Below are 230,686 nucleotides of genomic sequence, written 5' to 3'. Positions count from 1 at the left end.
TGACCTTTCATTAAGCGCAGTGTCTAAAGACTACGACCTGGTCTTCACAACACTCTCGCCAGGTACGCATAAAATCACGGTAAACCTGAATGCGACCTATGAAGGTTCTGCTTTTTCCACCGAACATACCATGATTGTTGAGGCTGGATGACGCGATACGCATCGCGTCTGCTGCCGGTTGTTGTCATACTTGGGGCGGCGCTTATCGGCGTTGGTCTCGGCTGGCGGGTATTTGAGACCGGACCTGACTGGTTTAACCGTTTGTTTTCAGACAACGCTCAGGTGTTGTTTCTGACCCGGGATAGCGCATTGATTACCCGCGTGAATCAGGGGCCACTTCGCACAATCGGTTGGGCTGACTTGATGCCTGACACTGACAAGCAGAAGTTCAATCAGTATCAGCTCAACGCCGACGCCAGGTTGGAAGACCAATTGTTGAACGCTATCGAGGCCTCCTTCGATACGCAGTACAAATCTGTTTTGCAATCCACGGTCGGTGTGTCTTCACTGCACAATCAGCTAATACAGCTTCACGGGTTTATAGTGCCGCTGGAGGCGAACGATGAACGGCAGGTCACCGGCTTTTTTCTGGTGCCGTACTTTGGCGCATGTCTGCATTTTCCGCCGCCTCCGGCAAACCAAATGGTGTTTGTAAGAAGCCCGGAAGGTTTTACCCTGGCGAATATTAATGCCGCTTACACGGTGTCGGGGGTTATACAAACCGCTTTGTATGAAGATCCGGCAGGCACTGCCGCTTATGTTATGGATGCGGTACGTATAGAGACTTTTTACGGTCAGCCGGATGACGTAAGAGTGCACGAGGGCTAACCGGCCCTCGTTACATGGCATCCAGAGTGAGTAAGATGCGCGGCTGAAGCTCGGTCAAACATGGCGAGCGATGGACCAATGGCGTACTTTCGTTGCCGGGCCAGGCAGAACCTTTCAGTAACGCCACATCCCCAGCCCTGAGGGTGTGTGTGTCGTTATCATCAATCACCTGCAAACGTCCCGACTCATTGAGCTCGATAGCGTCATTTGGCAGCCATTGAGTGCCAGTACCCGAGTATGTTGTGACTAATCGACAGGGCACCCGGTCGTAATGAAACTTTGGGCACATTGCCGCATTTAATGTGCGTAATCTCAGCCCCACCATGTCGATGTCGAACAAACACCCAAACATCTCTACTATTTGAGCGATATCCTCGCGAAGCGCGGTTGGCCAGAGACTCAATGCATAGTTGTTGTTCAGGTTGTCCAGAACACCGTCTACCGGTACTTCTTGCGTGACGTTAAGTTGGAGGTTTTGAGTCAGGCCTTCTTTCACTGCTCGGGTAACTGATTCAGAAAGCTGTCGCTGCCATACCGCCATATTCACCGTTGGTTGATAAATCGTGGTAAATACATCTGCCTGCTCTGAAAACACCTGTTGGCAAGAGGCGGAGGTCATATTTTCAATTGCTGCTGTGCTGACCATCGACTATTGCTCCCACACAGGAAAAGGGTCCGGCAGCATCTGCCAGACTTCTCGGCCCTGGAGCAACATATCGTCATCCAGCAGGCAATCGTCCAGTGCTTTGGTCACCGCGCCTTCATCGAGGTTCTGACCAATGAATACCAGTTCCTGTCGCATATCGCCGAACGGTTCCTGCCATTGCTCCATGATCGACTTACGGTACTCCTCGTCTTCCGGCCAGTCTTTTGGGTCAACTGCTTTCCAGAACAAACCGCCGTAGCCATAACGCGCGATACCCCCGGCCTGACTCCATTGCCCGGCATAAAAAGGGCGACTGGCAAGCCAGAAGTAGCCTTTTGAGCGCAGCAGCTTACCGTAGCCCTCGCTATTGTGCAGGAAATCATAAAAGCGCTGCGGGTAAAACGGGCGTCTGGCGGTGTAGGTGAAACTGCTTATACCGTATTCTTCTGTTTCCGGTGTGTGTTCACCGCGCATTTCTTTTAACCAGCCCGGTGCTTGTTGCGCTTGCTCAAAATCAAACAGGTGGGTGCCTAGCACGTCTTTTACGTTCACATTGCCATTAGCGATAGGGATGATTCGCGCGCGGGTATTCAGCGTACGAAGAATCGCGGTTAACTGCTCGGCCTGCTGCTGGTTAATTAAATCGGTTTTACTAAGCAGTAGCACATCCGCAAATTCAATCTGATCAATGAGTAAATCCGCCACGCTACGCTCGTCTTCTTCACCCAGTGATTCTCCGGTTTCCTGCAGGTATTTTGCTTCTTCAAAGTCTTTTGCAAAATTCACCGCATCAACAACCGTTACCATGGTATCGAGCTGAGCAACATCGGCCAGAGTCACGCCATCTTCGTCTTCAAAGGTAAAGGTTTCGGCCACGGGTAAAGGCTCAGAGATACCGGTTGATTCAATTACCAGGTAATCAAATTTACCGCTGCTGGCCAGTGCGCGCACCTCAATCAGCAGGTCTTCCCGCAGTGTGCAGCAAATGCATCCGTTGCTCATCTCTACCAGTTTTTCCTCGCTGCGATTCAGCGATACTTCGTTTTTTAGTACGGCAGCATCGATGTTTATTTCGCTCATGTCGTTCACAATTACTGCGACTCTGAGGCCTTCACGGTTATTCAGAATATAGCTTAATACGGTGGTTTTTCCTGCGCCCAGAAAACCCGATAGCACGGTGACGGGAAGTCGCTTAAAGTTAGTCATGGTGACAGTCTCCTGTTGGCATTATTTGGTTTGATTGGAAGTTGCGCACATGGGCTGTGGCAATAATCAGTGATGCAAAAATGGTAAGCGCGGTTTCACCTGTTTCACCGAAGTAGTCATGTCCAAAGAATGCAGCAATTAAAAGCAGTCCCAGGCCAGCTAATCCAATCAATAAAATACTGAGATTGTGGTGATGGCGGTATCCGGCCCACAGTGCTAGTACCCCAACCGGGAGCACAAAAAACAGAATAACCTGATGAAACATCTCGTGGTTGTCGGCAACAAGTGCCCCCAACGACGGCAAAATAATGAGAATAAGTGGTGTCGCCAGACAGTGAATGACACAAAGGGAAGAAAGCGCGATGGCAATCTTGTCGCCTAAGCGTTGTGTGAGTTCCATTGTAGCTTCCTAAAAAACGTTAATTTGAAAAGGGATGAATGACCCATGTGGTTAATTTGACCAACAGACATGGCAGCCAGCTTTGGCATTACAGCGTTAGTTCTCGGATTGTGGGCGTTAATTCTGTCCGCCCCTGCCCATTAGCAGTGACCCATTGCACCTCCAGTTCATCCAGCGAGGGAGTCAGGTCAAATACAGAAATAGTCAGCTGGCGCAATGGCTCGCTGCACGTCAACCAGTAGGTCAGATTGATATCTTCATGTTGGTCTGAGTGATGAATATCTGGCAGCTCAAGGTCCGATTTGGCGGTTGTGCACTCACCTTCGGCAATGCTGAAGACAGCGGAGGGTGTTTTAAATTGTGAAGTGATTGTTGGCGTTTGCGAATCGTTTTCATGATTGTGAGCCGGGTGTTCAATATTTAATAGATCCTCTGCAGGAAATTTGAATACCAATTGCCAGTGACTGCCATCCTGAGCGATAAGCAATTGGCCATGACCATGTATATGGGCATGCTCGTTGGCAAGCGCAGAAGCCGGTAAAAATAAGTAACACGCGAAGACTAAGGCGCGTTTTGTGGCTGTAGTTAACCGGCATACGGTGATATTGCAGATTCTATGAATAACGCTATTTTTCAACATGGCTTCAGATTCTTTTTACGACAACAGGAATGTTATGTTATAACATTTCTGTTGTCGCGGCAATTTTAGCCGATACAATGCATTGCAGGACATAGACTGTTTCATGCAAACTGTCGTGGCTCGGCAGTAATTATCTGGTGCCGATGTGTGTTTTATTTAACAGGACTCTTATGAACTTAGCGCTTATTCAGGAATCGCATTTGTCGTCTTTGGCCAGGGTGGCTGCAGATGATCGCATTGCGCAGACAAGCGGTGTCCCGCTTAACTGTTCGGAAGACGATGCCAGACAGTGGATGAATACCAGTCTGGTGCAGCCAGTCAGGAGATGCACTATGTGCTGCTGGTAGAAGGTAAGCCAGCTGGCTGCTGTATTTTAAAGAAAATTGACTGGCAACAACGCGAAGCTGAGTTGTCGTACTGGCTCGGTGTTGAATACTGGGGGAAGGGGCTGGGTTCCCGGGCAGCCTGGTTAATGGCAGATGCCGCGTTTCGCATATTGGGCATGCGAACGTTAAATGCGCACTACTTAAAATTGGCCAATGCACCGTCTGGAAAAATTTTACACAAATTGGGTTTCACACCCGACAAGAGGCGTGGAGATCTCAAAGCAGAAGGGCGTTTTTTGCGCGAGAGTGGCGACGTGTGGACCTTTGTCGCCCTTGAACGTGAGGCATTCAGCTAGTGGTTCGCACAGTTCGTCGTGTCAACGGGCTTAGTGTTTATAATGTTCATGTATGATAATGGCTGTGTTTTTTGTTGGTATTCGATATGACGTCTTTTTCTTTGCAATGGAAAGATAAGCGAGCAGCGATCTGGTTGGCGTTTTTTGCTGTTTTTACACTATCTGCCTGCGCCAGTTCGCCGGCGCGGTTAAATCAAGGCGTCATGATTGAAGAAGTCACGACATTCAATCAGATTGCGCCGGTTGTGCAAACGCTCAATCAACAATACAAACCTGAAAATGTATTGATAGTGTCTGATATCGACAATACGCTGCTTACCAATAACGGCGGACTGGGCGGGGATATATGGTACCAGTGGCAGCGCGGAAAACTGGCAGTAAAGCCGTCGCCAGAACAAACCGTGAGTTGTTTGTTTGAGGATGTCATCGGCATGCTTTACGAGCTAAGTCCTATGGCGTTGACTGAGTCACAGGTTCCGGGTTTGATAGAGCAATGGCAGGCGCAAGGCAACCCCATGATGTTGCTGACATCGCGTTCACCTGATTATCGCTCACCGACGGAAAGAGAGCTGTACAACAAGGGCATTGATGCCAGCCTGAATGCACTTACACCAAATGGCGACACCGATGTGACATACCGGGAATTGCTGGCACGCGAAATGAGTTACAGCCGCGGGATTATGATGACGACGGGCATGCACAAAGGCGACATGCTGGCGTGGATACTGGCTAAAACCGGTCGTGAGTTCGACGCCATCGTGTTTATCGATGACTCGCAACACAACATCGACAATATGCATGAGCGGTGGCAGCATGAATCAGTCGACATGCGCGTGTTCCACTACACGCATGTCGAAGCTGAACGAGTAGAAACATTCGGACAGGTGTTAAGCGCAGAGCAAGCAAATGACCTGGCAAGTGACTATGATCAGCTTACGCATACGCTGAAAGCTATCTTTCCTGAGCGCTATAAAGAAGGCCAGTGCCTGAGTAAATAACGGCCTTCGCCTGAATCAGTTGTCACTGCTTGCTATTTGCTAACGAGAAAGCAGGCAGTTAACTGAGCTTCCAGTGAGTCAGGTATGTCAGTCGCAATCACTTCGACACGACTTTCCTCGCAATCGTCCAGTTGCATTTCAGTTAATCCATCGTCAGTCAGGTTATACCCAAATACCCCGTTGTTGGTAATAAAGACACCTTTCAACCGCTCGGCACGAAGCGCAGACAGGCATGTCTTCAACGCCGAATGGTCAAACACAATGTCATGGGAAAAACGCCATCCGGTGCTGACAAAACCCTCTCCTTTATTGTTCGCGCTAAACATGCCATTGGCCGGTAAATCCTGATCGGCAGCCAGTGTTTTGCTCGAATCATTGTCTGCATGTTCATGATTATGGTCATGAGCATGACTATGATCGTGTTGAGGCTGGTAGGATTGAGCATAGTTAGTCGCCCGACCTTCCAGGGTATCTAACGACAGTTGGCCGAATTGGGTTTGTACAATGGTGGTGTCAGGCTGGCAGTGTGCTGCTACGTACTGCTGTAGCCTGACTTTATCCTGATCCGAGTACAGGTCACATTTGTTGGCTACGATCACATCGGCAATACCAAGCTGCTGGTTAAACGTATCGTGCTGTGTATAACGTTCGTCACTTAATTTACGGGCATCGACCAGTGTCAGGGTCTTTTGTATCGACAGTACGGGTTGATAGTGCTCGGCGGTGAGAACCTGCATCACTTCTTTAGGATGGCCCAGGCCGGTGGGTTCAATCAACAAACGATGGGGGCGCGATGTTGCCAGCAATTGGTTCAGCGCAATTTGCATAGGCAGGCTGGCTGCACAGCACATGCACCCGCCGGGCACCTCGCGAATGAATACGCCATTTTCCGCTGTTAACTGTCCTTCAAACAGACTTTTATCAATACCAATTTCACCAAATTCATTCACCAGAATAGCCCAACGTTCATGGGCGGGCTTTTGGGTGAGTAAATGCAGAATTGCCGATGATTTACCCACGCCCAGAAAGCCGGTAATGATATTGGTCGGAACATTGTGAATAGGTTGCTGTGACATGGTTTTGCCTGCGAAATGGAGAGCCATTTGATCAAAGTATATCAGTAGATGCTAAGCGATTTTAATGGTGTATCAGGCCCGGTTTGAAACCGTTGCGAGAAAAAACGACCCGCAATGCGGATCGTTTCAAACCCTGGTAAGAACTGGCTGATTAGAACGCGTAGCGTATGCTTGCTCGCGCCATGCGTGGTCTGCCCGGCTGTGTCCACAGTGCAGAGTAAGAGTTGTCGTAGTAGGTTTTGTCGAACAGGTTGTCGATTACCAGACGCACGGTCAGGTCCGGGGTGATGTCTACTGTGCCAGACAAATCCACAATGGTGTAATTGGGAAGTTTGTATTCTGGTGCAACCGCATCACCTACTCGCTCACCAACGTGGGTAATACCAGCAGAAATACGCGTAGCGTAGCCGGCAAGCATCAGGCTATGCGTGGCGGTCAGGTTGAATGCATGTTCTGGCACGTTAACCAATGGCGTACCTGCTGCGATTTCCACCCCCCAATCCGGGTTGGTGACGGTGTTTTGGGTAGCCGCATCAATATAGGCGTAAGAAAAGGTCATTACCGTGGCGTCGGTGATAGCAGCATCAATATCTACCTCGATACCTGAGCTTTCCACTTCGCCAATGGCAATCGTGCCGCCATTTACAGGGTCTGCAGCCAGAATGTTGGATTTTTCTGCATGGAAGATCGCCAGCGTACCGTTGATAGCCTCATCGGCAGAGCTGAACTTCATGCCGCCTTCATAGGACTTACTTTCTTCCGGATCAAACGGATTGCCGTCGTTATCTACGCCGCTGTTCGGGCTGAAGCCTTCAGAGTAGCTGAGGTAAAACGAAAATTGTTCGTTGGGCAGGTATACCGCACCCAAACGCGGACTGGTTGCTGTCTGGTCGAGTGTGTTAACGCCATTGATTTCCTGCTCGAAGTCGTCAAAACGCAAGCCGAATAGCACTTTGAACTGGTCGTTGATATCAATCTGGTCCTGTACGTACAGACCAAAGGCTTGCTGCTGTTCATTAGAATCAATCAACGGCGCTACTTCGGGTTGTGCCTGACCATACTGAGGGTCCAGTAAATCCACTGAGTAGGTGGTGTCCCCCGCGCCCCAGGCGGTGCGCCAGCGCATCATTAACTGGTCGTACTCGTAGTCATAGGCATCTGCTCCAATCAGAATGTGGTGCGTCAAATCGCCGGTTGCCACTTCGCCACTTAACTCAACGCGGCCAGATAGGTCCGTGGTGTCGTAATCGCGATAGCGACGCTGACGCGATAGCGTTTCACCGTCGACGTAGAGTAGCTGTCGGCCCGAAGACAATTCTGGTTCTGTTGAGAAACCTTCAAATGACGAATCTCGGTAGCTGAGCCCACCGTTGATACTCCAGTTATCATTAAGCTTGGATTGTATCGATAGCTGGTGAGCAACGCCTTTGATTTCATTTGGGCCATCATTGGGCTCGCCGTAAAACGTATCAATAGGGACGACGCCAAACTGGCCATTCGGAATCGAAATTCCGCGGTCAAAGTTAGCTTCCTGATCAATGATTTCCAGCTCGTAGAAGAGTTTGGTGTCTTTGCTCAGTGCATAAACCAAAGAAGGGGTAATAAACAGCTTATTGCTTTCTACCTGATCTCTGAAGCTCTCTGCGTCTTCGTACGCGCCGTTAACGCGGAACGCCAGGTCGGCATTTATTGCGTTGGTATAGTCGCCTTCCAAACGGTACAAGCCATAACTACCCGCCGTGGCTTCAACATAGCCTTCTTCAGCAAACTGTGGCTTTTTGGTTATGATATTAATGGTACCGCCAGGCTCACCGCGACCGTAAAGTGCAGAACCCGGTCCTTTCAGAACCTCGATGGCCTGAATGCTGGACGCATCGCGCTTACCGGCAAAGCCCCGGCCAGTGTTGAAACCATTGATAAGATAGCCGGATGGGCGGTTGCCGTCGCCGGCAAAACCGCGGATAGCAAAGCTGTCCCACAGCCCACCAAAGTTATTTTGACTGGCAATGCCGCTGGTAAATTTCAACGCGGTTTGCAGGTCAAAGATACCCATGCTGTCGAGCAGTTCATCAGAGATAACGTCTACCGATTGGGGCAGTTGTTTAAGTGGTACATTGCCACGATAAGCCTGACGCTGCTCTACCACTGCAATGTGTTCCAGGTCGTCATCATCTGAACTGGTGTCTTGTGCCATGACCGGGGCATTCATGCCCATTAAAACGGCCAGTGAAAGCGCGTGTTTTAAAAAGTGCGTATGCTGTTGTTTCATTGAAAGATTTCCAGGTTAACGTTCTGTATTTTTATAAGGGGTGAAAACAGGGCGGTCTGCCAGCGACGCTTCGCTATACGGCGTACCATTAAATAAAAACGGGTAGTAGAACTGGCGCAATTCAGCGTGAAATGCCCTGACTTGTTGTTCGTAGTGCCAGGCCGCCGGTGCATCGGTGTGTGCCCAGTGCGTTAAAGCTCGCTTTAATAAGGTGGCTGGTGAAAGCAACGCAATATAGCCCGCCGCACGGTAGCGATCTTCTGCGGTTTGCTGATAAGCAATGGCCAGGGGCAGGGCTTTTTCGTCGCCAACTTGCTGAAACGCGAAGTACCATTTCCATTCGAATAAACTGGTGGTTTGGGTTTTGCCTTGCCACTGTGGATGCGTTTCAAGAAACGCGTCCATAGTGACCTGATGTGGCAGATCCCACGCATCGTTTACTGCTTCCCGCTGGGTCATCAGAATGTTACCCCCTTCTGGGCCGTGATAAGCCTCTTCAATAACGACATCGCCCACCGCAGGAATAATAAATGTGGTGAGTAGCCAACCGCCTAATAGGAGTGAGGCCAGCACCGGAGCAGGGAATGCAAGCCGGGCAACCAGGTAGCAAATGACTGACCAAAAAAGCAGATAAACCAACACGATGGCGCTGATCATGAAGACATCGACGATGCCTACGCCATTCACAGCGCAGCCCAACAAAAACGGTACTATTAGGGCAAGCCAGAGTGCGACCATAAGAATTGCGGTACGCAAAGGCCACAGGCTGTTACGGGTTCTGGCCGTGACCACCAGGAAGTCATGACGGCCAGCAGCGCGCTCAGATGCTCTGAGATCGTGTAACAACAAGATAAGTAGCAGCGGCGAAAATACAGCAATCACAAACGTGAAGTCTATTTTGCCTGCCAGTGCGAGCTCAGGGTTCGGTGTGTCAGACTCGTGGATCTGCCCTTCCAGAGCCAGCATCCTTACCCTGTGCTTCCACGGGTAAATATCACGTACTCCCAGTGCCGCAAATGCCAGCGGTGATGGCGGCGCATAGGTTAAATGAAATGTGTAGTAGGCAATGTAACCATAATCGTGATGTTTATGGGTGACCTCTTCACGGTCGACGCTGTCCCCAACCAGTAAACGCTCTATGGTTTGGTGCTGCTGGGCAACGTCCACCGAGCCTGTCCACACTGAAAACGAAGCCAGGAGGAAACCTGCAAGTAGCAGCAGGGCTATACTTTTTTTGCGCAGCAAAAACACCGTTTCGCGACGGACATCCAGAAAATTCATACTCGTCTACCTGCATAAAAAATGACGCCGAATACCACAGCAAGCGATATGACAAGTTGTGTCATAGCCAGCAAACTGTTGGCAAACCGCTGAGTTGGTGGTAGCGGGGTAAAGTGAAAATCGTTCAGTATTTGCCAGTTGTCGGCACTCACCGTCGCGGCTTTTTTGGCCGCCTGGCTTTTATATTTATTGGCATCCTGCTCAAGCGTCATACCTTCGGCGTGAAGCTTGTTTAACGATTGAACGAAGTCAAAGCGCACGTTCTCTGCTTCGCGCAGGAAGCGATGGTAGTTTTCCAGGTCGGTACCAGCCAGCTTCATGGAAGCGTTTTGAATCGCAATCATGGGGGAGAGCCATCCAAACTGCCTCGCAATAGCAGCCTGGTCTGCCTGTTGAGTCATTTGCTGTTCAGCGAAGTCGTTGAGTACCTTGGTTAAATCGGCCTCCGATTGTTGCGCAACAATCCCTCTGAAATTAATGGGCAGTGCCTCAACGCTGTCGACCTTGTATTTGGCCAGCAGGTTGTCTTTTAATGCCTTAAAAGCCGGATCGTTAGCATTGTGTCCGTCGCCCATTTCCCGGAGTTGTTTCAACACGGCGAAATCGGTTTCAAGCTTGCCGGGAGAATGGACTAGTACACCGGCGGTGTTGCTGGCGATTCGGGGCACAATAAGACAAAGTGCAATCCATACAACGACGAGACTGCCGAAACTGCTGCTGTTAGAGCTGGCAAGCGTAGAGACCAGCAACACAATGCCAATCCAGACCGCCATATATATAACGTAGCTCGCCAAAAACGCCAGAGCGGGTACTACAGCTGCGCCATCCAGTAAAGTCAGACAGACGCCAAGGAACAACGGAAGGAGTATCAGCATGCCAGCCCCGGCTAACGCAATACCTTTACCGGCTAACATAACGAAAGGTGAAACGCCCTGGACTTTAAGAAACTCCAAGGTGCCGGCTTCCCGTTCACGGGTCATAACACCAAAGCCTATGACTATCATCAACAACGGGGTTAATACCTGCATAACGAACGCGGGCGTGAGCTTAGCCAGCCAGGTTAAGCCACTGGCCTGTTTTCGATCCGCGAACGTGGCACCATTCTGACGATGCCCTTCCAGAAAAATCGCATTGCCGGTAAAGGCATCTATGCCGGGGTCCAACGAGCCCAGCGGCGGCGGTGAGCGGAACAGATAGTGCCCGTAATGCACCATTCTGTGTGGGTGACGGTCGGGCTGTGCTTCAAAAACGGCTTCTGATTCGGCTTGCTGATGCTGGCGTTGGTCAATGGAGTGACTTACCGAAGTATGGGTTACCCACACTGAGGCAATTGCCAGCAAAAAGGCCAGAATGACGACAGACTGTGCCAGACGGGAACGTTGCCAGTAACGCCATTCGTCACGGGCAACAGTGAGCACTGTGTTACTCATGCCTCGCTCCCTTGGGAAAACGCTTTGTGCACAACCTCGGAGTCAATATTGCCTTCGGCGGGAGCGTCGAACATGCCCACGAGTTCGCCATCGCGAAGTAGGCCAATACGGTTGGCAACATGACAAGCGCCGTAAACATCATGCGTCACCATAAGGATGGTCGCGCCCTGGCTAGCCAACTGATTAATCAGCCGGTTAAATTCATCGATGGCGACCGGATCCAAACCTGACGTGGGCTCGTCCAGAAATAGAATTGGTGCGTCCCGCAACAGCGCGAGCGCAATGGCTGTTTTTTGTCGCATGCCTTTTGAGTAGCCACTTAGTGGCTGATGCCACGACGACGATTGCAGTGCAACACGCTTAAGCGAAACAGCGATGTCTTCATCGCTTTTTTGCTTACCGGAAAGTGACAAAAAGTAACGGATATTTTCTATGGCAGTCAGGTGGCCGTAGAGCATTACCGACTCAGGTAAATAAGCGACCTGCTTACGCACTACATCCGGATTGGTTGGCACACTGACACCTACCAGAGAAACGTCCCCTGATGTGGGCTTCATTAGTCCCAAAAACGTTTTGATGGTCGTAGATTTACCTGCACCATTACCGCCCAATAGCGCCAGCACTTCGCCTTTAAGGACCTGGAAAGAAATGTTTTTAAGGATTTGTTTGGACTGAACATCAACGGATAAATTCGTTGCCTGAATAACAACGTCGGACATGTTTGCGTAATACCTGATTGTTTGTGTTATGTTATACTATAACAATATTGGTGCACATTGCTAGCTCGTTGTGGTTTTTCAGAATGACAAAAAAGTCGTGGGTGAGTTGATAAAGTCAGATTGTGTGCGAAATAGTGTGCGCTATTTCCCAGTCATTGTTTGCAGTGAGCCGCTTACTATACGGCTCGGGGTAATCGTTGTCAGTGTTGCTATTACACGCGAATTTTCAGGCTAACCAGTAACGCGATAATCATCAGGCCTACAACAGCGTGCAGAGATACAGGCAAGCTTGACACTTCTGCGCCAAAGCCAACCAGCGCAGGCCCAGCGAGCACACCGGCATAGCCTAATGTCGATACCGCTGTTACAGCCATCGATTCAGGCATAACATCCTGCTTGCCGGTCGCAGAAAACATAATAGGAACAATATTGGCGCAGCCAAAGCCAATCAATGCGTAACCGAAAAGCGCCAGCTGCCACATGTCTGTATGCAAGGTAATCAGAAATCCAGAGATAGCTGTCAGCGCCCCCGCGTTAATGACCTTTCTCGGACCCAGCGACGACACAATACTGTCTCCAGTCAAACGGCCTATTGTCATGGCTATCGAGAAACTGGCTACACCTAAACCGGCTTTCGACGTGTCTACATGCAGAAACTCAGCGAGGTAAATACCGCTCCAGTCCAATACCGTGCCTTCCGACAAGAACAGAATGCTGCAGACTACGCCAATCAGCACCACGACACTGCGGGGCATAATGATCAGCGGGCCAGATGTGCCTTGTGCATTACGTAGCAACCCACTTTGACTGTATAGCAATAATCCGAACACCAATGCCGAGGTAACAAGACAAGCTGTAAGTACCGGCACATCCATTGATAACTGCACAGTCATCACCAAGGCGCCAACCATTCCACCCAGACTATAAAATCCGTGAAACCCTGACATCAACGGTTTGTCTGACGCTTTTTCAACGACAACGGCTTGTAAATTCATTGCACAGTCTGTGAGCCCGATACTCATCCCAAACAGAAACAACACAAACGCTAAGGCTGGCACAGTCGTCATCAGTGGAATGAGAATAAACAGCAGTGCGAAGCTAATTACTGAGGTTATCAGAATTGGCTTACAACCAAATCGGTCTGAGCACACACCGGCCAACGGCATGCCTGCTAAAGCGCCTGCACCCAGGCATAGCAATAACCCACCAATCACGCCGTCGCTGATTTGCACGTTGTATTTAACGAAAGGAATGATTGAAGCCCATGCAGCAGTGATCATTCCCGCACTTAAAAACATGACGCGTGTGGCAGAGCGTGTTTTGGGGGTGTTATTTGAGACCGTATTGTCCATCAGGCACTGAACTTATTGTCAAAATTGTTATGGTAAACGATATCATAACGGTTATTTTTGCTTAAATAAACAAAAGCAGACAAAAATAAAAACAAATGAACATTTCATATTAGCTCGTGTAATATAGTGATTCACAATAATCCATAAAACACGAAAAGGCGTTGAGTGTGGAGAAGTATTCGCCCGAAGAAAGGCATCAATACATTATTGAGCAACTGCGAACCCAGAACAAAGTCATGGCCTCTGAGTTAGCGGAGTGTCTGGGCACAACCGAAGCGACCATTCGTCGCGATCTCAGGCATTTGGCTGAGCAAGGCTTCTGTAAACGCATTCACGGTGGGGCCATGTCCTATGCGCCACCGTCGGGGACTCAGCAGGAACGGTTACAGCGCAATAGCGATGAAAAACAGCAGCTCGCGACTAAAGCACTGTCTTTGATAAAAGAGAACCAACTGATTTTTCTTGATGCCTCGAGCACCAATTTGATTCTGGCTGGCATGTTACCCACTGATAAACAGCTTACTGTGGTGACCAATAGTCCGTTAATTGCTTTGCGTCTGCTGGAACAAAAGTCGATTCATACCATTCAAATTGGCGGAGAGCTGGACCCTATGGTCGGCGGCGCTGTCGATAACGTGGCTATTCAGTCGCTTAAACGCTTTCACTTTGACCTGTGTTTTCTGGGAATTTGTGCCTGGTCATCCAAGGACGGATTTTGTGCTAATCATTATCAGGACGCTGAATTTAAACAGGTGGTTGCGTCGCGCTCAAGCGAGTCAGTTGTACTCGCTACCCAAGACAAAATTGAAATATTCGGGCGTTATCCGTTTCTGGCATCTGCCGAACTGGGGTATTTGGTTTGCAGCGTGTATAACGCCGCATTGCGGGCGGTGTTTGAGGACGTACCCTGCCGGATCATCCCAACACAATACTAACCCTTCTCCAATAAATGCTGTTAAATTGTGAAAATGGTTAGCAGGTTGTAAAAACAATCATCATGGTGTATTTTTGATTGTAATGCTACCGGTGGCATAAATAATAATTTTACAATTAGTCTGCCGGTTTACGATGCAAATATTGGTAAGGTGGTTCATATGGCTAAGCCGGTCTCGTTTATTATTGCGTTTTTTTGTGGGCTACTTTTCTACTCCCAGGCGCATGGTGCAAGTCTCGAAAAAGCCTTTGAGGGTGCTGTTGGCTTTGGCCAATACACGCAAGGCGGGCGAGGTGGCATAACCTATGTTGTTACGTCGCTGGACGACAACCCTGAACATCCGGAGCCAGGTACACTACGCCATGCGGTAAAGCAGAAAGGTGCGCGCATTGTTGAGTTTGCTGTGTCGGGTGTGATTCATCTGAAGGATGTGCTGGAAATCACCCGGGACCACATCACAATTAACGGACAGACATCACCCTACGGGATTGTTATTGCCGGCGCTCAAACATCCATTAAAGCCAATCAGGTCATCATCCGTTATTTGCGCTTCAGACCTGGTGTTAAACAAGGCGAGGGCGATGCGCTGAATGCGCGCGGCAGACAGGACATCATTATCGATCATTGCTCTTTAAGTTGGGCAAATGACGAAGTAGCATCTTTTTATAATAATCAGCGATTTACCCTGCAAAACTCGATTATTTCTGAAAGCCTGAAGGAAGCCGGCCACCACAAAGGCAGTCATGGCTATGGTGGCATCTGGGGAGGTGCTAAAGCGAGCTTTATCCGCAATGTAATTGTTCATCACGACAGTCGAAACCCGCGCATTAATGGCTACAGGCTAAAGCCGCCGTACCCGCAATCTGAAACGCTGGTGGATATCCGCAATAACGTCTTTTACAACTGGGGCGACAACAGTGGTTATGGAGCAGAAGGCGGAAAATTCAACCTTATCAATAACTTTTACAAGCCAGGTCCGGCATCGGAGGCCAAACATTTTTTCCAATTCTGGGCAAAGCCCGAATTACCTGGCACCCAGGCGTTTATCGCAGGTAATGAAATAGACGGAAGACCTGATGCCACAGAGAATAATCGCTTGGGCTTGTCGGTGAAAAACCAGAAAAAACTGTCTGCCGAAGCGGTTGAAGCCGTGTATGCCTCAACCCTCGTAAATATACCTTTTGAACAGCCAGATAGCACTACGCTATCGCCTAAAGAGGCCTATGATTTGTTGATAATCAAAGGCGACGTAGGGGCTAACAGGAATGCCGGGGGCGAATTCCAGGACTCTGTCGATACACGTTTGTTAAGTGAGATTCGACGGGGTGAACCGACGTTTGGGAATGGTTTAATCAATACTGAGCTCACTGTACTGAGTGCCGGCGGTTGGGCAGATTATGCCAAGGAGTTTAGCGCTGGGGCACAATAATACGCTGATTACTCTGTTTAGCCGTTCAATCTCTGCAGAGTAACCGCAGCTACTTCATTTCTACGCTAATTCGCGAGCGTTTACCCTATCTTGTTCTACTGTTATGTTTTCTTTCCCCGCCAGTGTTATTTCTGTTAATAAAATGTTGATCTCGTGTTGGAATGGCGATATATTGCCACCGGTGGCACTGGTTTGGTGTGTTATACCTGTTGTACGTGCCATTAGAAAAAATTATATCGCCACTCATCAACACCAGCCCTGAGGCTCGTGTCTGGAGAAAGGATCATGAGAACATTTAAGTTAAACGCGGTAATGGCCTGTCTGGCATTCAGTTTGCCCGTTTACGCACAACAAGTTTCGACGCCAGCCGAACAAGAAAAAGCCAATGCCACTGCGCAACAACCAGCGCAAACCGATGCTGAAGCTCAACAAGCACAACAGAACAACGAGCAGCAGGATCTGGAAATTATTCAGGTTAAAGGTGTAAAAACAGCAGATCTGAAAGCCCGTGATTTGGAACGTATGAAGGATGGATTCAGCTCGGTGATTTCTACCGATGAATTGGGTAACTTTGTAGACCAGAACGTGGCAGAGTCTCTGCGTCGCCTGCCTGGCGTAACATTACAGCGAAGCGAAGGTGAAGGTAAGTTTGTAGCCGTGCGCGGGTTAGGCCCAAGCTTCGTTACCGTCAACATGAACGGTGCAGAAATGGCCGGCGCGGGTGAAGACCGGGCGGTCAGTCTGGATGCATTACCTGCAGATTTGCTGGGTACTATTGAAGTACTGAAGTCGTTAACACCCGATCAGAACCTCAATTCAATTGGTGGTACCGTTAACGTTAAAGCCATTTCGGCCTTTGACCGTGGTAAGGAAACGCTCAACCTGAAAATTCAGGATGCGTACAATGAGTTACGCGAGTCTCATTCTCCTCGTTTCAGCCTGAACGGGACTGAACTTCTGATGGGTGACAAAATTGGTATCGGCTACGCGTTCTCTTATGAAGACCGAGAAACGTTGATCGACGAAACTCGCCACCACAGCACTAACGAAATGAAATTCTATCGTGCGGACTTTCCACTAACCGACGAAGATATTGCAGCGGATAACCTTGGTCCGGAAATTCTGGGGCCTGCGCAACTTGAAATGCGCCGTGAAATTGCTGACCGTACCCGTACCGCAGGTGCATTGAACGTAGAATACAAGCCTTCAGATGATGCCTATTACTATGTAAAAGGCACCTATACGAAATACGAAGATGGTGACTTTGCACTGCGTGAGTTCTACGACTTCCAGGATGCGGGTTCATTTGGCAACGACGAAATCATTTACGTAAACGATCAGACAAAGGAATTTATTCTGTCTGACATCGATGTATTCCATCAGCACTTTATTCAGGAAAGTACCAACGAAACCACCACGTTCAGCGTGGGTGGAAGAAATACGTTCGATAAAACCTGGATCCTGGATTATGAATACGCGCGCTCAAAGTCTGAGGAAGACTCGCGAGGCGACCGCCGTGTGCAATTCCGTGAGCGGGATTTGATAGTTTATGGCCAGGGCTTGCGCAATACCATTAACGCGCGAGTAATGAGTCCTGAAGAAGCGGCTGCTTTCGCAGGACTGGACTACACCGACGACATGTTTGGTAGCTCAGGTCGAGGTGATGCCAGCGATCTAAGTAGCTTCGCCTTTGACAACCTGTTCCTTGAAGGCGGCGTACGCACTGATGATTTGGAAAGCTTCCAGTTCAATTTGCGCAAAGACGTGTACAGCGATTACATCAACTATGTCAAAGTAGGTGGCTTGTTCACGCAGCGATTCCACGAGCGCGACAAAAACCGTTGGAGCTTTGACCCATCAGCAGACGATTGTAATGACGATCAAGCGTGTATCGATGTGGTGAATTCCAGCCTGGCTGATTACCCCAGTGCCATTCCGGCTAACAGCGATTTCCAGTACCCGTTTGAGAGTGCTGCCACGGTAGATGCCATGGTAGATGTCACTCGTCAAACAGTGGAGAGCGCAACCAATGGTGAAGAGTCGATTGAAAGTACTAAAGGCGACTACACCATAAATGAAGACACCAAAGCGCTGTACGCCATGACCGAAATTCCATTGGGAATGGACGCCACATTGATTACCGGTGTGCGCTGGGTAGAAACCGAGTTTGCATCCACGGGTTTTATGTCGTTGGAAAACGATGACTTTGAGTTCAATGGTGCAGGGAACGGTAGCCTGGATATTGCAATTCCACTGCCAGAGGCTTCCATTAAATACAGTGAATTCTTCCCTAGTGCCCATATTCGCTATGAGCCTACTGAAAATATTCTGGTTCGTGGTGCAGTGTGGACCAGTTTCACTCGCCCATCGTTCAAGCAGGCGCGTGGCTATGCGACCTTCGATAGCGATATCGAACTTTGCCCACCGGCCAGTGATAATTGCGATGATTCACAAGGTGGCGCAAGCATCCGTCAGCTACAGGACTACATTCTTGCATCAGACAACGCGCTTGATGTGGGTAACCCTAACCTGACTGCCATGACGTCAATTAACTACGATGCGTCATTGAGCTGGTACGCCAGTGAAGACCTGTTTATGGAAATTGGCCTGTTCTACAAAGACATTGAAAACTTCATTGTTGATGTAAACGGTATTTCCATGTCGCTGGCTGACCTGCCAGTGCGCCTGCCGGTGAATCAGGTGACTGAATTCGTTATTCCACAGGACCTGGTAATGGACGAAATCAACATCACACTGAACGGCGACAAAGCCAAAGTGTATGGTGTTGAACTGAGCTACAACCAGTACTTTGAAAACGGCTTCTTTATTCAGTCGAATGCCACATTCCTGGATAGTGATGCGCGCTTAGACGGCACAGTACGTCAAGGCTCTGTGCCACTGCCTGATCAGGCTGACCAAACCTTTAACCTGACGCTGGGTTGGGAAAACGAAGTATTCTCGGCACGTTTAATTACCAACTACCGTTCCGACATTCTGGAACAAATTGGTTCGTGCCCGGTATCTGCAGATTTGGCTGACGCCAAGGCGTGTAAAGTCTGGGGAGACCAGTATCAGGCCGGTTATACCAGCGTAGACATGAAGCTGAAATACGATGTTAGTGAAAACGTACAGTTGTATTTCGATGCACTCAACCTGACGTCTGCCGAAGATTTACGCTACTTCGAGGGTAACGAATACAGCGGTGGCAACATCCTGTATCAGAAGGAAGTATACGGCCAGACCTATCAGCTGGGTGCCACGATCAAGTTCTATTAATGCAGGGATTGAGGCATTGCCTCAGAACAATTAATCGAATCGGGAACGTGGCACAGAATATCGGGTAACTGAGGTTCCCCGCTAGCTGCACTCCCGCTCTATCATCCTTGGGAGGGTGAACATGAAAAAGCTCAATCGCATAGCCGCCATTATGAGCGGCGCCGTGCTGGTGACCGGCTGCGGATTTGAACAAACCATAAATGTAAAAGAAGAGCCCGCGCCTGCACTGACCGGTCAGTTTGTCGATGCGCCGGTAGGTGGCATTAGCTACAGCTCAGAGTCTTTCCCCGACGGTACAACCAATGACAACGGGGAGTTTTCCTATTTCCGTGGAGACCAAATCACGTTTCATATCGGTGATTTCGCGTTTCCGAGCGCGCCGGCTTCAAGCTTGTTAACGCCGCTAGCGCTGTTTAAAACCGATAACCCATTCAACCCTGCGGTAGTAAATACGCTGCGTTTATTGCAGGCGCTGGACACCGATGCTGATCCGAGTAACGGCATCAGTATCTCTGCCAATGCAGCGGCGGCCGCACAAATGACCCTGGCCGACGGTGAAACGATAGAAACCTTCTTTGCCCAGGACCCGGACGACTTCGCAGCTGATGTTGAGCCTTGGCTGGCAACGGCAGGCGGTAGTGCGAACCTGGTGGGTTACGACGAAGCGGTTGAACACTTCGTCGATTATCTTGAAAGCGAATACGGTACCCTGCTTACCAATGCAATCAATGTAGAGTTGATCACAGGTACACTGTACAACACCTTTATTCGCGGCAGCAGTGCCGTAAAAAACAGCATTAATTTCCTGCCTGATGATGCCACTGGCATGACAGGTACGTTCACCATGGTGGAAGGCGAGTCAACAGTAACCGGTACTTACGGCTATGCGTTTGGTCGTCGTGCATTGGTGTTGACCACAGAAACCAGTACCCATTATTTGGTATCCCGCTCGTTTAACACCGTAAATCAGGTGTACAGCCTTTGCTGGTTCGACAATCCTACGCAAGCGGTAACCAGTTTGGTTCGTATGTGTGATGCCGATGAAGATACAAAAGACAACCTGCTGGTACTGACCGAAGAGCAGGCCGACCTGGAACTGATTGCGCTTGAAGAAGCGGCATCAGCCATTGAGCCTGCGCTGGCAGAGAGTTTCGATACCGATATCACCACCTTCTTTTCGTCGGGCTACAAACGCCTGACAGAAGATGAAAATGCAGGTGCGATGTATTTCAAAACCGGTGGAAGCCCGATCATTGACCCGGATCTTGGGCAATTAACCCTGGCGGGTGCGCGTTTTACCATTGGTAACGCCGCTGCCAGCCCGAGTACTGAAACAGCTGATTCAGATACAGTGGGCACCGGTATCTTCAATATTAGTCAGGGCTTTACCATTAGCTTTGACGTTGTTGATCACAATGGCTCAGGTAGCATGAACATCTACGTAGATAACAACACTACCAGCCAAAGCAAATCTATCCACGGTGCTGCCAGTAAGTTTATTGGCATGAGCATCAGTGAAGAGAACTTCCCGATTGGTCAGCGCTTTACTTATACCTATGTACCGGGTACCGACGTTACTGGTCTGCCAGTGGACGATCCGGACGCGCGTATTTTAAACCCTGATGTAACCAACTCGTTCTTCCAGCTTCGTACCGACAGCTCAGGTAGCATTACCATCGACAACCTGACTATTGAAACGGTTGCTGATGCGGTAGATGTGCCACAAGAACCTGAAGAGCCGGAGGAACCGGAAGAGCCGGAAACACCTGAACAACCCGTAATTCCACAGGTTGACCTGCCACTGGTTTACGACTTTGTGGGTGTAACTGAAGACATTTTCTCAGACGCTTTTGCCAGCCTGGTAAACAGTGCCGGTGAAACGCTGCCCATGTACACGCGCACCGGTGGTTCAGTCACCGTTGTCAGTGAAGGTCTGCAAATTGATTCTGGCCGCTTTACCATTGGTAACTCAACGCCAGACGTAGATACGTCAGGTGATGATGTCACTAACTCGGGTGTGCTGGATCTAAGCCGCCCTTATAAAGTCGTCATGGACATTGTATCGGTAAGCGACCCGGATGGTGACAACAACTTCCAGATTTATGTGGATAACAACACCAGTAGCAGCAGTAAATCTATACTCGGCGGTGCATCGAAATTCTACAGTGAACTGATCAATACCCTTACGCCAGGCACCACGCTGGAAGTGGAAGGCCCTATTGCCTCGGAAAATTCCTTCCTGCAACTTCGCACAGAAAGCGGCGGTACCGTAGTCATCAACAATCTGCGCATTGAATATCTTGACGATACCAGTGTGTTCTCGTGTGACGACCAGCCCGAGCTGTATTTCTGCGATGATTTCGCCAGCGGTACAACCGACAACTGGGAATTACTGGCGCAACCAGACAACGCAGAAGGCGCGGTAGGTAGCTTCGACGTCTTTAACGACAACGGTAACAAAATGCTGCGTTATACCGCAGGCAGTGCCGGCGGCGAAATCCTGCAGTTAACCGAAGCGGCCATGGCGCAAATTCCGGATACTGCAGATTACTTTGTAGAAGCACGTATTCGACCTCGTCAAAACAGCACCACTGCCAATAAGCAGCTTTACTTCACTGCCCGCTACGACAGCGAAGGTAACTGGTATGGCGGCGGTATGAACCTGCAAAACTCGTCCAGCAACACGCGTATTGAGATTGCTATTAGCACCGACGGTTCGATTAACCGCCCAGTGCAGGCAAAAACACCGTTGTTACTCGGTGAGAAAGACGGTACTGACGGCGTGTGGTACCGCGTGCGCTTCGACCTGGTTGGCGAAACGTTAACAGCGTATCTGGATGGCGAAGAAATGGGATCGGTAACGGACAGCACGTTTACCGCTAAAGGCCTGATCGGTATGTTCACCAACAACCGTTCGTTTGAAATGGACGACTTCAAAGTAGGTGACCCAACCGTTAAACCCGTGCAGTTAACGCTGGACTACAAAGACACCACCTGGGATACCACCACAACCAGTGACCCGCTGTACGTGTATGTCACTGCCGTGAAAAACGATGGTGTCACCGACGACACGTTTACCGTGACATCGTCTAAAGACAGTGTGGTAACGGCGACTGTTGATGGTCCGAACGTGACACTGACACCGGTGGGTGCTGGTAGTGCCACTATCACCTTCACTTCAGGCTCAGACGCGACGCTAACCCGCAGCATCGAGGTCATGGTAACCGAAGGTTTCGTCATGCCGTCGAGCGAGTATGGCGACCTTACCGGTAAGGTATCACCGGCCCTGGCATCAACCAGCGCGTACATTGATGGCAAGCTGATGCTGACCTTCGACAGCGCACCTACGCTGGGCGAAGTAGGCGAAGTGCGCATCTACAATGCGGCTGATGATACGGTTGCAGATGTGATTTCCCTCGGTGGTGAAATTAATGCGCTGGGCTACAGCGGCCAGGATCGCCTGCGTCGGGTGAACTACCGCGCGTTTAGTGTTGAAGGCAATACATTAACGATTGTGCCTCACAACAATGCGCTTGCGTATGACCAAACCTACTACGTCGCTATTGGTGACGGTGTGGTCACCAATACACAACTGAACGGTGTGGACTTTACCGGTATGGGTAAAAACGCAGGCTGGGAATTCTCGACCAAAGAGATTGGTCCGTCAGGCAATGACGTCACGGTCGACGACGACGGTCAGGCTGATTTCCGCACGGTACAAGGCGCACTGAACTACGTAATGGAAAATGTGGCAAAAGATACTGCCGCGACCATTACCGTGAAGTCAGGTATGTATAACGAACTGCTGTATGTTCGCAATAAAAACAACCTGACTATTCAGGGTGAAGACCGCGACGATACCGTTATTTACTACGACAACTACGAGTCGTACAACGGCGGTACAGGTGGCAGCGAACCACTGGGCACAGGGACTCCGAACGGCGGCCGCAGTGTGTTCCTGGTAGAAAGTGCTGACATGCTGGTGCTGAATAACTTCACACTGAAAAACAGCCATACGCGTAACAGTGTGGATTCAAACCAGGCGGAAACGATCTACTTCAACAGTAGTCACCGCTTAGTGGCCAACAACATGAACTTCATGAGTGAGCAGGATACCCTGCTGCTGAAAGGCTACAGCTGGTTCTACAACACGCTGGTGGCGGGTAACGTCGACTTCATCTGGGGTTATGCAAATGCAGCCTTGTTTGAAGACAGTGAAATCCGCACTATCGGTGATTCCAAGTACGGGGCAGATGCGACATCGCCAGGTGGCTATGTGCTGCAGGCGCGTGTACAGAACGAATCTGACAAAGGCTTTGTATTCCTGAACAGCGACTTTACCCATGGCCCTGGTCCCTTGGGTACGACAGTTGAAGCGGGTTCAACCTATATCGCACGTAGTGGTGGCAACAGCAACTACTTCGACAATATCACGTTGATCAACAATACCTTTGGTGAGCATATTGCGACGGTAGGCTGGGCCTACGATGGCATCAATGGTCAGCCTCAGCCTAACCCGGATCCGGCTACGGCCACAGCGGGCTGGCGTGAATACGGTAGTACAGACGCACAGGGTAACGCGCTGGATCTGAGTGCTCGCGTAGGTGGTTACGCGCTAACTGAAAGTGAAGCCGCGGATTACAGCTCACGTGCAAGTGTGTTCGCAGGCTACAACGACGGTGCAGGTTGGGATCCTCAACCGCTGGATGCCCCTGTGATTGTTGAAACCGAAATCGACAAAGGCTTTGCAGGTTACAACTTTGATATTACCGGCGGTGCAGGTGGTATGGTTGTAACTGTGGATACCGGCGCGAAATTAACGGCTGCGCTTGAGCAAGCCAAAGACGCGAATTCACCGATTATTATCTATGTCGACGGTGTGATCACCGACGCCAATAACGATGGCAGCGGTCGTTCCATTGAAATTAAAGACATGGACAATGTGTCAATCATAGGTGTGGCTGACCGAGGTGAGTTCGACGGTATCGGTATCTCGATTCGCCGTGCCAACAACATTATTGTGCAGAACCTGAAGATCCATCACGTATTGACGGGGGCGAAGGATGCCATTTCTATTGAAGGCGATGACGATGGCTCGACGACCAGCAATATCTGGATTGATCACAACGAGTTGTACAGCACGCTGGACGTAGACAAAGACTACTATGATGGCTTGATTGACTCTAAGTCGGGTGCCAAAAACATTACGATTTCGTATAACTACCTGCACGATCACTGGAAAGCGTCGCTGCATGGTCATACCGAGTCAGATACGGCCAGTGACAATACAGATCGTCTGATAACGTTCCACCACAACCGTTTTGAGAACATCGAGTCGCGCTTACCGCTGTTTCGCTACGGTCATGGCCATCTGTATAACAACTACTACAACAACATCAATTCAACGGCGATTAACTCGCGTATTGGTGCAGAGCTGCAAATCGAGAACAACGTGTTTGAAAACACCCAGAACCCGATTGTGTCGTTCTACTCTGATGTGATTGGTTACTGGAATACCTCGGGCAACCTGTTTGGTACCGGTGTCACCTGGACCACCCCATCGGGTACCGATGTGGTAGCGGGTCCGGACCAAACGCCAACCAGCAGTTATGAAGTGCCTTACGATTACAACCTGGATGACACCAGCATTGTGAAAAGCAAGGTCATCAACCACGCTGGCGTAGGCAAAATAGACCAATCCGGGCTTGATATCCCTGCGATAACAGACGGTGGAAGCGATGGTGGTTCTGGTACGGGTGAAGCAACGGATGTCACGCTGCCATACAGTGAGGACTTCAGTGCTGCCGATGCCAGTGCCTTCTTCAGCGCCGACTATAAGTCGATGCCGGATGACAGTGCAGCGCCGTTACACAACATCACAGGTGGTGGCAGTGGTATCACGGTTGCTGGCGGACAAATTACGCTGGACAGTGCGCGTTTCACCATTGGTGATACGCAACCTGGCACAGATACGGCCGATAGCGATACAGCGGGACGTGGTGTGTTCGATTTAAGCCGTCCATACAAGGTGTTGGTTGATATCGTCAGTGTGAGTGACCCGGATGGTGACAATAACTTCCAAATCTATGTGGATAACAATACCAGTAGTAGCAGTAAGTCTATGCATGGCGGTAGCTCGAAGTTCTTCGCCAAGCTAATCGGTGAGCTGACGATTGGTACCCTGGAAGTAGAAGGTCCGGTAGCCACAGCAAACTCGTTCATTCAGTTGCGAACTGAAAGTGGTGGCGTAGTGGTGCTGGATAACTTCAGATTGGAATACCTGGACTAGCGTTTATCCCTAGGGGAGGATGTACAACTTCCCTACTATGAACTCGAAAATCCGCGTACCTGAAAAGGACGCGGATTTTTTATTTTTATAAAAACAGGTATTGGTTACTGGCTCTATCAATGGCACTGATAATCAAAATATGATCCTTTTATAAAATTCATTAGTAATAAAATCAATAACTAACAGTATTTTTGTATACTATTAAAAAATTGTGCTGGCATTTATTACAGTATTGTCATATATTGAATAAGGCAACAAAGCGAAGGAGGATGTATGATGAAAGCACTTAAACGTTTCTTCAAGCGAGCGCATCCGTATACTGTTGCTTATTACCTAGGTAGAAAGAATACTCAGCGAATCTTAGACTGTAAGATCAAAAAGAAATCGAAACTACTGGCAGAGCAACATTAGCTAGTGCTTGAAGAGAAAAGGCTCCATTGTGGAGCCTTTTTGCATTTCAGGGAAAATTTCCTGTCGGCTTTTGTTTTATACCAATCCGCATAGAATATTGCCCTAGCAGAGTGATCCCTGAGGGCGAGTCGAAATCGACTTAGATCACGACGCGGTTACTGAGGCATAGTCATTCTACGTCCAGTAACCGCAACAAAGAGCTAAGTCGATTTGGCCACTCCCTTCGGGCGAGGCTGACAGGCTTTCTACCTTCGTTACATTTGCTTGATTTAGCACCATTAAACCTGTGCCAATAAGCTTCGCCACAAAAAAACCTGTCGGTCTCGCTGATAGGGTAATATTCTATGCGGATTGGTATTACCAAGGAAAGGCAATCGGAATCAGTACATAGCAACACGCAAACACCCACAGCAGCATTGGCGAACCTAGCCGAATAAAATCACTAAAGCGGTACTTTCCTGGCTCGACAATCAAAGTCACGATGGGAGAGGCGATGGGGGTCATAAAGGCAGCCGATGCCGCAAACAACACCGTAATAGCCAATGGGTAGGGCGACACGCCTAATTGTTGCGCAAGGCTAATGGCAATCGGCGCCATCAATACTGCTGATGCGGTGTTAGACAATATATTCGTCATTAATGCGGTGAGAAAAAACACCATTACCAGCACCGTTTGCGCAGAGGCGTTCTCGGCAATACCCAGTAATCCGTCTACAATCATGCCTGTTCCACCGGTTTGCTGTAATGCATCGGCTAGCGGGAGCATGCCCGCCAGTAATACCAGACTTTGCCAGTGAATGGCGCGGTAGGCGTCTGCGGCGTTCAGGCAGCGAGTCACAATAGCGGCAATAGCTGCAAGCAGCACCGAGGCGACTAACGGCAGCCAGTTGAATACAGAGCTGAGTACCATCAGTGTGGTAATGATCAGCGCCGCCGGCATTTTTTGAAATGCTGGTACAACATCCGAGGCTTCGGCCGGCGTTTCCAGTACGACAAAATCGTGGTTTTGCTGCTGTAAGTGCGTAATTCTGGCCCACGGACCGGTCACCAGTAAGCTGTCTGAGGGCTGTAATAGGAGATCCTGAAAATGTTCAATAGACTGACGGTTTCGCCTTACGCCAAATACATCCAACCCATAGCGGTCCCTGAATTGCGCCTCCCGAATCGATTTGCCAATCAGCTTTGAATCCGGATGGATTAATACACTGACTGCGCCGAACTCCCAACTGCGATACTGAGTTTCCAGTTGAGAGGGGTGGAAAACAAATAATTGATTGGCCTGTTTGGCTTCGTCTAATTGCGAGGCAGGTATGGCGACGTGCAGCACATCGTCACTGTGCAGGACGATATCGGGTGACACCCCCGCTTTTAACTCACGCCATCCGCGAACCCGTTGTGATAAATCCAGTACTCTTAATCCGTATCGCTTATAGAGCTCACTTTGTGCAATAGTTTTGCCATGCAGGGGGGAATCCGGGCCAATTTGCAGGTAAATCAGCTCTCTGTCTACCCGATATTCGTCCCACAAGGCTTGTATCGACCGCCGCATAGAAGCGGTATCAGTGGAGTCGGCTTTGGGTAACCAATGTTTACCTACCACAACCATATAGAACATCAATCCGGCTAAAACGACAATACCAATGGCGGAAAAGGAAAAGAACCCCAGTGGCTGAAAGCCCTGATTGCTCAATTCTCCGCTGATAACCAGATTGGGAGGTGTGGCAATGAGCGTTAACATGCCGCTGACCAGCGCAGCATATGACATAGGGAGCAAGAGTTGCCCTGCGCCGCCGTGACTACGCCGCGCGATGCGCATAACAATGGGAATAAAAATTGCGACAACGGCGGTGGAACTCATCACCGCACTCAGCAGCGCGCAGGCAAGCATCAACATGATCAGCAGACGGCTTTGTGAGCCCTGACTATGTTCCCCGATCCAGTCGCCTACGAATCTCGCTACCCCGGTACGGTCGAGCATTTCACCGACTATCAACAGACCTGCGATGAGGATGACGACAGGATTCCCAAAACCTGACAGTGCCGCATTGACGGGCAAAATGCCGGTCATCATTAACGCCAGAATAACGACCACGGCAATCAAATCGTAGCGGACGCGATTCGTCGTCATCAGCAAGGCTGCAACGGCGATGATTATAAATACACTCTGAGCATGCAAATGGACTGGAACTGAAAACACGACCAATATTTCCCGTAACGCTGACTAAAACATAAGATGAGACTGAAAACGCCAGATTAGCGTCAGTGGAAAAAAAGCGCCAGGATGTGGATCAATAGAGCGAAGGATAAATCGCGGATAGTCAGCAATAAATGCCCCCGCGCCGTGGGTCTGTTCCTGTCCTTGTGAACAGCACGGGAGCTTTCCTCTACCAAACCTGACGATGCAGATATGTCAGGTGGGTAGTAAACTTACTTTATCAAATTAGTCTTACGGCGGTTTAAATCAGCCGGATCGACTACGGGCCAATTGTCTTCCCAGGTAATGGGTAATATGCGTAGTTTTTGAAGGGCATTGTCGGCGCTTTCATAGGCGTGGAGCACCAGATAGTCTTTGCCGTCGAAGGTATAAGCTGCATTGTGGCCCAGTGCTACCCAGTCTTTGTTTCCTTCAATGACCATAGTGCCGCCACCGTCGAGCAGTGATACGCCATCTCTGTCGAAATAAGGGCCCATTACCGTTTTACTGCGTCCAACGCGAACGTTGTAAGTGCTATCCATGCCGCGACAACACTTGTCGAAAGACACAAACAGATAGTAATAGCCGTTTTGCTTAAAGATATAAGGCGCTTCAATAGCGCCTTCGCCTGGATCTGCGTCATCAGTGGTGTTGGCACCAGGGCGCTTAGCAATGGTGTACCACTCTTGTGGCTCGGCCAAACGCACCATATCGTCATCCAGTTTGACCAGTTTTAATCCTTCCCAGAATGACCCAAAGCTCATCCAGGCGTTGCCATCGTCGTCTTCAACAATCGCCGGATCAATGGCGTTCCAGTGATCGCGATTAGGCACAGAATCAATCACAATACCATAATCTACCCACTCGTAGTCGGGTGAGTCAGGATCCAGTGTGGTGTTAACGGTTACGCCAATACCGGAGGTATTTTTGCCAAATGCGGAAGCGGAGTAATACAGATAGAACTTACCGTTCTTTTGATAAATGTCCGGTGCCCAAAGGTGACCATTAAAACCCGGTGCTACGCGACGTGCCCAGCTTGGCTCGTCGGGAAATACACGGCCGGTCAGTTGCCAGTTCACCATGTCTTTCGATTCGTAATAGGTAATACCCGGACCGGTGCTGAAAACGTAATAAGTGTCGCCGGCTTTTGTCATTACCGGGTCGTGTACTTCAACCTGTTTGGCTTGTGCTCCACAGCCCGTCATTAGCAAGGCGCTAGCCAGTAAACCCGTGCCAGCTTTGATTAATCGGGTTGCCAGCGGGAAAGTTCGATATTGAATCATTTTTACCTCAATTCAAAAAGCATTTGCTAAGTGTAGCAGCGATCATGTTAAATATGTAATACAATATTAATAATTAGTTAGCAACTTGGCAACCGCTAAGTAGGGACAAGTGATGATATCTCAAACTATAAACAAAACACTGCGCGTAGGCGTCCAATTGGCAAGCCTAACCCTGATGGGCTTCAGTATGGCGTTAAATGCCACCTCCCTTGAGCCTATTGATAATCCTATTGTTATTCAACGGGCCGATCCCTGGATAGTCAGGCATGATGATACAGGGTGCTACACATTTATCGGTACCTCGCCCAAATTTGATGAAATAGAGTTACGCGAAGCGTGCCGGTTAAACGATTTGAAAATTGCTGAGCCAAAAGTAATTTGGAAAAAGAATACCAAGGGCCCGATGAGCGTAAATATTTGGGCCCCGGAGCTGCATGAAGTCGACGGTGACTGGTATATCTATTTCGCTGCAGGTGATATCGACCACCCGTGGAGTATTCGCATGTATGCCCTAAAAAACACTGCTGAAAACCCTATGGAGGGAAAATGGGTGGAAGCGGGGCGCATTGCGACACCTGTAGATTCCTTTTCGTTGGATGCGACGACGTTTGAGCATCGCGGAAAACGCTATTTGGTGTGGGCGCAGCAAGACGCCGAACGTACTTACAACTCTGCATTGTGGATAGCGGAAATGGACTCACCCACTTCGATTAAATTCGACACGGTTACCTTACTTAGCGAACCAAAACTCGATTGGGAAGTCTTGGGCTATAAGGTAAATGAAGGCGCCGCTGTCATTGTAAGACACGGGCGCGTGCTCATTACCTATTCAGCCAGTGCAACGGATCACCGCTATGCAATGGGCTTATTGTGGGCAGATGAAAATGCAGATTTACTGGACCCTACAAGCTGGCACAAGCGTGATAAGCCAATCTTTACTACCAATGCCGCAGCAGGGCGTTTTGGCCCGGGCCACAACGGATTCGTAAAAGCAGAAGACGGTGTGACAGACCTCATGATTTACCACAGCCGTGACTATGAAACACTGCGCGGTACGCCCCTGACCGACCCCAATCGTCACGCCAGAGCGCGGGTTATCTATTGGGATGCCGAGGGATTTCCCGTATTACAGCCTGAGTTAACTGATTAGCGAACGTAGGCTGCCGAAATGTGTCGCTGATTGGATTCTTCCATCCTGGCTTAATTTTTCCTCCTGTGGTCCCGGTTTAGTGAAGCGAAAACCGTGACCTCGGAGCATTGCAAAGCAATGGCATAACTTCTAAGATTAAATTTCATTCAATTGCACTATGGATAGGGAAATGAACATGGATGCAATCAGCTCAGCTCAGTTCAGCTTGTCATATTAGGTATTGTCGCCGTGACGTTAATGCTAGAACGAATCGCCATTATTAGTCCTGGCTCAGGCCAACCCATTTCTCTATTTGCCCTGTGGGGCCTGCCGATAGCGATAATTATTTACCGCAAGAAAGACTGGCATAAATTGAAGCGAGGCGTGCGGGGTTAGTATGGAAAAAGTCGTGTTTTTGTTAGTCGTACTTACAGGCTTTCTCTTTAATGTTTTACCCTGGCTTTGTGCATTGTGTTCCCGCAAAGCGTCAGGCGCTAAAAAATTGATTTGGTTTCTATTGTCTTTTTTTGGTTCCTGGTTAGGTTATGCCGTTTACTACTTTCTGATTGTAAAACCTGAATGGGAAGACAGCACTGCACGCCGCAATAAGCGTGTGCCGAGAAACGAAAACGGTATGCCGATTAAAATGGTAGAGCGCAACTAATTCCTGGCGCTGATTTCACAAATTTTAATGCGGCTGACTCCGGTATTTGTGATGATTGTGCATTAAAGCAGGATATGGGTTGACGCGACCCCATAAAAAACTTAGTACAATTCATAGATGAAAATAAAAAGCCCCGGATATCAGACATACCCGGGGCTTTTAAGCACACACACTTTCACTTAGAAGCTGACTGTAACGCCCGCCCATAAGTTACGGGCTTTGTCTTTCACGTTGTAGTCGTCAGTAAAGTTCACTTCACTGGTCACGCCCCGACCGGTCAGGTATTCAAACTGCCCGTCGTTGTTCAGATCGTCGTAAGTCACTGAGTAAGTTGTGAAGTCGCGATCCAACAGGTTGTTGATACGCAGGTTCACAACCACATAGTCATTCAGTGTCCAGCGCGCACCAAGATTCAGCAGCGAGTAGTTCTTGAAGTAAAGCTCACGTTCCAGTACCGAATCGTAACCGCGGTAGCGATCAGAGCGGAACTCACCTTGCAAATACACATTCAGGTCGGCGTTGATGTCCCAGGTAATGTTGACATTGGCCATGTGCTCAGCGGTATTGGTAAGCGGCAGGCCAGCTTGTGAACCACTTTTCTGCTCACTGTCAGTCCAGGTGTAGTTGGCGTAAATTGACCACTCAGTGGTAAAGGCGTAGCGCCCAGCCATTTCAATACCCTGTAATTCCACTTTATCGATATTGATACGCTGACTATATGTGTCGTAGCCCAGCTCGTCGTATTCACCCAGGTTTACACAAGGGCGAACGCCGCCTGTGGTGTTACAGCTTTGTACTGTATTACCGCGGGCAATTTTGTCTTCAAAATCGGTGCTGAAATAGGTGATATTAAAGTTGTGCTCGTCTTTGCTCCAGTACAGGGCAATTTCTGAGTTTACGCTTGTTTCCGGTTGCAGATCCGGGTTACCCGCAAATGGGCTGGTACCCTGACCGCCGAAACCAATGATGCCGTCGTACAGGTCGGTCGTTTGTGGCGTTTTATAACCCGTGCTTACACCGCCCTTTACTGTCCAGTAATCAGAGATGTTGTAAACAGCATATAGACGAGGAGAGGTCTGGCTGCCGAACACGTCGTGATGGTCATAACGGAAGCCCGCCGTTACCGTCATATTGTCCAGAATACCCCAGTTATCTTCAGCGAATAACGAGTACATTTTCTGTTCCTGTATTGCGCCTGCGTTACCCGATTCCAAACCAAATACACCATCCTGAAGTTCACCGTCAATGACCTGTGCACCTATCACGAAGTTGTGATCACCGGCCATATCTTCAACCGGAATGTCCATACGCAGGTCGAAAGTATACTGACTGCTGTCCAGTGGACGAGCTGGGCGCGGAAGGAACGTGGCTTCAGCCAGGTCACGGCGCTCGTCTTCGCTCATGTCTGCGTATTCGCCAGTGGCGTCATACATAGCCTGAAGCAATTGACGTTCACTTACGCTCAGCGGCAGAGTACGGCCATTATTTTGCGTGTCTACATAGGCGAGTGATGCGGCAATCACACCGAAGTCCAGCTTGCCGTCGTAGGTTAAGGACCACCACTCACGGTCAAATTCTTGCTCTGCAGCATAGCCTGCACGCGGGTTTACCTGACCACGACGTGCCTGCCACAGGCTTTCAATGCTGTCACGCGTACCCAGTGGATAAATAATTTCACCGGTTTCCAGATTGTATTCCGGGGTATTGTCGTATTCTTGGTGCGAGTTGTCGTAATCGAATCCGATTTCATGACCTTCGGCAGGCGTGTAGTTCAGGGTAAACCCGTAATGTTCGCTGTTGTTGTCTACGGTACGACCACCACTACCAAAACCCAAAGAGCGCACGTGAACTGTGCCGTTTGGATCAACCGCCGGGGCAAGTTGTGGGGTAGAGGCTTGTTGTTCGTATAAACTGCCGCGAATACCCAGGCTCAGAATGTTGTCAATTAGCGGACCGGTTACCGAGAAGTCTGTGGTAATGTCATTACCGAAATCGTCGTTAGTTTGCACGCTGCGACCGAAGGTAATGTTGCCACCCCAGTCATTGCGATGCTTTTTGGTGATCACGTTAATAACGCCGCCCAGTGCATCCGCACCATACAAAGTAGATGCCGGCCCACGAATCACTTCGATACGCTCAATGGTATCCAGCGGCGGCAGGTGGTTAAAGGCATTTCCGCCAAAGTTGTTCGGGTAAATATCGCCGTGGTTGTTCTGGCGACGACCGTCAATTAAAAGTAGGGTGTACTCACCAGTAAGGCCACGCATACTCACGCTACCCTGACCTGTTTTATCGCGGGTCGTACCAATATCGATACCTTCCTGATACTTAACGGCATCCAGCAAAGAGGTAAACGAACGGGTTTTTAAATCTTCTGCGGTGATCACGGAGATGCTGGCTGGCGCTTCGGTAATTTTTTGCTCAAAGCCAGTCGCGGTAACTACTAAATGCTCGATATCTTCGCTATCCGGGATACTGGACGCGATGGCATTCATAGAGAAACTTAATCCTACCGCTATGGCAAGGCGTGAAACAGTGAGTCGAGCTTTCATAGTTATCCTTTCTTCGTGAGTCATCAGACGCAATGTCTTCGTCTGTGTAAAGATATGTAAAGAAGTGTAAAGAAAGGCGCATATGATAAGTAGTCAGATGCAATAGTCAATAGTAATGATAACGGTTATCATTTATGCTTTTGTTGGGGTAGTGAGCTGGAACCCCAAGTGTTCCGACTAGTAATAGCTATTTTTTATAACTTAAACAGTGAGATAGAGAGATTTTTTGCTATTTCAGAGCATTGAGGTTGGCAGGCCTGGCTTAATTGATTTTCTTTTGGCATCTTTGAAAAAGGATGCCTGAAAGGCAGCCCTGAGAACCAAAATCAGTGCCGGTGTTAATGTCACTGGCACTGACTTGCACGGCGTACTTATTGTGCGGTACCACAGCCTTTTTCGAGCTTCCTAATGCTCTCGGCAAACGCTTTGCCCAAAGTAATGTAGTCCGCCGAATTATAATGCCAGCCATCATCCAAATGCTTAAACGTCTCCGTAACGGTAACTAAGTCCGCGCAAACATCTTCCTGCTCGAAGACACGCTGTGCCTGTTGCACTATGTGCCCCCAATTCATCCGTAAACCGTCTTCCGGGTCATTGTGAGAGTCGGTAATCTTACCCACAACAACCGGTAGGTCCGGCGCTCGCAGAGCAGCGCGCAGCAAGGCCATGATGTTTTTCAGGTTCTGCAAATACTGATTGGCAACTATTTCGCTGTCATAGGCGTCAGACTCTCCCTGCATCCAAATTATTCCCGCAGGGATCAAGGTGTCGGCCTCACCATCACCATCGATGTCACGCTCGGCAAAGGCTTGTCTTAACGTCGTCAGCGCATGATCGTACTGGTTAATTCCGTTGCCGCGACGATAGTCCGGGTACCAGTTGTTCCCTACGCCGTACCCCAGAGCAGAGCCGCCCAATGCGTATTTGATGATGGCAATGTTTTGGTCCGGATAGAGTTCCGCGATACGGTGTCCAAAGCCAACTTCCGGCCCGAAAAAAGCTGAGTGCATATTTTCCTTGCCCGATGACTTAAATTTTCTGCCGAAGCCAGGCTGTAGCGAGTCCCACATACCGCGGCCGCCACCCTTACTAAAATCGCCCGCCGGATTGCCGTTGAACATGCGTACTTCAGGCAAAGGTGCATTGTAGGGTGCGTTGAGCTCAGCATTATTGCCATATCCTGCCATATTGGATTGGCCTCCAAGATAATAAACCTGGTAGGTCTTCGCCTGTGTGGCGTGAGTTAACAGTAGCAGTAGTGCAGGTAATAAATATCGTGTCATAAGCAAGTGAATGTATTTGATGGTTGTGTTTTGGTGAGCCTAATGCAAGTAAGCATGCACTGGCTGGCTTTTTTTAAATTGGTTTCAAATACGAAAAAGCGGGCGACCACAAACTGCGTCATCGCCCGCTATCCAGGGTTATTGTTAACCGATCACTACCAGAAGCGAATATAGATAAATGCGGTGATACCTAAAATGCCTACGGTATGGATGTAATCCCATTTGTCTAAGCCGTCGATGACCTCACGCATGGTGCCCTTGCCCAAGGTTCTGAATGTCAGGCCTTTGAGTTTTTCTTCGCTCGCACGCTCGGTAAACATACTCACCACAATCATGATCACAGTGACAATGACGAACAGCAAAATACAGTAATACAGCCAGTTCATTTCAATGATCCAGGCTAAAGATGTGCTCTCTATGCTCTCCTTGAAAGGCAGGAGGACCAAACGAATCATGCCCAGTACAAAGCCTGATACCAGGCCAATATAACCGGCTGCCGGCGTAATGCGACGGCTTACCAGGCCCAGCAGGAACACAGCGGCAATGCCCGGTGCAATTAGCGACTGAACACTTTGCAGGTATTCATACAATACGTCAGCAATCAGGCTCATTACCGGAATCCACAGAATACCCAGGATAACGATCACAACCGTTGCGATACGGCCAACCTTCAGCAGGTGCTTCTCGCTGGATTCAGGTTTAAATTTCTTGTAGAAATCGATCGTGAACAGGGTGGCCGAAGAGTTAAACAGAGACGCCAATGAACTCATCAGGGCGGCGACCAAACCACCAATTACTATCCCTTTTACGCCAGAAGGCAGTAATTGTGCAACCAGGGTGGGGAAGGCCTGGTCGGCGCTGTCGTAGCTAATAATGCCTTTGGTTTTTAAGGCTACCGCAATCATGCCCGGGAACAGGAATATAAATACGGGCAGCAACTTAAGGTAACCGGCAAACATGGTACCGCGACGGGCTTCCTTAATGCCTTTGGCTGACAGTACGCGTTGTACAATGTATTGGTCGGTACACCAGTACCAGAAACCGATAATAAACGAGCCAAAGATGATGCCAGGCCAAGGGAATTCTGCGTCACTGGCCGAACGTATCAGGTGCAGGTTCGCTTCGTTGATTCGCTCAACTTCAGACCAGCCGCCAACCTGATCCAGCCCGACGACCAGAATCACGACTGAACCAATAATCAGCACAGGCGTTTGCAGAACAGACGTCCACATAATGGCTTTCATACCACCTAACACCGTATAAATTCCGGTGATGATGACCAGGCCCAATGCCGAAATCCAGAAGAAGTCGATACCCCAAATGCTGTCGATACCCAGAATGGTTTTGAACGCGATACCGCCGGCGTAAACCGTTACGGCGACCTTCGTTAACACATAGCTGACCAGTGAGATAACCGACAAAAAGGTGCGCGATTTTGAGTTGTAGCGGCGCTCCAGAAACTCGGGCATGGTGTAAACTTTGCTGCTCCAGTAAAAAGGCACAAAGAACCAACCCAGCAACAATATGATCCAGGATTGTAATTCCCAGTGTGCCAGCGCCATGCCAGACTGGGCACCAGAGCCAGATAAGCCTACCAGGTGCTCCGAACCGATGTTAGAGGCGAAAATGGAGGCACCAATCACCAGCCAGCTGGCGTTACGACCGGCCAGGAAATAGTCCGCGGTGTCTTCTTCCTTTTGACGCATCGACATCCCGACGACGCCGAGCAGAAGGACAAAAAATCCGGCCAGTACGAGCCAGTCGAGGGTACTTAATTCAACCATGAATGAACCTTGAAATGTACAGCATAAAAATTATTGGATAAAAATATTATATTACAAATGTGTTCATGGGAAGTGTTTTTGTTAATGCTGCGTTAACGCGTTGAGTGTGTGACGATGCCAATATCCGTGCAATTAAACGCCCGAAGTGCTTGCACAATGGGGCTTTAGATAATTATGATGGGTTCAGAATTTTAACAATAGCCTAGCGCAGCGCCGATCAAAAAGTATGATAGTATGTCGGTGTGAGCCAATAAGCAGAAAAGAATAAAATCCCATGGCGCGAATTGAGAATTTAAACCTATCTCAGCGAGTAACAAATGAGCTGGGCAAGTCAATCATTGCAGGCAAATACGGTGAAGGCAGTGGTTTGCCTACCGAAGCACAATTATGTGATGAATACGGCATTAGCCGTACCGCGGTACGCGAAGCCGTAAAAATGCTGGCGGCAAAAGGGCTGATTTCCTCCAGACCTCGCCAGGGGATCCGCGTAGAGCCGCCTGAAAACTGGAATCTGTACGATACCAGTGTGCTGGGCTGGATGCTGGAAAGCAGTCCGTCGCTGTTGGTCCTGAAAGAGTTTCTGCAAATGCGCCTGGCTATTGAGCCACAAGCTGCAGCGCTGGCGGCCCGTCATGGTTCACCTGAAGCGATTGCGCAAATCGAAAAGGCGTTGTTGGAAATGGACAATGCCGCGCAAACCCACGGTTCAATTCACGAGCCTGATTTGGCGTTTCACACCGCCATTCTACTGGCCAGCGGCAACCGCTTTTTCTATCAGTTACGCGACTTTATCACGACAGCACTGAACGTAAGTTTCCAGTACACCACCAATGCAAAAGACAGTTTGCAAACCATTGCCGATGAACATCGCAAGATTTATCTGGCAATTAAAAGTGGTGAAGCAGAGCGTGCGAAGAACATGATGGCATATTTAATTGACGAAGCGATGGCTTACATCGAGTTAAAAATCAGTGAATCTGCGACGGCAGAGTAAAGATCTTTAACCGCATTTCTGATATGGTATTTTTGTCGTTTACCGCTGGTAACATCTGGTTATGATCCAATCTTCTGATACAAACGCACAGTATCCTAGCCTGCGTGGCAAAAGTGTATTCATCACTGGTGGAGGCACCGGTATTGGTGAAGTCATGGTTGAGCAGTTCAGTGCTCAGGGCGCCAAAGTCTGCTTTGTCGACGTCAACCGCGAGAAAAGTCAGGCCCTTGTCGAACGTGTCTCTCAACGCTACGGTGCAGACGTGCTGTTTATTGAGTGTGACATACGCGATATCGCTTGCCTTGAAAGAGCCATAGCCAAAGCCGGTGAAGTCAATGGTGATGTTAGCGTATTGGTTAATAACGCTGCCGATGACACCCGCCACGAGCTGGAAGACGTGGATGAAGACTACTGGCAGGATCGCATTGACGTGAACCTGCGTCCGAGCTTCTTCGCTGCCAAAGCCGTGGTTGAACAAATGCGCCGTGGTGGCGGTGGCAGCATTATTAACGTGGGCTCTGTGAGCTGGCGTCAAAAGCAAACTTGCATGCCGGTATACACCACAGCCAAAGCGGCTATCGATGGGCTGACACGTACCCTGGCTGCCAAGTTAGGCGCAGATAAAATTCGCGTGAATACACTGGTTCCCGGATGGGTGATGACAGAGCGTCAGATGACCCGATGGGCGAGTCCCGATATTGTAGAAGAAGTACAACAAGCGCAATGTATCCATGAAACGCTGTTGCCTATTGATATTGCCCGAGCAGCGTTGTTTATGGCTTCTGATGACAGCAAAATGATGACTGCGCAAACCCTTATCATCGACGCAGGCTGGGTGTAATACCCGGCCTCGAGCGTATTTCAGCCTCACTTTTCTAAAAATTTCTTCACACTTTGCATCGGCTGGCTCGCCGGTTTTACTCTATTTATTTTGCCGGCTTTCAGCTGACAATAGCGTGCCGGCGAGTGTCAGAACGCGCTGATCAACATTCCGTAATCATACTATTAGCATCCGTAATCGTCAGTTGTTGCAAAATTGTGTAATTTCTGGCAATGTGCACCACATAAAAAGTAATATAATATGTAAATTGTGGTGAGTAACACACGCGTGTTGTGCTTACGAAAGGAATGTTTGCTTGACCGATTTTATGTTGGTGTATCTGGTCTTGATTGTGGGAGCCTGCCTGCAAAGCGTCATCGGCTTTGGTTTGGGGTTGTTAGGGGCGCCCTTGATCTACCTGCTCATGCCGGAGCTGGTGCCAGGGCCCATGATCCTGAATGCATTATTGTTAACAACCTTGTTGGCGGTGAAGCATCAATACGACATTGATTTAAAACAGACCGGCTTCTCCATTCTCGGTGGCACCGCAGGTGTGCTGGTGGCGGGCAGCGTATTGTTGTTTATAGATGCCCATCAGTACCAGATGCTTCTTGGCTTTTGTATTCTGGCTGCGGTTATTTTGTCGATGGTCGGTGTCAGGCCGCGCATCAGTGTGATCAGTAATCTTATCGCAGCCATGGTCTCGGGATTTATGGGTACCACAACGTCTGCGGGTGGTGCACCGATGGGCCTGCTCTATCAGTCGGAAGACAAAAACAAAATTAAAGCTAATCTCAGTGTGTTCTTCGTGTATATCAATATGTTTGGTATCGCGGTGCTCTGGTTTACCGGCGCGGCCGGACATAAAGACCTCGAGCTCTTTCTGCGCTGTATCCCGGCTATCCTGACTGGTTGGTTGCTGTCTTATTTTGTAAACCGCAGACTCAATGAACTCTTCATCCGCAAGCTTATTCTGGCCGTGGCTGCATTTGCAGGCATGGCGTTGATTCTGGCACACTAACCGCCGGTTATTGTTTCATTTAAGTCACTCTATTATGGCTGTTGCCTCGCTTCTCGCTACCTATCCAGTTGCCTGCACACTCGGTGAAGGTCTTCATTTCAGCGCTCGACTTAACCGTCTTTTTTGGGTCGATATTAAAGCCCCTGCGTTATTTGCTATGTGTTTGCAGTCACGTGACATCCAGCGAATTGCGATGCCAGAGCCGATTGGCTGGATTAAGGAAACCACAGAAGGCAGGTGGATCGCAGGGTTTCAAAGTGGTGTGTACTGGCTTAATGCACATTTTGAGCAAGCGGGAAAAGTGTGCGAGTTACCTAACGAACCTGCTACAAATCGTCTGAACGACGCCAAGTCTGATCGCGAAGGGCGATTGTATTTTGGTTCTATGGACAACAACGAACAACAGCCCAGTGGTAAACTTTACCGCTTATCCGCTGAGGGAGCCGCCGAGGTCGATCATGGCTATGTGGTGTCGAACGGCCCTGCGTTTAGCGTATCCGGTGAATATTTGTATACCGTAAGTTCTGCAGAAAGGGTCATTTATCGCGCCAGGGTAAATAACGCAGGCGGTCTGACAGACAAGCAGCCGTTTATTCAGTTCTCCGCTTCAGACGGCTATCCTGATGGCCTTACGGTGGATGCCAACGACCGAATTTGGGTGGCCTGTTGGCAAGGATACGGCATTCGGTGTTATGCGCCGACGGGGAAACTCATCCGTCATATTATGCTTCCCGCGCCGCAGGTAACTAACGTGCTGTTTGCAGGCAGTGCATTCGACACGTTATTCGTTACTACAGCCCGTATTGGATTGAATGATACGCTGCTGAACAGGTACCCGCTTTCCGGTGCTGTGTTCGCATTGGATGTCAAACAGCAGGGTATCGCAGAACAGCTAGTCGCGCTTACCCCATAAGGGTTATTTAACCCGGCTTACCGAGTCTCGTTTCACAATGGTAGGAGTATACTTAAACGTAGTGCCAGGCTCAGGAAACTCACCCTTCGCACAATCCAGTGCCAGTTTCGCAGCATGTGTCGCCATCATTTCTATGGGGTAGCGAAGCGTGGTTAATTTAGGGCGACAGTACTTTGCCAGTAGCACGTCATCGTAGCCAATTAGCGAGACTTTATCGGGTACTGCAATGTTGTGATCCAATAACATAGACAGGGCACCAGCCGCCATGGCATCGTTGTACGCCAGAATAGCGCTGAATTTCACGCCGCGAGACAGCAAATTCTGTACTGCAGCTTCACCACCTTCCTGATCAGGCGTAGCAAACTCAATGTGTGAATCCGGCAGACTTTTGCCCGCTTCACTTAGTGCCAGCTTAATGCCGTCTAAACGCTGAACCGGGTCGAGAATTTGGTAACGACTGCTAATAACGGCGATGTCTTCGTGGCCGTGATGTAAAATGTGTTCGGCCATTAACTTACCGCCTGCCTGGTTATCCAGCCACACGCAACGATTGCCGATAGCCTCTATATAGCGGTTGATTAGCACAAATCCCGGTACCTGATTGGCAAAGTGCACCAGTGTATCGTCGTCCAGAAATTTACTGTGCACAACCATGGCTTCACAGCGGTGCTCCATCAGGGTTTCTATTGCCCGCATTTCGGTTTCCGGGCTGGTGGAGCCGGCACTCATCAGAATCTGAATATTTCTGGTGCGACACAGGGTTTCAATACCATGAGCCAGACTGGCAAAGAAGGGGTCGTGCAATTCGGCAATCACCACGCCGATGGCGGGGTTGCGCTGGGTAACCAGTGCCCGGGCGTTGGCATTGGGCCGGTACCCCATTTCGTCCATAATCTTCTTTACGCGCTCCCGGGTGGCGTCGCCGACTTTAGGGCCATTGTTAATGACCCGGGAAACGGTGGCCAGTGACACACCTGCAGCGCTGGCTATATCTTTAATTGTTGCCATGTAGCTAAGAAATCCTGTAACACATCTTCATTGGTAGAGTAAAACATTTCCCACACTGGGTGTTATGTTTTTGTTCGTCAAAAAGGCTTGCTTGAACAAATTGTTAACAAGAGTTTACCACACTTATTGATTTATGAGGTAAAACGTATAACCTTTCTTGCAATACTCTTTAGAAAGGTTATGGCATGAAACACAATACGCCCGGAATAGCATCACGAGCCTTCGGCAAAGCTGGCGGCAAAGAAGTGGATTTATACACCCTCACCAATGAACAGGGAATGCAGGTACAGGTAAGTACACTGGGCGCGACATTGGTTGGGGTGTTTGTGCAAGACAAACACGGTGAATTCGACAATGTCGTGCTCAGTATGGCAAGTGCTGAAGATTACCTGGCTGATACCGCATTTTTAGGACGTACTGTTGGGCCGGTTGCTAATCGTATCGCGCAGGCGCAGTTTGAGTTAGACGGGGTTAGTTACCCGCTCGATAAAAACGATGGAGAGCACTGTCTGCACAGCGGCCCCAGCGGTTTACACAATAAGAACTGGGATGCATCCGGTACAGTAACAGCTGAAGGTTGTGAGCTACGTCTCGTTGCGAAACACGGCCACCTGGAAGGCGGTTTTCCGGGCAACAAACAGGTGGAAGTGCGCTATCTTCTCGGCCATGACAATACCCTTCGGATTGTATTCCACGCTGAGTCCGACCTCAAAACACCAATAAGCCTGACCAATCATGCGTATTTCAATCTGGCCGCCGGTGGCGATGTGCTGAGTCATCAGTTGCAGTTGCGTTCCGGCGCTATTACCCCGGTTACGGATACTCTGATCACAACGAAAGATTTCATGCCAGTGGTGAATACACCTTTTGATTTTGAGCCAGCTAAAACCATTGGTAAAGCGTTGGTAAGTGATCACAAACAAATGCAGATTGGCAGTGGATATGATCACAATTATGTATTGAATAGTGAAGGCGGGCCGTTCGCAGTAATTGCTGATCCACAAAGTGGGCGACGTATGACGGTCTCCACGGATATGCCGGGTGTGCAATTGTATTCAGCTAATTTTGTGCAAGGGACACAAAATGCAGCGGGTGAACAGCCTTTTCAACAATATGCAGGTGTGTGTCTGGAAGCACAAAACTATCCCGATACCCCTAACTGGCCCGACAGACCGGACTTTTGGGTCTCGCCAGAACGGCCTTATCAGGCATTTATTCAGTATGATTTCGATGTTTTGAGCGAAATATAAGCGCATTTTTATAAAGCCGCCATGCAGGCGGCTACGGTCTTATTCTGATTTTTTTCACACAAGCGCCCGTCGTCACTATATGAATATTTCGTTGCAAATTATTCGCTGAGACGGCGTAATTAATGCTTGTTTTCATTTTAGCCTGTCTAATTTAACCTTATGATAATTATAAAATTATTATAAGTTTCGCGAAAATCCTAATGCAGATGTTAAAAAATTACATACTTCGTTTGTTTACAAAAAGGAATTTTTATTTACAATAGGTAAAACGTTTTACCTCATCATAAACTCACGCTGAAAGATTGCTATTCAGACTCTGGTTTTAGCGAATTTCGGCGAGAGAACAGCTTAAAGGGCTTTGGAATGACAACTGCGTTCAATCCTTCTGATCATCCTCATCGTCGATACAACCCATTGATTGGTGAATGGGTGTTGGTATCTCCCCATCGTGCAAAACGTCCCTGGCAGGGACAGAGCGATGAACCCGACAATACTCCTCGTCCGTCCTACGATGAAACCTGTTACCTGTGTGCCGGCAACAAACGCATTAACGGCGAAATGAATCCGGTTTACGAGCAAACGTTTGTGTTCACCAATGATTTCGCCGCATTGCAGGAAGATACGCCAGACGCAGAGTCGAATGATCCTTTGTTTCGCTTTCAGGCTGAGCAAGGCTGTAGCCGGGTTATTTGTTTTTCGCCCGATCACAGTAAAACGCTACCTGAACTGACTAACTCGCAGCGCGAAGCTGTGGTTGCGACCTGGATGGAGCAAACTGCAGAGCTTAGCCAGTCCTACGGCTGGGTGCAGGTGTTTGAGAACAAGGGCGCAATGATGGGCTGCTCCAACCCGCACCCGCACGGACAGGTGTGGGCGCAAAAGCACATGCCTACCCTTGCCGCCAAGAAATCAGAACGCTTTACCGACTATTTCCAGGCGCACGGAAGCAGCTTGTTGCTGGACTATGCAAAGCGCGAACTTGAACAGGAAGAACGCGTGGTATGCAGTAACGAAGACTGGGTTGTTGTCGTTCCATACTGGGCTGCATGGCCATTTGAAACCCTGTTACTACCTCGGTTTGCCGTGTCTTCACTTGCCGATATCACCACTGAGCAAGCTGCATCACTGGCAGATATTGTAGGTGTGATCACGACCAAATATGACAACCTGTTCAACACATCATTTCCTTATTCAATGGGATGGCACAGCCAGCCATTTAATGGCGAAGCACGTCCTGACTGGGGCTTGCATGCCCACTTTTTCCCGCCGTTACTGCGTTCTGCAAGTGTGCGCAAATTTATGGTTGGCTACGAGATGATGGCTGAAGCACAGCGTGATATTACCCCTGAACAGGCTGCAGAACGCCTGCGTGCGCTTTCAAACGTGCATTACAAAGAGACGAAATAAGATGGCAAAAGACAATGCATTACTGGCTGTATTTGAAGAGTTTTTTCAACACAGCCCAACGATTGAAGTGCACGCACCTGGCAGGGTAAACCTGATCGGCGAGCATACTGATTACAACCAAGGATTTGTTTTTCCCGCGGCAATCAATTTTGGTACCCGCATTGTTGGTTCCCCGCGTGATGACCGGACTATTAGCGTAGTCGCCGTCGATTACGATTACGCCCAGTGTGAGTTTTCTCTCGATGATATCCAACACGTTGACTACCCCGGCTGGTCTAACTATGTCCGCGGCGTTTGCAAAGAATTATTGCAAGACTACCCGAATCTGCAGGGCGCAAACCTGGTGATTACCGGAAACGTTCCGCAAGGTGCAGGTCTCAGTTCTTCTGCGTCGTTTGAGGTTGCCATTGCCAGCGCCTTCAACCAATTGTATTCACTGGATCTCAACGGTGTAAATGCGGCGCTGATAGGCCAGCGCGCAGAGAACAATTTTGTCGGCTGTTCTTGCGGCATTATGGACCAGCTTATTTCAGCTATGGGTAAAAAAGATCAGGCGATGTTACTGGATTGTAGGGACCTGTCTCGTCAATACATAAGTCTGCCAGATGATTTTGCCATTATGATCATCAATTCAAACGTAAAACGTGGGCTGGTAGACAGTGAATACAACCTGCGTCGTCAGCAGTGCGAAGGCGCGGCAAACGCTATGAGCGTAGCCAGTTTGCGAGAGGCAGACTTAACCTTACTGGCAGCGAACCAGGCCAATATGAGCGATGAAGAGTTTCGTCGTGCGCGCCATATCATTACTGAAAACGCGCGTACAGAAGCCATGTTTGCCGCACTGAAGCAAAATGACATTGCGACAGTCAGTAAACTAATGGCGCAATCGCACGTGTCGATGCGCGATGATTTCGAAATCACCGTTCCGCCAATTGATTACCTGGTTGAAATCATTGGCGAGGAAATTGGCAGCCTGGGTGGCGTGCGAATGACGGGCGGTGGCTTCGGTGGTTGTGTTGTTGCTTTATTACCAAAAAATCTCACCGAAAAGGTGTCTAAACTGGTAGAAGCGAAGTATCATGCCCACACACAACTGAAACAAACGATTTACATTTGCACAGCGGAACAAGGCGCATTTGTTTAACAAATCGGCTGATTGCAGTAACAATGTAGTATTAAAACAACAAAAAGTGTATGGAAAATAGTATGAACATAGCAACGTTGGATATTGCGCTCTTTGTCCTTTACGTGGTTGCGCTTATCGGGATTGCCTGGTGGGTATCACGTGAAGAAAAGGGACACGAAAAAGACACCAATGATTACTTTCTTGCGGGCTCAAGTTTGCCATGGTGGGCCATTGGTGCCTCATTAATTGCGGCAAACATCTCTGCCGAGCAGATCATCGGTATGTCGGGATCTGGCTATATGGTGGGTTTGGCAATTGCCTCTTATGAGTGGATGGCTGCGATTACCCTGATCATTGTCGGTAAGTACTTCCTGCCTATTTTCCTGAAACACAAAATCTACACCATGCCGCAGTTCCTTGAGCAGCGTTATGACCACCGCGTACGTATGGTTATGGCCGTATTCTGGCTGGGTGTGTATGTCTTCGTTAATCTTACAGCGGTGTTGTGGTTGGGCGCATTAGCGATCAATACCATGGCAGGCGTGGACCTGATGTACGGGATGATTTTCCTGGGTGTATTCTCGCTGGCATACTCACTGTACGGTGGCCTGAAGGCGGTTGCGATGACCGATATTATTCAGGTTGTGCTGCTCGTTGCAGGTGGCTTGTTCCTGTCGTATACCGCATTAAATCTGATCGGCGATGGCCAGGGCGTACTGGCTGGTTTTGCTACGGTTACGGAGCAACTGCCTGGCAAGTTCGACATGATCCTAAGCGAAGACAACCCTCACTATATGGACCTGCCTGGCCTGTCGGTACTTATTGGTGGTCTGTGGATCATGAACCTGTCTTACTGGGGCTTTAACCAGTACATCATTCAGCGCACGCTGGCAGCCAAGAGTGTGAATGAAGCTCAGAAAGGTATTGTGTTCGCTGCTTTCCTTAAAGTATTGATGCCGTTGATTGTGGTGCTACCGGGTATTGCTGCTGTGCTGTTAGTGCCAGATCTGGAAAAAGCTGACCAGGCATACCCGTCGTTAATGACGCTAATGCCTGTAGGTTTGAAAGGGATTATTTTTGCTGCATTGGTGGCAGCTATCGTGTCGTCACTGGCATCTATGACCAACAGTGTTTCAACCATCTTCACCATGGATATCTACAAAGATCGCAACCCGGGTAAGTCTCAGCAACACTATGTAAAAGTAGGTCGTATCGTGAGTCTGGTTGCCTTGTTGATTGCAATGGTTGCTGCTAAGCCGTTGTTAGGTCAGTTCGACCAGGCATTCCAGTATATCCAGGAATTCACCGGCTTCTTCACACCGGGTATCGTTGCCTTGTTCGCATTAGGTATGTTCTGGAAGAAAACCACTGCAAATGGTGGTTTGGTGGCCGCTATCGGCTCTGCCGTGTTCAGTCTGAGCTTCAAGTTGTTGTTGCCTGAACTGCCATTTATGGACCGTGTTGGTATCGTATTCCTGCTGTGTGTCGGTCTGGCTGTGATTGTGAGCCTGATTGAAAGCAAAGGCGACCACGCAAATGCGGTTGAGCTAAATGACATCAACTTTAAAACGACCTCAGGCTTTAATCTGGCGTCACTGGCACTGACGATTGTCGTTGCCGCGTTCTATATTATTTGGTGGTAAACACCACTGTAGAAATCAAAAGCCCCTCTCGCAGGGGCTTTTTTTTACCTCTTATTCACCCTGGCTGCCCGATACTGTTCTCATCGTTATTTGGAGGACTTTATGCACCGTACACTTTCGTTATTATTGTTGTTATCTGGCCTGGGGTTATCAATTCTGGTCCCTGGCGGGCCAATAGAAACCCGCGATTTCTCGCATATCTCACCTATCATTCTTGCGCTGTTTAACAGCTACCTTACAGTACTTGGGGTAGGAAGTTTTATGCTCGCGTACTTTTGTTTTCAGCGCCAGCGCTGGGCTTTTAAGGCTACTGTTTTGGCTGGGCTGAGCTACTTGTGGGTCTATGCTATCGACCTGGCTCGCGTATTTCCAACTTCGCCTACGCCAATGCCAACGGCACTGGAAGTGGTCGAAATTCTTGGTGTTTTACTGGCGCTGCCCATGAGTATTATTGCTACCCGACTGGCATGTTCCCAACCGCTGTCGATGTCAACGGGCCGTGCTGCCGGCAGTGAACGCGCTTTGATTCTTGTGTCGGGCGCTCTGTTATTCGTGTTGTCGGCCTGCATTATCTTATTTGCTACACTGGCCGCTATGGGGCGGTTGTAATTATCTTTGAGGTCGCTGAGAACACGCAGAACCTGTTGAATAATTGAACGTTTAGCGCTATAACCAAGGATGGTTGTACTGCGTTTATCAGCGTTGTGCCCGGATACCGATTCAACGCATGGAGACGTTAGTGAGTTCAGCGCGGACAGCAAAATTGTACGATGTGTTTTACCAAGACAAATACGGTAGTGTGAAGTTACGCATTATTGGCAATGTGCTTGTGTCACAGTTCGAGGGGCCGTGTGGCGTCCGTCTGGCCAGGAACTTCAAACGTGATGTTATTGAATTTGTTTCGGTTCTGGAACATCAGCCTTGGGCCTACATGAGTATTTCCAATGGCTTTGAAGCCGCCACCGCTGACGCACTGACTATTCTTACCGAGTCCTTTATGGCCTGCGGAAGCCGGGGCTGCAGAGCCGAGGCTTATGTGATGCGCTCACCGATTGCCCGGCATCAGGTCAACGCTATGCGCAGTAAAGCCGGGTTGGAAATAAACGATGCCGTGTTTTTTCCGGATTATCGCAGTGCACGGCGACACCTCAACACTGCACTGGCTACATCAACTATCCCGCAAGCTTAATTCTGGTACTACAGACCCTGTGAGATTTGAGCCGACGGTTTTAATGTTCTTTTAATGTTCCTTTCAAGTCTTATTCAGACTGCTTCAATACACTTGTTCATGAAGATTCACACGGCGACATGTTAGTCGTTAGATTCATTTGGATAAGAGAGTATTGCTATGAGAAATGTTAAATTACCATCGTTAGTTGCTTTATCCCTGACCACCGTTTTTCTGACTGGTTGTGCGACAGCGCAATCTCAACAACTTCAAAATGAAGCAGGTAAAGTGGCTTCGCAGTCTGTCTCGCCAGCCGTAGTAGACAACCAATTGTTATATTCGGACGTATGCATTTCAGAACGGGAAGTGGTTGAAGCCCAGAAGATGTGGGGAGATGGCATTGTCCGCATTGGGTCAGTGTTTTCTGCCAAAGGAGATTACAAAACTGAGGCGGCAGACTTTATTCAGGATATGTATGGCTACGATTTAAGCAGTGTTCTGTTTAAACCGACACTGGCAGCCAAAGTACAGTTTCGATCGAGCTTCGACGCCGCACTGTCTTATTTTGTTGGCGACAACGCGTCTTACTCCGAGGACAAGGGCTTTGCCATTAAGCCTTACACCAACGTGAAATTTGAAAATGTAGGCATCATCAACAACAGTTGCAGCATGGCGGTTGCAATGGGAAATTACTATTTTTCTGATACCAAAGGGGGTGAAACAAAGGTTGAATATACATTCGCCTACGTGAAAGACAAGTCGGGCAAATTGAGAATTGTTGCGCACCAGTCTTCTCTGCCTTATTCACCGTCGTAAATACATTTTACAGAGGCCGAAATGACGAGGGGATGGTTGTTCCCTCGTACTTTCTTTTACCCTTGCGTTAATTATTTTCCGCGTTTCAATCCTCACCATTCATTGTTAATAATCAGAATTAAAACCGTTCTCGCACAGGCAATGTTGAATTGCCGAATACAAGGGAGTGCAGAGGATTCTGGTTTATGCGGCGTCACACAAGTTGTTGTAATGGTGTGTTGATGGCCTTACTATTTTAGTAACGAGGGAACGCCGGAGATACGACAGTTATGCCGTTTAGGAAAGTCAGCTTTTTAGGATTTACGCTGGGTATTACTGCCGACAAATACAGTGCGGGCATTAGTATTGCTTATAATGGTTCACTGTGGAAAGCGCTCACAACGTCTATTCAACGCAAACGCCGTAAACAGATGACGGACAAGCATGCCGCCGATGTTGAGAAATCCTCTGCCCAGCCGGCCCCGGTTGCACAAGGCTCCCTTCAGGAGCAGATAAACAGTACGTACTGGTATCACACGCTTCACTTTGACAATGGGCTCACTACCCCAGGGCAATTCGATCAAAATCCGATATTAGACCGTTACTGCTTGCCCGAGCGTTTGGAGGGAAAACGGGTTCTGGATGTGGCTACATTCGACGGATTCTGGGCCTTCGAATTAGAGAAGCGTGGCGCGAGTGAGGTGCTGGCGCTGGATGTAGAAGGGCCAGCCGACTGCGACTATTTGCCATCAAGAATGGCGCAAGCAACTGAGGAAGAGCTCAGTATTAAGTTCGGGCGTGGATTTGCTATTGCCAAAGCGGCCTATAACTCCAAGGTGGAACGGGTAATATGTAATGTCTATGACTTGTCACCAGACCAGTTCGGCATGTTTGACGTTGTTCATTCTGGTGATTTTCTTATTCATTTGAACAACCCTGTAAAAGCCTTACAGAATATTGCAAAAGTATGTCGTGAATACGCCATCATTTCGGATGTTTACGATCCGAGTCTGGAGGCCATGGGCGAGCGTAAATACCTGCAATATCATGGCGGTCACAATGACGTAACCTGGTGGAGTTTCAGTTTGTCGGGTCTGCGCGCGATGATCGAGGATGCTGGCTTCGTTCGAGTCGAACTTATTGCAGATTTTACTTATGGTCAGCGTGGCCATCCGGAGAATATGCATCACGCCGTCTTTAAAGCTTATAAATAGGGCAATAGTATATCGGATAGTAAAAAGGGACCTCATGCGGTCCCTTTTGCGTTTTATTCGCTTAACGCGACCAGTGCAACTTCGCCGAGTTCTATCCCCCGACGGTGCTTGTGATGGTTTGAACGTGACGCCGGTAATTGAAACTGCAAGCCACTGAGCTGCTGTAAATCCAACGCGCCGGCTGTGCTATTTGCTGGTAACGTGACAGGCATAAACATGGGGTAAGCCCTTGGCATAACCGTCGCAACCGGTTTCAGCGCATCCAGAGGTATGACAAGCGTATGCCATTCATTGGTTATGGCAACACTGGCGCCGAAGGCCAGGCCGTCATTGGCAATAACACCCAGTGCCAGGATGTCTTTGTGTGTAGTCGCTCTCACTCGCAGTGCCAATGCGTTATAGCCGGTTAAATCACGGCCCTGAATCGTCAGGTCTTTAGGCAGTTCGGTGCGCAGTAAAGACCCTCCCAAGGGATGATGAGGCTCAAATACCTCCAATCGCACGCTCTCTCCGTCCGCTGAGGCCGATGAGGCAGGCCATGCAATGGCTTGTTGAGGTGTGATCAGCGCCGCGCGATCCAGCGCCGGGTCGAAAATGACAACAGGGGAGAGCGCAGGCATTAATACCGTGTGGTACTGACCCGCTGTTACATGGTCCCAGTCCTGAGGACTACCGCTTACTTTGCCCGGAAACGTTATAGTTTTTCCGCTGTCATTTACCGTAAAGACATATTCCAGCTTTCCGGGCTGTTGCCAGGCGTCATCCTCAGGCAACGATGCTTCAAACACGCCCTGTCCGGCCGTTGTCATCGGGATAGTCAGGTAGTCGTTGTAGCCCTGATATTTCAATTGCAGGCTCACTTGTGCTTTGTTGCTAATCCCTTGTGCTATTACGCGGAATATCAGGGGCTCGCCAAGCGTGTGCTGCCGTGCAGCCTGATGAATTAACACTGGCTCTACAGTGGGGATAGTAGGTAAATAATAGCGGTTATCGATGGTGGAGGCAGGCTTCACGCTGGATTTTTCAGATAACACATAGATGCCGGGCTGCACGGTGATGCGCCCGCTCATTGCCTCCATGGTCTGCGCGGCGGACTCTGCTTCAGTGCCACTAATGCGCACTGCAGTAAAGCGGCTGCCCAGTTCAGGCAAATTTATCTGCATATCGCGATGCTGCGCGTATAACCGACTTACCTCGCGTTTCAAGCTGGAGGACTGATACGCATCCTGTAAGTTGATCACATCGGGAAAAACTTCTAAACGCCAGTCACCATTCTCCAGACGGTCCAGAAAGTAGGCACCGCTTCCGGTGTAACTAACCAGAGGTGAGCTACCGACACCGGCGATATGTTCCAGTGTATTTGCTTGTTTGGGTTTGGTAGTCGTACTGTTGGTATAATAAAACTGCTTACCATCGTCGAAAACCGCAAGGTTGTCGGTATAGCTGAGTTGCGTATGGCCAAACTGGTTGTTAGCCGGGTAGTCTGAAGCCTGGTAATCTAGCGGAAGCGCTCGAAACTCCTCACCCGCAATCATCAGGCTAATTGCCTTACCCGGTGTGTACAGCAAGTTTAAAAAGTGGGTGTTGTAGTCGGAGTTGGTGTTGGCAATCACCGCAGGATCGTAAGCAAATTGCGTGGCCCACTGAAAGCCGGCTTGTTTAAAGCTGCGTGCCATCGCGGGGTACATGACCGTATGCGCCACGTCCGCGGCGTCAAATTCGTACACCATTCGCGCTTTCGGCGCACAGGCTTCTATGCCTGCAAATGGATCGGTGTAGCGTGAAACCGCTGGCAGCATATTGGTGTTCATTGCGCTGTATTTCAGCAAGCCTGTGGGATACCACTGATAAGCAATACCGTCGATGTTGCTGTTACACAAGGCCTCAGCAAATTGCGGCTTGTTGCCCTGTTCAGCAATGTTGTAGAACAAGGGTTTAGTGACGCCGGCTGCACGCACGGCGTTAATCAGCCGGTTTACGTAAGCCTTTGCATCCTCTGGAGGTTGAGGATGCTTGGGTTCGTTGAACAGTTCAAAAGCAATAATATCGGGGTCGGTCGCGACTACCCGGTTGGTATAGCGGTTTTTATGCTGCAAAAACTGCGTAAGGTAGCGTTCCTGAGCGGCAATTAAGTGTTCTTTTTCATTCATGTCTGACTTGCTGAAGCCAACCGCAAAGCCGGGTTCCTCCGGATCGGGCTCCGGGTAACCTGAGCCCCACCACGCAATCGGCGTAATAATGGCCTTTATGCCACGTTCCTGTAAACGCAGCATCAGGTAGTCAAACAGTTCAAGGTTGTGGTTGTTCAGCAGATTGCCTTGCTTGTCGCTGATGACTTTGTCCCACACGTGAATGCGGTAGGCATCGAGTTTCAGGCGTGCAATGTGAGCCACATCCATGTCGATAGCGGCTTTGTGATCAATACCGCGGCGCTCGATGGCGCGATAGCCGTAGGCAAACGGCGCACTGTAATTCACACCAAACAGGGCGACAGGTTCGCCTGTGTCCTGCCAACGCATTTCGCCGTTTTCAACTGTGATATCCCGGGCATTCGCACTCAGGGCAATCGATAACAACAAGACACAACAAAACGGTATCGCGAAGCGAAGAAGTGAACGAGATAGCGACATTGTATTACTCCTTGTCACCCTGATAGCCATTAGGGTTGTTTGATTGCCAGTGCCAGCTTGAGGCCACCATGTCAGTTAAATCCCGTGTAGCCTGCCATCCCAGCAATGATTTGGCGCGATTGGCATTAGCATAGCATTTTGCTACGTCACCCGGGCGTCGTGGTGCAATTCTGTAGGGTACCGGTTGTTCACTGGCAGATTCATAGGCCTTGACCATTTCCAATACAGAGACACCCTGTCCGGTGCCCAGGTTAATGATATGCGAGCCTGGATTTGCCGCCAATTGTTCCAGCGCAGCAACGTGCCCTTCCGCGAGGTCACACACGTGAATGTAATCACGTACACCGGTACCGTCGGTGGTTGGGTAGTCATTACCAAACACCGACAGCTGTTCGCGCTTGCCACAGGCTACCTGAGCGATGAAGGGCATCAGGTTGTTCGGAATGCCATTGGGATCTTCCCCAATCAGGCCACTCGGGTGCGCGCCAACGGGGTTAAAGTAACGCAAAATAATGGCACTGAAACGTTCAAAGGCCACACAGGTATCCTGCATAATCAATTCAACCATGTACTTACTGCGGCCATAAGGGTTGGTTGGTGCTAATGGGAAAGACTCGTCAATGGGTACAGTATGCGGGTCGCCGTATACCGTTGCCGAAGAACTGAATACAAGCGCCTGTACATCGGCTTCAAGCATGCACTCAATCAAGGTTTGACTGGCAGTCACATTATTGCAGTAGTACATCAGTGGCTTTTCAACGGATTCACCTACCGCTTTGGAGCCTGCGAAGTGAATTACGCCATCGAATTCATATTGGCTGAAAATGCGTTGCAGCAGTGCCTTGTCGCCCACATCGCCTTCAAAGCAGGTAATGGACTGGCCGGTAATGGCTTCCACGCGCTTGAGAGCCTGTGGGTGACTATTGCTAAAGTTGTCGATAACGACGACTTGGTGACCTGCGTAAAGCAGAGCCACACAGGTGTGCGTGCCGATATAGCCCGCACCACCAGTGACCAGAATTTGCATGCCTTAAAATGCTCCTAAATCGTTAAAACGTGAGAGTGGCCGCGGCGAGTCCCGGGCCGGAAACGGTTACGGTTGCACCGCTCAACTGCTGACCTGCTTCAATTAACAGTGCAGCTTCACCGCGAGCAGTCATGATAGGGCTTTGATTTAATATAGTAATATCGCCAGTACTGCTGGCTGAAAGTTCGATGTTGTTGACGAAAGCCGGGTTGCCGTTGGCGTCCAACAGTTGAGCATACACGAATACCACGTCTTTCACGCCTGCTTGAACTGGCATGCCGCTTTCATCAATACGCAAGGCGATTTGGGTGGGGGCGGACGCCGTAGCAACACTGTGAGTCGCAACAACCTGGTCTTCTATGAGCGCTTCCGCGCGCAACGTACCCGCTTCAAAACCGGCCAACTTAAAAGTAAACGGCGGATGCGCTAGGTGTGAGCTGAGTGCGTCGGTATCCGGCGTCTGTTGTGCAATCAGGGTGTCGTTCAGATACAGCTTAACCTGTTCGGCGTTAGAGAATACCCGCACAGTTGGTCTGGAATCAGCTTGCCAGTCACTGGCAATGAATACCATTGGGCCACTGGTGTAGCGGTTATCGACTTCCTCGGGAGAACGTTGGCTCTGGAAAAAATAATAGCTGTACTTAGGCTGGCGGTAGAGGCTCATGATACCCGATGACTCAATGTCGTCAGCATAGCCACGGTTATAGTCGAACATCACCCAATAACCGTCAGCAAATGCAGGCACGGTAAAGTTATCGTTGTGCGCTTCCTGCAGGTTCAGAGCCTGTTGTAGCAAGCGCTTTTCACCGCTATTGAGCAACTGGCGACTGGTACGTTCTTCTTCTTTCAGGCCTTCCCACGCATCCTGGTTCAGACCCGCGTTCTGCGCATAGTATTCCCAGTCACCGTATTCAGACACAATGTAAGGCTGGTTTGGCGTGCTGTAGTGCTGTAAACGGTGTTGGCGGGCCTGCACAAAGATGTCGTAACCCTTTTCCCAACCCGCTGAAAACGCACCTGGGTATTCGGTTTTAACTGTGTTGTGCAGTGTTGCAATGAACTCGTCTGGCATATCAGACTCGTTTAACGAGCATTCCCAGGCGATCACGCTGGCGTGGTTGCGGTCACGGCGAATAAGGTCGGCGCAGCTGTCGATAATATGCGCTTCGAAGGCCGGATCGGCGTTATAAAACTGCCAGCCTAACACGGCGTTGAGCAGCACTAAGCCCAGTTCATCCGCAGCTTGCATAAAGGCAGGGGAGTGTGGGTAATGCGACAGGCGCACATAATCAAATCCGGCTGATTTAATTTTTACCGCGTCGCGGTAATCGGCCTGCGGAGAAATGGCATAACCTACAAAAGGGTATTCCTGATGGCGGTTAACGCCGCGCAGGAAGGTTTTCTCGCCGTTGATCAGCAATTCGTGGTTTTCATTGAAGGCAAATTCGCGAATACCGATTTTGCGCTGCTGACGCTCAACCAGTTCATTGTTACGGCGCAATTCGGTAGTCAGGGTATACAGGTTGGGTTGAGTCGGCGACCAGAGTCTGGCTTGTTCGACGGTAAGATGCTGCTCAAGGTGTTCAGCCTGTCCTGGCTCAAGGGTATACTGGGTTTGCTGAGAAATCGTTTGCCCTTTATTTTCCAGCGTTTGCACTAGGGTAAACGTAGCCGGCGTTGCTGATTGGTTGGCCACATGAGTTTTAATGTTGACGCGGGATACGTCTTCACTTACCTGAGGGTATGTTACAAAAATACCGCCGCCTGCAGGAATGTCGGCCAGAATCTCGTCAGTAATGTGCAGCGGATCTTTCACCATCACACTCACGCCGCGATACAAACCACCATAGGTATTAAAGTCCAATAGCCCCAGTGGTTTCGGGCCCGTCAGCGGATTGTCCTGATTGTCCAGTTTCACGGTTAGCGTGTTGCTGCCCGGTTGCAGGTAAGGGGTGAGATCCAGTGTGAAAGGCAGATAGCCCCCCATGTGCTCGCCTAACTGCTGGTCGTTGAGCCACACTGTTGCAACGTTCATTGCAGCTTCAAAGCGCAGTAGCACGGTTTTTTCATGCCAGCTCGCGGGCGCGTCGAAGGTTTTCTTGTACCACGCAATGCCTTGCCATTGATCGTTGACGACTTCGGGCTCGAGATTTGGCGTGTGGGGTAGCTGTACGGTTTGCCATGAATCAGCAGGCGGCTGGCCGTTTTCATCGGCTTTAGTGAACTGCCATTGTTGATTGAAATTAATGGTTTGGCTTATTGCAACCCCGGACGTGGTGCTGTCGATATCAGCGGTGTCCGAAGGCGGATTGGGTTGGCAGGCACTGAGCCAAAGTACATTGCTCAATAGCAATGCCGTACGAGCAAAATAGTTCACGAGGTAACCTCAGTTTGTTTAAACGTAGTAACTAAAAACAGAATGGGACTTGCTTTAAAGCGGGCAGAACCTGAACCAGGCACACACGTCAGGCTCTGCCAAAACTCGCTGCCCGTGGGTCTCAGGCAGCGATGTTCCTTACATGGAGTATTGGAAACCAATCAGGTAACGCTTGCCCCACTCAATGTAACTGCCGATGCGGCTTGGGTCGTTGTCGAAGTAGCTTTGCGACACTTCGTTAGTCAGGTTTTGACCCTGCAGCATGATCTTAAACTTGTCAGTCACGTCGTAAGAGATACTGGCATCAACGGTTGCTTCCCCACGCGTTGTGGTGATTTCCGTTGGATCCCAACTGCCAACACGCGTGTAGGCACTGCGGTAGTTGTAAGACACCTTGGCGTCAAACCCAGATTTGTAGTACCACAAGGTCAGGCTGCCAACGTTTTTCGACAATCCGCCTAATGGCAGTGGGTTGTCTTCTGGCACAAACTCAGTCACGTTGCTGTCGGTGTAGCTGTAGTTCGAGTAAATTCCAAGGCCGTCAAAGGGCTCTGGCAGCATGGTAAACGCTTGCTGATACATTACTTCGAAACCGCGAATTTGACCGCCATCACCGTTAACCGGGCCGCTGAACTGATATTCAACGCCGTTGAAGGTAATGGTGTCAGTGGCGCTACCAACGTGAGTTTTCAGGTCTTTAAAGAACAAAGAGAACGTCAGTGCAGCGTCTTCTGAGAAGAAGTATTCATAACCTAAGTCAATCTGATCAGCCACAAAGGGGTTCAGTTTGGGGTTACCACCTGAAGCCGTTTTCACTGGAGATTGGTTATCCAGCCAGAAACCCGTGCGCATTTCTACCAGCGGTGGGCGTGACATGGTGCGGGCCAGGCCAACACGAACTTGCGAATCTTCGGTTACCGACAAACGCAGGTTAAGTGAAGGCAGGATCTCGCTATAGCTGTGGTCTACTGAAGTCGGTTCAATGGTTACGCCGTCTTCGGTTTGGTAGCCGGCAGACGTGGACTCAGTGCGCACATAGCGGACACCAGCGTTACCTGTATACGGAATACCGAACAATTCACCATCGAGGTTAAGCATGAAATAAGCGGCAGAATTGGTTTCCTGAACATTCCACGAGTTCAACAGGTTTTGCGGCTGAGGATCGTTGTTGTTGCGGCTGTCGATACCACCAAATGCCTGATTAACCACTGATTGCCAATTGTTGATGGTGTATAAATCCGGTGACACAAAGCCGCCACCAAGTGCATAGCTGCTGCCATACCCGCTAACTGAACTGTCTGTTACGCCCTGCCACCAGGAGATAACGTTATTGTCTTTTTCGCGGTCTGACCAACGCACACCAAAGCTCAGCTGGGTGGCGTGTCCCCAGTCCACAAAGCGAGACATATCTGCTTTGATGGTCAGCATTTCGTCGTCGAGGATGCGGTCGTTGTCAACGGTCATGCCGTTCAGCGTGTAGTAGTCCGGATTGCCAATCTCTTCGCTGGCAACGACTTCCAGACGGTCGCCGCTTACATCCCAGCCAATATCAACGGGTGTTGGGCCGGTATAGGTTGAAGTGACATTTACCCAGCGTGATTCAATCGATGCGTTTGAGTAACCTACATCCAGCGCGGTTAGCCAAACATCACCCTGCCATTCCAGATTCAGACCGGTGCTTACCAGTTCGTTTTGCTGGAACCAGGTAGCGTTGTTGGCCGAGTGATTTGCCCAAATTAAGCCGCCAGCGGTGATTTGTTCGCCACCGTTTTCAGTCGTCACAATTTGCGTGTCATACTGAGAATTCTGGTAGTTCCATAGACTGGAGTTCTGCCAGTTGCCCCAGCCGTCGAACCAGAACTGGTCTTCACGTTCTTCGATATCAAACTTGGAATAGAAAAGGTTGTATTTAACCTGCAGGGCATCTGTAGGCAGCCACTGGATTACGGCCATGCTGCCCACACGTTCAGTGTTTCCGCCTTTGGTTGCGGATTTACCACCCCATGGCGCCGCTTCTTTGATGCCGTTTTCGTTTACGTCACCCATATCCCAGTCGTATTTGTTGTACGAGTAAGAAGAGGTCTCTCGCTGAACCGAAGGCTGATCCTGATACGCAATACCAAAGGCAAAACCAAAGGTGTCAGAGATAGGCTCGATGATACTGAAGCTACCGCGCTTGCCGCTGGCATCTGCGGTGGGGACATCGTCACCCAACACGTAATCCATGGCATGTGCAGTGACCGTTACCAGTCCTTCATCGCGAGACAAAGGTTCAACAAAATTCATGTTAACCAATCCAGAAATACCGCCTTCTGTTTGGTTTGCCATTGGGCTCTTGTAGACTTCTACCGAGCTGATCAGCTCAGCAGGAAATTGTTCGTAGCGCACGCTTCGGCTCGGTTCGCCACTCACGATTTCGCGGCCATTCATGGTCGCCAGGTTCAGACGAGGCCCCAGGCCGCGGATAGACAGAATACTAGGGTTACCGCGGTCACGGTCGGCGGCAACGCCAGGCAAACGGGCCAGTGCGTCAGTAATGGTTACATCGGGTAACTGGCCCAAATCGTCGGTCGAGATGATCTCAACGGTAGAGTCGGCCAGTTTTTTGTGTTGCAGTGAGCGGGTCAGCGTACTACCAAAGCCACGTACGGTAATGACTTCAGTTTCTTCTTCCTGTACCTGGGCGGTCGTGTCTTCCTGGGCATGTGCCACAGACAGTCCCAGTCCCTGAACTAATGCTAGTGCGGTAAGGCTCAGTTTAAATGGTGTTTTCATATATAACTCCCAAGGCAAGAGTGTCTCGTTTTTCAAATTCTGTGGACGTTATCTATTTATTAATTATTCGTATGCTTAGGTTAACGTCCACGCTAGCAATAACATATTTATAACATAGGAGGGAAAACGTTTTCCATAAAAAGTGTGTAAATTTATCGCGTATTTTTTAAATTTCATAAATAACAATGAGTTAAACGGTGAAACGATTTCCTGTTTTGCGTCGTGGTGATTCATATTTGAACGGATTGAGGAAAATGAGGTTTAGCATTCCCTGCTAGTGTTCAGGTATAAATGACCTTGAACACTGATATCATTGGCGTTAAACAGCGGTTAGCAATTTATCTTGTCCGCAAGCAGAAAAAGGGACTGAGCGCTTGGCAAATTTAAGATATACTGGCAAGCTTCGTTAGAATATATTAAGCACGACAGACGCTATAAAAGCGCGTAACAGATTTACAGGAGACATCCATGGCAACACGAGGCGTTAACAAAGTCATTCTGGTCGGTAATTTAGGTAACGACCCGGAAGTGCGTTACATGCCCAACGGCAACGCCGTTGCCAACTTAAGCCTGGCAACCAGTGAGAGCTGGAAAGATCAGCAAGGTCAGGTTCAGGAACGCACTGAATGGCACCGCCTGACTATGTATCGTCGTCTGGCGGAAATTGCAGGTGAGTACCTTAAAAAAGGCTCTCAGATTTACGTTGAAGGTAAATTGCAAACCCGCAAATGGCAGGATCAGCAAGGCCAGGATCGTTACACTACCGAGATTATCGTTGACCAGATGCAAATGCTGGGTGGACGTGAAGGTGGTCAGGGCGGCCAGGGCGGCGGTTACCAACAGCGTCCACAAGGTGGCGGCCAGCAAGGCGGTTACAGCAATAACAATAATCAACCTGCCTACGGCGGCAATCAGGGTGGTGGCAATCAAGGCGGAGGCTACCAGCAACAGCCTCAACAACGTCCTCAGGGCGGTCAGCAAACACCACCAATGGCCGAACCTGATTTTGATTTTGATGACGATATTCCGTTCTAGGATCTACCATAGACCTATTTTGCAAAATATATTGATTAAGCCCTTATTTTAAGGGCTTTTTTGTGCTTACTGACTCCCCTGTTTTTAAAGGTTCCTGGTATGAAAAGGCTTTTCTGTAGCTTTATGTTGTTCCTGATTTTGCCTGTAGGGAGTGTGAAAGCCTCTTCAGTTGACATTGCCGTTGTAAAGCAGAGCAATCAGCAATGGATACTCTCCTATCAGGCTTCCGAACCCGTTACTAAACTGGCCTTTGTGCGCAACCCCGATAAAACCCGAACTGAGCGTTGGGAGCCGGTTTCAGATGGTTTTCACCTTATTTATAAGGAAGGGCAGGAGTATCTGCTCAGAAAGGATGGTGCGGTATTTAGCGAAGTCAGTGTCAGGCTAACCCCAACCTACACGCATCTGGCAAAGGACTATGCGCCGTTTTCCCCGTTTTCAGATGGTGGGACGCTGATATACACAGGCAGACTGTTTGCTTGCGCAAACACCTGTGACGACAATAACAATCAATGGCAATTTTCTCTTCAAGTGCCAGACAACGAACATATCCTCATCGATAGTCAGATAGCAGGGGAGCAGGCTTCATGGACGGATAGTGACAATGGCATGAACGTATATGTTGGCTCACAGACACCACTGGAAACGCAAAATGTAGTGGCGATGGTTGACCCCGGATTACCGGAAAATATGAAGCATGCTTTGGATACAGATATACCTGAATTGATGCTGTACTTCGAACAGCAACTAGGGAAAATCAATGGGAAAAAGCCGGTTCTGTTTGCCTCCTATGCCAACGTTAATGGGCACTCATCGCAGGGCGGAACGCTGCCAAACCAAATATTCATGCATTGGAACGTGAATAATCTGCATCGAAAAACAAAAGACAGTAAGTTTTTGAATGACACCCTCTGGTTCTTCGCTCATGAAGTCGCTCATTTGTATCAATTTAGCGGCGATGTGGAGTTGGTCGGCAATGACAATGAAGCCTGGTTGCATGAAGGGCATGCCGATTGGTTAGCAGCCAAAGCGCTGTTAGTGCTCTACCCGGATACTGACTTATACGTTAAAAGCAAAGTTGAACGAGCGAAAACCAGGTGTATTGAGGGGCTGGATAAGATGACGCTAAGCCAAGCATCAACACAGGGGCGTTTTGACTTGTACTACACCTGTGGGTTAGTCATTCATCATGCAGTAGATAAGGCTTTGCAAAAACATGATTCGGGCGACAGTGCATCGGTTTGGCGAGCGTTTAGTCAACAGGCCGAGCAGCTGGGAACAGGAGGGATTGACGTATTTTTGGCTGTTGTTCAAGGGAACACGTCTGAATCCTTCGCGAAACAAATCCGCCTGTTCGTAGAAAAGCAGCAGGGTAACCCTGAACAGGCTATCGAAGCGTTAATGCGCGCAGCATTGCAACAGTGATCCACATGTACGCTCGAAACAGAATAAACAACACGATATATCGCTCGTAAAATCAGTGTATTAACACGAATTGATTGTTAACCGGTGATTTCTGGGCTATATCGAAAGACACGAAATCGTTTTTGATGACGCTAATTTACACAACCACAACGTCATCGTTTACTACAGGATATGCAATGAAAGGCAAACTGAGTTCCTCTGCAATAATGGCTGCAGTGCTGGTAACACTTCTTATTCTGGGTGTTCACTTCTGGCTTTCCAATGAGTACGGTGGATTGCCTGACATTGAAGCTACCGCTGAAGAGTCGGTGGATGCCCTGCCGGATTTTACCACTTACACTGACGTTAAAGAGAAGAAGGAAGCCTTTTTCGATACCCTGTACCCCATTATCCAGGAAGAAAATGCGCATGTGTTGCAAGTCAGGGAAGCGCTGATTTCGCTAAAAGAAGCGGAGTCGTTGTCTGACACGGATCAGCATTGGATTGCCGACCTGGCGCAGTATTACAAAGTGGTCGATGAAGAAGATTCGCCAGTCACCGTTGACGATGCATTATTGGATTCGCTGTTATTGCGAATAGACTACATTCCGCCATCGCTGGCGTTAACCCAGGCCGCGATTGAGTCAGGTTGGGGATCTTCGCGCTTTTCGCGTCAGGGCAACAATTTATTTGGTCATTGGTGCTTTGTGAAGGGCTGCGGGATTGTGCCCGGTGAGCGTCAGGATGGTCGTGTCCACGAGGTCGCTAAATTTGACACCGTTAATCACGCGGTGCGGGCCTACATTCGAAACCTGAACACCCATTATGCCTATGACGAGTTTCGGGGTTTAAGAGCGAAATTACGTGAATCAGGCAGCCCGATAACAGGCAAAGCGCTGGCCACCTCACTGGGGCAATATTCAGAAGAGGGAACGCATTACATTGAGAAGGTTTCGAAGTTCATCGACCACAACAAACTGCAGCGTTACACAAAGCAATTCGAAAAATCGCTGATGCCAGCGCCTTCGAGTAACGGATAATTACTATGATTAGTGACTGACACCAGTCTCCTTCTTCCGCTTGTCACCGCTTTTTCCAATTCGGGCACTTGTGTAATTGCAGGTGCCACTCTGATCCGTATTTACCGCCTTTTCGTTTTTAACCAGCCTGAGCGAGTTTACAGATTAATTTGTCGGGGGATTGGAAAAGCCTCTGAATGTTGTCTATAAAAAATGGACTTGTATCGGAGACTGTCATGAATTTTTTTAAGAAAAACGATGCGGCAGAGCAAGCACTTAAACAGTCAATTCTTGCCGTTGTTACTATCGACGAAAACAACAATATCACTTTCTATAACGATGCCGCACAAGCGCTTTGGGGGTACACGCCAAAGGAGGTGCTGGGGCGTAACATCCAGATGCTGGTGCCCTCAGAACACAAAGCGAATCATGACAGTTATGTCAATTCTCATCGCAAAACTGGCGAAAATAAAATTGTGAACAGCTCCCGGGAAGTAGAGCTTGAGAGAAAGGACGGCAAACGTATCTGGGTACAACTAGCCCTCTCGCAGGTCGTACTCAACGGCAAAAAGCACTATACCGCGTTCGTGCGCGACGTGACCCAGGAACGTGAATCAAGAGAAATAGTAGAACAAACCCTGGAGCAAGCACTGGATGCCGTAGTGTGTATCGACGAGCACAATAACGTCACCTTGTTCAATGCGTCCGCCGAAAAGTTGTGGGGTTACCAGCGGCAAGAGGTCATCGGACAGAATGTCAAAATGTTGGTGCCCCAGGCGATTCAACCCCAGCACGACGCTTATGTTAACGCGAACCGCGAAACCGGTGTCGATAAAATTGTTGGCACCAGCCGCGAAGTCAAAATAGAACGCCGCGACGGACAAACCTTGTGGGGCCGGCTGTCATTGTCGAAAGTGAAACTGAATGACCGGACTCTGTATACTGCTTTTATTAAAGATGTGACTGAAGAAGTCGAACAGCGTGAGCTGCAACGCATGCTGTCGCTGGTGGCCAATGAAACTGACAACGCGGTTATTATTTCTAATGCAGAGGGCTTGATAGAATACGTTAATACCGGATTCGAAAAGCTGACAGGCTGGAAGCTGGATGAAGTGAAAGGCAAAAAGCCGGGGTCATTCTTGCAGGGCACAGAGACCGACCCAAGAACCGTAGATGTCATTCGACAGCGTATCAAAAACCGTGAAGCGTTTTACGATGAGATTTTGAATTACCGCAAAGATGGCACCCCCTACTGGACGTCCCTGTCTATTAATCCGGTATTTGAAAACAGCAAACTGGTCAATTTTATTGCGGTACAGGCCGACATTACCCGCGTTAAGCAAATGGCACTTGATTTTACCAACAAGCTCCATGCCATTGGCAGCGCATTGGTGCTGCTGGAGATAGAGCCAAATGGCCGGGTTATTGAAGCCAATAAGCTGCTGAAAGATACCCTTAGCGGTGTCATTCAGGTCGAAGATTTCGCCCATCAACTTAATCAGCAGCTAACTGCAGAGGAAAAAGCTGAATTAGAGAGTTCTGGCTTTGTATCCAAAGTACTTGAGTTAAAACAAGAGGGACACTATCTGGCTTTCGACTCGCGGCTTTGCGCGTTGAAAAACTTTGCCGGTGAAGTTACGCGCTATGTGTTCTTTGCCATCGACGTAACCTCACGCAAACAGGCCGTCAATGAAACTCAGGATGCGATGCAGGAATTGCTAACGACCAGCCAGACAATCAGCACTATAGTTGGCACGATCAATTCTATATCGGAGCAAACAAACTTGCTTGCACTTAACGCAGCCATTGAAGCCGCCCGGGCGGGTGATCTGGGCCGTGGCTTTGCCGTGGTGGCCGATGAAGTCAGAACGCTGGCCGGTAACTCTCAGGTGTCGTCGAATGAAATCGACAATCTGGTGAGAACGACTGTGGGTAAAATCGAAGAGCTTGCCAGTTTGATAAGACGCATCGACAATTAGGCATCATCACAACAATAAGGAAGTGAGATGCAGTGTCCAAAATGTAGTGGTACGTTTGTGCATGTTCAAACCCCGCTCGGGGTGATTGAGCGTTGTCAGGACTGCGGAGGGCTATGGTTTGATGTGCTGGAACACCAAGACCTTAAATCCATAGCCAAATCCATCGACACCGGCGATAAAACCGTGGGTGTAAAATACAACGAGATAAAAAATATCTTGTGCCCTGTCTGTCCAAACACCCGCATGCTGAACATGGTGGACAGCCTCCAGACGCACATTCGCTTTGAAAGCTGCCCGGGTTGCCATGGCCGGTTTTATGATGCTGGTGAGTTTACTGATTTTGCCACTTTGCGCATTACTGACTTTCTCAAACGGTTTGGCTTGCTGAGAACGTGAAGCGCATAAATTCGACCTAGGCTTTTAAAAGCGTTCGCATATGCTGTGCAATTACCCACTCTTCGTTGGTGGGCAATACCCTGACGACAACCTTGCTATCCGCCGCCTGAATTTCTGCGGCGTGTTGCAGGTTAGCATTGGAATCAATGTTCACTCCCAACCAGCCTAACTGTGCGCATACGCGCTCACGAATAACCGCAGCATGCTCACCTACACCTGCTGTAAATACCAGTGTGTCGAGGCCCTGTAAATCTGCCGCCAGTGCCCCAATGGCCCTGACGATATACAGACAATACAAGGCGATGGCCTGTTCAACGGCAGGCTGAACAGCGTGTTCCAACAGTGCTCGCATATCAGCACTGAGGCCCGATACCCCTTTCAATCCGGCCTCTTTATATAACATGGATGTGAGCGTGGTGGCATCGATGCCCAGATGGGTTTGGCAGTGCAATACCAGCCCCGGGTCCAGGGTGCCGCAACGGGTTGCCATCATCAGGCCGTCCAGCGCGGTAAACCCCATGCTGGAACTGACGCTTTTTCCCTTCAGCATTGCGCAGGCACTGGCGCCACTGCCAAGATGCAAGGCAATACATTTTCCGCCCTGATCGGATGCGCAGGCATCCAATTGTTGACTGATGTATTCGTAAGATAAACCGTGAAAGCCGTAACGTCGCAAACCTTTGTCCCGCAGTGAAGCGGGCAGGGCATACAAAGTATGTAAAACCGGCTGGGTGTTATGAAATGCGGTGTCGAAGCAAGCTATTTGCGGCAGCTCGGGGTGGGCGTCACGCAACACGTCAATCGCGTGTAGATTATGCGGCTGATGCAATGGGGCCAGATCTGCCAGACTGTGCATCTCAGCAAGGTTGTCATCGTTAACGACAACGGGCGCAGTAAATCGCTCACCACCGTGCACAACCCGGTGCCCCACGGCAGCAACCTGGCCGGCATGGTGCAAAATGGCTTCCAGTGATTGGGCGAAGGTGTCGGGTGTAATATCGGTATTGCCACGCTCTGCTACACTCAGGTCACCGGCATTAAATACCGCGTATTTTAGTGTCGAAGACCCACTGTTTATCACCAGATACCTGGCCGCGTGTTGGGAGCTCATCGTGTTGCCCCTTCGCGTTTGCGTTGGAATACCAGCGCCATGGCACACGACGCTTTACGGGTCGCCGGACCGCCAGCCCGACTGGTGAGTATAATTGGCGCACGGGCCCCAAGCACAATACCGGCCCCTTCAATACCCGACAAGTAGCGCATTTGTTTGAACAGCATGTTGCCAGACTCAAGATCCGGTGCAACCAGTATGTCGGCGTCCCCCGCTACCTGAGACAAAATGCCTTTTGACTTCGCGGCTTCGCTGGAAATTGCGTTGTCCATGGCCAGCGGGCCATCCAGCAGGCCGCCGGTGATTTGTCCGCGTTCAGCCATTTTGCACAGTGCGGTCGCATCCAACGTAGAGGGGATTTTCTCTTCAACGGTTTCCACCGCCGACAAAATAGCAACTTTCGGCGTGTTGTTGGTAAGGGCGCTCACCAGGTCAATGGCATTTTGAATAATGTCTTTCTTAGCCGCCAAATTAGGGCGAATGTTTATCGCGGCGTCCGTCAAAAACAGCGATTTATGGTAGCTTGGCGCATCTAATGCGAAAATGTGGCTCATCACCCGGCCGGTGCGAAGGCCGTAATCTTTATTGAGCACTTCGTGCATTAACTCATCGGTGTGTAAATGGCCTTTCATCAGCGCCTCGGCTTCACCCGATGACACCATTTTTACCGCGGTTTCTGCTGCTGCGTGACTGTGCGGCGTGTCTACCAGTCTGATGCCTGAAATATCCAGTTGATTGTCGACAGCGACCTGCTCAATACGTGCTTTTGGGCCAACCAGAATAGGTACTATCAGGCTATCGCTGGCCGCTTCCAGAGCGCCGGCGAGTGAGTTGGCATCGACTGGGTGTACCACACAGGTTTTGAGCGGGCGCATGCCCTTTGCCATGGTCATAAACTGCTGATAGCGTGCGCTGGATTCTTCTTTTAGTTCCAGCGCCGGAAGAGACGCACGAGGGCGGGCAATAGCTTCAGCCGGGGCTTTTACCAGCGCCTGCCCTGAAATTACGGTTTCGTTTAATTGATTGACGCAAGTACAGTCGAGCACGACCCGGTGGTGTGCCTGTTTCTCGGTAACAGTGACCGTAACGATAAGGTTATCACCCAGTGAAACCGGCTTTAAAAACGTGAAGTCCTGTTTCAGGTAAATGGTTCCCGGGCCCGGAAGCTGTGTCCCCAGAACGGTGGATATCAGTGCACCTCCCCACATGCCGTGGGCAATAATGTGGTGAAACTGTGAACTGTTAGCGTACTCTTCGTCCACATGCGCGGGATTAACGTCGCCCGACATAATGGCGAACAGCTGAATATCCTTGCGGGATAAGGTACGGGTGAGAGACGCTGAATCACCAATCTGAATGTCGTTAAACGGTTTATTACGGATCATGTCCATGAAAGCTCCCCGTGGAAAAAGAATCAGAAACAGCAAAGCACCCGTGCAGCATAAACACTTTTAGGAAATCGTTATTGATACCCATCAAGATCAAGCTTTTTCTTTTTTTCTGGTGATAAATTGACCTTATTGGCCTTTGGTAAGGAATCACCATGATCAACCGTGAAAGTAACGTAATTGAATACACCTACGCTGACCGGCAATCTGCCCCGGACGATGTTAGCGAGCCTCTTAAACCTGACTACGCGATTAATCAGCTATTAAGCCAATTTACCGCCGGCATTGATCCGGTCGCTTACGGCCTGGCATTTACTGACTGGTTCATTCATTTGTTGTTGTCATTGGGTAAGCAGCAGGCTTTGCTGGATCTGTCTCTTACTCATGCCTGCGGTCAGAACGCAGAGTGTGAAGAGGCTGCTGAAGATAATCGCCTGGCCGGCGCAGAATGGATCCCCTGGCCCTATGCATTTTACCGTCAGTCCTACCTTGCAACGCGACAATGGTGGCAGTTGGCTACGCGCGACGTTCAGGGAGTGGAAAAGCACCATACTGACATGGTGAACTTTGCTGTGCGCCAATGGTTAGAAGCGTTGTCGCCAGCTAATTTTCCTATGACTAATCCAGCGGTAATACACGCTACGCTGGCGACCTCGGGAAACAATCTGGTGAAGGGGCTGGACAACTGGTTGCAGGACGTTGCGCAGCAGTATCTGGGTAGCAGTAAAGCCGCGCATAGCCCCTATCAGGTGGGTAAAAACCTGGCGGTTACACCGGGAAAAGTGGTGTTTAAAAACGCATTGCTGGAACTGATTCAGTATGCACCCTCGACCGATACAGTGAAAGCCGAGCCGGTGTTAATTACGCCTGCCTGGATCATGAAGTACTACATTCTCGATTTGTCTGAACACAACTCGCTAGTGAAATACCTGGTCTACAAAGGCCATACGGTATTTATGATTTCCTGGAAAAATCCGCAACAAGACGATCATGATGTCGGGCTGGTGGACTACCTGAAGCAGGGGCTGGGCGAGGCTATCGCTGCGGTCCAGTCCAGAATACCCGGGCAACGCATTCACGGGGTCGGGTATTGCCTAGGAGGCACCTTGCTGAGTATGGCTGCTGCCTGGCTGGAGCGAGAGAAACGCAGCCCGTTTTGCTCGTTGACCTTGCTGGCCGCGCAAACTGACTTCAGCGATGCCGGTGATCTTCGGTTGTTTATTGATGAGAGCCAGCTAGCCATGCTTGAAGCGGTCATGGCCAAACACGGTTATTTACCCAAAGAAAGTATGGCTGGCACCTTTGTGATACTGCGAGCGAATTACCTGTTGTGGGCAAAGTGGGTGAAAGAGTATTTATTAGGGGAGCGCCAACACGCCAACGACCTGCTTAGCTGGAATCAGGATGCGACCCGTATGCCCGCACGCATGCATTCTGAGTATCTGCGACAGTGTTATTTGAACAACGCGTTGGCCGGTGGTCAGATTATGGTAGATGACAAGCCTATCGCGTTGGCCGACATTCAGGTCCCGTTGTTTGTGGTGGGTACCGCAAAAGATCACGTCGCGCCCTGGCAGTCGGTTTACAAAGTCAACTTGCTCATAGACAAAGACATCACGTTTTTACTGACAAACGGCGGCCACAATGCGGGCATTATCAGTGAGCCGGGGCACCCGCATCGGGTTTATCAGGTGGCAACAAAAAAAGAAGACGGGCCTTACCTGCCACCGCAGGCCTGGCTGAAGGACGTTCCCATGCACGAAGGTTCATGGTGGCCGGTGTGGCAGCAATGGCTGGCTGACAATTCAACTGAAGACGTGACAGCAAGGCACGTTAACAGTGTTGAGGGCTTGCCGGATGCGCCCGGACAATACGTGCTACAAGAGTAGGGGGCTGTAATTGCCCCCAGAGTTTACTCGGTAGGTAACTTTGTGCGCACCAAGCGCAAGTAAACAGTACGATCCTTTTCTTTTATAGAGTGACTGGCATTGAAAAACGCAACAGTCCAGGCTCGCAGAGGGTCCATAATGGAGGGCGTGGAAGTCCAGAAGCTGTCTGGCGGCGTAGCCGGGAAAAACGTGCCGTTGATCGCCGGACGAACACAGTCACGCTCAGCCAGGCTGGCCAATTCTTTTAAATTGGGCACACGCCAGCCTTCGCGCAGATCGGCATCATAGGTATAGGCATACATAAGCGCCTCCTGCCAGGTCATTTGCTCGGCTTCACCGGTACAGGTGCTACCATCGAAAGTCTGACCCACGGCGCAGCGTTGCCAGATTAATCCGGTGGGCGTGTGCAGAACCGTACTGGTTGTGATGGTTGAGAAGTCATCATCTGGTGTGGTGTCGTCGGCGTTAGCCAAACAGGTTTGCGCCTGTGCGGCCTGAACCACGCTCAGTATAAGCAGACTCATTAATGTGAACAGTGATTTCATAATTATCGCCCTGCCCTAACCAGTCGAATACTGGCTGCCGAAGATTTGTTCAGGAAGTTGTCTACACCGGAAATAAAATCAATCGCCCAAGCGTTTTGTGCCGCGTCATTGCTGACACCATCTGCACTCGGTAAGCTCGTCCAGTACCACAGTGTGCCCGCGGTACCGTCGCCGGTGTAAGGGAAGTACTGGGTATCAATGCGCGGTGAGCTGCCTTTACCAAAATGCACCAGTGACAGCAGGTCACCATGGGTGGGCAGTCGCCAGTCATAAAATCCGCACAGTCCTGCAGTGTTAATGGCATCGATATAGGCTTCGGTATTACAGTTGGTGAGGGAGCACTGCGTTGACGTGCCATTCAAACTGCCTTCCGACCCACCATTGTTGTCGGTACTGTACCAGCTGTACAGATGGTCCTGATCGCGCAGCCCCCCGTCAGTGGTTTTTATTTCCCACACCAGTCCGGTTACATTGTCACGAACACAGCTAAACTGCGTCACGTCATCGTCTTGCTCATCGCCGTTGGCGTTGAGTTTTGTAAAATCAAAGCCGGCCTGGCCGCGACCGGCTTTGTCGAGAATACCCGCATTGGCCAGCGCGTCTGCGCCTTTATGGGAGTCCTGACCCGGCCAGGCGTTTTGCTGTGTGTTGCCATTCGCGGTGTCATTGGCTTGCTGAGACATACCTGTGTCATTGAGCACGCGAACCGGGAAGGGGCGAACGGTGACGCGTTTGGTTTCGGTGACCACATTGCCGTAGCTGTCTTCGACTGTCAGGTAAAACTCTAATTCGGTGGTGTCGGTTACCAGAGGAGCTACGGCATAGGTGTCGGCCTGGGTAGGCTGAACAATGACAGGCTCACTGTCACCGCTGTATGTCCATCTCGCACTCAAGGGGTAAGCAGCCTGCAGTGAACTGCTTGCGGTGCCGTCTAGCAGAATAGTTTCACCGCCAAAGACTGCCTGATTAAGGCCAACAGAGACTTGGGGCTGCGTTTCAAATGCCGACAGAATAGTAATGGAATAGGAGGTCGTATTGGTTGCTCCTTCCTGATCGGTTACCGTGAGTGAAAAAGTCAGAGTCTGGCGGCTGTCGGCGATGGGCGTTGAAATGACCAGCGTAGATTGATCCGCCTCAAGACCGGAAATAACATCGCTGCCAGCGGTTTGTTCCCACAACCACTTCGCAATCGCGTCACTGCTGGTATTGTCAGCATCAAAGCTGTTTCTTCCGTCCAGCGTTATAGTAACACCGGCAGGGTAAGTGCCGGGGTCAACATCTGGCCAGTCTGCTACAGTAATTGATGCGGTAGGCTCGCTGTTTTGCGGCGTCACCGTTAGTACAAAGCTATCGGTGGCGGTCTGGCTGCTCGCGTCGGTGGCAGTAACCGATATAGTAAATTGCGTTTCACTGGTAACTGCTGGCGCGGTAAGCGTAGCAGCAGAGCTGGTCGTGGCCTCTTGGGCAATCGTAATAGATGACGGGGCCGTCCAGCGGTATGTGACCTCGCCTGAAGGATAGGATACCTGTGCAGACAAAGAGATTGTGGCCTGCTCAGCCATACTGCGATCCCGGCCTGCATTTACCGCAAAGGTTTCATCTGCAGCGTCTTTGCTAAGACCTCCACAGGCAGCCAGTAAGCAGGCGGCGAAAGTCAGGAAAAATAGTCGGAGTTGCTTCATATTGAAATACGTCATGTCACCGAGTCGCTTTATGCGTCTGTCTTTATAGGACTGTTTCAACCATAGTTGGTTATCGGCAAACCTGCTTAATTCATTGAGGATTTTGCTGAATTTTTCGAATGCGAGCTGCTGGAATCCCGTAAGCTAATGTATTAGCAGGTAATGATTCGGTTACCAGGCTACCCGCGCCAATGACGCAGTTGTCTCCTATCGACACGCCAGCCGCGATGCGCACATTGGCGCCTACCCAAACCCGGTGCCCCAGCGTTACCGGATTTGCAACTTCGTGGTCCGTGTCGGGACCAGCAGTAAACCGCCCGACTACAGACGAAATGACGGTATTGGGGCCAATCAGCACCTGGTTGCCAATATGAACCGGACAAGCATCAATAATCGACACATTATGATTCAGAAAAGTCCCTTTGCCGATGTGAGTATGGCAGCCATATTCCGCGTAGATTGTAGACGCAACCTGCACCCCTTTTGATTTAGCTAATAGTGCTGACAGGATGGCTGATCGTTCAGCAAATGCCGAAGGTGACGTCGTGTTAAAGCGATGGTTGTATTCATTTGCCTGTACGCGTGCACATAGCAACGATTCATCGTTGGTATTGTGGGGCACGCCTGGTGTGATGCGCAGATCTTCATTCCGCGTGTTTATGGCATTCAATCAGTAATGGCCTATGATTAGGGGTATATCACTATTTACATTTTTGAACTTCCCTAATAAAAATGCAAACAAGAGACTGATATAACTAAACTAAAAGGTAATAGCATGGGCTGGTACTTTGTTGCAAACTCTGTTGTAATCGTCACATCTTTTAACGGACATCACTGAATTCCATGCGCATCGGTTGGCGTACATACCTAAAGCAAGCATTCAGAAAAAAATCGGCCTATCACGCTGTAGGCATAGCGATTTCCCTGGACACTGTGACATTTTGCGCCTTGCGAAAACAAGGTGATGCTTTGCATGTGGCGCATGAAGAAACCGTTAGCTTTGGTCAATGGGGAAAATCCCTGATTCGCTGGACCGAAAAACACAATCTGGCCGGCACACCCACCTACGTGGCCTTTTCTATCCACTGGTATCAAATTCTGCAAATTGACCGCCCCGCTGTCGAAGAAGACGAAATCATTGCGGCGATGTCATGGTCGGTCAAAGAACTGACCGGCAGCGAGCAGGACATGGTGATTGATTACATCGACTTACCGGTGCCTCTGGCTGGAGCGGCAAAAGTAAATGTGATTGCCCTGCCTAAGAAAGATGTGGCAGAAACCTGTGAAAAGATTTTTGAGTCCGGGTTGGCTATGCAGCAAATTACGGTAGAAGAGCTGGCTACCTGTGACCTTGTTGAAACTTCGTCTGATGCGGTACTGACGCTCGTACAGGAAGCCGGCGAAGAGATATGTCTGAACATCGTGAAAAACGGGCAGCTTTATCTGAGTCGCCGTCTAAAAGGCTTCGAAAATTTAGGGAGCTTTTCAAAGGACGAACTGCAGATGGGCATTGGTGAGTCGCTGAGTGTACAGGTTCAGCGTTCGATGGACTTTTACGAGAGCCAGCTCCGTCAAGGCCCCGTTCGCCGCATTCAACTGAGATTGGATACCCAGCACATTGACGCCCTGTCGTTGCAGATTAATCAGGTGGTAAATGCAGACGTTGAAGGGCTGGTTCCGGCTAATATAGTGTCGGATACCCAGTCACCGGTTCACCGTTTAAATTATATCAGCCTCGGCGCGGCCCTGGGAGCAGACAAAGCGCTGGTGGCTGAGAAAACGGAGGCCGCCGCGTGAAACAGCGCATAAACCTCTACACCGAAGAATTTACACCACGCCTGGATGTGTGGTCGCTAAGCAGTGTCGCGGTAATCTGGAGTGTCACTGCTGTATTACTTGCCATGGTGTGGGCCGGTGTCTCCTGGTACGGTGCTTCGCTACAGGACAACTTGATGGCCAAGCAACGTCAGCAACAACAATTGTTGAGTACCGTAAGTGCATTGCAGCAGGCACTGGAGCAACGCAAACCGGATGCAGGTCTGGAAAGGCAGTTAGCGCAACGCCGTCACGAATTGAGCAACCGGCAGTTACTGGTGAATGAGCTGAGTTTACGTGAACAAATAAAGCAACAGGGGTTTGCTGATTTACTGGACAACCTGGCTGCTAAGAATAGTCGTGATATCTGGTTAGAGACTATTCAGGTCAGCGAACACATGATGTTACTTGAGGGGCAATTGAGTAAACCGGAAGCTATGCCGCAATGGTTACAGCGCCTTGGGCAAACCTCCTCGTTTTCCGGGCGCACCTTTGACTCTGCGCGTTTGTTCCGCGATGAAGAGCAGCTTCGTTTTGAGCTCAGTATGTCCCGGTCTCCTGAGACTGATGTGCAGGCGCAAGGAGGTCAGAAATGAGTTACGCCAGTTATGATGCGCGTTTTGCAGCATTGAGCCAGCGCGAAAAAGTACTGATATTCGCTACCGGCCTAATCGTGATTATCTCGGTTATGGTGTTTTTATTGATAGACCCCGCATTAACCAAGAACACAAAAACATCGGATGCGCTATTGCCGTTGGAATCTGAAATCCTGTCTTTGCAGCAGCAATCGGTGATTTACGAGCAGGCCCTTGCTGAAGACCCGAATACAAAGCTGCGCGAACAAATTGCCAGCGTTAACGAGCGTATGACTGTGCTGCAGAATCAGTTTTCTGCACAACTATCCGATTTGATTTTACCCCGACAAATGCCAGTACTCATTGAGCAGGTGTTTTCCCAGGCGGAAGGCCTGACATTAATTGAGATGGCGTCAATTAAGCCGGTTAACATTTTTGCCGATAACGAGGCCATGGCCGAAGTGCCCTTGTATCAACATGGCGTGAAATTAACGTTTGAAGGGCGCTTTTTTGCCGTGCGTGATTTTCTGGCTAATCTTGAACGGTTAACGAATCAAATCTACTGGCGTTCAATGGCGTATGAAGTGTCGGAGTACCCGAATGCACAAGTGACACTGGAAGTGTATACGCTCAGTACAGAGAAGGCGTTTATAGGTGTTGAATAAGATAATTGTGTTACTTGCCGGCCTGAGTTTACCCGTGTTTGCACAAACGCTGGAGGATCCAACGCGTCCGTCTCAGTTCACTACGCAAACACAAAAAGCCACCAGTAGCTCAGCGTTAACGCTTGAGGTCAATGCCATTATGCGGGTTGGCCAGCAACGCCGTGCGGTAATTAACGGCAAGGTGGTAACGGAAGGGCAAAGTATTCAGGGAGCCACTGTAAAGGCCATTCACCCTTACAGTGTCGACATCGTTCAGGAGCTGGACGGTGAATGGGTTGAGAAAACCCTGTGGGTTGCCAAAAGCGGTAACGTAAAATCCAATGCAGCAGAGAATTATTAACATGGGACACGTGGGCAAACGGTTTATCTACGTTGCAATCGTCACTTTACTGGTGGGGTGTCAGTCTTCTGCTCCGCCGTCGGTTGTAGAGCAGTCGCTGAAAGAGCAGCTGGCCAGGCAGATTGCGCATGAACAGGCCAGTCAGAACTCACCAGCAACGGCAGAAGGCTCGCTGGAGTCGGTACCGAAAAACGTATCTGACTTACTCAGTGAAGTACCGGTAAGTGGGCAGCCCGCTTCTTTGTTCGGCCCAGAAAAATATGATATTGAAGCTGATGGTGTTGCGGTCAGAGCATTTTTCGCAGGTCTGATGGCAGATACGCCATACAGCGTTGCCATTCACCCTGAAGTCAGCGGTGAAATCTCGCTTAGCTTGAAACAGGTCAGCATGGAACAGGTCATGGAATTACTCGGTGACCTTTATGGCTATGATATCAGTCGCAAAAGCAATGTGTACCGTATCTTGCCAGCGGGTATGCGCACCGAAACATTTGCGGTGAATTACTTACTCATGACCCGTGATGGCTCTACTCAAACCAGTATTATCTCTGGTGGTGTTTCGCAAGCCGACGGTAATAACAGTAACGGTAGTTCAAACAGTAACTTTAATAACTTCAGCGGCAACTCTGCGAACAGCAATAACTTAGGCAATCAGTTTGGCAACAATGCCAACGGCACCTCTATTTCGACGCGCACCGAAACGAATTTCTGGGAAGACCTGAAAACGTCTCTGGAGCTCATGGTCGGTAATGAAAACGGCCGTGCGGTATTTGTCACGCCACAAGCGGGTTTGGTTACGGTACGCGCCATGCCAGACGAAATTCGCGACATTAAACGGTTCCTGAAAGTGTCTGAAGCGAGCTTGCAGCGTCAGGTTATACTGGAAGCACGGATACTGGAAGTCGCGCTGGATGATGGTTACCAGCAGGGCATTAACTGGTCTGAAGTAGTGGCGAATGTGGGCAGCACGGACATCACTTTTGCCAATACTGCAGCAACCATTGGCAATGAAATTTCTGCTTCGCTTGGCGCAGTGACCAGCCTGTCATTTTTGAATCAGGATTTTTCCGGGGTTATCTCCCTGCTGTCTACTCAGGGGAATGTGCAGGTGCTTTCCAGTCCTCGGGTTACGGCGATCAACAACCAGAAAGCGGTGATCAAAGTCGGTGACGACGAGTACTTCGTAACGGACGTTTCCAGTCAGAACACCATTACGTCCACCACTACGTCGGTAGTGCCCGACATTGAACTTACCCCTTTCTTTTCGGGCATCGCATTGGATGTGACCCCGCAAATCGACGAAAACGGTTCAGTACTGTTGCATGTGCATCCCTCGGTTATTGAAACTCAGGAGCAGGAAAAGGTGGTTAGCCTGAATCAGGAGCAAATCGTGTTGCCTTTGGCACAGAGCACCATTCGCGAATCTGACACCATTATCAAAGCGGCCTCGGGTGAGATTGTGGTGATCGGCGGATTGATGCAAACCAGCATCAGCGACAGCGAATCCAAAACACCGTTGCTGGGTGATATTCCGTTATTGGGTGAATTGTTTACCAACAAGAGCCAGCGCGAAACGAAGAAAGAGCTGATTATCCTGTTGAAACCTACTGTTGTTGGTAGTGGCACCTGGGCAGAACAAATTGAAATGAGCCGTGAGAAAATGGCTGACTGGTTGTATGTAGAGTAACTATGTACCTGTATCACTTCGGCATTCGAGAGCTTCCGTTTACGCTAACGCCAAACACCAGTTATTTTTTTGGTTTGCCGACGCACAACGAAGCCATGCAGGTGTTGGTAACGGCGCTGAAGACCGGTGAAGGTTTTATCAAGGTCACGGGCGAAGTCGGTACCGGAAAAACGCTGATTTGCCGGAAGTTGCTGAACGAATTGCCGGAGCACTTTGTTACGGCGTACATCCCCAATCCGCTGCTTTCGCCTACAGAACTTCGCAGGGCAGTGGCCAATGAATTGGGAGTAGAACTGTCGGCTGAATGTGACCAGCAGGAGTTTACTCAGCGTATACAGGAACGGCTAATTGCTATTCATCAGTCTCAGCAAAGTGCAGTACTCATTATCGACGAAGCGCAGGCATTACCAACAGAAAGTATTGAAGCACTGCGACTAATGACAAATCTGGAAACGGAATCCAGAAAGCTGCTTCAGGTTGTGTTGTTTGGTCAGCCGGAACTGGACGAAAAGCTGGCGTTGCCAGAGCTTCGTCAATTGCGACAGCGCATCACGTTTAGCTACAGCCTGTCGTTAATGGATGCCGACCAGGTGTTTCAGTATGTCAGACACCGTGTGTCTGTGGCTGGGTATCGCGGCGGTGATTTATTCAGTCGTCGCTGTTGTGAGCTGTTGTTTCAGGCCAGTGGGGGCACGCCAAGGGTTGTGAACGTATTGTCGCATAAGGCACTTATGCTCGCCTTCGGCGAAGGTAAATCCGTGGTCGAGCCTGAGCATATTGCCGTGGCCAGTGCCGACACCGAAGCGGCTAAAACAGTCAGTCATCAATGGTGGCAAACCGCCGCCATGAAGTGGGCTACGGCGGCAGTAAGTATTGTGTTTATTTGTGTGGTAGCAGGGTTAGTCATCATGGAGAAATCCGCTTGAGTGTCGTGAATAAAATGCTCAATGATCTGGAGCAACGCGAATCCAGCGAAGTCACGCAGGCCAATTATCAGCCGCCTGCGAAAAAGCCCGTGCCTGTTCGTTTGTTAATTATTATTCTGGTTGGCGCAATTGCCATCGGAGCCGCGTTGTTCTGGCCGGTTGAGTCCAGTCAGCCTGTTGTTCAATCTCCTGTGGTGCAGCCCATTAATCAGGCGGTCAACAATCAGGCGGCCAACAACAATAGCGCGGCAGTTGCGCAGCCTCAGGCTGTCCCCGCAGCGCAAGACAGCTCCTCACCCGTCGAACCTTCAAGGCTAAACCCAGTGCCTACCCCGGCGCAAAGCATGCAAGCAGCTAATAATGCACCTGCTGAATTACCAGATCCACGTCAGGCAGCGTCTCCGACGCAAACAGACGCAGTGCAGGCATCTGCTCAACAGGGTGAGATCACAGCGCCGCCCGAGAGTACCAAAATTCAGCCGGCAAAGCCCGCTGTGCCTGTGATCCGCAGCAGCACCGACCCAAATAAAATGGCATTGAAAGCACAAATCGCGGATGCCATTGAACGCAATAACAGCAATGAGGCCATCCGTCTGTTGCGCACGTTAATTTTACAACAGCCCGACAATATCAACGCAAAGAAACGCCTTGCGGCGCTGTATTTCAGTGAAGGGCGTAGTGAAGATGCTCAGCGATTACTGCAGGATACCCTGTCGCAAACACCTGCCGACAGTAGTGTCCGATTAATGTACGCGCGCTTAATGGCGCAAAAAAATGAACAGGAACTGGCGTACTACACACTCAAAGAGGCCGATGATTATCCTCCTGCGAATATAGAGCTGCTTGGATTCAGAGCGTCAATAGCCCAGCAGATGGGAAAACTCGATGCGGCGTTAAGCGATTATGCGCTGTTGGTTAGTCTTGATGCGCGTAACGCGAAATGGTGGCTCGGGCAAGCGGTTGTTGCCGACAAGCAAGGAGAGCGCAAACTGGCAATAGAAAGTTATCGTGAAGCGTATGCTCTGCAGAGCCTGGATGCCAATATCCAGCGCTTTATTGCCCAACGCCTGCAATCGCTGACGGGGGTTGCGCCATGAGTGTAAAAGTACGTCTGGGTGATCTGCTGGTTCAAAACGGCTTAATTGACGAACCCCAATTGATGGCGGCGCTGGCTGAACAGCGTCAAACCGGCCGCAAACTGGGGGCCACCCTGATTGCCATGGAACTGGTAACAGAACAGCAATTGCTGGAACTGTTGTCGACCCACTTGAATGTGCCACTTATCGATATAGACCAGTTTAACGTTAACCCTGCCGCAGTGAAATTGCTGCCAGAAGTTCAGGCTCGTCGGTATCGCGCCATTGTGCTGGAAGACAAAGGGGAATCATTGCTGGTAGGCATGAGTGACCCGGCTGACCTGACCGCTGTGGATAACCTTGGCGATCTGCTGCCAAAACGACTTGAAATTGCCGTAGTCAGTGAAGCGCAACTGTTTAATGCATACGACAGCTTTTATCGTCGGACCGATGAAATCGCCTCGTTTGCTCAGGAGCTGGCCAATGAGTACCGCGATGAAGAAGAGTTCGAATTAACAGCCGGTCTTGCCGATGAACAAGACACCGCCGTTGCGCGTCTGTTGCAGTCTATTTTTGAAGACGCAGTACAGGCAAAAGCCTCGGACATTCATATAGAGCCCGACGAGCAGCAACTGCGCATTCGCCAACGTGTAGACGGCATTTTGCAGGAAACTGTCATTCCGGAGCGCAATATCGCTGCGGCACTGGTATTGCGCCTCAAGCTGATGGCTGGTCTGGATATTTCAGAAAAGCGTTTACCTCAGGATGGTCGAACTCAGGTGAGGGTTAAAGGACACCGTATTGATGTGCGTTTGTCTACCATGCCGGTTCAGTCAGGTGAGGCCGTGGTCATGCGTTTGCTCGATCAGTCTGCGGGTTTGTTAACGCTCGACGAAACCGGCATGCCTAAGCCATTGCTGGATCGGATTCGCATCCTGTTGCAGCGACCACACGGCATGATTCTGGTTACTGGTCCAACGGGGTCAGGTAAAACAACCACGCTATACGGTGCGTTGAGTGAACTGAACAAGCCGCAACGTAAGATTATTACCGTAGAAGACCCGGTGGAATATCGCTTACCAAGGGTCAATCAGGTGCAGGTAAACAGCCGCATCGGACTTAACTTCTCAAGTGTGCTGCGCACCACCCTTCGTCAGGACCCCGACATCATCATGGTGGGTGAGATGCGCGATCAGGAAACCGTGGAAATTGGTTTGCGTGGTGCATTAACTGGTCACCTTGTGTTATCAACGCTGCACACCAACGATGCCGTGTCCAGCGCAATACGTTTACTGGATATGGGCGCGCCGGGTTATCTGGTAGCCAGTTCACTGAGAGGGATCATTGCTCAGCGTTTGGTGAGGCGTATTTGTGATAACTGCGAAACTCAGTATACCCCTACCCACGATGAATTATTCTGGCTGAGCCATATCGACCCCAATGTCGAGAACGTGGTATTTAAGCGCGGCGCAGGCTGTCAGAAGTGTAATCAGTCAGGCTACAGAGGCCGGATAGGTGTGTTTGAACTACTTGAACTTACTGACCCCATGATGGACGCACTGAAGTCAGCAGATACCGCCGCTTTTAGCACGCATGCGACTAATAGCCCCGGGTATAAACCGTTATCTCATGTGGCCTTAACCTATGCAAAAATGGGCCATACCACGGTTGAGGAAGTGCTCAAGCTGGTGGAAATGGTCGCAGAAATTCCCAAAACTGAGCAGGATGACGAGCAATCTGAGGCAGCGCCAACCCTGCAGCAGAATGCGCCTAATCAGGGTAAACCTGACGGCGGCCTGAGTCTGGAGGATATTCCGGATGCCTAGGTTTGAATACAAAGGGCGTGAAAGCAATGGTGAAATGCGTAGCGGCATGATTGACGCCATTGATGCGAATGCGGCGGCTAAAATGTTGTTAGCGCGCAGTGTTACGCCCATTTCTATTCATCCTGCTGCCGGTGGCGACGGCGAAGCTGCTGTTGAGACGGTGAACTTCCTGACTCCAAAAGTGACGCTGGATGAACTGGTGATTTTTTCCCGGCAAATGTATTCACTCACACACGCCGGCATTCCTATTTTGCGTGCAGTAAGCAGTCTGGCGGAGTCGACGAATTCACTCCGTCTGAAACTGGCACTCACCGATATTATTAGCTTGCTTGAGCGGGGGCGAACACTGTCGTCGGCAATGCACCAGCACGAGAAAATATTTTCTAAACTCTATGTATCGGTAATCCACGTGGGTGAAAACACCGGTAGATTAGATGAGTCATTCTTGCAGCTTGCCGGTTACCTGGAACGCGAGCAGGAGACCCGGCGACAAATCAAAGCCGCTACCCGCTACCCGATTTTTGTGGTGTTTGCACTGGTCGCTGCGTTGGTGATCATGAATGTATTCGTTATTCCGAAGTTTGCCGATATGTTCAGTAAGTTTGGCGCTGAATTGCCCATTATGACGCGGTTTCTGCTGGGTATGTCAGACTTCTTCGTCAATCAATGGCTGTTCCTGGTCGGCGGCGTGGTATTCATCATTGCGGCCGTGCGCCACTATTTGAGTACACCAGACGGGTTGTTGAACTGGGATAGGCGAAAATTGCGTATGCCTATCATTGGAAAGGTACTGGAGCGCTCATTGTTGGCGCGGTTTTGTCGCAGTTTTTCAATGATGCTGCAAGCCGGTTTACCCCTCACTACCGCTCTGAACCTGGTGGCTGAAGCGGTGGGGAACCGCCATATGGAGTTGCGCATTATTACTATGCGGCAAAGTATTGAAAAAGGGGAAAACCTGTCGCGTGTTGCTCAGGCAAGCGGATTGTTTACGCCTATGGTGTTACAAATGGTCAACGTTGGCGAAGAAACAGGGCGGGTCGATGAACTGCTGGCTGAAGTCGCCGGATTTTATGAACGGGAAGTCGACTATGATTTAAATAGTCTGACAGCGAAAATTGAGCCCATTTTGATTGGTATTGTAGCGGGTATGGTTCTGGTGCTGGCATTAGGTATATTTACACCTATGTGGGACATGATGAGCGCCATTAAGGGTAACTAAGGTGAAGCCAAGAGAAGAAGCCGATGACAATTTACGCCGGGTGATGATTAACCTGGTGGTTATTGCGGTGTTCACCATTTTGATGGGGACGGCGATTGTTTACATGTATGACGCCGAGCCCGACATTGAAGCCGAATTAATGGACGGCTATGCACGCCAGTTTGCTGGCAGTGCAACTAATGCACACTGGCAATGGCAGGCAGAGGGGCGGCCGGAAATGATTATGCTGGTGCACTACGATGGCAATGGTAAGGAAGTCGGGCGACGCCCGGTGCGAATGGCGCATTTTGGCTGGCCAAAGGTCGAGCCCAATTCAGAGGGGTGTACCCGGGTGTGGGAGCAACTGCTGAATATGCCGGCAAGAGTAGAAGGATTCAGAGTGCTTGGTGAGTACTATGCGAGCGATAACGACGACGCAAAAGTACCCAATGCGCGATGTCGGTTCCGGGTAAGTACCGGCCCGTTTTTTGATTACAGTATTTACACTGGCGTGGTTACCCGGGGCGAATGAGTCACGGGCAATAAAGGTTAGGAGATGAGAATGACAAACCGAAAGGCTGGAATAGCTACACCGCGAGGTTTTGCAACTACGCAAGGCTTTACCCTGATTGAGTTGGTAATTGTGGTGGTTCTGCTGGGTTTACTGGCTGCAGTGGCTATCCCCCGATTCCTCGATGTCACTGAACAGGCAGAAGATGCCACGGTTGAGGGCGTCGCCGGTGGCTTTGCTACCGGGGTGGGTTTGGTTCGGGCGGAATGGGAACTGGAAGCCCGCCCGCAGGAAAATCAAGCCACCAACCAGACCTTTGTTACGTTGGACGGCATTTTAGTCGCTATCGACAAGAACACCGGGTATCCAACCGGACAATTAAACAACGACGGGAGTACAGAAGACGACAGTATGACGAATCTGGACTGCGAGAGCATTTTCAATCTGATCATGCAAAGCGCACCAACCATCACGTCTGACTGGGCTAACCGACCGTTCGACAGATTCCGTTATTTTACGACTGCCAGCAATGGCACGGGGTCTGGTGGCAATGATTTGTGTTTTTATTATCTGAGTAAATCAGTGCAAAACCAATCGGTACAACCCACTGATGACACCACGGGGGACGGATTTATTTACGACCCGCGTATTGGTCAGGTGGTTGTGTTTAATAACATTTCGTCTAATTAACGGGTTTATACCTGTACTGTAGACTAAACTTGTGAATAATAGCGTTATCCATTTAAGGGGAATTAACATGCAGCAACGTGGTTTTACGTTAATCGAATTGATCATTGTGATCGTTATTCTTGGTATTCTTGCAGTCACAGCTGCACCTCGGTTTATTGATTTCCAGGGTGATGCCCGGGCGTCAACTGTAGAAGGTTTGCGAGGTGCGCTTTTAGGCGGTGCACAGCTTGTATATGCAAAATCAGCTATTGCTGGTGAGCAGGGAAATCCAACTGGTACTGCAAATAATGGTGCGCAGGTAACGCTAAACAACGTTGCAGTGGAAACGCATTACGGGTACCCGGAAGCAGAGCAAATGACCTTTGCAAACCTTGCAGGTTGGACTGATATCACCGATGCCGACTGGGATATAACCCTAAGTACTGACACTGGTGGCCCAAGCACAGGGTCGACAGCATTTACGCCTGAGGGCGTGGCTTACTCGACAACAGCAACAGCAGCTTGTTACGCCCTGTACACAGAAGCAACGGCCAATACTGCCGCCACTGTTACTTCTGTCACAACAGGCTGTTAAGCTGTATCTAACTGTCCATGCAGCATGGCATAACATCACTTCGCGGTAATCGTTTTAATTCGGGGTTCAGCTTAATTGAACTAATTACCGTGGTAGTGCTGATTGGCGTGCTGTCTGTCATTGCGGCAACGCGGTTTCAGTCTCGTGATGGGTACGTGGAATACGCTTATCAGGACAGACTGATCACAGCCCTGCGAAATATGCAAACCCGCGCGATGCAAGACACACGCAGCGGGTTTTGTTTTCGTATTAATCTGGCTTATGGTACCGCAAGCGCCTATGGCCCGCCTTCGTTGGATTATTCGCCGGGAAATGGCGCTGCCACTTGTGGCAGCAACATCAACAGCAGCGCACCCGCATTTTTAGCGGTACAGGCGCCGGAGTTATCCGATGAATCGGTTGTGCTCAGCAGCCGGGATGGCAACTTTACTAACTTCTCTTATCTGGCATTTGACTCCCTTGGCCGTCCATTGAACGGTGCAGCCAACTGCAATACAGGTACGCCTTGCCGCGTGACACTGACTGGCGAGTCCAGTGTGGATGTGTGTATTGAAAGTCAGGGGTACGTACATGCGTGCTAACGTCCGTGGCTTTACCCTGATTGAATTGATTATCGGTATCGTGGTGTTCACCATCATTATGCTGGTTATCATTGGTGTTATAGGTCCGCAATCTCGCCTCAGTATTGAGCCAATCTGGCAAATTCGCGCCAGTGAATTAGCGCAGTCTTTGTTAACGGAAATTAATGCCAAGTCGTTTGACGAGCAATCCGATCATTCCGGTGGCAACACACGTTGCAACGAAGGACAAAGCTGCACTGCGTCCGGGTCTTTGGGGCCAGACAGCGGCGAGAGTCGAGACAGTTACGACGATGTCGACGATTATCATGGATTGGATCAGCGTGATGGTAATATTCTGAACGTACAAGGTCAGGCAATGCTGAATAATGGCGAAAGCTTGTACCAGGGATTTCGAGCGCAGGTCTCGGTGTATTACGACAGTAATGAAGACGGCATTAATGACGACGATGCCGACCAGAACGGTGTGCCTGATACTGGCACGCTGGTGGCGAACGTGAAACGGATCACGATTACGGTAACCACGCCAGGCGGGGAGCCTCTGACTTTTGCCAGCTATCGGTGGAATTTCTGATGCGTAAGAGTCAGGGATTCTCGTTAATCGAGCTGATCACCGTTATTGTTATTCTGGGCATTGCCAGTGCCGGGATCGCCAGTTTTGTGCGTGGTTCCATGCAAACTTATATCGATGTCAGTACCCGGGAGCAATTGGTGACGGAAAGTCGCTTTGCTATTGAGCGATTAAAACGGGAGATTGCGAATGCCGTGCCAAACAGCGTACGCATTACCGGCAATACCAGTTACCACTGCTTGGAATTCGTACCCATAAACTGGGCGACTGTGTACACACGCCTTCCCGAACCCGGTAATCTCGAGATGGACGTGGTGGCGCTGCACGATATCAATAACGTGCCTTACACGCTGCCCACGGGCGACAACTTTGCCGTTGTTTACCCTACTCGTAGTGAAGATATCTATGACGCTTCGCGTAACCGTCGGGTAAACGTAACGGCGTGTACCGATGATGGTGACGGCGACTGCAGTACGCTGGACGACAGCGACGATATTGTGCAGCTGTCGGTTACCGGGCAGTTTGCGCAGAGCTCGCCGGCATCGAGAGTCTATTTAGTCGACCGGGCGGTGAGCTTTTGTGTGTATCAAAATGCACTCATTCGCTACGAGAACGACATCATTAACAATCAGCTTGGCGCGTTCCCTGGCTTACCCGTGATTGCGGAGCACGTTGTCAATGTGTTGTCGGCGAATCCGGCAAACAACCCGAGCGAAGACGACCCATTCAGAATTATTTCTACCCGGTTACAAAGCAACGCTATTGTTGAAGTAAGATTGCGTTTTTCTGACAACGGCGAGCAAATTGCTTATCAACAGGAGATCCACGTTGCCAATGTGCCATAGTAAAAAACAGCGCGGCAGTATGTTAGTGATCACCTTGTTTGTCATTTTGGTGCTGGCTTTTCTTGGAATTACCATGATCAATTTGTTATCCGGCACTAGTCAATCAGTGATTTATGAAGTGTTAGGGGCGCGCGCTAAATTCGCTGCCCAGAGCGGGTTACAACGCATTGCCGCTTCTGCATTTCCGCTTAACTCGCCGGTCGCAGCATGTAATGCCACCGTAAGTAGCAGTGCTGGTTTACCGCAGGGGGATGGATTGGAAAACTGTCAGTACCAGGCGGCCTGCACAACAACGGCTATTACAAAGCAAAACCAGCAATACAACTATTACCGGTTTGTGAGCACAGGCGTCTGTCAGGCCGGTGACATATGGGTCAGCCGGACACTGGAAATGGATGCGTTTGAAGAACAATAGTCTGGTATGCCTGTCTGTACCGTATATAGCCATATCGTGTACTAAAATATACAGATACCAGTATGAGGGTGTGAGTGTTGAAACAGTGGATTAAACAGGTTTTGTCGTTAGTTGCGGTCGTTTTTCCCGCCGCGGCCCATGCTGTTTCTTGTCAGTCGGTTTTCCCCGATCCTGCTGCCTCGCATTCTGCGTCTGGTTATATCCAGTTTCAACCTCAAAGCCGCCTGATAGGCAGTGACGGTACCCTTGATGTAGCCAGTATGCTGGACAACAGCGGTGGCACCAGCTGTGATTCTGTTGCATGTCAAATATCGGGCAATGCCAGCGGGGCATTGTCGCTTCCGTCTTATCAATATTCCTCCAGTGCAACCGATGTCAGAGTCAATGATTATTCAAGCAGCACCTTGCAGGCAGGAGATTATCGCACTGTGACGGTAGGCAATGGTGGCGCTTTAACTACCAATAGCAGTGCTCAGCCGTTCAGAATTAAATCCCTGAATGTGAACTTTAATGCCACCCTTACGTTGTCTGGCGGCGAGTATTGGATTGAACAACTCACATTGGGTCAGAATGCCCGAATAGACATTGCCAACAACGCCAGCGTGGTGATTTATACCCGGGCTATGTCTACCAATATCAACAACCCCATCAATGCGAATGGTCAGCCATCGCAGTTGGCGATTATTTCTGAAGGGTATGTCAGCATTGGACAATACTCGCAGGTAAAAGGGTTCATATACAGTGCTAGCAGCGTGACCTATAACACCGATATCACCCATACCGGTGCTTCCAATGCTCAGCAGATAATTTTGCACGACCGTAGCGTTGTAACTTACGACGAAGCTGCTTTATCGACGTTGGAAACTGACGGACTTTGCACGAAAACTGTGACTTTGCCCACCGCCGTCGCCCACTGGACACTGAATGTCTGTGCGCTAACCAACGCCAATGGCGAGGTGGTGGACAGTATCGCCGGGAACAATGGCCGGTCGGTAAACTCACCGAGTATCGACAGCAATGGACAATATTGTCAGGCCGCTTATTTCCGTGGGGACGAAGACTACTTGTTTCTGCCACACAGCAATAACTACGCTATTGCCGAAGGGGCCATTTCGTTCTGGATGAATACCGATAATCTGGCATATTTTAATTCCACCCAGGAAGGGGGGATGTCGCTGTTCTCCAAAGACGAAAGGTTCATTGGTTCAGGGGGGCAGGTGTCGATGTGGGTCACCAACAGCGGCGCCATCAAGGTCAATCAGCAGTCGTCCAGCACCACTTATCAATTGAATACGTCGCCGGTCATTATTGAAGGGCAATGGCATCACGTAGTCTACACCTTTGGCCCGGCAGGGATGCAGGTGTACGTAGATAATAATCTGGTGGGCAGCAACAGTAGCTATACCTCAGGCTGGCAAAGCAACAATAAACCGTTATTGGTGGCCGCTAATGCCAGTCAGCACGACCCGCAGAATACATCGTATTCAGATCTCGGTGATTTTTATCAGGGACGTATAGACGATATTCGTTTGTACAATCAGCAGTTATCAGCGCAACAAATCGCGCTGCTAAACGCGGAGTCTGAAGAAAGCTGTGTTAGCTGTGGATCCAACGCGACACTGGTTTCGCATTGGAAAATGGACGTGTGCAGTTTGTCTGGTACTGCGGGCGAAGTCGTCGATGTGGTAAGTGGCTACAATGGGCGCTCAATAAACGGTGCTTCAGCCATTATCAATGGACGTTTATGCCAGGCGTCGGGGTTTGATGGTGGCAATCAGCACATCAATATCGACCATGGTTCAGGGTTACAGCTTTCATCCGGTACACTAACCATGTGGTTCAAAGTGTCTGATTTAGATCATAACCGGGATAGCTATGGAAATAGCCTTCAGGCGCTTTTCTCGAAAGACTCCAGCGGCCGGGATTTTGGCGGGCAGTTCACTTTACTGGTGGACCAGGATGGCAAGCTGATATTTCGGCAAGAAACACAGTATCAATCTTACGAAATTTATACCGGTAGTGTTATTGACGAACGGGAGCAATGGTATCACCTGGCATACACTTGGGGCTCTGGCGGAATGAACGTTTACCTGGATGGTGTATACCTGGGCGGTTTTTTTCAGTCGGGATTTAGCTGGCGAAATAATCAGGAACCCATCATTTTAGGCGCAAATGCCGGTGCTTCCGGTAACTATCAGTCCAACTCCTGGGAGCTGAGAGACTTTTTACGTGGAGAAATTGACGACGTCAGAATATACGCAGGTGAACTGACCACTGCCGATGTACAGGCGCTTTATACGGCCTCAAACTACGCCTGTCCCACCTGTGCCGGCACAGGACCAAGACTACACTATAAGTTCGAAGAATTAGCCTGGCCGACGTTTAACACAGTGCTGGATTCAACCACAAATCTGAATAACGGCACGCCAATGGGGCGTGTGCAGCCCGTTGAACCGTCTAACGATATCTCGTGTCGAGCCCTGGATGTGCCATATAACACCAATACTTATCAGGATGCGGTGAACACTAACCTGGATCTCAATCAGGTAGGCGACCGAGGCACAATTACGTTCTGGTACCGCAGCGACCAGCCCTGGATTGGGGGGGGAAACCGACAACTATTTGATGCGTCAAATCGGTATTTCTTCTACATGTCATTGTCGAATAACGGTGAACTAGGCTTTGGTATGGAAGACGCCAGCGGTAACAATATGGATGTTATTACTCAACAGTTAGGCTATGGAGCCAACGAATGGGTGAACATCGCGCTGACATGGAATATGCCCGGCGAAGATATCGATTTGTACGTGAATGGCAGCCGGGTATTTATGTATGGTCGGTGGAATCTGACCAACCCGGCGTTAGGTGATTTAACCAGTATGAAGATTGGCGACAATTCTTCATCTAATTTTGTTGGTTATATGACCGACAACTCCGCAAATGGTCAGTTTGATGACGTGCGAATTTATGACTATGAACAATCCAGGCAGCAAATTCGCGACGATATGGACGATGTCGAGCGCTGTTTCTCGGTCCATCACTACGAAGTTACGCATCCTACCCAATCTCTTACCTGTAGTGCCGCCAGTGTAACTCTTAAAGCCTGTGCAAACGCCAGCTGTTCTGAGCTGGTGAGTGATCCTGTTAGCGTGAATTTGCCTGCTGGCAGTTGGTCTTCCTCTAACCCTGTAACGTTTACAGGATCTACAACGCTTAGCCTGGCAGAAACCACGGCCAGCCAGTACAATATCACGGTCAGTGCAGCAGACCAGGCTTCAGCACCGGACAATGCTACGCAGTGTACGAGCAACTGTGTGATTAATTTTGTGAATAGCGGTTTTGAGTTCTTTGACACCGCGAATCCTTATCAAACAACGTTGCCCGCCATTGTGGCTGAATCTGATTTGGGACGAGTGGGTCTGAGGGCCGTTCAGTCGAATGCCGGGGTTTGTCAGGCGCTTCTGATCGGGCAACAGTCGGTAACCCTGGGGTATGACTGTGTCTCGCCGGGCAACGCGTCCTATTCGCCTGATCAATGTTCTGTGCCGTTTGCCGGGGTCCCCGTCAGCGGCAATGGTCTCGGAGAAAACAGTGCACCGGTAAAGTTGACCTTCGACAGCAATGGGGAAACCAGTCTCGCCGGCAGAACTTATGCCGATGCAGGTCGATTAACGATTACGGCCACGGCAAACATCAACAACACCACTATTGAGTCGGGCAGTAGTCAGCTCGACAGTATTCCAGCACAGTTGCAAGCCAGCACTAATGCCAGTGCTGTGTCTGCAGCGGGAACCGGGCATACGTTATCCATTACGGCGCTTGGCGCGAATGGCAGTCCATTACCCGGCTATCAGCCTGGTGATCTGCAAATGGCCGTTACCCGTCAGGCACCCGCATCAGCCTCAGCGAGCGAAGGACAGTATTACGTTAGTGCAAATCAATCTGTGAGCAGTAGCGCTACTCAGAGCTGGCAATCTGTCAGCGTGCCGGCATTTAGCGTAGGGGCTTATTCATATTCTGAAGCCTATATGAGCGAAGTGGGTACTTACCAATTTGATCTGCAGGACAATGGGTATTTAGGACAGACGATTACCGCTACTGGGGTCAGTCTGGGGCGTTATACCCCCGCGTATTTCGATGTCGTTGCGGCAACTACCCCGCAAATTGAACCGAGTTGTAGTGCGGCGTTTACCTACCTTGGTCAGTCTTTTGCATTTGCAGCCGGAGCAGAACCTGCCCTGCAAATAACGGCCTACAATGCTAAAGGACAAGTCACAGCTAACTATTCCGATGCGTTATGGGCCCTGTCTCCTTCAGCAAGTTCACTGAGTGATATGTATTTTACCGATAACAGCGGTTATTCGGGAACTCTGAATACACTTAACGCTGGCTCTACTCCGGTGATCACCGACAGTGCCGATTACGACGGTGATGCTGTGATGACGGTGTACGACACCAGCCTTGAATACAGCAAGATCAGAACCCCGGCGACCGGTGCGGGTAACGGCTCGCCGTTTACCGCCGATGTCGACATTATTGTTGGCAGCAGTGTGCTTACTGACACCGACGGCATATGCTATCAATCCAGTTATCCAAACGGGTGTGAAAGCTTTACCATCGCTTCTGTTCAGGGCAGCGAAATGCGCTACGGCAGATTGCGCTTGGAAAACAGCTTTGGCCCGGAAACTGAAACACTGCGTTTACCGGTCATTGCTGAATACTTCAACAATGGAAACTGGCTGGTGAATACCGACGACAGTTGCACTGCAGTTGCTTTCACCCAAAGCAGTGGGCAAATCACGCTTGAAAATACCTCTACCGGCAATGATGAACAGGATTTAACAGGCTTACTGTCGGGCATTGCAGGAAGTGGCACCCTCACAAATGGCGAAAGCGCAAATGGTGTTATTGCGGTAGGCCCGGCTATGTCCAACGGTGTAGCCGTACGCGGTTCAGTGCGCATTAGACTGGACCCGGCTGCGCCAGGGGCTAATTGGGCGAATCACCTGAATATAGACTGGGACGGCGACGGCGACATCGATGCAGATGACAGTCCGTCGGCAGACTTATTCTTCGGCATCTACCGTGGCAACGACCGTACAATTCATATGCGCGAAGGCTTTTAATCCGGAAGTTTCGCGCTTACTCCTACGTATTTTCTCTTTCTGAGCAAGCTTCAATCGAAGAAATGAGAGCAAGACGCACTTAAAATGAACAAAAACCGTACTTTCATGGTCAACAACGCTTAAGATATTTTTTCTTTAATGGGGGCAGTTTACTTGCTCAAAATAGCCCCCATTGTTAAAGTGTGCGCAACGTTATCAGTTTACGTCTGACCGCCGTCTTCCCGCACCTTACGGTGTTAATTCAGGCGTATATTACAGGAAATACCACTACATGTTTAAGAAGCTGCGAGGCATGTTCTCTAACGATCTGTCCATCGACCTCGGAACAGCCAATACGCTGATCTATGTAAAGGATCAGGGGATCGTACTGAACGAACCTTCCGTTGTTGCCATTCGCCAGGAGCGAGCCGCAGGACCAAAAAGTGTCGCTGCCGTGGGCGCGGAAGCAAAACGTATGCTTGGTCGGACACCAGGTAACATCCGGGCTATCCGCCCAATGAAAGACGGTGTGATTGCCGACTTCTACGTTACCGAAAAAATGTTACAGCATTTTATCAAGCAAGTTCACGACAATAACTTTTTACGTCCCAGCCCTCGTGTGCTGGTATGTGTACCTTGTGGTTCAACCCAGGTTGAACGCCGGGCAATTAAAGAATCTGCGCTGGGCGCAGGTGCTCGCGAGGTATATTTGATCGACGAACCAATGGCAGCTGCAATTGGTGCCGGTTTGCCGGTATCGGAAGCAACCGGCTCCATGGTTGTTGATATCGGTGGTGGTACTACCGAAGTGGCAATTATCTCATTGAATGGCGTGGTGTATTCATCGTCAGTTCGCATTGGTGGTGATAAATTCGACGAAGCCATTATTAACTACATTCGCCGAAACTTCGGTTCATTGATTGGTGAAGCTACGGCTGAGCGCATTAAGCATGAAATCGGTGCAGCGTATCCGGGCGAAGAAGTTCGTGAAATCGAAGTGCGTGGTCGTAACCTGGCTGAAGGTGTGCCGCGTGGCTTTATTCTGAACTCCAATGAAATTCTGGAAGCCCTGCAAGAGCCGCTGACCGGTATCGTGTCTGCGGTAATGGTTGCACTGGAACAATCTCCACCAGAGTTGGCATCAGACATTTCAGAGCGCGGTATGGTACTCACCGGTGGTGGTGCATTGCTGAAAGATTTGGATCGCTTGTTAATGGAAGAAACCGGTATTCCGGTGGTCATTGCTGACGATCCGTTAACCTGCGTGGCACGTGGCGGGGGTAAAGCCTTCGACATGATTGACATGCACGGCGGCGACCTGTTTAGTTACGAATAAACGAACAAGGCAACCTCCACAGGTTGCCTTGCTGTTTTATGGATACCATATTTACCCGCGGTCCCTCACTGAATAACCGGCTGGCATTGGCGTTAACCATGTCGGTGGTTTTGATGTTTCTGGACTTCAGGCTCGACGCTTTTTCCTCTTCCCGCGTTTTTCTGAACTCGCTGATGAGCCCAATCCAGTACCTGGCGAATCTGCCGGGTCAATTACTCGATGTCAGCGCTCAGCGTTTAACCTCTCGTCAGGCTCTCATTGCCGAAAATGAGCAACTGACTAACCGTTTATTATTGATGAGTGAAAAACTCCAACGATTTGAAGTCCTGGAACGCGAAAATGCGCAGTTGCGCAGGCTGCTTGACGCGCCGGTAAGGCAAGACATGCGCAAAATGGTGGCGGAGCTGATGGCGGTAGACAATACCCCTTACAGTCAGCAAATCGTGATTAATAAAGGTGCTATCGACGGCGTGTTTTTAGGGCAGGCTATTCTGGACGAGCGCGGTATTGTGGGACAGGTCATGGAGGTCGGGACGACCAACAGCCGGGTATTGCTAATCAGCGATGTCACGCACTCTATTCCGGTACGCTCAGTGCGAAACAATGCACGATTTATTGCCAGCGGTGGTGGAGTTATTGACGAATTGTTCCTGGAGCACGTTGCGCACAGTACCGATGTGGAAGTAGGCGATGTATTGGTATCGTCCGGATTAGGTGATGTGTTTCCGGAGGGGTATCCCGTGGCAGAAGTGACTGAAGTGGTGCGCGACGAATCGCGTCCGTTTGCACAGGTAACGGTGTTGCCGCTGGCACGTTTGAACCGGCTGAAATACCTACTGATACTGTGGCCAAATGGTGTAGAAAACGAAGAGGATAGCAGCGCAGTGGAGAAGGCCAGTGATTAAGGTTCGCCACTACACTATTGCTATTAGCATTATTATTGCCATGGTGTGCCAGATTATTCCGGTGCCGATTCAGGTGGATATGTACCGTCCTGACTGGGTGCTCATCGTACTGGCCTACTGGGTAATGGCTTTGCCGCATCGGGCCAATGTGGGCGTGGCATTTATTAGCGGCCTGGCAATGGATATTCTGCTGGGCACGGCGTTAGGTGTACACAGTTTTGCTTTGAGCGTGTCTATTTACGTGTTGGCGGCAAATTACCAGCGCCTTCGAAATTACTCGGTTTGGCAACAGGCTGTGATCATTGGCGTAGTAAGCGGGCTGTACCATTCACTGCTATTTTGGTTATTGAGACTGCTCACCGATGTCACATTCCGGTTTGAGGAACTTTGGCCGGTGTTAACGTCAATGGCTCTGTGGCCCTGGATGTTCTGGCTACTGCGAAAAATAAGACGTCAGCTAAGGATTACCTGATGCAAACTAGAACCTTAATGCTTGCGTCGGCCTCGCCCCGACGCGCCGAACTATTGAGCCAGATTGGGGTCGAATTTATTCAGCAGCCCGTGGATTTGGACGAATCAGCCTTGACCAATGAGCCGCCAAAAGCACAGGTGTTGCGTTTAGCCGCGGAAAAAGCCAATGCAGCCTGGCTGCAAGTCGAAGGGACAGCGCAAGTGGTACTGGCTTCAGACACCATGGTGGTGCTGGATAATCAGGCGCTGGGCAAGCCCCGTAATGCAGAGCACGCGCGTAGCATGTTGCAATCCCTGAGTGGCCGGCAGCATGAGGTCATGACCTCTGTCAGTGTCAGAGATGCAACCCGTCAAAAGACACTGTGCGTGGTCACGCAAGTCGTATTCGGTCCTTTAACCGCGGTGCAAATCGACGATTACTGGGCCACGGGTGAACCAGTAGATAAAGCAGGCGCCTACGGTATTCAAGGAATTGGCGGGCAATTTGTTAAGTCAATCAACGGAAGTTATAGTGCGGTAGTAGGGTTGCCATTATATGAAACCGTACAATTGCTCAAAGAATTTGAGGTGATGTCATGAGTGCAGAATTATTGATTAACGTTACGCCGTCGGAGTCGCGGGTGGCGCTAATTGAAAATGGTATTCTGCAGGAAGTTCATGTTGAACGCCATACCAAGCGCGGGCTGGTGGGCAATATCTATCGCGGTAAAGTAAGCCGGGTGTTGCCTGGTATGCAGGCTGCATTTGTAGATATCGGACTAGAGAAAGCCGCGTTTTTGCATGCCTCAGATATCGTGATCCACAACGAAGTGGTAGGCGAAGTCTCTACCAGCCATATTGAAAAGCACGATATCCGTGATTTGGTCCGTGATGGGCAGGATATCGTAGTACAAGTCGTCAAGGATCCCATTGGAACCAAAGGCGCCAGGCTCACTACCGACATTACTATTCCGTCTCGTTATCTGGTCTTTATGCCCAGCGTGACCCACGTGGGTGTGTCTCAGCGCATCGAGGATGAAGCTGAGCGCGAGCGCCTAAAAGAGCTGGTTTCCGCGTTTTGTGATGAAGACGGCGGCTTTATACTCCGTACTGCGGCAGAAGGGGTGAGTCACCCTGAAGTGGCAGCAGATGCTGACTTTCTGCGCCGTTTGTGGAGCAAAATTCAGCAGCGCCTTAAGCGCCGTAAGTCTCATGTCCTGTACGAAGATTTGCCATTAGCTCGACGCGTGTTACGTGATTTCGTCGGCACTGAACTGGACCGTATTCGAATCGACTCCAAGCTGTCTTATCAGGAACTGTCGCAGTTCACCAAAGAATATGTGCCAGAGATGAACCGCAAGCTGGAGTATTACCCGGGCGACCGGCCTATCTTCGATTTGTACGACGTTGAAAACGAAGTGCAGCGCGCATTGGAGCGCAGGGTAGATCTTAAATCAGGTGGTTATCTGATCATCGACCAAACCGAAGCCATGACCACCATTGATATTAATACCGGGGCGTTTGTAGGCCATCGCAACCTGGAAGAGACCATCTTTAATACCAATGTGGAAGCGACTCAGGCTATCGCTCGTCAACTCAGATTGCGCAATCTGGGCGGGATGATCCTGATCGATTTTATCGACATGACGGACAACGATCACAAACGCCGGGTGCTGAATAGCCTGGAAACCGCCATGGCCAAAGACCGGGCTAAAGTGAATATTCACGGCTTTACGTCGTTGGGTCTGGTAGAAATGACGCGTAAGCGCACCCGTGAAAGCCTTGAGCATATTTTGTGTGGTGAATGCCCGGTGTGTAAAGGGCGCGGCTCCGTGAAAACGCTGGAAACCATCTGCTTTGAAATCATGCGTGAAATTGTGCGGGTCAACCGCGCCTACGACGCAGACAAGTTCGTTGTGTATGCGTCTCCCTCCGTGGCGGACTACTTGTTGGGAGAGGAATCTCACATGTTGGCAGAACTGGAAGTCTTTGTTTCAAAACAAATCAAAGTACAAACTGAAACAATGTACAACCAGGATAAGTACGATGTGGTAATGATGTGAACCGCGTCCTGTCTGTTTCCGCCTATCTTGTAAGGAAACTTTGGCTGTTATGCGCCATTGTACTGGTGCTGTTTGCTGTTTTGCTGAGTGTACTGCGTTACACCCTTCCCTATCTCGATGAAGAAAAGCATCTCATCGAGGATTACCTGAGCGCCCAATACGGCATCAATCTCACCATCGACAGTCTTTCCGCCGCCTGGCAGGGCACCGGCCCAAGTATTGTACTTAACGGCGTTGAGTTCACTCAGAACGACCTGTCACCGGTTGAACTGCGCGTCCAGCAAGTTTACGTAGAAGTGGATTTCTGGCAATCCATTCAGCAACGGGAGCTGTCATCCAAACGCTTTGATTTGGTGGGATTGGCAGCCAAAATTGATACCCAGCGCATGGAGTCCGGTGATGCCGGAGACTTCCCGATTGTTGAGGCTTTGCGCAGCCTGTTTTTAGATCAGTTGCAGAGCTTTTCGCTGCTGCACGGCGAGGTCAGGCTGGTCACAGCAAACGACGAACAAGTGGTCGAGCTTTCGCAGCTGGTGTGGGTTAACCGTGACGAGCGACACCAGGGACGCGGAGAAATTCGGGTTCAGGAGCTGGCGAACAACTCGGCGTCCTTCATACTCGATTTGTATGGCGATAAATCCTCACTGCAGGGCACCTTATACGCTAAGGGTGAAGCGCTGGACATTTCTCCATGGGTAAGCGCATTGTTACCCACGCGTTCGCCAGTTGAAGAAAGCCGCGGTAATTTTGAATTTTGGGCATCACTAAACGACAATCAGGTGACAGCGGTACAGGTTGACTTTGATGACAGCGATATTGCCTGGCGTATTGCTGAGGATGCGTCACTGCAAAGCCATATTCGCGGCGGCACTGTGCAGGCCGTCCCGGTCGATGACGGCTGGTCGATTCGGGTTGACCAACTGGTGCTGCAGTCCGGTAAACACACGCTGGTTACCGACCTGGTTGGCAAAGCCGACAATAACGGCAACGTGTTGATCAATACCGTGAAACCACTGACGTTGTCGCCATTGTTGTCGCTGGCACCGCTGTTTATTAGTGGTGACGGAGGTTCGCTAATCAACCGACTTCAGCCTGAAGCTGAGCTGGCCACATTGCAATTACAATGGCAGGACAAACAGTTTTCTGCCGCTGCCAAGGTATTTGATATGCAGTGGCAGCAAAGTGGACACGTACCCGGGCTCAATGCGCTGGATGCAGAGTTTTTCTGGTATCAGGACCACGGCGTACTGGAGCTTGATGCAGCAGATGTGGCCTTCTCCGTAGATAATTTACTGCCGCAGGACATAGATCTGGCGTCGGTGAAAGGGCGGGCTTATCTTTTTGCCGATAACAACAAAGACTGGCAGTTGTGGATAGACAAACTGGCCGTCGATGGCGAATTAGTGAGTTTCGAGCAGTCATTGCGCTACCAGTTTGCCAACAAACATTTATCTACCGTACTGAATGTCAGCAAAATGCCGCTCAGCAAAGTACCACAGTTATTCCCGGCTGATTATATGGGTAAAGGTACGGTTAGCTATCTGAATCGCGCCTTTAGCGGAGCCGGAGAAGTAGAACAGGCCACAGTGATATGGCATGGAGCGGTAGATGCTTTCCCGTTCAGGCAAAATGAGGGCATCTTTCAGGCTCAGGTTGCTATTAAAGACGCTGAATTTACGTTTTCGCGCCAGTGGCCCGCACTCACTGAATTAAGCATGGACTTGCTGTTCGAAAACGAGTCGCTCTACATGAGCAGTGACTCAAGCCAATTGCAAGCCATTCAACTGAGCAACCTGCAGGCGAAAATTCCCCGACTGGCCGGTTCGTCGGTATTGTCTATAGATGCTAACGGCGTAGGTACCGGCGAAGCCGTTGGAAAATTGATGCAGGCCTCCAGCATGCAAGACTCCCTGGGCAAAGTATTGACCCGGGATGTAGTGGTAGATGGTCCTCTGAGCGCTCGCTTGCATCTGGATATCCCGTTAAACGGCGAACAGGTGTCGGCGTCTGGTGTTGCAACCCTGAATAATAATCAGGTGACAGTAACAAGCCTGGATCTGGTGTTTGCAAACGTGCAAGGCGATATAGCGTTCGACAATGCCAATATTTCTTTGGAAGGGGTAACGGCAGACTTAACTGACCAACCTGTTACTATTCAGCTTACGGGCAGCCAGTTGAGCGATGAATACCTGCTGGATATGCATCTGGCCGGCAACTGGGCCACGCAACCCTTGATTGAGCGATTTAATCCCGCTTTTAACGCTTACCTCTCCGGGCGCAGTAACTGGCAAACCGATGTATCGGTTTCCCTCAAAAAAGACGGGTTCCAGTATCACGCCACCTTAAACAGTGATTTGCATGGCGTAGACTCTCGCCTGCCATTGCCGTTTAATAAATTATCGACCGATTTGATGCCACTGATGGTGCTGGCTGACGGTAACGAACAAGCGACCAATGTCAGTGTGAACATTGGCAGTGACGTGCGATTTAACGGTGTCCTCCCCCATGCTGAGAAACAGTTTTCCCGCGCGCATTTGGCGTTAGGCGACAGCGACTTTGTCGGGCTGGGCGTCGGCTTCAGTATCTCAGCCGATCTGGAAAAGGTGGAAGTCGCCGATTGGTACAAGGCCATTGAATTGTTGGTAGGCGGTTTTTCGCCGTCTTCGGACGAGGGGCAAACTGCACGCAAACCGTACTTCTCTGTGCCCGAACGCATTTTTATTGAAGCGGAAAATCTGGTGGTGTTCGACCAGACACTAACAGGTGTCGATATCACCGCAAAGCAGCAAAACAACAACTGGCTGCTGGATGTCTCTTCGTCACAAGCAAAAGCAGAAGTAAGACTTTATGACGCCTGGCTGGAGCAGGGTATAGATATAAACGCCGACTTTATTCGCCTGACAGAGTGGCAAGGTAAAAACACAGAAGAGACCGTTAAGCACAACTATAAACCCGCAGATTTGCCGCCCATTCGTTTTCATTGTGGTAACTGTGTGCTCCTCGACAAAGACTTTGGTGAAGTCGATGTTGAGGTGGTCAGGCTCGATGATGGTATGCGGATCAAGCAGTTAAGTGCCAAGAATACTTACGGCGCCATTCAGGCATCAGGTGCTTGGTTGACTCAGGGCAATGCCGAGAGCACCCGTATTGAAGGTAAAGTTAACAGCCGGGATGTGGGGGCCTTTCTGTCTTTGATGGGGGTAAATTCCGGCATCAAGGATTCAGCTGCCGATGTGACCTTTATTCTTGACTGGCAGGACTCACCGTTTAACTTTTCAATGGCATCGCTGAACGGCAATATTGAAACCCAGCTAACCGATGGTTATCTCACGCAGGTAAGCGACAAAGGCTCGCGGATTTTTACCTTGTTTAGCCTAAACTCACTGGTGCGTAAACTGAGTCTTGATTTTCGGGATGTGTTTGCTAAAGGGTTCTTTTACGACGACATTCAGGGTAGCTTCCAAATTGTCGACGGGGTGGCCAATACCAATGACACCGTCGTTGATGGCGGCGCCGGCGAAATCGAAATTACCGGTTATACCAATCTGGCTGAGCAGACCCTGAATTACAATGTCAGTTTTGCGCCAAACGTCACGGGTAACCTGCCGTTTTTAGTCTATTTTATGGTGAATCCGCCCACCGCATTGGCGGCGCTGGCATTAGATCAGGTATTGACCTCGGCGAAAGTGATCTCTAATGTTAATTATCATATCACTGGCACAATTGACGAGCCGGTGTTAGAGGAAGTTGGCCGCGACAGCAAAGATATTGCACTGCCAGCTCAGCAGGTGCCTGCCGAGCAGCAAGCGCCCACACCAACAGAATCTGATTCCCCGGCCATCGTACCCAAGGACATCAATGACGCAGACAGTTAATCTTGTTGCGCTGCAAATGACATCCGGCCCGGATGTAACGGAAAATTTAGACGTTGTGGCGACACAACTTGCTCAAGCCAGCTTGCCTGCAAACAGTCTGGTGGTACTGCCGGAGTGTTTTGCCTGTTTTGGTACCCGTGACGGACACTTACTGACGGTAGCTGAGTCGGAAGGAAAAGGCCCGATTCAGGCGCGGTTGAAGGCGCTGGCCAAAGAGTTCAACTGTTACATTGTGAGTGGCACGCTGCCCATACAATGTGACAATCCGCAAAAGTTTACCGCGTCCAGTTTGCTTATTAGCCCGGAAGGCGAGCTGTTGGCGCATTATCAGAAAATTCATTTGTTTGATGTGTCGGTAGCAGACAATACCCGTTCGTATCTGGAGTCCAAATACACACAAGCGGGCACGCAGGTAGTCGTGGCAGATACGCCAATTGGCCGCATTGGTATGGCAGTGTGTTACGACGTGCGTTTCCCCGGCTTATTCGATGCGATGGACGAGATTGACATTCTGGTGCTGCCTGCTGCGTTCACGCAGGTCACTGGCGCTGCGCACTGGCATACCCTGTTGGGAGCCAGAGCCGTAGAGAAACAGTGCTTCGTGGTGGCGGCTAACCAAACCGGCGTGCATCAAAACGGCCGGGAAACTTACGGGCACAGCCTTATTTTGTCGCCATGGGGCGAGCTTCTGGCACAACGTGCTACAATGCCAGGAGTAGTTCAGCAATCCGTGTCACTGGCCGAACTGGGTAAATATCGCCAGTCTATGCCACTGTCACAACACAATCGATTCAGGAGTCATTTTGACAAATCAAGTTGAAACGCATTTACTCGGTGATTCGGGACTGACCCGACAAAGCCTGGATTCAGCGCTGGCGTCTATTTACACGCATCAAACCGACTATGCCGATTTGTATTTTCAGTCCAGCCAGCACGAAAGCTGGGTGATGGAAGACGGCATCATTAAAGAAGGCAGTTTTAACGTTGAGCGCGGTGTTGGTGTGCGGGCGATTAGCGGTGAAAAAACCGGTTTTGCCTATTCAGATGAAATCAGCCAGGACGCTATTTTAAAAGCCTGTGGCGCGGCGCGAAGCATTGCGCCACAAGGTGGTACATTGAAAGTGGCGGCGTTAAACGACGTGGCAACCACGTCCCGCTATGCCAGCGATAACCCGATTCAGGCTATGGCTGAGGCAGAAAAAATTGCCCTGCTCAAAGCCGTCGATGCCTATATTCGTCAACAAGACACCAACATTAGCCAGGTCGTTGTCTCGCTGAGTGGTGTGTATGAAGAAGTACTGATCGCAGGCAGTGACGGTACCTTTGCAACCGATATTCGCCCACTTGTGCGTTTAAACTGCTCGGTATTGCTGGAAAAAGGCGACCGCAGAGAGCGCGGCAGTGCCGGGGCGGGTGGTCGTCATACTTATTCCTTCTTCACTCAACAGGAAGACGGTAGACCTTATTATGAAAAACTGGCCGATGAAGCACTTCACATGGCCAGAGTGAATATGGAAGCCATTGCTTCACCTGCCGGCTTAATGCCGGTGGTGTTAGGCAATGGTTGGCCAGGTGTACTGCTACACGAAGCGGTGGGACACGGTCTGGAAGGTGACTTTAACCGCAAAGGCGCGTCTACGTTTAGTGGTCGCATGGGTAAACAGGTTGCTGCGAAAGGCGTTACTGTTGTTGATGATGGCACGCTGGATAATCGTCGTGGTTCTCTGACTGTCGATGACGAAGGCACCCCAACTGCACATAACGTGTTAATTGAAGACGGTATCCTGACTGGCTACATGCAAGACAAAATGAATGCGCGCCTGATGGGGGTTAAACCTACCGGTAACGGGCGTCGCGAATCCTATGCGCATTTACCTATGCCGCGTATGACCAACACCTACATGTTAGGGGGCCAATACAGCCCGGAAGAGATCATTGCTACCATCGATAAAGGCATTTATGCACCTAACTTTGCCGGCGGTCAGGTCGACATTACCTCGGGTAAATTTGTGTTCTCCAGTGCCGAAGCCTATTTGATTGAAAATGGCAAAATAACCGCACCCATCAAAGGCGCTACGCTGATAGGTAATGGCCCTGAAGTCATGCAGAAAATCTCAATGATTGGCAACGACGTCGCGCTTGATCGCGGTGTTGGTGTGTGTGGTAAGGATGGGCAGAGCGTGCCGGTTGGCGTTGGGCAACCGACACTGAAAATTGATGAATTAACAGTGGGCGGCACGTCTTAACGTATCCGCCCGGCTAAGCCTGAATCACAGGTTTATTCAACAATTGCGCCTTTGAGGTACTGGAACAATTCCCGGTACGCCTTAGGCGGTTTATTGTTGCTGCGTTCTTTAACGATAGCACGATAAAAATGACGCAGTTTCTGACGCTCAAGCTGAGGGTAGTCACTGAGCAGAGGCTCAATGGCAGAGTCGCCCTGGTCGGCAATGGCATCACGGGCTTTTTCCAGTTTGTGGAACAACGCGTTGTGTTCATTTTGCTGATGTTGCAGTTTAGCCAGAGCGGTTTCAATTGGCTCCAGCTCGCGACTACGCATTAATTTGCCTATGAATTGTAGCTGGCGGCGAAAACCGTCTTTCTTGCGATTGATTCGGCGGGCCAGTGCTACGGCATCACCCAGCTCTTCATCCAGCGGGATGGTCTTGAGGTGGGCGTCAGACAAATTAACCAGTTGCTCACCAATTTCTTGTTGGTGAGCAGACTGACGTTTGAGTTCGGATTTACTGACGGGCTCGTCAAAATCAGGATAGTCGTCGTTGCTATCCCAGTTTTCGTCATCGTATTGACTCGGGTCGGTCATGGGACTCTCGTGTTAAACTGAATAATAGTAAATTGTAGCCCATGAACAATGGACATTTATAGCGAAACTTCTATGCAAATCGAACAACAACTCGCAGAAATTCAATCAAAAGTTGCTGACGTACTCAGTTTGGCACTAAAAAAAGGTGCCACACAGGCTGAAGCCAGTATGTCGAAGGTGGAAGGCATTGCAGTGTCGTCCCGTATGCGCGAAGTGGAAAATATTGAGTTCACCAACGATGGTGGACTGGGGATCAGCGTGTATGTGGGCAAACATAAAGGCAGCGCATCTACCGCTGACCTTAGTCCGTCTGCACTTGCACTGGCAGTGGAAAAAGCGGTAGATATTGCTCGCTATACCAGCGAAGACCCATGTACCGGTTTGGCCGACGCAGAGCTGATGGCAACGGAGTTCCCTGACCTGGAGTTGTACCATCCGATCCCGCTGGACCCTCAAAAAGCCATCGAAACCGCGGTACGTGCTGAATCAGCAGCACTGGATTACGATCCTCGGATAACCAATACCGACGGTGCCAGTTACAACGCGAATATCGGTATGCGCGTGTACGGCAATACGCATGGTATTAATGCTGGCTACACAAGTAGCCGGTACAGTCTGAGTTGTATGGTGATTGGCAGCGAAGGCGAAGATATGCAGCGTGACTACGCCTACACGGTGAGTCGTAACGCGAGCCTATTAGACAGCCCGGAGAGTGTGGGTCGCGAGGCGGCAAAAGCAACGGTTGAACGCCTTGGTGCACAGAAAATCAAGACGGCCACAGTGCCAGTACTTATCGATAAACAAATTGCAGCCGGCTTGTTCGGACATTATGTTGGTGCAATTAGCGGAGGGTCACTGTATCGCCGTTCCTCGTTTTTATTAGATAAACTGGGTAGTCAGGTTTTCCCTGAGTGGTTGAATATTGTTGAGCGGCCCCATTTAAAAGGCGGACTGGCAAGCAGCAACTTTGATAATGAGGGCGTGGCGACTCGCGATCTGAATGTGGTTGAACAAGGCCGCCTGTCTACGTATCTGTATACCAGTTACTCGGCGCGTAAACTCAATACGGTGTCGACCGGGCACGCTGGTGGTATCCACAACTGGGTGGTAGGTAATTCCGGACAAAGTGACGCTGAATTACTGAAAACCATGGGTACTGGCCTGTGGGTCACTGAACTCATGGGGCAGGGCGTGAACATCGTCACCGGAGATTACTCTCGCGGTGCTGCCGGGTTCTGGGTAGAAAACGGCATTGTGCAATATCCGGTTCACGAGATTACTATTGCAGGTTCGCTGCAGGATATGTATGCCAACATCGTCGCAATTGGTGCTGAACAGGATTGCCGCGGTAGCGTAAGCACGGGCTCGGTGTTGCTTGAAAAAATGATGATAGCTGGCGCGTAGTGAAATATCAGGTTTGACCTGTCAGGTTTTTTATCACTTTTGAGACGAAGACTTTACAGTCACCAAATTTCCTCATGTATTTCATGTGGTTATTTTTTTGGTTCGATCTTTGCTTGGATCGCGGTAAGAATGGAACAGGGTACAGAACATTGAAAAGGTTCAATCAATTAATTGCGTCGTTGGCCGTCTGCGTGTCTATGAGCGCAGTTGCGTCTGTTGAGAATGTAGGGACTTATAACCTCATTTTGAAAAACGACCTGAATACCAGCAGTGATATTGAAGGCCGCATTATGATCGGTGGTAACATCGACATGGCAGGCAAATCACTGGACGTAGCCAGCAGAATCGCTGCTGATCCGGTTGTAGACGCAGTAACGGTTGTTGGTGATATCACTGCAAACGATGTGAAAACGCAAAACGGCAACATTGTTTACGGTGGAAATATTGGTAGCACAAACCTGATTCTGAATGGCAGCGGCTCAGTGAGCCAGCAAAGCCAAAGCACCTTGCAAAATCAGTTTGATGCGATTTATCAAAGCGTTATCGACGACAGTAACTATTACAAAACCTTAGCTGCAAACGGTACTTTCAATACCTCAGACATGAACAATCTGAAGTTTGAATCTACCAGTAGCGACGACCTGTTGGTGTTCAACATCAATGGTACTGATTTGTTAAACGGCAGCTTTAGTTTTGGTTTTACACCTACGGTCCCCATTATCATTAACGTTGCGGGAACGGGTGCATTAAACCTGAACTCTAAAGCGTTTGGTAACTTTACCAAGCAGGTTGCGTCTTTGGTGCTGTGGAATTTCTTCGACTACACGTCGATTGGTTTTAACGGCGACGGTTGGAACGGTTCAGTGCTCGCACCGAACGCAGACATTACCAGTGGCACAGGTAGCCTGGACGGTGGTTTTGCTGCCTTGTCGTATACCGGCACGGTAGAGTTACACAATCAGCTGTTTACTTACGAACCGCCGGGTGAAACACCTGGAGTCGACGTGCCGGCACCCCCGGTATTTTTCCTGCTGTTTGGTGGGTTGATTGCAACAATGGCGCTTAGACGCCGCTCATAATGTTGTTATACACTTTGTAACGAAAAGGCTGGAATTCCAGCCTTTTTGCATTGTGCTAAACATAATATCATTGCAGCTACACTGCTTGCTTTACAGGATGTTAAATTGCCGTTTTATTCTCTCAATGCGCTATTCAGGCTGCAGGGCGCTTCGCCTGCGATAATGCTGTCCGTAATTTTGTTGGCGGCTGCCCTGCTGTGTGCTCCTGCTAAAGCCCAACAAAGTAATGAAACCTCATCTGTAGAATGTGAAAAAGCGGAATACAGTTATGAGCAGGGCGATCCTGATACGGCGTTAGTCCACTTAAAACGCTGTCAGCGGGCAATGCCTGACTTTTTGCCTGCCGTTGCATTGCTTGGGAAGATTCAGAGCAAACACGGTGCCTATTCACAGGCCGTGGTAACTTTCAATAGTGCGCGGAAACGCGGGGCAGATCCCTCTTTGTTTGCTCGGGAATGGGCTGATGCATTGTTGGCTACGCGCAATTACCAGACCATTTATGAATTTGATGAATATACGCAGTTCCCTGTAGACCAGCAGGCATATTGGTTATTAGCAAGGGCCGAGGCTTGTTCCGCGCTGGGAGAAGAGCGCTGCTCCAAAGAGAGTTACCTGCAACGTGGCGTGCTGGTTGATGATATCGAGCAACCTTTGGGGCTGGCGGGAATTGCGATTAAGGCCAGGAACTGGAAAGAAGCCAACCGCTATTTACAAAGAGCACGTTTGGTTGACGACAACGATATTCGGGTATGGCTGGCACTTGCACAGGCAAGTCAGGGGCAAAACAACAACGCTCAGGCACTGGAATATGCTAACCACGCACTTGCGATTAATCCTGAACATCCGTTGGTTCTGCGAATACTGGCCGATTTGTATTTGGCGGGCAACAACACCCAGCGTGCACTCACAATGGTTGAATCCATACTGGCGCAATCACCGCAAGATCCTTACGCGCTGTTAGTCAGCAATAGCCTGGTTGCTAACACTGAAAATGCGCTGGCCCTGCAGGCTGTAAAAGCACAAATTGAAAAGCTCAGCGTGAGCTTGACTGAATCGTCCTCAGAATTAGTGTTTCTGCGCGGACTGATTGCGTATCAGGAAGGCGCATTCGAAACAGCCCTGTCTGAGTTTTCACACTTATATAAACAGAAAGCCTATTTCCCGCAATCCATAGTGTTATTGGCAAAAGCTCAGCAGCAGTTGGGTCAGCGAGCTGAAGCGATAAAAGTGCTGGAAGCCAACCAGGAGTTGCTGCTGAACGAAGCGCCAACCGCCTACGCCATGATGATCGAACTGTTTATTGAGCAAGGCACCATGTTTAAAGCACTGGGCAGTTGGCAAACCTTTGTCTTCAGCTACCCTGAGCGGCTTGATGCCAAACTACTGGAAGTCAAAATTCTGCTCGGCAGAGGGTTGTTGGCCAGAGGCGCTGAAAAGCTGACTGCGCTGCGCGAACAATACCCCGAGTCAGTAGAGGTACAAACGGTTTTTGCTGTTGTCATGGCCCGCACCAATCAGCCTGAACAAGCACTACTGGCTGTAGACAGCTTATTGAAACGTGAGCCGGATAATGCCTATTTACTGAATTTTAAAGGGGCATTGCACCTAATGCTCAAGCAGTTTGAAGAAGCATCGCAGGCTCTGGATAAAGCACTCTCTATCTCAGACGAGCTAACGCCGGCAAAAGTGAATCGCATTTGGCTTACTCATCAGCAGGGTAATACCGAGCAGGCAGTGAACGATGCCAGGGAGTTGTCCAGCAAGTTTCCAAGGGATTTATCGGTAGGGCAGCTATACGCTGGATTGTTGCTGTCGTCCGGGCAGTCCGGACAAGCTTTGAACCAGTATCTACGGCTATTGAAACTCGACGACTCTCAGCAAAATGTGTTGGAAGCCCTGGTCGCGCTACGCATTCAGAGTAACAACATTAGCGCAGCAATACAGAGCCTGTCGCGCCTGATCGAACTCGAATACAACACTACGCAAAATCTATTGCGACGTGCGCAGTTGAACCATGCGTTAGGGGATGTGAAAAAAGCAGAGAACGACCTGAAAAAAGCCGCTTTGCTTGCTAACAATGAGCCCTTACTGTTGATAGCAACGGCGAACGCCGCTTTGCAAATTGGTAATCAACGACTCGCAATACAAAGTTTGCATCGGGCAAGAGAGCTCATGCCTGGTGATTTATTGGCAGGTGTTAAGCTTGCCGAGGTTTTCCTGAATACTGATCAACCTGGGGAGGCCGAAGTGGTGTTGGGGCAATTAGTCAGCGACCATCCTGGTCAGGCCGATGTCTGGCTACTTAAAGGTCGCCTGGCTGAGCAATCCGGTGATCTCAGGTTAGCCAGAACACACTATTACAAGGCGCTGTCGCTGAACAGTAGCTATGATCTGGTTTATGCCAAGCTCTACACGCTGACCCACTACGGCATCGGGGTCAAAGAGTTTGAGCAAACCCTGTCCCGTCGGGTGGCGGAGCAACCTGACCTGGTGTTTACACGGAATTTGTTGGCGCAGTTTTATTATTATCAACAGCAGTTCGAGTTGGCCGCCAAACACTATGTGTATTTATATGAGAACTTGCTGTCTGAAGATAAGAAACCGGCATTTGCACGCCGACTGGCACAAGCTTACTTTCACTTTGATATAACCAAAGGCATTGAGTATACCAATATAGCGGCTCAGAGCATGCCTGATGACCCTTATGTGAAATCATTGGCTGGTTGGTCGTTAACCTTGCAAAATCTCCCTCAGGACGCTGTGAAGCTGCTTAGAGAGGCGCATACTTTGGATGGAAACAACCTGGATACCGGGTATTTTCTGGCTTATACCCTGAGTCAGCTGGGACTTAACAACGAAGCGTTGCAGGTAGTGTCGCAATTATTAGACAAGCAAACCGGTTTCACCTACCAGAAAGAAGCAAGAGCCCTTGCAGCTCGTTTGAAGAACGCTTCCTGACAGAAACAAAAAACGCCGGGTAGCATTAATGCTGCCCGGCGTTAAACACATGCTTCGCCTGATTTTAGTTATCTACGGAACCGCAGAAACGGTAACCTTCACCGTGGATGGTTACAATCAACTCTTCTTCGCTTGGCTCAGATTCAAAGTGCTTACGAATACGACGAATCGTTACGTCAACAGTACGGTCATTCGGGCGTAACTCACGGCCTGTCATTTCCATAATCAGCTGCTCGCGAGTCAGGATTTTACCCGGGTTACTCAGGAACAAGTGTAACGCTCTGAATTCACTGCGCGGCAATCGGAACTCGTTACCACTTGGAGAGATCAGTGAACGGCTGTCGCCATCCAGCGTCCAGCCATTAAAGCTAACGCGGCTTGGTAAATCGTCATCTTCAGCGCTGCTGGTAGTACGACTCAGCAGGTTTCTTGCACGAATCGTTAGTTCGCGAGGATTAAATGGCTTGGTGAGGTAATCGTCGGCACCAATCTCTAACCCTAAAATTCGGTCAACATCGTTATCACGGCCAGTCAGGAAGATCAGGCCAACATTTTTACGGTCGCGTACTTCGCGAGCCAGAATCAGACCATTTTTACCTGGCAGGTTAATATCCATAATAACCAGGTTAATGGCGTGATTTTCAAAGAAATCATGCATTTGTTCGCCGTTTTCGGCTTCGAACACATTATACCCTTCGGCTTCAAACAAACTCTTTAACGTGGTACGAGTGACCACTTCATCTTCTACTATCAATATATTGGGCGTCTGCATGTTCACACTCTATTTACTATTGTTTTGTTTCTGTTCAAAGTTTAACAGATTTATATCGTTATTGGCGTATTTTGTCTTGCAATTTAACTGCCACTTTAGAATAAATTACTCGCTAGAGCAGGCATTGTTCAAGAAAAATATCTAAATTGCGTCTATTTTGTTTATTTTTTTACTGAAACCGGAAAAGACAATGTAAATTCCACGCCTTTGTCGGGTTCACTCTCAAGTTTGATGTTGCCATCCAGAGCCTGAGTCACTAAGTTAAACACTAAGTGCATACCTAATCCAGAGCCGCCTTGGCCTCTTTTTGTTGTAACAAAAGGATCAAAAATGCGCTTTTTAATGGAAGTTGGTATGCCACTTCCATTATCCCTGTAAATTATTTTCAGTTTTTTGTCATCCGTCAATGCTGCAATGATGTCAATTTGCCCATTTTCAACCCCTTCGAAGGCATGAATGAGTGAATTCATGATTAAATTTATTAAAATTTGATTTATTGGGCCTGCTTTTGACACTACGTTGAGTGATTCGTTGCATTCAATGTGGATTGTATGGGTCACTTTTTTCAATCTTGGGCGCAGCGACATCAGCGTTTCTTCGATTAATTGCTTCACGTTTATGTCGCGAGCTTCTTCACTGGATTGATCAACCGCGACTTGTTTAAAGCTCGAAATAAGGTCGGCTGCTCTGTTGAGATTACGGTAAATAATGTTCAGGTTTTCACGCCCTTCCTCTATAAACCGTTTCATGCTGCTTGCTTTGAGCGTTTTGTCGGAAAATTGCTGTTCTAATACCACCAGACGGTCGAGCATCATGGTTGATGCCGTGATACCCAGCCCTATTGGCGTATTTACTTCGTGGGCAACGCCGGCCACCATATCGCCCAACGACGCCATTTTTTCATTCTCTACAATCTGGCGCTGGAACTGGTGAAGTTTTTCTAAAGTCTGGATAAGCTCAGTATTGGCCTCCTTCAGGGCCACAGTGCGCTGACCCACTTCTTCTTCCAGTCGACTGTTTAGTTCCTGGTGCTGTTGTTCCGACTGTTGCTGTTTAACCACGTATTCCTGCATGCGGGCAAGCAATACATTAATGGCGTCTATAAGGATATTGTATTCCCTGACATCACAGTGCTTTGCGCGGCTTGCATAGTCACGCGAGCGTGCCACGCCCTGCAGAACCAACACCATGTCCTGTACCGGACTGCTGAGTACATGGCCAAAACGATAAGCCACCAAAAACGCGACAATGACGATTAATAGCAGCGTAGCTATCTGAACGGTGACGGAATAATTAACAAAGGCGTTGTAGGCTTCCGCGGTAGTTCGCACATACACATAGCCGTAAGTTTGATTTTCTGCGTTAATAGGACGAATGATCTCGAACACATCACCGTCAAACCTCGCAGTGTAGTACCTGGCCATGTCGTTGATTTTGCTTTCGACCGCAGTTGTACTCGACTTTGTATAAAGCGCCACCATTTCAGGGGTGGGGGTTTCATTAATGCTGTAGATATGAGCATTCAGTACATCGTTGTAGTTCTTCAGGCTGTTAAGCAACTGATTGAGCGTATCGGTTTGTGCCGCTTTTTGTTCGAAATCCAATGGGATAACTGACAGTGTAGGTAGTGAAGCGGCTGCAATCATGTCGGCGATGGCACGCACTTCACCTTCCAACTGGTCTTTCATTCTGGAATGTTGCGTGTAATTAGAAACGACTGATGAGATCAGCAATGCGCCGCCGGAAATAGACAAAACCAGCCATAACAAAATATTGCGAATAGAAAGCCTGGACGGCGACTGCAGCATGGGTTACGAAAATGTCCTGAGAAATAATTTAATATTGGATCATAAATGCTTAAAAAGAAAGAAATCGCCCGGATATTCTTTAATTAGCTCGAAGTAGTCGAAATGTTAGCTTAAAGCGTGCAGTTTTATTGTTTTGCCCAGTCGGGAACCGGAATTTCCAACAGCACAAAAAGATCAGTGACCGGCATTTGTAAATGTGTTGCCATGGCTTCGAATGCCTTGGGCTGGTCGACGGCAGGAAGGTCGGTAAGGTCTGAAAGACACAGACATACCATGCCGTTTTTGGGAATGTTGAGCCCCGGCACGGGGGCTTTGGCAATACGGAAAAGCGTGTGCGGGCACATACTGGTGCGCTGAGGTGCCTGAACACACTGCTCCGGCACCTCAGCTAAGGCAATACCGTTCACAAAGAACGATAACCAGACAATGCTGACTATCTTGCGACTAAGGCATCGCAGTATCATGCATGCATACTCTCATAAAGCGACAGGTAAGCAGTGGCAGCGGTTTCCCAGGTAAAGCGGGTACCCATACCTCGTTGCTGCATTTCACGGAAACGGGTAGAGCATTCGTGATAGGCCAGCAAGGCGCGTCTGATGCAGTTCAGCAGTGCGTCGGGTGTTGGTTCAAAGAAGACAAAGCCCGTCGCGTCCAGTGGGTTTTGCTCAGCGTCAATAACCGTGTCTTTCAAGCCGCCTACACCACGCACAATCGGCACTGTGCCATAAGCGAGACTGTACATCTGATTCAGGCCACAAGGCTCAAATTGAGAAGGCATCAGAAAAAAGTCTGAGCCAGCTTCAATAAGGTGAGCATGTTCGGTACTGAATCCATTGATAAATGCGAACTTGTCAGGGTGTTGTTCGGCAAACTCGCCTAGATCCTGACATACACTCGGATCACCTGTTCCTATAATAACCATTTGCAGTTTGTGCTGCATTAAGCGGTCCAGTATAGGCACCAGATACCCAAAACCTTTTTGTTCGGTCAGGCGACAGACCATGCCAAACACCGGTACACCCGGCTCTTTGGGCAGGTTTGAACGCTTTTGCAGATTCGCTTTGCATTCTGCTTTGCCAGACAAATCATCGGCATTAAAGTGAGCTGGAATATAGCCGTCTGTCATGGGGTTCCACTGACTGTAATCGCAACCGTTCAGAATGCCAGACAAGTCACCCGCGCGTTGCACCAGGCGGTCGTGGAGGCCGTGACTTCCCAGATTTGTAAGGAGCTCCGTGGCGTAGTTAGGGCTCACTGTAGTGATTTTATCTGCGCATTCGATGGCGGATTGTAAGTAGTTAATATAACCACCGTGAACCTGATTCAGAATGCTAGGGTGATGTCGCAGAAATGGAATGTCTTCTAATCGGTGCACGCCCTGAAAGGCCGCATTGTGAATAGTAAACACCGATTTGGTATTGGCGAAATAGCCAGACGGGTCCTGTTTTAACAGGAATGGCAACATGGCGCTGTGCCAGTCGTGACAGTGAATAATATCTGGCTGCTGATTCAGACTTTGCAAAGCGTGCAGGACTGCCCCGCTGAAAAAGGCAAAGCGCTCGCCGTTATCGCCATAGGCTTCATAGGCACTGTTGTAGAGGCCGTCGCGATCAAAATATTCAGGGTAGTCAACAAAGTACACGTTAACGCCGCGCCATTCCATATGACGTAACGTAAAGTGGTAAACCTTGCTTTCGGTAAACAGAGTCTGGGCCGGACAGGCTTCGGGCAAATTGTGCTGCTGTGCAATGGTTTTGTAGTAAGGTAAAAAGATACTCACTTCATGACCAGCGGCTTGTAGCGCCAAAGGTAACGCTTTGCCTACGTCAGCAAGCCCTCCCGTTTTTACTAAATCTTCAACTTCCGAGATAGCAAAGACAATCTTCAACCTGTTTCTCCTGCACAATCCATGATTTTCTTATGGAAGAACAAATTACCACATTAAAAATCAATTTTGTGCAAAATAAACCGAGAATCTGGTGTTTTGCGCCAGCGTGGCAGGTTGCTTAAATTGCTCGTCGAGCAATTCCGCGTAAGGTAAAAAGCGATTTGCTACCAAATACAACTTACCGTTACTGGTTAATCGCTGCTTTGCACCGGCGATAAACTCGCGGGTAATGCGGTAATCGGTTTTTACGCCAGTGTGAAAAGGCGGGTTCGTTACAATGGTCTGGAATCGGTGAGTAACACCATTCAGTGTGTCTGCGGCAATGATATTACCCTGACTGCCGTTTTGCTCCAGTGTATGTGCGCTGCACCATAGCGCCAGTGCACTGACATCCAGCAGCTCTGCCTGAATGCGGGCACCACCGCTCAATAAATAGCTGGCAATCACACCTGCGCCACAAGCAAAATCCAGCACCGAACCTGACATCGTCTTGGACAATTTAGACAGCAGTAGCTCTGTACCTGCGTCAAGCTCCCGGTGGCTGAATACACCCGGCAACGAACATACCTGCCATTCGTGTTCATTCAGCGTATAGGTATCGATGGCAGTCCAATCGTGCAGTGAAAAACTACCCGGGGCATGACTTACTTCACAGGTTACCCAGCTGCAGTGACGGGCTGAGTCGAGCTTTTGCACGGCGCCGAACTGCTGCATGGTTTTGCCTGCGCTTTTAATACCACCTTTGTTTTCGCCAACAACATGAACCCGGCCGTTGTTGCCGACCAGGTTGGCGGCCATTGCCATAAGCATGCTTAAATGCGCTTTGGCTTTTGGCAGGAACAACAGCACATCGGTCGCTTCTGCCTTGTTCAGATAGGGCGCAAATACGTGTTTGTGCTGCCCATTTTCGGCGGTGATGTGAATAGCCTGTGGCTCTTCGCAAATATCCCGGCTATCGAATTGTGCGGCGCCATTGCGCCCGGTTGCCTGGCAAAATACATCAAAGAACTGATGTAATGCGGTCAGACTAAATGCCTGCAAAGCGGGAAACAGCCCGGCATCATCGGCATTAATAACCAACCAGTTCCCTTCTTCGAACTGATCTATGTTGCGAATAACAAGTTGCGATGCCGGTGATAAACTCATTCAGTGCGCTCGTAAATTAAGTCCCAGACGCCATGGCCCAGTTTCTGGCCACGAACTTCAAACTTGGTAATAGGGCGGTAAGCCGGACGCTCAACGTAGTCACCGCCTTGTGCAGTATTGGTGTAACCCGGGGCTGCATTCATGACTTCTGCCATATATTCTGCATAAGGCTCCCAGTCAGTTGCCATATGAAATGTACCGCCCACTGCCAGCTTGGTTCTCACCAGCTCAGCAAATTCTGCCTGTACAATACGGCGCTTGTGATGGCGTTTCTTGTGCCATGGGTCCGGGAAAAACAGCTGTAAGCGATGCAAGCTTCCATCTGGGATCATATGCTTTAACACTTCAACTGCATCGTGTTCCATTACACGTAAGTTTTCCACGCCTAATTCGCCAGCATCTGCTAAACATGCGCCAACGCCTGGGCGATGTACTTCAATGCCCAAAAAATTCAGTTCAGGGGCTTCATGGGCCATGGTAACCAGTGACTTGCCCATACCAAAGCCGATTTCTACCACTACCGGCGCGCTGCGCCCAAAGGTGTCAGCCAGATCTAATGGCTGTTCCTGATATTCGATGCCTTTGGTTGGCCAGTAGGTTTCTAACGCGCGTGCCTGACCGTTAGTTAACCGGCCTTCGCGCTTAACGTAGCTTTTGACTTTGCTGACATATACACCAGCGGCTTCGGCTTCTGCCTGACTTTTAAATTGACCCATGCTGTTCTTTACCTCTTTTACGCTGCGGCATTATCCACTTAGTGTTCGTAAATGCAACGATTATAGCGTGAAATGGCCGGCTTTCGCGGGTTGTAGGCTAAAGTGATAAACCTTTGACGATCAAAGACGCTACCTTTTCCGGCTGTTCCAATAGCATCATATGACCGCTGTTTTGCACTATGCTAACCGTTGCTCCGGGTAATTTGCTGCCCGCCTGATGTATTGAAGCTACCGGTACCACCGCGTCTTTGTCGGCAGCAATAATATGCACAGGGCATTTCAGAGTGGTGAGCTTGGCACACAAATCTTTTCGCGGTGTGGTGCTGGACACCTGCGCCTGCAATGTGGCGCCGCCCAGGTCACTTGCCATATCAGTGATAAAGGGCAGCAAACTGTCCTGCTTGGCAGGAATGATCATATTGGCCAGATACTGGCTTTGGCGCGACGCAAACTTGCCTTGTTTTAACACAGCAAGCAGTTGCTTACGCCTGGCGGTCTCTTCGTTTGTCAGCCCGAGTGGTGAGTAACCCAGTAAGGTCAATGATGCAACACGTTCAGGGTAAGTCAGTGCCCACAATGCGGCAATGTAGCCTCCCATTGAGTAGCCAACCAGATGTACCTTTTCGCCCTGGGTGGCGCGGTCACTGGTTAACGCGAGCATATCCTGCAGCGTATTCGCCCATTGCAGAGGCACATAGGCACGCGCCATGGCCGGCAGTTTTTTCCATACAGGAAGCCAAACGCGTTCATCGCACAACGTGCCGGGAAGAAAAAGTACAGTCATAGAAGTAAACCTGATTCGGGTATGCAATCGTAACAGGCACTACGTTGGTCAGGCAATCACTGTTACACTTGCCGCCAATCAATCCGTCAACGCTTGCTATACCAATACGGGGAGTTCATGTCACAGCTGTTTTCAGATCGCATTTTAACCTGGTTCGACAAACACGGACGCAAACACCTGCCATGGCAACAAAACGTAAACCCTTACCGGGTGTGGGTGTCTGAGATCATGCTGCAGCAAACGCAGGTGACCACCGTGATCCCGTATTTCGAACGCTTTATGGCGCGTTTTCCTACGGTGGTTGAGTTGGCCAATGCACCTCAGGACGACGTGCTGCAGTTGTGGACAGGATTGGGGTATTACGCCCGGGCCAGAAATCTGCACAAAGCGGCAATGCAAGTGCGTGATGAGCACAACGGCGAATTCCCTGATACGCTCGAGGGTGTAATGGCATTGCCTGGTATTGGCCGCTCCACGGCGGGCGCCATTTTGTCAATTGCAGGCGGGCAGTCACACCCTATTCTGGACGGCAACGTTAAGCGCGTACTGGCGCGATATTTTGCTATTAGTGGTTGGCCGGGTACCAAAAGTGTAGAAAACGCCCTGTGGGAATACGCCACAGACTTAATGCCTCAGCAACGGGCCAATCATTACACCCAGGCCATGATGGATATGGGCGCAACGCTGTGCACGCGTAGTAAACCTAAGTGTGATGAATGCCCACTGCAAAGCGACTGCGTGGCTTATGCACAAGGCAAGCAAACGGATTATCCGGGCAAAAAGCCTAAAAAGACCCTACCTGAAAAACAAACCGTGATGAGCGTGATATTGTGTCAGCGTTCTGTGTTGCTTCAGCAAAGGCCGCAAACCGGCATTTGGGGTGGATTGTGGAGTTTCTTTGAGCGAGAGCCGGGTACACTGCTGTCGTCACAACTTTCTCAGCTTATTGGTTCGCACGAGACTCTGGATATTGTAGAGCCGTTTCGACATACCTTTTCTCACTATCATTTGGATATTGAACCAGAGGTAATTAACTGCGAACAATTTCCTCAGCAAGTGGCGGAATCCGGCTGGCGATGGGTGAGCCTGGACGAACCGTTAGAAGTGGGAGTGCCAACCCCAGTGAAAAGAATTCTGACGGCGCTGTCGAAACAGTTATAATCACCACATTGAATCAGGAGACAGACAGCTATGCCAAGAACTGTATTTTGTGCGCATTATAAAAAAGACGCAGATGGATTGGATTTTCAGCTTTATCCAGGCGAGTTAGGTAAACGTATTTTCGATAATATTTCGAAGGAAGCCTGGGCCGAATGGCAAAAGAAGCAAACCATGCTGATCAACGAGAAAAAACTGAATATGATGGAGCCCACTGACAGGCAATTCCTGGAAACGCAAATGGAAGCGTTTCTGTTTGAAGGCAAAGAGCCCACCATTGAAGGTTATGTTCCACCGAAAAAGCCGTGATTTTGTGCATATTGAGCAAAGAACGCGCAGTTAGAAAAAATTCTGACAAAAACGGTTGACTTAAAAGCTCGAAACTCGTTAAATACGCACCCACAGCAAGACAGGTACAAACACCTGGCAATGCTAACCAGTTTTCGCCTCGATAGCTCAGTTGGTAGAGCAGCGGATTGAAAATCCGCGTGTCCCTGGTTCGATCCCGGGTCGAGGCACCATTACACAGAAGCCCTGAACAGAAATGGTCAGGGCTTTTTTGTTTATATTAGTGCCTCGGAAACTTTTAGATATAACGGGTTATCAGAATTGTCCCGCTTCTAGCGCCATTCTTTCCTAGATGACTGAGTAACTAAATCGACCTTCGATACTATTTTTTGATTAGAATAATTGATATTCCTTCCTAATTCCCTCAAATAATTTAACTCTAATTCATGACCTTAACTTTACAGTTAAAGATGGACCAATATAATCTAACAAGGAGTGAATCAATGGATTGAGGTATATATAACATGATCCAAACAGAAATAGGCCCGATGGATGGAAACACTTGGGAAGGCCTATGCCAAATTGTCTATAAAAAAAGATACTCAACTTATCAGGAAATGGTTCCCTCTCCAGGAGATTGGGGAATTGAAGGTTTTATGTTAGGCCATGGTATTGCTATTCAATGTTATTGCCCTAAACAAGAATACGACACATCAACATTACATACCAAGCAAGTCGGTAAAATCACCAAAGACTTGAATAAATTAAAAGAATATCAAAATGAAATTGCGAGCCGTATTGGAGATGAGAAAATAAAACAGTGGATATTTATTACTCCAAGAATCGCAAAAAACCATATTTATAGCCATGTTAGAACTAAAGAAACTGAAGTTAGAGGTTGGAATTTAGATATTCTCGATGATGATTTTCAAATCTTAATCCATGATATTGGCCATTATTTATCAGAGTTTAGAGTAATTCAAACTCTAAGGGGTGAGCTACTTATTTTTTCAGAATCTCAAAAAGACAGTCTAGAGAAAACTGAGAATTCTACTGAGTATGAAGAAAATATAAACAGAAAAAATAAAATAAGAAGCATCAGAGGAGGAAACTACAATCTTAATACTCACAAAAGATTAAACAAAATAACAACCGATAAGTTTTTATTGGGTGATGAATTAATTAGAAAAATAGAGAAACAATCACCCAGTCTTTATAAATCTCTTAATAGAGTTATCAATCAGTATGAAAATGAGATAGAGGAGGTATCTCTCACTTGGGAGGGTACCGCATCTTCACTTTTGGAAAAAGTAAGCACGCAATTAAAAGAGAGATTGGAAAAAGACGATAATATAGGAGGAGTAATTGTTGACTCTGATTTGAATCAGATTGTCGATCATATAATTTCTAAATGGATAGCTCTATGTCCATTGGAGATAGATCAATGAGTATACTGCATTTTGAAAGAAAAGCGATGCCAGTAATTCCGGAACATCGCCCAATGTATAAAATTTGTCAAATTTTACTTATCTTAAATATAAGTTCTACCGGCGGTAAATCGTCACTTATCCGTTTGCACCTATTTAATTGGGCATTAAAAGATAAAAGCCGCCTAAAAATGCTTGTTAGTTCATCTCAGTCTGGCGCAATTTCTTTCGGAGTATGGGGCATTGATCCTGTGTTAAATATGGCTTTAAATTTTGGAGCAGCTGAAGGGTTGATAAAAAAAATAAATACAGGCTTTCAAATAACTCACACTGGAAAGAATTTTTTAAATAAAGGAAATATCCAAGGTTTATTTGGCGATGATGCTGAGCGCTTAACTTTGATTGGTAAGTCTATAACAGAGCAGATGGTCAAGGATGTAGCAAGGAGATGGAAGAATGAAGTTTAGGAAATTCAAGGTTAAGATTTTCAGTGGAGATACTGAATACGGGTTTGAGTATAAATTTAGTGACAGCCTAAATATTATTAGGGGAGATAACTCCTCAGGTAAAAGTACACTTGTCAATGCTCTTATCTATTCAATTGGTATGGAAGAAATTATTGGAGCGAAAGGTCCTAAAGTACTTCCCTATGCACTAAAGAGTCACTTTGAATTACAAAATAAGAAAATAAATATCGTTGAATCAAGCACAATTGTTGAAGTTGAGAACTCCAAAGGAGATATCAGGACATTTAAGCGTGCGATTACTTCAAATGATAAAAATACCAAATTAGTTGAAGTTATAGAAGGAGCTTTCCTAACAGCTAATGAATCAGGAAAATTTTCCTCCACATACACATTCTTACACGATTCTGGCTCTGCGCAAGATAAAGAATTAGGTTTTTTTGCTTTATTAGAAAAATTCATAGGCATAGAGCTACCATTTGTGTCGAATAATAATGGAGGTGAGTCAAAGCTATATCTTCAAACTATATTTAGCTCGATATTTATTGAGCAAAAGCGAGGCTGGACAAACTACATCGCGAACACTCCCTATTACCCTATTTCAGGACTCAGAGAAAAAATAGTGAGTTTTTTGATGGATTTAGATAATTTCAGAAATGAGAAAAAATTAGATGAGTTAAAGTCTGAAAGAAATAGGATTACATCAATTTGGAGTGAGATTTCAACTTCAATAAAAATGACGTTAAAACCTCTTTCTTTAAGCACGTTAGGATTAAGCGGAAAGCCTCTAATAGACTTTAATCCAGAGCTAGTTAATGTTGGAGAAGGTCAAGATAATGAGTTTAAACCAATTCAACGAATATTATTTGACCTCGTAGAAAAAATCCGAGCTATCGAAGAAAGGGAAAAGGGAAACATCACAGATCAAGGCCCGGAACTAGTTGATAACATCGAAAAAATAAGAAGCGACATTTCTGAGCTTATGCTTCTTCATAAGATGTGTGGTGATGAAGTACGTATTAGCTCTTCAAAGAAAAGGCAATATCAGCAAACTTTGGATAGTGTAAAAGCAGATCTAAAAAAGAATAAGCTTACTCAGAAAGTTAACGAATTTGGTGCAGAGATAAATCTTAAAATAGCTAGAAATCAATGCCCGGTTTGTCTGAACCCTCTAGATGGTACTTTAACCCCACCAGAAAATGAATCTATGCCTATGACTATTGAGGAAAATATAAGGCATTTAGAAAATCAAAAAATGATGATTGAATCATTACTTAATGGGTTGGACAAGCAAATTGCAAAGGAAGAAGCCGCTCAATTAAAGATTTCTGATGAGTTGAAAGCTAAGAGGATTGAGCTAACTTCGTTCAGAAAGGAGATGCTTTCCTTCACTACTACAAATGAAACAGACATTAGAAGAAAAGTTAGTTTAGAAAGTCGTTACTCTTCTCTCAATTAGGCAAAAAAAGAAGTTGAAAGTTATTTAGAACAGCTTGAATCATTGTCTAAAGAATATCAAATATGCCAAAGTGCAATTAATGAAATGAGCAAGTTCACTAATTCTTTTAACGATAATAAGAAAATCGAACTGTTGGAAAAGCACTTCCGTGAACTAGCTAGGAAATTTGACTATCGTTCTGCTCAAGTAAGAGATATTAGTATTCACCCAACAACTTTAATTCCTTACTTGGAAGGACTTGAATTAAGAGAGTATTCCACCGATATTAAATCTGATTCTTCTGCGAGTGATTTTGTTCGATTAATTTGGGCTTATTTAATTTCAATCTATAAAGTATCCTATGAAAAATCTGGTAATCAACCAGGAATTTTGCTGTTTGATGAACCAGCCCAACATTCAATGGGCCTTCATAGTGTAAATAAAATGCTGAAGGAATTGTCGAGCTTAGAAGGGTTGCAAAGTATAGTAGCTGCATCTTTTGACCAAAGCGACGCAGCCTTTAAAGAGTCAACCGAAGGCGTTCAATTTAATTTGATAAGACTTCCTAGGAAACTAATACAGCATATACAACCAGGCTAACTCAATACAACGTTACCTGTAAAAGTCACGTTGGCTGTATAAGGTTCGTTTTAACAATATTGAGGTTTAGTCGGTGAGTTGAAGTGAGAATGTATTCAATTCCTGCCAGTAATGCATAAAGTTACCCTCCCATATCTGGTAAATATCCAGAGCAACTTCAATCGGAAACAGGCCATGCAGGTTTTGAAACACACAGGCCTGAAAATCAAAATCGAGATCTTTAGCCAGTTCTGCAAACGGACCGATACCAACATAGGTAAAGTCGGTGATATAGCAAAATTGCCAAGTATCACTATGTTTCTCTAACCGTATTTCTACCGGGTGAAAACCGCCGCTTTCAGCTGAATAGTTCGGATCTCGAAAAATGATGGTGATGCTATCACCTGCTATTTGGTGTTATTTTGGGGGGAAAGGTCACCACCAAGCATGAATCGATACAGACGAACACGATTTTTCCTATCAATCAAAGGTGCTCGATAAGCAAATACTCCATCGTCTTGAACATGAGTTCTAAGTCGGAATAATGCAACATCAAACCACTCAGGAATATCCATTTCAGAATAGGCAATGCGCCTAACATCATCTTGAAAGCCATAAAGATTTATTTTGCCGTATTGTTCTTGGGTAATACTATATTTCCATAGAATACCGACACAGAACCTAGCTATTTTTTCTTTATCAACATCATCCATAATCTTGGGACCAAAACTTAGGCCTTTACTATTTTCCCTGATTGATTTGAGTATTCTTGCTGAATACTCCTCTAGTTGACCTAAAATACCATCGCAATCAGCACAAAGTATCCCTCTATCAAAGGTTCCTGATTGACTGAAATGGAAGGAACCATCTTCTTTTACAGCTGCCGCATGCCCTTTACAAACTTGAACCTCCTTACAAAAAACCTGAGGAATCAAATGAGCCTTGATGGTTTTATTCTCATTACAGCGAACACATGACATTTTAAGTACCTAAGACAAACCTAAAGAACCACCGAAAGTTCATAATTTTTTATTACGGAAATTTAATTGTAACACTCGCTTCCTTTGAAAAAACAGGGTCTGCTTTTCAAGGAATTTGAAGATACGTGACTCTGCGTGTTACTGTAATTTTTCCATAATGATACGTTAGAAGCAGGAATTTCTATAGATGCGTAGTGGAGTAACAATCAACAAATTATGGTGGGAACATTTAGCTCCGAAACCAATGATTTCTCGCCGCCGAGAAGTCGAACAGCTACTCAAAACTTTTATTAGTACATCCCCCTATGGCGCTGAGTGGATCAAGGTTGCGAAGAATCCTAATGATATATTTAGATTGAAGACAGGGCAGGTGATTCCTGTTATCCATTTAACCTTCCTTGGAAAAACGCCTGGCTTTGTAGCATCTTTTAAAAAAATAGAAGCTGGTCATCGTAATGTCGGAGTAGAGACTGGCTACAAATCAGGAAAGCGCCTCGAAGATGAAGAAATTGTGATTCAGCCGATTATTTCTATCGAGCTGGTGACAGACCCTTTATTTATTCAAGCTGCAAGGCAAGGCAAGGCAAAAAAACAATAGACGAAAGTCAGATAACTCAACCGAGCTTGCTCTTTTCTATTCCTGCACATTATCTGCTGTCATCGAAGCATTTTTCCAAAAGAGCATTTGTGCTTTATCAGCATATTTTTGGGGCAGGGGGCTCGTATCCGAATGATGGATTCTTTTATGTGGGGGTCACAACGCGTAGTTGGCAGAAACGGTGGTCAGAACATAAAAGAGCGATCGGCGCAGGGAGTCATCTTCTGTTCCATAAGAAATATCGAGAAGAAATGGAAAAAGGGCGGCTTACTTATGTTAATCACAAAGTTATGGCTATAACTGACGACATTGAAAAATTGTACGCTACTGAAGAATTTTTAGTAGAAGGTCATTGGGAAGATAAACGCCGCCTTAATATGATTCCAGGTGGAAAATCTGGTTTACGTTATCTTAGAGAAAATGGGTTGCTTCAAAAATCTGTTGTCCCGATGCCTGATGAACGTGACAGAATCATTAGTATATGGCTCAATGAGCATCCAAGGAAAGGTCTTCCTGCTCCTTGGGTAGCGGAAAAATGGCGAGATAATGATTGGGCTATTGCTCAAATTTGTGACCGTGAAGGCAGGTTATCGGTCGAGCAAGTAAGAGCGATACGTCAGCTTGCAGAGAAATATTCAGTCGAAGAAATTTTTGCTCGTATAGGTGCGAAAAACGTTGCTCAAGTGGTCCGAGTTTTAGAAGGGAAAACATACTCGAGAGTTGAATAGCATGAGTTTTAAGTTTGTTTCACTATCGACAAACACGCCGTGTATTGTCCGCTGAGACCAATAACTTTGATAGTTTCACACACGTCAATTAATAAAGGAAAACGATCTTCCGGAGAAAAGTTAAATAGGTCACGTTAATAAGCATTAACGTCACTTATTTAGAAGTGGAAACTGATTGCTTATCTATTTCTTAATTCTTTTAAATAGATTTATTAAAGGCAACGATTATATTTGTCGATAAACACTGGAACAACTGGGTGTCTTGGGCGATGTGAAGCCTACTAAAATCCGCAACCCAGTCCAAAAAGATCGGCATAACTTATGCTTTATCTTAGTCCTAGACGTATTGGTCAAATTTTACTTAATTCTGTCTAGGTTTTGCACCTTATTGATGCGTTTTCAAAGTGTTTAAGGTTCTGGTGGTGCAATGCATTGATTAAGTAGCACGCAAAGGGTAAGAGATTTGTATGCAATTATTGAGAAACTTTAAATCATTTGATTTTGGAGAAGCTACCTTCCGCTATTATGGTACGTATGGACCTGTAAATGGCCTCGTTATTCAGCTCGTACAATTGTTTGAAGGTGATTGTATTGTAAAAATAGATGAACAAGATTATATTCTGAGAAAAGGTGAAACGTCGTTAATCATAGCAAAACAAAAACTCGAATACATTTATCCTGCAGAAACAAGTCACAGAGTACGTTGGTGCAACGTTAAGTTACAAGGCCATTCTCAATTACCCTCATTAATATCATCACAATATACAATATCAACCACTGAAAAATTAGATTTTATTTTTCAGTCCGCATTAGAAGTTGAGTATACCGATTCGGTAAATGCATCGATTCTTCGGGACTCTTACGGTCAGACTTTGTTTAACGAGTTTGTGAATGAAATCGAAGAGGAAGAATTCAAGTCGCCTCTCCCTTTACCAGTAAGGGAGTGCCTTAAATATATCAACAGAAATCTAGTTTCGGATATTTCTGCTAAATCGGTGAGCGAAGATTTAAAGTATTCCTACGCATTTATGAATAGTATTTTTAAGAAAAATATAGGGTTAAGCATCGCGAAGTACATCTGGACAGAAAGAGTCAATAAGGCCTATCAACTTTTAACTGAAGAAGACTATTCAGTATTAGAAATATCAGAAATTTGCGGGTTTAAAAATCAACAACACTTTTCTAGAGCTATAAAAGAGCAATTCAAAAGAACTCCGACCGAGATAAGAAGGTTAACACGTAGATATAATTATACTCAAATTTGTAGCGAACAAACTTACAATAACGCTGCTGTATAAAGATATTTGCATGAAGCCTTTGCTCTTCTTTAGTAATGATTATGACTTCAATATGAATCTGTTAACTTTGGGTTTCGGAATATGATTCTGTCAAAAATGGCGGCAAAATAAATTAAGCCGCCTATCTTATCATAAACTTAATAATCAACGTTTCGGTGGCTATGTCTTACATGGTTGATATTCTGTAAACGTTACCATCAATGTCTTGTAAAACACTCTGATACCATCCGTAATAGGTATTGAATGGCGATTTTAGGAGTGTTGCACCGTTAGCAATGGATTTTTCAGTTAATTCGTCAACCTCTTGAATATTATTTGCTTCAAATGTAATTACGTGGTGGGTTTCCTTTACTTCATTTACCGGTTTCGGGATATCTAACAAATCGTAAGCGTCAAAACTACTAAACCCTAACTTCGATACACCAGTATCAAAGCCTATGAAATAATTTGATCTACTTTCTTCTATTTCTTTAAATCCAAAAACATCACAATAAAATTTACTAAGGCGTTCGATATCTTTCGAAAATATATTTAAATAAGACAAGGAGTTCATTTTTAATTCACTATATTATTTCAAAGACCATATGTTTTGCTATACATGTACGCAATGTGTTTACCAACGGTGGTTGGTTGATAATCTGGATTATTATCTTTTGGCATACACGTAGATACACAGGACACTTCATAAAAATAATCAGGGTCAAAAAATGTTGGGCATGAATAACGTGACCGGCCTGAATTATTGTTCAAAACCCTATGCATATTCGAGTGATAAAGACCATTAGTTAGTACTTTGATCATTTCTCCCAAATTAACTACAAATGTACCTGGTATAGGAGGAGCCGTTAGCCAGTCTCCAGCCGCATTTTGCACTTCCAGCCCACCAATATCGTCCTGTAACAAAACTGTGAGCATTCCCCAATCTGTATGTGCACCAGCTCCTAATTGATTCTTCTCTCCATGATTTAGCTGCTCAGGATAATGTAATAACCTAGAAAAAATCATTGGTTCGTCAAGTCCTTCAGCGAAATAGTCTCGGGGTAGGTTAAGAGACAAAGCGAGTATTTCTATCAGATCTTTAGCTAAGCCTGTAACGTGATGTAAATACTCATTATATTGTTCTTTAAAACCTGTTGGGCTGTGAGGCCATTGATTAGGCCCACAGTTGGGCACTTTTTTTGAGACGTAAGGGTGCGAAGGTGACAGGTCATTTCCGATAACAAAACCTTCTTTCAGGTCTGCGGGGGAGCCTTCATCTAAAACTTGCGCAGCTACAGGTTCATACCCACGTACAATTTCCCAATTTTTGGAGTAACATTCCATTTTCACATCATCTGGTTGAGAAAAATACTTCTTTGCCAAATCGAGTTGCGCATCCATTAATGCTAATGGGACTTTATGTCCTTCCACATAGAAAAATCCAGTTTCACGAGCCGCTTTATGTAGCTCCCACGCAATTGATTTTTGCTTTTCTAAATCATTAGAATAAAAGTCACTTATGTCAATTAAAGGAATTTTATTTGGTGCTTTTGGTGGTTCGTAAATAATCATATTATTCTCCAATCTCATTAAATTTTGATGTTTTGTTCATTTTGTTAATTTTTGACATTAGATGTTCATAAGCTGTCGTCGTAGGATATTTTGATGATTTCTCTAATCCTGGTATTGTTTCGATGACAGCATCAAAATTAGGTTGGTGAAAAAAGACTATTGATTGCCTATCGGAATTCGAGTCCTTTGTTTTAGGATTTATGACGCGATGAATATTGGAAACCCATTTACCTCCAGTCCAATAAGACATCAAGTCCCCCAGATTAACAATAAAACTATTGTCAACAATTGGCACGTCTTTCCATTCACCTAATTTGTTTTTAACTTGAAGTCCCGGCTTATTTTCTGCTTTAAGAATAGTAAGTGAACCATAATCAGTATGGGAGCCAGCTCGAATTTGAGACGGAGAATATGAGTTCTTCTGCTCTGGATAATTTGCAGCAACTAGATTTGTCATATGCTTATCAATTTTTGATGAAAACCAGAATTCGTCGACTCCTAAAGATAATGCAAACATTCTCATTATTCGTTCAGCAAGAGCTTCCATTTCTCGATAATATTCTAGTAATGCTATTTTAAATTCAGGTAATGTATTGTCGGGCCAAATATTCGGAATAAATATCTCTTGAGCCAAACCTGTTTTGTAATAATCGTCACAAGCGGGACCTAACTCCCTATTTAACGTGAAGTATTCTCGCAAGTCAGGTAAAGCCTCTTTATCGCCTAATGTAGCTCCAAGGTTTCCAGTCTCCATGCCAAAGTACCCCCGATAGTAGGATTTACTCTTAGGCGAGAATTCTTTCTTTTTATCAGTAGGGAGTGAAAAGAAGGCAGAAACCTGTTGTTGAGCTTTTTTAACTACATCTAGGTTTACACCATGGTTTGACAGTACTAAGAAACCAATGTTTGTAACAACATTTCCTATTTCTTCTGCTAACTTAAATCTTTCATTTATTTTTTCAGAATATGCATTTGAAAAGTCAATTACAGGTACATCTAAATAATCCATTTTTTCTTCCTTATTCAAAGCTGTATTTAAATTTTATTGATATATTTCGGGGCTTGTTGGGGACATGTGTCACTGAGCCAAATTCTATAAAATCAAAAGATTGAACTCTGTATTGTTCGTCCGTTAGGTTGTTGATAGAAATAGAGTATTTGTACTTTCCATCATTTCTGGTTGTTGATAGCGCAATATCAGATAAAAAATAAGAATCTGCTGTTAATAGAGGATTATTTCTAACATCGTGAAAGACGCGGTCAGTATAGCTAACGCGTAAATTGAGGTTTGTTTCCCAGTCAGAGAATAGATTCCACCAAGAGTCATATGAAATAACTACTTTCAATGGAGGCGCGAAAGGAACATCATTACCTGATAGGTTTTCGCCATTCGCACTTATAAAATCGGTATATTTCGCGTGTATAAATGATAACCCTAGGTTAATAGAGTTATAATCATTAAGATTTATATTTGCTCCTATTTCGCCTCCTTTATAAATTCCCTTACTAGCATTAGTTACTATAAAGTTCTGACCACCGAATTGATTGGATGTAACATCAAAAACGTGGATATCCCTATAATCGTAGTAGTAAAAAGCGGTATCTAAGACAACTCTTCCTGCAAACAATGATGACTTAAACCCTACTTCATAGGCCATTAAATCCTCTGGCTTGTAGCTATTAAATTCGCCAGGATCTCCGAATCCTGCTCCGGCACCACCACTCTTGTAACCATTGCTTACAGTAGAATAGAGCATTGTATTTTCAGAAATTTCTTGCTGAAGTCCAATGGTCCAGGAAATATCAGTAAAAGTCTGATCTGATATAGACCCTTCTACATCTCCGGGGGCAAAATCGAGTGCTGTAGGTCTAATACTGTAATGATCAAAGTAAACAGAATCATTTGTGTATCTAAGCCCAGATAGAAAATACAACCCTGATGTTAAAGGATATTTTAAGTTGCCGTATATGGCCTTGGATAGCTGTTTCTGATAAAACTCTTGGTCTGTTTCTAGGCCAAAGAAAACGTACTTATTGTCTGCGGACAGTTCATCAGATGATATATATAATCCGAGATCCCAATCAAACTCATCTTGTGCATTTGAAGTTATCTGAAATTCTGATGAAGCCGTTTTGAAATTAGATTTATAGTAATTATTAGAAAGCATATATGCGCCGCCATCGGCATCATACTGACTATCTCTTTTAAATCGGTCAAATGCGATAATATGTTTAACGCTGAATGCAGGAAAATCATAGTTTAATTTTCCGTAGAGGCCATATGAGTCAGAGTTTGCATCGCCGAAAAAGTCATGGTCACCAGCACTGGTATCCCCCCTCTCACCAACGCCGTCAGAATCTCGATAACCTAAGTAATCGATGCAATCAATTCTCGAACGAGGGTCACAAGTTGGCTCATAAGTTACGGGGTCTACTATACCTACATACTGAAATGTTCCGCCGTCAGCTCTACGACGCATAGAATGTATCATTAACTCGTAGTTAAATAGCGTTGACGGATTCCAATCAAGTAATAATCTCGTTGCAAGTAAATTTTCAGCGTTAAGGCTATTGTTTTTAAGTGTACCCGGAAAACCATCGCCCTTCGGTTCAGATGCCCGGCTTGAAGCCCACCCATCATCATTTACGTATTTGTAGGCAAATCGAAAGTTGGTTGTTTCTGATATAGGTCCAGTAATAGCTCCTGCACTTTTAATTTCATTGAAAGATCCAACACCTAAATCAAAATAGCCGGAGAAAGTATCTTCTGGCTTAGCGGTAACATATTTTATTAGTCCACCTGTTACATTCCGCCCATAGCGGGTACCTTGTGGGCCTTTCAATACTTCAATTCTTTCAAGATCGAAAATAGGAGCGGTATGTTGGAACGTATTTGGGAGATAAACATCGTCTATGTAAACACCTACAGTTGGATTGGTGTTTGACGCAAAATCTATACTGCCAGACCCTCTAATCCACGCTTTCGCCTGTTCAGATGAAGACACCGCTCGTATTTCTACTCCCGGAAAATATGAACTCAGATCATTAGTAGTGTCTACATCAAATGATTCAATTTTCCCCGCAGACAAAGTATCTATTGCTATTGGTACACTTAGTATAGATTCTGCTTTTCTAGTTGCTGTCACGACGATACTTTCTACCATCTCCTCAGCGTTCACTTGCTCTGGACTTAAAATGAAATTAGCCAAAAGCAGTGTTGTAAAAACTTTTAAGTTTGATTTGAATTTACTATTAGCATTTATATTTCGTTTAAAGTGATCAAATTGTCGTTCTGACTGTTCGACATATAGAATTTTCATTGATTATCCTTCCCAAGGTTGTGCCTTTAGTAAGATAATCGATGAGATCCGATATTTGCTTATCTCAAATCTCTATAATAGTTTTTGTTTAATAGATATTAAGTAAACGGAAATTATTACAGATAAGTTGTCGCGTAAGATTCTGATTTAAAATGTTTTTATTTTTTTATAATGATGAAAATAAGATAAATTAAACTGAATGAATCCTATGAAATTAAGAGGCGTGTTTATCTTTGACTGGCGAGTTATAGTTAAATACAACCACGTTTCTTGTACTCTGCCGCCCATTCTTTAAAACGTTTTTCGTCGCGTTCAGCACTCTTAGCTCGCCTTTCTAGTGTTTTGTTCGAAACGGGCTTTGGCTTAGTTTTATCGAAAGTTACACCTGATAATTCGTCGGCAAACATTTCAGGTCTTACATGACTGTAATGTTGTTCAATCATAGCAACACTAGTACCACACTGTTTAGCAATAACGTCCATGCTTGTGCCTGCCAGCAGTTGCCATGTAATGTATGTGTGGCGTAACGAGTATAGTGTCCTTGGTACATCTGAATGCGTTTTAAGGTTGTTATTCTGAAGAACCTTTTCAAATGCCTTGCCTAACTGTGGTGTTGTTTCACCGTTAGCCAATCGGAATAATTTTTGACTTGGTGTTCTATGTGGAAACCGTTCGCGGAGTCGGGATATCGCGCCAATGACATCTTTTTTGCAGACGATTTTTCGTGTGCCAGTGTGTTTAGTTGTTTTACCTTTGCGTACGTTGATAAAGAACTGTGCTTTACTTCCTTGGGCTTTTAGTTCTATATCACCCCAGGTGATGCTTTCCATCTCTGTGCCCGGACGGATGCCGGTATTTACTGCAATCTCACAGTAATCATAAAGCAGCTCTCTGATTTGCCTTGTCTTCTCGGTGTGAGCGTTACGTTCACTTTCGTAAATACCATCAATTACAGCATCATACTCTTCTTCTGAAAAAGCGGCTCGACGTGTTCCTGATTTACCTTTCGACGACAATACTGGCACTTGTATCGGAATCATCCATTTGTGTTCAATAGCTTCTTTAAACACTAAGTTAAGCGCAGCGTTGTGAGTTTTTAAGGTCGAGGATGCTGGCGTTCGACCGAATTGTTTCTCACGCCATAAATCAAACTGTTTAATGGCGTCTTGGTCTATCGATGTAACGTATGTTCTGTCAAAGTAGGGGATGTGATATTTGCGGAGAGCTAGGGAGTAGTCATGACGAAATTTCTTTTCGGTATTTTTGTTCCCTTCCTGGCTCTCTATAAAGTCAATCAAGGTCTCAGGGATTCGTTCCTTGGGTTTTTCAGGAGAGGTGACATTAAGCTCTCGTTCAAGTTTTTCAATAACTCTTTCCGCTACATACCGGAATCTTTTGCTTTGAACTAGCGTATTGGTTTCGATTCGGATTTCGTGGTCGAGAAATATTCGATGTGCCATAGCGATGGCTTCGTCTTTATCTTTCTTTTTAGTTGATTTGCAGTACCACGTATTGAACAGTACAAATCGCGCATACCAACGTTCGCTGTTATCTTGTTTGAAGATGTACAGCGTGTCGTTTATGTCATGTCTAGCAATCTGTTTAGCCATGCTGCTAGTAGAACAGGTTATATGTTGATTTGCAAAGAATTTGCAAAGCTATTTTATGTTTTAATTAGGTTTTTGATTTATATCATTTTTATGGCTAAGCTGTCTATTGAAAATCCGCGTGTCCCTGGTTCGATCCCGGGTCGAGGCACCATTCTTAGAAGCCTCGCACGAAAGTGCGAGGCTTTTTTGATCCAAGTGTCAAAAATTGTGATTATCGGGACACGCTAGCGTGTCACCTGCCGGTAACCGTGAGTTGCGACCCCGGGTCGAGGCACCATTACACAGAAGCCCTGATCAGAAATGGTCGGGGTTTTTTGTTTCAGCTTAAGAAAAATGAAAGAGCATATCCCTGCCGGTAACCGTGAGTTACGACCCCGGGTCGAGGCACCATTACACAGAAGCCCTGAACAGACATGATCGGGATTTTTAGAGCTAAAAGGTGCTGCAGGTAGCGATAGGGTGTGAGGTTGATTAGTCTTATGTTAATTAGTATTTATACGGGTATGCGCTGGTGGCATACCCGTTAAGCTGTTTGGCGCTAAATCAGCTATCAAAGCCTTCAAGCACAATTTTACCTATGGCCTTACCGGACTCCAACAAGCGATGTGCCTCGCGCAAATTGTGAGCATTAATACTTCCCATCGTTTGGTTTAAGGTCGACTTGATGATGCCCTGGTCAATGAGTTCGGCGGTCTCAGTGAGCAGTTGATGTTGCACTATCATGTCGTCAGTACTAAACATTGAGCGTGTGAACATAAACTCCCAATGTAGTGAGATACTTTTGGCTTTGAGCTTTTTAACGTCGAGCGTCTCTGGATCATCGATTAACGCGATTTTGCCCATGGGTTTTAGAACATCTACATAGGCTTCGAGGTATGAATTTGTATGTGTCAGGCTGGCAACGTGAGTCACCGGCCCGATTTCCAGTGCATTGATCTGTTCAACCAGGGATTGGCTGTGATCAATAACGAAATCTGCGCCCAATTCCTTCACCCATTTTTGTGTAGATGGGCGAGAAGCCGTCGCAATAACGACCGCGTTTGTCAGTGCCTTGGCATACTGGATTAAAATGGAGCCAACGCCACCAGATGCCCCAACTACCAACAGCACGTCCGGCGAGGTCGCTTTTGAGTTTGAGCTTCTGGGAATGGCCAGGCGTTCAAATAACAGTTCCCAGGCCGTGATGCTGGTTAGTGGCATGGCTGCGGCTTCGGCGTCAGAGATGGAAGCCGGTTTTTTAGCGACTAGCCGCTCGTCTACAAGCTGGTACTCAGCGTTGCTGCCAGGACGAGTCAGATCGCCGGCATAATAAACCTTGTCACCATGATTAAATAGATGAGCTTCTTCGCCGGTAGCGACAACTTCTCCTACTGCATCCCAGCCCAACACTTTAAACTCATCATCGGTTGGGGACACATTCTGACGAATTTTAAAATCAACAGGGTTTACGGCAATGGCTGATACCTTTACCAGAATATCCCTGCCCGTCGCTGTTGGCTTATCCAGTTCAATGTCCTCTAGTGCATTGGCTGCATCTATGGAGCCCGCAGTTTTATAACCTATCGCTTTCATAACGTTACCTTGTGGTGTTATCAGAATTGAATGCAGTGTAGATCTTGTTTTGTTAATTAAAAACAGCTTATTCTTTTGTTCAGTATCAAAAATAAATTGATAATATGAATGTAAACGATCTGAAAATTGTTCTAAAAGTAGCCGAGCAGAAAAGTATTAAGCAGGCAGCCGAGAGTATGGATTTGCTCGTGGCTACTGCCAGTGCGGCCGTAAAGCGGGTAGAAACATCGCTGGGCGTGACATTGTTTCAGCGTTCAACCCGAAAATTGAAAATCACCAGCGCTGGTGAACAAGCGCTGTCACAACTCGCACAGGCCGTTGCCTTACTAAATCAGGTTGAACAGCAATCTAAACATATGTTGGGTACTATTGAAGGCGAGATCAGGCTGTCGGCCCCATCGGATTTGGGCCGGAATATTCTGCTGGAATGGCTTGATGCGTTTATGGATAGCTATTCGAAGGTGTCGCTAAAACTGCACGTTAGTGACAGTAATGTCGACTTTTACCGCGCTCCTCTGGATGTCGCGTTACGTTACATACCCTACAACAACGAGAGCGTTTACGGTTTCAAAATCTGCGACGTACCAAGAGTCGTTTGTGCATCGCCCGCGTACCTGGCGCAATGCGGCAGACCAGAACACCCCTCTGATTTAACGTCGCATAATAGCTTGCTCTATGAGTTGAAAGGCACACTTCATCACGCTTGGACGTTTACTCGCAACGGAGAAAAATTTCCGGTTCGGGTAGGGGGAAACAGAGCGGCCAACGATGCTGACCTGGTGAGGCGATGGTGTGTATCGGGAAAGGGAATCGCCATGAAGTCAGCACTCGATATGTCAACGGATTTACTAAGCGGCCGCGTAGTACCGATATTGCAGGAGTTTACAGCTCCTCCAACCGAGCTATGGCTGATTTGCCCGAGCAGGCAGTTAATAACTCCTGCTATACGAAAGTTAAGAGAACATTTAACGCAGCATTGTCAGCATTTGCTTGATAGCATGCGAGTGCAAGGTCTCATCCGTTAGTTTGTTGAAGCCTGTTGTCATCGACAAATATCGCTATCCGCGTGGATAGCGATCAGTTCAAATCGATATCTACAAATCAGTCTCGCCACTTAATAGCAAGGCCCGCACCGCGTTTTGGTGTTCATCAGGTGCTCGCGCTAATAACGCATGAACAAAGTCCAGCGATGTGACGCTGTGGAATCCCGGTTGGTTTTTCGCAAACAGTTCATTCAATGTATCGACAATCACTTTGTCTCCCAGCCGTTCGCGTAATTCAGCGAACACTATGGTCGCTCTGGAATACACATCCGCAGAATGCGTGGCGTCAATAATGGCCTGCTGTGACGTTAACCTGCCACGAAGAGAATACTGATACCGTGTTTTTTCGTACTCAACGAGTGCCTGCATGGCCGATTTGCCAAATCGTTGTTCAATCAGCACCAACTCGGTGTATTTGGCCAATGACTCAATTAAAAATGACCCGTCTTCCTCTACGCCATACCCCAGCGTATGACCAAACCACTGGTGCGCTACCTCGTGCACTGTTCTTCGATAGCGCTGATCAAACCCGGCATCGTCCGCCGGCCTTGCCCTAACGGCGAGTCGGTGTGACATTAAGATAACTAGGGGCAGTGCATAGCCACTCGGGCCGATTTCGGGAATAAATACCAGCGACAAATCAGAGTACGGGTAGGGGATAAGAGTGTTGGAAAACCACTGCAGCGTATCACTTACTGCCAGCTTATGAATGGCATGAGCATCGGAAGACGGTGCGCCGGTTAGCGTGTCTCCCAGTCCAATATAATGCACGTTGACTGAGTGTGTACTGAGTTTAATGACACTGGACAGTGGTGTCTGAATCGATGTCAGCCATACCGGGATGTTGCGAATGGGGGTGACTGTTTTAAATTCCACATACCGACGGCCATCTTGCTGCCATTCGTGTACCTTGGTGCCTTGCGCTACCACACTGTGTGAAAGCGGAGCGGAAACCTTGCTGTGAAGCGTAATCGGACGCGACGAAGGTTTGGTTGTCGGTGGGTGATGGGCAAATGTACTTGGCTGCGCCATGTTGAGTTCGGGTAAGCCAAACTGGAGTCGGGTTTGCTCATCACGCAGCGTGTACTGCCGATTGAAGCCCACATATGGCAGCATTGGAATGGCGCGCAAATAGCTGAATTCTGGTAACAGCACCTGATGACCTGCGGGGAGCCACAGGCGTGCGCCGTCCACCAGTATAGAGGCGTGCAGTGTTATGCTGTCTTTCGGCATAAGCGGGGCTGCCACGGTAAATACGTATTGGTGTAATTGCGTATCCTGAAAAGACAGGTTAGCGCCGTCCAGCGTTAATGTTTGTGGGGTAAAACCCGGAAAGCTACCAATTAAGATCTCTGTAATGGGGCTGGTAGTTACGTTGGTTAATTGCATGTCCAAAGACAGTGACGCCTGACGAGCTTCAGGGTAAAAATCCACTTTGGCATCAATATGCGTAACAATAGGTTGCGGAACAGCGTCCCAGTGTGCGAATTGTTTTTCATAGTCGGCGCGCAGTGCGTAACGTGCATCGGCAGACATCTGCGGCTTTTCGCTTTTCAGTAGCAGGTGAAAGGCAGATACCGTGCATACCACCAGGCCCGCTATAAGAAAACCGGCAACCGGTAAATGTCGCCACTTCACCAGTGACAGGCCAGTGCCACGATGACTCATGATGATTGCTAATCCCAGCGCAGACAGCGTCAAAATGACCCACACCAAGGCGTAGGGGGCAAACGTGGATGCACTTCTTGAAAAGCCAATCAATGCATCAAGGGGTTGCAGTGGCGTACCGGCAAAGTCCAGAAGTGGGTGAGATATACCGGCTAGGTTAAGTACCGGCGTGAACTTCACGATCAGCAGCAGTAGTCCGACTACGCCAGCTGTCAGAGAGTGACGAAACAGATGATGTAGTGCCAGGCAAAACCAGCCAAACAACAAGACGGGAGCGCCTCCCATCAACAACACTAACCAGTAGGTACCAGCCTCAATTGCACTCGACGACAGCAACTGGCTGGTTGCGGTAGCCAATGCTGTAGTCACAAGCAGGATACACCAGGCAACGAACAACGTAGCTGCCTGCGCCAGGATAAGTTGAACATTGGTAACCGGCGCGGCGGCAATGAGTTCTGCGACGCGATGACGCTGGTTTTCCCAACCGAGCTGCCAGCTCCACAGCGCCATTAATACGCAGCCTGCGAAGGGCAGAATATCCCAGGCAACGCGATTCAGCGCATCGCTACTTTGCGGTGTAATAACCGCGCCAAACTCCGCGTAGTCAATGCCTGCCAGCACTTCTGAAAACACGGCGCCGCCATAAAACAGTATGATGAACACAAAGATACAGTTGTGAATAACAATACTGCACATCCCCGAAAACAGGGCCCCAAACGGGGAGTAACGCCATTGCTGCACTATGTCTGGAATCAGTGTGTTTGAAAGCACTTTGTCTGAGAACACAAGTCGGCGAACCTGTGTTAGCGCCGCTGAAAACAGGCTAAACACCTTGAATAGCCCTGTGCTTGAAGGCGCGGTAAACAATATTTGCGATGGGGCAGATAAAGTGCGGTGAATAACAAATGCGGATATGAAAAGCCAAATCAAACGGTTGGTGACTATTCCCATCGACATGGCCCACTGGGGGGCACCGGATTGGTACTGGTCGAAAACAGCCGTAAAGCCAAGCGGGTCAAATAGCAGCATAGCCTGATACAGGATGGGGTTGAGAATACTGCTACCTGCCAGCACAGGTGAGCCGGTAATTGAAGCGAGCATGACATAGCCTACCCAGCACAACGCAAACAGCGCATAAATCGTCAGCGGACTTTTGGCAGATTGTGCTGCGTACAGGGCGAGCGAACAGTAGAGAACGCAAGCGGGCAGAGTTAACACCAGCGCATTCTTTAAGCCGGTTAGCAGGAGTATGGCATCAAACGACCCATAAAAAGACAATACCAATAGTTGCAACGAGGCTGAAACAAAGCAAAGCAGGATAACCAGACTTAACAATCCCATGAGCTGATAATATCGCCGTTTACGTTCATTGGTGGGCGTCGCCGCTGTGAGTTCCTGCATCTGGTAGAGTTGCTCGCGCATGAGTATGGCAGGGGTGAGGGCGCCAATCACAATCGGCAGCGTCATCATGAGCACGGTAATATTTACCAGAGTGAGGCGTTTTGCCAGTTGTGCATCGTCTACCGACAAACCTTGCGTCAGTAGTACCGATAATCCGGGCAACCCAAGCAGACATAACCAAACCACTGGTTGGCGGCAGTACAGTCGCCATTCATTAATGAGCAACATGGCTTTTCACCTGTAGGGCTAATTTATAAAAATACCGATCTTGTAGGGTGGCGTTAACTAATACTGCATCCGGGGTGGGTTGTTCGTCATTAAACAATCGCCACACTGGCTGACCGCAATGATAATGCTCGCCCAGCAGCACACCTCTGTCGGGCTTGGAGGCGCTCTCCCACACTTTGTTTTCCATAGGCGAAATCAGTGAATGCATGGCACCGCTGTCAACAATGCGCCCTTGCATCATTAGTGTGGCGTGGGGGCAAAGGTGTTCAATGTCTTCCACAATGTGGGTAGACAGTAACACCAGCTTATTTTTGCTCAGCGAAATGAGCATACCGTGTAAACGTTGTCTTTCTTGTGGATCCAGTCCGGCGGTCGGTTCATCCATGATCAGAATGCGCGGGTCGCCCAACAGCGCCTGCGCGATGCCAAAGCGCTGACGCATACCGCCCGAGAATGTGCTTACCCGTTTGCCGGCATGCTGAGTCAGGTTTGTGATGCTGAGCAATTCATCTATTTGGGACCGAGCCTTCGATCGAGATATGTTTTTGAGCGCGGCTATGTGATGTAGCAAGGCTACACAGCTCATGTGAGGATACACCCCGAAAGACTGTGGTAAATACCCCAGTTGCTGGCGCAACAAGTGAGGCGATGCCAGCACACTTGTGCCGTTAAAAAGAATGTCGCCGCTGTCCGGCGTTTGCAGACAGGCAATAGTGCGCATCAGGCTTGATTTACCTGCACCGTTGGGGCCGAGTAAGCCCACCATACCTGACGGGAGTGTCAGTGACAGACTGTCGAGGGCGACTGTCCCGTCGGCATAGGTTTTACTAACTTGTTGTAATGAGAGCATCGTGTTTACGTCCCTGGTGTAAATTACCCGGTTACTTTAGAGCTAGCTTGCAGAAAGGGGGAGCAATGAATGACTAACGTGCGGAATGGGGTGACAACCGTATAGTTTGTTGTAATTATCCTTGCATGCAGGGGGATGGCTGGCGGAATTTTACTTTCGTCATCAAATTGCGTAGCTTCGTCATGCAAAGCGTGAGCTGATGGCCAACGTGCTGCAAACTACCAGGAAATGTATTGGCAACGTGTGGCATTGGGAGCGAATAATGACTGTTGAATTACGCAAAAACGGGTTGCTGTTATTACCTGTTTTGGCGGCCGTGCTACTTGAAGCCTCCATTCGTTTTGTGTCTTTCCGAACACCTGATCCGCTTTTGCTGCTGCATACACACGGCCAGCTTCTGTTAGAAATGCTGCCCTTTTTCATTGCTCATTATGCGGCATGGCACAGTCACAGAATAAAAGCACTGCTGTTTTGGCTGGCTGGTTTCGTAGGGTACCCTCTGGCGGCGACGGCATTCGCCCATCACAGTGCAACGTTTAATGACTGGCATTTATTGGGTGGACAGGGATATATGCTGGCTGCCGGAGCCAGTGGCATGTGGTTTTTACATCACCTGCTCGGACGGGTTACTCAGGGTGCCAGCAGCTGGCTGTCGACGCTGCTGTCTCTGGACACCATGGTGGCTGTTTGTCTGGTGATCTGGACATTTACCATGGCAGGTGTGTTTTTGCACAATGTGGACCCGATGATCAACCAACCTCTGGCAATGATCATTGACTTCGCTCAGATAGTAAACGAGTTGCCCTTGTTTACGCATTATTTCTGGCAGTTCGGTGTAATGGCCGGCGCTTTATTTTGTGTGTATTGGTTTAATCGTTACATCCTGATCCGGCAATTGCTGGCTGTGCATGGCATAGTGCCATTCCTGGCTGGTTGTGTGGTGTTTATTCTGGTTTTCAGTCCGCCCGTGTGTGCCTTGTTGCTATTAATGCCACTCAACAATGTCGCCGAATTTACCTTGATTCCGTCTGAAAATCACAACCCGTTCGACCCTTTTAACTACCAGCTGACATTTTGGTTACTGGTATTCAGCGCGCCGCTTATTCTGGCATTTGAGCGTCAGTCTCAAGGCGCTAAACTGGCGGCGATTGCTCAGCAACAAACCCGCACTGAGTTACAATTATTGCAACAACAGGTGAATCCCCATTTTCTTTTCAATACGCTAAACAATCTCTATGCGTTGTGTCTGGAGCAGTCTGAGCAGGCTCCGGAAATGGTAGAAAAGCTGGCAGGGCTACTGCGTTACACCGTGTACAAGGGGCAGTTGGAGCGGGTGTCTCTCAGCGAGGATATTGGCTACCTTCAGGACTATCTGGCGCTACAACGGATGCGTTATACCGCAGACTGCCAATTTAACTGTAGATGGCCTGAAAAGGCCGAAGACTGGTCGATACCACCACTCATGCTGATTATTGTATTGGAAAATGCCTTCAAACACGGCATTGAAAAAGCGCCTAAACCCTGTGAGCTTACGTTGTCTGTCACCCTGCGAGACAATACGCTGGTGGTTGAATGTATGAATCCGTTACCACCCGCATCCCAAGCTGCAATCGATACGCGTACTTCAGATGCGCAGGGTGACAGCGGGTTAGGGCTGGATAACCTGAAACGCCGCCTGGCCTTGCAGTTCCCGCAGAAGCATTTGTTGGTCAGTGAGGCGAAGGGAGACGTATGGCACACCCGTCTGGAAATGGAGCTGGCACCGTGTTAGATGTGTTAATCATAGACGATGAGCCACTGGCGCACCGGGTGCTGTTGCACCATCTGGCTAATCACGACGATATGCGAGTGGTAAAGCAATGCTATAACGCAACGGAAGCCTTAGCCTGGTTAGCATCAAATCAGGCCGATCTGATGCTGCTGGATATTAACATGCCCATGTTAAATGGAATGGCGATGTTAAAGGTGCTGGCTAACCGGCCGCAAGTCGTCATCGTTAGCGCCTATCAGGAATATGCGTTCGAAGGATTTGAACTGGATGTTACCGACTACCTGCTCAAACCGGTCAGTGGCGAACGACTATCAATGGCGCTGGACAAAGTTCGCCAGCGCGCGGCTTCCGACCAGGTACCTGCGGCCTCTCAAACGGTTTCTGAACTTATTCCCGATCACATTGTAGTAAAAGTCGAACGCGAGCAACGGCGTATTCTACTCAATGATATTTGCTACCTTGAGGCATACGGTAACTATGTGAAAGTGTGGCTGGGCGACTCAATGTTATTGGTAAACAGCACACTTAAAAAGCTGGTGGCTGCGCTTCCCGAAAGCGCGTTTACGCAAATTCATAAGTCCTACGTTGTGCATAACCATTGTGTAATAGGCAAAGATTCGGACTCAGTGCTGCTGGCCAATCAGGTCAGGCTTAAAGTCGGCAAATCCTTCAAACCCGTGTTGGGGCAATTGTTAACCGGCTCGCTATAGGGGGTAATAGTCCTTCGCGAAACCCGGTATTTAAGACCAGAAAAGGCGATTGCAAGTCGCCTTTCTATAACTTTCCGTTAATTCCCGTGTGGTGATGTCGTCAATATTGACGTGGGAAAACAGAAAAATGGATTGCACTTTATTGTTAGTCAGTCATGATCCCCCGCAACAATGACAAAGTACAAGCACGCACTCTCAAACAGAAACGCGTTAATCTAAGTAATAAAGGCAAATCATGGCGGCAATAGGTATTGATTACGGTACGTCTAATTCGGAAGTGGTCTTCTTTGACGGTAATCATCACTCTCATGTAAAACTCGATCCTCAGGTAAAAGACGGGAATAAAATTCGCTCGTCGATTTTTATATATTACCCGGACGAATTGCCCACGCCGCCAGATGAGATTGTTGAAGCCAAAGTGGCACAGCTACAGCGTACTATCGGTGAGCAAATCGAAAAAGAAAAGCAACGTTTCTATGAAGCTCAGGATCCCAACGAACAGCAGGTTTACAGCGACAGGATAGAAAGCCTGCGCGGTCAGTTTCACGACCGCCCGGGGCTACAAAAGCGCGCCATTCAATTACTGCTAAAAGACCTCACCGTTCAGGATTTGTCGCTTAAGCAGTTAGTGGAAACCGGTACCTTTGCCTTTGGTGAAGAAGGCTTCAGACGTTTTCTGGCTACACCGGAAAAGGGACGGTTAATCTATTCACCAAAGAACTTCCTGGGGGCTAGCCTGGACAGCCAGCAGCAGGAAGCGTTTGTTGGCATGATAGCCAAACAGCTTGGTTATTTTCGTGAATGTGCAGAAGCACAGCTTCAGCAAGCCGTCGATACGGCGGTCATTGGCAGGCCGGTAAAATTCCACGGAACACGTGGCGAGACCGGCAATGTGCAAGCGATCAATATCATGCAGCAAGCTGCAGCATTGGCCGGGTTCAAACATGTTAGCTTCCTTGAAGAGCCTATCGCTGCTGCCTACAGAATTGAGCGCACGTTAGCAACAGAAACCACTACGCTGGTGGTAGATGTGGGCGGCGGGACAACCGATATTTGCTGTATCCGATTAGGCCCTGAGTCAGCGCAGCCAGAACAGCACAACAACCCGGTACTGGGTGTAACGGGCAAACGTCTGGGCGGCATGGAGTGCGATAAAAACCTGGTGTTAAAAGCCATTGCGCCGCATCTGGGGCAAGGACTGTCGATGCAAAATGGATTACCTGTGCCACCCACCTATTTTTCTGATATGTGCGCCGTGGATGATATTCCCAAGCTCACTCGTTTCTTTTCAGACGAATACGGGCTGGAAATCATGCAAACCAAGTCGATTGTTAAAGAGCCTGAATTACTTGAGCGACTGCTGATCATTCAGGAAGAAAAGCTCTCGGCCAGAGTCGTGAACTCGGCGCGGATGGCTAAGGAACTACTGTCGTCGAAAGCGCAAATTACTTTGCCTTTGCCGTACATAGAACCAGACTTCAGTATTAGCATCGACAATCAAATGTTAGCTCTGTCCATGAAATCCTGGCTAAGTAAGGTGATTCGTTTAATAGAAGAATGTCTGGCTCAAACCGACATAAAACCAGAGGTAGTTATGATCACCGGCGGCATGAGTTTGTCTCCTATTCTGCGTGACACATTGTCTAACGGGCTACTGGCGGGGTTACCGCTGCTCGAAAATGACGCGTTTAACTCTGTGTGTGAGGGGCTGGCTATTCAGGCATGCAGAGTAAGTTGCGCTGATACGCCACGATAAAAGCCTGCTGGAGCAAATTAGTTACGCAACTTGTCAGTGATTTCCTGTTCATTTAACGGTTTGGACCAATGGTATCCCTGGCCCAACTGACAGCCCATTTCAATCAGCATCTGTTTGGTCGCTTCGTCTTCGATACCTTCGGCAATGGTGTGCATACCCAGGCTGGAGGCCATGGTGATCATGGCCTGAACAAGTGGCACATCATTGTCGTCACTGGTGAGAGGGTGAATGAATGAACGGTCAATTTTTAACGTAGAGGCGTTAAATTTACGCAAATAGGCCAAGTTTGAATAGCCTGTGCCAAAGTCATCAATGGAAATTGTGATACCCATATCGGTTAACGCGGATAGCTGTTGCAGAATGGCTGACGACTCATTTAAAAATAACGATTCTGTCAGTTCTAACTCTAATGCCTCGGGTGGCAGTTTTGCTGTAGCTAACGCTTCTTCCACATAGCTTTTCAGCATGCCATCATTAAATTGCAATGCCGAGATGTTCACGGCAATGCGTAAATCCGAGTGCCCTCTTTCTCGCTGAGAAGCACAAAATAAACAAGCTTGCGCAATTACCCAACTGCCCAGTGTATTTATTACGCCGGCACTTTCAGCCAAAGGAATAAACTTGTCCGGCCCTATCATACTGCCGTCGCTTTGTGGCCAGCGTAATAACGCTTCCACGGAAGCTGTGCGGCCGGTGTGGAGGTCAATGATGGGTTGGTAATACAGCTCGAAATCCTTATTGGCAACGGCACTGCGTAGCTTTTGGAGCAGCGTAAATCGCTCTTCGCTATGCGCATCCTGCTCGGGGGCGTAAAAACAATAGGTATTGCGGCCATCGCTTTTCGCTTTGTACATCGCGATATCTGCTTTGCGACAAAGTTCTTTAAAATGCTCACCGTGTTGCGGGGCAAGGGCAATGCCGATGGACGACGACACTACTACGCGGTTCTGCTGCACTTCAAATTCTTTGGCGCACTCCGCTAATAAAGTATTCACGAACTGGGTCAACGACAAGTGATTGTTCTGTTCGTTTGTGAACGGGGTCAGCACCAAAAACTCATCGCCGCCAAAGCGGATCAGGTACTGATCTTTACTCAGCAAATTGCTCAGCCGCGCAGCCAGTTCTTCCAATAATATGTCACCGGCAACATGCCCTAGTGCGTCGTTCACAGGCTTGAAGTTATCCAGGTCTAAAAACAACAGCGCCAGTTGTTTGTTGGCTTTACGCAAGTCCTTCAACAAGCGCTGAAACAACTGTTCTCCGTGCAAGCGGTTCGGCAACTGAGTGAGCGGGTCATGGTGGGCAAGATGCTGGATCTGTTTACGACTCAACTGCACCTCATCGTGTTCTTTTTGTAAGGACAGCATGAGCTGTTTGATATCGCGCACCAGCACATACACGCTGAACCCGGTAATAACAAAAATGACCTGCACAAATATCAGGTGCTCCCAGCTTAATTTGGGGGTACTTGGAACAACATGACCACTCAAATTAAGCCAAACCAGCACAGAGCATTGAACAATAGTGAGGGTCAGTAATGTGCCAAAAAGGCCGACGCCACCCAATATAGCGGCAAAAATTAACAGACAGGGATAGCCAATAATTGCTATATCAAACAGCCCGGCACCAACGAGGGCCAGCGCAAATAACATGGCCGACATAGCGCTTAATAATACGAAAGAGGAGGCCTGAACCTTGTGTCGGTAGGCCAGTAAAAATGCCACAAGAAGGGAGATTAATCCACTGGCAAAAATAGTAAACGCAACACCGCGGGCAACCAGCAAAGAAGCCACTAATCCCAGTGCGCTGACTGCACAAATTTGTAATAACCGATGCCGGCGAACCTGCGAGAGCGATTGTGCAGAGTTCACTTCAACGACATTGTACAGCTCATCGTTGTTGTCCATGTCCAAGGCCTGTCAATGTAGTCTGTGTACTATAGCACCTGAAAATACATGCCTCTATATGCGCTGGCATATCATTATGGTGCAACTGTATACCTAAAACGAAAGCTACAGCCCTGCCAGCGTAGAGGCGGTGAGTACAAGACCTGTCACTATTAGGGCAAACGACACCAACGCGCCGACTTTCATAGAGGTGATACCTGCGCCAATAACAGGCAGTAATGGTGGTGTTAGACCCCGTCGCCATTTGCGAATTCGATGGGCATACACAATGGTGCCGGTGACACACAGGCTGGTAAGTACCAGACCGAAAGCAAAGTACAGACTTTTGCTCCAGTACCCGCTCCAGGTACCGAAATGCAGCGGGTCCGCGGCTTCGGATATACGCGCATGCACGGACAGTTGGCTGCCTTCACGTGTTGACAACAGTGCACCGCTAACCGGGTCGATTATCAGGTTATTTGCCCGGTCGCGAACCAGAATATGGCCTGCCTGGCCGTCAATGCGAATTGGCTGGCCTGGCTTAACGGGCAGAAACACCGAGGTGATCCGCAAATCTGGTCTTATTGCATGAGCGTGATTGATGGCTTTTTCGAATACATCAGGCTGAACCCGCACGGCAGTCTCTTTTGCTTCCTCAGTGGTGACGGGGGCATTGTCTGGATAACTGGCAGCTAAGCCGTATTTCTCAACAAAATACCACAGCCCGGTTACGGCCATGATGGCCAGAAGCCAACTGCTCCACAAGCCGGTGAGTCTGTGTAAATCCCCCCAGAACACCCGTAGGTTATGTTGCCGGGGTAACCGCCATAGACCTCGCCACCACTGTGGGTGCAGCACGAGTCCGGAAATGAGGGACACACACAATAAAAAGGCCGTGGCAGACACTATAGTCAGCCCAATATTTAGCGGCAGCATAAGGTGGCGATGCAGGCGGCGTAACGTGGTTTGCCAGTTAAACCATGCGCCATTACCGGTGTATTCATAGGTATCGGGCTTGAAGAAAACGCGGTAGCGCTGTGCATGTTTGTCGATCAAGATCGCTTCGGCGGCAAAACCATTATGTAGCGGGGCCGACAGTTGATAGATGCGATCGCCATTGGCGACGTTCAGCACGTTGCGATAATACGCTGGCCAGTCTAGCGATTGGTTGGAAGCAGGCGCACGGATTGCCGGGTTGCTTAACCAGTCAAGCTCGTGTGACAACACCGCCAGAGTGCCGGTGAACATAATGAAACACAAAAACACAGCCAGCGGAAAACCCGCGTAGCTGTGCCATTTGTACCATGTCTGTTTATTCATTGACTGCTAACGTCCGTTTCAGCCAGCTAACAGGTTGCTGTTGCACGAAAAGTATCAGAAATCGTAGCTAAGCTGCACTACAACCTCGCGAGGCTCGCCAGGGAAGTGACCATTGCGTTCGCTAAAGCCGCTCACTGCATACACTTTGTCGAACAGATTTTTCACGTTTACGCTAAGGAGCAGGTCATCCCAACGGGTGGTCCAGCTGGCATCAAACACGGTGAAGGGCTTAACGCGCTGGCCATTAAGACTGATTTGCTCACTCACGTAATCCACACCCATTGCAAACGATGAATCAATTGCTGCAATGTCGTAACGCGCCCAGAAGCCAGCCTGATGGCGGGGGGAGTTAGCGAAACGGCGGCCATCGTAGGTGTTGCCGGTGCTGCCACTTACCACCAGGGTGTCGTTGTAAGCATAGTTTGCTGTAACACTGATGGTGTCGGTTACGTCACCTACCAGAGTAAACTCTGCACCATTACTTTCAACCAGACCAAAATTGATTAGTGCCGGCTCAACGTCGTCGTTAACACCTTCATCGTAGTCAGGGTTGTTAATCACCAGGTTTTCTTTGTCGATTTGATACACCGCCAGCGTTGTCATAATACGGCCATTCAGCCAGGCTTGCTTTATACCCAGCTCTACTTGTTCACCTGTTTCCGGGGCCAGCGGCTCTGCACCTGCGTTTTCAAAGTCTGCCGGCTCCACCGGGTTAAAGCTCTGCGAGAGATTCAGATATACCGTAGTAGCGGCAGATGGCGTGTAGATCAGGCCTGCGCGAGGCGAGATGTCTGTGTCTGAATACTGGGTGTCGGTATCCATGCTTTTTTCGTCAAAGTGGTCGAGTCTGGCCCCTAGCATAAGCGCCCATTCTGGCGAGAATTGCAGTTTATCCTGCAAGTAAAGACTGGCACGTTCACGCTTCAACCCATCGCGATTCATATTGGTCAGGTTGTATCTACTCGGATCGGTTTCGCCGTAGTTAGGGGTAAAGATATTCAGGTTTGCAACGCCGTCGGCTTCATAGCGAGCACGGTAGTAGTCGTAGTCAGTTTCGACATTATGATAGTCACCGCCAAACAGGAACTGGTGATCGATACCGGCTGTTTCAAAGTCGTAAACAAAATCAAGCGTCAGACTTAGCTCGTCATTTGCACGGTACTGTTTGCGGTATTCGCGGCGGATAGTCTGGTCATCAATATTGGCAACGCCATCACCATTTACGTCTACCCAGCTGCGCGACTCGTGATAGGCCTGCTCGCGCTCGTTATCCAGATAACGGAGGGTACCGTTGAAGGTAAAGTTGTCGCTAAAATCGTGTTGCAAATTAGCTTGTAATACCAGCGCTTCAAGGTCCTGATAATCTACTTTTTCATTGGCGTTGTAACTGCGACTCACCAAAAAGTTACCATTGTCGTCTACCGGCACACCACGCAACCGGTTGCCGCCCAGGTTTTGCACTATGTAGTCGTAAGTCGTTGTAAGTTGGGTACTGTCTCCCAGTACAAACAATGCACCGCCAGCTAACTCAATGTTTTCAGCGTCTGCATTGTTGCGAAAGCTATCCTGAGCTTCATAAAAAGCGCCGAATCGATACGCCACAGAGTCTGTAATTCCACCGGTAAACTCGGCAGAGGCGCCTGCCAGTGAAAAGTTACCGCCTGTCACTGTGACATTGCGTCGTTCGTTAAAGGTGGGTTGGCGACTCACGTAATTGATCATACCACCCGGTTCGCCACCCCCATAAAGTGCCGCAGCGGGTCCTTTGAGCACCTCGACGCGTTCTACGTTAAATAATTGTGGCACGCTAAAACCTGAGAAAGGGTCCCCCCGAACACCGTCATAAAAGACGTTGGCATCATCGCGAAAACCTCGGAACGTGATGCCGGAGTAGCTGAATTCACTGACACCTGCGATTGAGCGGTATAAATCGGTGATGTCTCGCGCCGCCTGGTCAGCGATAAGCTGGTGAGTAAGTACTTGCACTGACAGTGGAATGAGCATGATGTCCGAGTCGGTTTTTGTGCCCACCCGGGTGCTGCTGTCCAAATAAAACTGCTGAGCACGCCCGGTCACTTCTATGGTTTCAATATCAGATTCTGTTGATGTGTCATTAGCATAAGCGGGTTGAGCGGTGCTAAGCACAGAAAAAATAGCAATCGCGATGGCGGAATGGCGCATTGGTAGTCCTTGAAGAGTGATTTTTATACGATAATGATAACTATTATCATTATCGTATAAAATACGGGTGTCATTCAACCTATTAATACTGTTGTTCGCATGCCATTGTTGGCTTTTCAGACGAATTACGCGGCCTTTTGGGTTGGTGGTCAGAATGTAACAGTTGTAAAAGTACTGTCCTTTGTTTAGCAGTAAGATGAGAATGCTTCTTATTTGTAAGATGTAGAGTCAGAAGGACATTCCCTTGAAAAATTTAGTATTAGCTGGTGCTGTGTGTTCACTGGCGTCAGGTGCTGTCGCCGCAGAATTGGATACCAACGAAGAGCAAAAAGCCATTGAGCATATTGCTGTTGTGGGGGCATCTACCAATTTGAGTATCACTGCGCAGGATATCGAACAGTTTCAGGCCAATGATTTAGCCGATGTATTCCGAGAGTCTCCGTCTGTTAGCGTGGGTGGCTCTGTGGGCGTTGCCCAGAAAATCTATGTACGCGGTCTTGAAGACGCCTATCTGAATGTCACTGTTGATGGCGCACAGCAAACCTCCACACTGTTCCATCACATTGGTCGTGTAACTCTGGACCCAGACTTATTAAAGCAAATTGACGTGCAAGCCGGTGCTGGTGAGGCGACCAGCGGGCCCGGTGCAATTGGCGGCTCTATTCGGTTTAAAACCAAAGACGCGCAGGATTTATTGGCGGATGGTGAGCAGTTCGGTGGCAAGGTAAAAGCTAGCTACTTTTCCAATGACGGCACCCGTTACAGCGGGAGCCTTTACGGCAACCTTTCGGACACCTGGGGACTATTGGGTTACTACAGCACCGTCGACCGCGATGACATGGAAGACGGCAATGGTGATAAAGTTTACGGCACCGCCGCTGATCAGGACTTATTGTTTGTAAAAGCAAGCGGTGAACTTGCCAAGCATCACTACCTGTCTCTTAGCGTTGAGCAACGTGAAGAAGAGGGTGCGTTTTCGGCCCGCCCAAACTGGGTTGTGCTGGAAGGTGCACCGTTATACCCGAGTAAAGCATCACGTGACACCTATGTTGCGAATTACCGTTGGGAACACAGTGCGTTAGGGTTCATGGAAGCAACTGCCTACTCTACCAGTTCAGCATTTCGAGGCGGCCGATTCGACTGGCTGGCTGATATAGACACCGTGGGTTTTGACATCCGAAATACTCAAGAAACGACAGACCATACTTTTGTGTACGGGACCGACTATCGCAAAGATGAGGTTCAGAGTGGCCCGGCAGACGGCGCGGTACAAAATTCTGAAGAGAGCAGTGTAATTGGAATATATGCGCAGGCGCATAGCCAAATAACGCCTGCACTATTACTTAGCTACGGGCTGCGTTATGACAGCTATGACTTCCAGCAGCAGATTTTGTTAGAAGAGTACTACGGCACTCCCGTGACAGACACAGCCGCGGGCTTGGATGACAATGAAATTAGCCTGAATGCTGGCTTATCCTATCAGTTGTCTGACGCCTGGACACTTGGTCTTGGGTTTGCTCAGGCCACCAGAGGCAAGGAAATTGGCGATGGTTTTACTATTGATGAGTACCTTTACGATGGCGAAGATATTCCGGTTGTGGCGGGCGATCTTACACCTGAAAAAGTGACCAATATCGAAGCTTCTGCTGCATACAGTGCGAATAATCTGGAAGCCCGGTTTAGTGTGTATCAGTCTGTAATCGACGATGTGATCTTCAGCGGTTATCCAGGTAATGCGGTTTATAATAATATTGGCGAACTGGAATCGTCGGGCGTTGAGATCAACCTGGCATACCGTTGGGAGTCAGTTGATATTTATGCCGGTTTTTCCAGTGTCGATGTGGCGCTTTCACCACGTAGCGACTTATATAGCGTTCCTTACAAAACCATCCATGTAAACGGATATGAATTTGTTGGTCTTGGGAACAGCCGGGGTAATACCTGGGTACTGGGTGCCGACTATCAGGCTACGGCTGCAATCAGCGTGGGAGTCAATTTAACTTACGTAGATGATATCGACATAGATACCCTGCATCAGGCATTGGAAAACGGTTGGACAGATGCCTTATATACGTTGAATAAAGCGGGTTATACCTTGTTTGATATCTACGGCAGTTGGGAAGTGAGCCAGTCGTTACAGGTGAACCTGGCGGTAACGAACCTGTTTGATAAGCTTTATCTCGACCATTCCAGTGTGGGTGATTACAGTGAGGTCTTTGCCAGTGTCAGAGGGCCTTATGAAGCTGGCAGAGATATTCGCCTGTCGGTTAGCTATGCGTTCTAATTCACAGCTACCTGCACAGTGAAAACTATGTCCTTTAAAAAGTGGGTCTTCTCGACCCACCTGACGGTTGGGTTGGTAACCGCGATTTTTATTTTCCTGATGTCGGCAACCGGCGTGTTGTTAACGTATGAGCGTCAGTTTAAAGAACTCAGCGAAATGACTTATGGTGTCGACCCTGACTTAAACGCGGTTCGCCTGAGTACGGATGACGTGGTTGCTACGCTGCAACGTCTGCACCCTGATGAGCCTCATATATTTGTGCGCTGGGTTAACCGAGAGGGTGCTGCGATTCCGGCCTGGGCTGGCATGCACAGTTATTTACTGCACCCTTACACCGGTGAGGTATTAAGAGAAGGTGAAGGGATAGTCGGTGAGTTCTTTCATATCGTCACTGATTTACATCGGTATTTATTGCTCGAAGGCGAATACAAAGTCATCGGTAAAACAGTGAATGGTTATGCCAATCTCGTGTTTCTGTTTTTACTTATTTCGGGCATTTATTTGTGGTTGCCCAAACGCCTTTCTGTTACACACTTGAAAAAAGTAGCCTGGTTACCTAAGCAGTATATGAGTCGCCCTCACAAACACCGCCAATGGCACCTGGTGTTTGGCATTTGGAGCTTACCGGCACTGTTGGTGATTGCCTCTACCGCCACTTTGTTTCATTTTAAGTGGGCAAATGTGGCGCTGTATAGCGCGTTTGGTGAACAGGTACCAGCGAGAGAACGGCATCCTGAGCCTGAGAATCTGGCTGGTGATCTTGTGTCATACGAGCAATTATTTGGTTTGGCAAAAACACATGCAGACGAAAATGGCTATCAGGACTGGTACTCCATGTGGATGGAAATCGGTAAGCAGACCCATGTCGCGCGCTTCTATATCGACAAGAGTATTGGGCATCGACAAGAGCTGGCTTATTCACTGTACCTCGATACCCGCGATGCCAGCATAACCCGGGTACTGCGAAAATCAGACTGGTCTGCGGGCGGACAAGCATGGGGAACTGCGCGCTTTTTACATACCGGTGAATACTTCGGTTTTGTTGGCCAGACAGTGGCGGGGTTGGTTTCACTACTGGCCTGTATACTGGTGTATACCGGCACCGTGCTTGCCTACCGGCGTTTAGTGCCCTTGGCAAAAAAGCGCTAGACGGGTAGCAAAATTTGCATTTTCAGGCCTTGCTTGTTGCCGTGTGAATCTGTGGTGTTTGAGGCGTGAATGGTGCCGCCAACCGCGGTGATTTGACGTTGTGCCAACGCCAGACCGAGCCCGAACCCCGCTCTTTTTTCGCTATGCGTCGAGGGTGCATTAGACGAGGAACGGGCTTTATCCACCCGGAAAAACGGTTTAAAAATATCCGTTAGCATGTCGTCAGGCACGCCTTTCCCTTCATCACTAACAACAACCGAATAATGATCCAAGGTGCGCTTTAGCAGCACGCTTACTTCGCCCTCTGCAGGGGTATACCTGAGTGCATTGCGAATAATGTTTTCAATTGCCTGACCCAAAGCCAACTGACTACTGTTGGTTATCGGCGCAGTGTCGGGTAACTGACAACTGAGAGTATGATGGGGGTATTCAAAGCGCGCATCATCACAGATCACGTTTAATAGTTCTGTTAAATCGAAATTGTCAGAGCGTAAGCTCGGTAATTCGGTGTCCAACCAGGCGAAGGTCAGTGTATCTTCCGCCAGTTCCCGCATAGTCGCAGCTTCGTAACGCAATCGCTCTAATGCTTGCTCAGGGCTGATCCCTTGCTCAACAAAATCCAGCGCCATGTCGATTCGAGTCAGCGGTGTACGTAACTCATGAGACAAATCAGCCAGTAAACTTCGCTGGTTTACAATCAGGCTACTGGTTCGCTCTGCCATTTGGTCGAAGGTATTCGCCAGTCTGGTGAGCTCATCATTTCGTCCGGACAGTGCAGGCGTCACCCTGACATCGAGCATGCCTTTACTAAAATCATTGGTGGCTTTTTCAAGCTGCTTCAAAGGTCCCATTACATGTCGGTACAGTAAATAGCTGAGCGCACTTAGCAATATCAAAGGAAGAGCGATTTGCAGTAACAGGCGCACCGTCATAAGCATACCTCCGGGTCGCATTCGCTGAGGAAGCTGAATAAGGAAGTGAGTGGATTTGTCGACAAAAGGCACTTCCATCACCGGATTTTCTTCAAAATACAAATGAATCTTCCACTCCGGGCTGCGGCCATATTGAAACCGCTCAATAAAAGCCGGCAGCATAGTGGTGCCAGCAAATGGAGTAATATCTGAGCGGACAACCGCTACCCAGGTTTGCTCGGTTGCTTGAAGTGTTTCTATATACTTCGCTAGCGCCTCTTCGCCTTCGTTTATGAGGATGTCTTCTGCTTTCTTCCCATAATCGAACAGCTGTTGCTGATAGTGCTGATCGATAAAACTCATGCTGGTTTCGGTGTGGTTAGTGAGCCAGTCGATTGCCCAGAATAACAATACCGTACCCAGACCAATAAACGTGCATAAACGCCAGAACAGTTTATTTTTCATTGGAATCGATAGCCCTTGCCATGCACAGTCGCTAATCGATCAGCCAGCATACCAGCGTCTACGAGTTTCTTGCGTACGCGGCTTAAATGCATGTCCAGGCTACGGTCGTACCGACTGAACGGGCGGTCAAGGACGCTTTGATACAAGAACGCCTTGCTGAGCACTTCCTGTTGATTCTCGACCAATACCCAGAGCAATTTAAATTGAATCGGTGTTAATTCCACTTGTTGTTCATTAAAGGTCACACGTTGTTGCACACGGTTCAGCAGTAATTGATCAACTTGCAATACCGCACTTGATTGCGGTGGCGAAAGACTGGCTTTACTGCGTCGAAGCAATGCTTCAATGCGCAGCATCATTTCGGTAAAATTGAAGGGTTTCGGCAAGTAGTCATCAGCCCCTTTTCTGTACCCCTCTATTCGTTCCTGTTCGGCACCTGAAGCCGTAATCATCATCACCGGTGTTTGCTTGATTTGTCGAAGCTGATTGAGCAAAGACAGGCCATTTAACGAGGGCAGCAGGATATCCAGAAGGATTAAATCAAAGCGTTCGCGAAGGGCGGTAAGCAACCCCTTCTCACCGTCAAAACACTGCGAAGTGTGGAAGCCCTTTTCGGTGAGCAAACGGGAAACCTGATTACTGAGTGTTACGTCATCTTCGATTATGAGTATGCGGGTATTATTCATAGGAGTTCCATCACCGAATTTTTATTGATGATAATAATTGTTATTTGCGTTTGCAATGGTCGTCGAGGCAAATGGGCAAGAGATTTCAGGAATATTTCAGGTTTTTGAGAGGATTTTCATGCCGGGCTTTTTTACTTTTGCACTGTCATTTTTAGTAGTGAGTGACTGTGAACCTTAACAAAATCAAAGTAAGGAAAGACCATGAAAGGTAAATTTAACGCAATGCTCGTCATCATCTTTGGGCTGTGTTTTTGTGCATCGGCTCAGGCGGCAGATAAAGTCAGGGAAAATGTAGATTACGTGTACGTCAGCGCTTATTCGGTGAAGTCGGGGCATTACGAAGAAGTGAAAGACATCATTCTGAATAACCTGATACCTGCATATAAAGCTGCAAAGCTTCCCGTGCCCACCGTTTATTTCATGTTGACAGGTGGCGTCCAGCTTACGATTATTTTTCCCAACCCACGTGGGCCGATTACGCTGTCGTTTGAAGAGACTATGGAGCAACAGGCTTTTCGGTCAGCTTTGGTCGACATTGTTGGTAGCAAAGACGACGCAATGAAAATGCTAAAACGGATCTCAGAGCTGGTAACCGATGTTGAATATAACTTGGCTTTCAAACACAAATAAAGGTATTTGCAGGTCGCGAAAACCGGCAGAGTTCTCTGTCGGTTTCTGTTTTGTGAATAACTAAATATGACAACCAGGCCAATCATTTTTGTATTTAGCCCATTGATTGCATATTATTTTGCCTAAAAAATAAACGTCAATCGAATAAATGGACGATTCAAAACAGGCTTTGCAGCTCGGTAGTCTCTCAATTTGCCCGCTTTCCAATACCGTATCGAGCCGCGATAAAACAGTAAAAGTTACGCCAAAGGTCATGTCTGTAGTTGTATCATTAATTGATGCACAGGGAGAGGTACTAACCAGAGAGTACTTATTAGACAAACTATGGCCCAACCGAGTCGGCGCAGATGAAAGTCTGACAAGAGCGATATCTGACGTACGAAAGTGTCTGAAATCGTTAAGTTCTGATGCGGCTGAAGCCGTAGTGACTATTCCCAAGTGTGGTTATCAAATTGATTCTACACGTTTGGAAGCCGCTTTCCCGACTGACAAGCCTGTTGCTCCAAACCATAGAAATCGACACTTCGCAATACTGTCATTGTTGGCCGGTGTTGTTTTGATAGCGCTTGTAGCGTTATTTTTTATGGCAGATAAGCCTCAACCTCGGCCGTCAATTGCAGTGCTGCCTTTCGTGGATATAAGCCCGGCGCCTGACAGTCAGTTTCTTGGTGCAGGCATAGCTGAAGATGTCCTTAATAACCTGACTCGTATTGAAGAGATTCTGGTTGTGTCACGGACATCGTCGTTTGCTTTCAACACCGAGCAGAACGCCACGCAGGATATCGCTGAAAAACTCAATGTAGATTATGTGTTGGAAGGGACAATCAGGCGAGATCATTCTCGCGTTAGAGTGTCCGCCAAGCTCATTGATACCAGTAATGGACGCAGTGTCTGGGCTAATAGGTTTGAGCGGGAATATCAGGATTTGTTTGCCTTACAGGATGATCTGTCTGAGGCAATTACCCATGCTCTGAAAATCAACCTGCTGAGCTCGGATCGAGGGAAAAGGGTGGGGATGACTTCATATCCCAGAGCTTACGAATTATTTCTTGATGGACGGGCCCTGACTTATCAACGCAATTCGAGTTCGCTTCAACAAGCCGAAGCATTGCTTAGTCAGGCTACGCTGCTCGACCCGGAATTTCACATGGCCAATGCACAACGCTTCATTGTGTTTGAACTGGCAAAGACATATGGTGGTTTTTCTGCAAAGCGCATAAATGAGCAGCAGGCGCATTTATATTTTGAACTGCAAGCTGCGCCGGACTTTCCTTTGAAGAAGCTGGTGAACGCCCAATATGCAAGGGATAACCATCAACCAGAGCTGTCTAAGCAGCAGATCCGCGAAGCCTATATTGAAGCGCCCCATGACCCTTATATTCAAAACTTTGCGATTAATTACCTACTGCCTGACAGGTCGATTTCTGACTATTTGCATGAACGCATTGCGTTGCTCAGGCGTAACCCTCTGGATACGGTCAACATGCTTAATCTGGCTGAAACCGCGTATATGGCTGGCGAGAAGACACTTAGTCTGGACACGCTCAATCAAATTACCCGTGTCGAACCTGAGGGACTGATGAATTTGATTGGCACCGTTACAAAACACTACAGTTTCAACCACGATCCCCACAAAGCGCTGGAGGCGGCATTGCAATATAAAGGACCACCCAGTGTCATTGCAGAAGATTTTATTGTGAAGCTATTGCTGGTTACTGGCCGGGTTGAAGACGCACTGGCGCATCTTCAGCAACACGTGGCGGAACAAACTGCTCCTTCTCCTCAAATGAAAAACCAGCTGATGTTTCTGTATCATAAAAAGCGGCAAGGTGTTTTGTCACCGCGTGTATTGTCATTACTCGCTGAGTTGCCTTTGTCGCGAAATGTGGTTGCCGAAATAAATATGATGCTGGATATACAGTATGGTGACGCATCATCTTTTGAGCAGTTCTATGGGGTGAATGGTGAAGTCGATGTGTTCCGGTTTAAGCAACTAATGAACATACCCAACGATACCGTTTTGATGTATGCCGCCATAAAAAAACAACAGGGGTATCCTGAGTACGCCCGTTCATTGACGGATTACCCGGCTATTGAGGAACTTAAATGTGACGACAAGGCATTGCGGTACCCGAACATCATGTGTGTGCTGGTGAGTTATTTACGTGAATCGGGTGATGAAACCGAGGCTTTCAGAGAGTTTCAGCGTTCTTTAAAAGTGTTACATGTACGGCATATCGGTATGGAGATGTTTATACGGACTTCACCGATTTACTACGGCGTAAATCAGCACCCTCAATTCAATACCGTCGCAACAGATTTTCTGAATAATACCTTCGAGCAATGGGGCGGCGGAGTTGCAACGGTACGAAAAGACGATTTAGCGTTGTAACAGTTATGAATCAAAACTGTTATGCTGTTGGTCTTCTCTCACATGACGAAACACGATGGCCAAATACGAGCAGCTTGCCGAACAACTGGCAACACAGATCAAGCAGGGTGTCTGGCAACCTGGTGAGAAGCTGCCGTCTCTGAGAAAGCAATCGGCCATGACCGGGTTTAGCCTGATGACTGTGCTCCATGCCTATCAGTTGCTGGAAAGCCAGGGCATGCTTTGCGCGCGTGAACGTTCAGGCTATCGGGTTGCTGATGCTATTGAGACTACCGGCAATACCGGGGTAATGCAGTCTGCCGAATCTGTCAGTGTGAATGATTTCGTGTTTGATGTGCTGCAGGCGTCCCGCGATCCGCATATGTTCAGTCTGGGTTTCGCCTACCCGGATCCATCCCTTTACCCCCGACAACATCTGACCAAGTCGCTTTCTGCGGCAGCCAGGCAAACTACGGTAACCAGTGCGCTGGATAACCTTCCTCCGGGTAATCAGGCATTGCGTCAGCTGATTGCACAGCGTTATGCGGCGCGAGGGGTAAATATTTCTCCAGAGGAAATCGTCATCACCGCGGGCGCGCTGGAAGCGTTAAGCCTGAGCTTACAGGTGGTAACCCAACCCGGCGATTGGGTGCTCATTGAGTCGCCTGCTTTTTATGGCGCAATGCAGGCCTTGGAGCGGCTGGGGTTGCGTGCTATTACTGTAGAAGTTTCGCCAGACAGGCGTCTAAATCTGGCTGCTGTAGAGCGCGCACTGCAAAGTAAGCCGGTAAAGGCCTGTTGGTTAATGTCGGCATTTCAAAACCCAGTAGGGGTAAGCCTGTCCACAGAAGACAAGCAGGCTTTGGCAGAGCTATTTGACAAATACCAGGTAGCATTGGTGGAAGACGATGTATACGCGGAATTGTATGCAGGAAAGCAACCTCTGCTGCCGCTTAAGCACTACTGCCAACATGGCAATAGTTTGTTGTGTTCGTCGTTTTCAAAGTCGTTGGTAGCCGGATTTCGAATCGGCTGGATCGCAGCAGGTCAACATGCCAAAGCCATTCAAAAACAGCAATTGCTAAGCACTATCTCGACCAGCGTGCCCGTGCAACTTGCTTTGGTGGATTATTTAGAAACTAAAAACTACGAAAAGCACCTGCACCAGTTGCGTCGAACACTCGCGCGCCGTAAATGCGATATGTTTGAGTATTTGAAAACACACTGGTCATCATTTGCCACGGTGCATCATGTGCCTGGAGGCTATTTCCTGTGGGTCGAGTTTGCACCGCAGGTAGATACGCTGGCTATTTATCATCTGGCCTTGAAACTGCGAATAACCCTGGCACCCGGAAAATTGTTTTCACTAAACGGCGAATACAGCCACTGCTTACGCGTAAATGCCTCTTTTGAACTTACGCCTGCCAGGCGACAGCTTCTGGAAAAACTCACCACTCGGATTCAATTGTATTTAGCACAGTTTTGAGTTGAATCTGTTCTAGTTTTTCTTATTGCATCTGTACCTTTTCGCGTAGAGCCAAACGCTTAAAATCCGCTCGTCAATCATTGAAAGGGTGGGATAGCAAGTGAGCGTTAATCTTCCGGATGAAAGTGCGATTATTTTTAAAGTGCCGGTTGCACAAGACAAAATCTACATTCGGGAGCAGCAGGGCTACTATCAGCGCCTGCGTCGAACACTGAATATCCTGTTAGTCGCACTCTTTATAGGTTTACCGTGGATTTCCTGGCAGGGAGAGCAAGCGATTCTGTTCGATGTTGGGGCTCAAACTCTGCGCTTTTTTGCCTGGGTACTGTACCCACAGGATCTAATGGTGTTTGTTCTCCTGTTTTCCCTCGCGGCGTTTGTGTTGTTTTATGTGACCAAAAAATACGGCAGAGTATGGTGTGGATTCAGTTGCCCGCAAACCGTATGGACACTGCTATTTAATTGGGTTGAGCGGCGTATTGAGGGAACCCATCATCAAAGCCGCGCACTCGATAATCAGCCTTGGAGCTGGAAAAAAGCGGGCCTCAAAAGTGCTAAGCATCTTGCCTGGGCAGTGATTGCAGGCTTAACCGCAATGGTGTTCATGTCGTACTTTTATCCAGCTAAAGCGCTTTATTCAGATGTACTTACCTGGTCTGCCTCTGCGCTAATAAGCGGCTGGGTTGTGTTTTTTGCGGCTTGCACATACATAAACGCAGGGTGGATCAGAGAGAAGATGTGCTTGCACATGTGTCCGTATTCCCGCTTTCAGTCAGTTATGTTTGATGCACAAACGAAACTGGTGACCTATGACGTCGCGCGGGGAGAGCACCGTGGACCAAGAAAGCGCATAGCCAAACCCAGAGAGTTAGGTGACTGTGTTGATTGTAATTTATGCGTGCAGGTCTGTCCGGTGGGTATCGATATTCGCAACGGCTTACAGTATGAATGTATAAATTGCGGGTTGTGTGTGGATGCCTGTAATCAGGTCATGGACAAATTTCAGTATGCCCGTAATCTCATTAGCTTTGCTGCGCTGAAACCAGGCAGAACAGTAAATGCGGCGCTAATCCTTTACGGTGTCGCCATTATGGCAATGGTTGTTGGCATGGTGGTATGGGCAACGAACAGAGTTGATTTTGAAGTGAATGTTGCTCGAGATCGTCAGCAACTCTACCGGGAACATTATTCTGGCTTAATTGAAAATACGTTTCGTATAAGTGTGTTGAATAAGTCAAATCAGGTGGCTGATTACCGGGTTGACGTCTCAGGGATAAAGATTGACCAGCAATCGCAAACCGCAATAGAAGCCGTGGAACCTGGTGAAAAACGCGAAACGGTAATCACCTTGTCAGGTAAAAATACGGGCACTAACGAGCGGCAGCATTTTTACATTACAACGACCAATACCTTATCAGGTCAGACGGTGGAGCGTGACGTGGTGTTCATTTATCCTGCAGTGGAAAAATAAGTAAATAAATTAGAGGCTTATTTTTTGTATGAGCCAATTAGATAAAAAATGTAGCTATACGGTTTTTTAGTGAAATAAATGCCAGAAAAATTGCAAAAAAAGAATTCTGTGCAACACTTTCACTATTCTAATCGTGCCTGCAGCTAAGGGGCGACACTATGACTGATTTCAGTCAATACAAAGTCCGGGTGAAGTTTTCCTTCCCAATTATTGTTATCTCCACCTTGTTTCTGGTGGTGGCGGTTATCAGTTGGATCGCGTTATCCAGCCTTACCTCAGAGGCAAGAAACATTTCCACGCGTTATATGAACTCAGTGAGTTTAACGCTCAACGCTGATCGCGATTTGTATCAGGCTTACACAGCTCTACAAGACATGATCGTTACTGCGAGCCAGGGATCGTTAGATATTAGCGCCCAAATCGACGACTTTGAAGAGAATGCGAAGCAAGCGCTCGACCGCATGAATCAGGCAAAGCCTGTGATTGAAAATGACCCGGCTGTATCAAGGCAGATTTCCTCTTTCAAAGCAGATTTTGATACCTGGTACGCGCACTCCAAAAAGTTAATCGCACTTGTGCAGGCCAATGATATTGGTCAGGCGGTTGCCTTGCGTGACACTGAGGTGGCCGGGAGTTTCGACCAATTACGCAGTCACTACGATACGCTGGGCGAGGCGGTGAAAAACAAAGCGGATGCGCTGACGTCCAATATGAGCAGTGATGCCACCTTGTATCAGACTATTTTAGTGTTTGCCGCTGTTATTACAGCGCTAACCTGTGTCGTTTCTATTGTGTACGGCCCTCGTCTGATAACCGACCGACTCGATAAACTGATTCTGGTGATGCGTGACATCAGCCAAGGCGATGGAGACTTGCGAAGCCGCCTGGATGAAAAAGGCAAGGACGAGCTGTCCGACATTGCCCGGGCGTTTAATGTGTTTATGCAAAACCTGCAGCAGCTCATCCAGCTTGTTCAAGAAGACTCGACCAGCCTGAACGATGCCGCTGCAAAACTGAAGCAGTCGTCTTCAACAGTTACCAATGTGTTTCACCAGCAAAATGAAAATTTGAACCAAATTGCAACGGCAGTGAATCAGTTAAGCCACGCCGTGAATGACAATGCTGGCAACAGCCAGCAAGCGTCTGAGAATATGAAAGTGGCCTCTGAAGTGAGCACGTCATCAAAATTAGTGGTGAGTGACTCAGTGAAAAACGTTACCAATTTGTCTGACTCTATCACTAATGCAAAAGGGGTAATTAGCAGCCTGGCGAAAGAGTCGCAGAATATCATCGCAGTACTGGATGTTATTCGCGGAATCGCTGAGCAAACCAATCTGTTGGCGCTAAATGCTGCCATTGAAGCGGCTCGGGCTGGTGAGCAGGGCCGCGGCTTTGCAGTGGTTGCCGATGAGGTTCGAACTCTGGCCAGCAGAACGCAGCAATCCACGGAAAACATTAATGAAATGCTGGGCCGATTAGAGCACAGTGTGAATGATGCAGTTAATGCTATCGAACGAGGTTCCAATGAAGTAGAATCCGTCGTCGCCGTATCTAGCCAGTTAGTCTCGGCATTTGACCAGGTGAGCCAGGCGGTTGATCAGGCTAATGAAATCATTTATCAAATCGCGACAGCATCTGACGAACAACGTCAGGTCGTGGGCGAAATCAACGCTAACGTCTCTTCATTGCATTCGTTAGGCCAACAGAATCTATCAACAGTAGAAAGCAGCGGAAAAATCTCAGACAGTGTGAACGACACCGTTCAGCGCCTTAACCAGAAGATTGGCCGGTTTAAGACCTGATACAGGCCTCGCGCTTTTACTTTGAACGCACACAATTCTCCAGGGGACTTTTTATGAATTACATTAACCCATTTCGCGGCCGGGTTGCCGGGTGCAGTGCACGTCGTAACGGCGTAAAACGCCTGGCGGGTATTGCGCTGGCATCGTTAATACTGGGAGGGACCGCTCAGGTAAGCGCGGCAGAGAGCCCCAAATACGAGTGGTCCGGTGAATGGAACCTGCGCTTCGAAAACCTGGTTAACCCCTTATTTCCCACAACCTCTTCGGCCGTGCACCAGCACAACCAGCGATTGTCGTCCAAGTTCGAGCTAAAAGGCAGTGTTACCTGGTCGAATATTCAATTGGTGGGCGCGTTTGCTGACTCTCGGGTTTACCTCGATAACGATGATCCGACTTTAGGTCGCTCACAGGTAAACACCTTTGAGCCTGTGCAATTTCAGATTGGCTGGCTCGGCGATACCAAAGGTAACACCGACGAGCTGTATATGAAAAAGATCAGCGTAGGCCGGTTTGTACTGGATCACGGTAGTCGCCGTCTTTTGGGTAGTGGCTATTTCCGTAACGCGCTGAATTCATTCGACGGGATCGTCACCGACTGGCATTGGAGTGATTGGTCGGTAAGAGGTTTCTATCTGTTCCCGGTGTCAAGGTTACCGTCTGACGCCGCCAGCATTGACAACAACGAGCGAGCATTTGATAAGTCGGATACAGAGCGCCGTTTTTACGGTGTTTACGCCGAATCTGACGACAAAATGTGGCGTGTGCAGACCTATTGGTTTAACGAAGATGATGGCCCGGGCCTGAACACGCGCAACCGCGATTTATTTACCGTAAGTACGCAGTACACCAGCCCGAAAGGGAGTGAATGGCTTACCGATGTGGAAGTGGCGTTGCAAACGGGTACTCAACGCCAAACGACGGCCAGCGATGACGTAAACGACCTGGACCATTTTGCCTGGTTGCTGCATGCGTCCGTGGGCAAAATGATTGATAGCAAAACGTCGTTAAGTGCGGTTGTTGATCTTATTAGCGGTGATAACGACAGCAGCGATAACAAGAGTTCAGCGTTTGACGGGTTATATGGGGTAAGACGATTTGATTTTGGACCAACGGAAGTTTATCGCTCATTTGCTCGACGAAACCTGGTGGGCATTGGCGCTAAAGTAGTAAGCAAATTTACCAGCAAAGACAATTTGCTGCTGCACTATCGCGCTTACTGGTATCAGAAAACACCTAACGGCAGTGACAGTTTCCTGGGTAACCAGCTTGAAATGCGCTGGCGTCACCAGATTACCAAACCTCTGCGTCTTGAGTTTGGCAGCGCCTACATGTTTAAAGGTAAAGCGTTGGAGCAAGGCGATTACCCGGGCGACACAGCCTATGTGTATTCAGGTTTCCGCTACCGCTTCTAAACGCCGGATGCCAAATCCATTGCGCTGGGCAAGTGCTGCCCAGAGCAATGAGAACACCGGGCCGCCCAGGCAAAACAAGGCCCAGGGTAAATACTCTATGGTTGCCACACCCAGTGTGGTAGCCATAAACAGCCCTGACACCGTCCAGGGCAATACCGGATCCATCAAGGTCACAGAGTCTTCAATACTGCGCGACAAATTCACATTAGCCAGATTGCGTTCCGTGTAGGCTCGCTGATAAAGGTTACCTACAATCAGGCTGGTTACGCCGCCATGACTGGTGAGCGAAAGCAACGTGATGCCACTTATCATGGTACTGGCAATCAAGCTAAAGGTGCCCTTAACGGCTTTTAACATACCCTGAATAATCACATTCAATGCCCCCGTTGCCTGCATAGCGCCGGCCAGCAAAAACGCTGCGATAATAACAACCAGTGTTCCCACCATGGAATAAAGCCCGCCGCGTACTACCAGTTTTACAAACGCAGAGTTCGTTGCTGCGTCGTGCTGTAACTGGCCCGGCAACATGTCCAGAGAGAACCCATGCAAATACGCATTGACGCCATTTGCCAGTGAGAAGGGTTGTATGCTGACAGCGAGAGTTAGCGCCAGTAGAGTAGATAGCGTAATGCCCACTACCGGCGGCCATTTTTTAACGATGGCGGTGATAATTAACAAAGGGGGAAGTAGTTGCCACCATGCCGGTGCGAACGCCTGTTCAATTAAGTGACGCATTGCTTGCGTAGACTGATGCGCACTGTTTGTGGCACTGCTGGATTCTGCAGGAATGAGCGTAAATATTACCAGCGCAATAACAAACGATGGCAGCGCGGTGTATACCATATGCCGAATATGCGCATAGAGATCGGCCCGTGCAGCAATGGCACTGATATTCGTTGAGTCAGAAAGGGGTGACATCTTATCGCCAAAACAGGCACCTGAAATCACCGCCCCAGCGGTTACCGGTAACGAGGCATCCATCACGCTCGCCAGTCCCATCAAGGCAACGCCAATAGTACCTGCAGATGCCCATGAAGAGCCGGTAAACAGGCTCATTACCGACGCGGCCAAAAATGCCGAAACATATAGAAACTGCGGGTCGATTAGGGCAATGCCCAACCAGACAAACATGGGGATTGTGCCGCTAAGCATCCAGCTACCAATCAAACCGCCGATGGAAAGTAAAATCAGAACAACAGGGAATACATCGCCAAACTTTTCCACGGCCGCTGCTTCCATGGCCTGCCACTTCACACCACGCGCATAGCCAATCAAACCCGCGACAATAGCCGCCAGTAAAATAGCAACAACCACAAGTGTGCCGCCGAGTTCGGTAAATAGCGCACCGCCTAAAAATACGCCCAGTAGCGTGATCAGCGGCAGAACGGCCAGAGCAAAAGGCATGTCAGAATGGCTACTTCGCATGGCTAAGTGCCTGTGATAAATCGTTGATCAGTGTGTCTGCTGACTCCAGACCAACAGACAAACGGATAAGGCCTTGTGGCAGTCCGGCGTGCTTCAGTGCTTCTGCGTTATCAGGGCGCTGCGGAGAAATCGCCAGGCTTTCAAATCCGCCCCAGCTCACGCCCATACGGAAGTGCTTTAGGGCATTGAGTACGGCAGCCACGGTTGCATATTCGTTCTGCTTCAGGCTAAAACTGAATAAACCGGTATAGCCCTGTAGTTGTTCTTCTGGCACGGAGGCATCTTGCTGAAGAGCCGGATGAAACACCGTTTCTACCGTATTTTGTTCTTGTAGGAACTGCGCTACAGCCAGGCCATTGGCTTCGTGTTGAGCCAGTCTTACTGGTAGTGTTCGCAGTCCGCGTTCAATTAAATACGCATCCATGGGGCCGATGGCAGCGCCATTTAGCAAAAACGTTTTAAAGAAAATATCCTTAAGCAGCGCCTCACGGGTAATGAGGGCGCCTGCCACTACATCGCTGTGGCCGCCAATGTATTTGGTGAGTGAATGCGCCACAATATCCACCCCCATCGTGATGGGCTTTTGAAGCAGCGGTGTGGCCCATGTGTTATCGATGCCGGTCAGAATGCCTCTTGCTTGTGCAATGGCAACAAGTGCTCTGATATCCAACTGCGTAAACGTCATGGTACCAGGACTTTCAAACCATATGAGTTTGGTATTGGGTTGAATGGCCTGTTCAGCCTCGTTTAAATTCCCCGACGTGACACAGGTAAATGTCACCCCGAAGCGAGCCAGTTGCGTAGCAAGCTGTATGGTAGGGCCGTAGACCTGATTCACAAACAGGATATGATCTCCCTGACTGACCAGTGCACTGATTGCAGCGCTAATGGCTCCCATGCCTGAGGCAAACAACTTACAGGCTTCCCCTTGTTCAAGTGCTGCCAGCTTTTGTTCCACGCTGGTCATCGAGGGATTTCGTCCCCGGCTGTACACTGGTGTAGTGAACTCGTTGGCTAATCCATGGGATAAGTCTTCAAAGCGATCAAAGGAAAACAGTGAGGTTTGGTGAATTGGCGTGGAAATGGGCTGGCTGACCGAAGCAGCCTGGGCGGTTTCGTCTTTCAGATGGCCGCAGCAAATATCTAAATCCTGGGGGGATAATTTCATGGTCTGTCGTCGCGTTGTGTATTCTGGTTATTTTTTATCACCTTAGCGCGAACATCGAGAGAATGGCAATGCTGAAAAATAGAATGGGCTAAATCTAGGGTGAGCAGCCCCTAATAAAAAAGCCGATGAAACTGTGAAGTAACATCGGCTTTTGCGCTAATCCGCATGTTGATTAGCCAGGCCTGCTGACCTGTGTACTCGTTGAGTGTTGCTTTTTATTTTTGTGACGCGATCCAGTCGTCAACCATGCGCTCCAGAATATTCAGTGGTACTGCGCCGTTGCCAAGAATAACGTCGTGGAAGGCGCGGATATCAAACTTGTCGCCCAGTGCGTCTTCGGCTTTGGCGCGTAGCTCCAGAATTTTCAACATACCGATTTTGTATGACGTTGCCTGACCCGGCCAGACAAAATAGCGGCGAACTTCAGCCAGAATTTGCCCTTCAGACACCGGCGAGTTATCGCGGAAATACTGAATAGCTTGTTCTTCGGTCCAGCCCTTTGAGTGAATGCCCGTGTCGACCACCAGACGAATTGCACGCCACATTTCTGATACCAGACGGCCAAATTCAGAGGTCGGGTTTTGATAGCCACCCATCTCTTTTGCTACCGTTTCTGCATAGAGCGCCCAGCCTTCTACGTAGCTATTAAAGAACGAAGTGGTGCGGAATTTGGGTACGCCTTCCAGTTCCTGAGCAATGGATATTTGCATATGGTGACCAGGGTTGCCCTCGTGATACGCAATGGCTTCCATTTCGTTTTTGGGCATGGATGTCATGTCCAGCAAGTGTGCATAATAGGTGCCTGGTGTGCTGCCATCGGGCGAGCCCGGGAAGTAATGCTGCGGCGCACCGGCTTGTTCGCGATAAGGCTCAACGCGTTTCACTACCAAATCTGCTTTTGGCAAAATGCCGAAGAACTCTGGTAATTTTGCTTTGATGTTGTCTAAGTAAACCGTGGTGTCGTCGATATAACCCTGGCGACCCTCGTCGGTATTCGGATAGTAAAAACGTTCGTCAGTGACGTCAGACTTAATATAAGAGAAGAACTCATTCAGCGTGCCGTCGAAGCCGACTTCGTTTTTCACTTTTTCCATTTCTGCCAGCAAGCGGTCCACTTCGCTCAGACCAATATTGTGGATCTCATCAGCCGTTAAATCAGTGGTCGTACGCATAAACAACATGGCATTGTAATAGGCGTCACCATCTGGCAGCGATGACGCACCCTTTGCATCGCGTGGGATGTTAGGTAAGTCGTTTTTAAACCAGGTTATTAATTTTCCGTAAGCAGGCAATACGTTGTCTAACAGCGCTTGTTTTGCCTGCTCGATGTAAGCGGTAGCCTGTTCTTCGTCAATGACGCCACTTTCTTGCAGAGCTGCAATTTTCTTCTTTGCGTCAGCGAATAAGGCTGAATCAGTGTCGCTTTCTTCATCAAATGGCTGCCCTGAAATGACTTTCTCACTTTGGCCGATAACCCCTTCATAGGCAAAGTAGGGCGCTTTTACCCCTTCGTCAGCATTGATTGCTGCCTGGTTGGTAAGCTGTTCAACGGCTCTGGCGACACCTTTCAGGCGAGAGATGTAGGCGTCCATATCACTGCTTTCTTCCACTTTGTGGTAGTTGATCAGCATGGTAGGCAACATGGATTGTGCGCCGTTCATCTGCGTCAGTACGTAACCGCGGCGGCTGAATGGCTGCATCACTTTGGCTACTTCGTACTGATACATCCACAGGTCGTAAGAAATCTTAGCTGACTCATCCAGCTTGTTATAATCGAAGTTGTTTTTTAGCTCTTCAACGGTAGCAGCACGCCATGCAAGGCGTTTTTCCTGAGCTTGCTCAGACATGTCGTCGATTTGGTCGTATAAATCCTTGCGACCCAGGCGAGTCATCATGAGCGGCGAAAACTGCAGTTGCTCTTCGTATTTTGCATCAAACCAAGCGTTGAGGCGTTCAGACTCACTTTGCTGCGGGTGCTCGACAGCGGTTTGAGTGGTTGTTTCCGCATTGGGCGTGGGGGCCTCTGAACAAGCTGACAGCGCAAGGGCCAGCGTGCTTAAAATAAAGAGTCGTTTCATTGTTATAGTTCCCTGGATAAATGCTTTTTATTTTTGCAGCAGTAAACCGCGAGGCGCATTTTGAATCAAATTTTAAATGTTACCTGTTGTGTCTTGAGACAGAGACGCAGTGAACGACTGGATTCGCGCTAGCCCCTCGTGCAGGTTTTGTTCAGACGTGGCATAAGACAGCCGAACGTAACGATCTGCGTCCTTATCACCAAAGTCATTACCCGGTGTGAGCGCAACACCGGTGTCGCTGAGCAATTGTTCACAAAACGCCATTGACGACAAACCCGTACTGGCAACATCTATATAAACGTAGAAGGCGCCGGAAGGCGCTACGGGCACGGTCAATCCGGCTTTTTTAAGCCCGTTAAGAACGATGTTGCGGCGGGTGAGTAATGAGAGTCGCCTTTCTTCACACAGCGCCAGCGTATCAGGCGTAAAGCAGGCCAGCGCGGCAAGTTGCGCAGGTGTAGACGGGCAGATATACAGGTTTTGTGCTAGCCGTTCGATCACCGGTACCATGTCATCCGGCACAATCATCCAACCCAGTCGCCAGCCAGTCATACCGAAAAATTTTGAGAAACTATTGATAACAATAGCGCCATCATCTACAGCAAGAACGCTGCGTGCCGGCCCCGGCGTGTGGTCACTCAAATCCAGATAGATTTCGTCGATTATGCGCCAGGCCTGCTGTTCCCTTGCAAAAGCACACATCTTGTCCAGCTCATCCAGTGTTACGGCCGTGCCGGTCGGATTGGAAGGTGTGGCGATCATGAGGGCCTTGGTGTTGGCGTTCCAATGCGTCGATACCAGTTCATTGTTTAACTGAAACTGGCTGCTTGCGTCAGTGGCTACCAGATTAACCTTGCCGCCGAAGGTTTTTACAAACTGACGGTTACAGGGGTAAGACGGGTCGCCCATTAACACTTCATCACCGGGGTTGACCAGGGCCGCACAGGTCAGTAACAAAGCGGCAGAAGCGCCTGCCGTAACAATAACCCGGTTTGGGTTGATGCTGATATTGTGCTGAGTTTGATAAAAGCCGGCTATGGCCTCGCGAAGTCGCATGTCGCCCAACGCGCCTGTGTAAGGTAGTTGGTTTTCAGCAACAGCTTGTTGCATAGCTTGCTGAACCGCAGGCGGCGCCCCAAAGTCGGGTTCACCAATGTTCAGTCGAATAACGTTGTGGCCTTGATTTTCTAATGCGGTGGCCTTTTCTCCAAAGGCCATAGCGAAAAACGGGGCGATGGCATTCGCCCTGTCGGAATATTGCATGTTGAACTACTCAAAAATGGGGGGTTACTGTAACCAGCCTGCTTTCACGCCGCGCTGGCTCACTACCACCAGAAGAATGGATATGATCACTACCACAGCAGGCAGGATCACAACACTTGGCCCAAGCAGGGCTATCGAATCGATAATAACAAAATTATAAAATTGCTGTACCAGTACACCGGCCAGCGAAACAACCAGTAACGGAAACGCCAGCTTTTTGCCAAGCGCCAGCATCAAGCTGCCTAACAAGCCTCCGAATACCGCCAGTGCATAAGCCACCATCGACCAAGTTGGGATGTTTTTATAGGCTTCCTGCTGGGCTTCGGGTAACTGAGCAATCATTTCCGGGGTCATAAGTAACTGGCTAACGAATGCCAGGACGCCTATTGCATTCCATACCACCATTATCCAGGCAAATATCTTGGTACCTTTCGTCATTGTTATCGGTCCTCAGAAGGTGTTGTGTTCGATATCCACTATACGAGCAAACGGCGTGGGTTCGCAAAGCATTCTTGTTAATTTTGAATGCACCAAAGGTCAACAAACCCGAGACGGGTGAAGTTTGGTTTGTGTTGGTGCATTGGCTGAATTTTGCTCACCAACCCTGTGCGAAGTGGAAAATCTCATTGAAAACAGAATGTAAACTTTTTGTATTTTATAGAAAGTATACGATATTAAATTTGCAGGCTGCCGTCGTGAATAGTTTATTCGTCCCAAATTTCGGGGTGCTGTAAATGGTTGGTACGGACCTTGACTCTTGTTTGTCATCACCGCCCATGGAAGTCGCGGGATACAACAAAAAGGGTTCTCCCCGGAATTAGACTGAGACCTGAATAAATTATGATGAAGCAAGTAAAAAACAAATCGTTTTCCTTAACTGTATTGGCTGGCGTAATAGGCCAACTGTTATTTTCTGCGCAGGCAAATGCGCAAGCCGCCGATACTGAAGCCTCTGCTACTGAAGAAAAAATCGTGGTAGTGGGGCGACGCGTGTCGCAAACCGATATTGCTATTGGTACTGATGAAGCGACCAATACCATTGCTGTTACCCGGGAAGAGTTGCTGTCTGCGCCTTCCGGTATCTCCGGTCTTAAAATGCTGGAAAGTCTCCCCGGCTTTAACGTACAAACGGATGGTGCGTTGGGGCTTTATGAATTTGGTAACTCCGTACAGGTACGTGCTTTCCAGTTAAGCCAAATGGGCTTTGTGCTGGATGGTATCCCGATGGGCCGCTCCGATGCGTTTGGTGGTAGCCCTATTTTCCGCTACGTAGACAATGAAAACCTGGGCTCTGTTGTTGCGTCTCCCGGTGCGGGCGATGTTTCGGCTCCCAGCTATTCGTCACTTGGTCCGATAGCCTCCTACAATACCGTAAGACCATCAGAAGAAATGGGCGGTATGGTGGCGGTCACGGTGGGCGACTTTGACCTACAGCGTACATTTGTAAAACTGGAGACCGGTGATATTGACGGCTTCCGCGCTTATGTAAGCCGTTCTAAAACCGATAGCGATTTGTGGCGTGGCCCCGGCACTATCGATCGTGAACACATCGAAGCTAAAGCCCTTTATGAGTTTGGTGACAGCTACATTCAGGCCACCATGGTGTCGAATGACTTCTTTGATTATGACTCACCCTCAGCACCGGCTTCGACCTTTGCCAGCAATTATTACTATGGTTACCAGGCGTCTATTCCGGAAGGGTGCGTAAGCGCGGATCCGGGGGTTTATGACTTCAATGGCGACGGTACCATTGACGACAGTGATTTTACCCCTGTTTTTACCGGCTCTAACTGCACTTCTTACTACGAAGACCGCATCAACATCCGCGACGATAAGCTTTACTCGTTGGGTTTTGGTACTTATCTGTCGGAAGATATTCAGCTAACCGCAACAGCCTATTTTGAAGACAAAGACGGCTATGGGGTATCACCAGACAGCTACACCAACTCGTTGGGGATCTATGAAGATCAGGCCGCTGCAGGACTGGATGTTGTTCACCCTCGTGGTGTGCAATACGGCTTGTCTACTGTAGGCGGAGAACGCGAAGGCCTGGTAGCCGGTGTAAGCTGGTTTATGGGTGATCACAAAGTCGAATTTGGTGGCTGGGTAGAGCAGGATACTTACAACCGCACGCAGGCTCGACTGAATAAAACTGGCGGCAGTGCCGACGGCGATGTGATTTGGGACGAAGTGGTTTATTACCGTCGTGATTACACGGCAGTGCGCGATACTACGCAGCTCTATCTCAAAGATACCATTAGCTTGTTGGACGACGATTTAGTGCTCGAAGTCGGCATGAAGTCGCTATCCATTGATTACTCGCTGGACGGTTATCGCGACTACAATGATTATGAAATTGATGGCGAAGAAGGTTACGGGCCGCAACATGTTGAAGCGGACTACACCAATAACTTTCTGCCAATGGTGGGGGCGGTGTACCGCTTAAACGACACGGACCAGCTATTCGCCTCAATTGCTCAAAATTATGCGTTACCTGCGGGGACTGACGACATTTTTGACAACGCCATTGGTTTCGCCGCTGAAGCGCCTAAAGGCGAAGAGTCGGATAACATTGAGTTTGGTTACCGCACAAACAGCGAGAACTACAACGGTGCAGTAGCGGTATTTTACACTCGCTTCGACAATCGCTTGATTGCCAGCAGTGTATTGAACCCGGCCACGGGGCAGCCAGAAACATTCTATGTAAACGCAGGTGCATCAAAGGCCTACGGTATCGAATTCAGCGGTGTATTCCAGCCTGAAATGTTCGACCGGGAGCTGTATTTCAATGCCAACGTGTCTTACAAAAAAGCCACGCTGGTTGACGGCTTTGGCAGCAACCCTGCTGGAAGTCAGTTACCAGACAGCCCTGAATGGCTCGCGACAGGTGGCGTGACATACGAACCGACAGAATGGTTAGTCGCTAACTTCTCAGCTAAATACACAGACACCCGGTACACCGACTTTAACGAAACCTATGAGCTAAAGAGCTACCTGGTTGCTCAGGCTTATGTGGATATTGGTGGCCCCAACAGCTTTGGTATGCCTGAAAATATGCGCCTGCGTTTTAACGTAGACAACGTGTTCGACAAGCAGGTGATGTCGTTTGGTTTCACCGGGTCATCATTCGGCCGGCCGTTAAGTCCACGTACTTTCCAGGCAACGCTGACGGTGGATTTCTAATATGAAAAAGTTTGCAATAAGTGTGTGTGCAGGTGCGGTGGCTGCGTTAAGCAGCCCCGCATTCTCCGCTATCGATCAACGCACCAGTCATGCCATGCACGAAGAACTGATAGTCATGGATACGCACCTCGATACTCCAGCGCTGCTGGTGCAGCCTGGTTTCGACATCATGCATGAGCATACTTACGACAGTGACTTTTCTCAGGTCGATGTGCCGCGCATGAATGAAGGTGGCTTAGATGGCGGCTTCTGGGTTATTTACACCCCGCAAGGCCCGGTTACCGAAGACGGATTTAAGTCTGCTCGTGATACCGCGTTGCTGCGCGCTATGGCTATACACAACATGGTTGCCGCTAACCCGGATACCTTTGCACTGGCAACTGAGCCGGAAGATGCAGAAAAAATTGTGGCTGACGGCAAGAAGATTGTCTATGTCAGTATGGAGAATGCTTATCCGCTCGGTGAAGACTTAAGCTTACTGAATACGTTTTATAAAATGGGACTGCGAATGGTTGGGCCGGTCCATTTTAAAAATAACCAGTTTGGCGACAGCTCCACCGATCCGGATGGGCCTCAATTCGACGGTTTATCGCCGCTCGGAGAGGCCCTGGTAAAAAAAGCCAATGAACTTGGCATTATACTGGATGGCTCTCATTCCTCTGATGCATTGCTGGAGGATATGATTGAACTGTCGAAAACGCCGGTTATTCTTTCTCATTCCGGCACGAAGGCAGTGTATGACCATCCGCGTAACGTGGACGATGCCCTGCTGAAAAAGCTGGTGGCAAGCGGCGGTGTTATTCATGTAAACGCATATAGCTCTTACCTGACTGAACTGCCCAGTGATCCCGAACGCAGAAAAGCCTTTGGTGTGCTGATGAAGCAAATGGGCAGCCTGTCTGATATGACGCCAGAGCAAATAGCGGCGTTTAAAGCGCAGCGCAAACAGATTGAAATGGAACACCCGGCGGTGAAAGCCACCTTTGAGGACTACATGGCGCACTTCCTTCATATCCTGAAAGTAGCGGGGCCAAAGCACACAGGTGTTGGCGCTGACTGGGACGGTGGTGGTGGTGTCGAAACCATGATGGACGTCGCTGCGCTGCCTAAAATTACCGCGCGTTTGCTGGCTGAAGGCTATAGCAAAGAAGATTTAGCCGATATATGGGGCAACAATGTCCTGCGCTTATTACAGCAAGCCCAGGACTACGCAAATAGCCTGAAGGAAACAGCAAAAGAGTAGAAGTTTTAGCTTGTATATCTCCGTAAACATAGCAAGCATGGCACGTCATTTGGCGTGCCTTTTTCATTGCGTTGAAAAAATTTAAAAATAAATGTCAGGGTTTTGTCGTGCCTCTCGACTATAGGGGTAACTGACTTAAAAGGAGAGATTCATGACAACCCTAACCAACACCACTTCTAACGACGTAACAACCGCTAAACAAACTAACAAAGACAACTCGGCATTCGCTGTGCTGGGTGACTGGCTGGCACAAGGTGCTCGTGTATATCGAAATGCACCGATAAGCCTGACGCTGACTTCTCTGGTGCTGATGATTATCGGCGGACTCGTACAAGGATTGCCTGCGCCTTACGGCATGTTTGCCTCTAAATGGTTATCGGCCGGCTTAATAACACTACTTTGGCCGTTGACCTGGCATGTACTGCAAAACGGCAAATTCAGCCTGCGCAGTCTGAAGCAATACAGGGGTTATCGATATTTACCCGCGCTGGGCGTGTTAATGATGTTACCTTTTGCTTCACAAGTAGTCTTCGGTGCATTGGCGTTTGGTGCGCCGGGTGTGGACCTGGTGTTGTATCAGGATATGACGAACTTTAGCCGTATTCACGTAGCGAGTGTACTCATGGCCTCTGCACCACTGGGTTTACTGATGAGCTTTATCCCTGCTTATGTACTGATTAAACAGGCGTCACTGAAAACGGCTACGGTAGAAGGTATTAAACTGGCCTTTCGTGCAATCAAACCACTGTCGCTGTTAATGCTGCTGAATATGGCGCTGATGTTCAGTGTGCCTTACACCTTCGTACTGAGCGCCATCTTAGTAGGTCCGCTACTGTTCTGTGTGAATGTGGTTGCCTTTAACTATCTGATTGGCGAAGATACGCAAACTAAAAATAACAATAATTCAGCTAGTTAAGGATAGATGTGCTGACCGAAGCTCAATGCGACGAGGTAGTCAAAGAATACGCGCCCATGCTGGCGCGTATCGCCTCTTCATACGAAAATGACAAACATCTGCAACAGGATCTGTTGCAGGAAATCAGCTTAGCGGTATGGCGTGCCTGTGCCTCGTTTCGAGGCGATGCCAGCGTAAAAACCTTTGTGGCAAAGGTGGCCCACAACCGCTGTGTTGATTACGTAATAAAAGCCAGAAACCAGACTGACAACGTAGAATTGTCCGACGGCATGTTAATTAGCCAAAACAGTGATAACCAGGATAAGAGTCGGGATTTAATGTCGGCTATTAATCGTTTGTCGCTACCACTGCGGCAGGTAATTACCATGCAACTTGAGGGGTTTACTTACAGTGAGATTGCCAGCGTGCTGGGTACTTCTGAAGCGGCTGTAACTAAACGCGCCGGGCGGGCAAGAACGTTACTGGAACAACTATTGGGCAGCAATAACAATGGATAATCAGTTTGAACAATGGCAGGCCGCGTATCAGCAACAAACACCCAAGGTGGATACATCGGCACTGCTTAACGACGTAAAAGCAACCCATAGGAAAGAAACACAAAAAGCCTGGGTTGATCTTATTTCTGGTATCGCAGTCAGTATTTTTGTGTTGTACACGGCTATATTTTTAACCAGCAGTGCGCTGTCAGGCATGTTACTGGCAGCAGTCGTTCCGGTTCCCTTTGCATTTTCGCTATGGTCTTTCCTGTTAAGAAAGCAGAAATCCGAAGCAGACACGCAATCGGTGGCTGCATTGCTGGCAGAGAAAAAGCGTCAACTAATTAATAAAGTCACTTATTGGCGAGTCTCTGCAGTCGGGATTACCGTGCTTTGGAGTCTGCTTTCCGGCGTCTGTGCCTGGTTCTGGCTCGGCGGGGACGAGCAATCAATGTGGTTTGTATTGCCCGTCGTTCAGTTGGCGATAGTTGTTGTCACCTGGGTGAGATATAGCATGGTAAAGCGTCAGCTACCTGAACAGTTAAAGACGATCGAAGCGCTTTATTCACCCTCAGAAGAGTGAGTAAGCCCAGGGTCGTCGGCGTTAGTGGCGGTGAAGCTTTTTGCAGGGTAAAGCTGCCTCTGTTCTCGCTATTAAAAACTTGGCAAGGTATTTGAGTGTGATTTGGATATGACTTTCAAACCACAAAAAATTGACGCTCATGAGACTACCTACCAAAAGTTTAATTGCCAAAATCGAATCACTGTCAGCACAAATGAACCCGGAACAACTCAGAGACTTTCTGGATGTACTGGACTCAATGGCCGTTATGGTTGAAGAAGCCAAAGCGCTGCCACCGTCAAAAGAAACTCAAAATCTGGCGAAGTTGAAAGTAGAGTTGCATTAGCCGATATAAGGCTGGTCAGTGTGACTTAGGCTGCTAGGTTTTAATACAGTATTTGTTCATTCGCGACACCACCAGTTGGCAAACTTTGCTAATATCTGCCATCATATAGTCACGTCCAAGAATAGAGGAACAAATGATGGCAACACTGAATGTATCGCTCCCGGACGAGATGCGCACGTGGATAGATGAGCAAGTGAAAACGGGCAAGTATGCTAACGCCAGTGACTATATTCGTGATTTAGTTCGCCGCAATCAGAGTGAACGCGATGCTATTAACCTGGCTCTGATTGAAGGAGAACTGAGTGGTAGCAGTACGAAGAACGTGATGGATATTCTTAAGGAAAAGAGAAGCCGAGCCTGAATATGAGTCAATATACCCTCTCTAACAAAGCAGAGGATGATATATCCAGAATTTACGATTATTCTGTCAACACCCATGGTGTAAACCATGCTGAAGCCTATTTAGTTGCACTCCACGAAGCGTTAGTTATTTTAGCGGGCTCCCCCAACGCAGGCACTTCAGCCGAAGAGATCAGAAAAAACTATCTGAAGTTTCCAGTTAATAAACATATGGTCTTTTATAAAAAAGCGAGCGACGGTATTTTCGTTGTCAGAGTGCTTCATCAACACATGAAATATACGCTGCATATTGCCGATTGACACTCAGCATTAATGAGTAGTGTACAGCCAAATATTCAGGTTAAATCAGAATCCTCTGGGTCTGTATAGGCCTAGCAATCTGACAAGCAATATCTTCAATTCTTTTTTACTTTTTTCAAAAAAATTAGCTTTCCCCTCAAGCCTATAGCTCAAAAAATGCTCTTTTTATGACAAGTAAGCTTTACTTTTGTCTTTCATTGGTTACTATATGTAAAGTTCGTTTTACTTTTTGTAGGGTTTTAAAGATATGGGTAACGATACAGGCATGTCCTGGCAACAACGTAACGCCAGAAATGTACGCCGGTTAGGTATGTGGACAGCAGCCTGGCTTGTGAGTCTGGCCACGGTGTTTTTCGGGCATAAATACCTGTGGGATGGTAATCACGCCCTCACCGCTGCAGTTGTGGGAATTAACGTAGTGTTGGGTGGTTTTATGATTTGGGCCAACAAGCAGCACTTACTTGGTCTGGACGAATTGCAGCGAAAGATGCAGTTAGAGGCCATGGGGCTGTCTTTGGGGGTAGGTATGGTACTTGGCTTTGCCTATTCTGCGCTGGACTCGACAGGCGTTATTCCTTTTCGCGCTGAAATCTCCCATTTGGCGGTGATCATGTCATTGAGTTACCTGATTGGTTTGGCGATTGGAGTAAGGAAGTACCAATGAAAAACCGGTTAAAAGTATTGCGTGCAGAGCGCGACTGGACACAGGCGGATCTGGCTGAACGGTTGGACGTATCCAGGCAAACCATTAATGCCATTGAGAAGGGCAAGTTCGACCCGAGTTTGCCGCTTGCGTTCAAGGCTGCCAGATTATTTGAATTGGCTATCGAAGATATTTTTCAAGATGAAGAAACAACCTGAAGGAATTGACTATGAATTATTTAAAAAGCTTGTACACCAACCCCGAGTTATTTAGTGCCGTTATTTTTGCACTCAGTATACTGGCTATCAGCTATTTTGTGGGTGACCACGAAAATGCAGGAGTACTCATCTCGGTGTTGCTGGGGATTTACTTCGCGGTATTTCAGCGTGTTAAAGCACAACGCAAACACTGCTGTTAAGCAGGTTTGAAATAGCGAAAACAACGGAGGATTAAGGATGAATATTCTGACTAAATTGAAATGTAGTTCGCATTTGCTTGTTGCTTTAATCTTTGCATTTACCATGTTGCTTTCTGCATTTTTAGTTGGTGAGCATGAAAATGCCAGCACGTTGGTACTGATACAAATTTGCGCCTACGTTATCGTTGCAGGACAAATACCCAGAAGCAAAACGGGCCCGAAGCCATGTAAACCTTGCAATGCAAGCGGAGCCTGAGCAGTGTCGACATATGACAAGCAACACAAAGTTGGCCCTGACTATCAGCGTCAGGGCTTTGTTGTTATAGACGGCTTTCTGAGTGAGCAGGAGCGAGCCAACCTGTTGGCAGTAGTGAATGAGTTTCATCAGCAATGGCTGGACAAAAACGCCGAATTTTATGCCGAAAGAGCAATTAACTCAGCCTACCTCACAGCCAGCACGTTTTTAAATGATGTCCAGCGACAAGTGTTGTTTAACTTTATTGGTTCACAGCGGGTAATGACTTTGGCCTATGGGTTATTGGGCAAGCAACCGGCCTTTATGAATACTCAGTTGTTTTTTGACCCCGCTAACCCGAACCAGAAAAACTACTGGCATCGGGACGCACAATACCATTTGTCATTGGATGAACAGCGCGAAGCACTGAAAGGGTCACAGGTGTTACATTTTCGATTTGCACTAGTCGATGAGCCAGGCTTGGAGGTGATTCCCGCAAGCCATATCAACTGGGACACAGTTGAAGAACTGGATGTGCGAATGGGCAATAATGGCAAAGCGCCGCATCACGATCTGCCTAACCAGTATCGCGTGCCGTTAAAAGCAGGCGACCTGATGATCTTCAGTGCCAATCTTATCCACCGGGGGATCTATGGCATGGACAGACGCGCACTGGATGTCCTGTTTTGCGACCCGGAGCCGGACATTCTGAAATACGCTAACCCCGATTGTTTACCGCGAGGAAAACAGCTGGCAGCCATTGATGACCCCACAGCGTTTACGGTAACGCAGAACTGCCTGGATACAGCGAAGTAAAATTTGGCTTTTTCATTGCCCGAAACAGGCAGCCCGAAAACGAAAGAACAAAAGCGCCGGCCAGCTCTTTCCCATTGAGCAAAAATCATAGAGAATATCGCCTTCAACAAAAGCCGGGGCAACCAGCCTCCGGCCAGAAATTGCAGGATTATCCCATGCCAAAGGCAAGCGAAATTAAAAAGAACAACACCATCGTGTTTAACGGCAAAACCTGTATTGTGCGTGATATCGAACGCTCTGTACCTCAAGGTCGTGCCGGAGGCAGCATCTACCGTATGCGTATGTACGACGTAGTAAGTGGTGCTAAGTTTGACGAAACATTCAAAGATTCAGACATGCTGGACATGGCGGATTTGGTGCGTCGCCCTGCGATGTTCTCTTACATGGATGGCGATGAATATGTCTTTATGGACAAGGAAGACTACACGCCTTATCACCTGAATAAAGAGTCTATCGCAGACGAAGCGCTGTTCATTAACGAAGAGACCGACGGCATACAGGTTCTGATCGTAAGTGAAGTGCCAGTAGCACTGGATCTGCCTATGAGCGTAGAGTTGCAGGTTGTTGAAACCGACCCGTCAATCAAAGGCGCATCAGCTACTTCGCGCACTAAGCCTGCTACGCTGTCTACAGGCCTGGTTGTTCAGGTGCCTGAATACATCAGCACGGGCGAGTGGATCAAGGTGAACACCGAAGAGCGTAAATTCCAGAGCCGTGCCGACAAGCACTAATCTGTGATGGGCTTAGCCCCTGTTTATTAAATACAGGGGCTAAACATTAAAACGCGATGGTATCCCCTTCATTCAGAACATGAAGCGGCACGTCTGCATTGAGTTCCTCGTACATATGTAACAGCCGGAACAACGCTGAATGTGACGTTTTGTCGCCCATTCGCCAGCTGGCATTGCCGTATCCCCATGGCACCATTGCCTTACATCCCAATTCTTTTGCTGCAACCAGCGCATCTTCTGGCGTTGTGTGGACTTTACGGTAGAACTTTGGTGACTCTTCGCTAAAGTAAGAGGCAATGGGCAGCAGGCAAACGTCTATTGGTCCGAACCGCTTGGCGATATCTTTAAAATGCGGGGAATACCCGGTATCACCTGCAAAAAATAACGTCTTTCCCTTGTTTTCTAATACCCAGCCACCCCACAAAGACTTGTTGTTGTCTTCGTAAATATAGGGCACCCAAATTCGGTTGCTGAAGTGATGGGCTGGCACAAAGTGAACGGTGGTGTCACCAATCTGTTTATTGGCGTACCAGGCCATTTCGTTAATTGCATAACCTTGTTGAGCAAAGTGTTCAGCGAAGCCCATTGGCACTAAATAGTCCGGTGCGGTGCCTATTTTGCCAATGTCGCGCTTGTTGAAATGATCGTAATGAATGTGCGAGTACATAACGGCATCAACAGGCGTCGACGCCTCTATTGGCAGTGGTGCTGGTTTATTGCGGAAAAAGCCATCAGACAATCTGAAGGCCCAGTCTACCGGCCAGTCAAACTGGTCAAATACCGGGTCAATCAAAAAGCGTTGCCCTGCGGCAGTCTGAACGTAGAAGCTTGCATGGCCTAACCAGGTAACACTAAAGCCAGCGTCCGTGGTGACGTCGCGTTTTTCACCGGTGTACAGGCAATCCTGCATTGGCGAATCGCATTCAATGAGTGGCGAAGCTGGATAGCAATTTTCGCTGCACGTTACCGGATAATCAGAGAATTTAGCGTAAATATTCTGGAATCTGTCTTCATACCCTTCAACATCGGCATACACCAGCAGGGAAGATTCGGGGGCAATAACGTTCACCTGGTTTTTAACCGCACAGCCGGCCAGCATGGTCAGACCCAGAAGTAATAAAGCTCGGTACACAAGGTTGTCCTTTCTGTTTTTCACGGCAAAGTGTACCAAGTTTCGCCGAAGTAACGCACTGTTCCGCTTCAGGTTTGTGTAACCAAACGTATCTGTTGGCGCGTTTGTAAAAAAACGGTATGGTCTGGGTTTTCTCAGTGTGGGCCATAACCTTGGACAGATATCTTCGTTTAGCCGTTTTGCTGGTATCGGTTCAGTGCGTTGCCTGTACCCCTGAGCCTGAGCCCGTTAACGATATCGGGCGATGGCAAATCACCGACTCATTCATTCTGTCTGCAGCGCTGTCGAAGCAGGGACAGCATACAGCGCTGTTGTTCCCCCAAGGACGGCTCGCTGTTTGGGATAACGATACGCAAAAGCGGCTTGTTGACTGGCACGCGCCGGATGTCTTGCCTGATACCTCAATGATGCATATGGATGAGTCTGCTCGATACCTGTTGTCGGCGACGCGCACCGTCGTTCAGATTTGGGATGCCACGAGTGCTGAGCCCGCAGGATCTTTGGATCTGTCTGCTCAACTAGGCGACGCCAGCATCACCTCGCTGCGCTTTATTCTGGCTCCTCATTCGTTTGTGATAGGCACCAGTGGGGGCGACATCCTGTTTGCAGATACCCGCAGCGATGAGTATCACCTCGCTCATCAACACGATGCTGATGTTGTGAAGTTAATCGTGTCGCCAGATGGTGAGCTATACAGTGCGGGCAATGATGGCCTGGTTGTCAGGTGGGACAAGCAAAAAAAAGCGCCAGAACAAACGCTCACTGTGCCGCATCGTGTTACCAGTCTGGAAGTGGGACGGGATAACAACGTCTTTGTTTCTGACGCGCTGGAAACGCAAGTAATCTGGCAAAGTCAGTACAACGAAATTATCAGTGAGCTGGCGTATTGGGAGCGATTTCAATGGTTCCGTGTAGCGCGCTTTGCCCCTGTTAATCCGTGGTTGATTACCTCATCGCCAAAGACTGAGATGATTATCTGGCAGCTCCCGGAAGGTAATCCCATTGCACAGTGGTGGGCTGAAGCTCAGGGCTTTGGCTCAACTGTTTTGGACATGCGTTTTACCAACCCTGCAAGGTTGCGCACTGTTACATCTGACGGTGTTTTGCAGGATTGGGATATAGCAGACATCGCAGAACAGAGCGGCTCGTATTAATACCAATCCGCATAGAATATTACCCTATCAGCGAGACTGACAGGTTTTATGGCGAGGCTTATTTGCGCAGGTTTAGTGGTGCTAAATCAAGCAAATGTAACGAAGGCAGAAAGCCTGTCAGCCTCGCCCGAAGGGAGTGGCCAAATCGACTTAGCTCTGTGTTGCGGTTACTGGACGTAGAGTGACTATGCCTCAGTAACCGCGTCGTGATCTAAGTCGATTTGACTCACTCTGCTAGGGCAATATTCTATACGGATTGGTATAAGGCTATTGGCTAAAGCAGTCAGGCGACACGGGTTCGCCTGCGCTTTTGCAATGCAGTATTAGCTTGGGAACGCAAAGCTCACACCTTCTCTGACGCCAGTTGAGGGCCAGCGCTGAGTAATTGTTTTTCGTTTGGTGTAAAACTTTACGCCGTCTGGGCCATAGGCATGCAGGTCACCAAACAATGAGCGCTTCCAGCCGCCAAAGCTATGGTAGGCAACGGGCACGGGCAACGGAACGTTTATGCCTACCATACCCACCTGAATATGGTCGGAAAAATACCGGGCCGCTTCGCCATCGCGGGTGAATATGCAGGTGCCGTTACCGTATTCATGCTCGTCTATTAAGTCCATAGCCTGTTGCATTGTCTCAACGCGAAGTACCTGCATCACCGGGCCAAAAATCTCTGCCTGGTAGCTGTCCATACTGGCAGTCACTTTGTCGATTAGCGTGGCGCCAACGTAAAAGCCATTGGGGTAATCGGGAACCTGCGGGTTTCTGCCATCTACGACAATATCTGCGCCCTGTTGTTGTGCGCTGGTGATGTAGTCTTCTACCTTCGCTTTATGCGTCTGAGTGATCAGTGGGCCAAAATGGTTTGTGTCGTGTTCGTAGCTGCCAACCCGAAGGTCTTGCATGGCAACTTTCAGCTTTTCAACCAGTTGTTCTGCTACCGTATTGCCAACTGCTACCACTACTGACAATGCCATACAACGTTCACCAGAAGAGCCGAAAGCTGCGCCTAATAGTTGGTTTACGGCATTGTCCAGGTCGGCGTCAGGCATCACGATGGCGTGGTTTTTAGCGCCACCCAACGCCTGACAGCGCTTGCCGTTGGCATTGGCGGTAGTATAGATATATTCGGCAATCGACGTTGAGCCAACAAAACTGACTGCCTGCACGTTCTGGTCTGTGAGCAGGGTGTCTACTGCGGTTTTGTCGCCATTAACCACATTGAAGACGCCATCGGGTAATCCGGCTTCCTGCAGTAATTTTGCCATATAAAGTGCACAGCTGGGATCGCGTTCTGACGGCTTTAGTACGAATGTATTGCCGCAGGCAATGGCAAGCGGAAACATCCACAGGGGGACCATGGCGGGGAAATTAAACGGGGTGATGCCGGCCACTACGCCTAGTGGCTGAAACTCGCTCCAGGCATCAATGCCGGGGCCTACGCCTTTGCTGTATTCGCCTTTCAGCATTTGTGGGGCAGCACAGGCAAACTCGACATTTTCTATGCCGCGTTGTAACTCACCCGCGGCATCATGACTGATCTTGCCGTGCTCTTCGCCAATCAGTTTAATAATCGTATCGGCATGGGCTTCCAGAAGGGCTTTGAAGCGGAACATGACCTGAGCCCGCTTGTTTACCGGCGTATTGCGCCAGGCAGGATACGCCGCTTGCGCGCTGCTGATCGCTGCTTTTACGGTAGTGTCGGAGGCGAGCAATACCTGTTTGACAGCCTCGCCCGTTGAAGGGTTGTACACTGGCTGAGTGCGGCTTTCAGGGGTACACAGCTCACCGTTTATAAAGTGTCCTATTACGTCCATTTCTGTCTTTTTCCTACACATATCCGGCATGTTTAAACCTGAGCTGACAGTTGGCGATAGCCACGCTGGTGGTATAACAACGCGCCTGCCTCTGCAGCTTGCTTAATAGCCAGTACTTCACAAAACAGTACGTCATGTGTCGCGACGCTTTTACGGTCGGTGATAATACAGTCGAAAGACACTGCCGCGTCTGATAGCACAGGTGAACCGGTAAGTAAGGTTTGCCAGTGACCCTGTCCAAAGCGGTCGACCATTGCTGCTTTACCGCCAAAGATGTTCGACAAGTCCTGCTGGTCTTCGCGCAGCGTATTGATGGCCAGGTACTTACTGTGTTTAAACACTTCGTGTACCGAGGCGCTGCGATTAAGACAAACCAGCAGTGTTGCCGGGCTGTCGCTAACGCTGCATACCGCAGTTGCGGTAAAACCCGCCTGGCCCACGCCGTCGTTGAGACCAGGTGTCGTGACGATGTTTACGGCGCCGGCCAGGTTGGTCATACCCTGGCGAAACATCTCCGGCGTAACGCCATCTGACATTGAGAGTGAAGTACTTTCCATTACGGTAGTGGTCATGGCGAATTCCTTGTGATGATGAAAAATGATTGTGCAGGCTTAGCGCACCTGACAGGCCTCGTCGAATGACAGGCGTGGTAAACGCTTATGGACTTTTTTTCCGTCCCCATACCCTATGTTCAGGAGAAAATTGACCTTCCATGTGCTGTCGGCGAAAAAGGTCTCATTCAGCAATGTGGGGTTAAAGCCCGACATCGCGCCGGTATCGAGTCCAAGTGCTCTGGCGGCGTACATCAGATATGCTCCCTGTAACGAGCCGTTGCGCATGGCAGTCTCATAGGCGGCTTCCGGGCTGGATGTAAACCAGCTTCGTGCATCGGCGTAGGGAAACAGCGTGGGCAGTTGTTCGTAAAACTCTGCGTCGAATGCCACGATAACCGTGCAGGGCGCGGTCATAGTTTGTTCAAGATTACCGCTCGACAAACACGGCTTGAGCTTTTCTTTGCCTTCCTGTGATGTAACAAACACAAAGCGGGCGGGGCAGCAGTTTGCTGACGTTGGGCCGAACTTCGTGAGTTCATAAAGTTGTTTAATTAGCGTGTCGGGGACGGGCTTGTCCTGCCAGGTGGTATGCGTATGCGCTTCGGTAAATATCTGTGCAAGAGCCTCATTGCTAACGGAAGTTGCCATAGTGAATTAATCCTTTTACACAGCCTGTGCGGCTTGTTGTTGGGTAGATAAAAACGTGAGAAGTGTGTCGTTAAAGGTATCTGGCGTAGTGACTGAGGACGCGTGGCCGCCATAATCAAACGCTTGAAGCTGTGCGTTGGGCAACTTATTTGCCAGATTAAGTGACTGCTGCCAAGGCACTAATACATCGTCTTTGTTGGCATAAACCAGCGTACGCGTTTGTATTTGTCCCAGCGAGGCGTCGATATCAAACTGACTCAACGCCTCAATGCGTTTGAGTAAATTCGGCTGATTTGGGAAGTGTGCCAGCATGTGAGCTTCCTCCTGCCCAAGCTCGGTGATATGGCGGGTAATGTAATCCGGTGGATACAGGATCAGCGCCTGCATTTGCAAAAACATCTGCGGCTCACAGTTCGCTAGCAAAGCCTTACGAATAGCGAAGCATCTCAGAGTATGCGGGTTGGGCTGCGACCAGGCGTTCACCACGACCAGGTTGTTTATTAATGCTGGTTGGTTTTTTGCGAGCGCCATCCCAACCAAACCGCCCAGCGCATGGCCGACAAAATCACACCGGGTAACTGACAATGATGCTAACAGGGTCAATAGCTCATCGGCCATATGCTCAATACTGTAATTATCGGGAAGCTTAGCCGGACTGCGCCCTGTGCCTGCGTGATCGTAAAGTAATATGCGGTAGTCTTTACCTAGCGCGGCCAATTGTCCTTTCCAGAAATGTGCTGAGCCGCCCAGACCGGAAGAAAATACCAAAACAGGCGCTGAGTCTAACTGGCTGCCATGCCATTCATAGTGCATAGACGCTTATCCGATATGGGCAACGCTGGCTATTTCGATTAAGGCATCTGGCTTCACCAGTTCAACCTTAATGCAGTAACGCGCAGGTTTTTCGCCAGGGAAATACGACGCGTAAACTTCATTCACGGCTTTGTAGTTATCCCAGTCGGTAATGAAAATGGAGTTAAAGGTAATGTCGTCCATGGTGCCACCGGCTTCCTCTACCACACTTTTGATGGTTTCCAGAACATGCCGGGTTTGTGCAGCGGCATCGCCTACGTGCACAACATCGTTGTTCTCATCAAAGGGCAACGTGCCCGATACATACAGAATATTGTCTGCCATCGAACCGGGTACAAAAGGCGCAATGGGGGTACTGGTTCCCGCAGGAATAATGGCTTTTTTACTCATGACCTGTTTCCTTGGTGTTAACTATGCTTGCTCGGCAAATAAGTGACAGAAATCGCTGGTTTGAGACACCCAGCCAAAAAACGTTTCAATGTTATAAAGTGACGCAGTTTGAATCTCTGGTGGACCGGCCTGGTGAGTGGCATCTGCCAGCACCACACCAAAATATTCCAGAAAGAACCCATCTCTTAAGGTGGATTCAACACACACGTTGGTAGCAATACCGGTGAATACCAGATTGCGAATACCGCGACTGCGCAACATGCTGTCGAGATTCGTATTGTAAAAGCCGCTGTAGCGGGTTTTCGGGATCACAATATCACCAGCTTGAGGGGTTAACTCATCCACCAGGTCGTAATCCCAGGTACCCTTCGCCAACAGTGAACCCATGAGTTCTGGATTCTTACGCATGGTTTTTAGCGCGTTGGATTTATACCAGTTGGGAGAGCCCGGCCCGCCTGCTTCCTTGTACTCAGGATCCCAACCATTCTGAAAGAACACCACCGGCATACCAACGGCACGGGCGGTGTTAAGGACTTTAAGCGTATTTGCAATCACAGGTTCTGTGGTTGATACATCAAAGCCCGCTTTGTCCAGATAGCCCATTTTACTGGCATAGGCATTTTGCAAATCCACCACAATCACGGCGGTATTCGCCGGATCCAGCAACAGCGGCTCTGGCTTGGCATTAAGAACAGGCGCCGCCTTATCACCCTCATCTGCAGCAAAATAGCCTGATATTTCAATCGGCGCAGTCGTTACCATTATGCCGCTCCCGGTGTGGCGGTAACGTGCTGTCTTGACTTCATTAATGGCTGAATTTTGGTGCCAAAGTCATCCATGCCTATTAAGAAATCATCGAAAGTCAGTAAGACACCGCCACACCCTGGTACGGTGGCAATCTCATCTAACATGGCAGCAACGGAAGCATACGACCCTACCAAAGTACCCATGTTCAGGTTGACTGCTGAAGTGGGGTTGGTCATGTCTCTGACGTTAGTATCTTTACCTGAGGTTTTGTCTGCTGCGCCTTGTTCTGCCATCCAGTCCAGCGCACTTTGGTCCTTACCCTCTTTATATAATTCCCACTTCGCCATGGCCTTTTCGTCTGTTTCATCGGCGATCACCATAATAAGTACAGCGGAATCGACTTTGCGTTCCTCTTTGGCTGCCGCTTCAATTAATCGTTCAGCCGTTGGCGCAAAGGCGGTTGGGGTATTGACCCCCTTGCCAAAGCAAAAGTTGTAGTCGGCATGCTTGGCGGAAAATGCCATACCTGCTGCACTTTGCCCGGCACAGATAATCGGGATCGGGCGCTGTGGCTTCGGTAACATGCGGCAATCATCCATTTGAAAATGCTCGCCTTTGAAATCACTTTGCCCGGTTTCCCACAGCTCTTTGACCACCGTAATGTACTCTTCAAGGTATTCGTAACGGTTGCCAAAGAACTGATCGCCTGGCCACATGCCCATTTGAGAATATTCAGGGCGCTGCCAGCCAGTAACCAGATTGACACCAAATCGTCCGTTTGAAATGGAATCGATAGTAGTCGCCATTCTGGCCATGACCGCCGGTGGTAACACCAGGGTAGCGGCTGTGGCGTAGAGTTGAATTTTAGAAGTAACCGCGGCAAGACCCGCCATCAGCGTGAAAGATTCAAGGTTGTAATCCCAAAACTCGGTTTCACCACCAAAGCCCCTAAACTTGATCATGGATAACGCAAAATCTAACCCGTAGGCCTCGGCCTTCAGAACGATTTCTTTGTTTAAATCAAAGCTCGGTTTGTACTGGGGTGATGTTTTGGAAATAAGCCAGCCATTGTTGCCAATAGGAATAAATACGCCGATATCCATATTACTTCTCCCTTTTTAATAAAATGTCGTTAGATGCTTTTTTATTTACGGATAAACGGCTTGCGTTACCGCAAGGCCGTTCAAATAGTATTCAGCATAAAGTAGGCCAACTATTATTGTTGTTATTAATCAATGGTTTGTGATATTTGTGTGTTTGAAAGTGGACCTTTTGGTCCAATTTGGAGCGTTGAATTGTTTATCTTGTACTCAACTGGTGCAATGCGCAGCATCGTGTAGAATTGACATGCAGCACAATTAAAGGAATGTATGTACTGATGAAGTCTTCTTCTGCCGACCAGCCAGCGGCACCTCAAAAGCCGGCACGTGTGTTCAGACCGTCCACGCAAAAGCGACGGGAAAAAGCACTACAAGACAAACGCGAACGCGTTATGAAGGCCGCACTGGCCTTGTTCTCTCAACACGGTGTAAACGGCACCAGCGTCGAACAAATTGCCGCTAAGGCCAAAGTGTCTAAAACCAACCTGCTTTATTACTTCTCCAGCAAGGAACAGCTGTACCTGGATGTTATTAAGCATTTGCTGGATGTGTGGCTTAAGCCACTGCATCAATTCAGTGTTGAACAAAACGCCATTGATACTCTTACCAACTACATAAAGGTGAAGTTGGAAATGTCGCGAGACAATCCGGCTGAGTCCAAACTGTTCTGTATGGAAGTGGTACAAGGCGCACCGCTACTATTAAATGAGCTGGAATCGCCACTGTGTAAACTGGTAGAGGAAAAGGCCAAGGTAATTCGTGCCTGGATCAATCAAGGGCAACTGGATGAGGTGGATCCATACCACCTGATTTTCAGCATTTGGGCTATCACCCAGCACTACGCGGATTTTGGCGTACAGGTAAAAGCTGTTACCGGAAAAGACCTGAATGACCCGGACTTTTTTCAAAGCACACTGTCATCGGTTACGCATATTATTTTAGGTAGCATTCGGCCGGAATAGGGTTGTTTTTATATCGCGGCTTTTTTGGTTAAGTCCCGGGACAAGCTAAGGTCCCGGAACAAGCCAAGGTCCCGGAACAAGTCCGGGATGACGGGGAGGAGGTTGTATCCTCGCAGTTGTCGTCCCGAAGGTGCCGAGCGCTTATACCCATCCGTCGTCGTTGGAAAGTGCGGAGCGCTTATTCCCATCCGTCGTCCCGGAAAGTGCGGAGCACTTATTCCCATTCGTCGTCCCGGAAAGTGCGAAGCACTTATTCCCATCCGTCGTCCCGGGAAGTGCGAAGCACTTATTCCCATCCGTCGTCCCGGAAAGTGCGAAGCACTTATCCGGGATCTAAAGTAACAGAGAGGGTTGTTTAGAGAGCGCGGCCTTTTTTAGTAGGTCCTGGGGCAAGCACGGGATGACAGTGAAAGGATGTATCTACACCGTCGTCGTCCCGAAGGTGCGGTGCATTTATCTCCATCCGTCGTTCCGAAGGTGCGGAGTTCTTATCCCCATCCGTCGTCCCGGAAAATGCGAAGCACTTATCCGGGATCTTAGAACAGAAAGAGGGCTGTTTAGAGAGCGCGGCCTTTTTTAGTAGGTCCCGGGGCAAACCCGGGATGACGGAGAAAGGATGTATCTACACCGTCGTCGTCCCGAAGGTGCGGTGTATTTATTTCCATCCGTCGTTCCGAAGGTGCGGAGTTCTTATCCCCATCCGTCGTCCCGGAAAGTGCGAAGCACTTATCCGGGATCTAAAGCAACAAAACAGGGTTGTTTAAATATCGCGGCCTGTTTGAGTAGATCCCGGAACAAGCCCGGGATGACGGGGAGGTGGTTGTATCCACATAGTTGTCGTTCCGGAAAGTGCGAAGCACTTATCCGTGCTCTTACAGCTTAAACTTACTCACTTCGTCGTCGAGTTGTTCGGCTAGTTCCGCCATGGTTTTGCTGGTGGCGACCATTTGCTTGGCAGAGCGCAGGTTGTTGTCGCTGTTGTCGCTGATTGCGTGGATGTTGCGATTAATGTCTTCTACAACCACGCTTTGCTCATCCGTTGCGGTGGCGACCTGGGTATTGATGCCATGGATGATTTGAATATCATCGGCGATGTCTTTCAGCATAACGTCGATTTGTTGCGCGGCCTCAACCACTTGCGTCGTTTGTTTATTGCTAAGGCGCATCTGTTCTACCGCGGTTTGTGAGTCTTGCTTAAAACTGTCGATTTTGCTTTGAATTTCTTCGGTAGAAGACGCTGCGCGCTGCGCCAGCGTGCGTACCTCATCGGCAACTACTGAGAAGCCCCGGCCATGGTCACCTGCGCGTGCTGCTTCAATTGCCGCATTTAGCGCAAGCAAGTTAGTTTGATCTGATATGCCACGAATGGTTTCGAGAATGCTGACAATGTCATCGGTATGCGCGTCCAATGACTCGATAACGCTGGTAACACTGCTGATTTGCCCGGCTAGCTGGTGAATACTATCAACAGCTTGCTGAGTAAATGCCTGTCCATCGGCCGATGCTTTTGCGCTGTGATTTGCACTGCTGGCAGCATCGTGAGCTGATTGCGCAATTTCATTTACGGTGCTGCCCATTTGATTCAACGCGGTGGCTACGTGCATGGTGCTGTCACGCTGTGTTTCACTGTTGGACTCAGTCATCGCAGATTTTTCGGCTACCTGAGCAGCAGACTGGCGGATCTGAACGCTGGTAGCGGCTACGTTAGTCAAAATGCCGTGCAGGCTGGCAGTAAACTGATTAAATCCTTCCACCAGTTTGCGGGTTTCTTTCTGTTCGGGCAGTGGAATACGCGTCGTTAAGTCGCCCTGGCCATTACCCAACTGTGTAAACACACTGGCCAGGTTCTCCAGCGGCTTGCTTATACTGCCGGCGAACCAAACACCCAATAGGGCAAAACCGAGTGCAATGATAATAGACCAGGTGATCATCGACACACTGGCACTATTCATTTCGGTATACAGTTCGCTAACCGGTACCTGAGCAATCACATACCAACCTGCGCTCTTTACATAGGTGCTAGCGAACAGCATGTCTTCACCTTCCACTTCACCGCGTATCAGGTTGAAGTCTTGCTTGGTAAGTAAAGTGCTGGCAATAGCGCCGGAGGTAATGTCACGGAGATGCGATTTACCCAGTAAATTAGTATTGGCGTGGGCATTGATCGTGCCTTTTTCGTCGGCCATAAAAATGAAGCCACTTTCGGCAATTTTTACGCTGTTCAGTACGGCCATTAAATCATCAACGGATTTGGCTACACCCGACATACCACGACCATTTACCTGTTGGTAATTGGCAAACAACCGGTATCCCTGACCTGGCTCATTGTACAAGCTTAGTGAAACGGGTTGACCACTGTCTTTGTAGGCAAAAAACCAACCATCAAACTCATCATTTTTCAGTACGCGCAGGAAGCCGTCCTGATTCCAGTATTTATGGGTTTGGCGATCGACGAAAGAGGTAACGGTGAGATCGTTGAAATCCTTCAACTGACCAAGGTAGTTAACCAGCTGAGTTTCGCCCGCACGATTTGCACCAGCCTGAGACCAAGCAATGACGTCGGGGTTGTTTGCTATGGAATAGGCAACAGACTTCATTACTGTCACTTCTTTGTCGACCCGGTTAGCGACCTGCTTAACCATATTGGGCAACTGCACGGATTCCATGTTTTGCTCAACCAACTGCCGGGCAATGTACTGCTGGATTGTCCCGACCAACAGGGTAGATGCCAATACAGCAATGACCAGAATAAGAATTAATTTTTGTTTGATACTAAGGGATGCAAAACGCATGGATACAACTCTACTGTGCAACGTAAAAAAACCAGACCGAATGGTCCAATCTAAAAGGTCTGCTTAGCAGTTACAAGAGAATTGATTAAAAATTTGTCTTATATTTCAATGGTGTAAATGCGCTGTTAATCAGGTGTTTTAAAATGGCTGGCGAAAATAGAGATCGCCAGCCGAAGTGTGAGCATGTTAGTGCTATACAAGGCTACCAGGCACGTTTTTTATGGCCACCCAGCGCGTAATAACAAATAAAGGCATAGCATGGCAGCATTACCGCGTAAGCCGATTGCGCGTCGAGTGTGTCCGACAACCCGCCGTATACCAGTGGCAGAATAGCACCGCCGGCGATGCCCATAATCAGAATCGCCGAGCCTTTGGGGGTAAATTTGCCTAAATCAGCCAGTGCCAGCGGCCACACAGTAGGCCAAACCATGGCATTAGCCAGCCCCAGTAAGGCGATCAGGGCTACGGTATCAGGCAGGGTTTGAATGCCGGTCCAGCCCCACAGAATTGCAGAGATGCTGTGGGATTGGTCTGAACCCAGCATGATCCCCACTGTAAACACCAGTCCCAATACACCAGAGAGCAACATGGCTTTGGATTGGCTAATCAAGCGGGGAATACAAAATAGTCCCAGGAAGTAGCCAGCCACCATGGCGGTCATGGTAAATGAGGTAAGCGATGTCGCATTGGCAACGCCTAGTGACGAGCCATATAACCCGATAGTATCACCGGCAATCACCTCAACGCCCACGTAACAAAACAGGGTGATGGCGCCCAGTACCAAGTGCGGGAATTGCAATACGCCGCTGGCTTGTGTGCTGTCGTTGCTATCATCACTCTCAAATTGAATATCCGGCAGATTCACGCGCATCAGCCCCAGGGCCAGAATGCCCAGCGCGATAGCCATGCCAATATATGGCTGAATAAGCTGGCTGGACATTTCGTTTAATTGCGCAGCACGCTCGGCTTCCGGGAGTTGGGCCAGGCTTACCTGACTCACATCGCTGAAGTTACCCAGCACCAAGGCAGTGAATAACAGTGGCGCTAATACGCCCGCGAATTTGTTCAGTAAGCCCATAAAGGCAATGCGCGCTGCGGCACTGTCCTGTGACCCCAAGTGCACGATAAACGGGTTAGACGCGGTTTGCAGAATGGTGAGGCCGGAACCTACAACAAACTGGGCAATCAAAAACACCGCAAAGGTTTTACTAAGCGCAGCAGGCACAAACAACAGGCAGCCGATGGCAATCATGGCCAGCCCCAGCGACATGCCTTTCTTATAACCCGTGACTTCCAGAATCTTTGCCATGGGCAATGCCATTACCACGTAGGCAACATAAAAACAGAACGCAATGAATAGCGCTTCCATTTCACTGAGTTCACAGACCATTTGCAGGAAGGGAATAAGGGCCCCGTTTAACCAGGTCACAAAGCCAAAAATAAAGAACAGCAAGCCAATTGTGAGTATGGGCATCAGGCTTTGCATACCTGTGCGCGGTAGGGTTTGTGTTGTCATGCTGTCGCTTCCTGTTCTGTGGCTACCGGCTTACCGTGCAGCCAAATGCTGTCTATTGTTAAGTTATTATCCAGTAACAGTAAATTAGCTTGCTGACCAATGGCAATGCTACCCAGCGTATTCTGTAACGACATAAACTGTGCCGGAGTCTGGCTGGCCATTTGGCTGCACGCTGCCAGACTAAAGCCAAGATCGCGATGGGTATTCAATACGGCCTGATGCATGTCCAGGCACGAACCGGCCAGAGTGCCGTCTGGCGTGGTGAGCTTGCCGCCGTGGCGGGTAATGGTGGTATCAAAAAAGGCCAGTTCATTCAGATCGCAACCTACATGCGCCATGGCATCGGTAACCAACATAATGTGCTGTGGGCCCTTTGCTTTAATCGCGAGCGCCGCACTTTGCGGGTGCACGTGGTGATGATCGATTATCAGGCCACAATACGCGTCGCTATTTAATGCGGCGCCTACCATACCCGGCTCGCGTGATTGCAGGGCAGACATGGCATTGTATAAATGGGTAAAGCCGGTCGCTCCGGCATCAAGTGCCGCCTGAGTCTGTTCAAACGCGGCGTTACTGTGTCCTAGCGCGACTACCACGCCTTCAGCGGTTAATTCCTGTATAAAACTCAACGGCACATTGTCGGGCGCGACGGTCACGAGTACTCTGCCTAAATCCTTGCGGGTCAGAATAGCCAGCTCAGAGTCCTTTGGTGTGCGAATGTATTGTGCGTCATGCACGCCCTTTTTCTTTGTATGAATAAAGGGCCCTTCGTAGTGCACACCCACAATGGTAGGGTGTTTACGGTCAATGGCTTCGGCGATTGCATCGCCCGCTTTCGCCATCACTTGCTCGCAATCAGTAATGAGTGTGGGGAGTAATGACGTGGTACCAAATTGCAAATGGGCACGGGCTAATACATCCAGGCTTTCGTAGTCCAGATGCTGGTTAAACAGCACACCGCCGCCGCCATTGACCTGAGTATCAACATAGCCGGGTAGCAGCGTGCCTGGGGTCACTGGCGAATCGCCCGCTTCATCAATGTGCGTGATCACGCCCTGCTCAATGGTGATAGCGGCATTATTCAATATGCCAGCCGGGGTGATGACGCGTTCAACACATAGTTTCATGGTTATACCGTTTGAGTCACTTTGTTTAATCCAGGCGGTGCATCGGGGTTTAAGCCCATGTCGGCGGCCACTTGCTCGATATCCAGATAAAAGCGCTGCATTAACAGCAAGGGCAGTAATCTGGGGTGCAATGCCTTGTTGATATTTGCCAGCTTAACAACTTTTGCGCGTCGGCGGCTAATATCTTCGATCATTGAACGGTGAAACGAGTGTGACTCGTCCTCAATCTCTAAATCAATGATAGATAGCGGCTTTTCGGCCAGTGTAACCGGGCCGTGAATAAATTCAGCACTGCTGAAGGACTCGGCGTGAATGCCTAATACTTCCTTGAGTTTGAGCGCTACTTCGCGAGCAATGGCATAACCGAACGCCCGGCCAAGCACGATGCAGTTGTGCACGCCGGTAAGGTGCGCCTGAGTTACTTGCTGTGGTTCATTGCACACGGCTTCAAGTGCCTCGGGAAGCTGGTTCAGCGACGCTTTTAGCTCAGTATTGCCCGACCATTCAGCGCATAATTGCAGTAATGCAGACAAGCTGGCCAGATAGCTTTTTGTGGCAGCCACGGCTTTTTCTTCGCCCGCTCGCACGGGTAGCACTTCGTCGCATAGCTCTGCCAGTGGTGAGGTTTCGTCATTCACGACGGCGACAGTATAGGCTCCGCCAGCTTTGGCATCCTTGGCCTGACGCAGAATATCCGGGCTACGGCCCGACTGCGAAATCACGATCACCAGTGCATTGGCAAGGTTTAGCTGCTTATTGAAAATGCCTGACACCGAGGGCGCAGCGGCGCATACCGGCAAGCCCAGCTCTACTTCGAACAGATACTTACCGAATACACCGGCGTGATCGGAAGACCCGCGGGCAATCATCATGATCATGCCGGGTTTGCGTTGCTTTAAGGTATTTGCAAGGCGTTCACAGATCGCCTGATTGTGTGTTAACTGGCCGGCAATGGCGCTGGCGGCTTGCCTGGCTTCTTTCGCCATAATACTACTGGTCATTGAAAATCTCCTGCTTGTTTTGCCAGTAAAATTGCGCCTTCTTCAGGGCTGAGCTGGCAGGGTTGAATACGGTCTTTCACCGCATTGCTTAACATGGGGTGGTAAAGTTCTGTCAGGCCGCCTATCAGGCACAGGGCCATATCCGGCGTATTCAATACTTCGTCGGCGAGTCGTTGTAGGTAACCTAGCCCATCCTGAACGAATCCCTGAATAACACTGTCGCCTTTGCGGTAAAGGGGTAACAAAGGCAGCACGATGGCGGCATAGTCGTTGGAATTGAATCCTGCACATTCTCGAACGATATCTTCAGCGCTGTTTGCCTGTAGGTGCTCGCATACGGCGTTAAATGTCGCGTCTTTTGGGGCCAGGCCATCAAAGGCCAGTAGACTATGCTTAACGGCTTGTAGCCCAAGCCAGGCACCACTGGCTTTATCGCCGATGGGGAAGCCGTGTCCGCCAAAATCGGTAAAGCTGCCAGATGCATAGCGAGTGGCCGATGAGCCCGTGCCGCACACAATCACCGCGCCGTCGTGTCCTGCATGCGCGCCCGCACATGCTGCGTGAAGGTCACTTATCAGGTGTACGTGTTTGAATGGCAACTGCTTTGCCATCAAGGCCTGATGTGCAGAGGCTATGTTGGCGCCAGCTAATCCTGCGCATAATACAATCTGCTGCGTCGTGATGGATAGCTGTGCGGCCTCAATGGCTTTCGCTGTCGCATCCATAATGGAGGCGCAAGCTGTGTCCAGGCTGCGCATTACATTAGCCGGGCCGCTCTGGCCCTTTGCCAGCAAGGTGCCGTCTGCGGATTCAAGGCGGACCCTGCAGCGGCTGCCGCCGCCGTCAACGCCGATGAAATATAGTTCGCTATTCATGCTTACATTTACTCAATATCTCGGTTTGAACAGAGGTTCAAACTTACTAATTCAAAAGATTTACTGTGCTAGTGGTGAGTCTAGTTGCACCACTCTGCTGGTCTTGTCGGTATGCAGTACCCGGGCTCGGACCATCATGGCTTCACCTTTGCGCAGGGGCGCAGAGTAACGGTGCCAGTGGACGCCGTCCGGGCTGTATTCCAGTGCCAGGTTGGGGAGTAGGGCACGTAAAAACAGTTGTTCATTTTCTTGCTTCACGCCCGGTGGTGGCACACGAACATTGATATCGTGGGCTATCAGGCGTGGGTAATGCCGGGTCGCCATGGCATGGGCAAAAGACGCATAGTCGTTATTCACTTCGCTGGCAAAGTGTGGTTGAGTCACCTTGCCCTCCCAGTCCGCGTGATGCCAGGCGCGTTCGGCAAATGCCAGTAGTCGTGGGAAGAGCATGTATTCCACGCTGTCAGGCGTGCGGGTTACTTCGGTCCAAAGTTGAGACTGCATGCCTGCAATGGGGAAGTCGCCCGAAACCGGCTTATCGTCATAAGCTTTGCCCATTCTGTCAGTCCAAAGCTGTGCCATTTGATGCATATCTTCTGGCATAAACTCGAACACTTTTCGCAGAGAGACTGACTTAGCAGCCCAGTAATAACCCGGCTCCAGCGGGTTGTTCTGATACGGAAAATCAAAGTACAGCACGTCGGGTAAACTCAGTACGGTGGGTACCTTGGCATGCAGCCAGTGCGACACGGTTTTGGTGGCGCCCCAGAACAGGGTGTCCCATACGTTTACTTGTATCTGGCTGTTGGTAAGGGCTGGTAATGCTTTGTCCATGCCATCGCTCCAGCCTGCCATAGTCAGCCCATAGCGATTACCCAGTTTGACTACTCGCTCAATGAACATCCCGGTGAGGTTGTCCTGATCCACACCGCTTGCCAAACAGGCCGGAGATTGGGTCCAGGCCCCGGCGGTTTCATCTGCGCCCATGTGGTAAGTGCGCAGCGGTACGCCAGCGTCGGCATGCATGACTTTGAGTTCGTTAAGGACTTTATCTAAAAAGCGATAGGTACTGTCGATGCACGGATTCAGCGTATTGTCGTTGTAGAACTGTATCGAGCGGTATTGCGACGGGTCGCCCGGCTCGGTGAGCAGGTACATACGGGCCTGTTCGGGTTTGCCTTGTGCCATCAGTTTGTTGTACCGAACCTGCATGGACTTCACTGCCGCACGAACGTGTCCGGGCATATCCAAAGAAGGAATAACTTCGATGCCCAGGTTGTTTGCCTGTACCAACAGTTGCTGATAATCCGCAATCGTCAGGTAGCCATTGTTGGGGCTGTTGCGATGTGGTCCTCCACCTAATTGTGGTAGCAGACACTGTTGCTCGCTCAGATCATGGCAGCGATAAGCGCCAATGTCAGTTAACTCAGGTAGACCCGGAATTTCCAGTCGCCAGCCTTCGTCGTCGCTTATGTGAAGGTGTAGCTTATTGAGCTTGAGAATGGCCATTTGCTCGATAATGGTGGTAAGTACTTGCTTACCGTTGAAGTTCCTGGCGATGTCGATGTGCACGCCGCGATAATCAAATCGAGGTGCGTCTTCAATGTGCGTGTAATTTATACGCTTGGTTTGCGGGTCCACTAATTGCGCCAGGGTTACCAATGCATAACCCGCAGCATGTTCCGAAGCGGCATGAATGGCTATGCCGGTTTCGCTGACTGTTAAGCGGTAGGCGTCCAGGCTGTTAAAGTCGCTATCGTTAATACGCACATCAACAGGCGTGAAGTCAGTTTGCTCACCGACGGATAATCCAAATTGTGCCAGTAACGGCTGCCAAGCTAATAGTGCCGGCAGCTGTTGAGGCAGCCGAATACCTGTCAGGTTAACAAACCCTAATTGCTCTGACTGCGATACCACCTGCGGAATAACGCGATTGCGTGATTCTACTGTCCATTGCGCAGGCGCTTGATCATAGTCGTACCGTGCAGTTTCAAAGGGCAGAGCATCGTCTTTGTTTCTGCGGTATTGCTCTGGCTTTGTCCAGCTCAGAGCATGGCCTGCTACAGGCAACTGTGAGTCAGTCCTGTGTTGTAGTCGGGTGCTATCGATAACCACGGGTTCCAACTCACCTGAGACCAGATAATAATTGGGCATTACATCGGAGCGCGAGGCATGCCAGAACGGGGCTTTAATGTTGATTGCTATCGAGGTGTTGGTATTTACCTCTTCCAAAAAATCGATGCGGTGCAAGTCGCCATTTATATGGGAAACCGTAATGTTAGCGTTATTGGCTTCAACATCGGCAATGGGCGACATATGGCTAAAGTACAGTGATGTTCCCTGAGTTACCGGAATATCCTGTGTAGACAGCGTAAGCTGAGCAGTGAAACACTTGCCTTCCATGATGTCGGTGCTACAAGGCACCTGTGCAATGTTGTTTTGCACCTGGTAACTCACAATCAGTGTGCGTCCCAGTTGATTGAGTTCGGGCTGTGTGGTTGCCAGTGCTTGTGTGCTCGCCAGGCACAATAGCCATCCCAGATAGTTCTTCATCATACTCACTGCCAGGTAAAAGAGTGTCGTTGTAATTATGGGTGTAGATGGGGCAGCTTATCAGGGATACGACAAGCTGCCCATTAGCTGGTGGCTACCAGCGGTGGCCGGGCTTAGAAGCTCATGCTCGCGCCCACAAACAGTCTGCGGCCGTTGGCACTTTGCGTGCCGCCAAGGCGCAGTCCGTCACTTTCCCTTACGTAGTAGTTTTCCCAAATTTCATCGGTAAGGTTGAGTGCTTCTGCTTTGAAGGTCAGGTTTTCACTGTACTGCCAGCTAACCTGCGCATCTAACTGAGCTTGTTCGTCGCGGTAGCGAGGACCAATCTCGGTTTGCGCAATGAAATACTCTGAGCGGTAGTTGTAGTTTAAGCGCGCGCTGTACTCGTCTACTTCATAATAAACACCAATGTTGAACGAGTTCTTAGAGGTGTTCGGGAAGCTAACGGTGCGAGTAGACAGGGTGGCACCCACAATATTACCTGCATCGTCATACACAGCGGCGGCTTCATCAATTTCCGCATCTGCTACGTCGGTGTAGGTATAGTTGAAGTAACCACCAAAGCCGTTTTCAAACGCGTGCTGTAACTGGAATTCAAAGCCTTCAATGGCTGTAGTGCCACCGTTTTCAGGCGTGCTCAGCTGATTGATTTGCTGGCCGTTGATTTCTTTTGCCACGGTTTTGGTAAAGATGAAGTCGCTGATGTCTTTCTTAAATAATGTGAAAGAAACCAGTGACGCACTGTCGTAATACCATTCCACACCGGCTTCAAACTGGTTGGCCGTTAATGGATTCAGGCCTGGGTTACCCGCTGTACCTGAGCTGGTTTCTGGCGTGAGGTTAACCGCTGGTGCCAATTGGAACGGCGCCGGGCGAGTAATGACTCGTGATGCAGCAAAACGCAGAACAACATCTTCAGACAGATCGTAAGCGATGTTTGCGCTGGGCAACCACTCGTTGTAATCACCGTCGTAAGCAACGGCTTCGCCACTGTTCAGATCGAACCCTTTTGACGTTGAGTCGGTTTCAACATAGCGCAAGCCAATGTTTCCGCGCAGGCCATCAGTCGCGAATTTCGCCATGACATACAATGCAGTAATGTCTTCTTCGATATCAAATGACGCATCTTTCAGATATACATCTGAATTGCGGCACAGGCCGTCTGAGTTGCTGTCGTTACACTCTGCTACCGCATAAAGTGCATTATACATAGCGGTTTTGTCCGGCATGAAGTAGCTTGCTGCCACGCCGTTGGTTTGTGAATGGTCTACGTTCACCATAGCACCAGACCAGAAATCACTTGCCGGGCCCAGGCTGCCTTCGCCAGTAGGAGCAAGGTTTGCTAAATCGGTGCGGTAACGGTGCTGACCAAAACTGCGGTCGCGTACTTTTAAACCGGTTTTGATTTCGGTAATGGCACCCCACTCAACAAAGTGTGAGTAGTCCAGTTGCAGGTAGTTTTCTTCATCTTTGGTGCTGTTGACCTGATCGAAGATACCGCCTAACCACATTTCATCACCCGGATTCGCTAACCATGGGCTTGCTGTCGTGAAATCAATGTACGGGTTTGCACCGCCTGGATTGTAGAAGTCAAAGTTAGCGCGCTCGTCGTCAGGCGTTACCCAGAATTCAGTGAAGAAGTCACGGTTTGTGCCTTCACCAGTAGTGGTACCCAACTGGAAGTGAAGCTGGCCACTTGCCAGTGTGTAAGTACCTTCTACGTCGAGTAACTCGGTCGACATTTCTGAGCCGTCACGGAAGATATTGTCGTAAGCCATGTGGCGGGCCCAGCCCGGACGCTGCGCTAAACCGGTGACTGCCAGAGACTCCACTACGCCGTTGCTTACTGTACCGCTGTTGGTGTCTTCGCCCATGTAGGCAATACCGCGGAACGGAATACCAATCAGGTTAGAGTTGACGTTGTCGGCTTCCATGGTGGATGAAAGATAGTGAACAGAGATGTCCAAATCGTCAGTCGGCAACCATTGTGCGGTTACGTCGATACCCTGACGTTTACGATCCTGTTTGAACAATGCTGAACCCATACCCCATGGAATAGCGCCTTTGCTGCTGGTACCCTGAGGGGCTTCAATCAGTGGGTCAATACGCGGAATACTCGGACCAAACCAACCAAAATCTTCGTTAGTTTCACGGTGAACCGTACGTTGCTGATAGCTACCTGATACCAAAATACCAAACGTGCCGTCATCGTTTTTCCAGCTGTAAAGGCCTGAAAGCGATGGATCCGTTTCAGTAGAAATGTCGTTGTACTGGGCTTCTACTGACATTTGTGCGGTGTTAGCGTCCAGGTCCAGCGGCTTGCGGGTACGCAGAATAACAGTACCACCCAGTGCGCCTTCGTCCAGGTCGGCTTGTGAAGACTTGTACACTTCAAGACCGCCGACCATTTCAGAAGCCAGAATTTCAAAGTTGAAGTTACGCGTAGCGTCTGACAGCACGAACCACTGTGCAGTACCCACGGCCTGGCCGTTTACCAACGTCAGGTTTTGATCTGGCTGTACACCACGAATGGTCACGCCCTGACCTTCACCAAAGTCACGGTCAATGGTTACACCGGGAATACGCGATAAAGATTCCGCGACGTTTTTGTCGGGGAATTTACCAATGTCTTCCGCAGTAATCGCGTCAACGACCGCGTCAGAGAAGCGTTTTGTATTTATATTGGCTTTCTGGCTGGCGCGGATACCGCGAACTTCAATGATTTCTGTCGAGTCGGCACCCTCTTGCGCGATTGCGCAAGGTACTGCAGTGGCTGCCATTGCTCCGACGGTGAAGGCGAGACGTAGCCCGCGAGTTAATGTATTTATTCTATGTTGTTTCATCACTCAAGTCCTTGTTCTCAGAAGGAATGACAACGCTGTCATTTGACTCACAAATAAAATGACAGACGCGCCAGAATTCATAAAAAATGCATGACAACGCTGTCATTGAGTGTTAACGTTACAACAACAAATTTACGTTTGCAAACACAAAAATTAAAAATAGTTTTTAAATTTGTTGCAACTTAGTGAATTTAAAAGAATTATTTTTGGCTAAAATTTAATCTGGAGGCGTGATGTCTGCCACAATTAAAAGTGTTGCCGAACATGCTGGTGTATCTATCAAAACCGTTTCCCGTGTTATCAACAACGAGGGAACCGTAAAACCTGATACGCTGGCCAAGGTGCAGGCCGCCATTGATGAGCTCAATTACAAACCCAACAAGGCGGCCCGGGATTTAGCCGGACGCGATAATTTTGTGCTCGGTTACGTGTACGACAACCCGAATGCATATTACATCATCGATATGCAAAAAGGGATTTTGAATGAGTGCCGGGCGAACGGGTACGAATTGCTCATTCACCCTTGTGATGCCAGCAGCCGCGATATCATTCAGGAAATCCTCGGCATGGTGGATAGCGCCAGATTAGCCGGGCTGATCTTATCGCCGCCGTTATCAGAAATGCCTGAAGTGCTGTCTGCCCTCGACGAAAAAGGCGTGCGTTATGTACGCATTCTGTCGGGCAGTGAAGCGCTGGAGAACGGTCCGCCTTGTGTTCTGGTAAACGACTATCAGGCGGCTTACCAAATTACTGAGCACCTTATTCAGCAGGGTCATCGTGACATTGGCTTTATTGCCGGTGAAAAGCAGCACAACTCGACCATAGAACGTCAGAAAGGCTTTGCTGCCGCACTTGCTGCCCATGATCTTCCTCAGCATCCCGAATTTGTCATAGAAGGGACCTATTCATTTGGGACCGGGGTGGAAAGTATCGAAAAGCTGCTTACGTTACCCCACATTCCGACAGCGGTATTTGCCTGTAACGATGAGATTGCGGCGGGGGCCTTATTTGGTGCGCGTATGCGAGGGGTGGATGTGCCCGCAACGCTGGCGATTGCCGGATTCGAGAACAGCCCGTTCTCGCGGCAGACCTTTCCGCCATTGACGACGGCCTCACAGCCAACGGACCAGATTGCGCAACGTGCGACGTCCACTCTGATCCAGTCGTTGAAAGCCCGTAAACTGGGCAACGACAAACAGCCTATTCCGGCGCATGTGTTTGTGCCTGAACTGGTGGTTCGAGAATCCACTAACCGGTCTTAGTCATGAAGCAAACACATCCGGCATCAGTCATAATTGTGGGCGGCGGTACCGCAGGCTGGATGTGCGCTGCGTATTTGGCTAAACAATGGGGGGCAAAAAGCCACATTACCCTAATAGAATCTTCGCAAATTGGTACCGTTGGGGTAGGCGAAGGCTCTACGCCATTTCTCAAGCAGTTCTTCACCGATCTTGGTTGGCAGGAGCAAGACTGGATGCCCCACTGCGACGCCACCTATAAAACCGGCATCGAGTTCGCCAACTGGACGAACAGCCAGCGTTTTTCTCAGTATTTCCATCCGTTTTTCACACCACTTGATCAGCAAACCGGCGAACTGTTTTTTGATAGTTGCCAGACGTTGCGCAGCAGCCGGGGCAATGCCGATGTAAAACCTGAACACTATTTCTGTGCTGCTGAAATGGTACGTAAACGGGTTACGCCGCAAAGCACCAAATTGCCCGGCGATATCGACTACGCCTACCATTTCGATGCCAGCAAATTGGCCCTGAGTCTGAAGTCGTTTTCTACGCAACTTGGTGTGCAGCACAAGGAAGGAAAAGTCGCAGAGGTTTATACGGAAGAAGGCAATATCCGTGGTTTGCGCATGGAGCAGGGGGAAACGCTGAGCGCGGATTTATACGTGGATTGTTCGGGGTTTGTTGGCTTGCTGATGAAAAAAGCCCTGAATGCGCCGTTTAGAAGCTATCGCGAAACCTTGTTTAACGATGCCGCCGTGGCGTTACCAACACAACACAATAGTAATGAGCCTATTGCGCCGCAAACCCGATCAGTGGGCATGGATAACGGCTGGATGTGGCAAATTCCGCTGACATCCAGAATCGGTAACGGTTACGTGTACAGTTCTGATTTCTGTTCAGCAGATGAAGCCGAAGGGGCGTTGCGCAAGGCGTTGAATGTCGATGACTTGGTGCCCGCTCGCCACCTGAAAATGCAGGTTGGACGATTAGATGAGCACTGGCAAGGTAACTGTGTTGCCATTGGGTTAGCTCAAGGGTTTATTGAACCCTTGGAAGCCACCGCGCTTATGCTGGTGCAATATGCACTTTACCAATTGGTGGACGGCGTTGATTCTGCGAAGCCATTAGCGAGTGCGCAACAAGCCTACAACCGCGAAATGAACCGTATGTTCGACGGTATTCGCGATTACATTGCCGCGCATTATTACCTCAATACCCGCACCGATTCTGCCTATTGGCAGGCGTGTCGTCATGAAATGTGTGTGCCCGAAAACCTACAGTATTTACTGGATAAATGGGATAGCGGCGCCTGTTTTGAAACCGCGTTGGATCACCTGGATTCAGAACTCGTCTACCTGCGCCCTTCCTGGTACTGCATTCTGGCCGGCATGGGTCGTTTCAATTCCCCTGAAGCTCATCAGAAAGCCCCGGTTCATCAGGCGTCGTTGGCGCATTTAGCAAAGCTGACAGCGCATTATTTTTCTCAGCAACAGCGCCCGCGGTCTGGTGAATTAACCTGCGGAATGTAACGAATTGTTAATAATTTTAACAATTCACCGTGTGTCTTCTAAACTCTATCGACATTACATAGGAATTTAGCGGCCTTGTGGCATAGTCGCCCGCGGAATGAAGACAGTAGACACAACTATGATATTGCGATGTACAGGCTGGCTGTTGCTGGCTGCCCTATGCCTGAGTCCGGCGCTGGCCAATGATGTATTGATCAGCGAGTCTGAACAGCAACCGGTTACCCAAATTCCGTTTCTTGAAGGTGCGGTGACCATAGACGGTAATCTGAATGAGCCTCAGTGGCAACAAGCCAGGGCGATCTCATTGGACTACGTTACCCGCCCTTACAACAATACAAAGCCTCCCGTTTCTACACAGGTAAAGCTATTCGAAGACGGCGAAACACTGCACGTTGCTTTTATTGCTGAAGACCCTGACCCGGAGCAGATCCGCGCATTCTTTCGCGACCGCGATAAAGTGTGGAGCGACGACCTGGTTGGCATAAAACTGGATACTTTTAATAACGGCAGATTGGCATACCAGTTCTTTATAAATCCCCTGGGCGTGCAGGCAGACGCCATTCAAAACGAGATGACCGGTAATGAAAGCGATAGCTGGAATGCCATTTGGGAGTCTGCAGGGGTCATAAACGACAACGGCTACATTGTGGAAGTGGCTATTCCTCTGCGTATTATGAATTTTGAAGAAGGCGAGCGTACCAAATTGTGGGGGGCTGAATTTATTCGCTTCTACCCGCGTGAAGAGCGTTTGAGAATTGCCAATATTCCCTGGGACCGCAATGATGCCTGTACGCTTTGCCAGCTCGGTGATGTAAAAGGCTTCGAGCAAGCTACGCAGGGTAAAAACCTGGCGTTAGTGCCCACACTGGTGCTGGGGAAAGGTCGAAGTCGCGACCCTTTTTCGTCGAATGAATGGGACGACATCGAAGTAGTAGAACCGGGGCTGGATGTGAAATGGGGGATTACGCCGGAAATGTCGTTGCAGGCAACGTTGAACCCCGACTTCTCGCAGGTAGAAGCAGACGATGCACAGGTAAACATTAACAACACGTTTGCCCTGTTTTTTGACGAGCGACGCCCGTTTTTCGTTGAAAACGCCGATTACTTTTCGTCGAATCAACGCCTGGTATACACCCGGAATATTGGATCTCCTGATTATGGGTTAAAACTCACCGGTCAGAAAGAGCGTCACACCTTCGGCGTTTTTATGGCTGATGACGCCAATACCACATTTATTGTGCCGGGCAACCTGGGTTCAGGCATAGCGGTACTGGAAGACGAGTCGTTAAACGGTGCGCTGCGCTATCGGTTCGACTACGACAATGATTTATCCATTGGTTCGGTTACGACGTTCAGGCAAGCTGGCGACTACCATAACTTTGTAAATGGCCTGGACGTAAAATACCGGTTAACACAGCAGGATACCCTGCGAGCTCAGTATGTAGTGTCGAATACCCAGTATCCGGAAAACCTGTATACCAACTTTTGCGGAAATGATTGCAGTGAAGCCGACGACTTGTCGGAAACGGCTATCCGCACACGACAAACAGAGGCATTTAGCGGCACTGCCTGGCGGGTTAACTACCGCCATGAAGAGCAGGATTGGTTTTTCCGCGCCGACCGTTACGAAAACGACGCCGGTTTTCGCGCTGATTTAGGGTTTGAGACCAAAGCTGATTACAACAAAACCGTCGTGGGTGGTGGTTATTTTTGGTGGAACGAAAATAGCTGGTGGAATCGCATCAGGCTCAATGGTGACTGGGACCTAACTCACAATGACAACGGTGAAGTACTCGAACGTGAGCTGGAAGCGTATGTGAGCATTCGGGGTATGTGGCAGTCCTTCCTTGAACTGGGCACCGTCAGGCGCGAGCGGGTTGGGTTGCGTCATGATCCATCTACCCTGGCAGTAACCGGTAACACCGACCGGTTTGATGAGCAATCGGTGAGTGTGTATGCCGAAACCCGGCCAAATCCGACATTATTTGTGAGTACGTTTGTTCGCAAAGGTGACCAGATTGATTTTGCAAATAACCGGTTAGGCAAACAACTGTTCGTTGAGTCTATGGTTGATGTGAATCTGGGTAAGCACACCCAACTGCGTTTTACCCAGCTCTACAGTAATCTGGACGTGGCCAGTGCTTCATTGTTTACGGCGCGTATTTCCGACTTGCGTTTGACTTATCAACTTGATGCCCGGCAGTTTGTCAGGCTAATTGGCATTTATAACAATACTCACCGCAACCAGGACAACTACCAGTTTGATGTGAAGCCGGTTACCCGCACACTGGGCGGGCAACTGTTGTATTCCTACAAGCTCAATCCGCTTACGCGCTTTTTTGTTGGCGTATCAAGTGCTGCCATAGAGGAGAACCCGCTAACCGGGCTAACAACAACGAACAAATCGGTGTTCATGAAGTTTAGTTATGCTTGGCTGTACTAGTGTTTAAAAAAAGCAGATATGGAAAAGAAGCGGCCACAGTCCTCGCGCTGGTGAGGGGGCCGCTTATAGAAACTTGTTCAGGTGCGGGTGCGCCAGTTCTATCCATTGACGCAGACTAGGCTCATCAATAAAGCTGAAGTCAGCAAAATCAAAGCCTGGGGCAACAGAACACCCTACCAGAGAGTAATCACCGGTAGTTTCTGCTGCCTGGAAATGCCCGCCAGGCACTATTGCAGCCATATCATTATCTTCGCCGCCAATGCGCTTCTCGTGAAGTTGCTGTTGATGCAACTGATAAAGCGTTAAAGGGGCGCCGCTGTAATGATTCCAGATTTCGTCGTGCAAAACCCGGTGAAAACGGCTCACCTGACCCTTTAACAACAAAAAGTAAATATGTGTCACCGCTGGCCGAGCCAGTCCATGTTTAGGTGATTTAACTTCCGTTGTTGAGCGATAAATCTGCCGGTAATACCCACCTTCCGGGTGCGGTTCCAGCCTTAATTTCTCAATAAGAGGGTGCATGTTGTTCTCCGTCTTCAGGCAATCAGGGTGTCAATCCAACGGGTATTTGACCTATTGGACGAACTGTTGCTTGTTGCTGACGTCTTATAATTATTCCATGAGCATACCGAAGGGCGTTACCGAATGCACGATATTTATTAACAATTCATTAATCATTTGGCAGCGTCTATACGGCGTAATGTCACGATGAGAAGTGAACTTTTTCCCGTACTCGGTACGTAGGAATAGTGTGAAATTTCATTCATGCACGGCTTTTTGCACTCTGCCAGGTTAGTACCGCAGACAGGACCGGGTTGTTGGAAGCGGTCTGCAATCAGCATGTGCCAATATAAGGATGCAGCAACATGACACAATACCAATCGTTTTCATCGTTAACGGTGGGTGACCATCAATATCGCGCAGTGAATTTAAATGCGCTGTCTGAACGTTACGACTTATCACGCCTGCCTTTTTGTATAAAAATTTTATTAGAGAACCTACTGCGGCACGAAGACAGTGAGTTTGTTACCGCCAATGATATTGAAACGGTAGCAACTTGGGACACCGCAAAGCCAGTAGAGCATGAAATCGCGTTTGTGCCAGCCAGAGTCATTCTGCAGGATTTCACTGGCGTGCCTGCCATTGTTGATTTGGCTGCAATGCGCGACGCAGTAAATCGACTTGGCGGTGATGCTCAGGCCATTAATCCGCTCAATCCGGTTGAATTGGTTATTGACCATTCTGTGATGGTGGACCACTTTGCACAACCGGATGCGCTGGAGAAAAACACTGCCATTGAAGTACAGCGCAACAAAGAACGCTACCAGTTTTTAAAATGGGGCCAGTCGTCATTCGATAACTTTAAGGTAGTGCCGCCGGGGCGGGGGATCGTCCATCAGGTAAACCTGGAATACCTGGCGCGATGCGTATTTGCCAACGAGCAAGGGCAGGAAACCGTGGTCTATCCGGATACTCTGGTAGGCACTGACTCGCACACCACTATGATCAACGGCTTAGGTGTATTGGGCTGGGGTGTCGGAGGCATAGAGGCTGAAGCTGCAATGTTAGGGCAACCGGTTACTATGCTGTTACCGGAAGTCGTGGGTTTCAGATTAACGGGTAGCCTTAAACCCGGCGTGACAGCCACCGATATGGTTCTTACCATTACTGAACAACTTCGCAACCACGGCGTAGTGGGCAAGTTTGTAGAATTCTACGGCCCCGGTTTGTCGTCTCTCACAACCGCCGACCGAGCCACCATAGCTAACATGGCGCCTGAATACGGCGCGACCTGCGGGATTTTTCCCTTAGATCAGGTTGCCTTAAATTATCTTCAACTTACCGGACGTGATGAGCAGCAAATCAAACTGGTAGAGGCATACGCCAAACATGCCGGCTTGTGGCATGACGACACCAGTAAAGATGCTACTTACCATGAAACCCTGGAACTGGATTTAGGCGATGTGGTGCCCTCGGTTGCGGGCCCTAAACGGCCGCAGGACCGCATTGCATTAGCGCAAGCCGCCAGTGCCTACGAACGTTGGTTGTCAGAGCAAATTGACATCACTGATGTGACTCAGGCAAACGAGTTTGTCGCTGAGGGGGGCGCAGCGCCAGTCGTTGACGAGAACCATGCATCCTATGTGGAATTTGACGGTGAGTCATTCAATCTTGAAGACGGGGCAGTGGTCATTGCAGCAATTACAAGTTGTACCAACACCTCAAACCCGTCGGTATTGATTGGTGCAGGGCTGCTGGCGAAAAAAGCCAACGAGCTGGGGTTAACCCGTAAACCCTGGGTGAAAACATCTTTGGCTCCCGGGTCTCAGGTCGTAACCCAGTATCTGGACGACGCAGGCCTAATGCCGCATTTGGAAGCGCTTGGATTCAACCTGGTTGGATACGGCTGTACAACCTGTATCGGTAATTCTGGTCCACTGCCTGAACCCATTGAAAAAGCCATTCAAGGCGCGAAGCTCTCGGTTACCTCGGTGCTGTCGGGTAACCGCAATTTTGAAGGCCGTATACACCCTGAAGTCGCTGCTAACTACCTGGCGTCTCCGCCATTGGTGGTTGCCTATGCGCTGGCTGGCAACATGAAAATCGATATCACCAAGGCGCCTCTGGGTCAGGATAAAGACGGTAATCCGGTGTATTTGAAAGACCTGTGGCCGAGCAGCGAAGAAATTGCGGATTATATTGCTGAGCACGTGTCCGGAGAGATATTTAAGGCCAAATATGCTGATGTGTTCACGGGCAGCAGTGTTTGGACTGATTTGGACACCAGTGACACGGCCGTTTATGACTGGCCTGAGTCTACCTATATCAAGCATCCGCCATTTTTTGAATCCATGTCTGCCGAACCTGATGAAGTGGGGGCAATCGATGCCGCACGTTGTCTGGTGAAAGTGGGCGACTCCATTACCACTGACCATATTTCGCCGGCGGGCTCTATTGCGCCGGATAGCCCGGCTGGCCAATATCTGCAATCTCTCGGTGTTAGCCCGGCCGACTTTAACTCCTATGGTTCTCGTCGGGGTAACCATGAGGTAATGATGCGCGGTACGTTCGCCAATGTGCGGTTAAAGAACCAATTGGCGCCTGGTACCACCGGCAGTGCAACCACTCACTTTCCTTCAGGCGATGCCATGTCGATTTACGACGCGGCAATGCGTTACAAGGAAGAGGGAACACCGGCGATTGTGATCGGGGGCAAAGAATATGGTACAGGCTCCAGTCGCGACTGGGCGGCAAAAGGGCCAGCTCTCATGGGCGTACGCGCAGTCATTGCCGAGAGTTTTGAGCGAATTCACCGTTCAAATCTAATTGGTATGGGAATTTTGCCGTTGCAGTTTAATGAAGGAGACAGCGCAGATTCACTGAACATTAGCGGCAACGAAAGCTTCTCTATTGCGCCGGTTAGTGCAGGTCAAAAGACGACCACCATGACCATCACCGATGATAACGGCAACCACCGGGATGTAGAGTTGCAGGTCCGTATTGATACCGGTAATGAGTTTACCTACTATCAGCACGGCGGCATTCTGCACTATGTGATCAGGCGTTTTCTGACACAATAATAATGGCGGGCAGGGTGTTTTGCACCCTGCTTTATTTTGGCTTCTCTAAAAAGTCTTTTCGAATTTTATAGCGTCTGCTAGAGTGTTTTTTGAACAATAAAAATACTCAAGGAAGACACCATGAAATACCTGTTAGTTGCTTGTTTACTGACATTAATCACCGCCTGCTCGGTGACAACGGTTGCGCGCCCAGCGCCAAGACCCACTCCCTCAGTCCCGGTAATGACACCCGAGCCAACACTACTGAAATACAAAAATCCAGAATATCCCGATGCAGCGATAACCAAAACATCTTCAAGCATTATCTTGCAAAACGGCTGGGTACTATTACAGTACAACGTCGATGAAAGTGGCAAACCCGTAGATATTAAAGTGGTTGACGCCAGCCCTAAAGGGCTGTTTGAAGAGGCGTCGATCGAAGCGCTAGAAGGCTGGGAATATCAGCCGCCTATGAAAGACGGACGCAGACAACCGATGACGGGCTTACATAATCTTTTCACATTTAAAATGATGTAGTGTCCGCAAAAATTTCGAAGAATAAAAAAACCGACGGCCGTAATACGTACCGTCGGTTTTGCTATATAGCTTAGTGCTACTTGCTTTGCAGTGTAGTAACCGCCGAGAAGCCCTGACTGATAGTACGAACCAGATCGTCTGTTTGGTCGCGCTCCACGAACTTGTGCTCAATACCCGCCAGTTCGCCATTTGCGAAGATAGTGGCGAAGTCAATGGTGCCTTTGCCCACGTCGGCGAAACTGCCGTCTTGAGCAAGATCTTTCACATGCCACATTTTGAAGCGGCCAGGCTGGCGCTTGAACAATTCAACCGGATCAAAACCCGCTTTCACAGTCCAGTACAGGTCTAACTCCATAGCGAGTAACTCACTGTCACAGCGCTCAAGAATAAGGTCATAAGGCAATTGACCATCCAGTTCTTGGAATTCAAAGTCGTGATTGTGGTAAGCCAACTGAATACCACGTTGCTTACATTTCTCGCCCCACACGTTCATTTCATCAATCAGGCTGTAGTAGTCTTCAATACTCTTGCGGTCTTCCGGCATTAAATAAGGCACCACAATGTATTTGTGGCCTAATGCGTCGGCGGCATCCAGGTGTGCTTCCAAGTCTGCTCTGAGCAGGTGCGGCATAACATGAGTAGAGGGGCTGGTTAAGCCGTTCGACTTCAGCAAATCGGCAAACTGTTGTGGAGTGTTGCCAAACAAGCCGGCCAGTTCCACTTCTTTATAGCCCACTTCAGCCACCAACGCCAGCGTCTCAGCTACGCTTTTTTCCATCATGCTGCGAAGTGTGTAAAGCTGCAAACCTACAGGTAAAGCAGGTGCAGAAGACGATGCAACGGTGGCTGCCGGTTTACATGCTGCGGCACCCAGCAACGCCCCCATACCGGTTGCACTGACTTGCAGGAAACGGCGGCGATTTAGCGTTAGTTTAGACATGGTTACGTTCCTTATTATGGGTTAGCTGAATCTGGCGCTGGGCCAGTGCTTTGTCGGGTGATCAGTTCAAAAGGCAATATCACCTTCAAGGCGTGCTTGGTTTTGCCGTTCAGCACGTCGATTAGTACATTGACGGCGGTCTCGCCGAATTCTTCAGCGGGCTGTGCAATGGTGGTCAGCGGTGGTTCGGCATAAGCCGAAAAGGCAATGTTGTCGAAACCAGCAATAGAGATATCTTCAGGAATAGACAAGCCGGCTTCGCGTACTTTACGCATCGCTCCCATGGCCATTTCGTCGTTTTCACAAAAAATGGCCGTTGGGCGTTTGGGTAAACTCAGCAGCGTCGTAGCCGCCCGGTAACCCGACGATAGCGTAAAGTCACCGGCGCACAGTAGCGAATCATCGATACTGAGGCCGGCAGCTTTGAGGGCATCTTCGTATCCCGCTAAACGATCGCGGGTAAGCGGACTGGATTGCGGACCTTTCACCATGGCTATGCGGCGATGTCCCAGCGAAATCAGATGTTCGGTCATGGCTTTCGCCGCAGCGCGGTTGTCCAGCGTGACGGTTGGGAAGCGCGCACCGTCGACAATTTCACATGCATTGACCATAGGTAATAACGCTTCAGACTGGAACTGGTCGGGTGCAAACGGGTTAAAGGCGCGTAACTGGATCACGCCATCTGCCTGGGAGGTGTCGACGAGCTTGGCGCAGTTTCGCTCGATGTCGTCGTCGCCCATGGTATTCATTAGCAGTAGTGAGTACCCCTGAGAGGCTGCTGCTTCCTGCATGCCTTTTATTACTCGAGCAAAGAACACGTTGGCAACAGTAGGCACGAGTGCTACCAATACCTGGGTTTTACCTGAACGGAATTTCACTGCCATCAGGTTAGGTTTGTAGCCCAGGTGATCAATGGCTTCCTGCACGCGAACGCGGGTTTTAGGAGAGACGCGATCAGGTTGCTGCAGCGTACGTGACACGGTTGCCACAGAGACGCCTGCCATGTCTGCTACTTCACGAATCGTTGACAACCTCTTCTCCTACAACTGTTCTTTACTTTATTTTGTGTAAATGTAACCGATAACATCTTTTACTCTAATTGTTAAAAGAATGCAAAGACAAATTCTGTAAAAAACCGTATTTCGGGGCATTTATCGCGCATTTTGTCGGTTCTTATTCGACTATTTGTTAAAAAATTAAGTAAATTAAGACTGGATCAGGCATGCGATCTTGATATACTCGAATGTAATCCGTTACATTTTTACAAAATTAACATCTTGGACACATGTGGTGTAAAGTGAAATGCTGTTGTGAGTAGGGTTATTCCAAGCATTCTGAAACCCGTTCACTCAACGCTTACACACCTGTAGACGAGCCTGGCTAAGATAGGAGCAAACATGCAGAAAATTCGACTTGGTATGGTAGGCGGCGGTCAAGGCGCCTTCATTGGTGCGGTGCACCGAGCTGCAGCCGGGTTAGATGGGCAGTATGATTTGGTGGCTGGCGCGTTTAGCCGTAATCCTGAGAATAATCTGGCGACAGCGAATCAGCTGTGTATTTCCGAAGATCGCGCGTACAGCAGTTGGGAAGCCCTTATCGAAGGCGAACTTAAGTTGCCTGAAGAGCAACGCGTACAGGCTATTGCCGTCGTTACTCCAAACCATTTGCATGTACCTGTTACCAAAGCCGCACTGGAAGCCGGTTTTAACGTGTTCTGCGAAAAGCCGCTGGCAATCAATTTAGAAGAAGCGCAATCCCTTGAATCAGTGCTGGCAGACTCAGGTGCACTGCTGGGCTTAGCGCATACCTATATTGGCTATCCTATGGTGTGGCAAGCCCGTCATCTGGTTGCTACCGGCGAGCTTGGCACCATTCGCAAGGTCTATGTGGAGTACCCGCAAGGCTGGCTAAGTAATAATTTGGAAGCGGACGACAACAAACAAGCCAGTTGGCGTACCGACCCTGCCCAGTCTGGCGGCAGTGGTTGTATGGGCGATATCGGCACCCACGCATTTAATATGGCCGAGTTTGTTACCGGTAGCAAAGTGACCCACCTGTGTGCTGATTTACACACGCATATTCCAGGTCGTCGTCTCGATGACGACGGTGCCGCGTTCCTTAAATTCGACAACAACGCGTCGGGCGTACTCATTGCCAGCCAGGTTGCAGCAGGCGAGGAAAACGGCCTGAAGATTCGCGTTTACGGCGACAAAGGCGGCCTGGAGTGGTTCCAGATGCGTCCGGACTCACTGATTGTTCGCTCGCTTGATAAGCCAATGACTATTTTACGTGGTGGCCAGGGGCAGCCAGGGTTATGTGAAGAAGCCTTGAAACGCTGTCGCATTCCGGTTGGACACCCTGAAGGGTATCTGGAAGCCATGGGCAACCTGTACACCTTGTTTGCGCAGGCTATCCGCAGTGGCCAGCAAGGCGCAGCAGACGGTGTGCCGGGTCTGGCAGAAGGTTTACGTGGAATGGCCTTCATTGCCACCATGCTGGAAAGCCAAAACAGCGATCAAAAATGGACGGCCCTAACCCTATAGGTTCGTTAGCGCGGTGCGTTGTGCGCGCCAGTTAAGAATACATAAGCAGGAGAGTAAACAATGTCTGCAATTAAAGGCCCGGCGATATTCCTGGCACAATTTTTAAGTGATCAAGCGCCGTTTAACCGCTTGGATACCATCGCAGCATGGGCAGCGGATCTGGGCTATAAAGGCATTCAGGTGCCTACCAGCGATCCGGCTATTTTTGATTTGGAACGCGCTGCGGAAAGTCAGGAATACTGTGACGAAATCATGGAAACATGCCGCAAAGCGGGTGTGGAAATCACTGAGCTTTCTACGCACCTGCAAGGGCAGTTAGTGGCAGTACATCCTGCTTACGATGAACTGTTCGACAACTTTGCGCCAGAGCACTTACACGGTAATCCCAAAGCACGTACCGAGTGGGCCATTAATCAACTGAAATGCGCAGCTAAAGCCAGTCAACGCCTGGGCCTGAAAGCCCATGCTACTTTCTCCGGTGCTTTGATGTGGCACCTGGTTTATCCGTGGCCACAGCGTCCGGCCGGTCTGGTTGAACAAGGTTTTGCCGAGCTAGCGAATCGCTGGTTACCCATTTTGGATGCCTTCGACGAAGCGGGCGTGGATGTGTGTTACGAAATCCATCCGGGCGAAGATATTCACGACGGCGCAACGTTTGAGCGTTTCCTGAATGCTGTTGATAACCACCCACGTGCGAACATTCTGTTCGACCCGAGTCATTATGTGTTGCAACAACTGGATTACCTGGACTTCATCGACCGTTACCACGACCGCATTAAGATGTTCCACGTAAAAGACGCCGAGTTTAACCCAACGGGTCGCTCCGGTGTGTACGGCGGTTACGAGGATTGGGTAGACCGTCCGGGACGTTTCCGTTCACTGGGTGATGGTCAGGTAGATTTCAAAGGTATCTTCAGCAAACTGACGCAGTACGGGTTTGAAGGTTGGGCGGTGCTCGAGTGGGAATGCTGCCTGAAAGACTCCAATCAGGGCGCAGCAGAAGGCGCGCCGTTTATTGCCAGCCATATCATTCAGCGGGCAACCCATGCATTTGACGATTTTGCGGGCGCAACAAGCAGCGATACACGCAATCGACGCATTCTTGGATTAGACGAATAACAACACTAACCATAACGAAGGAATTGGCGGTGAGCCTATGAACACAATAACAATACGGCTAAGCGTAATGATGTTTCTCCAGTTTTTTATCTGGGGTGGATGGTTTGTCACACTGGGGACATTCCTGGGCGGCACGCTCGGCGCAAGCGGCGGCGAAATTGGTATGGCGTTTTCAACCCAGTCATGGGGGGCTATCATAGCGCCTTTCATCATTGGTTTAATTGCCGACCGCTTTTTTAACGCAGAACGCATCCTGGGTATTTTACATTTAGTGGGCGCCGTGCTGATGTATTTAATGTACCAGTCGGGCGACTTCGCAAGTTTTTACCCTTATGTGCTGGGCTACATGATTGCTTACATGCCCACTCTGGCGCTGGTTAACTCAGTGTCGTTTGGTCAAATGAAAGACCCAACCAAAGAATTCGGGAAAATCCGTGTATGGGGCACGATTGGCTGGATTGTCGCGGGTCTGGTAATTAGCTATGTGTTCTCCTGGGATTCACAACAAGCCATTGCCGATGGCATGCTGCGTAACACCTTTATGTTGTGTGCGATTGCGTCTGCTGCGCTGGGTGTTTACAGCTTCACGCTACCGGCCACACCGCCTGCCTCAAAAGGTCAGGAAGCGTCTGGCCTGGGTGAGTTGTTAGGCCTTGATGCGCTGTCTCTGCTGAAAGATAAAAACTTCTTAGTGTTTTTCCTGTCGAGCGTACTTATTTGTATTCCGTTGGCGTTTTACTACCAGAATGCTAACCCGTTCTTAACCGAAATCGGTGTAGAAAATGCAACAGGTAAAATGACGCTGGGTCAGGTCTCTGAAGTGTTGTTCATGCTGGCTCTGCCTGTGTTCCTGAACCGCTTCGGTATTAAGCTCACGTTAATGCTGGGCATGGCAGCCTGGGTACTGCGCTATGCTTTATTTGCACTGGGCGATGCCGACGGTGGCGTAATGTTGCTTATCGTAGGTATTGCGCTGCACGGTATATGTTACGACTTCTTCTTCGTGTCGGGTCAAATCTATACCAACGCAAAAGCCACTGAACAATGCAAGAGTGCGGCTCAAGGCCTGATTACTCTGGCAACTTACGGTGTAGGTATGCTGGTGGGCTTCTGGGTAGCCGGTCAGGTTACTGATGCATATGTTACCGATGCAGGTCACGACTGGGCGCCAATCTGGTACTTCCCGGCAGGGTTTGCACTGGCAGTACTGGTGATTTTTGTATTGCTGTTTAAAGGCGAAAAGGTAGAAGCCAATGACTAAGCTAACGGATTCGCTGGCCAATGATGTATCCCGCCGCTCTTTGCTCAAGCAACTGGTGGTGGGCGTAACCGGCGCAACGTTGTCGGGCAATGCACTGGCGCAACTGGGCAATGTTAAGCCGAGTGGTCCTCTGAAAGGGGCGGTGAATCATTCCGTGAGTCGCTGGACTTACGGCAAGCTGTCTATTGAGGAACTGTGTCAGGTCGTCAAACTTCTGGGTTTTAAAGCCATTGATTTAGTGGGGCCAGAAGACTGGGCCACGCTGAAAAAATATGGCGTGGACAGCTCAATGTGCAATGGTGCAGAGCTGAACCTGACTGACGGTTGGGCTGACCCGCAGTTCCACGAAGCTTTGATTGCGCGCTACACCGCGCATATCGACAAAGTGGCGGACGCCGGTTACACGAACCTAATTTGTTTTAGCGGTAACAAGCGTGGGAAAACCCCGGAAGAAGGGTTAATCCATGCTGAAAAAGGCCTGAAGCAAGTGTTAGGGCACGCTGAAAAGCGCGGCGTTGTGCTGCAAATGGAATTGTTTAACAGCAAGGTGAATCACCCGGATTACTTTGCCGATAATTCCGCATGGGGTATTGCGCTCTGCGACAGACTGGGGTCTGAGAACTTTAAACTGTTGTACGACATTTATCACATGCAAATCAGTGAGGGTGACATTATCCGGACGATTCAGGATAACCACGCTTACTTTGGTCACTATCACACTGCCGGCGTTCCTGGCAGACACGAAATTGATGATACCCAGGAGCTGTATTACCCGGCGATCATTAAAGCCATCGTAGCTACCGGTTTTACCGGCTATGTGGCGCAAGAATTTATACCCACACCGTCTGATATCAGCGGCCAAATCGCATCTTTGCGTCAGGCCATTGATATTTGTGATGTTTAAAAAATAGCAATTACCCTGTCGATTATTAGGCACAGAATTAGAGGGGAGATGTAATGGCGAATAACGAATACGATGCGATCGTTGTCGGTTCAGGTATCAGTGGCGGCATGGCAGCAAAAGAGCTGACCGAAAAAGGCCTCAAGGTACTGATGCTGGAGCGTGGACGCAATATTGAACATATAAAGGATTATACCAACGCGCACAAAGAAGCCTGGAACTATCCGCACCGCGATCTGCCTACGCAGAAGCGCAAACAGGAAGAACCAGTGCTTCAGCGTGATTATCCGTTGAATGAATCAACCAACGGCATGTGGGCCAGTCATCAGGACTCTCCCTATGTAGAGAAAAAACGTTTCGACTGGTACCGCGGTTACCACGTAGGTGGTCGTTCACTGCTATGGGGTCGTCAAAGCTACCGTCTGAATGAAGAAGACTTCCTGGCGAATGCCAAAGAAGGCATTGCGGTAGATTGGCCGATTCGTTACGAAGACATCTCGCCCTGGTACGATTATGTGGAGCGTTTTGCCGGTATCAGTGGTAGTCGCGATGGGTTGGACGTATTGCCAGATGGCCAGTATTTACCGCCTATTCCGCTGAACGTAGTGGAAAAAGAAGTTGCTCAGCGTTTGCAAAAAGCATTCGGCGGAACACGTCATCTTATCCATGGCCGTTCAGCAAACATTACGCAGCCTAAGCCGGAGCAAAACCGGGTTAACTGTCAGTACCGTAACAAGTGCTGGTTGGGTTGTCCGTTTGGTGGTTACTTCAGTACCCAGTCGTCTACACTGCCGCTGGCTATGAAAACCGGTAATCTGACCCTGCGTCCGTTTTCTATTGTAACTCGTGTGCTTTACGACAAAGACAAGAAGCGCGCGACAGGCGTAGAAATTCTGGATTCTGAAACCAACCAGACTTATGTGTTTAAGAGCAAAATTGTGTTCCTGAACGCCTCTGCCCTTAACTCTGTGTGGATGCTGATGAACTCAGCAACTGACGTATGGGACGGTGGTCTGGGTAGCAGCAGCGGTGAGCTGGGCCACAACATTATGGACCACCACTTCCGCGTTGGCGCAAGTGCTGAAGTGGAAGGTTTCGACGACAAGTATTACTACGGCCGTCGTCCATCTGGATTCTATATTCCACGTTTCCGTAACTGGCATGACGACAAGCGTAACTACCTGCGTGGCTTTGGTTATCAGGGCAGCGCGAGCCGTGATGGCTGGAACCGCAATATTGCTGAGATGGGCATTGGTGCTGGTCTTAAAGACGCGATCGTTGAGCCGGGTGGCTGGCGTATAGGCATGACCGCGTTCGGTGAAATGCTGCCACACCACGATAACCGCATTTTCCTGAACAAAGACAAGAAGGATAAATGGGGTCTGCCGGTTCTGGAAATGGACGTGGAGATCAAAGAAAACGAAATCGCCATGCGTAAAGACATGAAAGACGACGCGGTTGAAATGTTTGAACGTGCTGGTCTTAAAAACGTGCGTGGCTACGAAGGTGATTATGCGCCGGGTATGGGTATTCACGAAATGGGTGGTGCACGTATGGGCCGCGATCCTAAAACGTCGGTTACCAACAAGTTCAACCAGGTTTGGGATGCGCCAAACGTATTCATGACTGATGGTGCGTGTATGACCTCTGCATCATGTGTAAACCCATCTTTGACTTATATGGCGTTAACGGCTCGTGCAGCAAATTACGCAGTAGAAGAACTGAAGAAGAGGAATCTGTAATGGAACGTCGTGACATATTAAAACTGATCACGGCTGCCACCGGGGTAGCCATGGTGGGTGCCGATGCCTTTGCCTGGGACAAAGTTCCCGAAGCAACCAGTGCTAAAGATGCGGGTTTTACCGCAGAGGACATCAGCCTGTTAAACGAAATTGGTGAAACTATCATTCCTGCCACAGACAGCCCGGGTGCGAAAGCGGCCAACGTCGGTGCAACGATGGTGGGTTTGGTTGCGGATTGCTATACGCCGCCTGAACAAGCTGAGTTTCGTCAGGGCCTGAAAGCCATTGATGTGGAAAGTAAAGCCGCCTTTGGGAAGCCTTTCTTGCTGCTGTCTGCCACGCAGCGTCACGAATTACTGACCAAGCTGGATACTACCGCCAAGGAACAGGATAACAAAGTGGGTCTGGGCTGGGCTGTGCATCAGCGTCCAAGCCACAGAAGCATAGAAGACAAAGGACCAGTTCCGCATTACTTCACGTTAATGAAGCAGCTTACGTTGTTCAGCTTCTTTACATCAGAAGTCGGTGCGACTAAAGCCCTGCGGTATGTAAGTATTCCTGGCAGATACGACGGTGATATGCCGTATCAAAAAGGCGATCGTGCCTGGGCTACCTAAGCCTGGGTTCGAATCGACGCTTTTAGACACTAAAGAATAATAGGACCTTAATGATGCATTTAAACTGGTCAGTAAAAAGTACGCTTGCCCTGTGTGTGTTGGGCACTGCAGGTTTTGCAGTGGCACAGGGGCAGGCTCTCGAACCCTGGCAACAGGCGCAGAAAACCGAAGTATGGGAGCCTGTTCCGGAAGCCGTCAGCTCACCTGCTAACGGCGTGCCGTCAGACGCTATCGTATTATTTGATGGCAGCGATCTGAGCGAGTGGGAGTCAGTAAAAGGTGGCGCAGCTGAATGGACCGTAAAAGATGGCGTATTAACGGTATTGCCGGGTAAAGGCGACATTAAAACCAAGCGCGACTTCTGTGATGTGCAATTGCACGTTGAATGGAAAACACCGACAGACGTAGAAGGGATGGAAGGTCAGCAGCGTAACAACAGCGGCATTTTCTTCCAGCAGAAGTATGAAATTCAGGTATTGGATTCATACAATAACCCGACGTACCCGAATGGTCAGGCTGGCTCTGTTTACAAACAGACTATTCCGCTGGTAAACGCAATGCGTCCACCGGGCCAGTGGCAGGAGTACGACATCCTGTTTACCGCGCCACGCTTCGATGGTGAAGAGTTGGTGTCGCACGGTTACGTAACGGTTATTCACAATGGCGTTGTTGTGCAAAATCACACAAAAATTCTTGGTACGACAGAGTGGATTGGCGCTCCGAAAACCATACCACATGGTTGTGCACCTATTCAGCTACAGGATCACGATAACTTCGTGAGCTTCAGAAATATCTGGATCCGCGAACTGTAACTGCTAATACCTTGTTCTCTGTTAAAACCCGGCTTTTGCCGGGTTTTTTGTATTTATTGCGCAGAGATTGGCATTAAATACAAGGCTGCAATTTGTATAAAGTATTAGCTACACTTTACGCCTTATTTCTTTTGTTCATGTATATCTATATGAAAAACTGGTTGTTCCTCGGCATTGCCATTGCTTGTGAAGTCATCGCCACATCGAACCTTAAGTTAAGTGAAGGATTCACGAAATGGCTTCCTTCGACCCTGGTAGTCGTGGGCTACGCCGCTGCGTTTTATTTCTTGTCGTTAACGCTCAAAACCGTTCCTGTGGGCGTTGCCTATGCGGTTTGGTCTGGGCTGGGTATAGTCGCAATTTCGATAGTGGCGTGGTTTGCTTTTGGGCAAAAGCCTGACTTGTGGGGCGTGGTAGGAATGGGGTTAATAATAGCGGGTGTGGTGGTGCTAAATACGCTTTCAAACACCACTGCGCATTAGCCCCTAACGTATCAATTCATCAAGGCTTATATCACGCCAGGTAATATAAGCCTGGTTTAACCTTTTATTGTTGCCAAAGCCATCGTAGTCCCTCAGGTAATAACGCGCCCGGGTGCGAGTCGTTATGTTCTCCGTCGGTCCAGACGGTCTTCAGCGCGTATCTTGGGCCAGCAATATTTTGTACATCGGCGTGGCGATTTGCATAGCGAATTGCTGCCGCCATTTGTTGGTTAGCTAAAAACCAGTTACCCCATTCATTGTCGAGGTCGTTAACGCCGTCTTGCATAAAGATACGCAAGGGGCGAATGGGCTCTCTGCGGATTAATGCGGGATAATCCTGTCCACCAGTCTGCATGTCAGGTTCATCGGGGCGATAGCCAATTGAAACGAAGCTGCCTATTGAACTGTATACCTTGCGAAAGTAATCTGGCCTGAACCAGGCTGCCGTAAACGCCGCTATGGCCCCACTGCTGGTGCCGCCGATGGCTCTTTGGTCGGGATCGTCAGTTAAGTGATACTGCTTTGCAATGACAGGTATCATCTCTTCTATTAGAAACCGTGCATAGGTATCGTTTACGACATCGTATTCCTGCCAGCGGTGATTGGGGTTGCTCCAGCCTAAATCGTTCGGGTAAGCGTCAGATAGATTCCCCGGTGTTATGAATAACCCTATGGTCACCGGCATTGCTTTTTGTGCAATCAGGTTTGCCATTACGGTTTGAATTCTTATTGAGCCGTTGGGGTTTGTCGCTCTGTGACCATCCTGAAACACCAATAAGCTGGCAGCTTCTTTTGCATCGTATTGAGCTGGCACGAATACCCAGTAGCGTCTTGAGGTACCGGCATAAATGTCACTCTTAAATTCGAACGGACCTTTCAGTTCTCCTGGTGGCACACCTGTTTGCAGAAAGTGGTCTTTGGTAAGTGAAACGTCTGTACGAATACCTTCCGAAAGTGTTGAGCTATTGTTGTTAAGCGATGAATGAGCATGGATGCTGGCTGGAAAGGCAAGTAGCAATACTACCTGGATTAGCTTGTCGATACGCATACTCTATCCTGGTAAGTTGTTTCCGACGCGGGAATAAGCAGGTTAATACAGATCAAAATAGCGGCAATAAGATTCCTGCACAAGTAAGGATGAGTATGAAAATTATTTTCTGCTTTTCTTTATTTAATAAAACATTAGGGGCAACATGTTAGGTTTGTAACACGACGATTACGCGAGCCAGAATAGTGAGTGAGATTACGTTTGAACCACAACAAAAATCGGGGCTGGTAGACAAACTACAGCGTTATTTTGAAGACGAATTAAGTACTGAATTAGGGCAATTCGACGCTGAGTTTCTATTGGATTTTATTAGCAAGGAAATGGGCGGCACTTTTTACAATCAGGGCATTCGGGATGCGCGTGCTGTGTTTGAAGCTCGGGTACAGAGTATCGACGAAGACTTGTACGCCATAGAGAAGCCAGATTGAGTGCGACTAGAATGGAGCTTCTCTTTTAAAATTAAATTAAGTTGCATTTGTTATCACTTAGTATAATTTGTATTTGTAGGTTGTTGATTTTTATGGGGCTGTAATGATGCGGTCTTATATTTATACAAGGGATATAGTATGCAAATTCGTAAAGTTACGTCCGCGGTTTTATTAGCTAACATGTGCTTTGGTTTTCAAGCCTCAGCTTCGGTTACGAATTCTAATCAGGTGCTGCCGGTGTCTTCAGAAGCGACTTTTTGCAGCCAATCACCAGATACGGTTGAAAAGTCTGTGCTTAGTTTTGAGCTTGCCTCAGCTTATTTGAGCGATGGTGAATTTAATAAAGCGCGAAAGGAAGCAGAGAATGCAATTGATTTGTCAGTGAGTTGTTTTGGCAGATTGAGTAAAGAAACCGTGCTCACTTCAGCAAAACTGTATGGTGATTTGTATGATTTTGCGGTTAAACAAGGCGACAAACATACAGCAATAAGTTATCAGAAGTCACTTAAAGGAGTTATTGATAATCTGTCTGAAATAACGGTTGATTCTAGCGATACGTTGGCAACGGTGTACTCGGAAATAGCATTACAATTAGAATCATATCGTCTTCCCGTTTTATCTGCGAAACAATCAATAGCCTTCGCTGAAACGTCTGCACAGCTTGCATATAAAGCATGGGGAAACGATGATACCCGTACAATTAAACAATTCTTCGAATTAGGGCGCTTGCAATATACCAGCGGTCAGTATGATGTTGCAGCTCAGACTCTTACTGGTGTGATAGCATCACTCGAGCGTATATTTGACTACAGTCATCCGTGGGCCTTGCAATCACACGTCATGATCGCTGAAGCCTTGGCAAATGACGGCCAATTGGTTGAGGCCATACAGCACAGCCAGCAAGTTGCACAAATGAAGCCTTGGCAGGACAACATTGAGCCCATATTGTTATTGAAAAAGACGCCGGATAAACCTAGGGCCGCAATGAAGTTTTTTGAAGATGCGCACGTTACCATTTCCTTTGATATTAACACGAATGGACAAGTACAGAATGCTCGGATTATTGATCAATTTGGCGGCAAACGTTTTACTGCAAAAGCACTTGAAGCTTTGAATGAATGGCGTTTTTCTCCCAGGATTGTTGATGGTGAGCCGGTGATTGCAAATAATCAGACTGTCACGTTTGACTTTAATGATGCCTTTTTTGAAGAGGCTGAACCCAGCCGGCTAAAAGCATCAAGGAGTCAGGAGCATTTTTATGAGAGTAAACGTTCTACATTAATCCAACGTGAAAATCGCAATATGGGCAATAGTGTATATTAACGTTAGAAGCCCAATATAATAAACCCTGGTACTTGAGATAGTGCCGGGGTTTTTCAATGTTTCACCGGATTGTTTATTAGCCATTTATCAATAACACCTGACTTCGGTTATACTCCCGTCTCCCTTTCATTCTTTGCAAACAGCGCAACAGTCAGGACATAGAAACATGAGTGCAGATCAGCCCAAGCGTCTCAATAAGTACATTAGCGATACTGGCTTTTGTTCGCGTAGAGAAGCAGACAAGCTGATTGAACAAAAGCGTGTCACCATCAACGACAAACAGCCTGAGCTAGGGACCAAAGTAAATCCTGGCGACAAGGTTAAAGTAGATGGCAAGGTGATTGGCGCAGTGGCAGAAGACAAGTCTGATCGTGTGTATATTGTCTACAACAAGCCTATTGGTATTACCTGTACCACAGAGCGGCACGTTAAAGGGAATATCATTGATGCCATTAAACACAAAGAGCGCATCTTCCCGATTGGTCGCCTGGACAAGCCTTCTGAAGGACTCATTCTGCTGACCAGCGACGGCGATATTGTGAATAAAATCCTGCGCGCAGAGAATGCCCACGACAAAGAATATGAAGTTACCGTTAACCAGCCGGTTAGCCCGCGCTTTTTACAGAAAATGGCGAAAGGCGTACCCATTTTAGGCACGGTAACCAAGCCCTGTACACTGAAGCCCAGAGGCAAGTTCAGTTTTAATATCATTCTTACCCAGGGGCTTAACCGCCAGATTCGCCGTATGTGTGAATTCCTCGGTTACGAAGTGACTAAGCTAAAGCGGACTCGCATTATGCACATCACTCTGGGTAACCTGCGCCCGGGACAATGGCGCAACCTGACTGCACAAGAGTTGAAGCAGTTAAATGATGCAGTGAAGCACTCCCGAAAAACCGCCAGCAAATAACGCCAACAGGTTTATTTATTGCCTTAATAACACGCAGAGAATGTGATGACGGGTGAAATAGCCGCTTTAACTACAGCGCTCTGCTGGGCTATCGCCGCCCGGCTTTTTCGATTATTAGGGCGTTCGTTTTCTCCCCTTGCCATGAATTTTTGGAAGGGCAGTATTTCCATTGTATTACTCAGTATTGCTACGCAATTTTTCTTACCTTCTGTGAGTTTGCCCCCGTCTGCTTGGTACTGGTTGTTGCTCAGTGGCGCAATTGGGATTGGTTTGGGCGATACGTTTTTCTTTCAGGCACTGAATAAAATTGGTGACGCCCAAACTATGCTGGTGGCTGAAACTTTGGCCCCCATTGTTACGGCGTTATTGGCCATGGCCTGGATTGGGGAGTGGCTTAGCTGGCAACAATGGTTGGGAATTGCCGTGGTGATCGTGTCGGTAGACATGATTGTGAAGCTGCAAAAGCGCTCTGCGCTCGAACTGTTTTCACTATCGGGTTATGTATTCGCGGCGTTGGCAGCGTTATGTCAGGCAGTGGGAGCCGTGATCAGTCGCGACATTCTGGTAAGTTACGAGCTTGACGCGTTCAACGCCAGTCAAATCAGGCTCATCGGCGGGCTGGTAATAATTACCTCACTAATGCTCGTTATGAAACAGCGGTGGCTGCCTGAAACCGTCAATGCAATACGAACCTGGGGGCTGTTTTTTGCAACCACACTTATTGGTACCGTAGTGGCTATTTATCTGCAAATGGTGGCGTTCTCTGCAACGAAGGCCGCGGTGGTGCAAACCTTGTTTGCCAGCAGCGTAGTCTTGTCATTGGGTCTGGCCTGGTTGCTGGGCGAGAGAGTGAGTCGAGCCACGCTAATATGGTCACTTATTGCGCTGGTAGGGGTAGCTATTTTGGTATGGCTGGCGTAGATTCAAAGCTGTTATTTTTCGTTAGGGGTTAATCCATGGACGCCACCAATCTTTGGGCATTTGTGCTTTCTTGCCTGTTACTCAATATTCTTCCCGGGCCGGACTCGCTTTATATTATTGCAAGGGCTGCCAGTCAGGGGGCGAAAGCAGGAATTGTAGCAACACTGGGTATTATTAGCGGTGTGAGTGTACATATTCTTGGCGCAGCGGTTGGTCTAGGGGCATTACTTGCCACATCGGCTTGGGCATTTACCGCAGTGAAGCTGGCCGGTTGTTTGTATTTGTTTTATCTGGGCATTAGTTTGCTTATAGCTAAGCGCGAGAAAGAAACCGAGCAAAAGCCCCATATCAAACCGGCAAGTTTGCGCCGAATTTACACCGGTGGTGTGCTCACCAATGTGCTCAACCCTAAAGTGGCACTGTTCTTTTTAGCCTTTGTGCCGCAGTTTATCCCAGCCGATGTTGTGAATAAAACCCAGGCGTTCATTACCCTGGGTGGCGTATTCGTTTTTACCGGCACGTTGTGGTGTATTTTTCTGGCACTTGCTACCGCCTTTATGCGCAATAAGCTTGGCGGTGTAAAAGGATTAGGGTTTTGGTTAAACAAAGCCGCTGGTGGGTTGTTTGTTTACTTTGGCGTGAAGTTAGGGCTGGCAAGTGCCTGAATAAAGCCTGCCGCTTATAAGCGCCACTTCTTGGGATTAACCGCTTTATGTCGAATTGGTATTACCAAGGTTTGCTTTGTTAATAGAATGATCTTACGATTCGGCATGAAATTTTATAACGTTTAGTGGTTACTGCAGTTCGTTATCGATTGGATAAAACGTTGAACTGGCAGGACGCTTATGACACCACTCAAACGGAATTTGTCCCGACTCATGTTTATCAGCCTGGTGATCGCGCTTGGGGTCACCATTTCAGGCTTTATTTATTATTTCAAAATGAGCAGCAATGAGGATACCCTCAATACGCTGCTATTCAGGGAACTCAACCAGGTTGAAGGTAGCTTGCTTCAAAGCCTGGAGAAAGTGCAGGCTACCCTGAATTATTTGCTTCCAGAGAATCATTCTGAGGACAAAGCTGCGGATCCTCAAAAAGCCGCTATCGACCTCGACAAGTTACAAAAAAATATCGAGGACGCCGTTAAAAAACTGCAAAACTCACCGGATCTGGTTGATATTGAACAAACAGGAAAGGTTAGCCAGGGGCCTCTTTGGAACTCAACGCTAAAAGAGTTTAAGCGCTTTTCCTTCTCTATTTCTGAATACAATGAAGCTCAGTTTACCGGACGGTTTACAACATTTGACTCCACTATTTCGGTCAAATTAAAAAGCAGTATCCACCATGCCTTAAAAAAGACGATGGCCCGCTTTCAAACCGTCTTGCTTGTGGATCAACAGGGTACAGCTTGGTCCGTGGTGAATAACAGTGAGCAATTCAGTAATGAGTCAGAACGAATTATTCGAAAAGTTGAGCACTTCCTGCAGCGCTCAGTACCAGCTGAAAATCAAAGCGGAGACCAGTCTGAGGATAATGCTGAGAGTGTACTGGTAACCGGAACAAGTTTTGTGGATACGCGTTTAAGTACGGGAAGTGTTCGTATTTATGTGCACCCTGTTTTAAGCACTGGGTTGAACGAAGGCAGTAGTGCTTATTACTTATTGGGTATCATTGATAAGAAGACGATCAACGAGAGTAAACTCCAGTTACCGCCAAAACTACTCATGTGGCTGATCCTCGGGTTATTGATGCTGATAGCTACAGTGCCCTTACTTAAACTGCGGTTTGTCAGCAGCACATACGCCATTCAAAAAACAGATAAAAGCCAGATTGTTATTGGGACGTTGTTTGCCGCGGGTATCCTGAGTATCGCCCTGGTACAACAGTTGTTTTTCAGTTACTACGACACGTTTAAACAAGAGCAACTGACTCACCTCCACCAGAATATTCGAAACGATTTTAAACAAGAGCTCGAAACGATGTTTCAATCTCTCGGTAATCTTTCATTTAATGAATGTGAACTCTATAAAGATACAGAGCCCTATAAGCAGAAAATCTGCGGCGCACAGCTATCAGGAGATAAAATAGTCAGTCAAAGTGGTATCGAGTACTTATCTCTGTTCGAAAGTATTGCTGCGGTAAATGAAAAGGGCAAAGTGGATACGGAACTGCTGTCGTTCCATTCATCCAGACAGTTGGCTTTTAGGAAGGAGCTAGACCTGTCAAAGCGCGAATACTTTAAAGCAGGGATAGCCGGTAAATTTTGGATCCATCAATGGTCAACTAAGTTGCCCAACAAGCAGTCGAAAACGTTTATCCAGCGATTTTATTTACAGCGTTTGTTTAATATCGAAGACGGGCGAAGAAATACACTGATATCCATGCCTTTTGGTGTAATAAACGGATTGATTAAGAATACCAAAAGCGCGCCGAACATTTCAGAGCTGCTGAGCTGGGTTGGGAAAATGCTCGCGAAGCTAAAGACCTTTCAGGAAAGCGAAAAAATAACCATAACTGGCACGCGATTCTCAAGTTTAGTTGACCGCATCCCCCCTAAAAATTTCAGTTTTGCGGTGATCAATCAGAACGGAGACGTGCTTTTTCATAGCGATGATTCGCTAAGCTTAAACGAGAACTTTTTTACAGAGTCAAACCGGAACCCTGAATTACTCATAGCTGCCGAGCACGGCTTAAGCGCGAACCCTACGCCAATAACGTTAAATTATAAGGGGGTGAAGCACCAGGCGTTAGTCGGGCCTCTTATTCCTGTAGAAAACGAAGATCACGCTGCGAAGTCGCTGCCCTGGCAATTAGTGGTGTTCTTTAATCCGGAAGAATTGCAAAACAACAACATGATCCTGGTATTTCTGGCGGTGTTCTTATTTATGCTGGTGATGGTCCCGGTCTTTTTGTGGTTGCGCTTTGTTACACATCAGCGGTTTTGGCAGCAACTTGTGTATTTCGACAAACAAAGGCGAGAGCAATATCCTGCCTTCGCGTTGCTTTTGTTCGCTGCGAGCTTTTGTATTCAGTATCAAATGGGGGTGATCGAGCCCTTGGGAAGCCGATTGTTGCTTTGGGCTGCGCTTGCATTCGGTGTGGCGGTGTTCTTTGTGCGCCAGTTCAAACTGGATTTTTCACAGTATTTTGTCTCAAAGCAACCTCTGGTTGGGTTTGGCTTTATGCTGGTTGGTTTCCTGGTTGTGTGCGGGATTAGCTGGTCTTCGCAAAGTTGGGAACACAACACGCCACTTAACTGGCTATTTTGTTTAATCGGTATAGGGTTGCTCGCGGTAGCCTATTTCGTCTGTACGAAGAAAGCGATGCCGAAGAATCTCAAGCCTTGCTTGCAATACGCTTCTGAAAAACGTGAAGCCAGGCGTTATACAACCGGGTATGTCTGGTTTTTGTCTGGTTTGATTTACTTTGCAGCAGCGGTACCCGCATCGCTCATTGCCTACTCTACTCACGACTATTTATTGGAACAGCAAGCGCACTTTGAAGAGCAGCATGCCAAACAGACGTTGCAGGCACGAGACGAAAGTTTCAATAAATACAAAGCGTATTTAAACGGAGGGCCTTGTTTAGAGGAAGATGTATTCCCGTGCAATCTTAGGGTAGAAAGGCCTCTGGAAACGGTGCTTCAATCCTTCTTTCCGGGATCTGTTACGAATTCGGAAAATAATACGGCAACTTTTTCGGGACTTCAGTGGGTAGAACTTCCCCCTTCACCGGATGACAAGGAAGCTGAAGTTGAGCATGAAGCACATAAAGGCGATGTCCTTATAGCCGGTATTCTTAGCGCGATTCCAAGTGAAACCGCGTTTGTCAGCCACTTAACTTACTCTGCAAAGCAAGTCGTTGACACGCATCACCCAGAAATGCACGGCGAACAAAAACTGCATTATAACGCCGACCATTTGATGCTAAGAGCGATTGTCGATGGCGGTTGGGGGATCATGTTGTTTATTTCCCTGTTCACGCCATTAACGATTTATTTCTGGACCAGAAAGTTACTGGTTCAGCGGTTGATGGGTGAGCATATCTACGATCAGTACAGGGTGAGAAGCGATTGTGAAGCGCAGGACAACATGCAATCTGGCTTTCAGGTATTCAAGGCGTGTCCCGATGATGCCAAGCATTCCCACTTAATGCTGAACGCAACACGTATGCAAGCTCAGGCTTACCTTCAGGAACACGATGATGAAAAAGGCTTACGAGTGCATCCTAATATTCATTTTTATGGCAATGCAGTGCACCGTTTAACGCCTTCTTTAGAGAAAGTCGCTGAGCAATTTTTGTTTCTCACCGAACTCTCTCAACAGATCAAAACGACCTTGTCTGACGGGGAATATTACCTTGTGGCAATATCCGGCATTGAACAGGTCAGTTTAAATGCCGAGCTGCGCAAAGATGCACTCGACTTGTTATACGAGTTACACGTTAATCCTGCAGTAATCCTCGTAATAGTGGCAGAAACGGCACCACTGTACCGAATTCTGAATCCGGGCTGTTATTCAGAGCAGCAAGACATTACGCCGCCAGATACGGATGAAAAATCGGCGTGGACGAAGTTGTTTTCAGAATTCAGCAAACACTATGTATGGTGTCCGGTGAAGAAATCCATGTTGGACAATCCCTTCGATATAGGCAATTTGATTGCTTACGAGTGCAACGCATGGCAGGAAATACAGCATTTAGATGCTGACTTCTTACGCTACACAGAAGAGACCCGGTGCGCAAACGACGGTGTGTCGCCGTGCTCTGCTCCCGAACCACGCAGGCCATACGAGCTCAACAATTACTGGCAGCCTGAACAAGTGATTGAATATATGCTGGTGTATGCGACACCGCTTTATCGCAGAAAGTGGGAAGAGTGTACGCGGCAGGAAAAACTCATCCTGTGGAAGGTGGCTAATGGCGCCAGTATTAATCCATCAAATGCTATGGTAATAGAGCATTTGGTACGCCGGGGCTTTTTATACCGACACAAAGGTTGGCATTTGGTTAACGAGAGCTTTCGCCGTTTTATTCTGGTGGCTGAGGATGAAGCAACAATAAACGACTGGCTGGATAATGCCGGTACCGGCACGTGGAACGTGTTGAGAATTCCTATTTTTGCCCTTTTACTGGTATTGCTGGTTATCTTTGTTTATTCGAGCGGGAGCTCAATGAATTCACTGTTGAGTGTGGCCACGGCCACCCTGGGGTTAATCCCGTTACTGCTCAAGAACATCAGTTTGTTAAAAGGTAGCGGGGCCGGTGAGATAGAGTAAAAAAGGCGTTTACCCTAAAAGCCGTTTACTTCCTGAGCTTTTTTACCCAGTCGGGCACGCGTTTCTTAAACCGATTGGGGTGTTCCGGCGACTCGATGGTGGGGTTGGCTTTCTTCAACGCGTCGTATAACGCGGCTCTGTCCAGCCTGTGATTTATCAGCATTAGCTGGTGTGACTTGCCGTCTCTCAGGTGCATTCTGGTGGTGTGGAAGTCCTGTTGCACGTCCGTAGTTTGGGTAATACTCAGGATATCTTTTACTGCCACTTCAATAGTCAGGCTCGAAAAGTACGGGTCGTGATAAAAGAAGGTGGACGGCGTTACAATAACCTCAACGGCTTCATTCTTTTTATACAAATAAAAAGCCCCGGCAAGTAAACAGAGTACAACGACCACAATAGCAATGTCGGCCACTGCCAATAGCTCCTGTACTGCGGTATCGCCCTCAGGCAGAAACTGGTAAGCAGCAGCATACATAGCAAGCGCAACTACTATGTTTAAGCCCAATATTTTGGCGGTGTCTCGCTGCCGGCGATGATATGAAAATAACACGACTCCGTTGTGTTTCATGGAATTGTTCCTGCGTTGCTAGCTAACCTCTAAGGTTAGCCGATTTACTGACTGCATTATGCTTTTATTCGCTTAGGTCGAATAATTCTTGTGCAGCCCGCTATTCACCTATATAATGCGCGCCCTTACAGCCAACCAAACAAGTTCCTTGTCTCCATGCAGCTGGCTGTTCTGCCGAGACTACAACCGTAAGGAGCGTATTAATGCGTCATTACGAAATCGTATTTATGGTTCACCCTGATCAGAGTGAACAAGTACCTGGTATGATCGAGCGTTATACCACTATCCTGAAGCAAGAAGGTGGTCAAATCCATCGTCTGGAAGATTGGGGCCGTCGTCAACTGGCTTACCCAATTGAAAAGCTGCACAAAGCACACTACGTGCTGATCAACGCTGAAGCAACTGCTGAAGCTGTTGCTGAGCTGGAAACTGCTTTCCGTTTCAACGACGTTATCCTGCGCAACATGGTTATGCGTACCAAAGGTGCCGTAACTGAAGCTTCTCCTATGATGAAGGAAGAGCGTCGCGAACGTCGTGAAGATTCTGCTCCTCGTGGCGAGCGTGCAGAAAAATCAGAAACCGCTGCAAGCGAAGAATAAGGAGAATTAACCATGGCTCGTTTTTTCAGACGTCGTAAATTCTGCCGTTTCTCTGCAGAAGGTGTTACTGAGATCGATTACAAAGATATCGCTACGTTGAAAAACTACATCACCGAAAGCGGTAAAATTGTACCTAGCCGTATTACCGGCACCAGCGCTAAATATCAGCGTCAACTGTCTAGTGCGATCAAGCGTGCGCGTTTCTTAGCGTTGCTTCCGTACACTGACTCTCATAAGTAATTTGGCGAAGAATAAGGGGTAGCATCGATGGAAATCATCCTACTGGATAAAATCGCCAACTTGGGCGGTCTGGGTGACACTGTCACTGTTAAAGCTGGTTTTGCACGTAACTTCCTTTTCCCACAGGGTAAAGCAGTTCCTGCAACTAAAGCGAACGTTGAAAAATTTGAACAGCGTCGTGCTGAACTGGAAGCGAAA

Annotated in this window: 187 protein-coding genes and 1 tRNA gene (2 of these 188 only partly in view); 115 read left to right on the top strand and 73 right to left on the bottom strand. The window is 48.7% G+C overall.

Going from position 1 to position 230,686, the window contains the following annotated elements:
• Positions 1 to 151, top strand: partial view of a hypothetical protein gene (locus BUB81_RS01445; protein WP_139241474.1) — the end only. Its footprint begins 302 nt before the window's first position; 151 of the gene's 453 nt are visible here — the last part of the coding sequence; its start codon lies beyond the left edge, outside the window; the stop codon is at positions 149 to 151.
• Entirely contained in the window at positions 148 to 828 is a 681-nt protein-coding gene (locus tag BUB81_RS01440; RefSeq protein WP_073317137.1) for a DUF3299 domain-containing protein, read from the top strand. The genes BUB81_RS01445 and BUB81_RS01440 overlap by 4 nt, the downstream gene beginning before the upstream one ends.
• A 10-nt stretch (positions 829 to 838) precedes the next feature.
• Here BUB81_RS01440 and BUB81_RS01435 read toward each other — a convergent pair whose 3' ends face one another.
• The 4 genes from BUB81_RS01435 to BUB81_RS01420 all read right to left on the bottom strand — a co-directional run bounded on the left by BUB81_RS01435 (position 839) and on the right by BUB81_RS01420 (position 3,720).
• Complete coding sequence (locus BUB81_RS01435) at positions 839 to 1,474, bottom strand: DUF1826 domain-containing protein (RefSeq protein ID WP_073317134.1); 636 nt, start codon at positions 1,472 to 1,474, stop codon at positions 839 to 841.
• Positions 1,475 to 1,477: 3 nt separating this feature from the next.
• Entirely contained in the window at positions 1,478 to 2,680 is a 1,203-nt protein-coding gene (gene zigA / locus BUB81_RS01430) for a zinc metallochaperone GTPase ZigA (RefSeq protein ID WP_073317131.1), read from the bottom strand.
• Complete coding sequence (locus tag BUB81_RS01425; protein ID WP_073317128.1) at positions 2,673 to 3,080, bottom strand: MerC domain-containing protein; 408 nt, start codon at positions 3,078 to 3,080, stop codon at positions 2,673 to 2,675. Before BUB81_RS01425 ends, zigA begins: the two co-directional genes overlap by 8 nt.
• Positions 3,081 to 3,168: 88 nt before the next feature.
• On the bottom strand, positions 3,169 to 3,720 hold the full coding sequence (locus BUB81_RS01420; RefSeq protein ID WP_073317125.1) for a ZrgA family zinc uptake protein: 552 nt from the start codon (positions 3,718 to 3,720) through the stop codon (positions 3,169 to 3,171).
• A gap of 289 nt (positions 3,721 to 4,009) precedes the next feature.
• Here BUB81_RS01420 and BUB81_RS01415 point away from each other — a divergent pair, with 289 nt between their 5' ends.
• Positions 4,010 to 4,402 carry a GNAT family N-acetyltransferase gene (locus BUB81_RS01415; RefSeq protein WP_073317122.1) on the top strand — a complete coding sequence of 131 codons (393 nt, stop codon included), beginning with the start codon at positions 4,010 to 4,012 and terminating at the stop codon, positions 4,400 to 4,402.
• An 86-nt stretch (positions 4,403 to 4,488) separates the two neighbouring features.
• The gene (locus tag BUB81_RS01410; RefSeq protein WP_084526109.1) at positions 4,489 to 5,400 is read left to right on the top strand and encodes a DUF2608 domain-containing protein; all 912 of its coding nucleotides are present in this window, start codon (positions 4,489 to 4,491) and stop codon (positions 5,398 to 5,400) included.
• A gap of 32 nt (positions 5,401 to 5,432) precedes the next feature.
• Here BUB81_RS01410 and BUB81_RS01405 read toward each other — a convergent pair whose 3' ends face one another.
• From BUB81_RS01405 to BUB81_RS01380, 6 genes are all read right to left on the bottom strand, one after another.
• A complete protein-coding gene (locus BUB81_RS01405; RefSeq protein ID WP_139241473.1) occupies positions 5,433 to 6,476 on the bottom strand; it encodes a CobW family GTP-binding protein in 1,044 nt (347 codons plus the stop codon).
• Between the two features lie 151 nt (positions 6,477 to 6,627).
• Positions 6,628 to 8,745 (bottom strand): TonB-dependent siderophore receptor, encoded by a 2,118-nt coding sequence (locus BUB81_RS01400; RefSeq protein ID WP_073317116.1) that lies wholly within the window; start codon positions 8,743 to 8,745, stop codon positions 6,628 to 6,630.
• 15 nt (positions 8,746 to 8,760) lie between these two features.
• Positions 8,761 to 10,026: a DUF3526 domain-containing protein gene (locus tag BUB81_RS01395; RefSeq protein ID WP_073317113.1), complete on the bottom strand. Its 1,266-nt coding sequence runs from the start codon at positions 10,024 to 10,026 to the stop codon at positions 8,761 to 8,763.
• A complete protein-coding gene (locus BUB81_RS01390) occupies positions 10,023 to 11,456 on the bottom strand; it encodes an ABC transporter permease (protein WP_073317110.1) in 1,434 nt (477 codons plus the stop codon). The genes BUB81_RS01395 and BUB81_RS01390 overlap by 4 nt, the downstream gene beginning before the upstream one ends.
• Complete coding sequence (locus BUB81_RS01385; protein WP_073317107.1) at positions 11,453 to 12,175, bottom strand: ABC transporter ATP-binding protein; 723 nt, start codon at positions 12,173 to 12,175, stop codon at positions 11,453 to 11,455. Before BUB81_RS01385 ends, BUB81_RS01390 begins: the two co-directional genes overlap by 4 nt.
• Positions 12,176 to 12,387: 212 nt before the next feature.
• On the bottom strand, positions 12,388 to 13,473 hold the full coding sequence (locus tag BUB81_RS01380) for an MFS transporter (protein WP_342742590.1): 1,086 nt from the start codon (positions 13,471 to 13,473) through the stop codon (positions 12,388 to 12,390).
• Between the two features lie 221 nt (positions 13,474 to 13,694).
• On the opposite strand from BUB81_RS01380, the gene BUB81_RS01375 reads away from it, so the two are divergent.
• The 4 genes from BUB81_RS01375 (at position 13,695) to BUB81_RS01360 (ending at position 25,455) form a co-directional block, all read left to right on the top strand.
• Positions 13,695 to 14,462 (top strand): DeoR/GlpR family DNA-binding transcription regulator, encoded by a 768-nt coding sequence (locus tag BUB81_RS01375; protein WP_073317100.1) that lies wholly within the window; start codon positions 13,695 to 13,697, stop codon positions 14,460 to 14,462.
• A gap of 159 nt (positions 14,463 to 14,621) precedes the next feature.
• A complete protein-coding gene (locus BUB81_RS01370; protein WP_073317097.1) occupies positions 14,622 to 15,890 on the top strand; it encodes a pectate lyase family protein in 1,269 nt (422 codons plus the stop codon).
• A gap of 285 nt (positions 15,891 to 16,175) precedes the next feature.
• Complete coding sequence (locus tag BUB81_RS01365) at positions 16,176 to 19,166, top strand: TonB-dependent receptor (RefSeq protein WP_073317094.1); 2,991 nt, start codon at positions 16,176 to 16,178, stop codon at positions 19,164 to 19,166.
• Between the two features lie 121 nt (positions 19,167 to 19,287).
• Positions 19,288 to 25,455 carry a pectinesterase family protein gene (locus tag BUB81_RS01360; RefSeq protein ID WP_073317091.1) on the top strand — a complete coding sequence of 2,056 codons (6,168 nt, stop codon included), beginning with the start codon at positions 19,288 to 19,290 and terminating at the stop codon, positions 25,453 to 25,455.
• Positions 25,456 to 26,223: 768 nt separating this feature from the next.
• On the opposite strand, the gene BUB81_RS01355 is transcribed toward BUB81_RS01360, so the two are convergent.
• Both BUB81_RS01355 and BUB81_RS01350 read right to left on the bottom strand, forming a co-directional pair.
• A complete protein-coding gene (locus BUB81_RS01355) occupies positions 26,224 to 27,993 on the bottom strand; it encodes an SLC13 family permease (protein WP_084526106.1) in 1,770 nt (589 codons plus the stop codon).
• A 299-nt stretch (positions 27,994 to 28,292) separates the two neighbouring features.
• Complete coding sequence (locus BUB81_RS01350) at positions 28,293 to 29,342, bottom strand: arabinan endo-1,5-alpha-L-arabinosidase (RefSeq protein WP_073317084.1); 1,050 nt, start codon at positions 29,340 to 29,342, stop codon at positions 28,293 to 28,295.
• Positions 29,343 to 29,517: 175 nt separating this feature from the next.
• On the opposite strand from BUB81_RS01350, the gene BUB81_RS01345 reads away from it, so the two are divergent.
• Entirely contained in the window at positions 29,518 to 30,492 is a 975-nt protein-coding gene (locus BUB81_RS01345) for a glycoside hydrolase family 43 protein (protein WP_073318590.1), read from the top strand.
• Positions 30,493 to 30,868: 376 nt separating this feature from the next.
• Complete coding sequence (locus BUB81_RS01340) at positions 30,869 to 31,135, top strand: hypothetical protein (RefSeq protein ID WP_073317081.1); 267 nt, start codon at positions 30,869 to 30,871, stop codon at positions 31,133 to 31,135.
• Between the two features lie 179 nt (positions 31,136 to 31,314).
• Here the strand turns inward: BUB81_RS01340 and BUB81_RS01335 are convergent, their stop codons facing one another.
• The 3 genes from BUB81_RS01335 to BUB81_RS01325 all read right to left on the bottom strand — a co-directional run bounded on the left by BUB81_RS01335 (position 31,315) and on the right by BUB81_RS01325 (position 36,754).
• Positions 31,315 to 33,687, bottom strand: coding sequence for a TonB-dependent receptor domain-containing protein (locus tag BUB81_RS01335; protein ID WP_139241472.1), 2,373 nt, complete (start codon positions 33,685 to 33,687; stop codon positions 31,315 to 31,317).
• 371 nt (positions 33,688 to 34,058) lie between these two features.
• On the bottom strand, positions 34,059 to 34,970 hold the full coding sequence (locus tag BUB81_RS01330) for a sialate O-acetylesterase (RefSeq protein ID WP_073317075.1): 912 nt from the start codon (positions 34,968 to 34,970) through the stop codon (positions 34,059 to 34,061).
• A 155-nt stretch (positions 34,971 to 35,125) separates the two neighbouring features.
• The gene (locus BUB81_RS01325; RefSeq protein ID WP_073317072.1) at positions 35,126 to 36,754 is read right to left on the bottom strand and encodes a sodium:solute symporter; all 1,629 of its coding nucleotides are present in this window, start codon (positions 36,752 to 36,754) and stop codon (positions 35,126 to 35,128) included.
• Positions 36,755 to 37,028: 274 nt separating this feature from the next.
• On the opposite strand from BUB81_RS01325, the gene BUB81_RS01320 reads away from it, so the two are divergent.
• The 4 genes from BUB81_RS01320 to BUB81_RS01305 all read left to right on the top strand — a co-directional run bounded on the left by BUB81_RS01320 (position 37,029) and on the right by BUB81_RS01305 (position 40,502).
• Positions 37,029 to 37,748 (top strand): FadR/GntR family transcriptional regulator, encoded by a 720-nt coding sequence (locus BUB81_RS01320; RefSeq protein ID WP_073317069.1) that lies wholly within the window; start codon positions 37,029 to 37,031, stop codon positions 37,746 to 37,748.
• Between the two features lie 61 nt (positions 37,749 to 37,809).
• Positions 37,810 to 38,589 (top strand): SDR family NAD(P)-dependent oxidoreductase, encoded by a 780-nt coding sequence (locus BUB81_RS01315; RefSeq protein WP_073317066.1) that lies wholly within the window; start codon positions 37,810 to 37,812, stop codon positions 38,587 to 38,589.
• 295 nt (positions 38,590 to 38,884) lie between these two features.
• Complete coding sequence (locus tag BUB81_RS01310) at positions 38,885 to 39,589, top strand: sulfite exporter TauE/SafE family protein (RefSeq protein WP_073317063.1); 705 nt, start codon at positions 38,885 to 38,887, stop codon at positions 39,587 to 39,589.
• 34 nt (positions 39,590 to 39,623) lie between these two features.
• Positions 39,624 to 40,502 carry an SMP-30/gluconolactonase/LRE family protein gene (locus tag BUB81_RS01305; protein ID WP_073317058.1) on the top strand — a complete coding sequence of 293 codons (879 nt, stop codon included), beginning with the start codon at positions 39,624 to 39,626 and terminating at the stop codon, positions 40,500 to 40,502.
• Between the two features lie 3 nt (positions 40,503 to 40,505).
• Here the strand turns inward: BUB81_RS01305 and BUB81_RS01300 are convergent, their stop codons facing one another.
• Complete coding sequence (locus BUB81_RS01300) at positions 40,506 to 41,510, bottom strand: LacI family DNA-binding transcriptional regulator (protein ID WP_073317055.1); 1,005 nt, start codon at positions 41,508 to 41,510, stop codon at positions 40,506 to 40,508.
• A 185-nt stretch (positions 41,511 to 41,695) separates the two neighbouring features.
• Between BUB81_RS01300 and BUB81_RS01295 the strand changes: the two genes are divergently transcribed.
• From BUB81_RS01295 to BUB81_RS01260, 8 genes are all read left to right on the top strand, one after another.
• Positions 41,696 to 42,760 carry an aldose epimerase family protein gene (locus BUB81_RS01295; RefSeq protein ID WP_073317052.1) on the top strand — a complete coding sequence of 355 codons (1,065 nt, stop codon included), beginning with the start codon at positions 41,696 to 41,698 and terminating at the stop codon, positions 42,758 to 42,760.
• A 363-nt stretch (positions 42,761 to 43,123) separates the two neighbouring features.
• Positions 43,124 to 44,167 (top strand): UDP-glucose--hexose-1-phosphate uridylyltransferase, encoded by a 1,044-nt coding sequence (locus BUB81_RS01290; protein WP_073317048.1) that lies wholly within the window; start codon positions 43,124 to 43,126, stop codon positions 44,165 to 44,167.
• Position 44,168: 1 nt separating this feature from the next.
• Positions 44,169 to 45,311: a galactokinase gene (gene galK, locus BUB81_RS01285; protein ID WP_073317045.1), complete on the top strand. Its 1,143-nt coding sequence runs from the start codon at positions 44,169 to 44,171 to the stop codon at positions 45,309 to 45,311.
• 62 nt (positions 45,312 to 45,373) lie between these two features.
• Positions 45,374 to 46,936 (top strand): sodium/sugar symporter, encoded by a 1,563-nt coding sequence (locus tag BUB81_RS01280; RefSeq protein ID WP_073317042.1) that lies wholly within the window; start codon positions 45,374 to 45,376, stop codon positions 46,934 to 46,936.
• A gap of 102 nt (positions 46,937 to 47,038) precedes the next feature.
• On the top strand, positions 47,039 to 47,545 hold the full coding sequence (locus BUB81_RS01275; RefSeq protein WP_073317038.1) for a DUF8051 family protein: 507 nt from the start codon (positions 47,039 to 47,041) through the stop codon (positions 47,543 to 47,545).
• A gap of 130 nt (positions 47,546 to 47,675) precedes the next feature.
• Entirely contained in the window at positions 47,676 to 48,125 is a 450-nt protein-coding gene (locus BUB81_RS01270; RefSeq protein ID WP_073317035.1) for a hypothetical protein, read from the top strand.
• A 159-nt stretch (positions 48,126 to 48,284) separates the two neighbouring features.
• Positions 48,285 to 48,920 carry a phosphoribosyl-AMP cyclohydrolase gene (locus BUB81_RS01265; protein ID WP_073317032.1) on the top strand — a complete coding sequence of 212 codons (636 nt, stop codon included), beginning with the start codon at positions 48,285 to 48,287 and terminating at the stop codon, positions 48,918 to 48,920.
• Positions 48,921 to 49,189: 269 nt separating this feature from the next.
• Positions 49,190 to 50,113, top strand: a complete 924-nt coding sequence (locus tag BUB81_RS01260; RefSeq protein WP_073317029.1) for a class I SAM-dependent methyltransferase — start codon at positions 49,190 to 49,192, stop codon at positions 50,111 to 50,113.
• A 53-nt stretch (positions 50,114 to 50,166) separates the two neighbouring features.
• Here the strand turns inward: BUB81_RS01260 and BUB81_RS01255 are convergent, their stop codons facing one another.
• From BUB81_RS01255 to BUB81_RS01240, 4 genes are all read right to left on the bottom strand, one after another.
• Positions 50,167 to 52,743 (bottom strand): cellulase family glycosylhydrolase, encoded by a 2,577-nt coding sequence (locus tag BUB81_RS01255; RefSeq protein WP_073317026.1) that lies wholly within the window; start codon positions 52,741 to 52,743, stop codon positions 50,167 to 50,169.
• A 4-nt stretch (positions 52,744 to 52,747) separates the two neighbouring features.
• Positions 52,748 to 53,770 (bottom strand): UDP-glucose 4-epimerase GalE, encoded by a 1,023-nt coding sequence (galE, locus tag BUB81_RS01250; RefSeq protein ID WP_073317023.1) that lies wholly within the window; start codon positions 53,768 to 53,770, stop codon positions 52,748 to 52,750.
• A gap of 22 nt (positions 53,771 to 53,792) precedes the next feature.
• Positions 53,793 to 56,147, bottom strand: coding sequence for a glycoside hydrolase family 2 TIM barrel-domain containing protein (locus tag BUB81_RS01245; RefSeq protein WP_245819094.1), 2,355 nt, complete (start codon positions 56,145 to 56,147; stop codon positions 53,793 to 53,795).
• Positions 56,148 to 56,285: 138 nt separating this feature from the next.
• Positions 56,286 to 58,922, bottom strand: coding sequence for a TonB-dependent receptor (locus BUB81_RS01240; protein ID WP_073317021.1), 2,637 nt, complete (start codon positions 58,920 to 58,922; stop codon positions 56,286 to 56,288).
• A 468-nt stretch (positions 58,923 to 59,390) separates the two neighbouring features.
• Between BUB81_RS01240 and ssb the strand changes: the two genes are divergently transcribed.
• The 5 genes from ssb (at position 59,391) to BUB81_RS01215 (ending at position 64,755) form a co-directional block, all read left to right on the top strand.
• Positions 59,391 to 59,957: a single-stranded DNA-binding protein gene (gene ssb, locus BUB81_RS01235; RefSeq protein WP_073317018.1), complete on the top strand. Its 567-nt coding sequence runs from the start codon at positions 59,391 to 59,393 to the stop codon at positions 59,955 to 59,957.
• Positions 59,958 to 60,056: 99 nt separating this feature from the next.
• On the top strand, positions 60,057 to 61,382 hold the full coding sequence (locus BUB81_RS01230) for a M1 family metallopeptidase (RefSeq protein WP_139241471.1): 1,326 nt from the start codon (positions 60,057 to 60,059) through the stop codon (positions 61,380 to 61,382).
• Positions 61,383 to 61,558: 176 nt separating this feature from the next.
• The gene (locus BUB81_RS01225; protein ID WP_073317012.1) at positions 61,559 to 62,401 is read left to right on the top strand and encodes a glucosaminidase domain-containing protein; all 843 of its coding nucleotides are present in this window, start codon (positions 61,559 to 61,561) and stop codon (positions 62,399 to 62,401) included.
• Between the two features lie 215 nt (positions 62,402 to 62,616).
• Positions 62,617 to 64,359, top strand: coding sequence for a PAS domain S-box protein (locus BUB81_RS01220; protein ID WP_073317009.1), 1,743 nt, complete (start codon positions 62,617 to 62,619; stop codon positions 64,357 to 64,359).
• Positions 64,360 to 64,386: 27 nt separating this feature from the next.
• Entirely contained in the window at positions 64,387 to 64,755 is a 369-nt protein-coding gene (locus BUB81_RS01215; protein ID WP_073317006.1) for a TFIIB-type zinc ribbon-containing protein, read from the top strand.
• A gap of 16 nt (positions 64,756 to 64,771) precedes the next feature.
• Here the strand turns inward: BUB81_RS01215 and BUB81_RS01210 are convergent, their stop codons facing one another.
• Together BUB81_RS01210 and BUB81_RS01205 are read right to left on the bottom strand one after the other, a co-directional pair.
• Positions 64,772 to 65,866: an acetate/propionate family kinase gene (locus BUB81_RS01210; RefSeq protein ID WP_073317003.1), complete on the bottom strand. Its 1,095-nt coding sequence runs from the start codon at positions 65,864 to 65,866 to the stop codon at positions 64,772 to 64,774.
• A complete protein-coding gene (locus BUB81_RS01205) occupies positions 65,863 to 67,257 on the bottom strand; it encodes a bifunctional enoyl-CoA hydratase/phosphate acetyltransferase (protein ID WP_073317000.1) in 1,395 nt (464 codons plus the stop codon). The genes BUB81_RS01210 and BUB81_RS01205 overlap by 4 nt, the downstream gene beginning before the upstream one ends.
• A gap of 152 nt (positions 67,258 to 67,409) precedes the next feature.
• Here BUB81_RS01205 and BUB81_RS01200 point away from each other — a divergent pair, with 152 nt between their 5' ends.
• Positions 67,410 to 69,143, top strand: a complete 1,734-nt coding sequence (locus BUB81_RS01200) for a PHA/PHB synthase family protein (RefSeq protein WP_084526100.1) — start codon at positions 67,410 to 67,412, stop codon at positions 69,141 to 69,143.
• A gap of 23 nt (positions 69,144 to 69,166) precedes the next feature.
• On the opposite strand, the gene BUB81_RS01195 is transcribed toward BUB81_RS01200, so the two are convergent.
• Genes BUB81_RS01195 through BUB81_RS01185 form a run of 3 tightly spaced genes read right to left on the bottom strand, consistent with a single transcriptional unit; the run spans position 69,167 to position 72,040 of the window.
• Positions 69,167 to 69,688 carry an Lcl C-terminal domain-containing protein gene (locus BUB81_RS01195; protein ID WP_073316997.1) on the bottom strand — a complete coding sequence of 174 codons (522 nt, stop codon included), beginning with the start codon at positions 69,686 to 69,688 and terminating at the stop codon, positions 69,167 to 69,169.
• A gap of 2 nt (positions 69,689 to 69,690) precedes the next feature.
• Entirely contained in the window at positions 69,691 to 71,430 is a 1,740-nt protein-coding gene (locus tag BUB81_RS01190; RefSeq protein ID WP_139241469.1) for an Lcl C-terminal domain-containing protein, read from the bottom strand.
• Between the two features lie 31 nt (positions 71,431 to 71,461).
• A complete protein-coding gene (locus tag BUB81_RS01185; RefSeq protein WP_073316994.1) occupies positions 71,462 to 72,040 on the bottom strand; it encodes a DapH/DapD/GlmU-related protein in 579 nt (192 codons plus the stop codon).
• A 305-nt stretch (positions 72,041 to 72,345) separates the two neighbouring features.
• On the opposite strand from BUB81_RS01185, the gene BUB81_RS01180 reads away from it, so the two are divergent.
• From BUB81_RS01180 to tldD, 25 genes are all read left to right on the top strand, one after another.
• Positions 72,346 to 73,167 (top strand): type IV pilus biogenesis protein PilM, encoded by an 822-nt coding sequence (locus BUB81_RS01180; protein WP_139241468.1) that lies wholly within the window; start codon positions 72,346 to 72,348, stop codon positions 73,165 to 73,167.
• A complete protein-coding gene (locus BUB81_RS01175) occupies positions 73,164 to 73,781 on the top strand; it encodes a hypothetical protein (RefSeq protein ID WP_073316988.1) in 618 nt (205 codons plus the stop codon). The genes BUB81_RS01180 and BUB81_RS01175 overlap by 4 nt, the downstream gene beginning before the upstream one ends.
• Positions 73,778 to 74,425: a hypothetical protein gene (locus BUB81_RS01170; protein WP_073316987.1), complete on the top strand. Its 648-nt coding sequence runs from the start codon at positions 73,778 to 73,780 to the stop codon at positions 74,423 to 74,425. Before BUB81_RS01175 ends, BUB81_RS01170 begins: the two co-directional genes overlap by 4 nt.
• Positions 74,415 to 74,765 carry a hypothetical protein gene (locus tag BUB81_RS01165; protein ID WP_073316986.1) on the top strand — a complete coding sequence of 117 codons (351 nt, stop codon included), beginning with the start codon at positions 74,415 to 74,417 and terminating at the stop codon, positions 74,763 to 74,765. Before BUB81_RS01170 ends, BUB81_RS01165 begins: the two co-directional genes overlap by 11 nt.
• Positions 74,746 to 76,452 (top strand): pilus (MSHA type) biogenesis protein MshL, encoded by a 1,707-nt coding sequence (gene mshL / locus BUB81_RS01160; RefSeq protein WP_245819093.1) that lies wholly within the window; start codon positions 74,746 to 74,748, stop codon positions 76,450 to 76,452. Before BUB81_RS01165 ends, mshL begins: the two co-directional genes overlap by 20 nt.
• Before the next feature lie 2 nt (positions 76,453 to 76,454).
• Positions 76,455 to 77,378 carry an ExeA family protein gene (locus tag BUB81_RS01155; RefSeq protein ID WP_073316984.1) on the top strand — a complete coding sequence of 308 codons (924 nt, stop codon included), beginning with the start codon at positions 76,455 to 76,457 and terminating at the stop codon, positions 77,376 to 77,378.
• Between the two features lie 5 nt (positions 77,379 to 77,383).
• Positions 77,384 to 78,475: a tetratricopeptide repeat protein gene (locus BUB81_RS01150; protein ID WP_245819110.1), complete on the top strand. Its 1,092-nt coding sequence runs from the start codon at positions 77,384 to 77,386 to the stop codon at positions 78,473 to 78,475.
• Positions 78,472 to 80,280 carry a GspE/PulE family protein gene (locus BUB81_RS01145; protein ID WP_073316982.1) on the top strand — a complete coding sequence of 603 codons (1,809 nt, stop codon included), beginning with the start codon at positions 78,472 to 78,474 and terminating at the stop codon, positions 80,278 to 80,280. Before BUB81_RS01150 ends, BUB81_RS01145 begins: the two co-directional genes overlap by 4 nt.
• Positions 80,273 to 81,499 carry a type II secretion system F family protein gene (locus BUB81_RS01140; RefSeq protein ID WP_073316981.1) on the top strand — a complete coding sequence of 409 codons (1,227 nt, stop codon included), beginning with the start codon at positions 80,273 to 80,275 and terminating at the stop codon, positions 81,497 to 81,499. Before BUB81_RS01145 ends, BUB81_RS01140 begins: the two co-directional genes overlap by 8 nt.
• Before the next feature lies 1 nt (position 81,500).
• A complete protein-coding gene (locus BUB81_RS01135; protein ID WP_073316979.1) occupies positions 81,501 to 82,010 on the top strand; it encodes a hypothetical protein in 510 nt (169 codons plus the stop codon).
• A 30-nt stretch (positions 82,011 to 82,040) separates the two neighbouring features.
• A complete protein-coding gene (locus BUB81_RS01130) occupies positions 82,041 to 82,679 on the top strand; it encodes a prepilin-type N-terminal cleavage/methylation domain-containing protein (RefSeq protein WP_175555752.1) in 639 nt (212 codons plus the stop codon).
• 67 nt (positions 82,680 to 82,746) lie between these two features.
• Positions 82,747 to 83,253: a prepilin-type N-terminal cleavage/methylation domain-containing protein gene (locus BUB81_RS01125; protein ID WP_073316974.1), complete on the top strand. Its 507-nt coding sequence runs from the start codon at positions 82,747 to 82,749 to the stop codon at positions 83,251 to 83,253.
• Between the two features lie 17 nt (positions 83,254 to 83,270).
• Positions 83,271 to 83,834: a type IV pilin protein gene (locus tag BUB81_RS01120; protein ID WP_073316970.1), complete on the top strand. Its 564-nt coding sequence runs from the start codon at positions 83,271 to 83,273 to the stop codon at positions 83,832 to 83,834.
• A complete protein-coding gene (locus BUB81_RS01115) occupies positions 83,824 to 84,405 on the top strand; it encodes a type IV pilus modification PilV family protein (protein WP_073316967.1) in 582 nt (193 codons plus the stop codon). The genes BUB81_RS01120 and BUB81_RS01115 overlap by 11 nt, the downstream gene beginning before the upstream one ends.
• Positions 84,405 to 85,247: a PilW family protein gene (locus BUB81_RS01110; RefSeq protein WP_073316964.1), complete on the top strand. Its 843-nt coding sequence runs from the start codon at positions 84,405 to 84,407 to the stop codon at positions 85,245 to 85,247. The genes BUB81_RS01115 and BUB81_RS01110 overlap by 1 nt, the downstream gene beginning before the upstream one ends.
• Positions 85,237 to 85,662 (top strand): hypothetical protein, encoded by a 426-nt coding sequence (locus BUB81_RS01105; protein WP_073316960.1) that lies wholly within the window; start codon positions 85,237 to 85,239, stop codon positions 85,660 to 85,662. The genes BUB81_RS01110 and BUB81_RS01105 overlap by 11 nt, the downstream gene beginning before the upstream one ends.
• Positions 85,663 to 85,739: 77 nt before the next feature.
• The gene (locus BUB81_RS01100; RefSeq protein WP_139241467.1) at positions 85,740 to 90,788 is read left to right on the top strand and encodes a laminin G domain-containing protein; all 5,049 of its coding nucleotides are present in this window, start codon (positions 85,740 to 85,742) and stop codon (positions 90,786 to 90,788) included.
• Between the two features lie 271 nt (positions 90,789 to 91,059).
• On the top strand, positions 91,060 to 92,103 hold the full coding sequence (locus tag BUB81_RS01095) for a rod shape-determining protein (RefSeq protein ID WP_073316955.1): 1,044 nt from the start codon (positions 91,060 to 91,062) through the stop codon (positions 92,101 to 92,103).
• A 38-nt stretch (positions 92,104 to 92,141) separates the two neighbouring features.
• Entirely contained in the window at positions 92,142 to 93,008 is an 867-nt protein-coding gene (gene mreC / locus BUB81_RS01090; RefSeq protein ID WP_073316950.1) for a rod shape-determining protein MreC, read from the top strand.
• On the top strand, positions 93,004 to 93,480 hold the full coding sequence (mreD, locus tag BUB81_RS01085) for a rod shape-determining protein MreD (protein WP_073318582.1): 477 nt from the start codon (positions 93,004 to 93,006) through the stop codon (positions 93,478 to 93,480). Before mreC ends, mreD begins: the two co-directional genes overlap by 5 nt.
• A complete protein-coding gene (locus tag BUB81_RS01080; RefSeq protein WP_073316949.1) occupies positions 93,480 to 94,058 on the top strand; it encodes a Maf family protein in 579 nt (192 codons plus the stop codon). Before mreD ends, BUB81_RS01080 begins: the two co-directional genes overlap by 1 nt.
• On the top strand, positions 94,055 to 95,521 hold the full coding sequence (gene rng / locus BUB81_RS01075; RefSeq protein ID WP_073316948.1) for a ribonuclease G: 1,467 nt from the start codon (positions 94,055 to 94,057) through the stop codon (positions 95,519 to 95,521). The genes BUB81_RS01080 and rng overlap by 4 nt, the downstream gene beginning before the upstream one ends.
• Positions 95,518 to 99,396: a YhdP family protein gene (locus BUB81_RS01070; protein WP_073316947.1), complete on the top strand. Its 3,879-nt coding sequence runs from the start codon at positions 95,518 to 95,520 to the stop codon at positions 99,394 to 99,396. The genes rng and BUB81_RS01070 overlap by 4 nt, the downstream gene beginning before the upstream one ends.
• The gene (locus BUB81_RS01065; RefSeq protein WP_073316946.1) at positions 99,380 to 100,216 is read left to right on the top strand and encodes a carbon-nitrogen hydrolase family protein; all 837 of its coding nucleotides are present in this window, start codon (positions 99,380 to 99,382) and stop codon (positions 100,214 to 100,216) included. Before BUB81_RS01070 ends, BUB81_RS01065 begins: the two co-directional genes overlap by 17 nt.
• A complete protein-coding gene (gene tldD, locus BUB81_RS01060; RefSeq protein ID WP_073316936.1) occupies positions 100,200 to 101,642 on the top strand; it encodes a metalloprotease TldD in 1,443 nt (480 codons plus the stop codon). The genes BUB81_RS01065 and tldD overlap by 17 nt, the downstream gene beginning before the upstream one ends.
• Positions 101,643 to 101,674: 32 nt before the next feature.
• On the opposite strand, the gene yjgA is transcribed toward tldD, so the two are convergent.
• A complete protein-coding gene (gene yjgA, locus BUB81_RS01055; RefSeq protein ID WP_073316923.1) occupies positions 101,675 to 102,220 on the bottom strand; it encodes a ribosome biogenesis factor YjgA in 546 nt (181 codons plus the stop codon).
• 72 nt (positions 102,221 to 102,292) lie between these two features.
• Between yjgA and pmbA the strand changes: the two genes are divergently transcribed.
• The 3 genes from pmbA to BUB81_RS01040 all read left to right on the top strand — a co-directional run bounded on the left by pmbA (position 102,293) and on the right by BUB81_RS01040 (position 107,661).
• Entirely contained in the window at positions 102,293 to 103,624 is a 1,332-nt protein-coding gene (gene pmbA / locus BUB81_RS01050; protein WP_073318579.1) for a metalloprotease PmbA, read from the top strand.
• A gap of 149 nt (positions 103,625 to 103,773) precedes the next feature.
• Positions 103,774 to 104,703 (top strand): choice-of-anchor A family protein, encoded by a 930-nt coding sequence (locus tag BUB81_RS01045; RefSeq protein ID WP_073316922.1) that lies wholly within the window; start codon positions 103,774 to 103,776, stop codon positions 104,701 to 104,703.
• A 105-nt stretch (positions 104,704 to 104,808) separates the two neighbouring features.
• Complete coding sequence (locus tag BUB81_RS01040) at positions 104,809 to 107,661, top strand: tetratricopeptide repeat protein (protein WP_139241466.1); 2,853 nt, start codon at positions 104,809 to 104,811, stop codon at positions 107,659 to 107,661.
• Positions 107,662 to 107,725: 64 nt separating this feature from the next.
• Here BUB81_RS01040 and arcA read toward each other — a convergent pair whose 3' ends face one another.
• The 7 genes from arcA to BUB81_RS01005 form a co-directional block, all read right to left on the bottom strand.
• On the bottom strand, positions 107,726 to 108,433 hold the full coding sequence (gene arcA / locus BUB81_RS01035) for a two-component system response regulator ArcA (RefSeq protein WP_073316920.1): 708 nt from the start codon (positions 108,431 to 108,433) through the stop codon (positions 107,726 to 107,728).
• 161 nt (positions 108,434 to 108,594) lie between these two features.
• Complete coding sequence (locus tag BUB81_RS01030) at positions 108,595 to 110,241, bottom strand: sensor histidine kinase (protein ID WP_073316919.1); 1,647 nt, start codon at positions 110,239 to 110,241, stop codon at positions 108,595 to 108,597.
• 125 nt (positions 110,242 to 110,366) lie between these two features.
• Positions 110,367 to 110,705, bottom strand: coding sequence for a hypothetical protein (locus tag BUB81_RS01025; RefSeq protein WP_139241465.1), 339 nt, complete (start codon positions 110,703 to 110,705; stop codon positions 110,367 to 110,369).
• Positions 110,702 to 112,129, bottom strand: a complete 1,428-nt coding sequence (glgA, locus tag BUB81_RS01020; RefSeq protein ID WP_073316917.1) for a glycogen synthase GlgA — start codon at positions 112,127 to 112,129, stop codon at positions 110,702 to 110,704. The genes BUB81_RS01025 and glgA overlap by 4 nt, the downstream gene beginning before the upstream one ends.
• 60 nt (positions 112,130 to 112,189) lie before the next feature.
• A complete protein-coding gene (locus BUB81_RS01015; RefSeq protein WP_073316916.1) occupies positions 112,190 to 113,275 on the bottom strand; it encodes a methyltransferase in 1,086 nt (361 codons plus the stop codon).
• Positions 113,272 to 113,991: a tRNA (guanosine(46)-N7)-methyltransferase TrmB gene (gene trmB / locus BUB81_RS01010; protein WP_073316908.1), complete on the bottom strand. Its 720-nt coding sequence runs from the start codon at positions 113,989 to 113,991 to the stop codon at positions 113,272 to 113,274. Before trmB ends, BUB81_RS01015 begins: the two co-directional genes overlap by 4 nt.
• A 97-nt stretch (positions 113,992 to 114,088) precedes the next feature.
• The gene (locus tag BUB81_RS01005; protein ID WP_073316907.1) at positions 114,089 to 114,775 is read right to left on the bottom strand and encodes an alpha/beta fold hydrolase; all 687 of its coding nucleotides are present in this window, start codon (positions 114,773 to 114,775) and stop codon (positions 114,089 to 114,091) included.
• Between the two features lie 117 nt (positions 114,776 to 114,892).
• Between BUB81_RS01005 and mutY the strand changes: the two genes are divergently transcribed.
• The 7 genes from mutY to BUB81_RS21820 all read left to right on the top strand — a co-directional run bounded on the left by mutY (position 114,893) and on the right by BUB81_RS21820 (position 120,150).
• The gene (gene mutY, locus BUB81_RS01000; protein ID WP_073316906.1) at positions 114,893 to 115,936 is read left to right on the top strand and encodes an A/G-specific adenine glycosylase; all 1,044 of its coding nucleotides are present in this window, start codon (positions 114,893 to 114,895) and stop codon (positions 115,934 to 115,936) included.
• A gap of 30 nt (positions 115,937 to 115,966) precedes the next feature.
• A complete protein-coding gene (locus tag BUB81_RS00995) occupies positions 115,967 to 116,242 on the top strand; it encodes an oxidative damage protection protein (protein WP_073316905.1) in 276 nt (91 codons plus the stop codon).
• 136 nt (positions 116,243 to 116,378) lie between these two features.
• A tRNA-Phe gene (locus BUB81_RS00990) sits at positions 116,379 to 116,454 on the top strand.
• A 291-nt stretch (positions 116,455 to 116,745) separates the two neighbouring features.
• Entirely contained in the window at positions 116,746 to 117,669 is a 924-nt protein-coding gene (locus BUB81_RS00985) for a hypothetical protein (RefSeq protein WP_073316904.1), read from the top strand.
• On the top strand, positions 117,666 to 118,115 hold the full coding sequence (locus BUB81_RS00980) for a hypothetical protein (protein ID WP_073316903.1): 450 nt from the start codon (positions 117,666 to 117,668) through the stop codon (positions 118,113 to 118,115). The genes BUB81_RS00985 and BUB81_RS00980 overlap by 4 nt, the downstream gene beginning before the upstream one ends.
• Positions 118,105 to 119,571, top strand: a complete 1,467-nt coding sequence (locus BUB81_RS00975) for a hypothetical protein (protein WP_084526092.1) — start codon at positions 118,105 to 118,107, stop codon at positions 119,569 to 119,571. The genes BUB81_RS00980 and BUB81_RS00975 overlap by 11 nt, the downstream gene beginning before the upstream one ends.
• A 42-nt stretch (positions 119,572 to 119,613) precedes the next feature.
• Positions 119,614 to 120,150: a hypothetical protein gene (locus BUB81_RS21820; protein ID WP_139241464.1), complete on the top strand. Its 537-nt coding sequence runs from the start codon at positions 119,614 to 119,616 to the stop codon at positions 120,148 to 120,150.
• A gap of 66 nt (positions 120,151 to 120,216) precedes the next feature.
• On the opposite strand, the gene BUB81_RS00970 is transcribed toward BUB81_RS21820, so the two are convergent.
• Both BUB81_RS00970 and BUB81_RS21815 read right to left on the bottom strand, forming a co-directional pair.
• Positions 120,217 to 120,525, bottom strand: a complete 309-nt coding sequence (locus tag BUB81_RS00970; RefSeq protein WP_342742588.1) for a DUF2787 family protein — start codon at positions 120,523 to 120,525, stop codon at positions 120,217 to 120,219.
• An 11-nt stretch (positions 120,526 to 120,536) separates the two neighbouring features.
• Positions 120,537 to 121,109 (bottom strand): hypothetical protein, encoded by a 573-nt coding sequence (locus BUB81_RS21815; RefSeq protein WP_084526086.1) that lies wholly within the window; start codon positions 121,107 to 121,109, stop codon positions 120,537 to 120,539.
• Between the two features lie 187 nt (positions 121,110 to 121,296).
• Between BUB81_RS21815 and BUB81_RS22270 the strand changes: the two genes are divergently transcribed.
• From BUB81_RS22270 to BUB81_RS00960, 3 genes are all read left to right on the top strand, one after another.
• Positions 121,297 to 121,707: a hypothetical protein gene (locus tag BUB81_RS22270; protein WP_217653437.1), complete on the top strand. Its 411-nt coding sequence runs from the start codon at positions 121,297 to 121,299 to the stop codon at positions 121,705 to 121,707.
• An 89-nt stretch (positions 121,708 to 121,796) separates the two neighbouring features.
• Positions 121,797 to 122,435: a GIY-YIG nuclease family protein gene (locus tag BUB81_RS22265; RefSeq protein WP_217653436.1), complete on the top strand. Its 639-nt coding sequence runs from the start codon at positions 121,797 to 121,799 to the stop codon at positions 122,433 to 122,435.
• A 467-nt stretch (positions 122,436 to 122,902) separates the two neighbouring features.
• The gene (locus BUB81_RS00960) at positions 122,903 to 123,733 is read left to right on the top strand and encodes a helix-turn-helix domain-containing protein (protein ID WP_073316902.1); all 831 of its coding nucleotides are present in this window, start codon (positions 122,903 to 122,905) and stop codon (positions 123,731 to 123,733) included.
• Positions 123,734 to 123,899: 166 nt separating this feature from the next.
• On the opposite strand, the gene BUB81_RS00955 is transcribed toward BUB81_RS00960, so the two are convergent.
• From BUB81_RS00955 to BUB81_RS00925, 6 genes are all read right to left on the bottom strand, one after another.
• Positions 123,900 to 124,286, bottom strand: a complete 387-nt coding sequence (locus BUB81_RS00955) for a VOC family protein (protein ID WP_073316901.1) — start codon at positions 124,284 to 124,286, stop codon at positions 123,900 to 123,902.
• A 20-nt stretch (positions 124,287 to 124,306) separates the two neighbouring features.
• Positions 124,307 to 125,284 carry an isopenicillin N synthase family dioxygenase gene (locus BUB81_RS00950; RefSeq protein WP_073316899.1) on the bottom strand — a complete coding sequence of 326 codons (978 nt, stop codon included), beginning with the start codon at positions 125,282 to 125,284 and terminating at the stop codon, positions 124,307 to 124,309.
• A 1-nt stretch (position 125,285) separates the two neighbouring features.
• Positions 125,286 to 126,293: an isopenicillin N synthase family dioxygenase gene (locus tag BUB81_RS00945; protein ID WP_073316897.1), complete on the bottom strand. Its 1,008-nt coding sequence runs from the start codon at positions 126,291 to 126,293 to the stop codon at positions 125,286 to 125,288.
• A gap of 10 nt (positions 126,294 to 126,303) precedes the next feature.
• Positions 126,304 to 128,604, bottom strand: coding sequence for a TonB-dependent receptor (locus tag BUB81_RS00940; protein WP_073316895.1), 2,301 nt, complete (start codon positions 128,602 to 128,604; stop codon positions 126,304 to 126,306).
• Between the two features lie 251 nt (positions 128,605 to 128,855).
• The gene (locus BUB81_RS00935) at positions 128,856 to 130,214 is read right to left on the bottom strand and encodes a tyrosine-type recombinase/integrase (RefSeq protein ID WP_073316893.1); all 1,359 of its coding nucleotides are present in this window, start codon (positions 130,212 to 130,214) and stop codon (positions 128,856 to 128,858) included.
• A 543-nt stretch (positions 130,215 to 130,757) separates the two neighbouring features.
• Positions 130,758 to 131,786 carry a zinc-binding alcohol dehydrogenase family protein gene (locus tag BUB81_RS00925; protein ID WP_073316889.1) on the bottom strand — a complete coding sequence of 343 codons (1,029 nt, stop codon included), beginning with the start codon at positions 131,784 to 131,786 and terminating at the stop codon, positions 130,758 to 130,760.
• Positions 131,787 to 131,890: 104 nt separating this feature from the next.
• On the opposite strand from BUB81_RS00925, the gene BUB81_RS00920 reads away from it, so the two are divergent.
• Positions 131,891 to 132,811, top strand: a complete 921-nt coding sequence (locus BUB81_RS00920) for a LysR family transcriptional regulator (RefSeq protein WP_073316886.1) — start codon at positions 131,891 to 131,893, stop codon at positions 132,809 to 132,811.
• A 69-nt stretch (positions 132,812 to 132,880) separates the two neighbouring features.
• Here BUB81_RS00920 and BUB81_RS00915 read toward each other — a convergent pair whose 3' ends face one another.
• Together BUB81_RS00915 and BUB81_RS00910 are read right to left on the bottom strand one after the other, a co-directional pair.
• The gene (locus BUB81_RS00915; protein WP_073316885.1) at positions 132,881 to 136,126 is read right to left on the bottom strand and encodes a M1 family aminopeptidase; all 3,246 of its coding nucleotides are present in this window, start codon (positions 136,124 to 136,126) and stop codon (positions 132,881 to 132,883) included.
• Positions 136,113 to 136,976 carry an ABC transporter ATP-binding protein gene (locus BUB81_RS00910; RefSeq protein ID WP_073316884.1) on the bottom strand — a complete coding sequence of 288 codons (864 nt, stop codon included), beginning with the start codon at positions 136,974 to 136,976 and terminating at the stop codon, positions 136,113 to 136,115. The genes BUB81_RS00915 and BUB81_RS00910 overlap by 14 nt, the downstream gene beginning before the upstream one ends.
• 262 nt (positions 136,977 to 137,238) lie before the next feature.
• On the opposite strand from BUB81_RS00910, the gene BUB81_RS00905 reads away from it, so the two are divergent.
• The 3 genes from BUB81_RS00905 (at position 137,239) to BUB81_RS00895 (ending at position 141,213) form a co-directional block, all read left to right on the top strand.
• The gene (locus BUB81_RS00905) at positions 137,239 to 138,747 is read left to right on the top strand and encodes a sensor histidine kinase (RefSeq protein WP_073316883.1); all 1,509 of its coding nucleotides are present in this window, start codon (positions 137,239 to 137,241) and stop codon (positions 138,745 to 138,747) included.
• Positions 138,708 to 139,457, top strand: a complete 750-nt coding sequence (locus BUB81_RS00900; RefSeq protein ID WP_245819092.1) for a LytR/AlgR family response regulator transcription factor — start codon at positions 138,708 to 138,710, stop codon at positions 139,455 to 139,457. Before BUB81_RS00905 ends, BUB81_RS00900 begins: the two co-directional genes overlap by 40 nt.
• A gap of 235 nt (positions 139,458 to 139,692) precedes the next feature.
• On the top strand, positions 139,693 to 141,213 hold the full coding sequence (locus tag BUB81_RS00895) for an Hsp70 family protein (protein WP_073316882.1): 1,521 nt from the start codon (positions 139,693 to 139,695) through the stop codon (positions 141,211 to 141,213).
• Positions 141,214 to 141,230: 17 nt separating this feature from the next.
• Here BUB81_RS00895 and BUB81_RS00890 read toward each other — a convergent pair whose 3' ends face one another.
• The 3 genes from BUB81_RS00890 to BUB81_RS00880 form a co-directional block, all read right to left on the bottom strand.
• Positions 141,231 to 143,120: a putative bifunctional diguanylate cyclase/phosphodiesterase gene (locus BUB81_RS00890; protein WP_073316881.1), complete on the bottom strand. Its 1,890-nt coding sequence runs from the start codon at positions 143,118 to 143,120 to the stop codon at positions 141,231 to 141,233.
• A gap of 105 nt (positions 143,121 to 143,225) precedes the next feature.
• Positions 143,226 to 144,419: a PepSY-associated TM helix domain-containing protein gene (locus BUB81_RS00885; protein WP_073316880.1), complete on the bottom strand. Its 1,194-nt coding sequence runs from the start codon at positions 144,417 to 144,419 to the stop codon at positions 143,226 to 143,228.
• 54 nt (positions 144,420 to 144,473) lie between these two features.
• Positions 144,474 to 146,600, bottom strand: coding sequence for a TonB-dependent siderophore receptor (locus BUB81_RS00880; protein ID WP_073316879.1), 2,127 nt, complete (start codon positions 146,598 to 146,600; stop codon positions 144,474 to 144,476).
• 244 nt (positions 146,601 to 146,844) lie between these two features.
• Between BUB81_RS00880 and BUB81_RS00875 the strand changes: the two genes are divergently transcribed.
• Positions 146,845 to 148,884, top strand: coding sequence for a TonB-dependent receptor (locus tag BUB81_RS00875; protein WP_073316878.1), 2,040 nt, complete (start codon positions 146,845 to 146,847; stop codon positions 148,882 to 148,884).
• Between the two features lie 27 nt (positions 148,885 to 148,911).
• On the top strand, positions 148,912 to 150,033 hold the full coding sequence (locus BUB81_RS00870; RefSeq protein ID WP_073318572.1) for a PepSY-associated TM helix domain-containing protein: 1,122 nt from the start codon (positions 148,912 to 148,914) through the stop codon (positions 150,031 to 150,033).
• Here BUB81_RS00870 and BUB81_RS00865 read toward each other — a convergent pair.
• Together BUB81_RS00865 and BUB81_RS00860 are read right to left on the bottom strand one after the other, a co-directional pair.
• Positions 150,030 to 151,409, bottom strand: a complete 1,380-nt coding sequence (locus BUB81_RS00865) for a sensor histidine kinase (protein WP_073316877.1) — start codon at positions 151,407 to 151,409, stop codon at positions 150,030 to 150,032. The two genes, BUB81_RS00870 and BUB81_RS00865, sit on opposite strands and share 4 nt — an antisense overlap.
• On the bottom strand, positions 151,406 to 152,095 hold the full coding sequence (locus BUB81_RS00860) for a response regulator transcription factor (RefSeq protein WP_073316876.1): 690 nt from the start codon (positions 152,093 to 152,095) through the stop codon (positions 151,406 to 151,408). The genes BUB81_RS00865 and BUB81_RS00860 overlap by 4 nt, the downstream gene beginning before the upstream one ends.
• A 201-nt stretch (positions 152,096 to 152,296) precedes the next feature.
• Between BUB81_RS00860 and BUB81_RS00855 the strand changes: the two genes are divergently transcribed.
• The 6 genes from BUB81_RS00855 to BUB81_RS00830 all read left to right on the top strand — a co-directional run bounded on the left by BUB81_RS00855 (position 152,297) and on the right by BUB81_RS00830 (position 161,267).
• Complete coding sequence (locus BUB81_RS00855) at positions 152,297 to 152,725, top strand: hypothetical protein (RefSeq protein WP_073316870.1); 429 nt, start codon at positions 152,297 to 152,299, stop codon at positions 152,723 to 152,725.
• A gap of 148 nt (positions 152,726 to 152,873) precedes the next feature.
• Complete coding sequence (locus tag BUB81_RS00850) at positions 152,874 to 155,117, top strand: FlgO family outer membrane protein (RefSeq protein WP_084526082.1); 2,244 nt, start codon at positions 152,874 to 152,876, stop codon at positions 155,115 to 155,117.
• Positions 155,118 to 155,172: 55 nt separating this feature from the next.
• Positions 155,173 to 156,582 (top strand): aminotransferase-like domain-containing protein, encoded by a 1,410-nt coding sequence (locus BUB81_RS00845; protein WP_073316865.1) that lies wholly within the window; start codon positions 155,173 to 155,175, stop codon positions 156,580 to 156,582.
• A 100-nt stretch (positions 156,583 to 156,682) separates the two neighbouring features.
• Entirely contained in the window at positions 156,683 to 158,053 is a 1,371-nt protein-coding gene (gene ccoG, locus BUB81_RS00840; protein ID WP_073316863.1) for a cytochrome c oxidase accessory protein CcoG, read from the top strand.
• Between the two features lie 158 nt (positions 158,054 to 158,211).
• Entirely contained in the window at positions 158,212 to 159,855 is a 1,644-nt protein-coding gene (locus BUB81_RS00835; protein WP_073316861.1) for a methyl-accepting chemotaxis protein, read from the top strand.
• 53 nt (positions 159,856 to 159,908) lie between these two features.
• Positions 159,909 to 161,267: an alginate export family protein gene (locus BUB81_RS00830; RefSeq protein ID WP_073316858.1), complete on the top strand. Its 1,359-nt coding sequence runs from the start codon at positions 159,909 to 159,911 to the stop codon at positions 161,265 to 161,267.
• Here BUB81_RS00830 and nhaC read toward each other — a convergent pair.
• The 5 genes from nhaC to BUB81_RS00805 all read right to left on the bottom strand — a co-directional run bounded on the left by nhaC (position 161,244) and on the right by BUB81_RS00805 (position 167,639).
• Complete coding sequence (nhaC, locus tag BUB81_RS00825; protein WP_073316855.1) at positions 161,244 to 162,692, bottom strand: Na+/H+ antiporter NhaC; 1,449 nt, start codon at positions 162,690 to 162,692, stop codon at positions 161,244 to 161,246. The two genes, BUB81_RS00830 and nhaC, sit on opposite strands and share 24 nt — an antisense overlap.
• Positions 162,682 to 163,860, bottom strand: a complete 1,179-nt coding sequence (locus BUB81_RS00820; protein WP_084526080.1) for a trans-sulfuration enzyme family protein — start codon at positions 163,858 to 163,860, stop codon at positions 162,682 to 162,684. The genes nhaC and BUB81_RS00820 overlap by 11 nt, the downstream gene beginning before the upstream one ends.
• Positions 163,861 to 164,075: 215 nt before the next feature.
• Positions 164,076 to 165,938 (bottom strand): DUF885 domain-containing protein, encoded by a 1,863-nt coding sequence (locus BUB81_RS00815; RefSeq protein WP_073316853.1) that lies wholly within the window; start codon positions 165,936 to 165,938, stop codon positions 164,076 to 164,078.
• A gap of 72 nt (positions 165,939 to 166,010) precedes the next feature.
• Positions 166,011 to 167,201 (bottom strand): aminotransferase class I/II-fold pyridoxal phosphate-dependent enzyme, encoded by a 1,191-nt coding sequence (locus BUB81_RS00810; protein WP_073316850.1) that lies wholly within the window; start codon positions 167,199 to 167,201, stop codon positions 166,011 to 166,013.
• A gap of 24 nt (positions 167,202 to 167,225) precedes the next feature.
• Positions 167,226 to 167,639 carry a hypothetical protein gene (locus tag BUB81_RS00805; RefSeq protein WP_073316848.1) on the bottom strand — a complete coding sequence of 138 codons (414 nt, stop codon included), beginning with the start codon at positions 167,637 to 167,639 and terminating at the stop codon, positions 167,226 to 167,228.
• A 402-nt stretch (positions 167,640 to 168,041) separates the two neighbouring features.
• Between BUB81_RS00805 and BUB81_RS00800 the strand changes: the two genes are divergently transcribed.
• The 13 genes from BUB81_RS00800 to efpL all read left to right on the top strand — a co-directional run bounded on the left by BUB81_RS00800 (position 168,042) and on the right by efpL (position 177,430).
• Positions 168,042 to 170,384 carry a TonB-dependent receptor gene (locus tag BUB81_RS00800; RefSeq protein ID WP_245819091.1) on the top strand — a complete coding sequence of 781 codons (2,343 nt, stop codon included), beginning with the start codon at positions 168,042 to 168,044 and terminating at the stop codon, positions 170,382 to 170,384.
• 1 nt (position 170,385) lies between these two features.
• The gene (locus tag BUB81_RS00795) at positions 170,386 to 171,627 is read left to right on the top strand and encodes a dipeptidase (RefSeq protein WP_073316846.1); all 1,242 of its coding nucleotides are present in this window, start codon (positions 170,386 to 170,388) and stop codon (positions 171,625 to 171,627) included.
• Between the two features lie 151 nt (positions 171,628 to 171,778).
• On the top strand, positions 171,779 to 172,543 hold the full coding sequence (locus tag BUB81_RS00790) for a hypothetical protein (protein ID WP_073316844.1): 765 nt from the start codon (positions 171,779 to 171,781) through the stop codon (positions 172,541 to 172,543).
• An 8-nt stretch (positions 172,544 to 172,551) separates the two neighbouring features.
• The gene (locus BUB81_RS00785) at positions 172,552 to 173,040 is read left to right on the top strand and encodes an RNA polymerase sigma factor (RefSeq protein ID WP_245819090.1); all 489 of its coding nucleotides are present in this window, start codon (positions 172,552 to 172,554) and stop codon (positions 173,038 to 173,040) included.
• Positions 173,033 to 173,602: a hypothetical protein gene (locus BUB81_RS00780; RefSeq protein ID WP_073316840.1), complete on the top strand. Its 570-nt coding sequence runs from the start codon at positions 173,033 to 173,035 to the stop codon at positions 173,600 to 173,602. The genes BUB81_RS00785 and BUB81_RS00780 overlap by 8 nt, the downstream gene beginning before the upstream one ends.
• A 139-nt stretch (positions 173,603 to 173,741) precedes the next feature.
• Complete coding sequence (locus BUB81_RS00775) at positions 173,742 to 173,927, top strand: hypothetical protein (protein ID WP_073316838.1); 186 nt, start codon at positions 173,742 to 173,744, stop codon at positions 173,925 to 173,927.
• Between the two features lie 136 nt (positions 173,928 to 174,063).
• The gene (locus BUB81_RS00770; RefSeq protein WP_073316836.1) at positions 174,064 to 174,288 is read left to right on the top strand and encodes a type II toxin-antitoxin system ParD family antitoxin; all 225 of its coding nucleotides are present in this window, start codon (positions 174,064 to 174,066) and stop codon (positions 174,286 to 174,288) included.
• Between the two features lie 2 nt (positions 174,289 to 174,290).
• Complete coding sequence (locus BUB81_RS00765; protein ID WP_073316834.1) at positions 174,291 to 174,587, top strand: type II toxin-antitoxin system RelE/ParE family toxin; 297 nt, start codon at positions 174,291 to 174,293, stop codon at positions 174,585 to 174,587.
• A 247-nt stretch (positions 174,588 to 174,834) separates the two neighbouring features.
• Complete coding sequence (locus BUB81_RS00760) at positions 174,835 to 175,251, top strand: hypothetical protein (RefSeq protein WP_073316832.1); 417 nt, start codon at positions 174,835 to 174,837, stop codon at positions 175,249 to 175,251.
• Positions 175,248 to 175,448 carry a helix-turn-helix transcriptional regulator gene (locus tag BUB81_RS00755; RefSeq protein ID WP_073316830.1) on the top strand — a complete coding sequence of 67 codons (201 nt, stop codon included), beginning with the start codon at positions 175,248 to 175,250 and terminating at the stop codon, positions 175,446 to 175,448. Before BUB81_RS00760 ends, BUB81_RS00755 begins: the two co-directional genes overlap by 4 nt.
• An 11-nt stretch (positions 175,449 to 175,459) precedes the next feature.
• A complete protein-coding gene (locus tag BUB81_RS00750) occupies positions 175,460 to 175,648 on the top strand; it encodes a hypothetical protein (protein WP_073316828.1) in 189 nt (62 codons plus the stop codon).
• A 259-nt stretch (positions 175,649 to 175,907) separates the two neighbouring features.
• Positions 175,908 to 176,699: a phytanoyl-CoA dioxygenase family protein gene (locus BUB81_RS00740; protein ID WP_073316824.1), complete on the top strand. Its 792-nt coding sequence runs from the start codon at positions 175,908 to 175,910 to the stop codon at positions 176,697 to 176,699.
• A 155-nt stretch (positions 176,700 to 176,854) separates the two neighbouring features.
• Entirely contained in the window at positions 176,855 to 177,430 is a 576-nt protein-coding gene (gene efpL / locus BUB81_RS00735) for an elongation factor P-like protein EfpL (protein WP_073316822.1), read from the top strand.
• A 46-nt stretch (positions 177,431 to 177,476) separates the two neighbouring features.
• On the opposite strand, the gene BUB81_RS00730 is transcribed toward efpL, so the two are convergent.
• Positions 177,477 to 178,529 (bottom strand): MBL fold metallo-hydrolase, encoded by a 1,053-nt coding sequence (locus tag BUB81_RS00730; protein ID WP_073318563.1) that lies wholly within the window; start codon positions 178,527 to 178,529, stop codon positions 177,477 to 177,479.
• A 185-nt stretch (positions 178,530 to 178,714) separates the two neighbouring features.
• Between BUB81_RS00730 and BUB81_RS00725 the strand changes: the two genes are divergently transcribed.
• A complete protein-coding gene (locus BUB81_RS00725; RefSeq protein WP_139241462.1) occupies positions 178,715 to 179,716 on the top strand; it encodes a WD40 repeat domain-containing protein in 1,002 nt (333 codons plus the stop codon).
• A gap of 323 nt (positions 179,717 to 180,039) precedes the next feature.
• Here the strand turns inward: BUB81_RS00725 and BUB81_RS00720 are convergent, their stop codons facing one another.
• Genes BUB81_RS00720 through rutA form a run of 7 tightly spaced genes read right to left on the bottom strand, consistent with a single transcriptional unit; the run spans position 180,040 to position 185,785 of the window.
• Positions 180,040 to 181,530, bottom strand: a complete 1,491-nt coding sequence (locus tag BUB81_RS00720; protein WP_073316818.1) for a CoA-acylating methylmalonate-semialdehyde dehydrogenase — start codon at positions 181,528 to 181,530, stop codon at positions 180,040 to 180,042.
• Positions 181,531 to 181,562: 32 nt separating this feature from the next.
• Positions 181,563 to 182,102 carry a flavin reductase gene (locus BUB81_RS00715; protein ID WP_073316816.1) on the bottom strand — a complete coding sequence of 180 codons (540 nt, stop codon included), beginning with the start codon at positions 182,100 to 182,102 and terminating at the stop codon, positions 181,563 to 181,565.
• 39 nt (positions 182,103 to 182,141) lie between these two features.
• Complete coding sequence (locus BUB81_RS00710; protein ID WP_073316813.1) at positions 182,142 to 182,732, bottom strand: malonic semialdehyde reductase; 591 nt, start codon at positions 182,730 to 182,732, stop codon at positions 182,142 to 182,144.
• A gap of 15 nt (positions 182,733 to 182,747) precedes the next feature.
• The gene (gene rutD, locus BUB81_RS00705; protein WP_073316811.1) at positions 182,748 to 183,545 is read right to left on the bottom strand and encodes a pyrimidine utilization protein D; all 798 of its coding nucleotides are present in this window, start codon (positions 183,543 to 183,545) and stop codon (positions 182,748 to 182,750) included.
• Positions 183,546 to 183,551: 6 nt separating this feature from the next.
• Complete coding sequence (gene rutC / locus BUB81_RS00700; RefSeq protein ID WP_073316809.1) at positions 183,552 to 183,935, bottom strand: pyrimidine utilization protein C; 384 nt, start codon at positions 183,933 to 183,935, stop codon at positions 183,552 to 183,554.
• 21 nt (positions 183,936 to 183,956) lie between these two features.
• Positions 183,957 to 184,697, bottom strand: a complete 741-nt coding sequence (gene rutB / locus BUB81_RS00695; protein ID WP_073316807.1) for a pyrimidine utilization protein B — start codon at positions 184,695 to 184,697, stop codon at positions 183,957 to 183,959.
• On the bottom strand, positions 184,697 to 185,785 hold the full coding sequence (gene rutA / locus BUB81_RS00690; RefSeq protein ID WP_073316805.1) for a pyrimidine utilization protein A: 1,089 nt from the start codon (positions 185,783 to 185,785) through the stop codon (positions 184,697 to 184,699). The genes rutB and rutA overlap by 1 nt, the downstream gene beginning before the upstream one ends.
• Positions 185,786 to 186,060: 275 nt before the next feature.
• On the opposite strand from rutA, the gene rutR reads away from it, so the two are divergent.
• Entirely contained in the window at positions 186,061 to 186,744 is a 684-nt protein-coding gene (gene rutR, locus BUB81_RS00685; RefSeq protein WP_073316804.1) for an HTH-type transcriptional regulator RutR, read from the top strand.
• An 872-nt stretch (positions 186,745 to 187,616) separates the two neighbouring features.
• Here the strand turns inward: rutR and BUB81_RS00680 are convergent.
• The 7 genes from BUB81_RS00680 to BUB81_RS00650 all read right to left on the bottom strand — a co-directional run bounded on the left by BUB81_RS00680 (position 187,617) and on the right by BUB81_RS00650 (position 199,451).
• The gene (locus BUB81_RS00680; RefSeq protein WP_073316802.1) at positions 187,617 to 189,536 is read right to left on the bottom strand and encodes a methyl-accepting chemotaxis protein; all 1,920 of its coding nucleotides are present in this window, start codon (positions 189,534 to 189,536) and stop codon (positions 187,617 to 187,619) included.
• Positions 189,537 to 189,738: 202 nt separating this feature from the next.
• The gene (locus BUB81_RS00675) at positions 189,739 to 191,052 is read right to left on the bottom strand and encodes a sugar MFS transporter (protein ID WP_073316799.1); all 1,314 of its coding nucleotides are present in this window, start codon (positions 191,050 to 191,052) and stop codon (positions 189,739 to 189,741) included.
• Complete coding sequence (nagA, locus tag BUB81_RS00670; protein WP_073316797.1) at positions 191,049 to 192,179, bottom strand: N-acetylglucosamine-6-phosphate deacetylase; 1,131 nt, start codon at positions 192,177 to 192,179, stop codon at positions 191,049 to 191,051. Before nagA ends, BUB81_RS00675 begins: the two co-directional genes overlap by 4 nt.
• Before the next feature lie 2 nt (positions 192,180 to 192,181).
• A complete protein-coding gene (nagB-II, locus tag BUB81_RS00665) occupies positions 192,182 to 193,180 on the bottom strand; it encodes a glucosamine-6-phosphate deaminase NagB-II (RefSeq protein ID WP_073316795.1) in 999 nt (332 codons plus the stop codon).
• The gene (locus BUB81_RS00660; RefSeq protein WP_073316793.1) at positions 193,177 to 194,055 is read right to left on the bottom strand and encodes a glucosamine kinase nucleotide-binding domain-containing protein; all 879 of its coding nucleotides are present in this window, start codon (positions 194,053 to 194,055) and stop codon (positions 193,177 to 193,179) included. Before BUB81_RS00660 ends, nagB-II begins: the two co-directional genes overlap by 4 nt.
• 60 nt (positions 194,056 to 194,115) lie before the next feature.
• A complete protein-coding gene (locus BUB81_RS00655; protein ID WP_073316791.1) occupies positions 194,116 to 196,611 on the bottom strand; it encodes a family 20 glycosylhydrolase in 2,496 nt (831 codons plus the stop codon).
• Positions 196,612 to 196,721: 110 nt separating this feature from the next.
• Positions 196,722 to 199,451: a TonB-dependent receptor gene (locus BUB81_RS00650; RefSeq protein ID WP_073316789.1), complete on the bottom strand. Its 2,730-nt coding sequence runs from the start codon at positions 199,449 to 199,451 to the stop codon at positions 196,722 to 196,724.
• Positions 199,452 to 199,684: 233 nt separating this feature from the next.
• On the opposite strand from BUB81_RS00650, the gene BUB81_RS00645 reads away from it, so the two are divergent.
• The 3 genes from BUB81_RS00645 to BUB81_RS00635 all read left to right on the top strand — a co-directional run bounded on the left by BUB81_RS00645 (position 199,685) and on the right by BUB81_RS00635 (position 204,661).
• A complete protein-coding gene (locus BUB81_RS00645) occupies positions 199,685 to 200,713 on the top strand; it encodes a LacI family DNA-binding transcriptional regulator (protein ID WP_073316787.1) in 1,029 nt (342 codons plus the stop codon).
• A gap of 2 nt (positions 200,714 to 200,715) precedes the next feature.
• The gene (locus BUB81_RS00640) at positions 200,716 to 202,218 is read left to right on the top strand and encodes a tryptophan halogenase family protein (RefSeq protein ID WP_073316785.1); all 1,503 of its coding nucleotides are present in this window, start codon (positions 200,716 to 200,718) and stop codon (positions 202,216 to 202,218) included.
• A 118-nt stretch (positions 202,219 to 202,336) separates the two neighbouring features.
• Complete coding sequence (locus tag BUB81_RS00635; RefSeq protein ID WP_073318560.1) at positions 202,337 to 204,661, top strand: carbohydrate binding family 9 domain-containing protein; 2,325 nt, start codon at positions 202,337 to 202,339, stop codon at positions 204,659 to 204,661.
• Between the two features lie 63 nt (positions 204,662 to 204,724).
• On the opposite strand, the gene BUB81_RS00630 is transcribed toward BUB81_RS00635, so the two are convergent.
• The gene (locus tag BUB81_RS00630; protein ID WP_073316783.1) at positions 204,725 to 205,183 is read right to left on the bottom strand and encodes a cupin domain-containing protein; all 459 of its coding nucleotides are present in this window, start codon (positions 205,181 to 205,183) and stop codon (positions 204,725 to 204,727) included.
• Between the two features lie 344 nt (positions 205,184 to 205,527).
• Between BUB81_RS00630 and acnA the strand changes: the two genes are divergently transcribed.
• Complete coding sequence (gene acnA / locus BUB81_RS00625) at positions 205,528 to 208,242, top strand: aconitate hydratase AcnA (protein ID WP_073316781.1); 2,715 nt, start codon at positions 205,528 to 205,530, stop codon at positions 208,240 to 208,242.
• A gap of 120 nt (positions 208,243 to 208,362) precedes the next feature.
• On the top strand, positions 208,363 to 208,758 hold the full coding sequence (locus BUB81_RS00620) for an energy transducer TonB (RefSeq protein WP_073316779.1): 396 nt from the start codon (positions 208,363 to 208,365) through the stop codon (positions 208,756 to 208,758).
• A 76-nt stretch (positions 208,759 to 208,834) separates the two neighbouring features.
• Here the strand turns inward: BUB81_RS00620 and BUB81_RS00615 are convergent, their stop codons facing one another.
• Together BUB81_RS00615 and BUB81_RS00610 are read right to left on the bottom strand one after the other, a co-directional pair.
• Entirely contained in the window at positions 208,835 to 209,698 is an 864-nt protein-coding gene (locus BUB81_RS00615) for a sugar phosphate isomerase/epimerase family protein (RefSeq protein ID WP_073316777.1), read from the bottom strand.
• Between the two features lie 14 nt (positions 209,699 to 209,712).
• Positions 209,713 to 210,729 (bottom strand): LacI family DNA-binding transcriptional regulator, encoded by a 1,017-nt coding sequence (locus BUB81_RS00610; protein ID WP_073316775.1) that lies wholly within the window; start codon positions 210,727 to 210,729, stop codon positions 209,713 to 209,715.
• Positions 210,730 to 211,095: 366 nt separating this feature from the next.
• On the opposite strand from BUB81_RS00610, the gene BUB81_RS00605 reads away from it, so the two are divergent.
• The 8 genes from BUB81_RS00605 to BUB81_RS00570 all read left to right on the top strand — a co-directional run bounded on the left by BUB81_RS00605 (position 211,096) and on the right by BUB81_RS00570 (position 219,175).
• Complete coding sequence (locus BUB81_RS00605) at positions 211,096 to 212,241, top strand: Gfo/Idh/MocA family protein (RefSeq protein WP_073316773.1); 1,146 nt, start codon at positions 211,096 to 211,098, stop codon at positions 212,239 to 212,241.
• 60 nt (positions 212,242 to 212,301) lie between these two features.
• A complete protein-coding gene (locus BUB81_RS00600) occupies positions 212,302 to 213,360 on the top strand; it encodes a sugar phosphate isomerase/epimerase family protein (protein WP_073316771.1) in 1,059 nt (352 codons plus the stop codon).
• Between the two features lie 37 nt (positions 213,361 to 213,397).
• Positions 213,398 to 214,621: a nucleoside permease gene (locus BUB81_RS00595; protein ID WP_073316769.1), complete on the top strand. Its 1,224-nt coding sequence runs from the start codon at positions 213,398 to 213,400 to the stop codon at positions 214,619 to 214,621.
• A complete protein-coding gene (locus tag BUB81_RS00590; RefSeq protein WP_073316767.1) occupies positions 214,614 to 215,525 on the top strand; it encodes a hydroxypyruvate isomerase family protein in 912 nt (303 codons plus the stop codon). Before BUB81_RS00595 ends, BUB81_RS00590 begins: the two co-directional genes overlap by 8 nt.
• A 53-nt stretch (positions 215,526 to 215,578) precedes the next feature.
• Positions 215,579 to 217,264 (top strand): GMC oxidoreductase, encoded by a 1,686-nt coding sequence (locus BUB81_RS00585; protein WP_073316765.1) that lies wholly within the window; start codon positions 215,579 to 215,581, stop codon positions 217,262 to 217,264.
• Positions 217,264 to 217,881: a gluconate 2-dehydrogenase subunit 3 family protein gene (locus tag BUB81_RS00580; protein ID WP_073316763.1), complete on the top strand. Its 618-nt coding sequence runs from the start codon at positions 217,264 to 217,266 to the stop codon at positions 217,879 to 217,881. The genes BUB81_RS00585 and BUB81_RS00580 overlap by 1 nt, the downstream gene beginning before the upstream one ends.
• Positions 217,882 to 217,931: 50 nt before the next feature.
• Positions 217,932 to 218,693 carry a 3-keto-disaccharide hydrolase gene (locus BUB81_RS00575; protein ID WP_073316761.1) on the top strand — a complete coding sequence of 254 codons (762 nt, stop codon included), beginning with the start codon at positions 217,932 to 217,934 and terminating at the stop codon, positions 218,691 to 218,693.
• 149 nt (positions 218,694 to 218,842) lie between these two features.
• Complete coding sequence (locus BUB81_RS00570; protein ID WP_073318557.1) at positions 218,843 to 219,175, top strand: DMT family transporter; 333 nt, start codon at positions 218,843 to 218,845, stop codon at positions 219,173 to 219,175.
• Positions 219,176 to 219,239: 64 nt separating this feature from the next.
• Here the strand turns inward: BUB81_RS00570 and BUB81_RS00565 are convergent, their stop codons facing one another.
• Positions 219,240 to 220,223: an alpha/beta hydrolase gene (locus tag BUB81_RS00565; RefSeq protein ID WP_073316759.1), complete on the bottom strand. Its 984-nt coding sequence runs from the start codon at positions 220,221 to 220,223 to the stop codon at positions 219,240 to 219,242.
• Positions 220,224 to 220,408: 185 nt separating this feature from the next.
• On the opposite strand from BUB81_RS00565, the gene BUB81_RS00560 reads away from it, so the two are divergent.
• The 6 genes from BUB81_RS00560 to BUB81_RS00535 all read left to right on the top strand — a co-directional run bounded on the left by BUB81_RS00560 (position 220,409) and on the right by BUB81_RS00535 (position 229,081).
• Positions 220,409 to 220,651: a DUF2164 domain-containing protein gene (locus tag BUB81_RS00560; protein ID WP_073316757.1), complete on the top strand. Its 243-nt coding sequence runs from the start codon at positions 220,409 to 220,411 to the stop codon at positions 220,649 to 220,651.
• A 138-nt stretch (positions 220,652 to 220,789) separates the two neighbouring features.
• On the top strand, positions 220,790 to 221,974 hold the full coding sequence (locus BUB81_RS00555; RefSeq protein WP_073316755.1) for an energy transducer TonB: 1,185 nt from the start codon (positions 220,790 to 220,792) through the stop codon (positions 221,972 to 221,974).
• Positions 221,975 to 222,140: 166 nt separating this feature from the next.
• Complete coding sequence (rluF, locus tag BUB81_RS00550; protein ID WP_073316753.1) at positions 222,141 to 222,884, top strand: 23S rRNA pseudouridine(2604) synthase RluF; 744 nt, start codon at positions 222,141 to 222,143, stop codon at positions 222,882 to 222,884.
• 45 nt (positions 222,885 to 222,929) lie between these two features.
• A complete protein-coding gene (locus tag BUB81_RS00545) occupies positions 222,930 to 223,805 on the top strand; it encodes a DMT family transporter (RefSeq protein ID WP_073316750.1) in 876 nt (291 codons plus the stop codon).
• Between the two features lie 35 nt (positions 223,806 to 223,840).
• The gene (locus tag BUB81_RS00540) at positions 223,841 to 224,470 is read left to right on the top strand and encodes a LysE family translocator (protein WP_073316748.1); all 630 of its coding nucleotides are present in this window, start codon (positions 223,841 to 223,843) and stop codon (positions 224,468 to 224,470) included.
• A 180-nt stretch (positions 224,471 to 224,650) separates the two neighbouring features.
• Positions 224,651 to 229,081, top strand: a complete 4,431-nt coding sequence (locus tag BUB81_RS00535; RefSeq protein WP_139241461.1) for a cache domain-containing protein — start codon at positions 224,651 to 224,653, stop codon at positions 229,079 to 229,081.
• Between the two features lie 25 nt (positions 229,082 to 229,106).
• On the opposite strand, the gene BUB81_RS00530 is transcribed toward BUB81_RS00535, so the two are convergent.
• Positions 229,107 to 229,649 carry a hypothetical protein gene (locus tag BUB81_RS00530; RefSeq protein ID WP_073316744.1) on the bottom strand — a complete coding sequence of 181 codons (543 nt, stop codon included), beginning with the start codon at positions 229,647 to 229,649 and terminating at the stop codon, positions 229,107 to 229,109.
• Between the two features lie 203 nt (positions 229,650 to 229,852).
• Here BUB81_RS00530 and rpsF point away from each other — a divergent pair, with 203 nt between their 5' ends.
• The 3 genes in view from rpsF to rplI are tightly spaced (at most 27 nt apart) and all read left to right on the top strand, a layout consistent with a single transcriptional unit that may run on beyond the window.
• Positions 229,853 to 230,248 carry a 30S ribosomal protein S6 gene (gene rpsF / locus BUB81_RS00525; RefSeq protein WP_073316741.1) on the top strand — a complete coding sequence of 132 codons (396 nt, stop codon included), beginning with the start codon at positions 229,853 to 229,855 and terminating at the stop codon, positions 230,246 to 230,248.
• Between the two features lie 12 nt (positions 230,249 to 230,260).
• Positions 230,261 to 230,488 carry a 30S ribosomal protein S18 gene (rpsR, locus tag BUB81_RS00520; RefSeq protein WP_073316739.1) on the top strand — a complete coding sequence of 76 codons (228 nt, stop codon included), beginning with the start codon at positions 230,261 to 230,263 and terminating at the stop codon, positions 230,486 to 230,488.
• A gap of 27 nt (positions 230,489 to 230,515) precedes the next feature.
• Positions 230,516 to 230,686, top strand: the 5' end (the start) of a protein-coding gene (rplI, locus tag BUB81_RS00515; RefSeq protein ID WP_073316737.1) for a 50S ribosomal protein L9. Its footprint extends 282 nt past the window's final position; the window shows 171 of its 453 coding nt (coding positions 1-171); it begins with the start codon at positions 230,516 to 230,518; the stop codon falls past the right edge of the window.

Origin of the sequence: Marisediminitalea aggregata, assembly GCF_900129565.1 — a bacterium.
GTDB lineage: Bacteria > Pseudomonadota > Gammaproteobacteria > Enterobacterales > Alteromonadaceae > Alteromonas > Alteromonas aggregata.
Note: the sequence above shows the minus strand (reverse complement) of the source record. Positions and strands in the feature narration are given on the sequence as shown.

Coding starts and splice junctions, on each gene's coding strand:
- BUB81_RS01125 (WP_073316974.1), top strand. CDS start 82,747: ATGCAGCAACGTGGTTTTACGTTAATCGAATTGATCATTGTGATCGTT.
- BUB81_RS01015 (WP_073316916.1), bottom strand. CDS start 113,275: ATGAGTTTATCACCGGCATCGCAACTTGTTATTCGCAACATAGATCAG.
- BUB81_RS00530 (WP_073316744.1), bottom strand. CDS start 229,649: ATGAAACACAACGGAGTCGTGTTATTTTCATATCATCGCCGGCAGCGA.
- BUB81_RS00730 (WP_073318563.1), bottom strand. CDS start 178,529: ATGCTGGCCGGCTGTGCGGTTAAAAACCAGGTGAACGTTATTGCCCCC.
- rpsF (WP_073316741.1), top strand. CDS start 229,853: ATGCGTCATTACGAAATCGTATTTATGGTTCACCCTGATCAGAGTGAA.
- BUB81_RS01275 (WP_073317038.1), top strand. CDS start 47,039: ATGCACCGTACACTTTCGTTATTATTGTTGTTATCTGGCCTGGGGTTA.
- BUB81_RS01400 (WP_073317116.1), bottom strand. CDS start 8,745: ATGAAACAACAGCATACGCACTTTTTAAAACACGCGCTTTCACTGGCC.
- BUB81_RS00975 (WP_084526092.1), top strand. CDS start 118,105: ATGAAGTTTAGGAAATTCAAGGTTAAGATTTTCAGTGGAGATACTGAA.
- mutY (WP_073316906.1), top strand. CDS start 114,893: ATGTCACAGCTGTTTTCAGATCGCATTTTAACCTGGTTCGACAAACAC.
- BUB81_RS01225 (WP_073317012.1), top strand. CDS start 61,559: ATGAAAGGCAAACTGAGTTCCTCTGCAATAATGGCTGCAGTGCTGGTA.
- rng (WP_073316948.1), top strand. CDS start 94,055: ATGAGTGCAGAATTATTGATTAACGTTACGCCGTCGGAGTCGCGGGTG.
- BUB81_RS00850 (WP_084526082.1), top strand. CDS start 152,874: ATGGACGATTCAAAACAGGCTTTGCAGCTCGGTAGTCTCTCAATTTGC.
- BUB81_RS01030 (WP_073316919.1), bottom strand. CDS start 110,241: ATGCTGCAGTCGCCGTCCAGGCTTTCTATTCGCAATATTTTGTTATGG.
- BUB81_RS00830 (WP_073316858.1), top strand. CDS start 159,909: ATGAATTACATTAACCCATTTCGCGGCCGGGTTGCCGGGTGCAGTGCA.
- BUB81_RS01115 (WP_073316967.1), top strand. CDS start 83,824: ATGCGTGCTAACGTCCGTGGCTTTACCCTGATTGAATTGATTATCGGT.
- BUB81_RS01220 (WP_073317009.1), top strand. CDS start 62,617: ATGAATTTTTTTAAGAAAAACGATGCGGCAGAGCAAGCACTTAAACAG.
- BUB81_RS01240 (WP_073317021.1), bottom strand. CDS start 58,922: ATGAAAACACCATTTAAACTGAGCCTTACCGCACTAGCATTAGTTCAG.
- BUB81_RS01195 (WP_073316997.1), bottom strand. CDS start 69,688: ATGAAATCACTGTTCACATTAATGAGTCTGCTTATACTGAGCGTGGTT.
- BUB81_RS00870 (WP_073318572.1), top strand. CDS start 148,912: ATGTCCTTTAAAAAGTGGGTCTTCTCGACCCACCTGACGGTTGGGTTG.
- pmbA (WP_073318579.1), top strand. CDS start 102,293: ATGCAAATCGAACAACAACTCGCAGAAATTCAATCAAAAGTTGCTGAC.
- BUB81_RS01130 (WP_175555752.1), top strand. CDS start 82,041: ATGACAAACCGAAAGGCTGGAATAGCTACACCGCGAGGTTTTGCAACT.
- BUB81_RS01110 (WP_073316964.1), top strand. CDS start 84,405: ATGCGTAAGAGTCAGGGATTCTCGTTAATCGAGCTGATCACCGTTATT.
- BUB81_RS01255 (WP_073317026.1), bottom strand. CDS start 52,743: ATGTCGCTATCTCGTTCACTTCTTCGCTTCGCGATACCGTTTTGTTGT.
- BUB81_RS00815 (WP_073316853.1), bottom strand. CDS start 165,938: ATGAAACGACTCTTTATTTTAAGCACGCTGGCCCTTGCGCTGTCAGCT.
- BUB81_RS01320 (WP_073317069.1), top strand. CDS start 37,029: ATGGCGCGAATTGAGAATTTAAACCTATCTCAGCGAGTAACAAATGAG.
- BUB81_RS01440 (WP_073317137.1), top strand. CDS start 148: ATGACGCGATACGCATCGCGTCTGCTGCCGGTTGTTGTCATACTTGGG.
- BUB81_RS01410 (WP_084526109.1), top strand. CDS start 4,489: ATGACGTCTTTTTCTTTGCAATGGAAAGATAAGCGAGCAGCGATCTGG.
- BUB81_RS01295 (WP_073317052.1), top strand. CDS start 41,696: ATGAAACACAATACGCCCGGAATAGCATCACGAGCCTTCGGCAAAGCT.
- BUB81_RS01315 (WP_073317066.1), top strand. CDS start 37,810: ATGATCCAATCTTCTGATACAAACGCACAGTATCCTAGCCTGCGTGGC.
- BUB81_RS00960 (WP_073316902.1), top strand. CDS start 122,903: ATGCAATTATTGAGAAACTTTAAATCATTTGATTTTGGAGAAGCTACC.
- BUB81_RS00650 (WP_073316789.1), bottom strand. CDS start 199,451: ATGAAACAACATAGAATAAATACATTAACTCGCGGGCTACGTCTCGCC.
- BUB81_RS00935 (WP_073316893.1), bottom strand. CDS start 130,214: ATGGCTAAACAGATTGCTAGACATGACATAAACGACACGCTGTACATC.
- BUB81_RS00545 (WP_073316750.1), top strand. CDS start 222,930: ATGACGGGTGAAATAGCCGCTTTAACTACAGCGCTCTGCTGGGCTATC.
- rpsR (WP_073316739.1), top strand. CDS start 230,261: ATGGCTCGTTTTTTCAGACGTCGTAAATTCTGCCGTTTCTCTGCAGAA.
- BUB81_RS01105 (WP_073316960.1), top strand. CDS start 85,237: ATGTGCCATAGTAAAAAACAGCGCGGCAGTATGTTAGTGATCACCTTG.
- BUB81_RS01120 (WP_073316970.1), top strand. CDS start 83,271: ATGCAGCATGGCATAACATCACTTCGCGGTAATCGTTTTAATTCGGGG.
- BUB81_RS01340 (WP_073317081.1), top strand. CDS start 30,869: ATGGAAAAAGTCGTGTTTTTGTTAGTCGTACTTACAGGCTTTCTCTTT.
- BUB81_RS01145 (WP_073316982.1), top strand. CDS start 78,472: ATGAGTGTAAAAGTACGTCTGGGTGATCTGCTGGTTCAAAACGGCTTA.
- BUB81_RS00945 (WP_073316897.1), bottom strand. CDS start 126,293: ATGGATTATTTAGATGTACCTGTAATTGACTTTTCAAATGCATATTCT.
- BUB81_RS01425 (WP_073317128.1), bottom strand. CDS start 3,080: ATGGAACTCACACAACGCTTAGGCGACAAGATTGCCATCGCGCTTTCT.
- nhaC (WP_073316855.1), bottom strand. CDS start 162,692: ATGCGAAGTAGCCATTCTGACATGCCTTTTGCTCTGGCCGTTCTGCCG.
- BUB81_RS01405 (WP_139241473.1), bottom strand. CDS start 6,476: ATGTCACAGCAACCTATTCACAATGTTCCGACCAATATCATTACCGGC.
- BUB81_RS00835 (WP_073316861.1), top strand. CDS start 158,212: ATGACTGATTTCAGTCAATACAAAGTCCGGGTGAAGTTTTCCTTCCCA.
- BUB81_RS22270 (WP_217653437.1), top strand. CDS start 121,297: ATGCGTAGTGGAGTAACAATCAACAAATTATGGTGGGAACATTTAGCT.
- BUB81_RS00915 (WP_073316885.1), bottom strand. CDS start 136,126: ATGTTGCTCATTAATGAATGGCGACTGTACTGCCGCCAACCAGTGGTT.
- BUB81_RS00770 (WP_073316836.1), top strand. CDS start 174,064: ATGGCAACACTGAATGTATCGCTCCCGGACGAGATGCGCACGTGGATA.
- rutB (WP_073316807.1), bottom strand. CDS start 184,697: ATGGTAACGACTGCGCCGATTGAAATATCAGGCTATTTTGCTGCAGAT.
- efpL (WP_073316822.1), top strand. CDS start 176,855: ATGCCAAAGGCAAGCGAAATTAAAAAGAACAACACCATCGTGTTTAAC.
- BUB81_RS00565 (WP_073316759.1), bottom strand. CDS start 220,223: ATGCGTATCGACAAGCTAATCCAGGTAGTATTGCTACTTGCCTTTCCA.
- BUB81_RS00635 (WP_073318560.1), top strand. CDS start 202,337: ATGATATTGCGATGTACAGGCTGGCTGTTGCTGGCTGCCCTATGCCTG.
- BUB81_RS01025 (WP_139241465.1), bottom strand. CDS start 110,705: ATGATACTGCGATGCCTTAGTCGCAAGATAGTCAGCATTGTCTGGTTA.
- rutD (WP_073316811.1), bottom strand. CDS start 183,545: ATGCACTATGAATGGCATGGCAGCCAGTTAGACTCAGCGCCTGTTTTG.
- BUB81_RS00680 (WP_073316802.1), bottom strand. CDS start 189,536: ATGCGTTTTGCATCCCTTAGTATCAAACAAAAATTAATTCTTATTCTG.
- BUB81_RS01360 (WP_073317091.1), top strand. CDS start 19,288: ATGAAAAAGCTCAATCGCATAGCCGCCATTATGAGCGGCGCCGTGCTG.
- BUB81_RS00575 (WP_073316761.1), top strand. CDS start 217,932: ATGATGCATTTAAACTGGTCAGTAAAAAGTACGCTTGCCCTGTGTGTG.
- BUB81_RS00800 (WP_245819091.1), top strand. CDS start 168,042: ATGATGAAGCAAGTAAAAAACAAATCGTTTTCCTTAACTGTATTGGCT.
- BUB81_RS00645 (WP_073316787.1), top strand. CDS start 199,685: ATGTCTGCCACAATTAAAAGTGTTGCCGAACATGCTGGTGTATCTATC.
- BUB81_RS00605 (WP_073316773.1), top strand. CDS start 211,096: ATGCAGAAAATTCGACTTGGTATGGTAGGCGGCGGTCAAGGCGCCTTC.
- BUB81_RS01230 (WP_139241471.1), top strand. CDS start 60,057: ATGAAAAGGCTTTTCTGTAGCTTTATGTTGTTCCTGATTTTGCCTGTA.
- BUB81_RS01325 (WP_073317072.1), bottom strand. CDS start 36,754: ATGGTTGAATTAAGTACCCTCGACTGGCTCGTACTGGCCGGATTTTTT.
- BUB81_RS00710 (WP_073316813.1), bottom strand. CDS start 182,732: ATGGCAACTTCCGTTAGCAATGAGGCTCTTGCACAGATATTTACCGAA.
- BUB81_RS01380 (WP_342742590.1), bottom strand. CDS start 13,473: ATGTTTTTAAGTGCGGGAATGATCACTGCTGCATGGGCTTCAATCATT.
- BUB81_RS00790 (WP_073316844.1), top strand. CDS start 171,779: ATGACAACCCTAACCAACACCACTTCTAACGACGTAACAACCGCTAAA.
- BUB81_RS01395 (WP_073317113.1), bottom strand. CDS start 10,026: ATGAATTTTCTGGATGTCCGTCGCGAAACGGTGTTTTTGCTGCGCAAA.
- BUB81_RS00880 (WP_073316879.1), bottom strand. CDS start 146,600: ATGCGCCATTCCGCCATCGCGATTGCTATTTTTTCTGTGCTTAGCACC.
- ssb (WP_073317018.1), top strand. CDS start 59,391: ATGGCAACACGAGGCGTTAACAAAGTCATTCTGGTCGGTAATTTAGGT.
- BUB81_RS00895 (WP_073316882.1), top strand. CDS start 139,693: ATGGCGGCAATAGGTATTGATTACGGTACGTCTAATTCGGAAGTGGTC.
- BUB81_RS00720 (WP_073316818.1), bottom strand. CDS start 181,530: ATGGACGTAATAGGACACTTTATAAACGGTGAGCTGTGTACCCCTGAA.
- BUB81_RS00585 (WP_073316765.1), top strand. CDS start 215,579: ATGGCGAATAACGAATACGATGCGATCGTTGTCGGTTCAGGTATCAGT.
- BUB81_RS00795 (WP_073316846.1), top strand. CDS start 170,386: ATGAAAAAGTTTGCAATAAGTGTGTGTGCAGGTGCGGTGGCTGCGTTA.
- BUB81_RS00715 (WP_073316816.1), bottom strand. CDS start 182,102: ATGACCACTACCGTAATGGAAAGTACTTCACTCTCAATGTCAGATGGC.
- rutR (WP_073316804.1), top strand. CDS start 186,061: ATGAAGTCTTCTTCTGCCGACCAGCCAGCGGCACCTCAAAAGCCGGCA.
- BUB81_RS00555 (WP_073316755.1), top strand. CDS start 220,790: ATGCAAATTCGTAAAGTTACGTCCGCGGTTTTATTAGCTAACATGTGC.
- BUB81_RS00845 (WP_073316865.1), top strand. CDS start 155,173: ATGGCCAAATACGAGCAGCTTGCCGAACAACTGGCAACACAGATCAAG.
- BUB81_RS01350 (WP_073317084.1), bottom strand. CDS start 29,342: ATGATTCAATATCGAACTTTCCCGCTGGCAACCCGATTAATCAAAGCT.
- BUB81_RS21815 (WP_084526086.1), bottom strand. CDS start 121,109: ATGTCATGTGTTCGCTGTAATGAGAATAAAACCATCAAGGCTCATTTG.
- nagA (WP_073316797.1), bottom strand. CDS start 192,179: ATGAAACTATGTGTTGAACGCGTCATCACCCCGGCTGGCATATTGAAT.
- rluF (WP_073316753.1), top strand. CDS start 222,141: ATGAGTGCAGATCAGCCCAAGCGTCTCAATAAGTACATTAGCGATACT.
- BUB81_RS01365 (WP_073317094.1), top strand. CDS start 16,176: ATGAGAACATTTAAGTTAAACGCGGTAATGGCCTGTCTGGCATTCAGT.
- BUB81_RS00860 (WP_073316876.1), bottom strand. CDS start 152,095: ATGAATAATACCCGCATACTCATAATCGAAGATGACGTAACACTCAGT.
- BUB81_RS01435 (WP_073317134.1), bottom strand. CDS start 1,474: ATGGTCAGCACAGCAGCAATTGAAAATATGACCTCCGCCTCTTGCCAA.
- mreC (WP_073316950.1), top strand. CDS start 92,142: ATGGATACCATATTTACCCGCGGTCCCTCACTGAATAACCGGCTGGCA.
- BUB81_RS00820 (WP_084526080.1), bottom strand. CDS start 163,860: ATGAAATTATCCCCCCAGGATTTAGATATTTGCTGCGGCCATCTGAAA.
- BUB81_RS00885 (WP_073316880.1), bottom strand. CDS start 144,419: ATGAATAAACAGACATGGTACAAATGGCACAGCTACGCGGGTTTTCCG.
- BUB81_RS00865 (WP_073316877.1), bottom strand. CDS start 151,409: ATGAAAAATAAACTGTTCTGGCGTTTATGCACGTTTATTGGTCTGGGT.
- BUB81_RS00805 (WP_073316848.1), bottom strand. CDS start 167,639: ATGACGAAAGGTACCAAGATATTTGCCTGGATAATGGTGGTATGGAAT.
- BUB81_RS01390 (WP_073317110.1), bottom strand. CDS start 11,456: ATGAGTAACACAGTGCTCACTGTTGCCCGTGACGAATGGCGTTACTGG.
- BUB81_RS01065 (WP_073316946.1), top strand. CDS start 99,380: ATGACGCAGACAGTTAATCTTGTTGCGCTGCAAATGACATCCGGCCCG.
- BUB81_RS00780 (WP_073316840.1), top strand. CDS start 173,033: ATGGATAATCAGTTTGAACAATGGCAGGCCGCGTATCAGCAACAAACA.
- BUB81_RS01210 (WP_073317003.1), bottom strand. CDS start 65,866: ATGAGCTCCCAACACGCGGCCAGGTATCTGGTGATAAACAGTGGGTCT.
- nagB-II (WP_073316795.1), bottom strand. CDS start 193,180: ATGACCAGTAGTATTATGGCGAAAGAAGCCAGGCAAGCCGCCAGCGCC.
- zigA (WP_073317131.1), bottom strand. CDS start 2,680: ATGACTAACTTTAAGCGACTTCCCGTCACCGTGCTATCGGGTTTTCTG.
- BUB81_RS00855 (WP_073316870.1), top strand. CDS start 152,297: ATGAAAGGTAAATTTAACGCAATGCTCGTCATCATCTTTGGGCTGTGT.
- BUB81_RS01205 (WP_073317000.1), bottom strand. CDS start 67,257: ATGGACATGATCCGTAATAAACCGTTTAACGACATTCAGATTGGTGAT.
- rutA (WP_073316805.1), bottom strand. CDS start 185,785: ATGGATATCGGCGTATTTATTCCTATTGGCAACAATGGCTGGCTTATT.
- BUB81_RS00995 (WP_073316905.1), top strand. CDS start 115,967: ATGCCAAGAACTGTATTTTGTGCGCATTATAAAAAAGACGCAGATGGA.
- BUB81_RS01420 (WP_073317125.1), bottom strand. CDS start 3,720: ATGTTGAAAAATAGCGTTATTCATAGAATCTGCAATATCACCGTATGC.
- BUB81_RS00925 (WP_073316889.1), bottom strand. CDS start 131,786: ATGAAAGCGATAGGTTATAAAACTGCGGGCTCCATAGATGCAGCCAAT.
- mshL (WP_245819093.1), top strand. CDS start 74,746: ATGCAGCAGAGAATTATTAACATGGGACACGTGGGCAAACGGTTTATC.
- BUB81_RS00615 (WP_073316777.1), bottom strand. CDS start 209,698: ATGTCTAAACTAACGCTAAATCGCCGCCGTTTCCTGCAAGTCAGTGCA.
- BUB81_RS00540 (WP_073316748.1), top strand. CDS start 223,841: ATGGACGCCACCAATCTTTGGGCATTTGTGCTTTCTTGCCTGTTACTC.
- BUB81_RS00600 (WP_073316771.1), top strand. CDS start 212,302: ATGTCTGCAATTAAAGGCCCGGCGATATTCCTGGCACAATTTTTAAGT.
- BUB81_RS01200 (WP_084526100.1), top strand. CDS start 67,410: ATGATCAACCGTGAAAGTAACGTAATTGAATACACCTACGCTGACCGG.
- BUB81_RS00755 (WP_073316830.1), top strand. CDS start 175,248: ATGAAAAACCGGTTAAAAGTATTGCGTGCAGAGCGCGACTGGACACAG.
- BUB81_RS00580 (WP_073316763.1), top strand. CDS start 217,264: ATGGAACGTCGTGACATATTAAAACTGATCACGGCTGCCACCGGGGTA.
- galK (WP_073317045.1), top strand. CDS start 44,169: ATGGCAAAAGACAATGCATTACTGGCTGTATTTGAAGAGTTTTTTCAA.
- BUB81_RS00595 (WP_073316769.1), top strand. CDS start 213,398: ATGAACACAATAACAATACGGCTAAGCGTAATGATGTTTCTCCAGTTT.
- BUB81_RS01155 (WP_073316984.1), top strand. CDS start 76,455: ATGTACCTGTATCACTTCGGCATTCGAGAGCTTCCGTTTACGCTAACG.
- BUB81_RS01170 (WP_073316987.1), top strand. CDS start 73,778: ATGAGTTACGCCAGTTATGATGCGCGTTTTGCAGCATTGAGCCAGCGC.
- BUB81_RS01260 (WP_073317029.1), top strand. CDS start 49,190: ATGCCGTTTAGGAAAGTCAGCTTTTTAGGATTTACGCTGGGTATTACT.
- BUB81_RS00900 (WP_245819092.1), top strand. CDS start 138,708: ATGGCACACCCGTCTGGAAATGGAGCTGGCACCGTGTTAGATGTGTTA.
- BUB81_RS00630 (WP_073316783.1), bottom strand. CDS start 205,183: ATGCACCCTCTTATTGAGAAATTAAGGCTGGAACCGCACCCGGAAGGT.
- arcA (WP_073316920.1), bottom strand. CDS start 108,433: ATGCAGACGCCCAATATATTGATAGTAGAAGATGAAGTGGTCACTCGT.
- BUB81_RS01305 (WP_073317058.1), top strand. CDS start 39,624: ATGGCTGTTGCCTCGCTTCTCGCTACCTATCCAGTTGCCTGCACACTC.
- yjgA (WP_073316923.1), bottom strand. CDS start 102,220: ATGACCGACCCGAGTCAATACGATGACGAAAACTGGGATAGCAACGAC.
- BUB81_RS00980 (WP_073316903.1), top strand. CDS start 117,666: ATGAGTATACTGCATTTTGAAAGAAAAGCGATGCCAGTAATTCCGGAA.
- BUB81_RS00940 (WP_073316895.1), bottom strand. CDS start 128,604: ATGAAAATTCTATATGTCGAACAGTCAGAACGACAATTTGATCACTTT.
- BUB81_RS00760 (WP_073316832.1), top strand. CDS start 174,835: ATGGGTAACGATACAGGCATGTCCTGGCAACAACGTAACGCCAGAAAT.
- BUB81_RS01385 (WP_073317107.1), bottom strand. CDS start 12,175: ATGTCCGACGTTGTTATTCAGGCAACGAATTTATCCGTTGATGTTCAG.
- BUB81_RS01335 (WP_139241472.1), bottom strand. CDS start 33,687: ATGAAAGCTCGACTCACTGTTTCACGCCTTGCCATAGCGGTAGGATTA.
- BUB81_RS01330 (WP_073317075.1), bottom strand. CDS start 34,970: ATGACACGATATTTATTACCTGCACTACTGCTACTGTTAACTCACGCC.
- BUB81_RS00955 (WP_073316901.1), bottom strand. CDS start 124,286: ATGAACTCCTTGTCTTATTTAAATATATTTTCGAAAGATATCGAACGC.
- BUB81_RS01005 (WP_073316907.1), bottom strand. CDS start 114,775: ATGACTGTACTTTTTCTTCCCGGCACGTTGTGCGATGAACGCGTTTGG.
- BUB81_RS01080 (WP_073316949.1), top strand. CDS start 93,480: ATGCAAACTAGAACCTTAATGCTTGCGTCGGCCTCGCCCCGACGCGCC.
- galE (WP_073317023.1), bottom strand. CDS start 53,770: ATGCAAATTCTGGTCACTGGTGGTGCGGGCTATATCGGCACGCACACC.
- BUB81_RS00655 (WP_073316791.1), bottom strand. CDS start 196,611: ATGATGAAGAACTATCTGGGATGGCTATTGTGCCTGGCGAGCACACAA.
- BUB81_RS01140 (WP_073316981.1), top strand. CDS start 80,273: ATGCCTAGGTTTGAATACAAAGGGCGTGAAAGCAATGGTGAAATGCGT.
- BUB81_RS01300 (WP_073317055.1), bottom strand. CDS start 41,510: ATGGCAACAATTAAAGATATAGCCAGCGCTGCAGGTGTGTCACTGGCC.
- BUB81_RS01345 (WP_073318590.1), top strand. CDS start 29,518: ATGGGCTTCAGTATGGCGTTAAATGCCACCTCCCTTGAGCCTATTGAT.
- BUB81_RS00985 (WP_073316904.1), top strand. CDS start 116,746: ATGATCCAAACAGAAATAGGCCCGATGGATGGAAACACTTGGGAAGGC.
- BUB81_RS00620 (WP_073316779.1), top strand. CDS start 208,363: ATGAAATACCTGTTAGTTGCTTGTTTACTGACATTAATCACCGCCTGC.
- BUB81_RS01095 (WP_073316955.1), top strand. CDS start 91,060: ATGTTTAAGAAGCTGCGAGGCATGTTCTCTAACGATCTGTCCATCGAC.
- BUB81_RS00570 (WP_073318557.1), top strand. CDS start 218,843: ATGAAAAACTGGTTGTTCCTCGGCATTGCCATTGCTTGTGAAGTCATC.
- BUB81_RS01290 (WP_073317048.1), top strand. CDS start 43,124: ATGACAACTGCGTTCAATCCTTCTGATCATCCTCATCGTCGATACAAC.
- BUB81_RS00765 (WP_073316834.1), top strand. CDS start 174,291: ATGAGTCAATATACCCTCTCTAACAAAGCAGAGGATGATATATCCAGA.
- BUB81_RS00905 (WP_073316883.1), top strand. CDS start 137,239: ATGACTGTTGAATTACGCAAAAACGGGTTGCTGTTATTACCTGTTTTG.
- BUB81_RS00660 (WP_073316793.1), bottom strand. CDS start 194,055: ATGAATAGCGAACTATATTTCATCGGCGTTGACGGCGGCGGCAGCCGC.
- BUB81_RS00590 (WP_073316767.1), top strand. CDS start 214,614: ATGACTAAGCTAACGGATTCGCTGGCCAATGATGTATCCCGCCGCTCT.
- BUB81_RS00750 (WP_073316828.1), top strand. CDS start 175,460: ATGAATTATTTAAAAAGCTTGTACACCAACCCCGAGTTATTTAGTGCC.
- BUB81_RS01265 (WP_073317032.1), top strand. CDS start 48,285: ATGAGAAATGTTAAATTACCATCGTTAGTTGCTTTATCCCTGACCACC.
- BUB81_RS01280 (WP_073317042.1), top strand. CDS start 45,374: ATGAACATAGCAACGTTGGATATTGCGCTCTTTGTCCTTTACGTGGTT.
- BUB81_RS01355 (WP_084526106.1), bottom strand. CDS start 27,993: ATGACGACGAATCGCGTCCGCTACGATTTGATTGCCGTGGTCGTTATT.
- BUB81_RS00910 (WP_073316884.1), bottom strand. CDS start 136,976: ATGCTCTCATTACAACAAGTTAGTAAAACCTATGCCGACGGGACAGTC.
- BUB81_RS00920 (WP_073316886.1), top strand. CDS start 131,891: ATGAATGTAAACGATCTGAAAATTGTTCTAAAAGTAGCCGAGCAGAAA.
- BUB81_RS01370 (WP_073317097.1), top strand. CDS start 14,622: ATGGCTAAGCCGGTCTCGTTTATTATTGCGTTTTTTTGTGGGCTACTT.
- BUB81_RS00810 (WP_073316850.1), bottom strand. CDS start 167,201: ATGCAATATTCCGACAGGGCGAATGCCATCGCCCCGTTTTTCGCTATG.
- acnA (WP_073316781.1), top strand. CDS start 205,528: ATGACACAATACCAATCGTTTTCATCGTTAACGGTGGGTGACCATCAA.
- BUB81_RS00675 (WP_073316799.1), bottom strand. CDS start 191,052: ATGACAACACAAACCCTACCGCGCACAGGTATGCAAAGCCTGATGCCC.
- BUB81_RS00890 (WP_073316881.1), bottom strand. CDS start 143,120: ATGGACAACAACGATGAGCTGTACAATGTCGTTGAAGTGAACTCTGCA.
- rutC (WP_073316809.1), bottom strand. CDS start 183,935: ATGAGTAAAAAAGCCATTATTCCTGCGGGAACCAGTACCCCCATTGCG.
- BUB81_RS00640 (WP_073316785.1), top strand. CDS start 200,716: ATGAAGCAAACACATCCGGCATCAGTCATAATTGTGGGCGGCGGTACC.
- trmB (WP_073316908.1), bottom strand. CDS start 113,991: ATGGGTCAATTTAAAAGTCAGGCAGAAGCCGAAGCCGCTGGTGTATAT.
- BUB81_RS00535 (WP_139241461.1), top strand. CDS start 224,651: ATGACACCACTCAAACGGAATTTGTCCCGACTCATGTTTATCAGCCTG.
- BUB81_RS01215 (WP_073317006.1), top strand. CDS start 64,387: ATGCAGTGTCCAAAATGTAGTGGTACGTTTGTGCATGTTCAAACCCCG.
- BUB81_RS00950 (WP_073316899.1), bottom strand. CDS start 125,284: ATGATTATTTACGAACCACCAAAAGCACCAAATAAAATTCCTTTAATT.
- BUB81_RS00775 (WP_073316838.1), top strand. CDS start 173,742: ATGAGACTACCTACCAAAAGTTTAATTGCCAAAATCGAATCACTGTCA.